We start from the raw sequence: 165,522 nt of genomic DNA, 5'->3' as shown, positions 1-165,522 counted from the left end.
AGGACGAGCGCCGTTCAGGCGCGATACGGGGTCCGGGGCGGAGCCCCGAACCGGGGGTGCAGGGGGCGCAGCCCCCTGCGGGGGTCCGAGGGGCGCAGCCCCTCAAAGGGGGTCTGGGGCGGAGCCCCCAGGGCCTGAACCCTTCAACCCCCGTCACGGGCGGGAGGGCGGGCAAGATGCCCGGGGTCTGGGGCACAGCCCCAGGGGGCCCGGAACCCACCAACCCCGGGTCACGGGTGGGCGGGCGGGCAAACCCCCAGGGCCCCGGGGTGGCATGCTGGGGGCATGGATGGGAAAGCGGGCGCGGAGCGGCCCCGACCCCTGCGCGCGGACGCGAGGCGCAACCACGACCGCCTCCTGGCCACGGCCAGAACCGCCTTCGCGGAGCGCGGCACGGACACCTCCCTGGAGGACGTGGCCCGCACCGCAGGCGTGGGCATCGGCACCCTGTACCGGCACTTCCCCACCCGGCAGGCCCTGCTGAGCGCGGTGTTCCAGAGCGAGGTGGACGTACTGCTCGCCCGCTCAAGGGAGTTGCTGGACGCCGAGCAGTCCTGCACCGCGCTGATCGAGTGGCTGCGCGCGATCATCACGCACGCGGGCCTGTACCGGGGTCTGGCCCGCGCCCTCATGTCGGCCTCGGGCGACGCGAGTTCGGCCCTGGCCCGGTGCAGCGAGCCGATGCGGGAGGCGGGCGACGCCCTGCTCGTACGGGCTCGGGAAGCCGGTTCCGTACGTGCCGACGTCACCATCGCCGACCTCCTCCAGCTGACCAACGCCATCGCGCTGGCCGCCGAACAGTCCCCGGAGGACCCGGAGTTGGCCGACCGGCTGCTCGCCCTCACCTACCGGGGCCTGAGGGGCTAGGACCTGTCCGGCGGATCTCGCCCGGGACGGCACCGCACGGCCGGGGGCGCTCGACGGCGACCAGATCCGCCGGACAGACCCTAGCGCCGCCGCATGTCCGCGACCCGCGCCCGTTCGCCCGGCCCCTGCGGCTCGCCCATCGCCGCCGCACTGCGCAACTGCGGTCCCGCGCCGGGGGCGTGGGTGCGGCGCTGGCCGGGCAGGGGCATGTCGCGGCGGGGCTGGCGGCCGGGGGCGGGTTCGCCGGCCGGGGCGCCCGCGACGCCCGCGACGGCGATCTGCACCCCCTGGTCGGCGAGGGCCTGCAACTCGGTGGCGGCACGGTCGTCGTGGCCCGGCGGCTCGTCGGTGACGAGGCGCGTGATCACGTCGGTCGGCACCGTCTGGAACATGGTGTCGGTGCCGAGCTTGGTGTGGTCGGCGAGGACCACGACCTCGGCGGCGGCCTGCACCAGGGCGCGGTCCACGCTCGCGGAGAGCATGTTGGACGTGGAAAGACCGCGCTCGGCCGTCAGACCGCTGCCCGACAGGAAGGCGCGGGACACCCGCAGACCCTGGAGGGACTGCTCGGCCCCACTGCCCACCAGGGCGTAGTTGGAGCCACGCAGGGTGCCTCCGGTCATGACGACTTCGACCCGGTTGGCATGGGCCAACGCCTGTGCCACCAGAAGGGAGTTGGTGACGACGGTCAGTCCGGGGATCCGCGCGAGCCGGCGGGCCAGCTCCTGCGTGGTCGTCCCCGCGCCGACCACGATGGCCTCGCCCTCTTCGACGAGACCGGCGGCGAGGTCGGCGATGGCCGTCTTCTCCGCGGTGGCTAGATGGGATTTCTGCGGGAAGCCGGATTCCCGGGTGAAGCCACCCGGCAGCACCGCACCGCCGTGCCGGCGGTCGAGGAGTCCTTCGGCCTCAAGGGCCCGCACGTCCCGCCGTACGGTCACTTCGGAGGTCTGGACGACACGGGCGAGCTCACGGAGCGAAACCGCCCCGTTGGCGCGCACCATTTCGAGGATCAATTGGCGACGTTCTGCAGCGAACACGAAACTGACAGTAACTTGGGCGGCCGAATGTTTTCAGCAGTTTGCGCCGAATAACAGAAGGTGCACTCAAAGGGGGTCGTCGAGTGGTATATGCCTGGCCGTAACCTCCAGGACACCGTGCTCCACTCGCCAACCCCCCGCCCCACCAGGGGAGTTACGCCTCTCCGGCCTTCTTGCGGGTGTGCAGCTGACGGGCCACTTCGGCGATCGAGCCGGACAGCGACGGGTACACGGTGAACGCATTCGCGATCTGCTCGACCGTCAGATTGTTGTCGACGGCGATCGAGATCGGATGGATCAGTTCACTGGCGCGCGGCGCGACGACACAGCCGCCCACGATGATGCCGGTGCCCGGACGGCAGAAGATCTTGACGAAGCCGTCCCGGATGCCCTGCATCTTGGCGCGCGGGTTGCGCAGCAGCGGGAGCTTCACGACCCGGGCGTCGATCTTGCCCGCGTCCACGTCGGCCTGGGTGTAGCCGACGGTGGCGATCTCGGGGTCGGTGAAGACGTTGGAGGAGACCGTCTTCAGGTTCAGCGGGGCCACCGCGTCACCGAGGAAGTGGTACATGGCGATGCGGCCCTGCATGGCGGCGACCGAGGCGAGCGCGAAGATGCCGGTCACGTCGCCGGCCGCGTACACGCCGGGGGCGGAGGTGCGCGAGACCTTGTCGGTCCAGATGTGGCCGGACTCCTTGAGGCGTACGCCCGACTCCTCAAGACCCATGTTCGCGGTGTTGGGGATCGCGCCGACGGCCATCAGGCAGTGGCTGCCGCTGATGACCCGGCCGTCGGAGAGGGTGACCTCGACGCGGTCGCCGACGCGCTTGGCGGACTCGGCGCGTGAGCGGGCCATGACGTTCATGCCGCGGCGGCGGAACACGTCCTCCAGGACGGCCGCCGCGTCCGGGTCCTCGCCGGGCAGCACGCGGTCGCGGGACGAGACGAGGGTGACCTTGGAACCGAGCGCCTGGTAGGCGCCCGCGAACTCGGCGCCGGTGACGCCGGAGCCGACCACGATGAGCTCCTCGGGCAGCTCGTCCAGGTCGTACACCTGCGTCCAGTTGAGGATCCGCTCGCCGTCGGGCTGCGCGTCGGGCAGCTCGCGCGGGCTGCCGCCGGTGGCGATCAGGACGGCCTCGGCGGTGAGCATCTCCTCGGTGCCGTCGGCGGCCGTCACGATCACGTCGCGGGTGCCGTCGATGCCCTGGGGCCCGGCGAGCCGGCCACGGCCGCGCATGACGCGGGCGCCCGCGCGCGTCACGGAGGCGGTGATGTCGTGGGACTGGGCGAGCGCGAGGCGCTTGACGCGTCGGTTGACCTTGCCGAGGTCCACGCCGACGACGCGCGCGGACTGCTCCTCGGGAGGCGTGTCGTCGGCGACGAGGATGCCCAACTCCTCGTACGAAGAGTCGAAGGTGGTCATCACCTCGGCCGTCGCGATCAGGGTCTTCGACGGCACGCAGTCGGTGAGCACCGACGCCCCGCCCAGACCGTCGCAGTCCACGACGGTCACCTCCGCGCCGAGCTGGGCGCCCACCAGGGCCGCCTCGTATCCGCCCGGTCCGCCACCGATGATCACGATCCGCGTCACGAAAAAGTCCGCCTCGTAGTGTCGATCCCGGCCTGCCTGCCCGCCCGGCCGGGGGTCCGGGGCGGGGCCCCGGGGGAACGCAGTACGTACTTCATTGTCCCGCACGCTTCAAGTGTCTTCGCCCCGGGGGCGCCATTCGGCCGCCGTGGCGGGATGCGGAGGGCGCCCGGCGGTGACGGGCGGCGCGAACTGCCCCGGTGGGCCACTGTCGTACCCTCGACACCATGTCGCTCTACGCCGCGTACGCCGGCAACCTGGATCCGCGGCTGATGACCCGCCGCGCCCCGCACTCTCCGCTGCGCGGCACCGGCTGGCTCAACGGCTGGCGCCTGACGTTCGGCGGGGAGCAGATGGGCTGGGAGGGCGCCCTCGCGACGATCGTCGAGGCACCCCGCTCCCAGGTCTTCGTCGCCCTCTACGACATCGCGCCGCTCGACGAGGAGTCGATGGACCGGTGGGAGGGGGTCGGGCTCGACATCTACCGCCGGATGCGGGTGCGGGTGCACACGCTGGACGGCGAGGAGGCGGCCTGGCTCTACGTCCTGAACGGGTACGAGGGCGGTCTGCCCTCGGCCCGTTACCTGGGCGAGCTGGCCGACGCGGCGGAGTCCGCGGGCGCTCCGCACGACTACGTGATGGAGCTGCGCAAGCGCCCCTGCTGAACACCACCCGGCCGTCCTGCTGAGCCCCGCTCCAGGTCGGGCGCGTCCGGTGGCGCCCCCGTGACCGCGCTTTCGTGCGAAGCCACAAACGGATCCGGCAGGTCCGTTATCCTGCACATCTACGCGCGTAGGACTTCAGCGGTTACGCTCGTGCGCGTACATCTTCTTTACCGGGGGAAAACCCCCGGACCCGGCCGGACAGTCACCGGGCGGGACGACGTTCCTTCGCGAGGCGAGAGACTCAGTGAACGCATCTGCCACCCCGGACCTGCTCCAGGACGACCCCTACGCCGCCGCCGGCGCCGCCGCCACGCGCCTGCGCGAGCTCACCGGCGCCGAGACCCACGACGTCGCCCTGGTGATGGGCTCCGGCTGGGCGCCGGCCGTCGACGCCCTCGGCGCCCCCGAGGCCGAGTTCCCCGTGACCGAACTGCCGGGCTTCCCCGCGCCGGCCGTCCAGGGCCACGGCGGCAAGATCCGCTCGTACAAGATCGGCGACAAGCGCGTCCTGGTCTTCCTCGGCCGCACCCACTTCTACGAGGGCCGCGGTGTCGCCTCCGTCTCGCACGGCGTGCGCACCGCCGTCGCCGCCGGCTGCAAGACCGTCGTCCTGACCAACGGCTGCGGCGGTCTGCGCGAGGGCATGCGCCCGGGCCAGCCGGTCCTGATCAGCGACCACATCAACCTGACGGCCACCTCGCCGATCATCGGCGCCAACTTCGTGGACCTCACCGACCTGTACTCGCCGCGCCTGCGCGCGCTGTGCAAGGAGGTCGACGCGTCGCTGGAGGAGGGCGTCTACGTCCAGTTCCCCGGCCCGCACTACGAGACCCCGGCCGAGATCAACATGGTCCGCGTGCTCGGCGGCGACCTGGTCGGCATGTCGACCGTGCTCGAAGCCATCGCCGCCCGCGAGGCCGGCGCCGAGGTCCTCGGGATCTCGCTGGTCACCAACCTCGCCGCCGGCCTGACCGGCGAGCCGCTCAACCACGAAGAGGTGCTCCAGGCGGGCCGCGACTCGGCGGCGCGCATGGGCGAGCTGCTCACGCGGGTACTCGACCGCATCTGATCCCTTCCCGCCCCTTCTCGCGAAAGGCTGACAACGTGACGCAGGACCTGATCGCGCGGGCCGAGGCCTGGCTGGCCGAGGACCCCGACAGTGAGACCCGCGAAGAGCTGGCCAAGCTCATCGAGAGCGCGGACGTCGAGGAGCTGGCCGCGCGGTTCAGCGGCACGCTTCAGTTCGGCACCGCCGGGCTGCGCGGCGAGCTGGGCGCCGGGCCGATGCGGATGAACCGTTCGGTCGTCATCCGGGCCGCCGCCGGCCTCGCCGCGTACCTGAAGGCGAAGGGCCAGGGCGACGGGCTCGTCGTCATCGGCTACGACGCCCGCTACAAGTCCGCGGACTTCGCGCGGGACACGGCGGCCGTCATGGTCGGCGCCGGCCTGAAGGCCACGGTCCTCCCCCGGCCGCTGCCGACGCCCGTACTCGCCTACGCCATAAGGCACTTGGGCGCCGTCGCGGGCGTCGAGGTGACGGCCAGCCACAACCCGCCGCGGGACAACGGCTACAAGGTGTACCTCGGCGACGGCTCGCAGATCGTGCCGCCGGCGGACGCGGAGATCGCCGCCGAGATCGACGCGGTCGCGTCCCTGCACGACGTGCCCCGGCCGGAGAGCGGCTGGGAAGTGCTCGGCGAAGAGGTCCTGGACGCCTATCTGGCGCGTACGGACGCGGTCCTGACCGAGGGCTCGCCCCGCACCGCGAACGTCGTCTACACGGCGATGCACGGCGTCGGCAAGGACGTGCTGCTCGCCGCGTTCGCGCGGGCCGGGTTCCCGGAGCCGGTGCTGGTCGCCGAACAGGCCGAGCCCGACCCGGCGTTCCCGACCGTCGCCTTCCCCAACCCGGAGGAGCCGGGCGCGATGGACCTGGCGTTCGCCACGGCCCGCCGCACCGACCCCGACATCGTGCTCGCCAACGACCCGGACGCCGACCGCTGCGCGGCCGCGGTCAAGGGCCGCGACGGCGAGTGGCGGATGCTGCGCGGCGACGAGGTCGGCGCGCTGCTCGCCGCCCACCTGGTCTCCAAGGGCGCGACCGGCGTGTTCGCCGAGTCGATCGTGTCGTCCTCGCTGCTCGGCCGCATCGCCGAGGCGGCCGGGCTCGGCTACGAGGAGACGCTCACCGGGTTCAAGTGGATCGCCCGCGTGGACGGTCTCCGCTACGGCTACGAGGAGGCGCTCGGCTACTGCGTCGACCCCGAGGGCGTGCGCGACAAGGACGGCATCACGGCCGCCCTGGTCTTCGCCGAGCTCGCCTCCGTCCTCAAGGAGCAGGGCCGCACGGTCCTGGACCTGCTGGACGAGCTGGCGCTCGCGCACGGCCTGCACGCCACCGACCAGCTGTCGGTCCGCGTGGAGGACCTGACGGTCATCTCCGACGCGATGGCGCGGCTGCGCGAGCAGCCGCCGACCTCTCTCGCCGGCCTCGCCGTCACCAAGGCGGAGGACCTGACGGAGGGCACCGAGCAGCTGCCGCCCACCGACGGTCTGCGCTACTACCTGGAGGGCGCCCGGGTGATCGTCCGCCCGAGCGGCACCGAGCCCAAGCTCAAGTGCTACCTGGAGGTCGTCGTGCCGGTCGGCTCCGCCGAGGAGCTGGACGCGGCCCGCGCCAAGGGCGCCGAGCTGCTCGCCGGCATCAAGAAGGACCTCGCGGCGGCCGCCGGTATCTGACGGTTGGTCAGCGTGGGCTCGACGCGGGCTCGACGCGGCAAAGAAGCCGGGGCGGTGGTCAAGGGACCACCGCCCCGGTCCTGCTTTCGGGTGATTTCGTACGGCAGTTGACGCAGCGGTGCCGCATTCCGCGGGGGCGGGCGAGAAAGGGTGACCCGTACCCTTCGCCGCGTCCGAGCCAAGGAGCTGTCGCAGTGCCCCCGACCGCGCCGCCCCCAACGACGACCACGGTCCGCCCCAGACCCGTCCCCGCCGCCCGCCGGCACCCGGCCCCGCACGGCACCGGCGGGCGCCCACCGGCCCGGGAGCGGGCGCGCACCGCGCTCGCGTACGCCGGGCCCGCACTGCTCGGCTACCTCGTCGTCCGCCTCTTCGGCACCCTCGTCCTCGCCAAGTGGGCGCACGTACAGCACCGCGGGCTCTGGCCGGTCCTCGCCAAGTCCTGGGACTCCAACTGGTACCTCGACATCGCCGACCACGGCTATGAACACGCCCTGCACGCGGGCGAGTTGAACGACCTCGCCTTCTTCCCGCTGTATCCGGTCCTGGTGAAGGCGGTCGCCGCCGTCACACCGGGCTCGCGCGCCAGCGTCGCGCTCGTGCTCGCGGTCGGGTTCTCGCTCGTCGCCGCGTGCGGGGTGTTCGCGGTGGGCGACCGGCTGCACGGCCGGCGCACCGGCACCTGGCTCACGGTGCTGTGGGCCGCGCTGCCGGTCGGGGTGGTCCAGTGGATGGGCTACACCGAGTCCCTGTTCACCGCGCTCACCGCATGGGCGCTGTACTGCGCGCTGACCCGTCGCTGGCTCTGGGCGGGCTCCCTCGCGGCACTCGCCGGGCTGACCCGCCCCACCGGCATCGCGATCGCCGCCGCGGTCTCGCTCGCGGCCCTCGCCGCCCTGGTGCGCGCCCGGCGCTGGGAGTGGCGGCCGGTGGCGGGCGGTCTGGTGGCGCCCGTCGGCTGGTGCGCGTACGTGGCCTGGGTGGGAGTGCGGATCGGCCGCTGGGACGGCTACTTCGCGGTGCAGAAGGTGTGGGACAACCAGTGGGACGGCGGCATCGGCACCCTGCGCGACATGCGCGGCCTGCTGGTGTACGCGAACCGGCCGCCCCTGTTCCTGGTCCTGGTCACCGCGGTCCTGATCGCGGCCGGCGCGCTGTACCTGCTCTCGCTCGCCGACCGCCAGCCGCTGGTGCTCCTGGTGTTCACGGGGGCCCTGCTGGTCGTCGTGCTCGGCAGCGGCGGCGTCTACTTCCCGCGGGCCCGCTTCCTGGTCCCGGGCTTTCCGCTGCTACTCCCGGTCGCGCTCATGCTCGCGCGGGCCCGCCGCACGGTGACCGCCCTGGTGCTCGGCGCGGCCACCCTGTCCTCGGCGTGGTTGGGCGCGTACATGCTCCTGGTGTGGAACGGCCCGCCGTGAGCGGGCCGGGCATCCCCTGTGCGGCCCGGCCGGGGGCCCTCAGCCGATGATGAGCAGCCCTCAGCCGATGACGAGCAGGACGACGAACAGGACCGCACCGGCGGCGGCGGGCGCGATGATCTCGTACGCCCAGCGGATGCTCACCGGCCCCTGCGCGCCCTCGCGGGCGGCGTTCTCCTCGGCCAGGTCGCGCAGGTCCCGGATGGCCTGGTCGGCGGGTGCCATCCGCGCCCGGTCGGTGGCATCGGCCGAGACCGACGCTTCCGGCTGTCCGCCGACGGCCGCGTCGCGCGCCCGGCGGCGGGCGGCCTGCTTGCGCCGGCGCAGCGAGACGGGGATCGCCCACAGCTGGTACTTGGCGCCCGACTGGTCGAAGACCTCGCTGGAGTACCCGGCCCGTACGTCCGCGACCGACGCCCAGGGCAGCGTGATCGTGCGGAACGGGTTGCGCACGAGCATCCGGTCGGCGCTCGCGAGCACCACCGGGCGGAAGCTGAACGCGGCGATCAGCGGCACCACCCACAGCAGCACGGCTAGCGAGAGCCAGGGCGCGTTGCCGCTCCCCTGGACCACGGCGTCGACGCCGAGCCAGAGGGCGAGCGCGAGGAGCAGCGCCCCGCCGGCGATACCGGGGGCTGAGCGGTAGGTCCGGTCGGCGTAGGCCGGCTCGGTGGGCGGCGTGGGGCTCGTCATGGCCCGATTCTGCCTCACGCCCCCGGAGCCGGTTCAGCTCAGGCCACCAGATCCGCGTACAGGATGATGTTGTCGGGGCGGTGGCCGCCGGTGAGCTCGCCGCCGCAGGTGACGATCCGCAGCTCGGGGCGGTCGGTGTCGCCGTACACCTTCTGGGTCGGGAAGGTCTTCTTGTCGACCTGCTCCAGCGCCCTGACCTTGAACTCGGCGGTCCTGCCGTCGGCGCGGGTGACCGAGACGGTGTCGCCGACCCTGACCTTGGAGACGTTCCGCAGGACCGCGGGTCCCTTCACGGTGTCGAAGTGTCCGATGAGTACGGCCGGCCCCTTCTGGCCGGGGGTGACGCCCTTGTCGTACCAGCCGATCCGCTCGGCGTCGGCGACGGAGGGGACCTCGACGGTGCCGTCGGCGGCGAGCCCCAGGTCCAGGATCGGACTCGCGTCGACCCCGGCCGACGGGATCCGCACCCGCACCGGCTTGGAGGCGGGCAGGGCGACGGCGGCCCTGGCGGCCGCGGGGGCGCTGGAGGCGGCGGAGACGCTGGGGGGCGGGGTGGGCTCGGGGGTGTCGGAGCCGCACCCGGCGGCGGTGACCCCGACGGCGAGGACGAGCAGGGCGGCGGCGGCCGGACGGACGGCGCGCATGCGGGACATGAGGTGCTCCGGTCAGGGCGGTAGAGCGGCGGGCCTCCCCCGGGGGAGGCCCGCCGGGCGACGATCAGATACGGGCGGCCGAGCGCCGCCGCACCACGACGAACCCGAGCCCACCGGCCGCGGCGACGGCCGCGCCACCCGCGATCAGCGCGCCCTTGTCGGTGCCGCCCTGCTTGAACTCGGCGCCGGCCGCGACCGCGCCCTTCGGCACGACCGTGGTCTGGGCTCCGGTCTGGGCGGCGGTGTTGACCGCGGGCTTGGCGGCCGCAGCGCCTTCGAGGACACAACCCTTGGGGAGCTTGGGGAAGGAGTGGTAGCTGTAGGGGATGGTCCAGCCGCCCTGGGTCTTGTACTTCAGCTTGGGGGCAGCGCTGTACGGGTTCAGGATCTCGGCGTAGATGCCGGCCGACTCGGGGAGCTTGGGGTGCTGACGGTCGAGCTTGCCCAGGCGCGGGGCCGGAGTGCCGTCGGCGCCCGCGAACGTGACCGAGGGACCCTTGGTGCCCATCGTCAGAATGGCGTCCGTGCCCGCCCCGATGCCCTCGGTCACGGAGACCGCGCAGCCCTTGGTGGTGGTGCCGCCGGGCTGCCCGCTGGGCTTGGTCGACGGCGTCTCCGTCGGCTTGGTCGACGGCGTGCCCGTCGGCTTGGCCGCGGTGCCCTTGGGCAGGGCGTACGTCTTCACGGTGCCGTTGGGTGCGGTCACCCGCAGGACCGGCGTGGCGGTGTCGGCCTTGAGCAGCTGTGCCTTCAGTCCGGGGACGTACTCCTTCGCCGTGTCGCTGGGCGTCTGCCGGCTCACCGCGGCGATCACCTTCACCGCCCAGACATCGCCCGGCTTCCAGTTCGGGCCGACCGCGCGCAGCCAGGCCTCGGGGCCCTCGGAGCCGTTGCGGAGCACGGCGATCACGCCGTGTCCGGCGTCCTTGTAGACGAGCACCTTCTGGCCGTCGTAGCGGTCGGCGGCCGGCTGGGCGGCGGCCGGGGCGGAGGTGGCGGTGGAGGTCGCCGCGAACGCGGCGGCCGGGGTGAGGAGGGCTCCGGCGAGGGCGGCGACGGTGATCGCGGCGCGGAGCGGGGTGCGGGTGTAGGTCGACATGAACGACTCCGTGGAACAGGGCGGCCGGTGGGCCGGAGAGGATGAGGTGGAGGTCGCATGCCGCCTCCTCTGCCGGGTGGGGCCGTTGAGGCTGGGCGGTGGCTGCGAGAAGAAATCTATGGATCACCTGTACGAGAAGCGTCCATTCCATGTCACAGCGGTGTGACAGACCTCACCGGCGGCCACCTGCACTCCGGGGGCTGTACAGGCAGCTACGCGCGTAGATATGCTCATCTGGTGACCATGCCCACCAATGCACCAGCAGCTGCCTTCGCCGACGCGACCGCGTCCGACGGCGCGCTGCGCCGCTTCCTCCACGGGCTCCCCGGCATCGACCCGGTGGGCCTGGAAGCGCGCGCCGCGTCCCTCGGCACCCGCTCGATCAAGACCTCGGCCAAGGCGTACGCCATCGACCTGGCCATTTCGATGATCGACCTGACGACCCTGGAAGGCGCGGACACTCCGGGCAAGGTCCGGGCGCTCGCCGCGAAGGCCGTCCACCCCGACCCGACCGACCGCAGCACCCCGCACACCGCCGCCGTCTGTGTCTATCCGGACATGGTGGCGACCGCGAAGGAGGTGCTGAAGGGCTCGGACGTCAAGGTCGCGTCCGTCGCCACCGCCTTCCCCGCGGGCCGCGCGGCGCTGCCGGTGAAGCTCGCGGACGTACGGGACGCGATCGCGGCCGGTGCCGACGAGATCGACATGGTGATCGACCGGGGCGCGTTCCTGGCCGGGCACTACCTGAAGGTGTACGAGGAGATCGCGGCCGTCCGCGCCGAGTGCGGTGAACAGGCCCGCCTCAAGGTCATCTTCGAGACCGGCGAGCTGTCGACGTACGACAACATCCGCCGCGCCAGCTGGCTCGGCATGATGGCCGGCGCCGACTTCATCAAGACCTCCACGGGCAAGGTCGCGGTCAACGCCACCCCCGCCAACACCCTCGTACTGCTCGAAGCCGTACGGGACTTCCGCGCGGCGACCGGGACCCAGGTCGGCGTGAAGCCGGCCGGCGGCATCCGCAACACCAAGGAAGCCATCAAGTTCCTGGTCCTGGTCAACGAGACCGTGGGCGAGGACTGGCTGGACAACCACTGGTTCCGCTTCGGCGCCTCCTCGCTGCTCAACGACCTGCTGATGCAGCGTCAGAAGCTGGCGACCGGCCGCTACTCCGGCCCCGACTACGTGACGGTGGACTGATCACCATGGCAATGGAAAACAAGACGGCCGCGTTCGAGTACGCGCCCGCGCCCGAGTCCCGCTCGGTCGTCGACATCGCGCCGTCCTACGGCCTGTTCATCGACGGCGAGTTCACCGAGGCCGCCGACGGCAAGGTCTTCAAGACCGTCTCGCCGTCCACCGAGGAAGTCCTGTCCGAGGTGGCCCGCGCGGGCGCCGAGGACGTGGACCGCGCCGTGAAGGCCGCGCGCAAGGCGTTCGAGAAGTGGTCGGCGCTGCCCGGCTCCGAGCGCGCCAAGTACCTGTTCCGCATCGCCCGGATCATCCAGGAGCGCAGCCGCGAGCTGGCCGTCCTGGAGACCCTGGACAACGGCAAGCCGATCAGGGAGACCCGCGACGCGGACCTTCCCCTGGTCGCCGCGCACTTCTTCTACTACGCGGGCTGGGCCGACAAGCTCGACCACGCCGGGTTCGGTGCGAACCCGCGCCCGCTGGGCGTGGCCGGCCAGGTCATCCCGTGGAACTTCCCGCTCCTGATGCTGGCCTGGAAGATCGCCCCGGCGCTCGCCACCGGCAACACGGTCGTCCTGAAGCCCGCCGAGACCACGCCCCTCTCGGCGCTGTTCTTCGCGGACATCTGCCGCCAGGCGGGCCTGCCCAAGGGCGTCGTCAACATCCTTACGGGATACGGCGACGCGGGCCAGGCCCTGGTCGAGCACCCGGACGTCAACAAGGTCGCCTTCACCGGCTCGACCGCCGTCGGCAAGGCGATCGCCCGCTCGGTGGCCGGCACCGACAAGAAGGTCACCCTGGAGCTGGGCGGCAAGGGCGCCAACATCGTCTTCGACGACGCCCCCATCGACCAGGCCGTCGAGGGCATCGTCACCGGCATCTTCTTCAACCAGGGCCAGGTCTGCTGCGCGGGCTCGCGCCTGCTCGTCCAGGAGTCGATCCAGGACGAGTTGCTCGACTCGCTCAAGCGCCGTCTTTCCACGCTGCGCCTCGGCGACCCGCTGGACAAGAACACCGACATCGGCGCCATCAACTCGGCCGAGCAGCTGGCCCGGATCACCGCGCTCACCGAGACGGGCGAGGCGGAGGGCGCCGAGCGCTGGTCCGCCCCGTGCGAACTGCCCTCGGCGGGTTACTGGTTCGCCCCGACGCTCTTCACGAACGTCACGCAGGCGCACACCATCGCCCGCGACGAGATCTTCGGCCCGGTCCTGTCCGTGCTGAGCTTCCGCACCCCGGACGAGGCCGTCGCCAAGGCCAACAACAGCCAGTACGGCCTCTCCGCCGGCATCTGGACGGAGAAGGGCTCGCGCATCCTCGCGGTCGCGAACAAGCTCCGCGCCGGTGTCGTCTGGGCCAACACGTTCAACAAGTTCGACCCGACCTCGCCGTTCGGCGGCTACAAGGAGTCGGGCTTCGGCCGCGAGGGCGGCCGGCACGGCCTGGAGGGCTACCTCGATGTCTGAGACTCCGACGCGTCTGAGTGTCTTCAAGACCTACAAGCTGTACGTGGGCGGGAAGTTCCCGCGTTCCGAGAGCGGCCGGGTGTACGAAGTGGTCGACAGCAAGGGCAAGTGGCTGGCCAACGCGCCCCTCTCCTCGCGCAAGGACGCGCGGGACGCGGTCGTCGCGGCCCGCAAGGCGTTCGGCGGCTGGGCGGGCGCGACCGCGTACAACCGCGGCCAGATCCTCTACCGCATCGCCGAGATGCTGGAGGGCCGCAGGGACCAGTTCGTCCGTGAAGTCGGCGAGGCCGAGGGCCTGTCGAAGTCCAAGGCCGGCGCGGTCGTGGACGCGGCGATCGACCGCTGGGTCTGGTACGCGGGCTGGACCGACAAGATCGCCCAGGTGGTGGGCGGAGCGAACCCGGTCGCGGGCCCGTTCTTCAACCTCTCCACCCCCGAGCCGACCGGTGTCGTCACGGTCCTGGCCCCCCAGGACTCGTCGTTCCTCGGCCTGGTCTCGGTCCTCGCGCCGGTCATCGCGACCGGCAACACGGCGATCGTCATCGCCTCCGAGAAGGCGCCCCTGCCGGCGCTCTCGCTCGGCGAGGTGCTGGCCACCTCCGACCTGCCCGGCGGCGTCGTCAACGTCCTGTCCGGGAAGACGGCCGAGATCGCGGCGCCGCTCGCCGCCCACCAGGACGTCAACGCGGTCGATCTGACGGGCGCGGACGCCGAGTTGGCGCGCGAACTGGAGATCGCGGCGGCGGACAACCTCAAGCGCGTACTGCGCGCCAAGGCCGTGGACTTCACCGCGGACCCGGGCACCGAGCGCCTCACCGCGTTCCTGGAGACCAAGACGGTCTGGCACCCCACGGGTTCCCTGGGCGCCTCCGGCTCGGCGTACTGAGCCGTGCGAAGGGCCCCCGGCGTCACGGACGGCGGGGGCCCTTCGCGCACCCGTCAGCGGGACAGCAGCCCGGCGACCTGACCCGCGAGCGGCAGGTCCTTGAGGGCGGAGCCGCTCGTCAGGACACCGGTCGCGGCCGTCGTCGACACCGGCTTGAAGTCGGCGATCTGGGTGCCCACTCCATTGGTCAGCGGGTCGACACCGGTGTTGGCGAGCGGGTCGAGCCGCAGCCCCATCGCCGGGCCGACGGCATGACCGACCGAGCCGGTCACCCCGTGCACCGCCGCCGTGAGGTCGGTGTTCGACGCACTCTGGCCGACCGGGGCGGCCTGGGCGGAGCCCCCGCCCACCAGGGCGGCACCGGCCGCCGTCACGGTGAGCCCGGCACTCAGCAGCGCCCGGTGACGCAGGCTTCTGGCGGGCCTGGGGGCCTCGTGTTGTCCCATGGGATCCCACTCACTCTCGTCCGAAGGCGTGTAATCGCGCGATCGCGAAGCGTAGTTGAGATGTGATGCTGGATACCAACGGCCTCCCCGGGGGGTCCCACGCACGGGTGCATGGCTCACACTGGTGTCCCGTGAGCTCTTCTGCCATTCCGACGCGCGTCGTCCTGCTCTCGGGGCCCTCCGGCTCCGGCAAGTCGTCCCTCGCCGCCCGCACGGACCTGCCCGTGCTGCGCCTCGACGACTTCTACAAAGAAGGTGACGACCCGACCCTGCCGGTGGTGGCGGGCAGCACGGACATCGACTGGGACTCCCCGCGGTCCTGGGACGCGGACGCGGCGGTCGCCGCCATCGTCGAACTGTGCCGTACGGGACGTACCGCGGTGCCGGTCTACTCGATCGCGACGAGTTCCATCACGGGCAGCGCCGCGTTCGGCATCGACCGCACGCCGCTGTTCATCGCGGAGGGCATCTTCGCCGCCGACATCGTGGCCCGGTGCCAGGAACTCGGCGTGCTCGCGGACGCGATCTGCCTGCGCGGCCGCCCCTCGACGACGTTCCGGCGCCGACTGCTGCGCGATCTGAAGGAGGGCCGCAAGTCGGTGGCGTTCCTGCTGCGCCGCGGCTGGCGCCTGATGCTCGCCGAGCGCGCGATCGTCACCCGCCAGGCGGCGCTCGGCGCCCACCCCTGCGGCCGGGACGAGGCGCTCGGCCGCATCGCGAACGCGGCGGCGGGGCGCTGCCGCACGGTGGCCGCCGCGTAGGGCCACCGTCGACGTCCGCGCACACGATGAGTCGAGGTACGCGCACACGATGAAGCGGCGGGGCCGATGGCCCCGCCGCTTCCCCCGTTCCCCCGGTTCCCCTTTTTCCCGTGAGTGGTCCCCGTGTCCCCCGCGGACCACCCGCGTCCCCTCCCCCAGACCTTCAGGCCACCAGCTCGCCGAAGGACTCCTCCTCGTCACGCCCGAAGCTGAGGACCTCGTCCTCGCGCAGCCGGCGCAGCGAGCGCCAGATGCTGGACTTCACCGTGCCGACACTGATGTGCAGTATGTCCGCGATCTCCGGGTCGGTACGACCCTCGTAGTAGCGCAGGACCAGCATCGTGCGCTGCGGTTCGGGCAGGCGGGCCAGCGCCTGCCAGAGCACCGCGCGCAGTTCGGTGCCGCGCATCGCGTCCGTGTCGCCGGCCGTCTCCGGCAGCTCCTCGGTCGGGTACTCGTTCAGCTTGCGCCGCCGCCAGGCGCTGATGTGCAGGTTGGTCATGGTCCGGCGGAGGTAGCCGCCGACCGCCGCCTTGTCACTGATGCGGTCCCAGGCCCGGTAGGTGGAGAACAGCGCGCTCTGGAGCAGGTCCTCCGCCTCGTAGCGGTCGCCGGTCAGGTGGTAGGCGGTGGCGTACAGGGAGGCGCGGCGCTCCTGGACGTAGGCGGTGAACTCCGCCTCCGACAGGCTGTTCCGCTCCCCCGAGCCCTCCCCGTACGCCGCCTGGCCGTTCCCCTGCGGATTGTTCCCCGCGGCCGGAACCGCGGGGGCGTCGACGACCGTCATGTAGGACGGGTGCTGACGCCCGGCGCCGCGAGCGCACCCCCGTACCCCCGCACCGGCGCCGGACTTCTCGGTGCTCCGTACGACGTCGTGGAGACGCGTCACAACTGCGCTGGAGTTGTTGCTGTGCAGTGCTTTCATCTCGCGCCCCCCGTCGGGTGGAGTCAGTTCATCGGCTTGCCCGGTTACGAGGAAGAGCCTGCCGGGGCCACTTCATGGAGGTGTCCGCCGAGTGTCACAGGCCTGTCACAGGGGCCTGTGAACGCGCTGTCGCGGGTCAGGGGCCGGACGGGGGTCGTACTCCTCTGGCTCATGGGCCAGAATGACCTCTGTGCCTTTCCTGTTGCTGATCGAGGACGACGACGCCATCCGCACGGCCCTCGAACTCTCCCTGTCACGCCAGGGCCACCGTGTGGCCACCGCGGCGACGGGAGAGGACGGCCTGAAACTGCTGCGCGAGCAGCGGCCCGACCTGATCGTGCTGGATGTGATGCTGCCCGGGATCGACGGCTTCGAGGTGTGCCGCCGCATCCGGCGCACCGACCAGCTGCCGATCATCCTGCTGACCGCGCGCAACGACGACATCGATGTGGTGGTGGGCCTCGAATCCGGGGCCGACGACTACGTTGTCAAGCCGGTCCAGGGGCGGGTCCTCGACGCCCGGATCCGGGCGGTGCTGCGCCGCGGCGAGCGCGAGGCCACCGACTCGGCGGCGTTCGGCAGCGTGGTGATCGACCGGGCCGCGATGACCGTCACCAAGAACGGCGAGGACCTTCAACTCACGCCCACCGAACTGCGGTTGCTGCTCGAACTGAGCCGCCGTCCGGGCCAGGCGCTGTCCCGGCAGCAGCTGCTGCGGCTGGTGTGGGAGCACGACTACCTCGGCGACTCCCGCCTGGTGGACGCCTGTGTGCAGCGGCTGCGCGCCAAGGTCGAGGACGTGCCGTCCTCGCCGACGCTGATCCGTACGGTCCGCGGCGTGGGCTACCGCCTGGACACGCCCTCGTGAACCTGACGCACCTCCCCCGCACGCCGGTTGAGCAGGCCCGGTGAAGCGGACCGTACTCGCCGGACTGCGCTGGACCAGTCTGCGGCTGCGCCTCGTCGTGGTGTTCGCCCTCGTCGCGCTGACCGCGGCGGTCTCCGCCTCCGGGATCGCCTACTGGCTCAACCGCGAGGCCGTCCTGGTCCGTACCCAGGACTCGGCGCTCAACGACTTCCGCCAGGGCATGCAGAACCGGGCCGCCTCGCTGCCTCTCCAGCCCACCGAGCACGACCTCCAGGTGTCGGCCAAGCAGATGGCGGACAGCAGCAACTCCCGTTACAACGTGCTGCTCATGGCCGAGCGCGCCCCCGGCAAGCCGATCGTGGGCGCGTCCGACGTGGACGGCTTCACGCTCGACGACGTGCCCGCCTCGCTCCGGGAGGCCGTCGAGAAGAAGCAGAAGGTCACCCAGAGCAACGCCTACCCGTACCACCTGTTCTGGCAGCGGATCACGCTGCACGGGCGCCCCTACCTGGTGGGCGGCACGAAGATCATCGGCGCCGGGCCGACGGGGTACATGCTGGCCCCGCTCGACCAGGAGCGGCGTGACCTCAACTCCCTTGCCTGGTCGCTCGGCATCGCCACCTTCCTCGCGCTGCTCGCCTCCGCGCTGCTCGCGCAGGCGGCCGCCACCACCGTGCTGCGGCCGGTACAGCGGCTCGGGGACGCGGCCCGCAGGCTCGGCGAGGGCAAGCTCGACACCCGGCTCCGCGTCTCCGGAACCGATGAACTCGCCGATCTGTCAAGGACGTTCAACAGGACGGCCGAGAACCTGGAGAAGAAGGTCACCGACATGAGCGCGCGCGAGGAGGCGAGCCGCCGCTTCGTCGCCGACATGTCGCACGAGCTGCGCACCCCGCTGACCGCGCTGACGGCCGTCGCCGAGGTCCTCGACGAGGAGGAGGACAGCCTCGACCCGATGATCGCGCCCGCGGTGCGCCTGGTGGTCTCGGAGACCCGGCGCCTGAACGTCCTGGTCGAGAACCTGATGGAGGTCACCCGCTTCGACGCGGGCACCGCGCGTCTGGTCCTGGACGACGTGGACATCGCCGACCAGATCACCGCGTGCATCGACACCCGGGCCTGGCTGGACGCCGTGGAGCTGGACGCCGAGCGCGGCATCATGGCCCGCGTCGACCCGCGCCGCCTGGACGTGGTGCTCGCCAACCTGATCGGCAACGCCCTCAAGCACGGCGGCTCGCCGGTACGGGTCGCGGTCCGCGTGGAGGGCGAGGAGCTGGTGATCGCGGTGCGCGACCACGGGCCCGGCATCCCCGAGGACGTACTGCCGCACGTCTTCGACCGGTTCTACAAGGCGAGCGCCTCGCGGCCGCGCTCGGAGGGCAGCGGGCTCGGCCTGTCCATCGCGATGGAGAACGCGCACATCCACGGCGGCGACATCACCGCCGCCAACTCCCCCGAGGGCGGCGCCGTGTTCGTGCTGCGGCTCCCACTGGACCCGGCCCCCGCCACCGCCGAGACGCCGGAAGGAGACGCGGCGCAGTGAGAGGACGACTTGGCCGGGCAGCCGTCGTGCTGGCCGGGCTGCTCGCGCTGGGCGCGACCGCCGCCGGCTGCGGCATCCGGCCCACCTCGGTACCGGTCGACGCGGGCCCGGCTCCGTCCCGGGTGCCGTGCGAGGTGCCGGACAACGCGGTCGCCCCGCAGTTCGAGGGGGTCACCGTCGAGGTCTATCTGGTGTGCGGGGCGCAGCTGGTCACCACGCAGCGGTCGGTGCGGATCTCCGAGTACAAGGGCAGCGAGGACCGGCTCCGGTTCGCGCAGGTGCTGCTCGACGAGCTCATGGCGGCGCCGTCGGGCGTCGAGAAGGACGCCGGGTTCACCACGGAGGTCAAGGGCCCGCTCACCGTCACCGCGGGCCGCAAGAACGACCCGGCGGGCGCGCTGCGCCTGAGCCGCAGCCCCGAGGACCTGTCCGCGTTCGCCCTGTCGCAGGTGGTCTGCACGTACGCCGAGAACACACCGACGGCGCCCGGCACCCAGCAGGTGGTGCTCGGCGGTCCCGGCGAGGATCCGGCCCGCGGCTACACCTGCACCTCGGAGATGAAGTCCCGTCCGGACAGCGCGGCCACCCTGGGTGACATCCCCCGGCCCACCCGCAGCGCGTAGGGCCGGTCCCGCCGGTCCGGGCCCTTCGGCCCGGCGGGGGCCGGAGCGGGTGCACCGAATCACTCGGCCGCGGCGGAACCGTTCCCGTCGCGGCCGGCGTCTTGGGGGGCGTGCAGCAGCGTCAATGTCAAGACGGCAGCGCCGTCATCCGGGTCCGCATCGTGGGCGGCGTCCTCCTCCTCGCGCATCTGCTGCTCGTGGCGTGGACCTCGCTGCGGCCGCGGGACGTGATGTGGGTGACGGCCACCAATCTGACGCCTTTCGCCGGCATCAAGGCCGACCTCGCGCTCGGCCCGTTGCAGGCCGCGCACCAGATCGGCGAGGGCCTGCTGCTGCTCGCCCCGCTGGGGGTGCTGCTTCCGATGGCGGGCGGACGCCTGCGGGTCTCCCCGCTGGCGTCCCTGGTCCGTACGGTGCTCGCCGGGGCGCTGATCTCGCTCGGCATCACGCTGTTGCAGACGGCCGTGCCGGGTCAGGTCCCCGATGTCGACTCGCTGCTCCTGAACACCGCGGGCGTGGCCCTCGCCCATCTCGCGGTGGTACCGGCGGGACGGCGCAGTCTCCGCCGCAGGAACCAGCGCGAGCACCCCGAACCCGTCCTCCGGGAGGAGACGGCTCAGGGACGAACCCCGACCATTCCCAGGGTTGGGATGGCCCCCTAGTCCGACGCTCCGACGGCCTCCGGCCGGGAGGATGGAGACATCGCGAGGGAGCCCGGTCAGAGCGGCTCCCGCACTCCAGCTCCGAAGGAGCCGTCATGAGCGCCCCTCTTGTCCGCCCGACCGAAGGCCGCCGGATCGGCGGGGTGTGCGCAGCGCTGGCCCGGCGCTTCGGCACCTCCGCGACCACGATGCGGCTGATCTTCCTCGTCTCGTGTCTGCTGCCGGGACCGCAGTTCCTCGTCTACCTGGCGATGTGGGCCCTGATCCCCGCCGAGAAGTCCCCGCGCGCCGCCTGGTGACCGCGCGAGCGGTCGGTCCCCGACGGTCCGGAGCAGCTTGGCGAGCTGACGGTCGGCGATGTCGTGCGGCACGGAGGCGGCCGTCGGCGCCCGATCCGACAGGTTGATCGCCATGAAGCGCACGATGGTGGCGCCCTGGCGCACCACGACCATGTGCACGGGGGCGGGCGCGCCCTGCGCGAGCAGGGAGGCCGTCCAGCTGACCGACTCGTCGCCCTTCACCTCGTACGTCACCGCGCGCACGTCCCGGTAGGCGGCCCTGCGGCCGTCGAGCTCCGTGCCGAATCCGGCACCGCAGCGGGCCAGGGCCGACCTGAGCCCGTCCATCAGGTGCCGGGCGTCCGGCGGCGCGTACGCGGAGAGCGAGGCCGACACCGCGAGGCCGGGCGTCCGCCGCGAGCCGAGGCCCCGGCTCACCGTCGCGCGGGCCCGGTCGTCGGGGGCCCCGCCCATCACCTCGGCCAGCGGGGCGCAGGCCGCGCGGTCGGCCCGCACGGTTTCCGGGGGGCCGTCGGGCGATGGGGCGCGGGAGATCTCGTATCCGGGTACGTCGTCCGCGGTGAGGGCGGCCCGTTCCAGTGCGGTCGCCGCCCGGGTGCCCACCGGTTCGGCCGGCCCGTCCGGCGGTCCGGCGCAGGCGGCGGCGAGCAGCGCGGTCACGGTGAGCACCGCCGCTCGGGCGGCCGCCTTCGGGCGCATGATCCAGACCCTACTCACACCCGTCGGGGCGCACACCCGGCTCACGGGTGTGCGCCCCGACGGGACGTCGTGCCGGGGGCTCAGCCGGTGAGGCCGCCGCTCGTCAGGTTGCTCGCCACGGGACCGGTCGGCAGCGAGCTGGTGGGCAGGCCGCCGAGCAGGCTGCCCACCGGGTCGCCGGACGTCGCCTTCTGTCCGCCCGCAAGCGCCTCGGGAGAGGCCGCGGGCAGCACCTTGGACGCGGCGCCGATCGGGGTGCCCGCGGTCACGGTCGACAGCGCGCCCAGGGCCGCTGCCGAGGGGACGGCGGAGGCCGTCCCGGCGGCAGCGGCGGCGAATGCGGCACCGAGGGCAACGACACCGAGCGTCTTGGCAGACTGCTTCATCAGAAATTCGTCCTTGGGGAGGGAAAGGTGAGCGGCTCGCCAAGGTAGTCAGCAGACCACCCGGGCCGCAAACATGTGAAAGCGGCCGCGAGTTCACACTCCCGGCCGCTTTCCTCTACCTATGATCAGTTGCTCGCCGTCGCAGAACCGCTGGTCGTAGCGGTCTGCTGGAACAGCCATTCGGATTTCAACTCGGCATAACCGGGCTTGATCACGTCATTGATCATGGCCAGTCGTTCATCGAAAGGAATGAATGCTGATTTCATCGCATTGACCGTGAACCACTGCATGTCTTCCAGTGTGTAACCGAAGGCTTTCGTCAGATGCTCGAATTCCTGGCTCATGCTGGTGCCCGACATCAGCCGGTTGTCCGTGTTCACGGTGGCCCGGAAATGGAGCTTGCGCAGCAGCCCGATGGGGTGGTCCTCGTAGGAGGTGGCGGCGCCGGTCTGGAGGTTGGAGGTCGGGCACATCTCCAGCGGGATCCGCTTGTCGCGCACGTACGAGGCGAGCCGCCCGAGCTTCACGCCGCCGTCCTCGGCGACCTCGATGTCGTCGATGATCCGCACCCCGTGGCCGAGCCGGTCGGCGCCGCACCACTGGAGGGCCTGCCAGATCGACGGCAGGCCGAATGCCTCGCCGGCGTGGATGGTGAAGTGGTTGTTCTCGCGCTTGAGGTACTCGAAGGCGTCGAGGTGACGGGTGGGCGGGAAGCCCGCCTCGGCGCCCGCGATGTCGAAGCCGACGACGCCCGAGTCCCGGTAGGCGTTGGCGAGTTCGGCGATCTCCAGGGCGCGGGCCGCGTGCCGCATCGCGGTGAGCAGCGCGCCCACCCGGATGCGGTGGCCGTTCGCGCGGGCCCGCCGCTCGCCTTCGCGGAAGCCCTCGTTGACGGCCTCGACGACCTCTTCGAGGGTGAGGCCCTGCTCCAGGTGCTGCTCCGGCGCGTAGCGCACCTCGGCGTAGACGACGCCGTCCTCGGCGAGGTCCTCGGCGCACTCGGCGGCGACGCGGAACAGCGCGTCCCGGGTCTGCATGACGGCACAGGTGTGCGCGAACGTCTCCAAGTACCGTTCCAGGGAGCCCGAGTCGGCGGCCTCGCGGAACCAGACGCCGAGCTTGTCGGCCTCGGTCTCGGGCAGGCCCTGGTAGCCCGTCTCGCGGGCGATGTCGATGATGGTCCCGGGACGCAGACCCCCGTCTAGGTGGTCGTGGAGCAGCACCTTCGGGGCACGGCTGATCTGATCCGGGCTGGGTACGGATGCGGTCTGGCTCGTCATCTGCGCACTCTAGCCCCTACGCGCGTAGATCACCCGGCTTCCGCGGGCCGTCGATACGTAACAGTGACCGTGCGGACGGGTGGCGTACACCCGGGCTTCTGAGACTGTTCTGCCATGGCACAGCAAGCGATTCCCCTGCCTGCTGCCCGGCTGGGACGGGCCGTCGGCGCGACCGGCGCCGGCGCGACGGTCAGCGGTGTGGTCCTCGTGCTGCCGGACGGCGATCCCGTCTCAGCACGCCGGCCCTCCCCCCTCGCGTACGCGGCCGCGCTGCCGCTGGCCCGCAGGCTGGCCAGGGACGGCCGCGAGGACGGCCTGGTGGCGCACGCCGTGCACTACCGCGGCCAGGGCTGGAACGGCGGCGACGCACGGCTCGCGACGGACGCCGAGTGGGCCGCGGACGAGGTGGTACGGCGCTACGGAGACGTCCCGGTGTGCCTCGCGGGGCACGGCATGGGCGGCCGGGCCGCATTACGGGCGGCGGGCCATCCGGCCGTCAACTCCGTTCTGGCGCTGGCCCCTTGGATCCCCGAGGACGACATGGCGGCCGACCCGGAGCCGGTGAAGCAGCTGGTGGGCCGGCGCGTGATGATCGTGCACGGCACCAACGACTCGCGCAGCGACCCGGAGCTGTCCTACCGGCTCGCCGAGCGCGCCAAGAAGGCCAACCGGGACACCTGCCGCTTCGAAGTGCACTCCGACGGCCACGCGATGCGCCAGCACCGGCCCGAAGTCCACGCGCTGGCGGTCGACTTCGTCTTCGGCACCCTGTTCTCACGGCCGTACGCCCGCCCGGTCACCGACGCGTTCGCCGCGCCGCCGCCGCTGGGGCTGCGGATGCCACTGGCCGCCGGCTTCGGCAAGTCCCTTCATCCGTGAGGGAGTTGCGGATCCTGGCGCGGACTATTCGGGGATCAGCTTCCCCCGCCGCGACAGCAGGAAGGCCTTGAAGGCGGCCACCGGCGGGGTGTCCGGGTGCCCGTCGAGCCAGGCGACGCCGATCTCGCGCACCGCGCGCGGGGCGGTGACGGTCAGCTCGACGACGCCCGGCCGGGCGACCGCGGGCGGCGGCAGGAGTGCGACGCCGAGCCCGGCGGCGACCAGGCCGCGCAGCGTCTCGGCCTCCTCGCCCTCGAAGGCGATGCGCGGCGCGAATCCGGCCTCCGCGCACAGGTCGTCCGTGATGCGCCGCAGCCCGTAACCGGGCTCCAGGGTCACGAAGGTCTCGTCGGCGGCCTCCGCGAGCCGTACCCGCTTGCGGCTCGCGAGGCGGTGGTCGTCGGGCACCACCAGACGCAGCCGCTGCTCGTCCAGGCGCCGGGCCGCGAGGTCGGGCGCGTCCGGCACCGGCGAGGTCAGACACAGGTCGAGCTCGCCGGCCCGCAGCCGCTCGATCATCGCCTCGCCGTAGTTCTGGACGAGCGTGAAGCGGATGCGGGGGTGGTCCACCCGGAAGGCGCGGATGAGGCCCGGCACGGTCTCGGAGCCCATGGTGTGCAGGAAGCCGAAGGCGACCTTGCCGGCGGCCGGGTCGGCGTCCGCGCGCACCGATTCGGCGGCCCGGCCGACCTCCGCGAGCGCCCGCTCGGCGGAGCCGAGGAAGGTGCGGCCCGCGGCGGTCAGCGAGACCGTACGGCCCTTGCGGGCGAACAGGGCGACGCCGAGGTCCTCTTCGAGGCGGACCATCGCGCGCGACAGGGTGGACTGGGGCACTCCGAGCTCGTGCGCGGCGCGGGTGACGTGCTCGTGCCGGGCCACTCCGGCGAAGTAGGCGAGGCGCGGCGCCAATGCCATCGCCATGTCTTCTTCGTAACTGTTCAATGACACGCGCGCCTCTGACCTTTGCTGATGCGGGAGTGGATCGATTGTCCCCCATCTGTGCATTGGACGCATAAACACGACGGGCCTACGGTCGTCGTATGCCTCCCGCCAGTACCGGGGCGTCCACCACCGTGGCCGCCTCCCCCTCGTCGTCCCCGCTCCAGCTCACCCCCGGCGCCGCCGGCTACCGCCGGATGAGCTTCGCGCTCTTCGCCGCCGGTGTCGCCACCTTCGCCCTCCTCTACTCCACCCAGGCCCTGCTGCCGCTGATCTCCGCGGACCTCGGGGCCACGGCGAGCGCGGCCAGCTGGACGGTGTCGGCGGCGACCGGCGCGCTCGCCCTGTTCGTGCTGCCGCTGAGCGCGCTGTCCGAGCGGTTCGGGCGGACCCGGATGATGACGGTGTCGCTGGCCGTCGCGGTGGCGGTGGGCCTGCTCGTCCCGTTCGCGCCGAACGTGGGCTGGCTGGTGGCGCTGCGCGCGGTGCAGGGCGCGGCGATCGCGGGGCTGCCCGCTTCGGCCATGGCGTACCTGGCGGAGGAAGTGAAGCCGAAGGCGCTGGTCGCGGCGATCGGCCTGTTCGTCGCGGGCAATTCCATCGGCGGCATGAGCGGGCGCATCCTGACCGGCTGGGTCGCGCAGGCCTGGGGCTGGCGCGCGGCGCTGCTCGCGGTGGGCGCGCTCGCGGCCGTGTGCGCGGTGGTGTTCCGGCTGCTGCTCCCCAAGGCCCGCCATTTCACGCCGGGTTCGCTGAACCCGCGCGCCCTGGCCCGCACGGTGCGCGGCCACCTCGCCGATCCGCTCCTGGTCCGTCTGTACGCCATCGGCGCGCTGTTCATGACGGTGTTCGGCGCGGTCTACACGGTGATCGGCTACCGCCTCACCGCGGCGCCCTTCAACCTGCCGCAGGGCCTGATCGGCTCGATCTTCCTGGTCTACCTGGTCGGCACGGTCTCCTCCGCCGCGGCCGGCAAGCTGGTGGCCCGGGTGGGCCGGCGCGGCGCCCTGTACCTGGCGGTCTCCACGACCGCGGCGGGCCTGCTCCTGTCCCTCGCCTCCTCGCTGCCCGCGATCCTGGCCGGCCTGGTGCTGATCACCGCGGGCTTCTTCGCGGGCCACGCGGTCGCCTCCTCCTCGGTGAGCCACACCGCCAAGCACGGCCGCGCGCAGGCGTCCGCGCTGTACCAGTCCGCCTACTACCTGGGCTCCAGCGCGGGCGGCACGCTCGGCGCGGTCGCCTTCCACTCCGGCGGCTGGCCGGCCACGGTCCTGCTCGGCATCCTCGCGGTCCTCGGCGTCGTCTCGGTGACCCTGTACGGCTCGCACGCGGCCCGCGCCGAGCGCCGCGGCCACGGCCTGCACCTGGCCCACGCCCGCCACTGACCTGCGCGTTCTTCCGTTCACGCGCGATTGTCAGTGGGGTCGGGTAGCTTCCGAAGTGCTGGCATTACACGGCACGACGCGGGGTGGACCGATGAGTGATCTGGCAGCGGCGGCGGATCTGGACGTACGCCTCGAAGAACACCGCAGGGAGCTGACGGGGTACTGCTACCGCATGCTCGGCTCGGCCTTCGAGGCGGAGGACGCGGTGCAGGACACGCTGGTGCGGGCGTGGCGCAGCATCGACAAGTTCGAGGGCCGCTCCTCGCTGCGCTCGTGGCTCTACCGCATCGCGACCAACGTCTGTCTGGACATGCTGACCGCGGGCAACAAACGGGCCCGCCCCATGGACCTGACGGCGCCCACGCCGGTGGCCAACGCGCAGCTGAACTCCCGCCCGGAGGTGACCTGGCTGGAGCCGGTGCCGGACGGGCGGGTGCTGCCCACCATCGAGGACCCGGCGGAGGCGGCCGTTGCCCGCGAGTCGGTGCGGCTCGCCTTCGTCGCGGCGCTCCAGCACCTGCCGCCCAAGCAGCGCGCGGTGCTGATCCTGCGCGAGGTGCTCGCCTGGAAGGCGGCGGAGGTCGCCGAGCTGCTCGACACGAGCGTGGCATCGGTCAACTCGGCGCTCCAGCGCGCCCGTTCGACGCTGGCCGAGTCGGAGCCGAGGGAGTCGGACGCGGCGGATCCGCTGGACGAGGAGCAGCAGAAGCTCCTGGAGCGGTACGTGGCGGCCTTCGAGGGCTACGACATGACGGCCCTGACCGCCCTGCTCCACGAGGACGCGACGCTGTCCATGCCGCCGTACGACCTGTGGCTGCGCGGCCACGACGACATCGTGGGCTGGATGCTCGGCGTGGGCGAGGTCTGCCGGGGCTCGCGCCTGCTCCCGACGGTGGCCAACGGCACGCCCGCGTTCGCCCACTACCACCCGGACCCGGCGGGCGGCTTCACGCCGTGGGCCCTGATGGTGATCGAGACGACCGGGGGCAAGGTGTCCGGCATCTGCTCGTTCCTGGACACGGACCGCTGGTTCCCGCTCTTCGACCTCCCGGCCCGGCTGGACGCGGAGGGGGAGCCGGTGCCGGCGCGCTGAAAGGGAGGCCGTCCGGTCGACACCGCGCACGTCGACATCGAGGAGCCCGCCGCTTCGAGGGGCGGGTTGGCGGGGGCGCTCCAGGCTCAGGGGCCTTACGCCTTGAGCCGGGCAACCTCGTTGATCCGCGTGGTCAGTTGGCGGACGGCTCGGGTGTTCCTGTGCGGCTTCAGGCGAAGCCGCATCGTGTCGAAATGCTCGTCCCCCCGGGCGGACGCCACATGCTCGTAGTCCTCCAGGAAGCGCGCCCATGAGTCGCAAGCGGCGTCGAGGTGGCCGTACTCAAGCTGGCGTTGGGCGAGCACGGCGTAGAAGTGGACCCTCCCCTGTCGCTCGTTGACGGGTTGGACCTTGAGCGCTTGTTGCAGGGCGCTGATGGAGCCTGGCAGGTCCCTCCCCTCGTACAGAACGTGCGACACGTGGAAGGCGTATGCGGACTGGTCGTACCCGCCGATCGACTCGCGGCGGTTGTCCGCCCGCATCAAGGCGGATTCGGTCGCCGCAAGGAGGGTCCGCGCGCCCCGGTGATCTCCCACCATCGCGGTGGCGTGTGCCTGTTGACCGGTGAGAAACGCCGTGAGGCGGGGGCCGGCCTTGGGGGCCGCTTCGGCTGCCGAGTCGGCCAACGTGAGCGCCAGCGGCCCGTACCCGAGGTTTGACGCCTGGAGGCTCATACCGCGCAGCGTTCGGCAGTACGTCACATGGTCTTCCGCGCGGTTCGCCAGCTTCAGTGCCTTGAGGTAGTACGTCTGCGCCGTTCCATGGTCCCGTTCGTACATGGCCATCCACCCCGTCAGGTAGACGAGGTCCGAGGCGGCGGCCCACATGTCCTTCCGGACCGCGTCGGTCGCTTCGGCGCGCAGCCACGGAACAACGGTGTTGACGAGGAACGCCGCAGCCATCGGCCTCGCATGCGCTCCGCCGAACTCGTCAAGGATGTCCGCGATCTTGTCGGTCATCCTGCGGACCGACTCGACCTGTCCGGCGCCGATCCGTACCGTCTGCTTGCCGGAAACCACGGGGGCGGCGTCGGCGGCATGCGCGTCCTCGGAGAACACCGGCACGGCCAGGGCGGCGGAGAACAGGCCGGCTGCGGCGATGACGCCCCGGCGCGACGGGTCCATGTCGGCCCTTCCCAGATCGACGATTTCCTCCACCGTGTCGATGCCGGGCGGCGCCTGGTCGGATGCGGCCGGCGGCAGGCCGGCCTCCGCGTGTGTCACCGTCCGGTGCAGCTTGCGTGAGAACGCTTCGACCATCAGGCGCCTGACCGGGGGGACCGGTGTGGTCCCGGCCACCCAGTGGGACACCGCCGATTGATCGTAGTGAAGATCCATTCCGGCTTCCGCACCCATGCGGTTGACGATGAGCGCGAACTGAGAGCGAGACCATTTGGCTTGCTCAAGCAGCCGGTTCAAACTCTCGTTCGGGATGCGCGTCCGGTTGGCCATGCCCTCAACTCCCGGCATTTCGCGTGGCGTTCATGGCTTTCATGCTCTGACCGTCCTTACACGGTACCGCCGAGCGTGGTCGTGCGGTTGCGTAGAGGCAGGAGAGGCCACCGAGGAAGGAACCGCGCCATGGACGTGGACAGCACCGGTCACCGGGCCGACGGATTCACCGGTCGAGGGGCGGCGCCGATGAGCAGCGAGAGCGCAGCGCGGTTCGAGCGCTACTCGGTCGCGACGCTCCCGGACGCGGCCTTCCGCGTCTCGGCCACGTGCACGAACGGGGCGTGTCACTACGTGGTCCTGCCGACGGCAACGACCGACGAGGTGAGTCAAGCCATGCGGGAGCACACGGCTCGCACCGGTCACGCCATGTTCTCCCGCACGATCCAGGACACGGCCGTCGTGGCGCCGGCCGACCAGGCCGAGCGGGCCGAAGCAGAAGGCACCGAATAGCCACCGCATGCGTCCAGAAATGACAGCAAGGGGCACCAACTGTGCGGCGTTGCAAGGGTGTTGGCCCTGGACAGACCGGCCCGCACCCACCGTGCCCGCAGGAAGTCGACTGCGCGGCGGGCAAAGAGAGGGAGCGAAGAGAGGGAGAGTTGGCGTGGAAGACAAGTCCGCTGCCGAGGCGGTCCAGTTCGAGTACGTGACCTACACCGTGAAGCGCGAGACATGCCCGGCCTGTCACCAACCGATCCCCCTCCACCTGCCCGCCCGGCGGGGAATCCTCGCCGGGCGGAACGGACCGCCCGGCGTCGCCTATTGGCACCCTCGGTGCGCTGAGGACGACGGGACCAGTCGGTGAGGTCCGTAACCGGCACGCGCAGCACATCGCCGTCGTGGATCGGGTCGACAAGACCCCCACACACTCCCACCCCGCCAGGGTGGGGCAGCATCCCCCCACCATCACGAGTGAAGGAACATCACATGTCGAAGCACGGCGGCGGTACCGGAAGCGGCCAGGGCGGCAGCCAGCAGGATGACGGCAGCAGCGGACGCGGGCACGGCGGTGGCGGTTCCGAGACGAGCGGTGGCAACCCCTCCGACGGCTCCGGCCCCGCGAAGAAGTAGCACCGGATGATCACGCGCGCAGAGGGGGCCGGCCCTGCGGGGCTCGCCTCCGCGCTCCTTGCCTCGGGCGCCCTGCAACCGGACTGGCTGCCCGCCTTCCGCGCGGTCCCCCGGGACTTGTTCGTCCCTGACCGCATCTGGCCGGGCATCTCCGACGGCACCCGGCAGAACCCCGTGGTCGACCGCGCGACGGACCCGGACGCATGGCTCAGGGCGGTGTACTCCGACATCCCGCTGACTACGCAATGGGACGACGGCAGCCACACCGGGGAAGGCCTGGGCAGGACTCCGTCGAGCTCCAATTCCCAGCCCCGCATGGTGTTCTCCATGCTGGCCGATCTCGACGTGCGGGACGGGCACCGGGTCCTGGAGATCGGGACGGGAACCGGCTGGAGTTCGGCCCTGCTCGCTCACCGGCTCGGCAAGGGGAACGTCGTCTCCGTCGAGTACGACCCCGAGGTCGCGAAGGCGGCCGGAGAGCGTCATCGCAGAGCCGGGCTGTCTCCCTTGGTGATCGTCGGAGACGGACAGCTCGGACACGCGGGCGGGGCCCCTTACGACCGGATCATTGCCACCTGCTCAGTCGGACAGGTTCCGCGAGCCTGGGTGGACCAGACACGCGTCGGCGGGCTGATCGTGACCCCCTGGGGGACGCTGTACGGCGGTGAGGCCATCGTCAGACTGAGCGTGGCCGGCGACGGGACCGCCGGCGGGCGGTTCACGCGCTCCAGTGCGTTCATGCGGCTTCGGCAACAGCGCCCGGGCCTGCCCCCGCACGACGCTTTCCTCAAGGGCGAGGCGTGGCCGGCCGACGGCGCCGAGACCACTACCGGGCTTTCCCCCGCCAAGGTGGCCGGATGGGTGGAACAGTTCGCCATCGGACTCCAGATGCCGGGGGCGTTCTGGAGCGTGGAGCGCTACGGGGACGGCTCGTACACACTGTGGACGTACAGCACCGACCTGCTGTCGTGGGCGTCCGCCGACTACGAGCCGGAGGCGGACTCCTTCGCGGTGGTGCAGAGCGGGCCACGACGGCTGTGGGACGAAACGGAGGCCGCGTACCTCTGGTGGGAGGCGCGGGGCGGGCCGGGGTTCGAGCGGTTCGGGCTGGCCATGGGGGGCGACGGTGAACGGGCCTGGCTCGACTCCCCGGACAACCCCGTTCCGGTGGTGGGCTGACGGCCCGCACAGGAACCCGTACGGGAACCCGCACAGGAAGGTGCCCGCACGGGAAGGTGCTCGCACCGGTAGGTGAGGCAAGGGGCGCGGCCAGCCGCGCACCGACCCGCGGCCGAGGGCGGGTTCACGGTGCGTCCGACCCCAGCCCCACCAGCTCAAGCAGCGCCACCAGCCCGGCCCCGGCGCCCCGCATCCGCAGACGCCCCCCGGCCCGCCGGGCAGTCAGCCGCAGCCGGGCCACCGCCTCGACGGCCGCGAGGTCGGCCCGGGTGACCGCGGCGAGGTCGCACACGACCTCCCGGGCCCCGCCCCCGTACAGCCCGCGGAGCCGCTCGCACAGGAGCGGGACGTCGGCGAAGGTGACGGGGTGGGGGACGACGAGGACAGGGTGCTGCTCCGGGGAGTCGGTGGCTTCCACAACGATGAGACCGGGTCGGAGGGCGGAACTCATCGGTGGCGGATGCGGACCGGGGCTAGCGAACCGGGAAGCTTCCGGTGTCGATCTCCAGGCCGAAGGGGGCGGGCAGCGTCAGCTTCTCGCCGTACTCGACCGTACCGAGGACTCGGTAGGTGCCGTGTTCCGGTTCGCCGTAGAGCGTCGCGGTCGGTCGGCCCGAGTGCCAGGGGTCGAGGAGCAAGTACAACGGCACGCCTGCCTTGGCGTAGCCGTGGGTCTTCGTCACCCGGTCATGGTTGGCGTTGCTCTTGGAGGTGATCTCGACCACGAGCTCGGCGTCTTCCGCGGCCGTACGGCCGTCCGGTCCCTGGCTCAGCCGTGATCGCGGCATCACCACGAGGTCGGGCATGTAGAGGCCCGCGCTCTGCCGGAGGACGATCCCCAGTCTCTGGTAGATCGCCCAGTCCTCCGGGATCACGCTGTAGAGGCGGCAGTGCAGCTGTTCAGCGGTGTCGTTGTGTTCGTCGGACGGCAGTGGTGACACGGTGACGATCCCCTCGATGATCTCCACCTTGCAGCCCTCGGGTGCGTCCGTCTCCTCCCGGATCCGGACGATGTCGTCCCACTCGTGGCCGGTGCCGGAGTGGTCGACGGTGAGTGCGCTCATGCCGGTCTCCCCGCGTCGGTTCGTCACGAGTGCAGCATGCCGAACGGGACCGGCGGAGGCCCACCGGTCCCGTTCACCCATACGAGGAAACCCCCGAGAAAGCCCAGGTCAGGCGATACGTTCCCGCACGATCGGAGTCGCCGTGAACGCCGTGCCGGCCGGTGCCACGTCGTACGACGCGTCCAGCGACTTCAGCGCGTACTCGAACTTCTCCGGCGTGTCCGTGTGCAGGGTCAGCAGGGGCTGGCCCGCGGTCACCGTGTCGCCGGGCTTGGCGTGGAGTTCGACGCCCGCGCCGGCCTGGACCGGGTCCTCCTTGCGGGCGCGGCCCGCGCCGAGGCGCCAGGCGGCCACGCCGATGTCGTACGCGTCCAGGCGGGTCAGGACGCCCGAGGAGGGGGCGGTGATGACGTGCTGCTCGCGGGCGACCGGCAGGGTCGCGTCCGGGTCGCCGCCCTGGGCCGCGATCATCCGGCGCCACACGTCCATCGCGGAGCCGTCGGCCAGCGCCTTCGCCGGGTCGGCGTCCTTGATGCCCGCCGCGTCCAGCATCTCGCGGGCCAGTGCGATGGTGAGCTCGACGACGTCGGCGGGGCCGCCGCCCGCCAACACCTCGACGGATTCCCGGACTTCGAGGGCGTTGCCCGCGGTCAGGCCGAGCGGGGTGGACATGTCGGTGAGCAGGGCCACCGTCTTGACACCGCTGTCCGTGCCCAACGCGACCATCGTGGACGCCAGTTCACGCGCGTCCTCGATGTTCTTCATGAACGCGCCGGTGCCGACCTTCACGTCCAGGACCAGCGAGCCGGTGCCCTCCGCGATCTTCTTCGACATGATGGAGGAGGCGATCAGGGGGATCGCCTCGACCGTGCCCGTCACGTCACGCAGCGCGTACAGCTTCTTGTCGGCGGGGGCCAGGCCGTCGCCCGCCGCGCAGATGACCGCGCCGGTGGTGTCCAGGACGTTCAGCATCTCCTCGTTGGAGAGCAGCGCGCGCCAGCCGGGGATGGACTCCAGCTTGTCCAGGGTGCCGCCGGTGTGGCCGAGACCGCGGCCCGAGAGCTGCGGCACGGCCGCGCCGCAGGCGGCGACCAGCGGGGCGAGCGGCAGCGTGATCTTGTCGCCGACGCCGCCGGTGGAGTGCTTGTCGGCGGTCGGCCGCGAGAGCGAGTCGAAGTTCATGCGCTCGCCGGAGGCGATCATCGCCGCCGTCCAGCGGGCGATCTCCGTGCGGTTCATGCCGTTGAGGAGGATCGCCATGGCCAGGGCGGACATCTGCTCGTCGGCGACCTCGCCGCGCGTGTACGCGTCGATGACCCAGTCGATCTGCTCGGGAGACAGCTCGCCCCGGTCTCGCTTGGTGCGGATGACGGAGATGACGTCCATGGCATTCCTTCCGGCTTGGTGCACGTTACGTGCGCGACTCTACGCGCATAGAGGGAGGTTGAGAGTGCGGCCCCCGCACCGGGGTGCGAGGGCCGCGAGGTTACTTCAGGTGGTCCGGGCCGAAGGCCTGGGGCAGCATCTCGGCCAGCGTCAGGATGCCCTTCGGGGTCTCCAACAGGAGCTCGGGACCGCCGAATTCGAAGAGCAGCTGACGGCACCGGCCGCACGGCACCAGCACGTCACCGTGCCCGTCGACGCAGGTGAAGTGCGTCAGCCGGCCGCCGCCGGAGAGCTGGAGCGCCGAGACAAGACCGCACTCGGCGCACAGGCCGATGCCGTACGAGGCGTTCTCGACGTTGCAGCCGGTGACGGTGCGCCCGTCGTCGACCAGGGCCGCGGCCCCGACCGAGTAGCCCGAGTACGGCGCGTACGCGCGGGACATGGCCTCGCGCGCGGCCGTGCGCAGAGCGTCCCAGTCGGGCTCCGGCGTCACTTGCCCTGGCCCTTCCGGTAGCGCATGCCGTCCGCCTTGGGCATCCGCAGACGCTGGGCGGAGAGCGAGAGGACGAGCAGCGTCACGACGTACGGGGTCGCGCCGACGAAGTCGCCGGGCACGTCGTCGGTCAGCAGGTACCAGACCAGGATCAGCACGGCCATCACCGCGCTGATCGCGGCTTGCAGCTTGGCCTTCTTGTACAGCTTCCAGCCCGCGAGCGCCGCGAGCAGCACGACGAGCAGGAGCAGCAGGGCGTGCACGGTGGGACCGCCGTTGCGCAGCTGGAGCGCGTCGGAGAAGCCGAACAGACCCGCGCCCATGGCGAGTCCGCCCGGACGCCAGTTGCCGAAGATCATCGCGGCGAGGCCGATGTAGCCGCGGCCGCCGGTCTGGCCCTCCAGGTAGATGTGCGAGGTGACCAGGGCGAGGAACGCGCCGCCGAGACCGGCGAGGCCGCCGGAGACGGCGACCGCCGCGTACTTGTAGGAGTACACGTTGACGCCGAGCGACTCGGCCGCGATCGGGTTCTCGCCGCAGGACCGCAGGCGCAGGCCGAAGGCCGTCTTCCACAGCAGCCACCAGGTGCCGACGAACAGCGCGACGGCGATGACGGTGACCCAGGAGACCTCGGTGACCAGGCCGCCGACGATGCCGGCGAGGTCGGAGATCAGGAACCAGTGGTGGTTCTGGAGCGACTCAAGGCCGGAGGACAGACCCGGGACGGAGAAGCTGGGCAGCGCGTCGGCGGGCGGCGACTGCTTGGGGTTGCCGCCCTTGACCTGGGCCTCGCCGCCGTTGAAGAACAGCTTGGCCAGGTACTGCGTCACGCCGAGCGCGAGCAGGTTGACCGCGACACCGGAGACGATGTGGTCGACGCCGAAGGTGATGGTGGCGACCGCGTGGATCAGTCCGCCGAGGACGCCGAAGCCGATGCCCGCGAGCAGACCGAGCCAGGGGCTGGACTGCCAGCCGACCCAGCCGGCGCCGAAGGTGCCGAGGATCATCATGCCTTCGAGGCCGATGTTGACCACGCCGGCCCGCTCGGACCACAGGCCCGCGAGGCCCGCGAGCCCGATGGGCACCGCGAGGCCGAGCGCGGCGCTGATCTGGCCCTCGCTGGTGAGCTGGTCGGCGCCGGTGATGACGCGTACGGCGGAGACGAGGATCAGCGCGCCCGCGATGATCATCAGGACCTGCGCGAGGGAGAACTTGCGCTTGGCGTTGCCCCGCTTGACCCCGGCCGGAGGCGGTGGGGTCGTGGTCGTTTCGGTCGTGACGCTCATGCCGTCACCTCCGTCTCGGTCTTGGCGGCCTGGGCCGCGAGCTCGGCGCCGACGCGCTGTTGCTGGCGCTTGAGGCCGTATCGGCGGACGAGTTCGTAGGCGATCACGACGCACAGGACGATGACGCCCTGGATCACGCCGAGGATCTCCTTGTCGTAACCGATCACTTCGAAGTGGCCGGTGGTGCGCTCCAGGTAGCCCCAGAGCAGCGCGGCGAGCGCGACGCCCACCGGGTGGTTGCGGCCGAGCAGGGCGATGGCGATACCGGTGAAGCCGAGGCCGAGCGGGAAGCTGTTGTCGAACTGGTGGCTGTCGTTGAGCAGCGTCGGCATGCCGACCAGACCGGCCACCGCACCCGAGATGATCATGCTGGTGACGATCATCTTCTTGACGTTGGCGCCGCTGGCCGCGGCCGCGGACTCGGACTGGCCGACCGCCCGCAGGTCGAAGCCGAAGCGGGTGCGGCCCAGCGTGAACCAGTACGCGACGCCGACGAGCACCGCGACGACGATGAAGCCCCACAGCTGGCCGGCCGGGCCCATGTCCATGGTGAAGAACCAGGACGACGTGGGCAGCGGCTTGGTCGAGACGAGCGTGCCCGCCTCGTCGAGCTGGCCGAGCCGGTCGGGCTGGAGCAGATAGGCGATGATCGCGGTCGCGATGGCGTTCAGCATGATGGTCGAGATGACCTCGCTGACGCCCCGGGTGACCTTGAGGATGCCCGCGACGGCCGACCACATCGCGCCGACCAGCATGGCGACGACGATGATGATCGGGATCTGCACGATGCCGGGCAGGCTCAGCGCGCCGCCGACCACGGCGGCGAGGAACGCGGCCAGGCGGTACTGGCCGTCGACGCCGATGTTGAACAGGTTCATCCGGAAGCCGATGGCCACCGCGATGCCCGCCAGGTAGTACGTCGTCGCCTTGTTGAGGATGTAGACCTGGCTGTCGCTCGCCGAGCCGTACGACAGCATGTCGTTGAAGGCCGGGAACGGGTTCTTGCCGGTGGCGAGGATGATCAGCGCGGTGACGACAAGGGCCGCGACGAGCGCGAGCACGGGGGCCGCGATCGCGAGGAGCAGCTTCTCCTTGTCGATGCGGGAGGTGAGCTTCTTCATCGGTCCTCTCCCCCAGTGTTCTCCTGGTGCTCCAGGTGGCCGGTGGCGGCACCGGTCATGGCGGAACCCAGTTCCTCGGGGGTGATCGTGGCGGGGTCGGCGTCGGCGACCAGACGGCCCCGGTACATCACCCGCAGGGCGTCGGACAGGCCGATCAGCTCGTCCAGGTCGGCGGAGATCAGGAGTACGGCGAGGCCCTCACGGCGGGCTTCGCGGATCTGGTCCCAGATCTGCGCCTGGGCGCCGACGTCCACGCCCCGGGTGGGGTGCGCGGCGATCAGCAGCTTCGGGTTGTGGCTCATCTCGCGGCCGACGATCAGCTTCTGCTGGTTGCCGCCGGACAGGGAGGCCGCGGTGACCTCGATGCCGGGGGTGCGCACGTCGTACTCGCGCACGATCCGCTCGGTGTCGACGCGGGCGGCCCTGTTGTCGAGGAGGGCGCCCTTGGAGTTCGGCTTCTCGGTGACGTGGCCGAGGATCCGGTTCTCCCAGAGGGGGGCCTCCAGGAGCAGGCCGTGGCGGTGGCGGTCCTCGGGGATGTAGCCGATGCCGTCCTCGCGGCGCTTGCGCGTCGGGGCCGTGGAGATGTCGGTGGAGTCGAGCGTGATGACCCCGCCGTCGGGGATCCGCATTCCCATGATGGCCTCGACGAGCTCGGCCTGGCCGTTGCCCTCCACGCCGGCGATGCCGAGCACCTCACCCTTGTGGATGGTGAAGGACACCGAGGACAGCACCTCGCGCACCACCCCGTCGGGGTCGGTGGCGGCCAGCCTCAGGCCGTCGACCTGGAGCATCGGGACCGTGGTGACGGTCGACTCGCGGGTCTCGGGCGAGGGCAGTTCGCTGCCCACCATCAGCTCGGCGAGCTGCTTGGTGGTGGTACTGCGGGGGTCGGCGGTGCCCACCGTGGTGCCGCGCCGGATCACCGTGATCTCGTCGGCGACCGAGAGGACCTCGCCCAGCTTGTGCGAGATGAAGATGACGGTCAGGCCCTCGGCCTTGAGCTCGCGCAGGTTGTCGAAGAGCGCCTCGACCTCCTGCGGGACCAGGACCGCGGTCGGCTCGTCGAGGATGAGGGTGCGCGCGCCGCGGTAGAGGACCTTGAGGATCTCCACGCGCTGGCGGTCGGCGACCCCGAGGTCCTCGACGAGGGCGTCCGGGCGGACCCCGAGGCCGTACGCGTCCGAGATCTCCTTGATCTTGTTGCGGGCCTTGGAGCCGATGCCGTACAGCTTCTCGCCGCCGAGGACGACGTTCTCCAGGACGGTCAGGTTGTCGGCCAGCATGAAGTGCTGGTGGACCATGCCGATGCCGAGCGCGATGGCGTCGGCCGGGCTGGAGAAGGAGGCCTGGGCGCCGTCGATGGTGATGGTGCCCTCGTCCGGCTTCTGCATGCCGTAGAGGATCTTCATCAGGGTCGACTTGCCGGCGCCGTTCTCACCGCACAGCGCGTGCACGGTGCCCTTGCGGACGGTGATGTCGATGTCCTTGTTGGCGACGACACCGGGGAATCGTTTGGTGATGCCGCGCAGTTCGACGGCGGGAGGGCTGGACGCGTTGATGGCGCACTCTCCTCGTGGGCAGGAGCGGGGGGCGGGGAGCTTCCGGGGAAGCCTGGAAGCGCACTGGGCCACCGGCCGGACGCCCGGCCTAGTAGTTCAGCACACTCCTGGCGCGCCAACTCCGGCCTACGCGCGTAGAGTTGACACTTCGTTATGGCCCGGTGAAGCAGGGCGGTCCCTGCTTCACCGGGCCGGATGCGACGGGAGACGGTCAGTGACCGTCCCGGGTCACGGGGTCGTCTTGACCTTGATGGAGCCGTCGACGATCTTCTTCTGGGCCGCGTCGAGCTGCGCCTTCAGGTCGTCGATGAAGCCACCGCTGGTGGCGAGCGAAACGCCGCCCTTGGCCAGCGGGTAGCTGTTGGTGCCGACCAGCGGCTTGCCGTCCTTGATCGACTTGATCAGGTCGTAGACGCCGATGTCGACGTTCTTGACGACCGAGGTCAGGATCGAGTTCTTGTACTTGGAGAGCGAGGCCTGCTGGTACTGGTCGGAGTCGACCCCGATCGCCCAGGCGCCCTTCTTGCCCGCGACGGCCTCGATCGCACCGGTGCCGGAGGAGCCGGCGGCGGTGTAGATGACGTCGGCGCCGTTGTCGAGCATGCCCTGGGCGGCTTCCTTGCCCTTGTCGGGGCTGGCGAAGCCGGACGTGTCCGAGCCGTGCGACAGGTACTGGTTGTCGACCTTGACGTCGGGCTTGGTGTCCTTGACGCCCTGATTGAAGCCCGCCTCGAACTTCTTGATGAGGGGGACGTCGACGCCGCCGATGAAGCCGACGTGGTTCGTCTTGGTCTTCAGCGCCGCGGCGACACCCGCGAGGTAGGAGCCCTGCTCCTCGGTGAAGACGATGTTGTCGATGTTCTTGGGGCCCTCGACGACGGAGTCGACGATGCCGAACGTGACGTTCGGGTACTTGACCGCGACCTTCTTCATCGAGTTCGCGTACGCGTAGCCGATGCCGATGACCGGGTTGTAGCCCGCACCCGCGAGGTCGGTCAGACGCTGCTCGCGGTCGGCCTCGGTGTCGGTGGTCTTGGCGGTCAGCTCCTTGACGTCACCGCCGAACTCGGCCTTGGCCTTGTCGATGCCGCGCGCGGCGGAGTCGTTGAACGAGTGGTCGCCGCGGCCGCCGACGTCGTACGCGACACCGATCTTGACGCCCTTGCCGCCCGCGGCGGACGAGGAGGAGTTGCCCGAGTCCTTCTGGGAGGACGTGGAGCCACAGGCGGTGGCGGAAAGCGCGAGCGCGGCGGTGGCGATACCTGCCGCAGCGATCTTGGATACCCGGCGCACGAGGAGGTCCCTTCAAACCTGAACCGAGGCGCCCCTACCGGCGCTGGTTTCGCGTCGGATCGTAACGCGCGTAGATGTCGCGTAAAGCCCTGTTCGTAAGCCGTTATCGAATCGCCGCGAACAGAGGATGAAGTGTCCGGTTACGAGCGGTTGCCATCGAGCAGCGCCGCGGCGGTGAAGAGTTCGACCCCGACCCTGATGGCGGCCTCGTCCGCGTCGAAATCACCTCGATGCAGGTCAAGCCGGGCATTCGAGCCCGGGGTACGGACCCCGAGGCGGGCCATCGCCCCAGGTACATGCTCCAGGTACCAGGAAAAGTCCTCGCCACCCAGTGACTGCTCCGTGTCCTCGACCGCGTGCGCCCCGCGGCGGGCCGTCATCGCCTCCGCGAGCAGCTCGGTGACGATCGGGTCGTTGACGACCGGGGGCACCCCGCGGACGTAGTTGATCTCCGATTTGGCCCCGTGCAGGGCGGCCACCTCGTCGATCGCGGCGTGGACCAGGTCGGGCGCGTCGCGCCAGGCCGCCAGCTCCAGGCAGCGCACGGTTCCGGCCAGCTCGGCGTGCATCGGGATGACGTTGCAGGCGTGGCCCGCCTCGATGCGGCCCCAGGTGAGCGCGAGGCCCGCACGGGCGTCGATGCGGCGGGCGAGCAGCGCGGGCACGTCGGCGGCGACCCGCGCGACGGCGGTCACCAGGTCGGTCGTCAGGTGCGGGCGCGCGGTGTGGCCGCCGGGTCCGTCCAGGGAGACCTCCAGGCGGTCGCAGGCGGAGGTGATGGCGCCGTGCCGCAGTCCGATGCGCCCGGCGTCCACGCGCGGGTCGCAGTGCACCGCGATGATCCGGCCCACGCCGTCCAGGCAGCCGGCCGCGATGGCGTCGGCCGCGCCGCCGGGCAGCACCTCCTCGGCGGGCTGGAAGAGCAGCCGCACCGGGGCGGGCAGCAGGCCCTCGCGGTGCAGCCCGGCGAGGACCAGGCCCGCGCCGAGGACGGTGGTGGTGTGCACGTCGTGGCCGCAGGCGTGGGCGCGGTCGGGCACGGTGGACCGGTAGGACACGCCCGCCTTGGCGTCGGGGATGGGCAGCGCGTCGATGTCCGCGCGCAGGGCGAGCGCGGGGCGCTCGTGGTCCCAGGTTCCGATGTCGCAGATGAGGCCGGTGCCGGAAGGGAGCACCCGCGGTTCCAGGCCGGCCGCTTCGAGGCGGGCCTTGATCGCGGCGGTGGTCCGGAACTCCTGGTTGCCGAGCTCGGGATGCATGTGCAAGTCCCGCCGGAAGGCGACGAGTTCGGCGAACAACGCCTCGCTCAGCTCGCCGGGCAGCGGTGCTTCGCCGGGCAGATCGGCTTCGGACGACTCACGGGACATCAACTGGTTCACTCGTTGAGGGTAGGCCTCTTGAGGGGTCAACTCGCTCGCGATCAACAAAAGTTCAGCCGCATAGGGGAAAGAAAGCTGGTCGCACGGCGCATGCCGTTCGTGACAACTGGGTAAACTATTTCATCCTTCCGCCCGATGTCCGGGCGCGGACGTTCCCCCCAGAGTAGGAGCGGCCGCCCTCCCCAGGGCAGGACGACACCCGCGGGGCCCGCCTACGCGGCCACTCTGGCCAGGCCGTGGGCCCGGCGTGCCGTCCCCGTCACACCGTCCAGGAAGCCCTGGGCGCGCGGCGAGGCCTTGTCGGTGAGCCACCGGGGGTCTATGTCGCAGACCACGACCCGCACCCCGGTGCCCGCGAGCGCGAGCGGCAGGGTGTGTACGACGGTGGAGGGGAAGCTGAGGATCGTGCGGCCCACCGGGCCCCGGCGCGCGATGAGTTCGAGCGGCAGGTCGGGGCGTACGACTTCGAGGCCGGTACGGGCGTGCAGCGTGTGCAGCTTCTCGGCGGACTCCCTGCGGTGCGCGAAATAGCGGGTCACGCCGTGCGTACGGGCGAGCTGGGCGACCGCGGCGAGGTAGCTGTCCGGGTCGACGACCCCGGTCTCCACCAGGGAGGTCCCCACCAGATCGGCGCCCTTGGTCAGGCGCGGCGGCCCGAAGCCCGCGCGCGTCCAGCCGAAGGTGTTGGCGGTGACGGTGACGCCCTCGGGCGCCTCGACGGGCATCGCGCTGAACACCTCGACGCTGCGGCGCCGCGCCGGGGTGAGCCGGCGGCGGGCCGCCGCGGAGACCGGCGCGAACGCGAGGTCGCGCATACCGGCCCGGCTGCCCCGCCGGTGCCAGCGCACCAGGCGTTCGCCGCGGGCGAGTTGGGAGACGAACTCCATGGTGGCCGTCCCGTCGTCGACGACCACCAGGTCGCGGGCGCGGGAGACGGTGAGCAGGAGCTGGACGTAGCGCGAGAACGGGTCGCCCATGACGATCCGGCCGGCCCGCCGCAGCATCGGGGTGAGCCCGCCGATGGTGTGCAGCGGCGCCGTGAGGCCGCCCCGGGCCTCCTCCCAGCGCACCTTCGTGCCGGCGTCCCGGGCGAGCTCGGCCATCCGGCGCAGCTGGCCGCGTGACATGGGGTCGGTCGGCGAGAGCACCACGACGGTCAGACCCGAAAGGTCGGGCGCCTCGGGACGCTGCTGTGCGGGTACGCCGTCGAGCAGCGGGCCCGGCGAATGGGCCCACTCCAGGACGTTGAGCAGCTGGACCGGGCTCTCCACGAAGGCGAGCGTGGCGGAGGTGTCCCGAGGCACGGCGGGCCCGCCCCCTCAGACCGCGGCCGGAGCGCGGTCCCCGGCGCTCTCGGCGTCGGCGGCCTCGGCCTGGGCGACGACGCCGGTGACGCGGCGCAGCTTCTTCATCGGGGCGAGCTCGGAGTCGTAGACCTTCTTGACGCCGTCGCCGAGCGCCGCCTCGATGGTGCGGATGTCACGGACCAGGCGGGTCAGGCCGCCGGGCTCGACGGAGGCGGCCTGGTCGGAGCCCCACATCGCGCGGTCCAGGGTGATGTGGCGCTCGACGAACGCGGCGCCGAGCGCGACGGCGGCGAGCGTGGTCTGGAGGCCGGTCTCGTGGCCGCTGTAGCCGATCGGCACGTTGGGGTACTCGGCCATCAGGCTGTTGATCACGCGCAGGTTGAGCTCCTCGGCCTTGGCCGGGTAGGTCGAAGTGGCGTGGCACAGAAGGATGTTGTCGCTGCCGAGCACCTCGACGGCGTGCCGGATCTGCTTCGGCGTGGACATGCCGGTGGAGAGGATGACGGTGCGGCCGGTGGCGCGCAGGGCGCGGAGCAGCTCGTCGTCGGTGAGCGAGGCGGAGGCCACCTTGTGGGCCGGCACGTCGAACTTCTCCAGGAACGCGACGGCCTCGGTGTCCCACGGCGACGCGAACCAGTCGATGCCGCGCTCCTTGCAGTGCGCGTCGATGGTGCGGTACTCGTCCTCGCCGAACTCCACCCGGTGGCGGTAGTCGATGTACGTCATCCGGCCCCACGGGGTGTCCCGCTCGATGTCCCACTGGTCGCGCGGGGTGCAGATCTCCGGGGTGCGCTTCTGGAACTTGACCGCGTCGCAGCCCGCGTCGGCGGCGGCGTCGATCAGGGCGATCGCGTTGTCGAGGTCGCCGTTGTGGTTGATGCCGATCTCGCCGGTGACGTACACGGGGTGGCCCGGGCCTGCGGTGCGGCTGCCGAGGGTGCGCAGACGGTTGCTCATGAGGGTGTTTCCTTACATCGGGTGGGGAGGTCGGGCGTGGAGGTCAGGCGGGGGTGTGGTCGGTCTCGGGGAGGTGCGGGAGCGGTGGGGTGTCGGTGAGTTCGGGTCCCAGGAGCCAGCCGGCGATCTCGCGGACCGCTCCTTCGCCGCCGGGGGCGCGGGTGACGGCACGCGCCGCGGCGCGCACCGGGTCGTGGGCGCTGCCGACGGCCACCGGCCAGCCGGCGAGCGCGAAGCAGGGCAGGTCGTTGACGTCGTTGCCGGCGTAGAGCACCCGCTGGGGGTCGACGCCCTCGTCCTCGCACCACTGCTTGAGGGCGAGGTCCTTGCGGTCGATGCCGTGCAGGACCGGGATCTTGAGCTTGCGGGCGCGGGCGGCGACGACGGGGTTCTGCTCGGTGGACAGGATGAGCAGTTTGAGTCCGGCCCGGCGCAGGGCGGCGATGCCGAGCCCGTCGCCCCGGTGCACGGCGACGAGTTCGCGGCCCTCGGAGTCGATGAGGACCTTGTCGTCGGTCTGGGTGCCGTCGAAGTCGAGGACGACCGCGTCGATGTCGTCCCGGGTCGGGGTGGGGAGCCGGTCGAGTACGGGGGCGAGCGCGCGGGCCCGTTGCAGGTCGTGCGGCTCGTCGATCTCCAGGACCCGGGCCGGGTCGGTGCGCACGAGCGCGGTCCGGCCGAAGAAGCGGTGCTTGTGGGTGCGGAAGCCCTCGGCGTCCATGGCGTAGGCGGCGCCGGTCTCCAGGAAGTCCTGCGGACGGTCCTGGCGGCGCGGTCGGAACGACTTGTCGTGGCCCATGCCCTGGCCGCCGCCGAGTTCGTCCTCGCGCCACAGGAAGCCGTGGAAGGGGGCGACGGTGACGGCGGTCTCGGCGCCGTCCTCCAGGACCGCCGCGGCCACGCCCTCGACGTCTTCGCGGGTCAGGAACGGGCTGGTGCACTGCACGAGCAGCACCACGTCGGTGTCCGGGTGCGCGTCCAGGGTGTGCAGGACGGCGGCCTCGCTGGTGGCGGTGTCGCCCGAGATGCCGGCCGGGCGGACGACCACGTCGGCGCCGGCCGAGCGGGCGGCGGCCGCGATCGCCGGGTCGTCGGTGGAGACGACGACGTCGGTGACGAGCCGTGCGGCCCGGCAGGCGAGCACCGCCCGCACCACGAGCGGGACCCCGGCGACGGAGGAGAGGTTCTTGCCGGGCACGCCCTTGGAGCCGCCCCGGGCGGGGATGACGGCGAGCACCTTGGGGGGCGTGCTCGTGGCGGCGGTCGGGGGCATCACAGTTCTCCCATCCGGCGGATGACGGGCGCGACCCGCTGTACGCCGTGGCGGTAGGCGCCGCGCGCCGCGTCGCGCACGGCGTCCCTGATCACCCGGCGCAGGCCGGTCCGCTCGGTGGCGGGGGCCGCGCCCGGCAGCGGGCTGCCGTCGGGGGCGAGGTGGTGGCGGGCGAGGATGCCCGGGAGGTAGCCGGGCGCGGTGGCGGCGGTGTAGTAGGGGGTGATCGGCGGCAGGCTCTCCCGGGCGAGCAACTCGCCCATGCGGGCCCGCACTTGATCGAAGGCGCGGTGGTACGCGTCACCCGGGGCGACGCCCTGGGCGGCGAGCCACTCGGGGTCGGGCACGGGCCGGTGCCCGGCGTCGAGCCGGTCCCAGGAGGCCAGGCAGCCGGAGCCGAGGAAGTGGTGGTTGCCGAGGACCTCGCGGACACCGAGGTCGGTGAGGACGACCGTCGGCACCGAGCGGTGCAGCGACTCCAGGGCGGCGGTCGAGGAGACCGTCACCAGCAGGTCGGCGCGGTCCAGGATCTCGCCCATGTTCCCGTACGCGAGCGAGAAGTTGGGCGGCGGGCCGAGGCCCTTGACGAGCTTCTGGAAGGGGTGTTCCTCGATGTGCGTGGTGTGCTCGCCGGGCTTGGAGCGGAGCTTGAGGACGACCTCGCGCTCCGGGTGCAGCCGGGCGTGCCCGACCAGGCGCTCCAGCAGGTACCGGCGGTCGGCGCGGCTCTCCGGTACGGAGGGCTGGGCGGCGAAGACGACGGTGTCGCGGCCGGGCTGCGCCGTGTAGGCGGCGCCGCCGAGGAAGGGCAGCGCGGCCTCGGTGACGGCGGAGGCGTCGGCGCCCACGCCCTCGTAGACCGCGCGGAAACGCCCGGCGTCGTGGCGGGAGTTGGCGAGCACGATGTCGGCGCCGTGCCGGAGCAGCAGGCCGTCGGCGAGCTTCTCGTAGACGACGCCCACATAGCCGGTGACGATCACCGGACGGCGGGCCCGGCCCCGCAGCCGGGCGGCGAGCCCGTGCAGCGCGGCCTGGGCGGCACCGCCGACGAGCGCGAGCACGATGACGTCGTACGGCGGGACCGGGGAGCCCGAGGGGCCCGACAGGGCTACCGCGTCCAGGAATTGAGCCATCGTCACTTCGCGCAGGGCGTCCGCCGCGACCCCCACCTCGGCGAGCTGGCGAGGCGTGGGGGTGGCGCGGCCCCGGAGCAGGAAGCCGTCGAGTTCGGGGGCGAGGGGCGCGGTTGCGGCGGAGTCGGTCCCGGGAGCCTGTTCGGCGAGGCGGCGCGCGGTGAGCGCACCCCATTTCCACCGGGTGTCCGAATCCGCGAGAACCGCGATCCGCAGCCTTGAATCGGTACGTGATGGCACGCCGTAGAAACTAGGAAGCCCCGCGTATTCGCGGCCCAACTCGACTGCAACAACTGGTTAACAGCGCGACTACTCAAGGAGTGCGGGACAGCCCGGCGGACGGGTTAACGGTCCCGCCATTCTTCGTTCACCCGTCATCTTGGTGCCGGACAGGACGAATGACGGAACGGCGCCCTAGCGTCACCGCCGTGGTCAAGCTCTCCGTCATCGTGCCGTTCTACAACGTGCGCGCCTACGCACCCGACACCCTGCGAAGTCTGCGCGCGAACGCCCGCGACGACTTCGAGTTCCTGCTGGTCGACGACTGCTCGTCGGACGGCACGATCGAGCTGCTCGAACGGGCCGAACGCGAGCTTCCGGGGGCGGTGCTGCTCAGACACGAACGCAACGGCGGTCTGGCCACGGCCCGCAACACCGGCCTGGACGCGGCCCGCGGCGAATATCTGACGTACCTGGACGGCGACGACTGGCTCGCCCCCGGCTACTTCACCCAACTCCTCTCTCGCATCGAGGAGTTGGGGTGTGACTTCGTCCGCACGGACCACGTCCAGGTGACCGGCCAGGAGCGTACGGTGCACCGGGTGCCGCACGGCCGGCGCGGTGAGGTGATGTCGCCGCGCGAGGCGATCCTGCCCGCCACCCGCTCCACCTCGGTGGACTACGCGTTCGCCTGGGCCGGGATGTACCACCGCAGGCTGGCCGACCGCGGGCTCCTTCACTTCACCGACGGGCTGCGCACGGCCGAGGACCGGCCGTGGATCTGGCGGCTGCACCGCGAGGCGGAGTCGTTCGCGGTGACGGGACAGCTCGGCGTGTTCTACCGGCGCGGGGTCGCCTCCTCGCTGACGCAAATCGGCGATGTGCGACAACTCGATTTCATTCGCGCATTCGATCAAGTAATAGCGGAGACGGCCAAGGACCGGGATGCGGACGAATTGCTCCCGAAAGCCGTGCGGACGTACTGCGCGATCATTTCCCACCATATGAGCAGCATCGAAAGGTTCGAACCGGCCGTGGCCAGAAAACTCAAGGCCCTGAGCGCGGGCGCGCTGAAACGGCTGCCGCAGGACCACCTCAGGGACGCCCTGAACTCGATGGACGCGCGCCGCGCCGCCCGGCTGCGCAGGCTGCGCCACCGCCCGGCCGCACCCTCGGCGGGAGCTGCCGCCTGATGCCCACGACCCAGATCTTCGCGGCGTCCACCCTGTACGGGGTGGCCACGCTCGCCGCCGCGCTCGACAGCGGCTGCTTCCCCGCGGCCGACCGGCGGCTGCTGCTCATCAGCAACAACGCGCCCGCGCCGGAGGTGTCGCCGTCGCTCGACACCATGCCGGGCTTCGAGCTGCTGCGCGGCCGCTTCGACGGGGTGCTCTCCTGGAACGACACCATCGCCCCCTTCCACCCGGGCGGCTGGTCCCCGCGCCCCGACGATGTCCCGCTCTGGGAGCGGCAGTTGAGGGTGCTGTGGGAGCTCGGGGGCGACCGGATCGAGCTCGCCCTGGAGTCCATCCAGGTGAACCCGGCCCAGGCGGTCGCCCAGCTCTTCCCGGACGCGCCGGTCACGGTGTACGCGGACGGCCTGATGACCTACGGCCCGACCCGCAACAAGCTGGACCCGCTCATCGGTTCACGGGTGCGCCGGGTGCTGCACCTCGACCTGGTTCCGGAGCTGCGGCCGCTGCTGCTCGGGGAGTTCGGCGTGCCGAGCGAGACGGTGCCGACGGCGGCCTTCGTGAAGACGGTGGGTGAACTCGCGGCCGCGGAAACCGAGTCGGGTCTCCCTTCGGAGGGCGAGCCGCCGGCCCTCCTGCTCGGCCAGTACCTGTCCGCGCTGTCCATCCTCACCCCCGCCCAGGAGGAGGAGCTGCACCTGCGCATGCTGCGGGGCGCGGCGGCGCGGGGCCATCGGCGGATCGTCTTCAAACCGCACCCGTCGGCGCCGCCTGCCTGGTCACAGGCGCTGGAGGCGGAGGCGGTCACGCTCGACGTCCAACTGACCGTCCTGGAGCGCCCGTTGATGGCCGAGGTGCTTTACGAGCGCCTCTCCCCCGCGCTCGTCGTGGGCTGCTTCTCGACGGCGCTCCTGACGGCTTCGTCCTTCTACGGCATTGCGGTGGCCCGGGTCGGCACCGAACTCCTCCTGGACCGGATCGCCCCGTACCAGAACAGCAACCGGGTCCCGGTGACGATCGCGGACGCGCTGCTCCCGCCCCTGGAGGGCGAGGCACACCCGGCCGTGGACCTGCCGGAGCTGCTGCGCGCGGTGGGCTATGCGATGCAGCCCGAGCTGCGCCCGGACCTGCGCGGCGCGGCCGAGCGCTACCTCTCGGCCTCCCTGAACACCCACACCTGGCGGTATTTCAAGCGCCGCCGCCTGACCGCGCTCGCCCTGCCCGGCGCGATCCCGTCCCAGCTGGGCTTCATCCCGCGCAACGCGACGGTGCGCCGGGTGGCCCGGCGGGTCCGGCGGCTGACGCCGCGGCGGGCCTAGCCGCGAAGGACCGCGGCCCCCGGCCCCGGTCCTGGGCGGCCGTGGCTCACTCCCGTGGGCGGTACGCCGCCTCGATGCCGGCCACCAGCACGGTCAGGCCCTCCTCGAACCGCTCGTCGAACGACTCGAAGATGTCCGCGCCCGCCGCGGCGGCCAGCGGGTAGGCGGCCAGGCGCTCCGCGCGGGCGGCCACGTCGAAGGCCTCGCCCTGCCCGCCCGGCGCCGGCACACTGCCCTGTTCCTCCGCGACGAAGCCCATCGTGTAGGCGTACGCCAGCGTGCCCGCCCGTACCGCGTCGCGCAGCACCCAGCCGTCCCGGCACATCCGGCCGAGGTAGGCCTCCAGCGCCTCCGCGTGGTCGGTGCCGGTGAAGCGGGCGCCGCCGTACACCTTCGCGCCGTCGCGGTAGCCGAGCAGCATCGCGCGCAGGGCGCGGTTGACGGCGCACAGCTGGCCCTGCCAGGTGGGCTCGGCGAGACCCGGCGGGCCGTCCGAGGCCATCCGCCGGTACATGACCGTCGCCATCTCGTCCAGCAGCGCCTGCTTGTTCTTGAAGTGCCAGTACAGGGCGGGCGCCTGGACCCCGAGCTCCTTCGCGATGGCGCGCAGGGTGAGCCCGTCGAGGCCCACCTCGTTCAGGAGCCGCAGCGCGGTGTCGGCGACCTGCGCCCGGTCGATCTTCGTCGTAGCCACCTTGACAACTTAACACCGTTAAGCGCATCCTTCCGAACATGGAACTTAACACCGTTAAGGAACCCGTGCCCGGCTCCGCCCCCGCCGCCCCCGCCGGGGCCGCTCCCGCGACCACCGACGTCCTGATCGTGGGCGCCGGGCCCACCGGGCTCGTGCTCGCCATCGACCTCGCCCGCCGCGGCGTCCCCGCCCTGCTCGTCGAGAAGTCCGACCGGCTCTTCCCCGGCTCGCGCGGCAAGGGCCTCCAGCCGCGCACCCTGGAACTGCTCGACGACCTCGGCCTGGTCGAGACCGTGCTGCGGGCCGGCCGCGACTACCCGCGCATGCTGGAGTGGGTGGGCCCCGACGGCACCGAGCGCGGCCGCGAGTGGGACATGATCGAGCGCTGCGAGCCCACCGAGCGGGAGCCGTACGCCAACGGCCTGCTCATCGGCCAGGCCCGCTTCCAGGACCTGCTGTACGCGCACCTGCGGAGCATCGGGGGCGATGTCGTCTTCCACGCCGAGGTGACCGCGGTGGCCCAGGACCCCGACGGCGTCACCGCCACGCTGGCCGACGGCCGCACCATCCGCTCCCGCCACCTCGTCGCCGCCGACGGCGGCCGCTCCGGCATCCGCCGCGAACTCGGCATCGCCCTGCTGGGCGAGAGCGTCGACCCCAAGCCCATGCTCGTCGCGGACCTGACCATGACCCCGGACGCGATCGTCGACGACCTCAACTGGCATCTGTGGAACGGCAGTCCGGACGGCGGCGTGCTGATCTGTCCCCTGCCCGGCGGGCCCGGCCTGTTCCAGCTGATCGCCGAGTACACCGACGAGGAAGCCGTCCCGGACACCAGCGAAGCGGGCGTGCGCAAGCTGGTCGCCACCCGTACCCCCATGACCGAGGAGCAGGTCGCCCAGGTCCACTGGGCCTCCGACTTCCGGCCCCGGGCGGCACTCGCCGACCGCTACCGCGCGGGCCGCGTCCTGCTCGCGGGCGACGCCGTGCACATCCACTCCCCGGCCGGCGGCCAGGGCCTCAACACCAGCGTCCAGGACGCCTACAACCTGGGCTGGAAGCTCGCCCAGGTGCTCCGCCACGGCGCCCCGGACACCCTGCTCGACACGTACGAGGAGGAGCGCCGGCCCATTGCCGCCGGCGTGCTCGGTCTGAGCACCCGGCTGCACCGCACGGCCATGGTCGGCGAGAACAGCAGGCGCCGGTCGGACACCGGCCAGCTCGGCCTCGGCTACCGCGGCGGCCCGCTCTCCACCGGCCGGGCCGGAGCCCTGGAGGCCGGCGACCGCGCCCCGGACGGCCCGCTGCCGGAGGGGAGGATCTTCGACCTCCTGCGCGGCCCGCACTTCACCCTGCTCGCCGTCGACACCCCGGCCCCCGCCCTCGCGTCCGACCTCGTCCGGGTGCACGAGCTGGGCCCGTACGAGGCGTACGGACGCGGCCTCTTCCTGGTCCGGCCCGACGGCCATGTGGGCTGGGCGGGAGCGGACAGCACCGGTCTCGACGACTACCTCGCCTCGCTCGGCGCGGCCTGACGCCGGCCCCGGTCGACGCCCGGGCAAACCCGTTCCGGCAGCAGATGAACGGTCCGCGACGGGCAGCGGAACTCCACCGCCACGACCCCGTTCGCGGGCCGTGGCGGTCCTACTCTGTCGACGCCAAGGCCCGACGGGCCGCAGCGGACCGCCGGGAAGAGGAACACCGTGACCAACACCCTGCCGCGGGTACGAAGCACCGGCGGCGGCCAGCCGCAGAAGGAACCCGAGCGCCCGCCCGTGGCGGCGCCGGTCTCCCGGCTGCGCGCACTCGACGGGCTGCGTCTGATCGCCGCCCTGATGGTGGCGCTCTACCACTACGGCGGCCGCTCCGGGGACATCAGCAGGGGCTGGGGCGCCTCCCCCAAGAAACTGTTCCCGTCCGCCCACGAGTGGTTCTCCTACGGCTGCCTCGGGGTGCAGATCTTCTTCGTCATCAGCGGCTTCGTGATCTGCATGAGCGGCTGGGGCCGGCCCCTGCGCTCCTTCTTCGCCTCACGCGTCTCCCGGCTCTACCCGGCGTACTGGGCCGCGCTGATCATCGTCACCGCCGTGTTCGCGCTGCCCTGGGTGGTCTACAAGACCGTCACACCCAGCGAGTTCGTGGTGAACCTGACCATGCTCCAGATGCCGGTCGGCGTGCCCCGGGTGCTCGGGGTGTGCTGGACGCTCTGGGCGGAGCTGCGCTTCTACGCCCTGTTCGCCGTCTGTGTGGTGCTGCCCGGCGCGACCCGGCGCCGCGTCGTGCTGTTCTGCGCGGGCTGGACACTGGCCGCCGCACTCACCGCGACGGCCCACCAGCCGTTCCTGGACGCCGTGTTCATGCCCGAGTACGCGTCCTTCTTCATCGGCGGCATGGGCCTGTACCTGCTGCACCGCAACCGGCGTGACGTCACCGCCTGGGGCATCGTCGCCGTCAGCTGGGCCATCGGCCAGCACTGGGCGGTCGCGGGCCTGTGGCACAAGCCGAACCCGGCGGCCTTCTCCAACCGGCACGCCTCGGTGATCATCGCCATCATCACGCTGGGCTTCGTGCTGGTCGCCCTGATCGCGCTCGGCCACCTGCGCTGGGCGAACTGGCGCTGGCTCACCGTGGCGGGCGCCCTCACCTACCCGTTCTACCTGGTCCACGAACACCTGGGCTGGGTGGTCGTGGGCGTACTGCACCGGGGCCTGCACATCCCGGCCCCGGCCACCTTCGCCCTCACGGTGGCGGCGATGCTGGCGCTGGCGTGGCTGATGAACCGGTACATCGAACGCTGGGCGACGCCGCTGCTGCGCGGGGCGCTGGCCCGCAAGGCGGCCCCGGCGGGCACGCCCCGCTGAGCATCGGCCGCGCGCGGGGTACGGGGTGCGGGGTGCGGGTCGGAAGCTCGCTCCGCACGCGAGCAACCGGGGGCATGCGGCTTCCGCCCCCGGTCACCCGCACGGACTGGCACCCGCGCGGACGGAAGGCGCGGATCAGAACGCGTCCGTGGGAACGTACGTCCCCCACACCTCGCGCAGCGCGTTGCAGACCTCGCCCACCGTGGCGCGGGCCTTCAGGGCGTCCTTCATCGGGTAGAGGACGTTGTCCTCGCCCTCGGCCGCCTTCTTCAGCTCGGCCAGGGCCGCGTCCACCGCCGCCTGGTCGCGCTCGGCGCGCAGGGTGGCGAGCCGCGCCGCCTGCTGGGCCTCGATCGCGGGGTCGACGCGCAGCGGCTCGTACGGGTCCTCGGTGTCGACCTTGAAGCGGTTCACGCCGACCACGACGCGCTCGCCCGAGTCGGTCTCCTGGGCGATGCGGTAGGCCGAGCGCTCGATCTCGCCCTTCTGGAAGCCGTGCTCGATCGCGTTGACCGCGCCGCCCAACTCCTCGACCTTCTCCATGAGTTCGAGGGCCGCCGCCTCGACCTCGTCGGTCATCCTCTCGACGACGTACGACCCGGCGAAGGGGTCGACGGTGGCGGTCACGTCGGTCTCGTACGCGAGGACCTGCTGGGTGCGCAGGGCGAGCCGGGCGGACTTGTCCGTCGGCAGGGCGATCGCCTCGTCGAAGGAGTTGGTGTGCAGCGACTGGGTGCCGCCGAGCACCGCCGCGAGGCCCTGGACGGCGACGCGGACGAGGTTGACCTCGGGCTGCTGGGCGGTGAGCTGCACGCCCGCGGTCTGGGTGTGGAAGCGCAGCATCAGCGACTTGGGGTTCTTCGCGCCGAACTCGTCCCGCATCACCTTGGCCCAAATGCGGCGCGCGGCACGGAACTTGGCGACCTCTTCGAGGATCGTGGTGCGGGAGACGAAGAAGAAGGAGAGCCGCGGCGCGAAGTCGTCCACGTCCATTCCGGCCGCGACCGCCGTGCGGACGTACTCGATGCCGTCGGCCAGCGTGAACGCGATCTCCTGCGCGGGCGAGGCCCCGGCCTCGGCCATGTGGTAGCCGGAGATCGAGATGGTGTTCCACTTGGGGATCTCGGCCCGGCAGTACTTGAAGATGTCCGCGATCAGCCGCAGGGAGGGCTTCGGCGGGAAGATGTAGGTGCCGCGCGCGATGTACTCCTTCAGCACGTCGTTCTGGATCGTGCCGGTCAACTTGTCGGCGGCGACGCCCTGTTCCTCGCCGACCAGCTGGTACATCAGGAGCAGCAGCGCCGCGGGGGCGTTGATCGTCATCGATGTCGACACCTTGTCGAGCGGGATGCCGCCGAACAGGATGCGCATGTCGTCGACGGAGTCGATGGCGACGCCCACCTTGCCGACCTCGCCGGAGGCGATCGCCGCGTCCGAGTCGTGGCCCATCTGGGTCGGCAGGTCGAAGGCGACCGAGAGCCCCATGGTGCCGTTGGCGATGAGCTGCTGATAGCGGGCGTTGGACTCGACGGCGGTGCCGAAGCCCGCGTACTGCCGCATGGTCCAGGGCCGGCCGGTGTACATCGAGGGATACACGCCGCGCGTGAACGGGTACGAGCCGGGCTCGCCCAGCTTCTCCGCGGGATCCCATCCGGCGAGGGTGTCCGGTCCGTAGACCGGCTCGATGGGCAACCCGGATTCAGACTCGCGCGCCATGTGCTGTGCCTCCCGCTAGAGCTCTACTACTCGTACCCAACCCTCGCGACGGACTGTAGCGGCGGGCGTGCGGCGGGTGGAGAGGCGCACGCTGGGAGCTTGCTCACAGCATCCGCGATGCCTGCGGCAGCTTTTGCAACCGTTCGGGCCGGGAATCTGTCTCAGGGGACACCAGAGGAACAGGGGGGCGACCGATGCGCCGGAACCAACGCACCACTCTCATAGCCAGAACCCTCGCCGCGACCGCCGTCATCGCGGTGGCCGTGGGCTGCGGGCCGCAGGGCGGCAAGGCGGACGCGGGCGCGCCCGCCACTCCCGCGGCGCCCTCCTCCTCCACGCCGGCCAAGGGCACGCCCGCCGCGTCCGCCTCCGCCGCCACCGACGACAAACCGTCCGGTTCACCCGCCGCTCCCGGCGCCCCGGCCGGCAAGTCGGCCAAGCCGACGCCGCCGGCGAAGGTCTTGATGTCCAACGGCTCCCAGGGCGCCCAGGTCAAGGAGCTCCAGGCCCGCCTCGCCCAGATCGGCTGGTTCGACGACACCCCGACGGGCACGTACGGGGCCGCGACCACCGCCGCCGTCAAGGGCTTCCAGGGCAAGCGCGGGCTCCCGGCGACGGGCAAGACGGACACCGTGACCTGGGACAGGCTGCTCGGCATGACCACCAGGCCGACGGCCGACGAGCTGGCGGGCCGCGCGGTCAACAAGCCGGCCGCCAAGCTCGACCCGCGCTGTATGACGGGCCGCACGATCTGCATCAACAAGACCAGCCGGACGCTGTCGTGGGTGGTCGACGGCAAGGTCCGGTCGACGATGGACGTCCGCTTCGGCTCGCAGTACACGCCGACCCGCGAGGGCGTCTTCAAGGTCTTCGAGAAGAGCCGCGACCACGTCTCGACGATCTACCACACGGCCATGCCGTTCGCGATGTTCTTCAGCGGCGGCCAGGCGGTGCACTACTCGTCCGACTTCGCGGCGCGCGGTTACAACGGCGCCTCGCACGGCTGCGTGAACGTCCGGGACAAGGCCAAGGTCTCGGCCCTGTTCGACCAGGTGCACATCGGCGACAAGGTCGTCGTCTCCTGGTAGCCGACGCTTCGGGTGGTCGCTCCGTGTGGGGGGCGCGGGCGGGACCGGGGGAACGTGTCCCGCCCGCGCCATTCGCGCGGAGCCATGGGTACGGGGGGAACCCCGGCTCATCTGCGCCGCCGATGACCAGTCGGCTCACTCAGTACTGCGCCGCCGTCTCAAAAAACGTTACTGCGGGTTCTGGACCACGCTTCCGGGGGCGCCGGCCGAGTCTTCCGGCGGTCCTGCGGCCGCAGTGCGGGGCGGGCGGCCCGGGCGTTCCGCCTGCCTCGGCCCGAGGCGGGCGGGCCGGGCGTTCCGACGTCCCGGGGGCCTCAGAGTGAGGCGGCCGGGCCGAGCGTGCCGGGCTTGAGCCAGTCCAGGAGCCTGCCGGGGCGGGGCACGACGGCGCTCTGCTTGCCGCCGCCTCCGCCGCCGTACTTGTTCCCGGGGCTTTCGCTGTCGCCGTTGCCCCTGCCACCGCCCTTGCCGCCGCCGTGCCCGTCGCCGCCGGAGCCGGTGCCGCCGGAGCCGGTGCCGCCTCCGCCGGCGGACTTGCCGGGCCTGCCGTCGAGGACCAGATCGCAGAAGCCCTTCAGGGCGGCCGATCCATGGGCCTGCGACTCCAGGTCGCGGCGCTTGTCCGAGTCGAGCTTCCCCGAGCGGTATTCCCGGCACGCCTCGGTCGTCCGGGCCAGCCATCGATTGCCGTCCGAGCCGCCCCCATCGCCCTCGTCCCCGCCCGGGCCGCCCGTCGGGTCGGGCCCCTTGCGGCCGGGGTCGGACGTGCCGCCCGTGGCGGGTCCTCCGGGGCTCGCCCGGTGGGTGGGGTCGCCCGGTGCGGGCGCGCCGGAGGAGGGCGCCGCCCGGTCGGGGCTCGGCGAGCCCGGGGGCAGGGAGTGCGAGGGCGAGGTGGCGACGGGGCCCGGGGTCACCGCCGCCGAGACCGTGGAGGCCGGTACGGGATCCTGTTCGTCGGAGGCGAAGGGGCCGGGCAGCACACCGGTGCCCGCGGCGACCGCGACCCCGCCGATCGCACAGCAGGCCAGCGCCGCGGCGAGGCCGAGGCGCACCGGTGCGAACCGTCTGCGCCGGGGTGCCCCGGGCAGCTCGGCCACCCGTCCGACCCGTACGACACCGAGCGCTTCGCCGCCGTGCGCGGCGCCTTCGGGGCGGGCCTTGCGGAAGGCGGCCAGGGCGGCTTCCTCGCCGGGGAGTTCGGTGGTGGCCGGCTCGGCGGGGCCGAGGGAACGCAGCAGGGCCGTGAGGCGGTCCGCCTCGGCGCGGGCCCGTTCGTCACCGGGCTCGACCCCTTCGCCGCGCAGCAGTCGCTCGGCGGCATCCCGGTCAAGCCACTCGTGCCGCTCGTCAGCCATCACATGTCCTTCTGCGTCCGGGCGCGCGATTGCGTCACACCGCGTTCCGGCGCTCGCTGCGACGGCACGGCGCCCAGCTCCTCCACATCCTGGGCCACGTCCCCCGGGGAGCCGTCCGCGCCGAGCAGTTCAGCAAGCCGCTTGAGGCCCCGGTGCGCGGCGGTCCGCACCGCGCCGGGCCGTTTGCCCAGGGTCCGCGCCGCGCTCTTCGCGTCGAGGCCGACCACCACGCGCAGCACCACGGCCTCGGCCTGGTCCTGCGGGAGTTGGGCAATGAGCGCCATCGTACGTCCGGTGCCGAGGGCCTCCATCGCCTCGTCGGCGGTGTCACAGGCGGCGGCCCGTCCGGTCAGCTCGCTCTCGTCGCCACCGACGGCGGGCCTGCGGCCGCGCATCCGGATGTGGTCGAGGGCGCGGTTGCGGGCGATGCGGGCGGCCCAGCCGCGGAACCGGTCGGCGTCCCCCTCGAAGCGTTCGAGGTCACGGGCGATCTGGAGCCAGGCCTCGGAGGCCACGTCCTCGGTGTCGGGCTCGCCGACCAGGGTGCGGATGTAGCCGAGCAGGCGCGGGTGGACAGCTCGATAGACAGCACGGAAGGCTTCCTCGTCCCCGTCCTGCGCTCTGAGCACCGCGGCGGTCAGCTCCGCGTCGTCCCCCAGCAATCCCTGCACCTGTCTTGACTGGCTGTTCCGATGTCACCGCTGGTCACCACTGTCGCGTCCCCGAACGCGAGTCTGCACGCTACGGCCTCGGCGCCCCCTAAGTCCACGACTTGTACAACCTGCAACGACCCACTGACACAGCGGGGTGTGACAGAAAACGCACGCACGGCGCTGAAGCAAGTACGGGGTCGCCACAACGGCCCCGCCGGAAGACGGCCGGGGCCTCTCCTGTGGGGGGTGGCGGCCCCGGTCGTCCTTCGAATTCCCCGGTCCCGACCAGGCTCGATGCGGAGCAGCGGCGACCGACATGGCCAACGCGTACCAGCGGCCCCGGCCTTCACCCGCCCGCGCGAATCGCTCCGGAGCCACCAGCGGGCAACAAGCCGGAGGAGTGGTGCGCTTCCGCCGTGCGCTCGCCGACGCGATGGAGCGCCGGGACCGGCGCGAGCAGCTCGCCCTCGTACGACGTATCCGTCACGCCGCGGTGGACGGAGGCATCGTCCCCGCACCGTAGGGGCCTACGGCCACGGTGAAGTGCGGTTCCGGGGGGCCAGGGAGCTCTCGGCCTCCCGAGAACGCAACCGCTACCGTGAAGCCATGACCGCACTGCCCGACTGGATGCGCCCGCCCCGCGCGGAAGGCTGGTTCGCGGAGGATCTGGATCACCTCCCCGAGGCACCGCGCCACACGGAGTTGATCGACGGAGCCCTCGTCTTCATGATGTCGCCCCAGCGGTCCTGGCACGGCCGACTCATCACCGCCCTGACCACCACCCTCATGGCGCAGGCACCGGCCGGCGTCGAGGTCGAACGCGAGATGACCATCCGCCTCGACGCCCGTAACCGACCCGAGCCGGACCTCTTGCTGACGGATCTGGCCTACGACCCCGACCGCACCTGGTACGCCCCCGCGGACGTGAAGCTCGTCGTGGAGGTCGTCTCTCCCGAGTCGGCCCACCGCGACCGAACGGTCAAGCTCCGCAAGTACGCGGAGGCAGGCATCCCGCACTACTGGTGCATCGAAGAGGAGGACGGCGCACCCGCCGTTCATGTGTACGAGCTCGACGGGCCCACTGCGGTCTACGCCCCCGCCGGGATCTTCCGGGGCTCGCTCCGGCGCACCGTGCCTTTCGAGATCAGTATCGACCTCGACGAGCTCACGCCTCCGCGGAGCAGCTGAGGCGGGGAGAAGGCCGGCCCCCCGGAGCCCGGCCCTCTTCCGGCGGTGCCTGCAAGACCTCAGCCCAGCCGGTCCGCCAGGGACTTGAAGTCCTCCCAGTCCATCGTCGGCGTCCGCGCGTCCCACAGCTTCTGGGCCGCCGCCCGCAGCGGCAGCCGGATGCCGCGTGCCACCTGCTCCTCGGTCTGCGCGCCCGGCACGTCCGACCAGACCGCGAACCGGCCGCCCAGGATCTGCGGGGCGTACGTGCCGTCCACCGGCTTGGTGCCGCGCAGCACGAGCGGCGTCCACTCCTCGTAGATCCGCTTGCCCGTCGGGTACTTGAAGGGGCCGGGCTCCCCCAGGACGTAGTACAGGTACTCGTCGTTGAGGTTGACCAGCGAGCGGCCCTGGGCCAGCAGGTCCTCGGGCGCCCGCTCGCCGGGCTCCTTGCCGGTCCAGTACTCGACCTCGCGGCCCTGGTCCGCGGCCACCTCGCCACCGGCGAAGAAGCCGTCGTTCCACGCCTTCAGGGTGCGCCCGGCATTGGCCGAACGCAGCACCGCCGCACGGTCGTTGAGCCAGCCCGTCGCCAGGTCCCGGATGTCCGCCTTGGAGCCGTACTTGTCCCGGGCCGCGGTGGCGAGACCCGGGAAGGACGTCTCCGGGGACTTCACCGCCAGGGCCTGGTACTCGTCACCGCCCAGCTGCCAGTACGTCCCGGGGAACAGGTCGGCGTACTCGCGCAGCAGGTCGTCGACGATCCGGGCGGCGGCGGGGTTGGCGATGTCGACGGCGCCCTTGACCGCCTTGCCGTCCTTGTCGCGCAGCTGGAGGTCGGGGTGGGCGGCGAGCACCGCGCCGAGGTGTCCGGGCGAGTCGATCTCGGGGATCACCGTGATGTGCAGCTTGGTCGCGAGCGCGACGATCCGCTGCACGTCCCGCTTGCTGAGGTGCTCGCGCGAGACGATCTCGGGGTGGCTGGAGGACTCGATGCGGAAGCCCTGGTCGTCCGAGAAGTGCAGCCCGAGCTGGTTGAGCTTGAGGTCGGCCATCTGGCGCAGCTGGTCCTCGATCCACGCCTCGGTGTACGGCTTGCGCGCGATGTCGAGGTTGAGACCGCGCTGCGGCTTGTCCGGCCGGTCGTCGACGACGCCCTCGGGCATCACACCGCCGCCCTTGAGCGCCTGCTTGAGGGTGCGGGTGCCGTAGAAGACCCCGGCGTCGTCGGCCCCGGTGATCCGCACCGTGCGGTCGCGGGTGGTCAGCGTGTACGACTCGGGCACGGGCTTCTGGCCGGCCGGCGGCGGGGTCAGGGCCAGCTCGACGTCGCCCTCGCGGGGCCGGCCGCCGAGGACGTAGTCGGCGCCGAGCTCCTGCGCGAAGAGCTTGCCCTCGTCCGCGAGGCTCTGGCTGTTGACGTCCACGATCACCCGCGTCCCGTCCACCGGCCGGAAGCCAGGACCACGGGCCGGGCGGTGTTCGCGTACGGAGGGGATGGTGCGGGGCGGCGAGGAGATCGGGTAGATCGGCGAGGGGGAGGGCAGCGCGGAGGAGGCGCGCTTGTTGTCGGCCGGGCCGCCGTGTCCCCCGTGGGTGTCGTCGTCCGGCCAGACCGCGATGATCAGGGCGAGCAGCGCCGCGCCCGCGACGGCGACCTTGAGCACCAGCGCGCGCCGGCCGCGGGGCCGGTGCGACCAGGCGGGGCGGGACCGCGGCGCACGGGGCTGGGAGGCACGCGCCTCGGACGACGGGGAGGACGACCGCTTCGGGTCCTCGGATCCCGTCTTCCGGGCCCGTGACATCCTGAAACGCGACATCACTCAGAAACCTCCCGTCCAACAACAGTAAGGCCGGACCCGGTGGCCCCCGATACCGGCCGGACAACTGGGGCGAAGGTACGCCGATGGGCCCGGGAGTTCGTCCACCGCGCGCGACCCGGTGTGCACGTCCGGGTGAAATTCGCGCAACAGTCGGGCAGCTCGCTTTCCACGTGGATAGCGTGGCGGCACTCCCACCTCACTTTCCACTCCAGTCTCCGTGCTTCGCAGCACGCCCCGTCCCGTACTGCCGCGTCCCGCGCAGTGTTCGAGGAGCCCACGCTGTCCAGCGATTCCCACGCCGGCCCCCGGAAGCGACCGCCGACACTTCATCACACTCCTCGTGCCCAGGGGCGGGCAGCCATACCGAATCAGCTCCGGGGCACATCCGTTCCGGCGGCCCCGCCACGGCCCGACGGGCTCGACCGTTTCAATCTCGCCCCGGTCGGCGCGGCCGAAACCGCCCTGCTCGCCTGCTGTGCCAGCCGCCGCTGGGCACTGCGGCTCGCCGCCCACCGCCCGTACCCGGACCTGGAGTCGCTGCTCGCCGCGGCCGACGAGGCCAGCTACGACCTGAGCGCCGCCGACCTCGCCGAGGCGCTGGCCGACGAGCTCTCGCCGGGCCTGCACGAGAGTGCGCCGCAGTCCGCGCACACGGCGCTGCGGGCCGCACACGCAGCGTACGAGAGCAGTTTCGGGCACGCCTTCGTGATCTGTCTCGACGGGTTCCACCCCGCCGAGCACCTCGACCAGGTGCTCAGCGGCATCCGGCTGCGGATGAACAACGACCCGGACGAGGAGCGCTCGATCGCCGCCGACGAACTGCGCCGCCTCGCCCGCGCCCGGCTCGCCCATCTCGTGGCAAGCCAGCCCGAACCGGACGCCCCGAGCGCGGCACACGGCGTTCTCTAGGCCGTACGAGCCTGTTTGATTGCCTGTTTGATCACACCTATGGACCCGGCGCAAGGGAACCGACATCTCGTCGCTACGATGACCGGGGCCGGTGGACCGTACCCGGCCGGGTCAGACCGACACTGAAGCCGGCCGGCCCTCAACACCGCTCCCGGAGGGTTCTTCCGTGCCGGCTGGAACGCTGTACCGCGGCCGGGAAGGAATGTGGTCCTGGGTGGCTCATCGAGTCACCGGCGTCCTCATTTTCTTCTTCCTGTTCGTCCACGTCCTCGACACCGCTCTCGTGCGTGTCTCCCCCGAGGCGTACGACAAAGTCGTGGCGACCTACAAGACGCCCATCGTCGCGTGTCTGGAGTACGGCCTGGTGGCCGCCATCCTGTTCCACGCGCTCAACGGCCTGCGCATCATCGCGGTCGACTTCTGGGCCAAGGGCCCGCGCTACCAGAAGCAGATGCTCTGGACCGTCGTGGGTGTCTGGGTCGTGCTGATGGTGGGCGCGCTCTACCCGGTGCTCGGCCATGCCGTCCGTGAACTGTTCGGGAGCTGAGGACTGAGATGTCTGCCGAAACCTCTTCCGCTGCCGCGATCGGCGAAGTCGAGGGCGCGAGCCTGTACGACACCGATCACCCGGCCCCGCTCATCGAGGCCCCCCGCAAGCGCACCAAGAAGACCCCGAAGTCCACCCGCACGAACTTCGAGCTGTACGGCTGGATGTTCATGCGGCTGTCCGGCATCGTGCTGGTCGTCCTGGTCCTCGGGCACCTGCTGATCCAGCTCGTGCTCGACGGCGGCGTCTCCAAGATCGGCTTCGCGTTCGTCGCGGGCCGCTGGGCGTCCCCGTTCTGGCAGATCTGGGACCTGGCCATGCTCTGGCTGGCCATGCTGCACGGCGCCAACGGCCTGCGCACCGTCATCAACGACTACGCGCAGCGGGACAACACCCGCTTCTGGCTGAAGATGCTGCTCTACACCGCCACGGTGTTCACCGTCCTGCTGGGCACGCTGGTGATCTTCACCTTCGACCCGAACATGCGCTAGTCCACGGGCTGAGGGACTGAGGAATTCAACGATGAAGATCCACAAGTACGACACCGTCATCGTCGGCGCCGGCGGCGCCGGCATGCGCGCGGCCATCGAGTCGACCAAGCGCAGCCGCACCGCCGTGCTGACGAAGCTCTACCCCACCCGCTCCCACACGGGCGCGGCGCAGGGCGGCATGGCCGCCGCGCTCGCCAACGTGGAGGAGGACAACTGGGAGTGGCACACCTTCGACACGATCAAGGGCGGCGACTACCTGGTCGACCAGGACGCCGCCGAGATCCTGGCGAAGGAGGCCATCGACGCGGTCCTCGACCTGGAGAAGATGGGCCTGCCCTTCGGCCGCACGCCCGCCGGTGAGATCGACCAGCGCCGTTTCGGCGGTCACTCCCGCAACCACGGCGAGGCCCCGGTACGCCGTGCCTGCTACTCGGGCGACCGCACCGGCCACATGATCCTCCAGACGCTCTACCAGAACTGCATCAAGGAGGGCGTGGAGTTCTTCAACGAGTTCTACGTGCTCGACCAGCTTCTGGTGGAGGAGGACGGCGTCAAGAAGTCCGCCGGCGTCGTCGCGTACGAGCTGGCGACCGGCGAGATCCACGTCTTCCAGTCGAAGTCGGTCATCTACGCCTCGGGCGGCACCGGCAAGTTCTTCAAGGTGACCTCCAACGCGCACACCCTGACCGGTGACGGCCAGGCCGCGTGCTACCGCCGCGGACTGCCCCTGGAGGACATGGAGTTCTTCCAGTTCCACCCGACGGGCATCTGGCGCATGGGCATCCTGCTGACGGAGGGCGCCCGCGGTGAGGGCGGCATCCTCCGCAACAAGGACGGCGAGCGCTTCATGGAGAAGTACGCGCCGGTCATGAAGGACCTCGCGTCCCGTGACGTCGTCTCGCGCTCCATCTACACGGAGATCCGCGAGGGCCGCGGCTGCGGTCCCGAGGGCGACCACGTCTACCTCGACCTGACGCACCTCCCGCCGGAGCAGCTCGACGCCAAGCTCCCGGACATCACGGAGTTCGCGCGCACCTACCTCGGCATCGAGCCCTACACGGACCCGATCCCGATCCAGCCCACCGCGCACTACGCCATGGGCGGCATCCCGACCAACGTCCAGGGTGAGGTCCTCAGCGACAACACCACGGTCGTGCCGGGCCTGTACGCGGCCGGCGAGGTCGCCTGTGTCTCCGTGCACGGCGCCAACCGCCTGGGCACCAACTCGCTCCTGGACATCAACGTGTTCGGCAAGCGCGCGGGCATCGCGGCGGCGGAGTACGCGCACACCGCGGACTTCATCGAGCTGCCCGAGAATCCGGCGGCGCAGGTCCAGGCCCAGGTCGAGAACCTGCTGTCGGCGACCGGCACCGAGCGCGTCGCGGTCATCCGCAAGGAGCTCCAGGAGACCATGGACGCCAACGTCATGGTCTTCCGCACCGAGCAGACGATCAAGACCGCGGTCGAGAAGATCGGCGAGCTGCGCGAGCGCTACCGCAACGTGTCCGTCCAGGACAAGGGCAAGCGGTTCAACACCGACCTCCTTGAGGCCATCGAGCTGGGCAACCTGCTCGACCTGGCCGAGGTCATGGCCGTCTCGGCCCTGGCGCGCAAGGAGTCCCGCGGCGGTCACTACCGCGAGGACTACCCGAACCGCGACGACGTCAACTTCATGCGCCACACCATGGCGTACCGCGAGGTCGCGGACGGCGGCAAGGACTCGATCCGCCTCGACTACAAGCCCGTCGTCCAGACCCGCTACCAGCCGATGGAGCGTAAGTACTGATGGCAACCCCGACCCTGGACAAGGCCGACACGGCAGGCGCGCCGGAGCCCGGCTTCGCGGACTCGCCCTACATCACGGTCACCTTCCGCATCCGCCGCTTCAACCCGGAGATCTCCGAGGAAGCGACGTGGGAGGACTTCCAGCTGGAGATCGACCCGAAGGAGCGCGTGCTCGACGGTCTCCACAAGATCAAGTGGGAGCTGGACGGGTCCCTGACCTTCCGCCGCTCCTGCGCCCACGGCATCTGCGGTTCCGACGCCATGCGCATCAACGGCAAGAACCGCCTCGCCTGCAAGACGCTGATCAAGGACATCAACCCGTCCAAGCCCATCACCATCGAGGCCATCAAGGGCCTCACGGTCCAGAAGGACCTGGTCGTGGACATGGAGCCGTTCTTCCAGGCGTACCGCGACGTGATGCCCTTCCTCATCACGAAGGGCAACGAGCCGACGCGCGAGCGTCTCCAGTCCCCCGAGGACCGCGAGCGCTTCGACGACACGACCAAGTGCATCCTGTGCGCGGCGTGCACGTCCTCGTGCCCGGTCTTCTGGAACGACGGCCAGTACTTCGGCCCGGCCGCGATCGTGAACGCGCACCGCTTCATCTTCGACAGCCGTGACGAGGCGGGCGAGCAGCGCCTGGAGATCCTCAACGACAAGGACGGCGTGTGGCGTTGCCGCACCACGTTCAACTGCACGGACGCCTGCCCCCGAGGCATCGAGGTCACCAAGGCGATCCAGGAAGTCAAGCGCGCCCTGATCACGCGCCGCTTCTGACCGTTCCCGTACGCGTGCCCGAGGGCCCCGCACCTGGAAGTTCGCTTCCGGGGGCGGGGCCCTCACCCGTTGCGGTGAGCGCGCGGTGATCCCCGGCGGGGGCGCGGCCGGCCCGACCCTGCCCGAGTCGATCGGCGCGAAGGTCACCCTGGACGTGGCGGAGGTCCTCACGGCCGCCCAGCCCAAGCCCCGCCGGGATTCCTGACCCCGCGGCTGTGCGAGGATCTCCCCCGCAGCGCACGCGAGGCGCCGAAGTGAAGCGGGGGAAAGATGACCGAGTCCCAGTCGTACGGGAACGACAACTACGGGCAGGGGCCCACTCAGGGGGGCGCGTACCCCAACTCCGGGCCCGGCTACGGCTACCCGGGCGGCGCTCCGCAGGGCGGCCAGCCGCCCGCCCCTGCTCCCGGCTACGGCTACCCGGGCGGCGGGGCCCCGCAGTGGGGGCCGCCGCAGAACCAGCCCGTGATGGGCGGCGGGGCCCCGCTCCTCTCGCTCGGCGACATCACCGTGGTCAACGGCTCGATCATGACCCCGGCCGGCGCCCTCCCGCTCAAGGGCGCGGTGTGGAACGCCACCGACATGTCCCGTACGGAGGAGAAGATGCCGACCGTCGCCATCGTCCTGGCGGTCATCTTCTTCATCTTCTGCCTGCTGGGCCTGCTCTTCCTCCTGATGAAGGAGAAGAAGACGACCGGCTTCGTCCAGGTCACCGTGAACAGCGGCGGACGCCACCACTCCACCATGATCCCCGCCACCGACGCCGGCACGTTCCAGTGGGTGATGGGTCAGATCAACTACGCCCGCTCGCTCAGCATGTGAGCCCGGCGTCCGGCCCTACGGCGTCCGGCCCTACGGCCCCGACACTACGGTGCCGAGGTCGATGAGGGCCGCGAGGCCGAGGGCGACGTGAACCACCAGCGGAATCAGGGCACTTGCCTGAAGCAGTCCGGACCCCACCCGGTGCGACTCGGCCGGTGACGCCGCCCCGCCCTTGCCCGCCAGCCAGAACCCGCAGGCGGAGGACGTCAGGGGCAGCACCACGAGCCCGCGCGGGATGGCCCCGCGGTACACCAGGACATCGAGCAGCAGCGTCAGCGCGACAAGGCCGTACGAGCGGCCGATCAGACGCCGGCGCTCCCGCAGACTGCGTGGCTCCCCCGGCACCGCCGGGGCGCCGAAGGGAGCGGTCGGCGGCAGGACGTACGCGGGCGCGGCCGGTGGCACGGCGTACCCATCGGCGGCGTACCCCGGCGGAGCGGGCGGCGCGCCCGGCGCGGGTGCGTGGGCGGGCGGCGCCAGAGGCGGGTGCGGGTGGCCGGACCCGTCCCGCGGCCCGGCCCCGTGCCGGAGCTCGGCCGGGCCGGCGCCCCACGCCCCCACGCCGGTCCGGGTGCACGCCTCGTGCAGGCCGGCCTCGCCCGCCCCGGCGTCGCCGTCCAGCACCGTCGGGCGGTGACCGGCCTCCTCCTCAAGGCGTTTGGGCAGCAGCCGCTCCACCGCCAACCGCATCGACCGTGCGTCGGGGAACCGGTCCTGCCTGCTCTTGGCCAGGGCTCGGGCGACGATGTCCTCGACGGTCGACGGCACATCGGCGCCCGTCTCCGCGAGGGTGGGCGGGGCCATCGTGCAGTGCTGGTAGCCGATCGCGTTCCCGGTGTCCGCGTCGAACGGGACGGTTCCGGTGAGGAGTTCGAAGAGCATGACGCCCACCGCGTACAGATCCGCCCGCTCGTCGACTCCGCCGCGCCCCTCGAACTGCTCGGGCGCCATGTAGTGCGGTGTGCCGATGACGACGCCGGTGCCTGTGGGGGCCGTGCCCGCGCCGTCCTGGCTGAGCGCGCGGGCGATGCCGAAGTCCGTCACCTTGACCGAACCGTCCCCGGCCACCAGGACGTTCGCGGGCTTGATGTCGCGGTGCACCATCCCCTGGGCGTGGCTCGCGGCGAGCGCCCTCAGCACGTCGGCGGCGATGCGCAGCGACTGGTCGAGCGGGAGCCCGCCCGGCCGCTCCCGCAGATGCGCGCCGAGGGTGCGCCCCCGTACGTACTCCATGACGAGGAAGGGAACCGGGGCCCCGCCCAGGGTCTCCTCCCCCACGTCGTGCACCGCGACCACATGAGGTTCGCTCAGCCGCGCCATCATCCGGGCCTCGCGGCGGAACCGCTCGCGGTTGCCGGGCACGGCGGCCACGGCCGCGTTCATGGTCTTCACCGCGACGACCCTGCCCAGCGAGGTGTCCATGGCCCGGTACACCACGGCCATGCCGCCTTCGCCTATCAACTCCTCAATGACATACCGGCCTTGGGCCAGTTCCTGGCCCGCCCCGAGAATCGCCGCCACCGCCGGATCACCCTCCCCTGTCCGACGGCCACGCTACAACGGGCGGCCGGCGGCGATCTCGGCGCGTGCCGGACCGACCCCGCTCAGCGACGGCGCCGGCGGTGCGCCGGACCCGTTCCGGTCACGCCTCGATGTCCGGCAGGGGTGAGAGGGGCCGCTCGAAGAACGTCTCCAGTGACACCGTCGCGTGGGTGCCGCTCACGCCGTCGATCGCGTACAGGCGGCGCAGCACGTCCTGGAGCTGTTCGGTCGTCGCCGTGCGCACCTTGACCAGGACCGAGGCGCTGCCCGCGATCACATGGGCCTCCTGGATCTCGGGTATCGCCGCGAAGGCCTCCGCCGAGTCCCCCATCCACGAGGTGGAGTCGACCATCACGAAGGCCAGCACGCCCTGGCCCAGCGCCGCGGGGTCCACCTCGACCGTCGTGCGCCTGATCACCCCGCGTTCGCGCAGCTTGCGCACCCGCTCGTGCGCGGCGCCGGCCGAGAGGCCCACCTCCTTGCCCAGAGCCGCGTACGCCGTGGTCGCGTCGTGCTGGAGCAGAGCGATCAGCTTGCGGTCGATGTCGTTCACGTGAGCCATGGCGGAACCATACCTCGTTCTGTCATAGTCACCACGTAACGAATGTGATTCGGTAACACTGCATGAAGGGGAGATCGTGTCCGACCAGCTCCGCACTCCGCTGTACGAGATCCTGGACGAGCGGTTCCGCACCGGGCGCTGCGCCGCCGGCGACGACCGGCTCGAAGTGCTCCACGACGGCTGCCGCTGGGCCGAGGGCCCGCTCTACCTGCCGGCCTGGCGCCAGTTCGTCTGGAGCGACATCCCCAACGACCGGATGCTGCGCTGGGACGAGGCGACCGGCGCGGTCTCCCTCTTCCGTTCCCCCGCCGGGCACCCCAACGGCAACACGGTCGACCGCGAGGGGCGGCTCGTCACCTGCGAGCAGGGCAACCGCCGGGTCACCCGCACCGAACCCGACGGGCGGACCACCGTGATCGCCGACCGTTTCGCGGGCAAGCGGCTCAACAGCCCCAACGACGCGGTGGTGCGCTCGGACGGATCCATCTGGTTCTCCGACCCCGACTTCGGCATCACCAGCGATTACGAGGGCATCCGCGCCGACCCCGAGATCGGCGGCTGCCACGTCTACCGGGCCGACCCGGCGACCGGCGAGGTACGGCTCGTCGCGGACGGGTTCGGGGCGCCCAACGGGCTCGTCTTCTCGCCGGACGAACGGCAGTTGTACGTGTCCGACACCCGGGGCGGGTGCATCCGCGTCTTCGAGGTGAGGGCCGACGGCACGCTCGACGACGGCAGGGTCTTCGCCGAGGTCAAGGACGACGACAGCCGGTTCGACAACATCCGTTTCGACGACGGCGGACGGCTCTGGGCCGCCGCCATGGCGGGCGGTGTGCACTGCTACGACCCCGACGGCACGCTCATCGGGCGGCTGCGCGTCCCCGAGCCCGTCTCCAACATCGCCTTCGGCGGGCCCAAGAACAACCGCCTCTTCATCACCGCCACCACCTCCCTGTACTCGCTGGTGATGAGCGTTACGGGTCTGCCGCGGGTACGGGTGTGAACCCCGGCGGCCGCAGTCCTGCCTCGGCGGCCGGCCGCGACCCTGCCCGCCCGGCCGGCCCCGGTCCGATTAGGCTCGTGACGTGCCAGCACAGAACGCCCCCGAAGAGACGGCCCCCGACGCGGACGGGTCCCGCCCCGCCAAGGGCGAGCAGACCCGCACCCTGATCCTGGAGACCGCGATGCGGCTCTTCCAGGAGCGGGGGTACGACAAGACCACGATGCGGGCCATCGCCCAGGAGGCCGGGGTCTCGGTCGGGAACGCGTACTACTACTTCGCCGGCAAGGAGCACCTGATCCAGGGCTTCTACGACCGGATCGCGGCCGAGCACCACGCCGCCGTGCGCGAGGTGCTCGACACCGAGACCGATCTGGAGGCCCGGCTCGCCGGGGTGCTGCGGGTGTGGCTGGACATCGCGTCGCCGTATCACGAGTTCGCGGCGCAGTTCTTCAAGAACGCGGCCGATCCGGACAGCCCGCTCAGCCCGTTCTCCTCGGAGTCGGAGCACGCGCGGCAGGAGGCGATCTCCGTGCACCGGGAGGTGCTGGCCGGCACGAAGACCAAGGTGCCGGCCGAACTCGTGGACGTGCTGCCCGAGTTGATGTGGCTGTCCCAGATGGGGCTCGTCCTGTACTGGGTCTTCGACCGCTCCCCCGACCGCGAGCGGAGCTACCGGCTCGCGGCGCGGGGGGCCAAGCTCACCACCCGGGGCATCGCCCTCGCCCGGTTCCGGGTGCTGCGGCCGCTCGTGCACGAGGTGCACGAGCTGTTCACGGACTTCCTGCCGGGAATGGCCCAGGCCGCCGCCTCCCGGAAGTCCGCCAAGTAGGCTCCGGGAAACGGTGGTTCAGAGGTCCAGGGCCTCCCTGACCTGTCGGGCCACCTTCACGATGTCGCCCTTCGGTTCGGTCCCGTACGCGGGGTGCGTACGCACCCAGGTGTCCTCCAGGGCGTACCAGTCGACCGGCTCCGGAGGGCGGCCCGTGGTCAGCGAGACCGTCAGGGTGTCGAAGTAGGTGCGCCAGCGCAGCGTGTAGAGGCCGCCGACCAGGCCCGACCACTCCCGGTTCGCGTAGTCGCGCAGGGTGCCGCCGTTGGCCGCCGCGCGCGGGCCCCACACCGTGAGCAGCGACACCGCGTCGTAGGCGAGGCGGTCCTTCTCCTGCGCGGAGCCGCCCCAGGAGCGCGCATCCGCGATCCAGCGGCCGAGCAGATGGCCCCGGTCGGTCGCCACCACCCGCTCCAGCAGGGCCAGATCGCGCAGCCACTCCCCGGTGAGTGCCGCGAACGCGTCCTTGTCGGCGTTCTCGAAGGCGTCCCGGATGCGCGGCAGCAGCAGGCGGGACTCGTTGGAGAGGGTCTGGCGGGTCACGTCGAGGAGGTCGTAGCGGTAGGCCGGCGAACCGCGCAGCCCCGGGGCGACCGCGAGCAGGGCCGGCAGGGCCTCGGCGAACTCGGCCGGGTCGTAGCGGAGCGCGGGCGGGGACCAGAAGCCGCCCGAGGTCGCCTTCAGGTCGGGCCGGGCGCCGAACAGCCCGTCCGCGGCCTCGCTCCAGGAGTCGGCCCGGGTGGTGCCGTACGCGGTGCGGCGCAGCACGTCCCACGCCTCGGTCGCGTGCCGGTCCCTGGCGCCGTACCGGTAGCGCGGCCACTGCTCGAACCACTCCTCCAGATCGACGGGGCCGTCCGTCCAGGGCAGGTCGGAGAAGAGCGCGAAGGCGGCGGGGTTGTTGTCGGCGCCCTCCGGCATGAGCGCGATGCCGTCCAGTGCGCTGTTCGGCTTGGTGCGCCAACTCTCGTACAGGGAAGCCCAGTCGGGGGTGTTGGCGCCCATCGCGGTGTGGCCGCCGAAGTTCCAGATGGAGCCGAACGCGTACGGGGTGCCCTCCCAGGACGCCTCGCGGTCGGTGACCGAGGGGTAGTGGTCGGACAGGCCGTCGACGACGAACAGCTTCGTCCTGTCGACCGCCTCGATGATCTCCTTGTGCGGGTTCTGCTGCCAGCCCAGGATGCTCCAGACCGCCCCGGGGTGTGCGGTGCGCAGCGCCTTCTCGACGGCCCGGGCGGCAGCGCCGATCGGCACGTCACCGGGGGTGCCGCCCTCGTGCAGCAGGTCCATCTTGTACATGGAGGTGGCGCCGAGCAGCTCGTCCTGGACGCGGTAGAAGGTGGCCGCGACCCGGGCGAAGTGCTCGGAGCGCGGGTCCAGCCAGTCGGGCCGGGCGAAGCCTCCCCAGATCCCCTGCGGCACCACATGCGCGCCCGGGTTGCGGTCGGCGAAGCCGGGCGGGAGCGTGCCGAAGTAGCCGGGCAGCACCGGGGTCATGCCGAGCTCGCGCAGGCGGTCGACGATCCGGACCGCCAACTCGGCCCGCTGGGCGAGGAGTTGCCGGGAGACCGGGCCGCCGAAACCGTACATGTTCTGGAGCAGCCACCACGGCTGGTGCGCGGGCCCCGGGAGCCAGGCGCGCAACTCGGCGTCGTGGTAACCGTGTTGGAGGAAGGTGCGGTGGTAGACGGTGTCGGCGCCGAGGTAGACGAGCACCTCGTTGTAGCCGTGCAGGGCCAGGACGTCGAGCTCGCGCTCCCAGTAGGACCAGTCGTGGTAGGGGCCGGTATAGCCGTCGTTGGTGTCGTTGAAGACGAACCGGTGGGTGACGTTGGCGGCGCTCCCGATGGGCGACGGCACCGCGGGGAGCAGCCGGGGCAGCCGGGTCTGCTCACCCGCCCAGGAGATGTGGGCGTGCGCGACCTGTCTCAAGTACCGGTGGAATCCGGTGAGTTGCACGGCCGGGGTGCTGCCCTCGACCAGGATCTCGCCGGCCCCGCCCGAGACGCGGAAGCGGTCCCGGCCGGCCGCCGGCGCGAGCGTGCGGAAGGTGACCTGATCGCGATGGTCCGGCAGCAGCCGGGCCAGGGCCCGGGCGGCGGGCCCCCGGCCGGCCGCTCCACCGGCCTCGGCGGCGTACCCGGCCTCGGTGCCCGCCCCGAGGGCGAGGGCCGATCCGGCGAGTGAGCTCAGCAGCGTACGACGGGAAAGGCGCATCCCCCGACGGAAGCAGCGTGTCCGTGCGCGGTCAATGGAACAGAACCGGTGGGTGCCCGGACAGAAGCCCTTTGGGCCAACGTGAGCGCGCCGGGCCGGGGGCCGGACCTCAGATCCAGCCGAGTTCCCACAGACGCCACACGCCCGTGCCGTCCGACAGGTACTGCGAGCCGCTGACGTCCTTGTTGCCGAGGACGTAGTTCTTGCCCTGCCACAGCGGGATCAGCGGGACGTCCTGGGCGACCTTCTCCTGGATCGTTTTGAAGTCGTCGGCCGCCCGGCCGCGGTCGGTGAACTCCTGGGTGCTCTTGATGAGATCGTCGACGGTTTTGTCGGAGTAGTTGTTGTGGAGGCTGTTGCCGGTGCCGACGAGCGGCGCGCCGAAGTTGTCGGGGTCCGGGAAGTCGGCGAGCCAGCCGGCGGTGTACGCGTCGTACTTGCCCTCGGCGAAGTTCTGCTGCATCTTCGGCCAGTCCGGCTCGGCGATGAGATTGACCTTGAACAGGCCGTCCTTCTCCAACTGCGCCTTGATCTGCTCGGCCTCCGCGCCGTTCGCGCCGAGCTTGCGGTAGGCCATGTCGAACGTGACCGGGAGCGACTCGCCCGCCGACCGCAGGAGGTTCTTGGCCTTGACCGGGTCGGGCTTCGGATAGGCGTCGAAGAAGGCGGTGCTGTGGCCGGTGAAGCCCTGCGGGATCACCGAGAACAGCGGGTCGACGGTGCCGAGGTAGACGTGGGAGGCGAGCGCCGCCCGGTCGACGAGGGCGGCCGCGGCCTCGCGGACCTTGGTCTTGGAGACCGGGCTCGACGACTTCAGGTTGAAGATGAGCTGACGGATGTCGTAGCCGGGCGAGGTGCTGATCCGCACGTCGGCCCCCGGCGAGAGCTTGGCGAGCACCTGGGGCGGCATCTCGCGGTGCGCCACGTCGACCTGCTTGGCCTGCCAGGCCTCGTTCAACTGGTCGGCTTCGGCGAAGTACCGGACCGTGATGGGCATGCCCTGCTTGGTCACCGCGCCCTTGTAGCCGGTGTTGGGCTCCAGGCTCGCGCTGACCGGCGCACCGGAGGCGTCCTTCTTGTACTCCTTGAGCAGGTAGGGCCCGGAGCCGACGACCGAGTTGTCCTTGCGCAGGGCGTTCGCCGGGTACTGGCTGCTGTCGACGATCGAGCCCGCGCCGGTGGCGAGCTTGGACGGGAACGTGGCGTCCTTGCTCTTCAGGTTGAAGGTGACCGTGTCGCCCTGGGCCTGCACCGAGCCGAGCATCGAGAACAGCGGGGCGGGGCCCAGCTTGTCGGCGATCTTCAGTATCCGGTCGAAGGAGTACTTCACGTCCTCCGCGGTCATCCTGCGCCCGCTGGAGAAGCTGATGTCGTCGCGCATCACGCACTGGTACGTCGTCAGCTTCTGCCCGACGAAGGCGCAGCTCTTGGCCGCGTCCGGGACCGGGGTGGTGCTGCCCTGCCGGAAGGTGAGCAGCGACTGGTAGACGTTGTTGTAGATCGCCCAGGAGCCCGCGTCGTACGCGCCCGCCGGGTCGAGCGAGGTGATGACGTCGGTCGTGCCGACGGCTATGGGGTCCTTCTTCGTCTGATCGGACGGCAACAGCTGCCAGCCGCCCGCTCCGGCGACCACCACGGCCGCGCCAATCGCCAGAATTCGCATACGGATCGACCGCATCGCCGTGCTCTCCTCGGAACGCCCCACCCTGCCAGACGCGCGGAATCAGCACGCTGCGCCTGTGATGACGCTCACCCAATCACACGACCTTCACATTGTGGAAGGGTCAACCTTCTGCTCACAGCTACTTGTTAGCCGAGCGTGACGGAGCTCTCCGTAGCCGCTCGTGCACGCCTGAGCGGGCACGACAAACGGAACCCCGCCCACCGGGTGTCGCCGGGCCGGCTCGATACTGGCGGGGAATGCCGTGCCCCGCCTCCATCCCTCCCGAAGGAATCCCGATGAAGATCAGCCGCCGTGTCTCCTGGTTCCTGCTCGCGTTCGGGGTCTGGTCCTGGGTGGTCTGGGTGACCTTCGCCAAGAACCTGTGGGCCGACGCCAGCGGACTCGCCTTCGACCACGGCCGGCCCACGGCGTACTTCTGGGTCCACCTGACGCTCGCCGTCGTCTCCTTCGCTCTCGGGACGATCATCGGCGTCATCGGTCTTCGGGGTGTCCGGGCGGACAGGGCGAACAGGGCGGAGAGGGCGGACAGCTAGCCGCCCCGGCCCTGCGCTCCGGGGCCGATGCCGACCGGACACCTCCGGCCGGGTGGGAGCTTCCGGCGGGTCATCCGTACGATGATCCGATCCGTGCCCGCAGCCTGTACGTTCTCGAACGTGTCTGCCCTGAACGTGAAGAAGAGCGCCTCGCGCCGGCGCGTCCCGCAGCGGCCCGCCGGGCTCGCCCTGTCCGTCGTCGTGGCCGCCGCGGCCGTACTGCCCGCGCTCGCCGCGGTCCCCGCCTCGGCGGTGCCCCGCGACGACAAGCCGGCCGCCTCCGCCACGCCCGGCGCGCCGGGCAAGCGCAATGACGCGCCCCCGACCGGCATGTCCAAGGTCGGCGGTGACCTGCTCGGCGATGCCGGCACGCAGGCGCGGCTCGGCGCCGGCGCGCCCGTGCTGCCCAAGGAGGTGACCGGACGGTCCTGGATCGTCGCGGATGCCGAGAGCGGCCAGGTACTCGCCGCGCACAACGCGCACTGGCGGCTGCCGCCCGCCTCCACCCTGAAGATGCTGTTCGCGGACACCGTGCTGCCCAAGTTCGACCGGAACGAACAGCACACGGTCACCGCGGCGGACCTGTCCGGAATGGGCACGGGCAGCAGCCTCGTCGGGGTCAAGGAGAACCTGTCGTACTCGGTGCACGACCTGTGGCTGGGGGTGTTCCTGCGCTCGGGCAACGACGCCGTGCACGTCCTCTCGTCGATGAACGGCGGGGTGGCCCAGACCGTCTCCGACATGCAGCGCAAGGCCGACGACCTCCAGGCGCTCGACACCCGGGTCGTCTCGCCGGACGGCTATGACGCCCCGGGCCAGGTCTCCAGCGCGTACGACCTGACCCTGTTCGCCCGCGCGGGGCTCCAGAACAAGGACTTCCGCGAGTACTGCGCGACGGCGACCGCGAAGTTCCCCGGCGCCGAGGGCAAGGACAAGAAGCGCGAGATGTTCGAGATCCAGAACACCAACCGGCTGCTGACCGGGGACTTCGGGCTCAATCCCTACAAGGGCATCGCGGGCGTCAAGAACGGCAACACCACCAACGCGGGCGCCACCTTCACCGGCGTCGCCGAGCGCAACGGCAAGGTGCTGCTCGTCACCGTCATGAACCCCGAGTCCACCGAGAGCCAGGCCGTCTACAAGGAGGCGGCCCGGCTGCTCGACTGGGGGTTCGCGGCGAGCGGGAAGGTCACCCCGGTCGGCGAGCTGGTGCCGCCGAAGTCCGCGACCGCGAACCGGGACACCGCGTCGGGCAGTGCGCAGAGCGGCTCGAAGAACCGGCCCGGGCAGCCGGCCCAGGCCGCCGAGGGCGAGAGCGGCGGGGTCGGCATGGCGCTCGGGATCACAGGTGGCGCGCTGGTGCTGATCGCCGGTGCGGTGTTCCTGATCAACCGTCGCTGGCCGATCAGGAAGCGGTGAACTCCGCACATCACCGGCGGCCGCCGGCCGCTCAGGAAGCGGTGAGGCCGGGGCCGTCGTCCTCCATGAGTTCGGGGCCGTCCTCCCCGGCGAGGGCCGGGTCGTCCTCCTTGGACGGGGTGGCCGTCCACGCGGCGCAGAACAGGAGCAGCTTCGCCGTGAAGTTGATCCACAGGAGCAGTGCGATGGGCACCCCGAAGGCCCCGTACATGCTCTTGGCGGCGACGCCCTTCATATAGCCGCCGAGCAGCAGCTTGAGCAGTTCGAAGCCGACCGCGCCGAGCAGGGCCGCCACCACCAGGCGGCGGCGCGGCGGGCTCACGCCGGGCAGCAGCGTCAGGACGTAGAGCAGGAGCAGGAAGTCGGCGAGGACGGCGACGGCGATCGCCGCGACGCGCAGCAGCACTCCGCCCGCGCCGCCCTGGTCGATGCCGAGCCGGTCGGCGGTCCAGCCGACCGCGGTGGAGCCGAGGGAGGAGGCGGCCGCGGAGGCGAGTCCGGCGCCGCCGAGGCCCAGCAGGATGCCGCCGTCCTTGAGCTTGCGCATCACCGGGTTCTCGTCGGCGTCCGCCTCCTCCATCTCCCACACGACCTGGAGGCAGCCGCGCATCTGCGAGATCCAGCCGATGCCGGTGAAGAGCAGCAGGGCGCCCGCGACGATGCCGACGGTGCCGGCGTTGTCGATGAGCGCCTGGAGGTCGAGCTGGTCGGAGATGCCGGGGACCTGCTCGGCGATGGTGTTCTGGAGCTTGTGCACCTGGTCGCCGGAGAGCAGCGCGGCCGCGACGGCCGCGCCGACGGTCAGCAGCGGGAACAGCGCGAGGAAGCTGATGAAGGTGATGGCGGCGGCGAGTCGGGACCAGTAGACCCGGTCGAGCCGCTCGTACGAACGCCAGGCGTGCGTCCGCATGAGCCGGGTGATCCAGGGCCCGACGACGGGAAGTTTCTTCAGCCAGTCCATGACGTACGACTACCCTCTTCAGCTCGGCTGTGTCGTTCCGGAGGCAATCCTTCCGGCTGCCCGCCGAAGACCAGCGTCCTCGTCCCCCAAAAACGCAGACAGGTCGCGAGCGCCATGCCGAAGACGGCTCCGGAGAGCGTGTCGGCGCGCGGTGAGGTGAACCCGAGACCGTAGTGCGAGACACCGAGGCAGAGCAGCTGGACGAGGGCGCCCGCGATGTTGACGGCGAAGAACACCGTGTACTCGCGCCAGCCGACCCGGCGCCCGCGGTAGGTGCCGAACGCGTTGCCGAGGTAGGCGACCGTGCACCCGGCCACGAAGGAGAGGGACTTGGCGGCGATCGGGTCCCAGCCGAGCCCCGAGCGCAGCCACACGAAGAGCCCGAGGTCGGCGGCGTACGCGCAGATCCCGGCCAGCGCGAAGCCGATCACCTCGGACCTGCCGATGCTCACAGGTCGGCCACCGCGAGCGCGTACAGCGTGACCCAGACCAGGCCGATGACGGCCAGCGCCCGGTCGTGCAGGACGACGTCCTCGGGCGCCCCCGCGCTGCCCCGGTCGGCGAAGACGGCGTACCGCAGGATCGCGCCGATGAAGGGGACCATCGACAACTGCCGCCAGGGCAGCAGCGATCCGCCCTCCATGCCGCCCGCCTCCAGGGCCCACATGCAGTACGCGAGGACGGCGACGCCGGCCGCGAGCTGCCAGACGAAGCGCAGATAGCCGGTGGTGTAGGCGTCCAGGAGCGCGCGGGTGGCACCCCCGCGCCCCTCCATCTGGAGGGCCTCGGAGTACCGCTTGGCGGAGACCATGAACAGCGCGCCGAACCCGGCGGTGATCAGGAACCAGCGGGACAGCGGGATGCCGAGTGCGACCCCGCCGGTCATCGCCCGCATCAGGAATCCGGTGGTGACGACGACCAGGTCGACGACCAGGACGTGCTTCAGCTTGACGCAGTAGGCGAGTTGCATGACGACGTACCCGCTGAGCAGAGTGGCCGTCATCGCGTTGCAGGTCAGCGCGGCGGCCAGCGGGGCGAGCACGGCGAGCACCGCACCGGTCGCGTACGCGACGCCGACCGGCACCTGTCCGGCGGCGACCGGGCGCCGGCACTTGTCGGGGTGCGCGCGGTCCGCCTCGGCGTCGCGGGCGTCGTTGATGAGGTAGACGGCCGCGGCGGCCATGGTGAACAGGCAGAAGACCAGGGCGAGTTGGGCGATGTCGTACGGGCTCGCCAGGCGGCCGGCGGCGGCCGGGGCGGCCACCACGAGCACGTTCTTGATCCACTGGCGGGGCCGTGCGGTGCGCACCAGGGCGCCGGGCAGGGTGAGCAGCCGCCGGGCCGCGGGGGCGGCCGGAGCGGCCGGGGTGCCGCCCTCGCCGAGGAGTGCCGTGCCGGGCTCGGTCATCGGCGCTCCCCTTCGAGCGGTTTGCGCATCCAGGCCGCGCCCGCCCGCGCGGTGACACCGCCGAGCAGCGCTCCCGCCGCGATGTCGCTCGGGTAGTGCACCCCGGCGACCAGGCGGGACACACACATCGCGGCGGCCAGCGGTGGCACCAGGCGCGCCCCGGCCGGCCGCAGCGCGCCGAACGCGACGGCCGCGGCCGCCGCCGAGCTGGCGTGCGAGCTGGGGAAGGAGTGCCGGCCCGCGGTACGCACCAGGGGCTCGGCCGCCGGGAGGTGCGGCCGGGGCCTGCGCACCACGCGCTTGACGCCCATGCTGGCCAGGTGGGCCACGGCGACCAGGGCGGTGCCGCGCAGCCAGGCGCCGCGCCGGTCCCGGTCGGCGGCGGCCGCGCCGAGGCCGGCCGCGAGCCAGAGCGCGCCGTGCTCGCCCGCGAAGGACAGGGCGCGGGCGGCGGCGGCCACGCGCGGATCCCCGGCGCAGTCGCGCAGCGCGGCCAGGAGTCGTTGGTCGGCGTCGGTGCACGACGGCTTCTGCATCTGCCACCCCTCTTCCGTGACGTCGGCCCGCCAACTGGCCGTAGGCCACCGGCGACTCTCCTGCGCCGGAGATGACTAATACGGGACAAAAGGGACTGACACTCGGGTAATCACCCATTTCGGTGAGTGATTTACCGAAGAGTTATCGGCGGGGCGGCTACCGCGAACCGCCACCCGCCCCGGGGCGGGTGGCTGAGCGGAAGGGGACGAGTTAGGCGATACCGTCACATTCATGGCTGCCGACACGACATCCGACACCGCGCCCGCGCCCACCGGCCCGCCGACGTCCGTCAGCGGCTGGGGCCGCACCGCCCCCTCCACCGCCCATCTGCTGCGCCCGCGCAGCTACGAGGAGGCGGCGGCCGCGGTGCTCGCGTGCGGGGCCCGCGGCACGATCCCCCGCGGTCTCGGCCGGGCGTACGGGGACGCCGCGCAGAACGCGGGCGGCGCGATCCTCGACATGACGGGCCTCGACCGCATCCGCACGGTCGACGCCGAGGCGGGCGTCGTGGTCTGCGACGCGGGCGTCAGCCTGCACCGCCTGATGGAAGTCCTGCTGCCGCTCGGCTGGTTCGTGCCGGTGACGCCCGGCACCCGGTACGTCACCGTCGGCGGCGCGATCGGTGCCGACATCCACGGCAAGAACCACCACCTGTCCGGCTCCTTCGCCCGCCATGTGCGCGAGTTCGAACTCCTCACCGCCGACGGCACGGTACGCACCGTCACCCCCGACACCGCCCTTTTCGACGCCACCGCGGGCGGCATGGGCCTCACCGGAGTGATCCTGCGCGCCACGATCCAACTCCTGCCCGTACGGACCTCGTTGATGACGGTGGACACCGAACGGGCGGTGGATCTGGACGACTTGATGAACCGGCTCGAATCGGGCGACCACCGCTACCGGTACTCGGTCGCCTGGATCGACCTCCTCGCGCGGGGCGCGCGTACCGGCAGGTCGGTGCTGACCCGCGGGGACCACGCGCCGCTCGACATGCTGCCGCCCCGCGCCGCCCGCGCCCCGCTCGCCTTCCGGCCCCGCCGGCTCCCGGCCGCCCCCTCGTTCCTGCCCGAGGGACTGCTCGGCCGCGCCTCGGTGTCGGCCTTCAACGAGCTCTGGTACCGCAGGGCGCCCCGGCACCGCACCGGCGAACTCCAGCGCATCTCCACGTTCTTCCACCCGCTCGACGGGGTGCCGCACTGGAACCGCGTCTACGGCAGGGGCGGCTTCGTGCAGTACCAGTTCGTCGTCGGATACGGGCAGGAGGAGGCCCTGCGCGCCATCGTGCGGCGTATCTCGCGGCACGGCTGCCCCTCCTTCCTCGCCGTCCTCAAGCGCTTCGGCGACGCAGACCCGGGCTGGCTCTCCTTCCCCGTGCCCGGCTGGACCCTGGCCCTGGACATCCCGGCGAACCTGCCCGGCCTCGGCGCCCTGCTCGACGACCTCGACGAGCAGGTGGCGGGCGCGGGCGGGCGGGTCTATCTGGCGAAGGACGCGCGGATGCGGCCGGAACTGGTGGCGCGCATGTATCCGCGCCTGGCCCAATTCCGGCAACTGCGCGCCGAGTTGGACCCGAAGGGCGTCTTCACGTCGGACATGGGCAGACGCCTGGACCTGTGAGTCCGTCCTCGCCCGGGTCGCCCCGAAGGCGGCCCGTGGCTCCCCCCTCCCTCCCCTCCCAAGGATCCCAAGGAGCCCCGATGAAGGACGCATTCGGTACCCCGCAGTCGCTGCTCGTGCTCGGTGGCACCTCCGAGATCGGCCTGGCCACCGCCCGCCGTCTGATCGCGCGCCGCACCCGCACGGTATGGCTCGCGGGCCGGGAATCCCCCGCCCTCGAAGCGGCCGCGGCCGAGCTGCGGGCGCTCGGCCCGGACGTGCACACCCTCGCCTTCGACGCGCTCGACCCCGCCGCGCACGAGGTGGCGCTGGGCAAGGTGTTCGCGGAAGGCGACATCGACATGGTGCTGCTCGCGTTCGGGGTGCTCGGCGACCAGTCCCGCGACGAGAGCGAGCCGCTCGCCGCGGTGCGGGTCGCGGGGACCAACTACACCGGCGCGGTCTCGGCCGGCCTGGTGTGCGCCAAGGCCCTCCAGGCCCAGGGCCACGGCTCGCTCGTCGTGCTCTCCTCGGTGGCCGGCGAACGCGCCCGCCGCAGCAACTTCATCTACGGGTCGAGCAAGGCGGGCCTCGACGCGTTCGCGCAGGGCCTCGGGGACGCGCTGCACGGCACGGGGGTGCACGTCATGGTCGTACGCCCCGGATTCGTCCGCACGAAGATGACCGCCGGGCTCACCGAGGCCCCGCTGGCCACCACGCCGGAGGCGGTGGCCCTGGCCATCGAGGCGGGGCTGCGCCGCCGGGCGGAGCTGGTGTGGGTGCCCGGCGTGCTGCGGGTGGTGATGTCGGCCCTGCGGCACGTGCCGCGCGGGGTGTTCCGGCGGCTTCCGGTGTGAGCCGGCCCGCGGTGCGGCGGGCGCTGTGCGAGCCGGCTTCCCGTCCGGGCGGGCGGGGCTAGCGCAGCGAGGGGTGGTCGAGGCAGACGCCCTGGGCCGGTACGCCGAGCGCGCCGATGCCGAAGGGGTAGTCGCGCAGCTTGCGCCACACCCCGTCGGCGCCCTGCTCGTACAGGGCGAACCCGCCGCACGTCCAGGACGCCGAGAACCCGGCGAGGGACTCGTACGCCACGTCCATCGCCTCCTCGGAGATGCCGTGCGCGACCGTGACGTGCGGGTGGTACGGGAACTGGAGCTCGCGCACCAGCGGGCCCGTCTCGTCCCGCACCTTCTGCTGGAGCCACGCGCACTCGCCGGCGCCCTCCACCACCTGCACGAACACCACCGGGGACAGTGGACGGAAGGTACCCGTGCCCTCCAGACGCATCGGGAACGCCCGCCCGGCCGCCGCGACCGAGGCCAGGTGCGCCTCGATCTCCGGCAGGCACGCGGCCTCGACCTCGTGCGGCGGGAGCAGGGTGACGTGCGTGGGGATGCCGTGCGCGGCGGGGTCACCGAAGCCCGCGCGCCGCTCCTGGAGCAGGCTGCCGTAGGGCTCCGGGACCGCGATCGAAACGCCGAGCGTTACGGTCCCCACGTCGTTCTCCTCCGTGCTGTCGTGTCGATGGTGTGCAGTGTGACGGCCCGAACGGCCGCTGACCAGAGCCCGGGGTCGGGCTCCGGCCACGGCGTCGGTCTCAGTGCTTGGCGGGCAGCAGGCCGACCTTGTCGTACGCCGTCGCCAGCGTCTCGGCGGCGACCGCGCGGGCCTTCTCGGCGCCCTTGGCGAGCAGCGAGTCCAGCGTCTCGGGGTCGTCCAGGTACTGCTGGGTCCGGGTACGGAACGGCGTGACGAACTCGACCATCACCTCGGCCAGGTCGGTCTTGAGCGCGCCGTACATCTTGCCCTCGTACTCGGCCTCCAGCTCCGCGACCGCCTTGCCCGTGAGGGTCGAGTAGATGGAGAGCAGGTTGGAGACGCCGGGCTTGTTCTCGGTGTCGTACTTGATCACCGTGTCGGTGTCGGTGACCGCGCTCTTGACCTTCTTCGCCGTCGTCTTCGGGTCGTCGAGGAGGTTGATGAGGCCCTTCGGCGTCGACGCCGACTTGCTCATCTTGATCGACGGGTCCTGGAGGTCGTAGATCTTCGCCGTCTCCTTGAGGATGTACGGCTCCGGGACGGTGAACGTCTCGCCGAACCGGCCGTTGAAGCGGTCGGCGAGGTCACGCGTGAGCTCGATGTGCTGGCGCTGGTCCTCGCCCACGGGGACCTGGTTCGCCTGGTACAGCAGGATGTCGGCGACCTGGAGGATCGGGTACGTGAAGAGGCCGACCGTGGCGTTGCCCGCGCCGTGCTTGGCGGACTTGTCCTTGAACTGCGTCATCCGGCTGGCCTCGCCGAAACCGGCCAGGCAGTTCATGATCCAGGCGAGCTGGGCGTGCTCCGGCACGTGGCTCTGGACGAACAGCGTGCAGCGCTCGGGGTCGAGACCGGCGGCGAGCAGCTGGGCGGCGGCGAGCCGGGTGTTGGCGCGCAGCTCGGCGGGGTCCTGCGGGACGGTGATCGCGTGCAGGTCCACGACCATGTAGAACGCGTCGTGGGACTCCTGGAGCGCGACCCACTGGCGGACCGCGCCGAGGTAGTTGCCGAGGTGGAACGAGCCGGCGGTGGGCTGGATTCCGGAGAGCACGCGGGGACGAGTCGAGGCCATGCTCAGCATTCTCTCAGGTGGGCGCGCCCACCTGGAAACCCCGCGCTTGTGACCGGCCCCACAAGGTGACCCGGCACCTCGGGAGCTCCGCCCCCGAACCCCCGTTCACGCGGTTCCCCGCGCCCCTGGAACCCGTTCTCGACCGCGGACCGCGCTCGCCTCTCGCGCAGTCCCCCGCGCCCCTCGGCGGCCCTGCCGGGCTAGTCCAGGGGGAGGCCGGGGGCCGGGTAGGCGCCCAGGAGGTCGGACACCTCCGCGCGGATCACGGCCAGCGCCCCCTCGTCGCCCGCCCGGGCCGCGGACACACCGCGGTCGAGCCACTCCGCCACCTTCGGCATGTGGTCGACCCCCAGCCCCCGCGAGGTCAGGGACGGCGTACCGATGCGGATGCCGGAGGGGTCGAACGGCTTGCGCGGGTCGTACGGCACGGTGTTGTAGTTGACGACGAGCCCCGCCCGGTCCAGCGCCTTCGCCGCCACCTTGCCGGGCACGTCCTTGGGGGTGAGGTCCATCAGGATCAGGTGGTTGTCCGTGCCGCCCGACACGAGGTCGAAGCCCCGCTCCAGAAGGGCATCGGCGAGGGCCCGCGCATTGGCCACCACCTGGTGCGCGTACGCGCAGAACGCCGGCTGCGCCGCCTCGTGCAGGGCGACCGCGATCGCCGCCGTGGTCTGGTTGTGCGGCCCGCCCTGGAGCCCGGGGAAGACCGCCTTGTCGAGGGCCTTCGCGTGCTCCGCGCGGGACATCAGCATGGCCCCGCGCGGCCCCCGCAGGGTCTTGTGCGTGGTCGTCGAGATGACGTCCGCGTACGGGGCGGGCGAGGGGTGGGCACCGCCCGCGACGAGGCCCGCGATGTGCGCGACGTCCGCGACGAGCACCGCGCCCGCCTCCCGCGCGATCTCCGCGAACGCGGCGAAGTCGATCGTGCGGGGCAGCGCCGTACCCCCGCAGAAGATCAGCTTCGGCCGCTCCTTGAGGGCGATCTCGCGCACCTCGTCGAGGTCGACGAGCCCGGTGTCGGCGCGCACCCCGTACTGCACGCCCCGGAACCACTTGCCGGTCGCCGAGACGCCCCAGCCGTGCGTGAGGTGGCCGCCCATCGGCAGCGCCATGCCCATCACGGTGTCGCCGGGCTCCGCGAAGGCGAGGTAGACGGCGAGGTTGGCGGGCGAGCCGGAGTACGGCTGGACGTTGGCGTGCTCGACGCCGAACAGGGCCTTGGCCCGGTCGACCGCGAGGGTCTCGACCTTGTCGATGTTCTGCTGGCCCTCGTAGTAGCGACGGCCCGCGTAGCCCTCGCTGTACTTGTTCTGGAGCACCGTCCCCGAGGCTTCGAGGACCGCCGTCGAGACGTAGTTCTCGCTGGGGATCAGCCGCAACGTGTCCGACTGGAGCCGCTCCTCGGCGGCGACGAGCGAGGCCAGCTCGGGGTCGGCGGCCAGCAGGGCGGGGTGGGAAAGGGGCAGGCTCATGGCGTCCTCCGGGTCCGTTGACAGGTTCCCGGGGTGCCCAGGCGGGCGGCACCTCGTGCGGCAGGCCGCGCGCGGCTTCCCCGGGGTCGCTTCCCCGCTCGCCAGTCGCCGCGCGTACCGAACACCCTACCGGCCGCCTCCGACGGCAAGGTTTCTTCGTCCACCATCCGAGCGACGATAGAAAAGGGCACCACCAACGCCCCATGCCGCATGACGATCGGAGAACCCGTGTCGACACACGCCGCGACCGAAGACGCCATCCGTTCCGCCGAGGCACACAGTGCGCACAACTACCATCCGCTGCCCGTCGTCGTCGCCTCCGCGGAGGGCGCCTGGATGACCGACGTCGAGGGCCGCCGCTACCTCGACATGCTGGCCGGCTACTCGGCGCTCAACTTCGGCCACGGCAACCGCCGGCTCATCGAGGCGGCGAAGGCCCAGCTGGAGCGGGTGACGCTGACGTCGAGAGCGTTCCACCACGACCGCTTCGCCCAGTTCTGTACGGAGCTCGCGGAGTTGTGCGGCAAGGAGATGGTGCTGCCCATGAACACCGGGGCGGAGGCGGTGGAGACCGCCGTGAAGACCGCCCGCAAGTGGGGCTACCGGGTCAAGGGCGTGCCGGACAACACGGCGAAGATCGTGGTGGCCCGGGACAACTTCCACGGCCGTACGACGACGATCGTCAGCTTCTCCACCGACCCGGAGGCCCGCGCGGACTACGGCCCCTACACGCCGGGCTTCGAGATCGTGCCGTACGGCGACCTCACCGCGATGCGGGCCGCGGTCACCGACAACACCGTGGCGGTGCTCCTCGAACCCATCCAGGGCGAGGCCGGCGTGCTCGTGCCGCCGGCCGGATACCTGGCGGGCGTAAGGGAGTTGACCCGCGAGCGGAACGTCCTGTTCATGGCGGACGAGATCCAGTCCGGGCTCGGCCGCACCGGGAAGACCTTCGCGTGCGAGCACGAAGGCGTGGTGCCCGACGTCTACATCCTGGGCAAGGCCCTGGGCGGCGGTGTGGTCCCGGTGTCGGCGGTGGCCGCCTCCGCGGAGGTGCTCGGCGTGTTCAAGCCGGGCGAGCACGGCTCGACGTTCGGCGGCAACCCACTGGCCTGCGCGGTCGCCCTGGAGGTCATCGCGATGCTGCGCACCGGCGAGTACCAGCAGCGCGCCGCCGAACTCGGTGACCACCTCCACCACGAGCTCGGCCTGCTGACCGGTGCGGGTGCCGTCGAGGCGGTCCGCGGGCGCGGCCTGTGGGCGGGCGTGGACATCCATCCCGCGCACGGCACGGGACGGCAGATCTCGGAGCGGCTGATGGGCCGGGGCGTCCTGGTCAAGGACACCCACGGCTCCACGATCCGCATCGCCCCGCCCCTGGTGATCAGCAAGGAGGACCTGGACTGGGGCCTCGACCAGTTGCGCGCGGTCCTCGCGGAACAACAAGTCCCCTCAACTCGGCGAGGGTGACGGGCAGTTCGTGCCCGAGCAGAAGACGCTGAGCGCGGTCTTCAGGGTCCCCTCCTGCTCGGGCCACACGGTCGCGGGGGCCGCGGACAGGACGGCGTAGTGCTCGCCGCCGGGCGTCAGGAACGCGTAGTCCACCACCTGGCGCCGGTGGCCGAGCTGCTGGTTGTCGTACGCGTAGACGAGCCGGGCGGCCTGCGTGCCACCGGGCACGGTGGCGTCGTTCGCCAGGCTGATCTCCTGGTACCCGGGGTTCTTCGCCAGCTCGCCCGAGGTCTGCTTGAGCGCGTCGTACGGGCTCAGGCCGGCCTCGGACACCGGGTACACCTGGATCAGCCGGGCGCCGTCCGCCGAGTTGTAGAAGACGCCCTTGGCGCCCTGGTCCTGCCGGGTCCAGCCGGTCGGCACGTACAGCCTGAACCCCCGTGGATCCTGGACGAGTTGGAACCCGGCGGGCACCGTGGCGCCCGGCGAGGCGGAGGCGGACGCCGGAGGCGAAGCGGTCGGGCCGCCGTCGCCGGTGCGCTCGGCCGTGCCGGAGGGCAGGGCGGACGGCGGCGCGGAGGGTGAGGCGGCGGCCTTCGGGTGGCCGTGGCCGCCGCGGGCCAGGAACCAGCCGCCGCCCGCGCCGGCCACGGCGACCACGACCAGCGCGATCACCACGGCGACCGGCACGCGCCGGGTCCGGCGCGGCTCCGGGGACGGCGGGGGCTCCGGGAACGGCGGGGGCTCGGCGAGCGGCGGGGGCCCCGGGTGCGCCCCCGTCGGCGGGTAGGGGCCCGGCGGCAGGGGCGGCATCGCCGGAGGCGGCGGGGGTGCGGCCGGCCCGGCCGGTACCGGGGGCGGAGGCGCCGACGAGGCGTCCTCCACCGTCTCCCACTTCTGGGTCGCCGCGTTCCAGCGGACCTCTCCCGTGCCCCCGCTCACCGCGGCCTCACATCCCGATCAGTTCGCGGACCCGCTGCACCAGCGTCTCACCGGAGGCGAGCAGGCCGGTCAGGGCCGTGGCGCCGGTGAGCAGCTCGCCGAGACGGGCGAGCCGGCCGGGGCTCGCCTGCCCGTCGGCGCGGATCTCCTCCTCGGTGTCGGCGAGTTCGGCGTCCAGGGCGCGGGTCTGGTCGTTGCGCACGAGCTGGGCCAGGCCGGCCCTGAACTCCGCGATGGCATCCAGGAGTTGGAGGTGCGCCTCGTCGGCGGCGGCCGCACGGTAGACGCTGGACACCCTGTTGTTGTCACCGACCGAGACGGACCCGGTCACTCCGCTGATGTGCACGGAGCGCTGCGCGCCGCCCCGCTGTGTGCTGTCGTCACCCGGCATGGTCATCTCAGCCCTCGTTGTTGACGGTGTTGTGGTCGCCGACACTGATCGCCCCTCGGGCGTTCTCGATCATGACGCCGCCCTGGGCGACGTTGACGATCTTCTGCTCGAACTGCCCGGTGTCGTAGCCCGCTTCGTACAGCGCGTCGCGCACGCCGGTGGTCACCCGGTCCTCGATGGACTTCACATAGCGCCGGTAGTCCATCGCCTGGAACAGGGAGGTGCCGGGCGCCGCCGCCAGTTCGCGCACCGAGCGCGCCGGGCCGTCGGGCAGCGCCCGGGCGTGCCCGCCGGTGAGCCGGTGCCACAGCGAGGCGACCGCGCGGACCAGGACGGCCAGGGCCTCGATCAGGGACCTCGGGGTCCGCTTCAGCGCCCATGCCGCCTTGCCCACCGCGGTGAGGCAGGCGAAGCTCCGGGCGGTGTGGTCCGCGCGCAGGAAGTCCTCGCGCAGCGGCGGCAGGACGTGCGGGGCGATCTCCAGGACCAGCATGCCGCCCTGGGTGTGGACCCGTACGAACACGGTGGTGACGAGGTGCTCCTCCCAGCCGCCCACCCGGATCCGCAGGAAGTGCCGGCGCGCCTCGCCGCCCTCCTCCAGGGCGGCGGCCCGGTGCTCCTCGAACGCGCCGTCGCGGTAGGGCGCGTAGCTGCGCGAGGGCAGCCCGTCGACCGGCAGGAACACGTACTCGGACACTTCGAGCTGGCGCAGCCGGTCACGTACGGCCTCCGCCTCGGCGGGCGCGGCCGGGGCGGGCACGCGGAGCCGGGTGACCAGGGGCTCGACGATGCGCAGGACCTCGGCGTTGCTGACCCGGGCCGGGCTCCGGTCGCCCAACGACTTGCGCGGGCGCAGCTGGATGGAGACCGACCAGGGCTCGAAGGGGTCGCCCGCGCCGCGGAAGGGCGCGTCGGAGCGGTAGACGGCGAGCGGGGCGTGCTGCTCGGCGCGGATCGTGGCGGCCAGGCGCTGGAACCTGCCGTTGTCGCCGCGCTGCGCGGGGTCGGCGGCGAAGTCCTGGAAGCCCTGCGGGGACAGCTCGGACGCCATGATCCGGGCGAACTGGAGGCGCTGGAGCCCGACGCAGAGGGCGATCACCGCGAAACAGCCGACGATCCCCCAGCCCAGGCCCGGGCTCAGTCCCTGGTCCGCGAGGCCTACGGTGCCGCCCCCGAACACCAGGGCGGGGCCCGCGACGACCGGCGGGACGGTGTTCCCGCTCGCGGCGGCGTCGCCGAAGACGTCGTATCCCCCGCCCTCCGAGCCGCCGTAACTTCCGTACCCGGACGAGTAGTTGTGCGAGGAGGTGTCGTAACCGCCGAACAGCGAGACCAGCAGCACGGCGGCGAACAGGACGAGCACCAGCCTTGCCCACCAGCGCAGGAAGAAGGCCGGCACCGTGCGGTACCAGGGCGCGGTCCTCGCCCCGCCGCGGACGAGTCGGGCGAGGCCGAGCTGGAGGCAGGGGCCCACGAGGATCAGGAGGGCGTAGTCCGTGACGACGACGGCGAGCGCCCAGAGCACGACGATGCCGATCGACCAGGCGATCTGCAGATTGCGGGCGCGCAGCGCGTGAGCGAGGACGCGGGCCGCGTCGAAGCCGAGCGAGGGCGCGACGACCCGCTCCTCGTGGACGTACAGCTCGTCGATGACGGCGTCGCGGAACTCGTCGTCGAGATAGGTGCCCGCGGACAGCAGCCGGGTCGCCTCGCTGAGCGAGGGATGCACCGGCGGCAGTCCGCCGGCCGATGCTCCCGTCGGCTGCGCCTGCTGCGGCACCTGGGCCTGCGTCATGTCCTGCTCCCCCGAAACGGTGGGCGGACGCGTGACCTCAACTGAGCCGAACGGAAGGGGTGTTCGAGGGCGCCGCCAGGGTGAACATGGTAGCGGCGCACCACTGGCGGCGCCGCCCCGTTCACGGTGCGCGCACATCGTGTCGTCGGCGCGGGGCACCGTGCGCGCGCATCGGGCCGTCGGCGCGGGTCACGATGCGCGCGCAGGAGTCTCGGCGTGAGCCCGGCCGGCCTCGCGGTCAGCGGAGCGTCAGCGGATCACATGCGGGACGAACCTCGCGTACTCGTCCGTCACCAGGCCCGCCGACTCCCGGATCCCGAGCCCGGCCGCCTCGTCCTCCACCACCCACGCCCCCAGCACCACCCGGTTGCCGTCGAAGTCGGGCAGCGGCGCCAACTCCTGGTAGCAGCAGGCATCTTCGGGCCGCGGTGCCGGGGCCGAGCCCGGCGGGTGCAGGGTGACACCCGCGCCCTCGCGGCCGAGCAGGGGTTTCGCCACGTATCCGCGTCCGGAGGCGAGATCGCGGGGTCCGTCCAGGTAGGCGGGGAGCAGGTTGGGGTGGCCGGGGTAGAGCTCCCACAACACCGCGAGCAGCGCCTTGTTGGAGAGCAGCATCTTCCACGCGGGCTCGATCCAGCAGGTCGTGCCCGTGCCGCCCCCGTTGTCGAGGGTGTCCAGGACCTGCGGCCCGAACGCGTCGGACGCCAGCCACTCCCACGGGTACAGCTTGAAGCAGGCCCGGATGAACCTCAGGCGGTCGTCCACGAAGCGGCCGGTGATGCTGTCCCAGCCGATGGTCTCGACCGAGAGGGCCTCCGTGTCGAGCCCCGCCTGCTCGGCCGTCTCGCGCAGATAGGCGACGGTCATCAGGTCCTCGCCCAGCTCGTCGCCGTCGGAGTGCGCGAAGTGCACGGGACCGGGCGGCAGCAGGCGCGCCTGGCGCCGCCAGGCCTCGACGAGGCGTTCGTGCAGCGAGTTCCACTGGTCGCCGCCGGGGAACCGGTCCTCCATCCAGAACCACTGCGCGCTCGCCGCCTCGACCAGCGAGGTCGGGGTGTCGGCGTTGTACTCCAGCATCTTCGCGGGGCCCTCGCCGTCGTACCGCAGGTCGAACCGGCCGTACAGGGACGGGAGTTCGGCCCGTCGGCGCCAGGACTCGGCGACCAGGTCGGCGAGCCGGCCGTCCATGATGCCGAGGTCCGCGAAGCGGCCCTTCTCGACGATGTGGGCCGCCGCCGCGAGGCACATGCCGTGCAGTTCCTCGACGGTCTCCTCCAGGGCCTCGACCTCGGGCAGCGTGAAGGAGTAGTAGGCGCTCTCGTCCCAGTAGGGCCGCAGCGAGTCGTCGGGATACCGCGTCAGGGGGTAGATCACACCCTGTTCCTCGACGGTCCGCTGCCAGTCGGGGCGCGGCTGTATGTGATGGCGTTCCATGCGTCTGCCCTGCGTCGTTCCGTCCGGTCCCCCTCAGCCGCCGCTCGACCCGCCGTGGCCGAACCCGCCGCGCGAGACACCGGACTTGTCGAAGGAACCGCCGGAGACCTTGCCGCCCCGGCTGGTACCGCCGTAGTAGTAGGTGCCGCTGCCGCCGCTCTTGCACTCGTACTTCGGCAGCTCCTTGTACGTGACCGGGTTGACGCACCTCTTGTCCGGCTCGTCGCCGCACGCGGTGAGCGTGGCGGCGAGCACCCCCATCCCGCCGAGCACCACGGTCGTGGACCTGAACCTGCGCATCGTGCGACCTCCCCCGTTCACGTACTGGCTTCGCTGTGGGACGCGTTTTCGCCACACCCTAGTTCCCGTCCGGCGGCGGCCCACTCCCGGGCTTTCGGCCGGCCGCTCGGCCTGGGACTACAGTCCCTGTGTGTTCCTCGGGATGATCTGCGCGCTCGCTTCCGCCGTCTGCTTCGGCACGGCCACCGTCCTCCAGGCCGCCGCGACGCGTGCCGCCGAGCCCGGTTCGGGGGCCGGTGCCGGGTCCGGTGTCGACGCGGCGCTGCTGCTTCGGGCCGTACGCCAGTGGCGCTATGTCGTGGGTCTCGCGCTCGACGGCCTCGGCTTCGTCTTCCAGATCGCGGCCCTGCGCTCGGTGCCGATCTACGCGGTCGGCGCGGCGCTCGCCGCCTCGCTCGCGGTGACGGCGGTGGTCGCGTCCCGCCTCCTGAAGGTCCGGCTCTCCGGTACGGAGTGGACGGCGGTCGGCGTGGTGTGCGCGGGCCTGGCCATGCTCGGCCTGTCGTCGGGCGCGGAGGGCAGCGACCCGGGTCCGTCCTCGCTGCCCTGGTGGCTGCTCGGGGTGTCGGCGGCGGTGCTCGCCGCGGGCGTGGTCGGCGGGCGGCTGCCGGACCGGTCGCGGGCCCTGGTCCTCGGCCTCGGCGCGGGCTGCGGCTTCGGTGTGGTGGAGGTGGCGGTCCGGCTCATCGACGACCCCTTCGACCTGACGAACCCCGCGCTGTACGCGCTGCTGCTCGGCGGCGGCGCGGCGTTCCTGCTGCTGACCTCCGCCCTGTCGCGCGGCTCGGTCACCACGGCGACGGCCGGCATGGTCATCGGCGAGACCATCGGCCCCGCGCTGGTCGGCGTGGCCTGGCTCGGCGACCGCACGCGGGACGGCCTCGGCTGGCTGACGGTCACCGGCTTCGCGGTAGCGGTGGCCGGCGCGCTGGCCCTGGCCCGCTTCGGCGAGGCCCCGGAGGCGGAGCCGGCTCCCCTGCCGGGTGCGGGTCGGCACGGCTGAGGCGCGGGCCCGGTGCGGGGTGCGGCTTGGCGGGCGGGGGGGTATCGGCAGCGGGGCTAGGAGCCGTATGCGTGGAGTCCGGCCGGCACCACGGCACGGGCGCGCTCTAACAGCTCACGAGCAGGGGCGTTCTTGGTGTGGGGCCGCAGCAGCCCGATCATCCGCGACATGCGGTCGTCGGCGCGGCCCGATTGCACCAAGGGATAGTCGTCGAGAGCCAGGTTCCACGTCTGGCAGGCCGCTTCGAGGTGGCCGATCTGTAGTTGCCGTTCCGCGAGCAGCCCACGTCGATGGACACGGGAGCGCCGGTACACGCTGTGGCGAGTCCGGTCCGACCGCTGCATCTCCTCCACCGCGCCGGTCACGTCCCCGAGTTCGTAGCGGACCTGGCTGACGTGGTAGTGGAGCGAAGCGGGGTCGTACGACCCGAACGCCTTCCCCCGGGATTCGGCCCGGTCCATGGCAGCTTCCGCCTCACGGATGTACCGGAGCGCGTTGGTGCGGTCTCCGGTCTGCGCGGCGGCATGGGCTTGCTGACCCGCGAGAAAGGCACGCATCCTCGGTCCGGCCGCCGGGGACGCGGCTGCCGCCGAGTCGGCAAGGTGCATGGCCGTTCGTCCGTGCCCCAGATCAACAGCTTGGACGCTCATGCCCCGCAGGGTGGTGCAGTAGGTGAGGTGGTCGTTCGCGGCACCGGCCAGCTCAAGGGCCTTGAGGTAGTAGCCCTGGGCCAGCCCGTGAAATCCCTCGTCCACGGCCATGTACCCGGTGAGATAGCAGAGGTCCGAGGCCGCCGACCGCACGGCGTTCCTGACGGCATCGGAGCCATTGGCGCGTAGGGCGGGCGCGACCGTGTTGACCAGGAACGCCGCGGCCATCGGGCGTGCGTACCGGCCGCCGAACTCGTCGTCCAGATCCGACACCCGCTCGGTCATGGCGACGACCATGTCGACATCACTCATGCCGATGCGCGCGGTCCTCCCCGTCTGTACGGCATTGGCGCGGCTGACGACGTCCGGCCAGCCGGGGATGGAGAGCGCCACGGAGAAGAGTCCGGCACCGAGCACACTCCGGCGTGACGGATCCATGTCGTCCCTCCCCAGGTCGACCAGCCCTTCCACGGTATCGGGCTGCCGGGGCAACTGATCGGGGAGCACTCGGAAGCCGGCTTCGGCGTGCGTGACGGGGCGCCCGAGACGCCGGGAGAACGCTTCGATGACGAAACGCCGCACTTCCACTCGGGGTGTTGTCCCACCCAACCAGTGATGCACGGCAGAGGCGCTGTACCGCAGAGGCGTGCCATTCTCCGCACCGATCAGATTCACGGCTCGCGCGCACTGGCTCAACGTCCAGCCGCTCTCCGCGAGGAGTCGCTGCATATGGCCGTTCGCTTCGTTCGCCAAGGTTGCCCAACTCCCGCTGCTTCAGGGCACTTTAAACGCTTTAAACATGCCAGACCGCCTACACGGTACCGCCGTGCGTGATCGTGCGGTTGCGTAGTGACAGGAGAGATCGCCGATCGCGGGAGCGACGCAGTGGACGTGAACCGGGCTGCCCAGCAGCCATATTCGCCGACGGCCCACCGGGCGGGAACGGCCGCGCCCGCAACCGCGGGCGGCTTCCGGGGGCTCGCCCCCGACCGGGTGCCGCGCGGGCCGTACACCCCGGCTACCCCGGACTCCCTGGGAGCAGCGCTGGCCGGACTCCAGACACGGCTGGACGCCATGACGCGTGAGGTCCTCCCCGAACCCGGGTGCCCCGTCTGCCGGGAGGCGAGCTCCGCTCGGGGGCGGGCCCACGGGACGGGCGACGCCGACGGCGTGCGCCGGGCCGGCGGGGTCATCCGGGCGCACCGGCTCGGGCACGGGCGGCACAGCGCCCGGGTCATGGCGCTGGACATCGCCGAGCTGCAGTTCACGGACTTCGGCGAGCGCCGTCCCGGCGACATCGACCCCATGACGTGTCCCGCCTGCGCGATGGTCGTCAGAATCCTGTACGAGGCGGCTGCGACGCGGAGCACGGAGCTGCTGAACAGCGGCCTGGAACTCGGCACGCTGCACGCCTTGGTGGGGCATCCTCTGGACCGGCGCCCGGCGCGCAGGAACTTCCTCGCCCGGACGCCGGGCGGCCGATGAGGGCCCGCCCGGCCGGCCGATGGGCCCGGGGCGTCGGTCCACGTACCGGCCGTCCCGGCGACGCAGCCGCGACGCCACGCGGGACCCTCACCCCGCCACCGCCGCCAGAACATCCAGCAGAACCTCCAGCGTCCCCGCCCAAGCGGAGTCGGACGGCGTGCCGTAACCCACCACCAGGCCGCCCCACTTCGGGGACGTCGCGTCGGGATGGCGGAACGCCCCGAGCCCCTGGATGGCCAGGCCTCGCCAGTTGGCCGCCTGGACCACGCTGCGCTCGTCGAGGCCCGGAGGCAGGCTGAGGACGACGTGGAGGCCCGCGGCGAGGCCGGTCACCCCGATGTGCGGGGCGTGTTCGGCGAGGGCCGCCACCAGTTCGTCGCGGCGGCGGCGGTAGCGCAGCCGCATGCCGCGCACATGGCGGTCATAGGCGCCGGACCGGATGAACTCCGCCAGCGTCAGCTGATCGAGGGCTCCGCACGAGTCCCCCAGGCCCTTCGCTTCCGCCACCTCCGTGACGAGCGATTCCGGCAGCACCATCCAGCCCAGCCGCAGCGCCGGCGCCAGCGACTTGCTCGCGGTGCCCATGTAGACCACCCGGTCGGGATCCAGGCCCTGGAGGGCGCCCACCTGGCCCTTCCAGTACCGGATCGGCTTCCCCTGGGGGCGCAGGGGTGCGGGGGCCGTCGGCTGGCGGTCGTAGCGGAACTCGCCGTCGTAGTCGTCCTCCAGGATCAGACCGCCGGTGGCCCGCGCCCAGTCGATGGCGGCCGCGCGCCGGTCGGGCAGCAGCGGAAGCCCGATCGGGAACTGGTGCCCGGGCGTCATGAGCAGCGCGCCCACACCACGGTGGTCCCCCAACTCCCCCGTGCGCGTGCCGAGTTCGTCCAGGGGCAGGGCCGGGGTGCGCAGCCCCGCGTCGGTGAGCAGCTTCCAGTGGAAGTCGAGCCCGTACGTCTCGACCGCCACCTCCCGCACCCGGCGTGCCCGCAGCACCTTGCCCATCAGCGCCAGGCCGTGCACGAACCCGGAGCAGACGACGATGCGCTCCGGCGAGGCGTACACCCCGCGGGAGCGGGCCAGATAGTCCGCGAGGACCGTGCGCAGCTCGACCCGGCCGCGCGGATCGCCGAACCCGAACGCCTCGTGCGGGGCCTCGGTGAGCGCCCGGCGGGCGGCCTTGAGCCACTCGGCACGCGGGAAGGAGGCGAGGTCGGGCGAGCCCGCCATCAGGCTGTAGGTGGGCTTGCGGCGGGCCGGCGGGCGGTGGGTGTGGCCGCGGCCCTGGCGGGCCGCGGCGCGCTGGGCCACCCGGGTCCCGGAGCCCTGGCGCGCGGTGAGCCAGCCCTCGGCGACCAGTTCGGCGTAGGCGTCGGCGACCGTGTTGCGGGCGATCCCCAGGTCGGCGGCGAGCGTGCGCGAGGACGGCAGCCGGGTGCCGGGCGTGAGCCGCCCGCCGCGCACGGCCTCGCGCAGGGCGTCCATGAGGCCCGAGCGCAGGCCCGCGCCGCCCAGCTCGATGTGCAGATCGACACCGAGTGTTTCCGGAGAAGTGGCCCAGGATTTCACCATGGAAATGGACCATACCCGTGTGCCACACGAGACGTACCTTCGTTCCATGACCACGAACGAGAGCAAGAACCACGCGCCCGAGCACACCCCCCGCCTCCAGTGGGCCAAGGCCGCACCCGAGGTCTACAAGGCCATGATCAAGCTGAGCGCGGCCGCCGAGCAGGGCCTGGACCCGACGATCGCCGAGCTGGTCAAGATCCGCGCCTCGCAGCTCAACCACTGCGCGCTGTGCCTGGACATGCACACCAAGGACGCGCTCGCGGCGGGCGAGACGGTCGAGCGGATCATCCAGCTCAACGCGTGGGAGGAGTCCAAGCACTTCTACACCGAGAAGGAGCTGGCCGCCCTGGAGCTGACCGAGGCGATCACCGTCCTGACCGACGGGTTCGTACCGGACGAGGTCTACGCGAAGGCCGCCGAGCAGTTCGAGGAGGCCGAGCTGGCCCACCTCGTCGCGGCCATCACCGTCATCAACGCCTGGAACCGCTTCGGCGTGACCACCCGTGGCGTGCCCGGCCACTACACCCCCGGGATGTACAAGTGAGCACCGGGGCGAGGGAGTTCCAGGTCCCCGAGCAGGTCTACCTGAGCCTTGCCGGGCTCAGCGCGGCCGCCAAGCGGGGACTGGGCGACCCGGCCCTCGCCGAGCTGGTGACGGTCCGCGCTTCCCAGCTCAACCACTGCGCGTTCTGCCTGGACATGCATCTGACCGCCGCCCGCAAGGGCGGCGAGTCCCAGGAACGGCTCGACCTCGTCGCCGCGTGGGAGGAGTCCGGCGACACGTTCACCGGGCGCGAGCGCGCGGCCCTCGCCCTCACCGAGGCGGTCACCGTCCTGACCGAGGGCTTCGTGCCCGACGAGGTGTACGAGCGCGCCGCCGAGCACTTCACCGAAGCCCAACTCGCCCATCTCATCGCGGCGATCGCGGTCATCAACAGCTGGAACCGGCTGATGGTGACCCGCCGCACGGCACCCGGAGAGACGGAATGGCACAGCTGAGCCCCGCCGCCACCTTTCGCGCCCTGCACCAGGGCCGCGCCGCCGGTGACCCGCTGATCCTGCCGGGGCCCTGGGACGCGGCCAGCGCCCGGGTCTTCGAGGAGGCCGGCTTCCCGGCCCTGGCGACGCCGAGTGCGGGGGTCTCGGCGTCCCTCGGATACGAGGACGGCTCGACGCCGGCGGACGAGATGTTCGCCGCGGTGGCCCGGATCGTACGGTCGGTCTCGATCCCCGTCTCGGCGGACGTCGAGGGCGGCTACGGCCTCGCTCCCAAGGAGCTGGTGGCCCGGCTCCTGGAGACCGGCGCGGTCGGCTGCAACCTGGAGGACTCCACCGGCGGAGTCCTCAACGACCCGGCCCGGCACGCGGACTGGCTGGCCGAGGTGCGCGCGGAGGCGGGTGACGCGCTGTTCATCAACGCCCGGGTCGACACCTATCTGCGCGGGCTGCCCGAGCGGGACGCGACCATCGCGCGGGCCCGGGCGTACGTGGCGGCCGGCGCGGACGGGGTGTACCCGTTCGCCGCCGCGCCCGAGCACCTCCCGGGGATCGCCGCGGCCGTGCCCGTACCGGTCAACATGGTGGTGCTTCCGGACGCGCCGGGGCCGCGCCGCTTGGGCGAGCTGGGCGCCGGCCGCATCACCTTCGGTCCGGGCCTCCAGATCCGGGCGACGCACGCGCTGCGGGACATCGCCCGCCAGGTGCGCGAGCTGTAGCCGCTCAGGCTCCGCCCGGTCAGTTCTCCTCGGGCTCGTCCTGGACGCGCAGACCCGCCACCCACATCGGCATCAGCCAGTGCGCGACGAGCCCGACGACCAGGGCCAGGAGGGCCGGCTGCCCGGCGGAGCCGCCCGACAGCGCGTACCCGACGACCGCGGCGGCGACCACGAAGAGCAGCCCGGTGGTGATCCGGTGGGCCCGCGCCAGGACCTCGCTGCGCTCGGCCCGCTGGCGCTCGTCGAGTGCCCGGCGGCGCAGTTCGAGCAGGCCGCGCGTCGAGGCGTTGATGGCGCCGGTGGCGAAGCACCACGGCGGCAGCAGGGCGACCATCACCCACATCGCCGCCATCGAGCCGCCGACGGTCGAGGCGAGTCCGGCGGTCAAGGACGCGGCGGTCAGCGCCATGTGCGCGACCACGAGCACCCGCCTGCGGGCCCCGGTCGCGTACAGCGGCGCCGCCTCGCGCCGGTTCATGATCTCCTGCATGCGGCGGTCGTAACGCGTCAGCCGGCCGTCCATCACTGGTTCCTCCCGTAGGCCTCGTCGGTGAGCGGCCGGAACGGTTCGAGCGCGAACAGCGCCTCCACCGGCAGGCCGAAGTGCCGCGCGATCTTCAACGCCAGGTCGAGGCTCGGGTTGTACTGCCCGCGCTCGATGTAGCCGATGGTCTGGTAGTGGACCCCCACCGCCTCGGCCAGGCTCTGCCGCGACACCTTCCGCTCGGCACGCACCATCGCCAACCTGTTGTGCACCTGCTCGCTCATGTATAAGAAGTACTACATTGATGAGCAGGTACACAATGAACAGGTTCACAACGAGCGGGGAGTTCACCATGTTTGGCCGCAAGGAACTTTCGGTACTGGTGCTGCGCGACGCGGACGACATCACGGCGGCGCTGCGTTCGGCGCTCGCCGGCGCCGGGGAGGCGGAACGGCCGGGCCTTGAGGCGGCCCTGGCGATGGCCGAGGAGGCGGCGGCCATGCCGGAGCGCGAGCTGCGCGGGCGGTGGGTGCGCGAGCAGCGGGCCTCGGTGGGCTACTCGGGCCCGGACGACGAGTCGGTGCGCGCGGTCAAGGCGCTGCGCGACGCCCAGCCGGAGCTCAGCCTGCTCGCCGCCGTACAGCTGACGCGGGACGCCGTGCGGGAGTAGGACGGCAGCGGGTCAGCAGCGGGAAACGGGCGAAGCCCCGGCAGTGGCTGCCGGGGCTTCGTCACGGATGCGGATGCCTCAACGGGCGTTCCGCCGGGCTCAGATGAGGCCGAGCTCGCGCACCGCGTCGCGCTCCTCGGTGAGCTCCTTGACGGAGGCGTCGATGCGCTTGCGGGAGAACTCGTTGATGTCCAGGTCCTGGACGATCGAGTACTTGCCGTCCTTGACGGTGACCGGGAAGGACGAGATGAGGCCCTCGGGGACGCCGTAGGAGCCGTCCGACGGGATGCCCATCGAGGTCCAGTCGCCCTCGGCGGTGCCGTTGACCCAGGTGTGCACGTGGTCGATGGCGGCGTTGGCGGCCGAGGCGGCCGAGGACGCGCCACGGGCCTCGATGATCGCGGCGCCGCGCTTGGCGACGGTCGGGATGAACGCGTCGGCCAGCCACTGCTCGTCGTTGACGACCTCGGCGGCGTTCTTGCCGGCGATCTCCGCGTGGAAGATGTCCGGGTACTGCGTCGCCGAGTGGTTGCCCCAGATGGTGAGGCGCTTGATGTCGGAGACCGTGGCGCCGGTCTTCTTCGCCAGCTGCGAGATCGCCCGGTTGTGGTCCAGACGGGTCATCGCGGTGAAGCGCTCGGCCGGTACGTCCGGGGCCGAGGCCTGCGCGATGAGCGCGTTGGTGTTGGCCGGGTTGCCGACGACGAGGACCTTGATGTCGTCCGCGGCGTTGTCGTTGATGGCCTTGCCCTGCGGCTTGAAGATGCCGCCGTTGGCGGAGAGCAGGTCGCCGCGCTCCATGCCCTTGGTGCGCGGGCGGGCGCCGACGAGCAGGGCCACGTTGGCGCCGTCGAAGGCGACGTTGGCGTCGTCGGTGATCTCGATGCCGCGAAGCAGCGGGAAGGCGCAGTCGTCGAGCTCCATGGCGGTGCCCTCGGCGGCCTTCAGGGCCGGGGTGATCTCCAGGAGGCGCAGGTTGACCGGCACGTCCGGGCCGAGCAGGTGACCGGAGGCGATGCGGAAGAGCAGCGCGTAGCCGATCTGGCCGGCCGCGCCGGTGACGGTGACATTCACGGGAGTGCGGGTCATGGCGATCTCCGTTGGAAACAGCGGGTGGTGGGGGTTTGCCCCTCGGCTCCGGGCACCCCGTACGCCGGGAACCTGACGTGCGACCGTCTGAATCTTGACGTGAAGAGATGTCCAGCGGTCAGGCTATCCGACCCAGCGCGTCCCACACCCCCGGAGCCCTGTGGGACGCCTCACGCTGATCGATCATTGACCGGTAGTGGTCGTTCCCGATCCACCCGGGCGACCGCCGGTGGCCGCTCCCGACGGTCCCGCGGCGGCCCGGCCCTCGGCGCAGCCACTCCTGCCGCTCGTCAGCGTGGCGCACGCGCGCACACCCGCCGGGCCCTGGACGGCGAGCATCTTGGTGTACGTGTCCCGGTAGGCGTCGGCCACCACCCGGTAGCCGGCCGCGCCGGGCGCGCCGATCTCCACCCGGTCGCCGGGAGCGACCTGCTTGAGCCGCGCCCAGGCGGCCCCGCAGGTCCTGCTGTAGCGGACCTCGACGACCGAGGCGCCGACCTTGGCGCTGCCCACGGTCTGCACCAACTTGTCGGTGCAGCCCATCAGTTCGGGGTCCTGACCGGTGCAGGACGCGGCCACGCACTTCACCCCGGCGGGCAGTGCGGGCGCGGAGGCGGAGGCGGAGCGGCTGGGGCTCGGCTTCGCCCGCGGCTTGTCGTCGCTCCGGCCGAGGTCGGTCAGGAGCACGGCGGACGTGATGACGAGGAGCGCGCCGATCACCCCGGCCAGGAACATGACGATCCGGCGCCGGTGCCGTCCGCCCGGCGGCTCGGGGACCCGGGGCGGGCGCCGGCCGGTGGGCCCCGCGTCCACCGGGAGGGCGCGCGAGCCCTCGGGAGGCGCGGGCCCGAACGCGCCGGGCGCGGACCGCGCCCGGTCGGCCCGCGCGGCCTCCATCGTGCGCTCGTGGCGCTGCTCGGAGCGGCTCCAGGCCCGCTCGGCCAGCTCCCACATCGTGGTCAGATGGACGGGGCTCGTGCCGGTCACCTCGGCGAGCGCGAGGACGGCGGCCTTGGGGGCCAGGAGGCGGCCGCCGAGATAGCGCTCCCACGAGGTCCTGCTGTATCCGGTGCGCTCGGCGACCGCGGCGACGCTGAGCCCGCTGCGGTCCACCAGCCTGCGCAGCTGGCTCGCGAACTCCCTTACCTGCGGGTCGAGTTCGTCCGGCAGCGCCTTCCAGCGAGGCATCGCTCCCCCCTCCGTCCGTCGCCACCCCGGGGATGCACGGGCCCCAGGATGTCAGGTCCCGAGGTGGTGCGCACCGGGACGAACACAGTGGTCAGGGGGTGGCGGCGGGCGGGCCAGGTTCGGGGGCGGGGCCAGCTCCGGGGGCGAGCGTCGGGTTCCGGGACGGGGGGCCGGGGCCGGGGGCGAACGTCGGGTTCCTGGGCGGGGGTCAGGTTCGGGGGCCGCCCGGGGTGACCAGACCGCTCTCGTACGCCACCACCACCGCCTGGGCCCGGCTGCCCAGGTCCAGTTTGCTCATGGCCCGGTTGAGGTGGGTCTTGACGGTGGCCTCGCTGATGAACAGCTGATCGGCGATCTCCAGGTTCGACAGGCCGCGGGCGGTGAGCCGGAGCACCTCGGTCTCCCGGGCGGTGAGTGCGCCGAGCTCGACGGCCCGCCCCGCCTCGGGCCGTCGGGCGAACGCCTCGACCAGACGCCGGGTGACGCTCGGCGCGAAGAGCCCGTCGCCGCCGCCGACCGCGGCGATCGCCGCGAGCAGCCGCTCCGGTCCGGAGTCCTTCAGGAGGAAGCCGGCGGCCCCGGCGCGCAGCGCGTCGTACACGTACTCGTCGAGGTCGAAGGTGGTCAGGATCAGGATGCGGGGCGCCGGATCCGGGGCCTCGGCCAGGATCCGCCGCGTTGCCTCGATGCCGGTCATGCCGGGCATCCGGACGTCCATGAGGATCACGTCGGGCCGGGTCGCGGCGGCCTGGCGCACCGCCTCGGCGCCGTCGCCCGCCTCGCCCGCCACCTCGAACCCGGGCGCGGCCCGCAGCAGCCCGACCAGGCCTGCCCGGATGAGGAACTGGTCGTCGACGACGAGCACCCTGATCATCCCGATGCGTCTTCTTCCCCCGAGAGCGCCCCGGCGGAGGTCGGCAGGGTCAGGGTCACGGCGAACCCGCCTTCGCTCCGCGGGCCGATGCTGATCGACCCGCCGTAGAGCTTGGCCCGCTCCCGCATGCCAATCAAGCCGTGTCCGCCGCCCGTACGCACTCTGTCCTGAATCCCTCCCTGGCGCCCGGGCCCGTCGCGCCCATTGACGACGGAAACGGTCAACTGGTGTGGTTCGTACCGCAGTCGCACCTCGGCCCGGCTGTGCGGCGCGTGCTTCAGCACGTTGGTGAGCGCTTCCTGGACCACGCGGTAGGCGCACAGCTCGACGCCCGGGGCCAGCGGGCGTGCGGCGCCGAGGGTGCGCAGGGTGACGTCGACGCCGCCGCCCCGGACCCGCTCCACCAGCTCCGCCACCCTCGCGAGGCCGGGCATCGGGGCGGCGGGCGCGGTGTCCTCGGCCTCGCGCAGCACCCGGAGCATCCGGCGCAGCTCCTCCAGGGCCTCGGCGCTGGTGCCGGAGATGGTGGAGAGCGCGGCCCGGGCGGTGGCGGGATCGCTGCTGAAGACGAACCCGGCAAGACCGGCCTGCACGGAGATCACCGACATGTGGTGGGCCACCACATCGTGCAACTCCCTTGCTATCCGGCCGCGTTCGGCCGTCACCTCGCGCCGCGCCCGTTCGGCCTGCTCCCGCCGCAGCTGGCGGGCGAGCTCGGTGGAGCGGCGGGCCAGCACGCCGAAGCGGACCAGGACCAGCGGGAAGACCAGGGCCTCGGCCACGACGGACGCCATCTCCGCGCGCGGGCTCGCCACGCCCGCGTACACCCAGGCCCCCGCCATGACGAAGCCGCACACCACCGCCGTCCGCGGCCGGCACAGGGACGCGACCGTGTACAGCGCCAGCATCGGGCCGAAGGTGCCCACGACGGGCCAGTAACCGCCGGCCACGTACGCCACGAAGGCCAGATGGGACCAGAGCAGCACCGGGAGCGGCGCCCGGACGCGGAACGCGAGCGGCAGCCCGGCGAGGACGGCCAGCGCATAGCCCCAGCCGTCGAGCGGGCTCCAGCCCTGCCGCGCCGACTCCTTGCCGAGCACCACGGAGACACAGGTCAGCACCACGGCGATGAGCACATCGGCGAGCTGGGGGCGGATCCGCATCGTGGCAGCGTAGCCGCGCGGCCGGACGGCGACGTCAACTGCGCGTGGTACTGCGGAAGTTGCAGAAGCCGGGGTGCTACCGCCGTGGTGGTGGCGGGAGTTCAACCCGGCGCGGGACGACCGCGGCGGGGCCGCGCCCGTAGCTTCTTGGCCCAGCGGCACCGCGGTTCCGGAAGACCAACCACAACCGTGTGGACGCGCAGCACGGGCCAACTCGGGGGACCCAACGGGGGGACCCGGCCCGTAACGGGAGGGAAACCAGCACCCATGAACGTACGCAAGCGTCTCGTTCTCGCGGTCACGGCGACCGCCATCGGCACCGGCCTGGCCATCGCACCCGTGGCCTCGGCGGCGCCGGCCTCCGCGAGTGTCGTCGGCGCGTACGGCTGCAAGTACACCGACTCGCAGCCGGAGATCAGCAAGGGCAGCTCCGGTGCCGCGGTGAAGGAGGCCCAGTGCCTGCTCAAGCACTGGAACGTCAACATCGGCCCGTACGGCGTCGACGGCTCGTTCGGCAGCGACACCGACCACGCCGTCCGTGAGTTCCAGACCCGGGTGAAGACCATGTGTCACATGCCGGTCGACGGGATCGTCGGACCGAAGACGTGGAGCGCCCTGAAGCACTCCGTCTGCTGAGCCACCGCGACGGCGACGGCCCGCACTCACCCGGGGGAGAGTGCGGGCCGTCCGCCGTCGCGGGGGGGGCTAGCGGACCGTGAAGTGGACCGCGTCCTCCAGGAACGGCACGTTCAGCCAGGGCCGGGGCTGTGCCATGAGGGAGAGCAGCACGATGGCGACGCCGAGCACTCCGTACGTGGTGATGTCGGTGAAACGGGACCTGACGGCGAGCATCCCGACGGACGGCAGCGTCCAGCGCAGGGCCGCGCCCGCCATGAGGGCGGCGCCGATGATGATCAGCCCGATCCGGAACGCCTGCCCGAACGGCTCGGTCGCCACTATCAGGAGCCCGAGGCCGACCGCGACCAGGACCGAGAGCAGCGGCCACTGACGGGCGGGTGCGGAGGCGTCACGCGGCGCGGCACGGCCGCCGCCCTCCGGGCGCGCGGTGTCCCGTGTGACGGAGGGGAACCGCCGCGAGCCGCCCGCGCGGGCCGGCTCCGACGGCGCGTCCGCGGCGGACCCGCCCCCGGCGGACGACCGCTGCGCGTCCTTGGACGGCTCGTGACTCGTACCAGCACCCATGCCTGAGACCTTTCCTGTCAGCGCGCGGCGGCGAGCTCGGCCGCCTCCACCACGTTGACGAGCAGTTGGGCGCGGGTCATCGGACCCACTCCGCCCGGGTTCGGCGACAGCCAGCCGGCCACCTCGGCGACGCCGGGGTGCACATCGCCGACGATCCTGCCGGTCTCGTCGCGGCTCACGCCGACGTCGAGCACGGCCGCGCCCGGCTTCACGTCCTCCGGCTTGATCAGGTGCGGGACGCCGGCCGCGGCGATGACGATGTCCGCCAGCTTCAGGTGCGCCGACAGGTCCCGGGTTCCGGTGTGGCACTGGGTGACCGTGGCGTTCTCGGAGCGGCGGGTGAGCAGCAGCGGCATCGAGCGCCCGATGGTGACCCCGCGTCCGACCACGACGACCTCGGCCCCGTTGATCTCCACGCCGTGCTTGCGGAGCAGCTGGATGATGCCGTAGGGGGTGCAGGGCAGCGGGCCCGGCTCGTTGAGGACCAGGCGCCCGAGGTTCGTCGGGTGCAGACCGTCGGCGTCCTTCGCCGGGTCCATCAGTTCCAGGATGCGGTTCTCGTCGATGCCCTTGGGCAGCGGCAGCTGGACGATGTAGCCGGTGCAGGCGGGGTCCTCGTTCAACTCCCGTACCACCGCCTCGATCTCGTCCTGCGTCGCGGTCGCGGGCAGCTCGCGCTGGATGGAGGCGATGCCGACCTGAGCGCAGTCGCGGTGCTTGCCCGCGACGTACTTCTGGCTGCCGGGGTCCTCCCCGACCAGCACGGTTCCCAGGCCGGGGGTGATGCCCCGCTCCTTCAGGGCCGCCACGCGGACGGCCAGTTCGGACTTGATCGCTGCGGCGGTGGCCTTGCCATCGAGAATCTGGGCGGTCATGTTTCCCATTCTTTCAGGGCGACGCATGATCGCCCAAGTTGCACTTGCACAACACATCCAGCAACTGGCTGGACAAACTTATGTCTTATTTAGAACGATGATCCGCGCAGTGCCGCGGGCAGTGCCGGGGGGCGATCCGCTCATAACAGCCATTCCTCCGCTCGGGCCGCGTCGTCCCCGCAACACCCAACGGAGGAAAGTCCGTCATGAGCTTCGGCGATCCGAACAACCCCTACGGGCAGCAGCCCCAGCAGCAGCCGCAGGGCGGCCCGTACGGCCAGCAGCAGGGCCAGGCCGGCTACGGCTACCCGCAGGGCCAGCAGGCCCCGCAGCAGGGCTACGGCTACCCGCAGCAGCAGTACGGCGGCCCCGCGGGACCGCAGACGATGCCCGGAACCGTCTCCGCGGCCCGCGTGATGCTGTGGGTCATCGCCGGCCTCCAGGCCATCGGTGCCGTGATCATGGTGATCGGGGCGGTCGGCGTGAGCGCCGCGAAGGACCGGGCCGCGGCGCGGGACGACGTCCAGTTCCAGCAGCTCGCCGACTACCCGGTGGGCGTGCTCTACGTCATGGCGGCCTTCGCGGTGGCCTGGCTCGTCTTCGCCATCGTGCTCGCCGTGAAGTTCGGCAAGGGCGGCAACGGACTGCGCATCACCACGATGGTTTTCGCCATCGTGACCGCGGTGCTCGGCATCTACCCGTTCGTCCTCGTCGGGCTGATCCACACGGTACTGGCCATCCTGATAGCCGTGTTCGTCGGCAAGGAGAGCGGCGCCCAGTGGTTCAAGCGCCCCCAGTACTGAGCCGGTGAGCTTCGGGCCTTCGGGCTCCGGCCGCTGAACACGAGGGCCGCATCCCGCACGGGGTGCGGCCCTCGCGTTTTCCGGGGCCGGAGGAATCAGTGGAAGAAGTGGCGCGTGCCGGTGAAGTACATCGTCACGCCCGCCTTCTTCGCCGCCTCGACCACCAGCTCGTCGCGGACCGAACCGCCGGGCTGGACCACGGCCCTGACCCCGGCGTCCGCCAGGATCTCGAAGCCGTCGGGGAACGGGAAGAACGCGTCGGACGCGGCGTACGAGCCCCGTGCCCGCTCCTCGCCGGCCCGCTCCACCGCGAGCTTCGCGGAGTCGACCCGGTTGACCTGACCCATGCCGACGCCGACCGACGCCCGGTCCTTGGCGAGCAGGATCGCGTTGGACTTGACGGCCCGGCAGGCCACCCAGGCGAAGGCGAGTTCCGCCAACTCGGCCTCGTTCAGGGCCTCTCCGCTGGCCAGCGTCCAGTTCGCGGGGTCGTCGCCCTCGGCCTGGAAGAGGTCGGTGTGCTGGAGCACCGCGCCGCCCGAGATCGACTTGAGGTCGCCCGGCTGGTGCGGGGTGCCGGCCACCTTGAGCACCCGGATGTTCTTCTTGCGGGCGAGCACCTCGACGGCGCCGTCCTCGTAGTCCGGGGCCGCGATGACCTCGGTGAAGATCTCGGCGACCTGCTCGGCCATCGCCACGGTCACCGGCCGGTTGACGGCGATGACGCCGCCGAACGCGGAGAGCGGGTCGCACTCGTGCGCCTTGCGGTGCGCGGCGGCGAGGTCCGCGTCGACCGCGATGCCGCACGGGTTGGCGTGCTTGATGATCGCGACGCAGGGCTCGTCGTGGTCGTAGGCCGCGCGGCGCGCGGCCTCGGTGTCCACGTAGTTGTTGAAGGACATCTCCTTGCCGTGCAGCTGCTCGGCGTTGGCGAGCCCGCCCGGCTGACCGTCGGTGTAGAGGGCCGCGGCCTGGTGCGGGTTCTCGCCGTAGCGCAGCGCCGACTTGCGCTCCCAGGTGGCACCGAGGAACTCGGGCAGCGGGGCCTCGCCCTCCTCGGGCGCGTACACAGTGGTCATCCAGGACGCCACGGCCACGTCGTACGCGGCGGTGTGCTGGAAGGCCTCGGCCGCGAGCCGCTTGCGGGCGGTGAGGTCGAAGCCGCCGTTCTTGACGGCGTCGAGCACGGCCGCGTACCGGTGCGGGCTGGTGACCACGGCGACCGAGGGGTGGTTCTTGGCGGCGGCGCGGACCATGGACGGGCCGCCGATGTCGATCTGCTCCACGCACTCGTCGGGGCTCGCGCCGGAGGCGACGGTCTCCTTGAACGGGTAGAGGTTGACCACGACCAGCTCGAAGGGGCGCACGCCCAGCTCGTCGAGCTGCGCCCGGTGGGCGTCCAGTCGCAGGTCGGCGAGGATGCCCGCGTGCACCTTGGGGTGCAGCGTCTTGACCCGCCCGTCGAGACACTCGGGGAACCCGGTGAGCTCCTCGACCTTGGTGACGGGCACCCCGGCGGCGGCGATCTTCGCGGCGGTCGACCCGGTGGACACCAGCTCGACGCCGGCCGCGTGGAGCCCTTGCGCCAGCTCCTCCAGGCCCGTCTTGTCGTAGACGCTGACCAGCGCCCGCCGGATGGGCTTGACGGTGTCCGTACTAACCGAGTTCACCGATCTGAACCTTTCGTCCCTCAATGCGGTAGCCGTTACGGGCCAAGCGCCCCACGACATCGACGAGCAGCCGTCGCTCGACTTCCTTGATCCGCTCGTGCAGAGCGGCTTCATCGTCCTCGTCCCGGATCTCGACCACGCCCTGGGCGATGATCGGGCCGGTGTCGACGCCGTCGTCGACGAAGTGGACGGTGCACCCGGTGACCCTGGCGCCGTACGCGAGCGCGTCGCGTACGCCGTGGGCTCCGGGAAAACTGGGCAGCAGCGCGGGGTGGGTGTTGACCACCCGGCCGCCGAACCGGGCGAGGAACTCCTTGCCCACGATCTTCATGAACCCGGCCGAGATGACCAGGTCCGGTGCGTACGCCCCGGTGGCGGCGGCGAGCGCCGCGTCCCACTCCGCCCGCGAGCCGTGGTCCTTGACCCGGCAGACGAAGGTCGGGATGCCGGCCCGCTCGGCGCGCTCCAGGCCGACGATGGAATCCCGGTCGGCGCCCACGGCCACGATCTCGGCGCCGTAGCCACCCGGATCGGCGGCGATGGCGTCGAGCAGGGCCTGGAGATTCGTGCCCGACCCGGACACCAGCACCACCAGGCGGGCGGGGCGGGCTGTTCCTCGGGGCGGAGAGGCGGACGCGGAGGGGGGCGGGGAGGCCACAGCGGGGCTCTTTCTCGCGGTCGTACGTCTTTGTGTGGTCGTACGAACGAATCGTGCCCCTCGATACGGGGAACTCTACGAAAGCGCCGACCGTCAGCAACGATACCGGCACACCGGACGGCCCCCACGGGACGGGGGCCGGACCGCCAGGTAGCGTCTGGGAGGACGCCGCGAGACGAGACCTGTCTCACTTACTTGTTTGCGAGATGCGACCCCCCGGCCCGACCGGCCGGTGACGGGTCCGAGGGGAAGACGTTCACCAGATGCCGGACCGACGCCACCAGCTGTTCGCAGCCCGCCAGTCCTCCACCCCCGGCTCCCCTCGTCCGACGGACCCGGGGAGCTCGGGGCCCGAGGGCTCAGGAAGCGGCACCGGAGCGGGCGCCGACGACAATCCCTTCGCGCCGCCGGCGGAGGGCAGCCCCGACCAGCCCTGGCAGCCGCGCCGGCCGGCCTCGGGCGAGGGCGACGACCAGCAGGGCTCGCCCTGGGGCAGTCAGTGGAGCGACCGGCAGCCGGGCCGGGCGCCGGGCGGCTTCGGCCGCCGCCCCGAGCGCCCCGAGGGCGGCCCGGGCCAGAACCCGCCGCCCCCGCCCGGCTTGCGCTGGGACCCCACGGACCCGGCCCAGCGCCGCGCCCGGTACGCCCTGCTCTCCGGGATGTGGGCCTTCTTCTTCGCCCTGTTCGACATGGCGGAGATCGCGCTGCTCCTCGGGGCCCTCGGTCTCTACTGGGCGATCAGCTCGCTGCGCGCCAAGCCGAAGCCCCCCGAGGCCTCGTCCACGGCCTCGCCCGCGCCCACTGGTGCGGCCTCGCAGGCGCCCCCGGCCCCCTCGGCACCCTCTGCTTCGGGCAAGCCGCAGGTGACGGCGGCGGTGACCGGCCTGGTGACGGCGGTCCTCGCGCTGACCGTGGTGGCGTCGAGCTTCACGATGCAGCTCGTGTACCGCGACTACTACACCTGCGTGGACGACGCCCTGACCAAGACGGGCCAGCTCTCCTGCAACGACCTCCTCCCCCACAGGCTGGTCCCGCTGTTCGGCGTGAAGGAGTAGCTCCGCCACGCCCGGCAGAGCGATGCGGAGCCCGCCGGTCTTGAGCGGGTCCGATCCTCCTCGATCCGGGGCCCGATCCTCCTCGATTCGATCCGGGGCCGGGTCAGAGCGGGTCCGGGTCCGGGTCCGGCTCCGGGTCGGGGTGTGGCTCCGCTTCCGGTGCGGGGTCGACGTGCGAGCCGGATTCCGGTACGGGGCCGGGGTGCGAACCGGGCTCGGGGGCGGGATCGGGGGCGGGATCGGGGCGCGGGAGGGATTTCGGTACGGGCTTCGGTACGCGCTCCGGTGCGGGCTCCGGTACGGGCTCCGGTGCGGGCCCCGAACCTGGGCCGGGTAGCGGGCCACTTTCCGGTACGGGTCCGGGGTCGTCCTCCGGCCGAGCGCCCTCCGGCCGAGCGCCTTCCGGCCCGGCCGGCGTTTGCGGAGCGGGGTTCGGGGCGGCGCCCGGGTTCGGGAAGGGCCAGGGTGGGGAGAGCTCCGCCCCCGCCGCCGGAATGTCCGCCATCAGCCCGCCCGAGGCCTCCTTGAGCGCGGCCCACCGGGCCTCCCGCGCCCCGTCCTCGTGCCACAGGGCTCCCCCGCCGACGGGCAGGAAGTCGTACGCCTCCTCGTCGGCCGAGCCGTCCCCGCCCACCGGCCCCGGGACCGGGACCCGGCCGGACCCCGGTACGGCGACGCCCCGCCCCCGGCGGGGCCGCCACGAGAACGCCCCCGAGACCCGGGCCCGCAGCGAGCGCCGGGGCACGGCCCCCCGCAGCCGCCAGGCCCGCAGTCCCAGCGCCGCCGGCACCCCCACCACGGCCGCCCACACCAGCGCCGCGCCCCCCGTACGCCACCAGACAGGACCCAGCGCGGCGAGGGCCCCCGTACCCAGCGGGCCGCCCGCCACCGCCGCGAGGCCCGCGAGCGCACAGCCGCACAGCACCGCCCCGAGCAGCGCGGCCCGCGCGGTCTCGCGGCGCCCCCATCCCTCGGCCACGGCCGCCCTCGCGGTGAAGCGGGCCAGGGCGAGACCGGCCACGAGCGGCACCCCGGCCGCCGCCCAGTTCCACCAGGACCCGTGCCCTCCGGTCGGCACGGCGGCCAGGAGGGGGAAGTGCGGCAGGGCCGGGGTGCCGGTCACTCCCAGGGGTCCGGCCGCCGCCCCCGTACCGACGGCGAAGCCGGGCCCGAGCCCGTACGCCGCTCCCCACACCGCCGCGTTCGGCACCAGGGCGAGGGCGAGCAGCAGCACCGCCAGGCGTCCCGACCAGTCCTCCGCGAGCCGGAGGAACGCGTCCTCGGCGATCCCGATGTGCCAGGCGAGCCCGGCGCCCGCGAGCAGCGCCCCGCCGCCGAGCAGCACCGCGACGGCGGCCCCGGCGGCCCGGGCGGCCGCGCTGGTGCGAACGTCCAGGAGCACGGCCCGCACCCACGCGGGAACGCGTTCGGGCAGGGGGCCGAGCGGGCGGCCATGGGCGGTCCAGACCCCGGCGGCGGTGGCGAGCGCCACCGTGAGCGGCAGACGCCACGCGGCGGTCAGCGGGTCGGCGGGCAGCGGGCCGGCGGCCGCGTACCACACGGTGGCCGTCGCGATCACGAGGTATCCGCAGGTCACCGCCCCGAACACGGCCCAGCCGGAGGGCAGCGGGCCGGCGGGCTCGTCCTCGTACCCCTCGCCCTCGTCCTCGTCGGGCATCAGCACATCGCGGGCCGCCCGATGGGCGAGCCAGCCGGGCAGCGCCACCAGGAGCAGCGGGACCAGACCGACCGGGGCCGGGGAGCCGGTCAGCGTCTCGGGTCTGACCAGCTGCGCCCCGTGCGCGAGCAGCCACAGCGAGGCGGCCGTGCGCAGGGCGCCGCCCGGTCCGCTGTCGGGGTAGGGGGAGCTGATCCACAGCACCATCACGAGCACGGCCAGGGCGCCGAGCCCGAGCCCCGCCGCGATCGCGCCACGCAGCAAACAGGTAGCCAGCACGGAGGGGCGCGCCTTGACGGGAAGCAACGGCAGGCTGCGCTCGGTCACTTGGGTCACCCGGCCATGCTGCCAACGACACGCGCTTTCTCCGCGTAACAGGTCAATGCCCGATGTGTCGCTCAATATACGGTTATGTACTTTTTCACCTGGGGCATCTTCCGCTGCGCCGCTCCGGGTGCACCAGCCGATACGGCCTTCGCGGGGAGCCCTGGGAGCCCTTCATGACACAGAGCACGGCCGACACCAAGGACACCGATGCCATGTCCCCCCTGCCCACTCCCAAGGAGCGGCGCCGGCTGCGCGAGGCGAAGGACCTGAGCGAGGCGCAGGTCGCTTCGGCCGTCGGCGTCACGCGGGCGACCGTACGCTCGTGGGAGACCGGCCGCACCACTCCGCGCGGGCGCAAGGGGCAGACCTACGCCCGCCTCCTCGCCACCATCGAGGCGGAGCTGGCGGAGCCGGCGGACGACCGCGCTGCCGGTCCCGCCCCGGACAGCGGCCGCACCGAGCCCCGGGAGACGGCCCCTGCGGATGCCGCCGAACCAGGTGGAAGGGCCGAGCCGGCCGAGCAGCCGGCGGCTCCCGCCCCACCTGCCTCACCCACCTCACCCGCCGCACAGGCCGAGCCGAGGGCGAAGGGGCACCCGGCGAAGGCCGGTCCCGAACCCGCCGCGCCCGCGCCCGTGCCGGTCCCCACCAAGGAACTCAGGCCCGTCGCACCCGCCGCCCACGGAACACCGGCCAAGGGCGCCGCGCCCAGCGCTCCCACGCCCCCGACCACCCTCGCCGAGGCACTGCCCGAGCAGGCCTCGGCGCCGCATACGCTCTCCCCCGCGGAGGCGTTCGACACGCTCTACACCGCCATCGCGCCCGATCTCGCCCGGCAGACGTATCTGCTGACCGGACGCACCCGGCTCGCACGGGAATCGGTGGAGCGGGCCTTCCACCTGGCCTGGGAGAACTGGCCCGAGGTCGCCACCGACCGGGATCCGGCGGGCTGGGTGCGGGCGGCGGCGTACGAGTACGCCATGGCCCCCTGGCACCGCTTCCGGCGCGCCCACAAGCGCCCCGACCAGCCGCCCGCCGAGCCCGAACGCAGGGCGCTCCTGGACGCGCTGCTCGATCTGCCGCCCGCCTACCGCCGCACGGTGCTGCTGTACGACGGGGTCGGGCTCGACCTGCCGGAGACCGCGGCCGAGACCGAGGCCAGCACCCCGGCCGCCGCCAACCGGGTACTGAACGCCCGGACCGCGATCCTCGACCGGGTGCCCGCGGCGGCGGCCCGCGCCACGACCCCGCAGGCCCTCTCGGCGGACCTGCGCAAGCGCATCACCGAGCTCGCGCAGGCCGGGCCCGCATCCGTCACCCGGCTGCCGTCCGCGCCGGTCGTCCGCACCGGGGGCGAGCGCCGGCGCCGGTTCTGGACCCGGGCCGCGATCGCCTTCACGACCCTGATCGTGAGCGCGACGGCCTTCACCGTGGTGACGGTGCCGCACCACCATGTGCGTCCGGTGCCGATCGGCGAACGCGTCGGCGGGGTCCCCGTCAACAGCGGCCCGCAGCGGCTGACCGGACAGGACCTCGAACTGCGCGACAAGCTGCGCACGGAACCGGCCCGCGGGCCGCACCGCCTGGTCCTCGACATCCGCTGACCGCCCGCCCGCGCGGGAGCCTGCCCGGCAACGCGGGAAGGGCCCGCACCCCGAGGGGTGCGGGCCCTTCCCGCGTACTCGTGGAGCTCAGCCCCGCGAGGCCTGGCTCAGCTGCCGAGGATGGCGCGCGCGAGCTTGGCGGTCTCGGTCGGCGTCTTGCCGACCTTGACGCCGGCGGCCTCCAGGGCCTCCTTCTTCGCCTGGGCGGTGCCGGAGGAGCCGGAGACGATGGCGCCGGCGTGGCCCATGGTCTTGCCCTCGGGCGCGGTGAAGCCCGCGACGTAGCCGACGACCGGCTTGGTGACGTTGGCCTTGATGTAGTCGGCCGCACGCTCCTCGGCGTCGCCGCCGATCTCGCCGATCATCACGATCAGGTCGGTGTCGGGGTCGGCCTCGAACGCGGCGAGCGCGTCGATGTGCGTGGTGCCGATGACCGGGTCGCCACCGATGCCGACGGCGGACGAGAAGCCGATGTCGCGCAGCTCGTACATCATCTGGTACGTCAGCGTGCCGGACTTCGACACCAAGCCGATACGGCCCGGCTTGGTGATGTCGCCCGGGATGATGCCGGCGTTGGACTGGCCGGGGGTGATCAGACCCGGGCAGTTCGGGCCGATGATGCGGGTCTTGTTGCCCTTGGCGTTCGCGTACGCCCAGAAGGCGGCGGAGTCGTGGACCGCGATGCCCTCGGTGATGACGACGGCGAGGGGGATCTCCGCGTCGATCGCCTCGACGACGGCGGCCTTGGCGAAGGCCGGCGGCACGAAGAGGACGGACACGTCGGCGCCCGTCTTCTCCATCGCTTCCTTGACGGAGCCGAAGACCGGGACCTCGGTGCCGTCGAAGTCGACCGACTGGCCGGCCTTGCGCGGGTTCACGCCACCGACGATGTTGGTGCCGTCGGCCAGCATGAGCTTGGTGTGCTTCATGCCCGTGGCGCCGGTCATGCCCTGGACGATGACCTTGCTGTCCTTGGTGAGGAAGATAGCCATGGTGGTGTCTTAACCTCTTCCCTTACTTCGCAGCCGCGAGCTCGGCGGCCTTGTCGGCCGCGCCGTCCATGGTGTCCACGCGCTGCACGAGCGGGTGGTTGGCGTCGCTGAGGATCTTGCGACCCAGCTCCGCGTTGTTGCCGTCGAGACGGACGACCAGCGGCTTGGTGACCTCTTCGCCCTTCTCGGCGAGCAGGGCCAGCGCCTGGATGATGCCGTTGGCGACCTCGTCGCAGGCGGTGATGCCACCGAAGACGTTGACGAACACGGACTTGACGTCCGCGTCACCGAGGATGATCTCCAGGCCGTTCGCCATCACCTGGGCGGACGCGCCGCCACCGATGTCGAGGAAGTTGGCCGGCTTCACGCCGCCGTGGTTCTCACCGGCGTACGCGACGACGTCCAGGGTGCTCATGACGAGACCCGCGCCGTTGCCGATGATGCCGACCTCGCCGTCGAGCTTCACGTAGTTGAGGTTCTTGGCCTTGGCGGCCGCCTCAAGGGGGTTGGCCGCGGCCTTGTCCTCAAGGGCCTCGTGGTCCGGCTGACGGAACTCGGCGTTCTCGTCCAGCGACACCTTGCCGTCGAGGGCCAGGATGCGGCCGTCCTTGGTCTTCACCAGCGGGTTGACCTCGACGAGGAGCGCGTCCTCGGCAACGAAGGTCTTCCACAGGGTCACCATCGCCTCGGCGACGCCCTCGGCCACCTCGGCCGGGAACTTCGCCTGGGCCACGATCTCGCGGGCCTTCTCGATGTCCACACCGTCGACGGCGTTGACCGGGACCTTCGCGAGGGCCTCGGGGGTCTTCTCCGCGACCTCCTCGATGTCCATGCCGCCCTGCACCGACGCCATGGCGAGGAAGGTGCGGTTGGTGCGGTCGAGGAGGTACGAGACGTAGTACTCCGCCTCGATCTCCGGGGACAGCTCGGCGATCATCACCTTGTGGACCGTGTGGCCCTTGATGTCCATGCCGAGGATGTCCGTCGCGCGGGCGACGGCCTCGTCCGGCGTGGCGGCCAGCTTCACGCCGCCGGCCTTGCCGCGGCCGCCGACCTTCACCTGCGCCTTGACGACCGACTTGCCGCCGAGACGCTCAGTGGCCTCGCGCGCCGCCTCAGGCGTGTCGATCACTTCACCGGCCAGCACCGGTACACCGTGCTTGGCGAAGAGGTCCCTCGCCTGGTACTCGAACAGGTCCACGCGCGTCCGTCCCTTTTCAGTGGTATCGCGGTTCCGTTGTCTACTGGGCGTGCCGCGAAGGGCAACGTGACGGCGCTGTCACTGAGGGAGGCGTACACGGTGTCCGAGTACGCGGCATGTCCGTCTCGCAGGTTATCTCCGCAGGACGTAGGTCCCTAAATCAGGGATCACACCTGGGCGGTGATACCTGTCACAGATCACCTGCTCAGCGTGCGTTGTCGTATGACCTCCCTCACGCCTCGGGTATCGGCAGCGGCCGTCGTTCGATCGCCGCGGCCATCACCTCGGGGAAGAGGTCCGGGGTGCAGGCGAAGGCCGGGGCGCCCAGTGCGGCGAGCGCGGCGGCATGGTCGCGGTCATAGGCCGGGGCGCCCTCGTCGGAGAGCGCGAGCAGCGCCACGAACTGCACCCCGGACGCCTTCATCGCGGCGACCCGCTTCAGCATCTCGGCCCGGATCCCGCCCTCGTAAAGATCACTGATCAGAACGACCACGGTGTCGGCGGGGCGGGTGATCTGCGACTGGCAGTACGCGAGCGCCCGGTTGATGTCGGTGCCGCCGCCGAGCTGGGTGCCGAACAGGACGTCGACGGGGTCGTCGAGCTGGTCGGTGAGGTCCACGACGGCGGTGTCGAAGACGACCAGGCGGGTCGCGATCGAGCGCATCGAGGCGAGGACCGCGCCGAACACCGAGGCGTAGACGACGGAGGCGGCCATCGAGCCGGACTGGTCGATGCAGAGCACGACGTCCTTCTTCACGCCCCGCGCCGCCCGCCCGTATCCGACGAGCCGCTCGGGCACGACGGTGCGGTACTCGGGCAGGTAGTTCTTGAGGTTGGCCCTGATCGTGCGGTCCCAGTCGATGTCCTGGTGACGGGGCCGGCTGATGCGGGTGCTGCGGTCGAGGGCGCCGGTGAGGGTGGCCCGGGTGCGGGTGGCGAGCCGCTTCTCCAGGTCCTCGACGACCTTGCGGACCACGGCGCGCGCGGTCTCCCGGGTGGTCTCCGGCATCACCTTGTTCAGCGAGAGCAGCGTCCCGACCAGGTGGACGTCTGCCTCGACGGCCTCCAGCATCTCCGGCTCCAGGAGCAGCGCGGCGAGCCCGAGCCGCTCGATGGCGTCACGCTGCATGACCTGCACGACGGAGCTCGGGAAGTACGTACGGATGTCGCCGAGCCAGCGCGCGACGGACGGCGCCGACGCCCCGAGCCCGGCCGCGCGGTCCTTGCTCCCGCCCTTGGCGCCGTTCCGGCCGCCGTAGAGCGCGGTGAGTGCGCCGTCCATGGCCGCGTCCTGCCCGGTGAGCGCGCGGCCGGTCCCCTCGGCGCCGGGCTCCCCGCCGAGCACCAGGCGCCAGCGCCGCAGGCGCTCGTCCTCATTTGGTCGCGTGCTGGTCGTCACTTGCCCACCCCCACAAGGTCGTTGGGATCGTCGAGGCTGCCGGGTGCGCCAAGTTCGTCCGTTCCGTTCGGGTCTACGGGTCTCTTCGGGTCTGCGGGTTTCTTCGGGTCTGCGGGGCTTGCGGGATCACCCGTGCCGCCGGGCCCGCCCGGGCCGAGCAACAGGGCCAGCAGCGGCAGTACGGCGTCGGCGCGGGCCGCGTCGAGGGCGGTGCCGAATCCGGGGGCGGCCGCCTCGCCGGGTCCGGTCCGCACGGCGCGACCGCGGCGCACCAGCTCGCCCAGGGTGCGCCGCACGCCCGCCTCGTACGCGGCGAACGTCCGCCGCAGCAACGGCAGTACGTCGGTGAAGGCCTCCGGAGCCACGCTCGTGAGCCAGCCGTCGACGAGGCCGCGCAGCCGCTCGTCGTGGACCAGGAGCATGCCGCCGCCGGACGCGCCGCCGACGAACCCCTCGATCCAGGCGGCCGCGTCGGCCGGGGCGGTGCCCGGCGAGAGCGCGAGGCCCATGTGGCGGGCCGCGTCCTCGCTCCCGATCCGGCCGTCGTCGAGCAGCAACCGCACCGCGCGGCCGCGCAGCACCCCGGGCACGGTCTCGCGCGTGGCGAGCCTGCCGAGCACCGCGGACCAGCGCTCGCGCAGGCCGTCCGCGCCGGCCCCGGCCGGATCGGCGAGGAGCCCGATCGCGCTGTGCACGGCGTCCACATGGGTGCGCATCTCGGCGGCGCCGTCCGCGTCCAGGGCCGCGCAGGCGGGCGGCAGGCCGACACAGATGCGCTCGGCCAGGCCGGCCGCGACCTCGGCGAGACCTGCGGTCGTGGTGCCGCGCACGTCTCCGTAGCGCAGTGTGCGGGCGAGGGCCGGCAGCGCCTGGGCGAGGTGGGCGACGTCCGTGTCCAGCGCGGCCCGGTCGGCGAGCGCACGCATCACCACCGGCAGCGCGTCCGGCAGTTCGGCCAGCAGACAGCGCTCGGCCAGCGCCGTGATCGTGCCGAGCGCGCTCGCGGCGGCGGCCTCCGACTCGGCCTTCGCCGTGGCGGCGCCCAGCACGGTGGTGCCCCACACCCCGGCCTCGGCAACCCGCACCGACAGCTCGGGCTCCCAGCGCAGCCGCCAGTTCTCCCGGAAGGTGCCGGTGGAGCGGGCCCGGGTCTGCTCGCCCCAGCCGATACCGAGCAGGCTCAGCCGGTGCAGCAGCCTGCTGCGCCCCGCGTCGGTCTCCTTGCGGAGATCGAGCTCCAACTCCCGCTCCAACGCCTCCGGTTTGAGCCGCAGGGTGCGCTGGGCCCGTACGAGATCGCGCTGGAGCGGGACGGCGGGCGCCGCATCAGGAACCTCCCCGAGCACGTCGCCCACGATGAGCCGGTCCTGGATCAGGCCGAGCGGGACGTCGGAGCCCTCACACATCACGGCCCGTACGGCGTCGGTGGTCTCGGCGAGACCGGGCAGCGGGCGACCGCGCATCGCGGCGAGCGTCCCGGCGAGCCGGACCGCCTCGATGACATGGGCGGACGAGATCTGGCGGTCCTCCGCGCGCAGCAGCCCGGCCACCTTGGTCATCCAGCGCTCGACCGGCCGGTCGGGCGCGGCGAACAGGTGCCCGTACCAGCCCGGCGAGTCGATGCCCGCGCCGTAGCCGCTGTGCCGGGCGAGCCGGCGGTGCGTCCAGGGCACCCAGGTCAGCTCGGTCTTGACCTTGGGCAGCCCCTTGAGCAGCGCGCGGTCCGCGGCCACGGTGAACTTCCCGGCGAGCGCGGGCACATGCCAGGCACCGCAGACGACGGCGACCTCGCTCCCGAACTCCCTGGCGGCAGCGCGCAGTTGCTGCCGCATATGGGCCTCGCGGATCAGATCCCGCGGATGGCCACCGTCCCCGTACGTCTCTCGCAGTACGGCCATGGCCTCGGCGAGCGCGGCGAACGGTGCCCGGGGATCCGTGGCGATGTCCCGGTGCTCGATCACGTCCTCCCACCAGCGCTCCGGGTCGTCGTACCCGGCGGCCTCGGCGAGCGCCCCGATGGGGTCGACCCGCGGCCCGGCGTCCTGCTGTGCGGAGTCCTCCCCCGCGGGCTCCTCCCCCGTGGCCAGCGCGTGGGCGGCGGGCAGGTCGATGAGGCGGACCTGTGCGCCATGGTCCAGGGCCCAGCGGATCGCGACCCACTCCGGCGAGAACTCGGCCATCGGCCAGAACGCGGCCCGCCCCGGGTCGTCGACGGCATGGGCGAGCAGCGCGACCGGTGGCCGCATGGCCTCGTCGGCGGCCAGAGCCAGCAGGGCGTCGCCCTCCGGCGGCCCCTCGATGAGCACGGCCGACGGCCGGGCGGCATCCAGCGCAGCCCGCACCGCACGCGCCGAACCGGGGCCGTGGTGGCGCACCCCGAGCAGCAACGGCCCTCCGGTGGCGGGCGTCGCGGCCGGCGCGGTCATACGGACACCTCGCGGCAGGCGCGGTAGAAGTCCTTCCAGCCGTCCCGCTCGCGGACGACCGTCTCCAGGTACTCCTGCCAGATGACGCGGTCCGCCGCCGGGTCGCGCACCACCGCGCCAAGGATTCCGGCGGCCACGTCACCCGCCCTGAGCACCCCGTCGCCGAAGTGCGCGGCGAGGGCGAGGCCGCCGGTGACCACGGAGATCGCCTCGGCCGTGGAGAGCGTCCCCGAAGGGGATTTGAGCTTGGTGCGGCCGTCCGTGGTCACCCCGTCGCGCAGCTCACGGAAGACGGTGACGACGCGATGGATCTCCGCCATGCCGTCGGGCACCGCGGGCAGGTCGAGCGAGCGGCCCAGCTGGTCGACCCGGCGCGACACGATGTCGACCTCCGCCTCGGCGGTCGCCGGCAGCGGCAGGACCACGGTGTTGAAGCGGCGGCGCAGCGCGCTGGACAGCTCGTTCACGCCGCGGTCGCGGTCGTTGGCGGTGGCGATCAGGTTGAAGCCCCGCACGGCCTGGGTCTCGGCGCCCAGCTCCGGGATGGGCAGCGTCTTCTCGGACAGGATCGTGATCAGGGTGTCCTGCACATCGGCCGGGATGCGCGTCAGCTCCTCGACCCGGGCGGTCATGCCCTGCGCCATGGCCCGCATCACAGGGCTGGGCACGAGCGCGGCCCGGCTCGGGCCGTTGGCCAGCAACTGGGCGTAGTTCCAGCCGTAGCGGATGGCTTCCTCCGGGGTGCCGGCGGTGCCCTGCACCAGGAGGGTGGAGTCGCCGCTGACGGCAGCCGCGAGGTGCTCCGAGACCCAGGTCTTGGCGGTGCCGGGGACGCCGAGCAGGAGCAGCGCGCGGTCGGTGGCGAGGGTGGTGACCGCGACCTCGACGATGCGCCGGGGTCCCACGTACTTGGGCGTGATCACGGTGCCGTCGGGCAGGGTGCCGCCGAGGAGATAGGTGGCGACCGCCCAGGGCGAGAGCCGCCAACGGGCCGGGCGCGGGCGGTCGTCCGCCGCGGCGAGCGCCGCCAGCTCGTCCGCGAAAGCCTGCTCGGCATGCGGGCGCAGGGCCTCTTCCGCCGCGGTCTCCGCACGGGATTCGGTGGGTACGGACTCGATTTCGGACATGGTCATGGCTCCCCCTCCAGGTCGTTCGAGACGATCGACCGGCTTGTGGTCTCCACCGTGCACCACGCCACTGACAATCACCCCTCGACCGACCGTCTCCGCAGGTCAGAGCGATTGTCAGTGGGCGCACGTACCTTCGATGACATGACTCAGCAGGGGGTGCGCTGGACGGCGGATCAGGTGCTCGCACTGGCGCCTGACGATGCGTCACGCAAGGCGGGAAGCAGGCTCGGCACGGCCGGGCCGTGGTCGGCGAGCGGGTGCGACGGGACGGGGGCGGTGTGGGGCCTGTGCAAGGGCAGCGGCAGCAAGCCGTACCAGGCGGTGATCGACACAAGTGGTCCGGCGTACAAGTGCAGTTGCCCGAGCCGGAAGTTCCCGTGCAAGCACGCGGTGGGGCTGCTGCTGCTCTGGTCGGCGGACGAACAGGCGGTGCCGGCCGTCGGAGCGCCGCCGGACTGGGCGGAGCAGTGGCTGAAGGGAAGGCGGGCGCGCGCGACGCAGGCCGGTCCTGACGCAACTGGCGCCGAATCGGGGCCCGTTGACGTGGAGGCGGCGCGCCGCCGGGCCGAGAAGCGGGCGGATCGGATCACCGCGGGGGCCGCCGAGTTGGAGCAGCGCCTGGCCGACTTGCTGCGCGGCGGGATCGCGGCGGCCGAGCACCCCGGGTACGGCCTGTGGGAGGAGACGGCCGCCCGCATGGTCGACGCACAGGCTCCTGGACTCGCTTCGCTGGTAAGGGAGTTGGGCGCGATACCGGGTTCCGGCCCGGGCTGGCCGATGCGGCTCCTGGAGGAGTGCGCCCTGCTGCATCTCCTCGACCGGGCCTGGCTCGGCCGGGCCGCCCTGCCGGAGCAGCTGGCCGCCACGGTCCGCTCCCGCGTCGGGGTGCCCGCCGCCCCGCAGGGCCCCGCGATACGAGACCGCTGGCAGGTCCTCGCCCAATACGACACGGCCGATGCGAAGCTGACCACCCGCCGCATCTGGCTGTACGGCAGGGAGTCGCACCGCTCGGCGCTGGTCCTGGACTTCGGGGCGGCGGGCCGGGCCCCCGGCACAGCACTGCCGGTGGGCCTGACGATCGACGCCGACCTGACGCCGTACCCCGGCGCGGGGCGACTCCGGGCTGCCCTGGGTGAGCGGTACGGGACCGGAACCGCGCCCGACGGCCCGCCCCCGGGCGGCACGGCGGCCGAGGCGGTCGAGCGGTACGGGCGGGCACTCCTGGACGACCCCTGGCTGGAGTCGTACCCGACGACGTTGACCGCGGCGATACCGACACCACCGAAGGACGGCGACGACCACTGGCAACTGGCGGACGCGGAGGGCGATTTGGCGCTACCCGTGGCACCGAGCACGGCACGCCCCGCCCTGTGGAAGCTGGCGGCGATGTCCGGGGGCGCCCCCGTGACGGTCTTCGGCGAATGCGGCCACCGGGGCTTCACCCCACTGACCGCTTGGCCGCGGGGATCGACGGAGGCGGTGGCACTGACGTGAGCGGCCTGCGGGCGATGGGCCGGCACGGAACGGATGGCGGCGGCGACGGGGTCCGCGCGGGGACGGGCCGGGACGGTGGCGGTACGGGCAGGGTCCGCGCGGGGACGGGCCGGGGCGGTGGCGGTACGGGCAGGGCCCGCGCGGGGACGGGCGAGGACCGGGCCGGCGGTGCGGACGGGCTCCACACGGGGGCGGGCCGGGACATCAGCGGTACGGAGGGGGTTCGATGACCAGCACGACGAGGGGGGCAAGCAGCGTGGAGACGGGCGGCGCGGGGCCTGGGGCCGAGGCGGGGGCCTGGGAGGAATTGGTGACCGCCGCGCTGCTCGGCACCGCCCGGCGGCCGGGGGCCGGGGCGCCCGGGGAGTTGCTCGACGCCGCCGCGGCGCAGACCCTGCGGCGCAGGGCGGGGCTCGTTCCGGCGGCGGCGGGGGTACGGCCGCCGGACGCCCCGCCGGATGACCGGCCCGCGCTGCCCGAGGCGGCCCGGCGGCGCTTGGCGCTGCTCCTTGCCGACCGTTCGGCGCCCGCGCATGCCGGGGGCCGCCGCGGGAGCGCGCCCGACCTGGGAGAGCTGCTTCCCCAATGGCTGGCCCTGGCCAACGAGCGCGGTCTGCGCGCACCGGCCGAGCTGCTGCCCACGCTGCTCGACGCGGCCCGGGCCCGTACGGATCTGCGACCCCAGGCGCTGGCCTTCGCGGGCCCGCGCGGGCTGTGGCTGGCCCGCCTCAATCCGGAGTGGCGCTTCGCCCGGCGCGGGGCGGGGGGCGGGGCGGCACTGCCGGAGCCCGAGGACACCAAGGCCGTCCAACTCCTGTGGGACGAGGGCCTGTTCGCCGAGCGGGTGGCGCTGCTCGAATCGGTGCGGGCGTACGACGCGGATACGGGGCGGGCGCTGCTCGCCACGACCTGGTCGACCGAACGGGCCGAGGACCGGCTGATGTTCCTGGACTCGCTGCGCGACGGACTCTCGGCCGCGGACGAACCGTTCCTGGAACAGGCGCTCGCCGACCGCAGCCGCAATGTCCGGGCGACGGCGGCGGAGCTGCTCTCCGCGCTGCCCGGGTCGGCGCTCGCAGGGCGGATGGCCGAGCGTGCGGCGTCCTGCGTGTCCCTGGACCGTACCGGCGAGGTGGCGACGATCTCGGTGGAAGCGCCGCACGAGTGCGATGCGGCGATGCAGCGGGACGGGGTCGCACCGCGCCCTCCGGCCGGGCGGGGCGAACGGTCCTGGTGGCTCGGCCAGTTGGTCGAGGCGACGCCGCTCGGCACCTGGCCGCGGCGGCTCGGCGGGCGCTCGGTGCCCGAGCTCGTGGCACTGCCCGTAGCCGACGACTGGGGCGACGAGCTGCACGCTGCGTGGTGCCGGGCGGCAGTGCGGCAGCGGGACGCGGAGTGGGCGCGGGCTCTGCTCGGCGCGCCTTCGGCGCCGCCCGGCCAGGGCGCGGGCACGGCGTCGCTGGCCGAGCGGGCCAAGCTCCTGTCCATCCTCACGGCGGCCGAACGGGCGGACTGGGTGGCCCGGTTCATATCGGCACACGGCTTGTCGGAGGCGTTCCAGCTGCTCGGCGTGTGTGTGGTGCCGTGGGCGGGGGCGCTGGGGCGGGCGGTGGTGGACGCGCTGGAGATCGCGCGGGACGCGGGGAGCTATCCCTGGAGCTTCAGCGGGGTGATGGGCCTGGCCGAGCGCTGCCTCGACCCTGCGGAGTCGCCCCGCCTGGAGGCGCTGACGGCCACGCCGCCGGAGCGGGAGGGGGCTTCTCCGGGGGCGGGGGGTTACTGGGCCGAGGCCTTCCAGCGCCTCGTCGCCACGCTGCGCCTGAGAGCCACGCTGCGAACGGAACTGTCCCCTTAGCGGGCCCCCCTCCACTCCGGAGCCCGGGCCCACCCACACCCCGCTCGCGGGGGTCCCCGCACCCCCGTCCCCTCTTTTGTCCTCGCACCGGGCGTGGCTGGTCGCGCAGTTACCCGCGCCCCCAACACCGTCCTGTCCCGTCCCGTCCGCACACCGTGCGTGGCCGGTCTCGCAGTTCCCCCGCGCCCCTGTAGGTGGACCGCGGCTCCTCGGCGCCGGCCCGCATCGGGCCGTTTCAGCGCGTCATGGGGCCCCTGGCCCTTGAGGCGCGAACGGGGTCCGGGGCGGAGCCCCGGGGGCCGGAACCAGCCAACCCCGGGCAACGGACGGGACGGTGGGCACACCGCTCCCCGGAGACCTACGCCCCCGCCGGCTGCCGCACATTCGCGTTGACCCAGGTCACGATGGACGCCGTCGTCGCCCCGGGAGTGAAGATCTCCGCAACCCCGAGCTCCTTCAGCGGCGGAATGTCCGCCTCCGGAATGATGCCCCCACCGAACACCTTGATGTCCTCCGCATCCCGCTCCTTCAAGAGCTCCAGCACCTTCGCGAACAAGGTGTTGTGCGCCCCGGACAGGATGGAGAGCCCGATCGCGTCGGCGTCCTCCTGGATCGCGGTGTCGACGATCTGCTCGGGCGTCTGGTGCAGCCCGGTGTAGATGACCTCCATGCCGGCGTCACGCAGCGCCCGCGCGATGACCTTGGCCCCGCGATCGTGACCGTCGAGCCCCGGCTTGGCCACCACCACGCGGATCGGACCAGTTACACCCATCACTGCCTCCACATGTCCCGCCTGCGCACCCCGCGCCAAAGAGCCGGGGAAGTGAACGAACGTTATCGACAGCATCCCGCAACCCGCCGTTTCACGGTGGAGAGGGAGGGGGAAATCACACGTGGGACACGTTCGTTTTGCACCGTACCCGCATCAGTCGGCCCCCCTGCCCCGGCCGGAGGGCCCTCGCCACCGTGTGGGCACGGTCGCAAGGGGAGCCGCTACGAAGGCGCCGCACCACCGTGCTGCCAGCCGCGCAGCACGGTGGTCCGGCCCTCTTTTTTCGGGCCGGCCGGGCGGAACCTGCACCGGCGGATCCCCATGAGGGCATACGGGGGACGGAGCGGCCTTCCGTGTGCCATTCGGGAGGTCGCCGCCGTGCAGCTCTTATCGCTTCTGCCGTCGTGTCTGCGCCGGGCATGGCTCTCGGCGGCCCTGATCCGGGCCACCGCCCTCGACCTCGCGGTGCTGGCCGGGCACCTGCTGCTCTACCCCTCGGGCCTCATCGCCGAACAGCACCCCGCGATCGACGCCAGCGCCGCCCCCCAGCTGCCCACCGCCGGCCGCTCGCACCCGCCCGTGGTCCTGCTGCACGGATTCATCGACAACCGTTCCGTCTTCGTGCTGCTGCGCCGTTCGCTGGCCCGGCACGGCTGGCGGCATGTCGAGTCCCTCAACTACTCGCCGCTGACCGTCGACATCAAGGTCGCCGCCGAACTGCTCGGCCGGCACGTCGAGGACATCTGCGCCCGCACCGGACATGCCGAGGTGGACATCGTCGGGCACAGCCTGGGCGGCCTGATAGCCCGCTACTACGTGCAGCGCCAGGGCGGCGACCGCCGGGTCCGTACGCTCGTCACGCTCGGCACCCCGCACTCCGGGACGCGTTCGGCCCAACTCGCCCACGCCCACCCGATCCTGCGGCAGATGTGCCCCGGCTCCGCCCTCGTCGAGGAGCTGCGGCAGCCCGCGCCCGGCGTCCGCACCCGGTTCGTGAGTTTCTGGAGCGATCTCGACACGCTGATGATTCCCGTCGAGACGGCCCGCGTGGAGCACCCGGACCTGCTCGCCCAGAACGTCCGGGTGACGGGAATCGGACATCTGGCCATGCCGGTGCACCCCGCCGTCGCCGCCGGGGTGCGTCAGGCGCTGACCTCGGGGGACGCGGAGACCGCCGACCAGGACGCGTTCTCGGTGGCCTGAGCGAAGGCCGCCTGCCCCCGGCACCCCGAAGGAGGAACCGCCGGCCCGCCCCGCCGCACGCCGGGCCACCCGTCCCCCGGCACGCCGAACAGAAAACCCGCGCGTCATCCACACATGTCCCGCACTCCGACCGCGCCGGGACCGCCCGGCGACCGGCCCCGACCGCGCCCGCGCGGCGAACCCCCCACCCCCTGGCCCGATTTCACCCCCCGGGGCTTCCCCGTATCCGTCGAACGAATCCCGAACACAGGGCCAAGGCTCGGCACACAGCCCGCCGAAAGGCGACTGATTGCCCGTTTCCCGGGACAACGGAGCCCGCGGAAGATTGTCGCTGTCGCATACCGCCGGGTACAGTCACGCCACTGCTGTCCCCGGGACCCCGCCCTTTCGGATCCCGGCCGCAGGTTCTGTTGCCGAGGCGAGAGAGAAGTTGGTGACTGACCAGCACGCCCACGCCGGGTACGTCGGACACGACGGTTACCTCAACGGCAGCAGTGGCCATGACGGCAACGCCCCCCAGGCGCAGCACACCGGAAGCTTCGCCGTCGATCCGCTCTTCGGCGCGATGCACGACGGTTACGCCGACCGGAACGCCCAGCAGCCGGGCCACACCGGCCAGTTCGACACCGGCGCCTTCGCCTCCCCGTACGACGCCACCGGGCAGTGGACGGTTCCGGCCCAGGCACCGGCGTACGAACCGGACGGCGCGACCGGCAGCTTCGACAACAGCGCCTTCCGAACCGGCGCCTTCCCCGTCGACGCCCCGCACGCCGACGCCCCGCACGCCGACGTCCCGCACACCGGCACCGCGCACACCGGCGCTTTCGCCACGGGCCAGTTCGAGACCGGCACGTTCGCCGGCCAGGGCTTCGCCCCGCACCCCGGTGACACCGGCGCCTTCCCCACCACCGGCTTCACGATGCCGAGCACCCCGGGCACCCACGGCTTCGACACCGGCACCTTCGACACGGGCACCTTCGACACGACGGGCCAGTGGGACGCCACCGCGTGGAACCAGGCGCAGGGCACCGGTCAGTACGACAACTCCGCCTTCGCCTCCGCGTACGACACCACCGGCCAGTGGGCCGTGCCCGGCACCCACACCGATACCGGTACTTACGACGCGACGGCGTGGAACGCGACGATGGCCGACCAGACCGCCGCCTTCCCCCAGGCCGCGCAGTCCCAGCAGGCCGCGCAGGCCCATCGGAGCGAACAGGCCGAGCATCGGCCCGAGCGCCCGTCCGAGCCCCAACTCCCTTACGAGACGGCCGAGTTCCCGCAGGTGGAGCTCGTGGAGACCGTCGGTCTCACGGCCGAGTCCGGGCCCGGCCCGGACGACACACCCGGCGAGCTGCCCGGCGCGGCGGTTCCCGCCTCGCGGGCCGAGGCACGGCGCGGGGCGAGCCGTCGGCGGCGTACGCCCGCCAAGCGTTCGGCTCTGCTGACCGTCGCGGTGCCGTCCGTGTGCGTGATGGGTGTCGCCGGTGTCGCGGTCGCCTCCGTCGGCGGGATGGGCGGCGGCCAGGACGAGGGCGGCACGGTGGCCGCCGCGTCCGACCCGGCCTCGGTCAAGCCGGTCGCCGCCAACACCAAGCTGGACACCCAGCTCGCCAATCTCAGCGCGGACGCCAACAGCTTCGCGGACCGGGCGAGCCGGACGCAGGAACGTATCGACCTCAAGGCCCGCCAGGACGCGGAGAAGAAGAAGAAGGAGGACGCGGCCGCCGCGAAGGAGGCCGCGCGCCCCAAGTTCGTCCTGCCGGTGACGCAGAAGGGGCTGAGCGCGTACTACGGGCAGGCCGGCGTCAACTGGATGTCGGTGCACACCGGCATCGACTTCCCGGTCTCGTACGGCACCCCCGTGATGTCCGCGATCGACGGCACGATCCGCACGCAGTGGAACAGCGCCTACGGCAACATGGCCATAGTGACCGGCGCCGACGGCACCGAGACCTGGTACTGCCATCTGTCCAGCACCAAGTTCCGCTCGGGGCCGGTGAAGGCGGGCGAGGTCATCGCGTATTCGGGGAACTCCGGCAACTCCACCGGACCGCACCTCCACTTCGAGGTGCGGCCGCACGGCGGGACGTCGATAGACCCCCTGCCGTGGCTGCGCAGCCACGGCCTGGACCCGACGTAACCGGAAGGACCGGCTGCCCCGCTACAGCTTCTCGACCGGCGCGTACCGCAGCAGCAGCTTCTTCGGGCGTTCGTCGCCGAAGTCGATCGTGGCCTGGGCGTCCGAACCCGAGCCGGTCACCGACATCACGGTGCCCAGGCCGAACTGGTCGTGCGTGACCCGGTCGCCGACCGACAGCGCGATGACCGGCTTGTCACTGCCGCGCCGGGTCGCGAAGCCCGAGGGGCCCGACTTGGCGCGCGAGGAGGACAGGGAGCCGCCGATTCCGCCGCCGAGCGACTTGCTGGACATGGGACCGGCCGGGGCGGCCATCGGGCCCGTCCGCTTCCACTCCAGGTGCTGGACCGGGATCTCCTCCAGGAAGCGCGAGGCCGGGTTGTACGAGGGCTGGCCCCAGGCGCTGCGCATCGAGGAGCGCGTCAGATACAGCCGCTCGCGGGCGCGTGTGATGCCGACGTAGGCGAGGCGGCGCTCCTCCTCCAGCTCCTTGACCTGGCCGAGCGCCCGCATGTGCGGGAAGACGCCGTCCTCCATGCCGGTGAGGAACACGACCGGGAACTCCAGGCCCTTGGCGGTGTGGAGCGTCATCAGGGTGATGACCCCCGAGCCGTCCTCGTCCTCGTCGGGGATCTGGTCGGAGTCGGCGACCAGGGCGACCTTCTCCAGGAACTCCGCGAGCGTTCCCGTACCCTCCTCCTCGCTGCGCTCCTGCTCGAACTCCAGGGCCACGGCGGCCAGTTCCTGGAGGTTCTCGATGCGGGTCTCGTCCTGCGGGTCGGTGGACGCCTGCAACTCGGCCAGATATCCGGTGCGTTCGAGGACGGCTTCGAGGACGACCGCGGGCCCCGCGCCCGAGTCCACGATCGTGCGGAGCTCCTCCATCAGGGCGTTGAAGCGCTTGACCGCGTTGGCCGAGCGGGCCGCCATGCCGTACGCCTCGTCGACGCGGCGCAGCGCCTGCGGGAAGGTGATCCGCTCCCGCGACGACAGCGCGTCGATCATGGCTTCGGCGCGCTCGCCGATGCCGCGCTTGGGGACGTTGAGGATGCGCCGCAGCGGGACGGTGTCCTCCGCGTTCGACAGGACGCGCAGATAGGCCAGGACGTCCCTGACCTCCTTGCGCTCGTAGAAGCGGACGCCGCCGACGACCTTGTAGGGCAGCCCGACGCGGATGAAGATCTCTTCGAAGACTCGGGACTGCGCGTTGGTGCGGTAGAAGATCGCGACGTCGCCCGCCTTGGCCTCGGCCTTGTCGGTGAGCCGGTCGATCTCGTCGGCGACGAACTGTGCCTCGTCGTGCTCGGTGTCGGCGACGTAGCCGGTGATCTGCGCTCCGGGTCCGGCATCCGTCCACAGGTTCTTGGGGCGGCGGCTCTCGTTGCGCTCGATCACCGCGTTGGCGGCGGACAGGATCGTCTGGGTGGAGCGGTAGTTCTGCTCCAGGAGGATCGTCGTCGCGTTCGGATAGTCCTCCTCGAACTGGAGGATGTTGCGGATCGTCGCGCCGCGGAAGGCGTAGATCGACTGGTCGGCGTCGCCCACCACGCACAGCTCGGCGGGGGCCTGCGCCTCGCCGGAGGGGCCGACCAGCTCCCGCACCAGCGTGTACTGGGCGTGGTTGGTGTCCTGGTACTCGTCGACCAGGACGTGCCGGAAGCGCAGCCGGTAGTGCTCCGCCACGTCCGGGAACGCCTGGAGGAGGTGGACCGTGGTCATGATGATGTCGTCGAAGTCGAGCGCGTTGGCCTCGCGCAGCCTCGCCTGGTACATCGCGTAGGCCTGGGCGAGCGTCTTCTCGAAGCCGTCCGCGGCCTGGCCCGCGAAGGTCTCCTCGTCGATCAGCTCGTTCTTCAGGTTGGACACCTTGGCGCTGAACGACTTCGGCGGGAACTTCTTCGGGTCCAGATCGAGGTCGCGGCAGACCAGCGCCATCAGGCGCTTGGAGTCGGCCGCGTCGTAGATCGAGAAGGACGAGGTGAAGCCCAGCTTCTTCGACTCGCGGCGCAGGATCCGGACGCACGCGCTGTGGAAGGTCATGACCCACATCGCGTTGGCGCGCGGGCCGACCAGCTGCTCGACGCGCTCCTTCATCTCACCGGCGGCCTTGTTGGTGAAGGTGATCGCCAGGATCTGGCCGGGGTGCACCCCCCGGGTGGCGAGGAGGTGGGCGATGCGGTGCGTGAGCACCCGGGTCTTGCCGGAACCGGCGCCGGCCACGATGAGCAGCGGCGAGCCGGCGTGCACCACGGCGGCGCGCTGCTGTTCGTTCAGCCCCTCCAGGAGGGCGGCCGCGTCGAGCACCGGGCGCGGGGCGCCGCCGCGGTAGTGGGCGTCGCGGTCCACGGGCGCGTCGAACCGGCCGCCGAACAGGTCGTCCGGCACCGGCTCGGGTGCGTGGGACTCCTCGGGGGGCGGCGGGTGCTCCTCCTCGGAGGGCTGGAGGTCCGCCAGGAAGCTGTCGTCAAAGAGGCTGCTCATCGTCTCCCGAGTCTAGGCCGCACCTCTGACAGTCCGCCGCCGCCTTCGCACACTCCGCCGTCCGCCTTCGGAGAGACCGGTCGCGACTACACACCGTAAAGGTCACGGGAATGTATCGGGCCTGTCCGACATCAACCTTCCCAGCGGTCACGGGAGTTGGCTAGCGTGCCGCAGCAAGCCGGGGAACGCCCCCGTCCGGAAGGATCCGGAAGGAGGTGTCGGCCTTGCCCTCACACCGCAAGCCGCGCACCAGAACCCGCCCCGCCGTGCCCGCCCTGGGCGTCACGACGGCCGCGCTCGCCTCGGTGGGCCTGCTGGCGCAGAGCGCGGACGCGGCGCCGGCCGCGCCGAGGCCGAGCATCGAAGAGGTGCGGAAGAAGGTCGACGACCTCTACCGGCAGGCGGATCTGGCCACCCAGAAGTACGACGCGGCCAAGGAGGCCACCACCACCCAGCGCGCCAAGGTCGACTCGCTGCTCGACCAGGTGGCGGCCGGCACCGCGAAGCTGAACGACACCCGGCGCATCATCGGCGGCTACGCCGCCGCCCAGTACCGCGACGGCGGCGTCACCCCGACCATGCGGCTGCTGTTCTCGGACGACCCGCAGGCCTTCTTCGACCAGGACCAGCTCATGGGCCGCCTCTCCGAGGAGCAGCACAAGACCCTGACCACCTTCGAGGCACAGCGCGCGGCCAACGCGAAGAAGCGGGCCGAGGCCGGCCGGGGCCTGGCCGCGCTGACCACCTCGCAGCGGACGCTCCGGGCCGGTAAGGAAGAGGTGCAGGGCAGGCTCGCGGCGGCCCGCACCCTGCTGTCGACGCTGACCGCGCAGGAGAAGGAGCGCCTGGCCGCGCTGGAGAAGAAGCAGCAGGACGAGGCCAGGCGCAGGGCCGCCGAGCCGGCCGCGCGGCAGGCGGTGGCCGCGAAGGAGAGGCCCGCCCCGCCCGCCGGCCACGCGCCCACCGCGCCCACCACACCCACCACACCGTCCGGCCCGTCCGCGCCCGGGTCGGCCAAGGCCGCCAAGGCCCTCGCCTTCGCCCGCGCGCAGATGGGCAAGCCGTACGTGTGGGGCGCGACCGGGCCCGCCTCGTACGACTGCTCGGGGCTCACGCAGGCCGCGTGGAAGGCCGCCGGGGTGGATCTGCCGCGCACCACCTGGGACCAGGTCAAGGCGGGCACCCGGGTCGCGACGGCCGATCTGCAACCCGGCGACCTGGTCTTCTTCTACGACGACATCAGCCATGTCGGCATGTACACAGGCGGCGGCATGATGATCCACGCGCCGCACTCCGGGGCGTACGTCCGCGAGGAGTCGATCTACTCCATGCCGGTCTACGGGGCGGTCCGGCCCGGCTAGGGACGCGCGTTCCGCCGAGCTCGGCGCCGGCACGCCCCGTGGGGCGAGCCTCCCCGTGCCCCCGAGCCCCCGTGCCCCCGTGCCCCCGAGCCTCAGTGCCAGAGCAGCGCGATGAAGATGTTCACGACGGTGAGGGCGCCGACCGCGCCGAACAGGGGCTTCTCGATCTTCTCGTCGTCGCGCTTCACATAGACGAGCCCGAGGATCACGATCAGGACCGCGAGCTTCACGCCGATCTTGACGGTGTTCACGCTCATGTCGTCGGCCTGGTTGAGTCCGACCAGGGCGACACCGGTGACCAGCATGGTCAGGGCGCCGTGCAGCATCGCCGGGACGAAGCGGGCGGTGCCCGCGCTCATCGCCTTCATCTGCGTCAGGAACCCGCCGAGCAGCGAGGCGATGCCGATGATGTGCAGGCCGACGAAGACATTGATGAGTACGTCCATGGGCCGGAGCCTAATTCCCGCCTAGCAGGCGCCGTGCAGCGGGTACGGCCCAACCGGCACTTCGGTCACAGCAGGCGTGGATCCCGGGGGACATTGCCCCGACTTCGGTCGGAGTCGGTCGGGGATCCGCCGGAAAGCGGCACTTCCCGTCACTCCGTCGCTCGACCGTGTCTCCAGGTTTAGCGTCCTCCCCCAGGTGACCGACTCCCCACCGCCGCCGCTCCACGGGCGGCTGTCGGTCGCCCCGCCGAAAGATCCGGCGGCGGGCCGCTCCCCCTGTGCGGTCCGTCGCCGGAACGGCCCCGTCACCGGGAGCCGCAGCGCGGAAGTACTGCCGTACGGAAGGACGTGAAGGCCCTCGTGGCTGCGCACCGAAAGCCCAAGCAGCATCCGCTCGGCGGCCCCGCCGCCCGCACCGCCGCGACACTCGCGCTGGCGTCGGCGGCCACCGCCACCCTCTTCGAGGGCTCCGGTCACGCCGAGCCGAAGCTCACCCCGGCGCAGGTCAAGGCCAAGGTCGACCAGCTGTACCACGAGGCCGAGGTGGCGACGGAGGCGTACGACGGGACGAAGGAGAAGGCGGACGAGGCCGCGCGTTCGCTGAACGGGCTGCGCGACGAGGCCGCCCGCAGGACCGAGCAGCTCAACACCGCGCGCAACGCACTCGGTTCGCTCGCGGCGGCCCAGTACCGCAGCGGCACGGTCGCCCCGGAACTCCAGCTCATCCTGTCGTCCGACCCGAAGCGGTACCTGGACGACGCGGCCCTCGCCGAGCGGGCCGGTGACCGTACCGCGGTCGCCGTGGCCGGGGTGCGCAAGCAGCTGGCCGAGCTGGACCGGCTGCGCTCCACGGCCGACGGGAAGCTCACCGAGCTGCGCGGCCGGCAGGCCACGCTGGCGCGCCAGAAGAGCGGCATCCAGTCGAAGATCAGCGCGGCCGAGGCCCTGCTGGCCCAGCTCACCGCGCCGGAGCGGGCCTCCTACGACCAGGCCGACGCGGCCCCCGCCGACACCCGGGCCAGCCGCTCGGCCGACGCCCCGCGCGGCACGCTCGCGGCCGCCCCCAGCTCCCGCGCCGCGGCCGCCGTCGCCTTCGCCTACGGGGCGCTCGGCAAGCCGTACGTCTGGGGCGCGACCGGCCCCTCGTCCTTCGACTGCTCGGGCCTGACCCAGGCCGCCTGGCGTTCGGCCGGGGTGCAGCTGCCGCGCACCACGTACACGCAGATCAACTCGGGCAGCAGGGTCCCGCGTTCCCAACTCCAGCCGGGCGACCTGGTGTTCTTCTACTCCGGGATCAGCCATGTCGGGCTCTACATCGGTGGCGGCCAGATGATCCACGCGCCGCACCCGGGGGCGCCGGTGCGGGTCGCGCCGATCGATCAGATGCCGTTCGCGGGGGCCGTCCGGCCCGCCTGAGCGGGTCGCCCGGGAGGTCCGCCCGTGGCGGTCCGGCCGGTGGGGCGGGCACCGGCCTCGGGCCGACCTGGGCTGACACTTCGTCAGATGCCGCGCCCGCCGCCGGGCTTGGCCATGGCACCCATCTCCTTGGTCAGCCAGCGGAAGACCTCGGGCACCTGGGTCTTCCACACCGCGCTGGCGTGGCCGCCGCCGTTGAGCTTGAGCACGGTCACCGCGGTGGGCGCCTTGGCGGCCTTCTTCAGGGCGAGCCCGTCCGCGAAGCCGTCGGTCTGCTCACCGGAGACGAACAGCGAGACGTGCGGCGGGGTCTTGGCGTGCTTCAGGATCCACAGCGGATTGGACTCCTCGCGCAGCTTGGGGTCCTTCGCGGTGATCGAGTCCTTCTCGGCGGCCGGGTCGTTGTAGCCGGACAGGTCGACGCCGGCCCGGTAGCGGTCGGGGTGCTCCACGGCGAGCTTGGCGGCGCAGTGGGCGCCCGCGGAGTATCCGGCGACGGCCCAGCCGTCGGCGCCGGTCTGCGCGCGGAAGTTGTCGGTGACCATCTTGCGCACGTCCACGCTCAGCCAGGTGTCGGCGTTGACCACGCCCGGCACGTTCGCGCAGCCGGTGTCCTTGCCGCTCAGGAGGGTGGTGCGGGGCGAGACCAGGATGAACGGCGCGACCTCGCCGCGCTGCATCATCGGCGTGAGCTGCTCCTGCGCCTTCAGCGTGCCGAACCACGCGCCTATCGACCCGGGGTAGCCGGGCAGCAGCTCGACCACGGGGAAGGACTTGTCCTTGTATTCCGGGTCGTTGTACTGCGGCGGCAGCCACACCGCCACATCGCCCTCGACGCCGGAGACCTGGCCCTTGAGCATGGTCTTCATGACGTCCTTGCCGACCTTGTTGGTGTACGGCTCGAACTTCTGCTTCACCTTGGGCTCGGTGGCCGCGTTCCGGCCGCCGGTGCCGTCGGGGCCGAGGTCGGGGGCGGCGTTGACGTGGTTGCCGCCGCCGAGCAGGTCGTCCCAGGTGTCGTACAGGCCATTGGCGTTGTTGACGAACAGGAAGACCACGAGGATCGCGGTCACCTGGGCGAAGCCGAGCATGAGGAGCCGCGAGACCCAGCGCACCAGGGCCGGACCGCCGATCCTGGTCCACAGGACGAGTGGCAGCAGCAGGGCAGCCGCGGCCGCGAGGATCGCGATCACGAGGAAAGGGGTACCGGTCAGGCTCATCACGCCACGGAAGAGGGACGAGCAAGAACACGAGTTGCCCGCTTTGCCAGCGTTTTACCAAAGGGTGACGGCTCGTGCCCTTTACTTCTCACCCCGTACCGCTCCCGTACGCCTTCCGTCCTACCTCCTTACGGCGCCCTCACCGGTGGCCTGCACGACCGCGGCGTCGCGGGCCCCACCGTAGGGACGCAGACCGCCGTCCGGCCCCGTCGCCTTCTGGACGCCGCTCACCTGGCCGGACAGCCAGTGGAAGACCTCGGGCAGGAGCGGTTTCCACACCACGTTGAGATGGCCGCCGTAGGTCTTCTGCACCCACACCTTGGTGGGGGTCTTCGCGGCCTCGCGCAGCGCGAGCGCGTCCTCATAGCCGTCGCCCGGCTGGCCGGTCAGCAGGAGTGAGGTGCGCGGCGGGTGCTTGGCGTGGCCCAGCATCCACAGCGGATCGGTCTCGCGGCGCAGCACCGGGTCCTTCGCCGTGATCGAGTCGGACTCGGCGGCCGGGTCGTTGTAGCCGGACAGCGAGACGGCCGCGCGGTAGCGGTCGGGGTGCTCGATCGCGAGCTTGGCCGAGCAGTGGGCGCCGGCCGATATCCCGGCGACGGCCCATCCGTCGGCGCCGGTCTGCGCGCGGAAGTTGTCGGTGACCATCTTGCGCACGTCCACGCTCAGCCAGCTGTCCGCGTTGACCACGCCCGGCACGTTCGCGCAGCCGGTGTCCTGCCCGGCGAGCAGCGAGGTGCGGGGCGCGACCAGGATGAACGGCTTGACCTCGCCCTTCGCCATCAGCGGCCGCAGCTGTTCGGTGGCATCGAGGTTGGTGAACCAGTCCTTGGCGGAGCCGGGGTAGCCCGCGAGCAGCTCCACCACCGGGAAGTTCTTCGCCCGGTAGGCCGGGTCGTCGTACTGCGGCGGCAGCCATACGTAGACCTCGCCGTCGGCCCCCGAGACCCGGCCGGTCAGATGCGTGATCTGGACGCCGGCGCCGAGGGCCGCGTCCTCGACCGGGGCGAACGCCTGCCGCACGCGGGGCTCCTTGGCGATGCTGCGCCCGCCGGTGCCGTCGGCACCCAGGTTGGGCGCGGCGGCCACGTGCCCCTCGGTGCCGAGCAGATCGCCCCAGGTGTCGTAGAGGCCGTTCGCGTTGTTGACGGCGACGAACACCACGACGACCGCCGAGGCCTGGGCGGTGAGCACCATGAGGAGCCGCACGGCGCCGCGCACCACGACCGGGCCGCCGACCCGGTGCCAGACGAGCAACGGCACCAGCAGGGCGAGCGCGGCCACCACGATCGCGGTCACGAAGAAGGGCGTTCCGGTCAGGCTCATCACGTCCGGCAAGAGTGACATGAGCGCGCCCGGGTTGCCGGTTTTGCCATGGTTTTACGCAGGTAAAGCCGCCGCTCACCCCAGCGGCGTAGGCCCGATCGTCCCCGGCGGCTCACACCAGCCGGCGTGCCGTCGCCCAGCGCGTCAGCTCGTGCCGGTTGGAGAGCTGGAGCTTGCGCAGCACCGCCGAGACATGGGACTCGACGGTCTTGACGGAGATGAACAGCTGCTTGGCGATCTCCTTGTAGGCATAGCCCCGGGCGATCAGCCGCAGCACCTCGCGCTCGCGCTGGGTGAGCCGGTCCATGTCCTCGTCGACCGGCGGCGCGTCCGTGGAGGCGAACGCGTCCAGGACGAAGCCCGCCAGGCGCGGCGAGAACACCGCGTCACCGTCCTGCACCCGGAAGATCGAGTCGACCAGGTCGGTGCCGGTGATGGTCTTGGTGACATAGCCGCGGGCGCCGCCGCGGATCACGCCGATCACGTCCTCCGCCGCGTCCGACACGGACAGCGCGAGGAAGCGGACCGGCCGCTCCGCGTCCGCCATCATGGCCGCCGAGCGGCGCAGCACCTCGACGCCGCCGCCACCCGGCAGATGGACGTCGAGCAGCACCACTTCGGGGCGGGTCGCGGTGATGACCGTGATCGCCTGGTCGACGTCGGCGGCCTCCCCGACCACCTCGACGCCCGTCGTCCCGGTCTGGCCGATCTCCGCCTGGACTCCGGTGCGGAACATCCGGTGGTCGTCGACGAGGACCACCCTGACGTGGCGGCCTGTCGTTTCCTCGGTCATCCCTGTGCCCTCTCCATCTCCAGCTCGACCTCCGTGCCCCCGCCGGGCACCGAACGCAGCCTGGCCGTACCGCCGTTGCGCCGCATCCGGCCGATGATTGATTCTCGTACGCCCATCCGGTCGCCGGGAACCGCGTCCAGGTCGAATCCGGGGCCGCGGTCCCGCACGGAGACGAAGACCGTGCGGCCCTCGACCTCGGCGTACACCTGGACGGCGCCGCCCTCGCCACCGTACTTGGCCGCGTTGACCATCGCCTCGCGTGCGGCCTGCATCTGTGCGGACAGGCCGTCGTCCAGCGGGCAGTCGCCGACGACGACCACTTCGAGCGGGACGCCGTGCTTGTCCTCGACCTCGGCCGCCGCCTTCTTCACGGCCTCGGCGAGCGTCTCGGGCTCCTCCTCCTTGCCGGTGCCCTCCGGCTTGTACAGCCAGGCCCGCAGCTCCCGCTCCTGCGCCCGGGCCAGACGCCGCACCTCTCCGGCGTTCTCCGCGTTGCGCTGGATCAGGGTCAGGGTGTGCAGCACCGAGTCGTGGACGTGGGCGGCGACTTCGGCCCGCTCCTGGGCCCGGATACGCATCAGGCGTTCCTCGGAGAGGTCCTGCGTCATGCGCACCAGATAGGGCCCGGCGAGCAGGGCGACTCCGGCGAGCACCGCTATCGCCGCCGTCAGGACGTTGCCGAGCTGCGCGGCCGAGCCGTTGACCACGACGAACCCGGTGAGCCCGGTGCCGACCAGGGCGACCCCGGCGAGGCCCCGCACCACCGGAAGCCAGCGGCTGCGGCGGGCGCCCTCGGTCCAGCGGGCCCGGCGGGTGTTGTCGGCCTGGCGCCAGACCAGGATCACGCCGACGCCGATGAGGATGCTGGGGAAGACGTACGGATTGGCCCAGCCGCCGACGTCCACCTTCGAGGCGAAGACGGCGGCGCCGAAGAGCAGCGCGATCAGCGCGACGATCTGCCCCTTGTCGGGCTTGCGCAGCCTGCGCCGGCCGTCCGCGCTGACCTCGAACGCGGAGCGCGGCCCGGCCGTCGTCCCACCCAGGCCCAGCGGCACCACGAACCAGAACACCGCGTAGAGCAGCGCGCCCAGGCCGTTGATCGAGAGCAGCCCGAGGAAGGCGATCCGCACCCACACCACCGGAAGACCGAGATGTCCGGCGAGCCCGCGCGCGACACCGCCGAGCATCCGCCCCTCGGCGGAGCGGTACAGCTTGCGGACCGGCGCGTCGTCGGCCTCGGGCGGCGACAGGCGGGGGGTGGCGACTGGCATGCCACGATCGTCACACGAGCACGGACCCGCGGGCATCAGGGTTGGCCCCCAGGCTTCCCTGAGGACAGCCCCCTCTCCCGGGGGAGCCGCCCTCCCCCGGGAGAGGCACCGGCTCGCCCCCTCGGGGTCGAAATCAGGGTGAGGCCAGGGTCGGGGCGGGTGCCGTGGGGCGCACGGGCCCGTCACCATGTACGTATGAGCACGCCGACCGAGGTGTCCGTATGAACACGCCAGCCGAGGTGTCCGGATGAGCACGCCGACCGAGACGCCCCTGGCGCCGTCCGACCCGGCCCCCGAGGCCGCGCAGTTGCGCCGCAGCGGCCGGAACAAGGTCATCGGCGGAGTCTGCGGCGGCCTCGGCCGGTACTGCGACATCGACCCGGTGATCTTCCGGATCGCGCTCGGCGTGCTCTCCGTGACCGGCGGCCTCGGCCTCGTCTTCTACGGTTTCGCCTGGCTGATCGTGCCGCTGGAGGGCGAGGACGAGAACGAGGCCCGCCGACTGCTCACCGGCCGGGTCGAGGGCGCGGCCCTGGTCGCCGTCCTGATGGCGCTCGCGGGCTGCGGGATCTTCCTCACCATGCTGCGCAACGGCTCGGTGCTGACGTTCGCGGTCCTGCTCGCGCTGCTGCTCGGGGGCGCCGCCGTCTGGTCGCAGCGCCGCTCGACCACCCCGCCGGACGCCCCGCTCGATCCGGTCGCGGCCCAGGCCGTCGCGGACGCGCCGCCCGAGACGAAGGCGCCGCCCGCACCCTCGCCGCCCTCCTGGTGGCGGGACCCGATCGTCAAGGACGGCACCACCGGGCCGGTCGCGGACGGCTATCTGTGGGGCCCGGTGGACGCGGACGCCCCGCGGGCCGGCAAGGCGGCGCGCAGGGCCGCGCGGCCCGCCGGGCGCGCCTGCCGGGGGCCACGCCCCATCGGCGGGCTCCTCTTCTTCCTCGCCCTGCTCGCCTTCGGCGCCGGGCTCGGCGCCCACTGGGGCCACCAGCCGCTCGGCACCGGCCTGGAGACCGGCTTCGCCGCGGCGCTCGGGGTGTTCGCGCTCGGCCTGATCGTGAGCTCGTTCCTGGGCCGCACCGGCTTCGGCACGGTGTTCCTCGCGGTGCTCACCGCGGCACTGCTCGCGGGCTCGGCCGCGCTGCCGAAGACCATCGACGCGCACTGGGTGCGCACGGGCTGGACGCCCGCCGCGATCGGCGACGTGCGGCCGGACTACGACCTGGGGAGCGGCGTCGCCACCCTCGACCTGAGCCGGGTCGCCGTGCCGCCGGGCCGGACGCTGACGACCGGGGCGACGGTCGGCGCGGGCCGCGCCAAGGTCGTCGTACCGAAGGACGTGACCGTGAAGGTGAGCTTCGACATGGGAGTCGGTGACATCCAGTTGCCCGGCGAGGATCCGAACCACATCCAGGTCCAGCCGGGCGAGAAGCGGACGGCCACCCTCGCGCCGCCCGCCGGCGCCCAGCCGGCCGGCACGCTCGAACTGCACCTCAAGGTCGGCGTAGGACAGGCGGAGGTGGACCGTGCCGCGTCATGAGTTCCGTCCCGGCCGCCTGGTCGCCGGGCTCGCCCTCGGTGCCGTCGCCGTCCTGTTCGCGGGGGACGCGGCCGGGCGCTGGAACACGCCCTCGCCCGTGGTGGTCCCGCTGGTCTGCGGCGGCCTCGGCATCGCCTCGCTGGTGAGCTGGATCGACTACGGGGTGCGCAAGCGCCGCCGCCTCGCGAGGAACGCGTCGGCGGACAGCAGGGGCGTCCCGGCCAGTACGAGCGGGAGCCAGGCCATCAAGTAGGCCAGGTCATTGCCGTAGTAGTACGGGGTGGTGCGCCAGCTCACCGTGAGCCACAGGGAGAGCGAGATGAGGGCGCCGCCCAGTGCGGCGAGCCGCCCGAACAGGCCGATCAGGGTGCCGATCCCGACAGCCAGCTCGCCGAGCGCGATGGCGTAGCCGAACCCCGAGGGGCTCTTCAGGGCGAGGTCCACCAGGGCCGGGATCGCGGCGCTGTCCCGCACCCCGTGCATCAGCTCGCCGATGGAGCCGACGCCGCTCGCGTGGAAGAAGGTGCTGTCCGTGAGCTTGTCGAGGCCCGCGTAGACGAACGTCACGCCGAGGAAGATCCGCAGCGGCAGCAGCGCGTAGGTGCGGGCCGTGGCCCGCCAGCCGCCCGCGCCCTCGTCCACCCCCGCCCTGGTCACGTACCCATGTGCCATGGCTGATCCCGCCTCCATCCGATTGGCCTGTCACCAGACGATACGGACGGGGGGAACGCGTGTCTCAATCCCACTCCGGTCGCCCGGGCGGGACCGGCTCCTACTCCGCGACCTCCACGAGCACCGCGTCCGTCTCGACCCCTGCCGCCGTCACCACCCGGACCTCCACCCGCCCCGCCTCGACGTCCACCGGCACCGGCACCGTGAGCACCCCGTCCGTCGGGTTCACGAAGCCGCCCGGCACCGGGATCAGCGGGACGTGGACATGGACCGCGCCGATGCGCACCACGACGCGGGCGAGCCGGTCCGGGGTGCCGGCACCCGGCGGGACGAAGCCGGCGCCCCGGATCTCGATGTCGTCGCCGGTACGGATGGGCGCGTCCAGGTCCCCTGCCTCCCGGGCCCGCACGACGGAGAGCACGACGGGGCGGCCGCCCTCCGCGTACTTCCCGGCCAGGTAGGTCGCGGCGGAGACCAGCACCAGAGCCGCCAGCCCCCAGGGCAGATCCGGGAGTTGATCGGGGTGGCGGCCCAGGCGTACCGCCGCGAAGAGGACGGCGGCCAGGGTCGCCGCGACGTATTGCGCGTCCGCGAAGCTGCCCCGCCCCGCGTCGTCGGTCACGAGGTCGGCGCCGCGCGGCCGGTCGGCCCGCAGCTTCTGAAGGCGCTGGCCCTGGATGCGCAGTGTCACCACCCTGCGGACCACCACCGCGATCGCCGAGGTGGTGAACAGGACCGTCAACAGGCCGCCGCAGTGGGCCAGTTGGAGACCGCTCAGGAGTCGATCGCGCTCGGCGGGATCGGCGGCGGCGACCAGCCGCAAGGTGAGGACCAGGGTCGCGAAGACCGCGAACAGGCCCCAGGCGGCCGCGACCGCCCGCGAGGTCGAGAGGCGGTTGTCCTCACCGAGCACGGGCGCCAGGAGTCCGCCGTGCGCGCGGTGCGCGTGCGCCGCCGCGGTGGCGGGCGCCGCCAACGCGAGGGCGGCCAGGAGTCCCGCGGTGCGGGCGGGCGTCCAGCCCGCACCGATCGCGGTCGCCGACTCGGCCAGCGAGAGCACGACCACGCCGCCCCAGACCGTGCCGAGGGTGCCCCACCAGACCCGATCGGGCCAGGCCCGGCCCGCTGCCCGGCCGCGCTCGGCGACCGTCCGCGCGGACTGGGTCAGCTCGTCGGAGACCCACTGGCGCGACGCCCCGGCGGAGTGGGCGAGCGCGGCGGGCAGCCCCTCGCCCGCGGCGAGTCCGTCCCGCTTGGCGAGGAACTCCGCCACCGCGCGCCGGTGCCCGTCGCGCGCGCCGTGCGCGCAGTCACCTCCGCATTGCCGAGCCTCCTGCACTGCCACCGGGCACTCCGTCCATACGCCACATCCCTTGAACCGTCAGGGAATTGTCGCTCACCGAAACCTCCCACCGGCCGGTACTGCGCGGCCCGGGGGGTGATTGACGCACCATCGAATTGACGTACTACGACAGAAGTTCGGGCTCCGCGCGGCTGATCTGCCGCCACAGCGGCTGGTAGTTGATCCAGGCCACGAGATCACTGCCGAGCTGGTCACGGGTGGCCACCGCGTCCCGTCGGTCGATGAGTACGGGCTTGCCGGCCGCCCGCGCCGCGAGCTGCACCTTCGCGCACCGCTCCATCGAGATGAACCACCAGGCCGCCGCGTCCACCGAGTCCCCGACGGTGAGCAGCCCGTGGTTGCGCAGCACGACGGCCTTGTGTGAGGCGAGCGCCGCGGCGATCCGCCGGCTCTCCTCGGCGTCCACGATCACCCCGGTGTAGGCGTCGTACACCGCGTGGTCCTCGAAGAAGGCGCAGGCCTCCTGCGTGTACGGCTCGACGAAGTCACCGAGCGCCGCGAGCGCCCTGCCGTACGTGGAGTGGGTGTGGACGACGGCCACGGCGTCCGGGCGGGCCCGGTGCACCTGGGCATGCACGGTGAACGCGGCCTGGTTGACGTGGTGACCGCCCTGGACGACCTGCCCCTCCCCGTTGACCAGGACCAGCTCCCCCGCGGTGACGTGGGCGAACGGCACCCCGAACGGGTTCACCCAGTAGCAGTCGGCCAACTCCGGGTCGCGCGCGGTGACATGGCCCGAGACGCCTTCCTCGTACCCGAACCGGGCGAACAGTCTCAGCGCCCCCGCGAGCCGCTCCTTGCGGTGCTGCCGCTCCTGGGCGGGGTCGTCGTGCACGGGCGGCAGATCGAACCGCAGCTGGTCCACCGGTATCGGCTCGGGCATCTCAGTCATGGCCGGAAGCTACCTCGCGTTACCGCAGGTGAACAGAGTCGTGCGGGCGTCGGTGACAACGGCGACGGGCGGCGCCCGCACCCGGGGCCGACGGCGACGGCGCCGCCCCCGGATACGGGGACGACGCCGTCGGTGTCGCTGAGCCGGTGGGGACTACTCCCACTCGATGGTGCCCGGCGGCTTGCTCGTCACGTCGAGGACGACGCGGTTGACGTCGGCGACCTCGTTGGTGATGCGGGTGGAGATCTTCGCGAGCACGTCGTACGGCATCCGCGTCCAGTCCGCCGTCATGGCGTCCTCGGAGGAGACCGGGCGCAGCACGATCGGGTGGCCGTAGGTGCGGCCGTCGCCCTGGACGCCCACCGAGCGCACATCGGCGAGCAGCACGACCGGGCACTGCCAGATCTCGCGGTCCAGGCCGGCCGCGGTCAGCTCCTCGCGGGCGATCGCGTCGGCCTCGCGCAGCAGGTCCAGACGCTCCTTGGTGACCTCGCCGACGATGCGGATGCCGAGGCCGGGGCCGGGGAAGGGCTGGCGCTGGACGATCTCGTCGGGCAGGCCGAGCTCCTGGCCGACCATGCGGACCTCGTCCTTGAACAGCTTGCGCAGCGGCTCGACGAGTTCGAACTCGATGTCGTCGGGCAGGCCGCCCACGTTGTGGTGCGACTTGATGTTCGCGGTGCCGGTGCCGCCGCCGGACTCGACCACGTCCGGGTACAGCGTGCCCTGGACGAGGAAGGCGACCTCGGGGCCGTCCTCCTGGAGGATCTCCAGCTGGGCCTGCTCGAAGACGCGGATGAACTCGCGGCCGATGATCTTCCGCTTGGTCTCCGGGTCGGAGACGCCGGCGAGCGCGGTGAGGAATCGCTCCTGCGCGTCGACGACCTTCAGCTGGACGCCGGTGGCGGCCACGAAGTCCTTCTCGACCTGCTCGGTCTCGCCCTTGCGCATCAGGCCGTGGTCGACGTACACGCAGGTCAGCTGGGAGCCGATGGCCTTCTGGACGAGGGCCGCGGCGACCGCCGAGTCCACGCCGCCGGACAGGCCGCAGATCGCGCGCTTGGAACCGACCTGCTCGCGGATCAGGGCGACCTGCTCCTCGACGACGTTGTGCGTCGTCCACGTCGGCTCGATGCCCGCGCCGCGGTAGAGGAAGTGCTCCAGGATCTGCTGGCCGTGCGTGGAGTGCAGCACCTCGGGGTGGTACTGGACGCCGTAGAGCTTCTTCTCGTCGTTCTCGAAGGCGGCGACGGGGACGACGTCCGTGGAGGCCGTGACCGTGAAGCCCTCGGGGGCCGCCGAGCAGGCGTCGCCGTGCGACATCCACACCGACTGCTCGGCCGGGGTGCCCTCGAAGAGGGTGGAGCCCTGCTGGGAGACGGTCAGCGGGGTGCGGCCGTACTCACGGGCGCCGTTGTCGTCGACCGTGCCGCCGAGCGTGGTCGCCATCAGCTGGAAGCCGTAGCACATGCCGAAGACGGGGACCCCGGCCTCGAAGATCGCGCGGTCCAGGCGCGGGGCGCCCTCGGCGTACACGGAGGACGGGCCGCCGGAGAGGATGATCGCCTTGGGGTTCCTGGCCAGCATCTCGGCCACGGGCATGCTGCTCGGGACGATCTCGCTGTAGACCCGGGCCTCGCGGACGCGGCGGGCGATGAGCTGGGCGTACTGCGCGCCGAAGTCGACAACCAGGACGACGTCCGGGTTGCTGTCGGGCGCGGCTGCGGAGGGTGCTGCTGGCACGGGTGGCGGCCTTCCGGCGGTGGGAGGGGGTCGGTTTTGTCGATTCTACCGGGGCGCACGGGTCCGGCTTCGTCTCACCATCCGAACCCGGATTGGCCCGGTTCCGGGGCGTCGGTCCATACTGTCCGCATGCGCGAGCACCAGACCTTCGTCTTTACCTATGGCACCCGGCCCGCCGGGCGCCATGGTCGTGCTGCTTGAGCAACTGACAAGCGACTTCCACTGAGCGCCCCGGGCCGACAAGGCCCGGGGCGCTCAGTGGTTTCCGGTCCTTGCCGATCCGGGGCCCGCATCCCTCACGAGGAGCCCCCATGAGCATCTCCGTCACCGAGAAGACCGGCGCCCGCCCCGACGAGGCCGCCGCCGTGATCACCGGCGCGCGCGAGCGCATCGACGCGCTCGACGACCGCATCATCGGTCTCGTCCAGGAACGCATGGCCGTCTCGGCGGTCATCCAGGAGTCCCGGATCGCCTCCGGCGGCCGCCGGGTCAGCCTGAACCGCGAGATGGAGGTCCTGGCCCACTTCAGCGACGCGCTCGGCAGGCCCGGCACCGCCCTCGCGATGACGCTCCTGGAGCTGTGCCGGGGCCGTATCTGAGTTCGGGCGCTCCTCACCCGTACGGCGCCGTGACCGTGCCCGGCCCGGCTTCGTTGGTGGGGTGTCCGTGCCAGCCAGGGGCGGGCCCGAAAAAACCACGCGTGGCTCCGCTGGGGCGTGTGACGCATCGCAAGTGCGTCGTGGGACCTCGCCCCGGCGTGTGTGACCGGACGGCAGGGGACAGCAGCCCGGTCACCCCATAAAGGCGGTCGGTTCCGGGGACGCCCGGGACCGGCCGCATCCGGTCCAAACGGTTGCGCCGGGCGCGGCCCATCCAGCACGATGCGAAGACAAGTCCCTTGCCCCGTACACCCGTTGCCAGGGGCCGACACCACTCGCGCGTCCCGCACGCGCCGGGTCGGCCACCCGGCACACCAGTCCAGCGGCGCACCCCCCGGCGCCGCCCCCGCGGCACCGACGCTGCCCTGACGTCGGTGCTGACGGCCCAGGGCCCCGCAGGCCGCCCGTACACACCCCGTACGGGCCGAACCGCGGGGCCCTTCGCCTGCGTCGGCGATGGCTCCGTGCGAAGCCTCTCCGCAACTCGCCCTGCCCATAGGCCAGTTGATGCTCCGGCTCAGGTACGGCTGGCCGTGCCGCAGTCCTCCGAGCGGTCCGCGCCCACGGGCTTGCTGCGGTCGTACGGGTCGACGGCGGGGCCGCTCGGGGTGGGACCGGAGGGGGTCTCGTCGGCGAACTCGGGGTTCAGATAGCCGTCGTAGACGCCGCACCGCGAGTTGGCGCTGTCCACGTCGTGCCGGGCGATCCAGAGCTTGTCCGGGGTGATCCGCGTGACGGACGGGTCGGTGACGTCGACGTCGAGGACGCGGCGGACGATCGTGCGGGCCACCTCCGTCGAGCCCGGCGCCGCCTTCACCAGCGGGTAGACGAAGGTGTAATCGGCGTGCACGACGACCCCGCCGTCGGACCCCTTGTCGAACGTCATGCGGCCGCGGGTCTTGACCACGTCACCGACGAGCTTGACCTTCTTCGGGTCGAAGCGGGAGACCAGCTCCAGCGGGTCGTGTTCCTTGTCCGGCTTGACCAGGCCGGTGTCGAACTGGTCGAGGAGTTCCTTGTCCAGCGGGTCGATGAGGCCGAGGGCGGTCTCCGGGCGCTCGCCGCGCAGGGTGGCCGGGGACAGGTTCGACTCGATCAGGAAGGTGCGGGTGGCGGCCAGGGCCGCGGCGACCCGCTCCTTGGAGATGCCGCCGAGCGCGGTGGCATCGGGCAGCTGGATCCCGGCGGCGCCGTCCGCGTACTGCATCGCGGGCGAGCCGCGGAAGGGCTCCTTCAGGGTGGGCCGGTCCGGGTCGAAGGAGGGCGGGGCGGCCGTCGGGGCCGCGGTCTCCGCCGGGAGCGGGGCAGCCGCGGTATCGCCGGAGCCGTCGCCGCCGGTCACCACGGACAGGGCCCGGGACGGATTCAGAGCCACCAGCAGGACGGCCGCGGCGAGGAAGACGCCGAGCACGCCCCTCATGCGGCGCTTGCGGGCGGCCCGCCGCCCGTTCATCTCCTGCCAGGCCGGACCGGTCCGCCAGCCCGCCGGCTCGGCGGGGCGGCGCTCACCCCTCCCCCAGCGCTTGCCCGTGCGGCCGCGGACCCCGGCGGCCCCGGCCGCCTCCCGCTCCTTGCGCAGCCGGTCGGTCACCATGCGGGCCCGGGCCGAGGGCTCCTTGGGCGCGGATGCCCGGATGTCCAGCTCGGTGTCGCGGATGAACCGCTCCCACACCTCGTCCGGCACCGAGTCGTCGCTCGACGACTCCTTCGAGACCGGCGGCTTCTCGCTCACTTCTGATGACCCCTCTTGACATGCACTGGGCGGCACACGCCGCGGCAGCGGTTCGACCCGCGGAGCGGGCCGATGGTTGCCGCGGGAGAGGAGTGGTGTGGATCACATAAGGATTTCGTGAAGGCGGGACAACCATTCACAGGAGCCACAGGTCATGCATGTGGAACCAACAGTCCCGCCCGCGTTCCGTTTCCGCCGACGGGGCTCCACCAGGTCTCCGCATACGTGAGAGGCGCTGCACTCGGAGGGGGGTGCAGCGCCTCTTGCGTGTCCGGCCGGCTTTCGATTGCTTACGTGATCGTTTGCTCAAGCGATCGGCGACGGCTCACCGACGGCAAGCGATCGCCGACGGCTCACCGACGGCCCGGATCCGCCGGGACGGTCCGCGCGGCTTACTTCCCCGGCTTCGGCGGGACCGCCGGCATGCCCAGGAACGGGAGCTTGAGCGCGCCGAACGCCTCCGCCGGGACCGCCGGGGACTTCGGCTCGACCGGGGCGAGCCGGACGTAGGCCGCGCCCGGTGCCGGGCGGAGGTCGGCCTCGCCCTTGTTGGGCCACAGCGACATCGCGCGCTCGGCCTGTGCGGTGATCGTCAGGGACGGGTTGACACCGAGGTTCGCCGAGACGGCCGCGCCGTCCACCACCGAGATCCCGGGGTGTCCGTACAGCCGGTGGTACGGGTCGATCACGCCGGTCTCGGCCGAGTCGCCGATCGGGCAGCCACCCAGGAAGTGCGCGGTGAGCGGGGTGCCCATGAGCTCGCCGACGTTCGAGCCGGCGAAGCCGTTGATCTCCGCGGCGATCGCCGTGGCGCCGTCGGTGGCCGCCCGGATCTGCTTGGGGTTGGGCGCGCCGTGGCCCTGCTCGGCGGTCAGCAGCCCCTTGCCGACGCCGTCCGGCTTGAGGTGCGTGGTGAGCGAATTGTCGAGCGACTGCATGACCAGGCCGATGATCGTTCGCTCGGACCAGCGGTGGTTGCTGATCGAACGTGCGAGGAGCAGCGGGTGCTTGGCCGCGTTGCCGAGCCAGTTGCGCACCCGGTTGACGCCGTAGGGCACCTGGAGGATCGACATGCTGCCCATCGCGTTCGAGCCCTTGCCGTAGCGGACCGGCTCGATGTGGGTGTTCTCGTCCGGATGGATCGAGGAGGTGATGGCGACGCCCCGGGTGAAGTCCACCCTGGCCGCGCCGTGCCGGCTGCGGTAGCGGCGGCTGGTGGTCTGGGCTCCGACGAGCGCCTCGGAGTTGGTACGGGTCAGCTCGCCCAACCGCTTCGAAATGTAGGGGAGTTGACCGCTCGCCTTCATGCGGTGGAGCAGGGTCTGGGTGCCGTAGGTGCCGGCCGCGATGACGACGCGACGGGCCGTGAACAGCCGTCCCGGCGCGTCCTTGCGGTCGGTGGGCAGGGTGGCGACGGCATGGCCGCCGCGCGAGTCGTCGGTCACCGAGACGACGGTCGTCATGGGGTGGACCACCGCCCCCGACTTCTCGGCGAGGTAGAGGTAGTTCTCGTTCAGGGTGTTCTTCGCACCGTGCCGACACCCCGTCATGCACTCGCCGCACTCGGTGCACGCCCTGCGCGAGGGCCCCGCGCCGCCGAAGTACGGGTCGTCAACAGCCGTGCCCGGCCTGGCCTTTGACGTACCGTCACCATCTTCACCGTCGCCGAAGAAGACCCCGACCGGCGCCATGTGGAAGGTGTCGCCGACGCCCATGCGCTGGGCCGCGGCCTTGAGGTGGACGTCGGAGGGCGTCATCGTCGGGTTGAGCCGCACGCCGAGCATGCGCCGCGCCTGGTCGTAGTACGGCGCCAGCTCGTCCTGCCAGTCGGTGATGTCCTTCCACTGCGGGTCGTCGAAGAACTGCTTCGGCGGCACGTACAGGGTGTTGGCGTAGTTGAGCGAGCCGCCGCCGACCCCGGCGCCGCCGAGCACCATCACATTGCCGAGCAGATGGATGCGCTGGATGCCGTACAGGCCGAGCTTGGGCGCCCACAGGTAGTTCTTGATGTCCCAGGAGTTCTTGGGCAGCGTGGCCCGGGTGAAGCGGCGGCCCGCCTCCAGGACGGCGACCCGGTAGCCCTTCTCGGTGAGCCGCAGTGCCGTCACCGAGCCGCCGAAGCCCGAGCCGACCACGACGACGTCGTAGTCGTATCCGCCGTCCTCGTCCGGATTCTGGGCAGGGGGTACCTGGGACATGGCTCTCCTCGTGCACGGGGGGCGGTTGTGAGGGGCGGGTTTTCCTGGCGTGGTCCGGGCGGACCGGGAGCTAGCGCAGGCGCAGGGCCTTCATGGCCTTGAGGCTCCGGGTCATGAAGGCGGCGTACTTCTCGTCGTCCATGCCGAAGGAGGGGGCCAGCGGGATGAGCCGCTGCTGGGCGACGGTCTGGGCCTCGGTGTACTTGAGGATGCCCTCGGAGCCGTGCCGCCGGCCGAGCCCGGAGTCCTTCATGCCGCCCATCGGCGACTGGACACTGCCGTAGGCGGGGGCATAGCCCTCGTTGATGTTCACCGTGCCGGTGCCGAGCCGAGCCGCGACCTCGTGGCCGCGCTTCGCGTCCTTCGTCCACACCGAGGAGTTGAGGCCGTAGGGAGTGGCGTTGGCCCGCTCGATCACCTCGTCCTCGTCCTTGAAGCGGTAGACGGAGACGACCGGGCCGAAGGTCTCCTCGGTGCACACGGCCATCGGCGCCTCGACGCCGTCCAGGATGGTGGGCTCGTAGAAGAGCGGGCCGATGTCGGGGCGGGCCACGCCGCCCGCGACGAGCCTGGCGCCCTTGGCGACGGCCTCCTCGACGTGCCGGGTGACGGTCTCCAGCTGGCGCTCGCCGACCAGGCAGCCCATGTCGGCGCCGTACGCGAGAGAGCGACCGAGCCGCATCGCCTTCGTTCGTGCGGCGAATCGCTCCAGGAAGGCGTCGGCGATCGATTCGTGGACGTACAGTCGCTCGATCGAGATGCAGAGCTGGCCGGCCGAGGAGAAGCAGGCGCGGACCGCGCCCGCGGCCGCCTTCTCCACGTCGGCGTCGTGCAGTACGAGCATGGCGTTCTTGCCGCCCAACTCCAGTGACACGCCCACGAGTCGGGCCGCCGCGCCCTGGGCGACCTCGCGGCCGGTGCGGGTCGAGCCGGTGAAGGAGACGTAGTCGGCGTGCCGGACGACCTCGGGGCCGACGACCGGGCCCTCGCCGAGCACGACCTGGAAGACCTCGGCGGGCAGGCCCGCCTCGATCAGCAGATCGCGTGCCCACAGGGCGGTGAGCGCGGTCTCGGTGTCGGGCTTCATCACGACGGCGTTGCCGGAGACGAACGCGGGCAGCGCGTCGCCCACCGACAGTTCCAGCGGGTAGTTCCAGGGCGCGATCTGCCCCACCACCCCACGCGGCTGGCGCAGTTCGGTGACCTTGGTCAGGGTGGGCACGACGCCGGTGTGGCGCCTCGGCTTCAGATAGGCCGGCGCCTTGCGCCCGTAGTGGCGGGCGGCGACGGCGACGGCCTGCACCTCTTCGTGCGCGTGCAGCCGGGCCTTGCCGGTCTCCAGCTGGATCAGGTCGAGCACCTCGGCCTGCCGGGCGAGGACCAGGTCGTGGAAGCGGAGCAGCACGGCGGCTCGGGCACGGACCGGTGTGGCGGCCCAGGCGCGCTGCGCGGCGCGGGCCCGCGCGAAGGCGCCGGCGACGTCCTCGGGGGTGGACTCGGGCAGGTCGGCCAGCTTCTCGCCGGTGAACGGCGTGTGGTTGGCGGTCCGCCCGGACCCGGCCACGCCCCGGGTCAGCTGGGCGACGAGCTGGCCCGTGACCACGTCGGTGGCGGTCCGCGCCCCGGCTGGTGCGGGGGCGACCGGGTTGGTCCCGGCGGGCGTGCGGGTGGTCGTGGGCGAGGCCTGCGAGTCCGTCATGCGCCGAGCGTATGCCCGCCGGAGCACTTTCGGTACCCGTCGGTAACGGCTTTTCAGGACCCCGAAAACCACGCCAGCGATCACTGGCTGAATAACCGCTGATCAGCGGGTTACGCGCGCCAGAAGCACCCGGGAAGCACGAAGTCCTCCGTGGCGTGGATCTTTCGGCCTAGAGATCGTGGATCTCGAAACCGTCCGCGACCCGGTCGAAGAGCGCCTCGCCGTCCACGGCCGCCCGGCCCGCCGCCGGCATCGACACCCGCAGCCGCCAATAACCCGTGCCCTTACCGGGCACGAGCAGCTCGTGGTAGCGGTAGCGGGTCGGATGCGGCTTCGAGACCTCCGCGTTGGGGGTGTATTCGGTGACGATGTCGTACGCCTTCGCGCCCTGGTGTCGTACGTCGGTGGTGGTCACCTTGGCCCGGGTGAACTCGATGCCGTTCCTGCCACCCTTCTCGTAGTACGTCTTCCAGGCCGCCGGGTCCGCGGGAAGCGTCTGGTGCGTGGTGTCGGTGGCCGGGTCGGGCCGGTCGGCGTAGATCTGGAACACGGCGCTCGGGTCGTCGTAGGTGACGCTGTCGCCCGCGCTGCTCTGGGTGCGCGCGTACTCGTCCGGGACCGTCAGGTCCGCGTGCAGCACCTCGTTCTCGGGCCGCACCTGCCAGCCGGCCGGAAGTCCGCCGCCGCCGAACGGATTCGCCAGGAGCAGGATGAGCGCGACCGCGACCGCGAGCACCCCGCCCCCGAGCCCGAACCGCGCCCCGCGGCTGCTCGCCAGGACCGGCGGCACCCAGCGGCTGCCGGCCGTCGCGGCCGGGGCCGGGGCCTGGGGGTTCAGCCGGGTGGCCGCCGCCGGGTCCGGCGCCGGGTGGGCGGCCGCTTCCAGGGCCGCGCGGACCTCGGCGGCGCTCGGCCGGGCCGCCGGGTCCTTGCGCAGCAGACGCATGACGAGGGTGCCGAACGCTCCGGAGCCACGGGCGGGCACCTGCGGTTCGGCCGAGAGCACCGCCTGGAGGGTGGCCGGAGCGTTGCTGCGCCGGTAGGGCGACATGCCCTCGACCGCTGCGTACAGGACGACGCCGAGCGACCACAGATCGGACTCGGGCCCGGGCCGCCGGCCCAACACCCTTTCCGGGGCGATGAATTCGGGTGAGCCGACGAAGGCGCCGGTCTCGGTCAGGCCCTGCTCGCCCTCGACCTGGGCGATGCCGAAGTCGGTGAGCACGACCCGGTCGCCGTGGCCGAGCAGCACGTTGTCCGGTTTGACGTCCCGGTGCAGGACGCCCGCCTCGTGCGCCGCCGCGAGCGCGCCGAGCACCGCGAGCCCTATTCGGGCGGCCTCGCGGACATCGAGGGTGCCCTCCTGGAGCCGGTCGGCGAGCGACTGGCCGCGCACCAGCTCCATCACGATCCAGGGCTTGCCGTCCTCCATGACGACGTCGTGCACGGTGACCACACCGGGGTGGTCGATACGGGCGGCGGCGCGCGCCTCACGCCGCATGCGCAGATACACGTTGGCCCGATCGCGCTCCCCCAAGTGGTCCGGGACGCGCGGCTCCTTGACAGCGACGTCCCGGTCGACCACCTCGTCACGGGCCCGCCACACGGTGCCCATGCCGCCGTGCCCGAGCCGGCCGACGAGCCGGTAGCGACCGCCGAGCAGCCGGCCGGTGCCGTCCACGGGCTGCTGCCGCGTCGGCTCGTAGCCGCCCGGCCCGGTCGGCGGTGTCTGCCCGCGCGCGGGCTCCGGCGGCGTCTGCTGGTGCGGAACCGGAGCGGGCTCCGGGGGCCGCAGGCTGTAACTGGTGGGCTCGCCGGCCCCTCCCCCATCGTCAATCATGCCCACATCCTGACGAACACCGGCCCCGGCTGCCACTTCCGGCCGGACACGGATGCACGGCTGTGACGGACAACCGCGTCAGGGGCCCGGGGCGAACGAGTCCAGGGCGGTGTCGAAGGTGCGCTTCGCCTCGTCGAGACGGGTGAGGGGGGCCGAGACCCACACGTCGTACATCCGGCCGGAGTCGTCCCAGGACACGTCGTAGGTGTGGCGGGGGCCCTCCGCCCTGGTGAAGCCGTTCCAGGTGAACTCCCACAGGGCCGCGTCGCGTCCGTGGTGGGTGGTCGCGGTGACCTTGGCGTCACGGTAACCGGGGTTGGTGGTGGCCCCGTTGGCGGCGGACTGGCGCATGACGCCGAGCGGGCCGCCGGACACGGCGTTCTGGGTCCGGATGCCGACCCGGAGGGTGCCGCCCGGTGACATGTAGAACACGCGCTGGGCGTCGGTGCTGCGGGTGTAACCGTCCGGCAGGACGATCCCGAAGCCGTCGGGGTCGCGGACGAAGCGGAAGCCGGCGGGCACCGGCGGCGGGGCCTGGCGCGGGGGCGGTGGCGGCGGCGGAGGCGGCCGCCACGACGCGACGGGCGGGGCCGCGGTCCGCGCCGCCCGCTCGGCCGCGTGCCGGTGGCCCCCGCCCCCGCCGAGCGCGAACACCGCGACGGCCGCGCCCGCCCCGGCGAGCACGATCACCAGGGCGGCCCCCACCAGCAGGTTCCGGGCCCCCCAGGGGCGGGCGGCGGGGCTCGGCGAGGCGACCGGGGTCGCGGGAACGGCATCGGCCGGGGCCACCGCGACGACCGGGGGAGCCGGCTGTTCGACCCGCTCGGTCGGCACGTAGCGCGGTGGCGGGCCGCTGCCCGGGTCGGCGAAGGGACGCAACAGCGACGCCGCCTCGACCGCGCCGAGCCGCAGCTTGGGGTCGCGCTCCAACAGGCCGTGCACGACGGGCAGCAGCGGACCCGCGGCCCGGGGCGGGCGGATCTCGCCGAGGACGACGGCGTGCAGGACACCGCCCAACGAGTCCCGGTGGAACGGGGATTCGCCGGACAGGGCCGCGCACAGGAGCGCGCCGAGCGACCACAGGTCCGACTCGGGTCCGGCGCCCGCGCCCTGCATCCGCTCGGGTGCGGTGTACTCGGGCGAGCCGACGAACGCGCCCTCCTCGCTGATCGTGGAGGTGCCCGGCACCTGTGCGATGCCGAAGTCCGTGAGCACGACGCGTCCGCCGTCCTCCTCGATGAGGACGTTCGCGGGCTTGAGGTCGCGGTGCAGTACGCCCCGGGCGTGCGCGGTGGCGAGCGCCCCGAGCAGGGCGACCCCGATGCGCGCGGCCTCCTGGACCCCGACGGGCCCGGCCGAGGCGAGCCGGTCGGCGAGCGAGCCGCCGTCGACCAGCTCCATCACGATGTACGAACGCCGGGCCCCCGGGGGACCCCCGGGGGCGGGCTCTTGGACGACATCGTGGACGACGATCACATGCGGGTGCTTGATCTGGGCGACCGCGCGGGCCTCGCGCAGCGCCGCGGTCGCGGGTACGCCGCTGTCGGGGTGCAGTTCCTTGACGGCCACATGGCGGCCGAGCAGCTCGTCGTGCGCACGCCACACCGTGCCCATCCCGCCCCGCCCGAGCCGCCCGCCGAGCCGGTAACGTCCGGCCACCAGACGGGAGTTGAGGCGCTCCTGACGGTCCTGGGGTTCTTTCGGATCCTGCTCCGCTGTGGGCACCGGGCCCCCCTCGATCTCCCCCGCACACCTGCAAGGGCCCATCATGCCGCACCCCGGGCGGCTCCGGCGGCGTTCGCCGCGGGCGGGAGCGGGCGGATCAGCCCGCGGTCGGGGAAGGGGGCTGCCAGCCCTGGAGCACCGTGTCGAACTGCTGGCGGGTGGTCGCCCAGTCCTCCTCGGGACCCGACATGTAGAGGGCGTACTCGGGCCTGCCGCCGTCCCCGTAATACATCTGGTCGATGGCGTGCCGCTTGCCCGGGAAGTCCTGCTTCTCCACGTAGGTGAACTCCCAGAGGGACGACTTCACCTGGTCGCGGTAGGTGTTGCTGTGCAGGGTGACGCGTTTGTACTGGGGCAGCCGGTCCTTGAGCGACTTCTCCATGTTGAGCATGTGCATGTACGGGTTCTCGAAGTCGGGGAGCTTGTCGACGCTGATCCGGATGCGGTGCTTGCCGTTGTCCGGGGTGTAGTCGATCTCGTTGCCGTCCAGCTGGCGCTTCCAGCCCTTGGGTACGAGCAGGCTGAAGCCGACCGGGTCCTTGACGCGCTGCCAGCCGGCGGGAACCGAATTGTCGCCCCCGCTCGACGGGTGGCCCGCATCGGGGGTGGTGGGCGCCTGGGAGGCGGACGGGGTCCCGCCGTTCGCGGCACCCGAACTCCCGCCGTTCTCCTGGTACTTCATCACCGCGAACCCGGCGCCCACGCCGACCACCGCGGCGAGCGCGACCACGAGCACGGCGGTCCGCCAGCGGCGCCCGCGCGGCTCCGGCCGGCCGGCGAGGGGATCCGGCACGGGCCGCACCGGGGCCGGGGGCGGAAGCGGGGGCGACTGCCTCTCGGTGGGCCCGGTCCGCGAGGCGTCGGCCGAGCGCAGCTCCCGCTCGGAGACCTGACGCGTCGGCACATAGGCCTGGGCGGCCTTGGAGGCCCGGCCCTCCATCGCCTCCAGGAACATCCGCTCGGCCTCTTCCGCCGAGGGGCGCTCCTCCGGCTTCTTGCGGAGCAGCGCGACGATGACGGGAGCCAGCGCACCGGCCCGGTCCGGCACCGGGGGCTCCTCGGCGACCACGGCCTGCATGGTGGATATCGGCGAGTCCCGGCGGAACGGCGACTCGCCCTGCACCGCGGCGTACAGGGTCGCGCCCAGCGACCACAGGTCGGAGGCGGGCCCCGGGTGGCCGCCCTGGACACGCTCGGGCGCCAGATAGTCGATGGAGCCGACGAGTTCACCGGTCTTGGTGATGGTGACGTCGCCCTCGATGGCGGCGATCCCGAAGTCCGTGAGCAGCACCTGCCCGTTGCTCGCGATCAGGACGTTGCCGGGCTTCACATCGCGGTGCAGCACCCCCGCGGCGTGCGCGGCGCGCAGCGCGCCGAGGACGTGCAGGCCGATCCGGGCGGCTTCACGGGCGTCGATGCGATGGCCGTCGGCGGCCTTGACGGCATCGGCGAGCGAGGGCCCGTCGACGTACTGCATCACGATCCAGGGCCGGTTGTCGTGGTCGAGGACGTCGTGCACGGTGACCACGCCGGGGTGGGTGATGCGGGCGGCGGCGCGGGCTTCCTTCTGGGTGCGCGCGTGCAGGATCGCCCGGTCGGCCTCGGCCACGTACAGAGCGGCGGTGAGCTCCTTGACGGCGACGGTGCGGTGCAGCACCTCGTCGTGGGCACGCCAGACCTTGCCCATGCCGCCGCGGCCTATCGCGTCGCCGAGCCGATAGCGCCCGGCCAGCAGCAGTCCTGCGCCGGAGCCGTTCGTGCTGTGAGTGTTTTCCACGTCCCCCGCCCGACCTGACTTTCCTTCGGAGCCAGATTACGGAGCGGAATCCGGCCAGGGAACCTTGGGGCACCCAACCGTGACCATACGGGCCCTTGGTCCCGCAGTGATCAGGCCATTCGGCCCGGCACCGGATCGAGCGAATCCGCCGAATCCCGTACAGGCAGGGCGATTTAGGAGACTGCGGAGCGTGACCAAGCGTCAGCGGGTGGCCCGGTAGGCGCCGGTCGCCTGCCCGAAGATCTCCGTCACCTTGTCACGCTGCGACTCCGGGCCGATGACCTGGACCACGTGATATCGGCCATTGATGATCATGGCGAGATTACGGACGTACACCTGCCGACCACTGCTGTCACGCCAGGTGAACTGCCCTTCGGCCATGACCTGCTGTCCCACCTGGATGCTCCGGAGGCCGGTGGAAGTGGACCAGCTGGAGTCCCGGAACGGCTGAAGTTCGCGCTCCTTGTCGGCCTGATAGGCCAGCGGGTCCGAGCCGTTGTCCTTCACCGAATCTCTACCTGGAACGACGATCAGCGTGAAGTCACCTCCGACATAACGGACTTGCCCGGCGTCGTTCATCGGCTGCCGCTGCCAGCTCCGGTCGACGCCGATCTGGAACCCCTCGTCGTCCTTGCGCACGACGTACCCCGCGGCCGGAGTGGGGCTCGGACCGCCGGGACCGGTGGTCTGCGTCTGCTGGGACGGCGGGGTGCCGCGGGGCGTGGGCACGGTGGAGTCGCCGGGCCGCGCACCGGTCCCCTGCTGCCCGCTCGGGCGGGGCGGGTTGGCGCTTCCGGAGTTCCGCGTGGAGTCGCTCCGGGGCATGAGCAGCACCGCGTACGCGATCGCCCCGGCGAGCAGCAGCAGAATCAGGACGAGCAACAACCGCCCCAGCGACCGCGGTCTGCCGCGCTGCGGGGCAGCCTGGCGGTGGCGGTGGCGCCCGTGCTCGACGGACGGGGTGGCGGCCACGGCGGCCGACCGCCTTCTGCGGCGCACCAGTTCGCCCCGGCGACGCAGGATGGGCAGCCGCTTGGCGTCCGGCACCATCAGTGGGGTGACGCGGGCCCCCGCGTCCGGCTCGGGCGCGGAGCGCACCAAGGAGCGCAGCCAGCCGCGCAGTTCCTCGAACTCGGGCCGCTCGGTCGGGTCCTGACGCAGCAGCGACTCGACGACGGGCCGCAGCGGTCCGCACTCCTCGGCGAACGCGGGTGGCTCGCCGCAGACCATCTGGACCAGCTCGGCCGCGTTGTCCTCGGGGTAGGGGGCGTGGCCCTGCACCGCGCGGAACAGCAGGGCGCCGAGCGCCCACAGGTCGGTGGCGGGGCCGATCGGCGGGGCGAGCCGCCAGTTCTCGTGTATGGGCCCGGCCTGCTCGGGCGCCCAGCGTTCGGTGACCGCGCCGATCACGGCGATCCGGGTGTGCCGGGCCCGCTCGGCGGCGAGCCGGTTGGCCGGGCCGCGGTAGGGGGCGGCGGCCGGGTCGGCCGGGGCCTGGCCGCGGTCCGGTACGGGCGCGCGCTCCCGGGCAGGGACGGGCAGCGGTGCGCTGGGGTGCGGCCGGCGCTGCGAGTCGGCCCGGAAGGCGTCGGCACGGAAGCCGGGGGGCAGGGCGGGAGTTCTGGGCGCGGGCGCATCCGCGGCCGAACCACTCTGCTGGCGCCCGGAGTTGGGGCCCGGAACGTCGCCCCGCCCGCGCGGGCCGCCCGGCCCGGAAGCGGCCGGGCGTGGCGGCCCCGGCCGGTCCTCCGACGGCCCGGGGCCGATCTGGCGCGGGCCCTCCGGCCGCGCTTCGGGCTGCCGGGGCGCGGGGCGCGGGACCCAGCGGCCGGTCACCGGGTCGTACTGGCGGCGCGTGCGGCCGGAGTCCGGCCCCTCCTCGTCGGCGTACGGGCTCGCGATGGCACCGTTCGGCACCCGTACGCCGCGTACGGGGTCGTACATGCCCTGGTCGGCCCGGTCGGCGTGGTCGCTGCGGCCGGTGTAGTCGGTCCCACCGGTGTAGTCGGTCCGGTCGGTCGCGTCGCCGTGGTCGGTCTCCGGGTCGGGGCGCTGGGCCGGGAGCGCGGCGTCCGCGGCGGAGCGCGCCGCCGCGGCCCTGGCGCCCGCGCGGTACGCGGCGACGGCCCCGGCCCGCGCGGCGGCGCCGGGCGGTACGGCGGTGCCGGGCGGCCCGGGGGTCGAACGGGGGGCGGGGGGGCCGGGCGGCTCGGACGCGTGGGGCGGCTCGGACGGTCCGGGTGAAGTGACGTGCGGGGACGGCTCGTTGAGGCCGGGCTGCGTCGATGGCGGGTACGGGGGCGGGGCTTCGCCGAAGCCGTTGCCGTCCTGCGGGAACGGCACCGGGGCGTACCCGCACAGCGCCTCCTCGGCGGCGCCCGCCGCGAGGCCGGTCAGCACGACCCGGCCGTCGTCGCATATCAACACCGTACGGGCGGTGATGTTGCGATGCGTCCAGCCGTGCGCGTGCAGCACCGCGAGCGCGGTCAGCACATCGGAGGCGACCTCCGCCGCGCGGAAGGGGTTCAGCGGCCGCTCGGCGAGCAGAGCGGAGAGCGGCCGGGCCGCTATCAGCTCGCTGACGATCCAGAGCGAACCGTCCTGGGCGAAGACGTCGAAGACCTGGTCGAGGCGGGGGTGATCGGGGATCTGCGCGGCCGCCTGGGCCGCCTCGACGGCCCGGCGCACATCCGGATCCGCGGGCCGGCGCGTGGTCCGCCCGTAACCGGGCGCGGCACCGTAACCACTGCCGGACGTGGCACCGTAACCACTGCCGGACGCGGCACCGTAACCACTGCCGGACGCGCCCCTCATATACGCGTCGGGCGTCCCGTACGGGTCGTCGCCGTCGCCGTCGAGCATCTCGGCGTCGACGATCTCGGGCAACGGGATCTGGCGGACCAGGACTTCCTGCCCGCTGTAGGTGTCGAAGGCGCGCGTCTCGATGAGGTCGTGGCCGTCGTCGGGAGGCAGCGGCAGCCGAAAGCGGTCGGCGAGCACCCGGCCCGCATACTCGTCCACGACGCCTCCCCACAGCGCGCTGTACCCCCGGACCATGGCCCCCGGCACCGCACAACACGCCAATTCCGGTCGATTACCGGCCCATTGTGGCTGCGTACGGTCCGCGAGCTCTCACGATACGTGGCCTTGCCACATCGTGCCCTCGGGATGCCCGTTTACCCCGGACCGGCCGCCCGTAGCCGCCGACGGGGGATCAGGCGGGCTGGAAGGTGGCGAAGAGCGTGGCCAGTGTCTGCTGGGTCTCCGGCTTCGACCAGTCCGCGTCCTTGGCCGAGAACATGATCCCGTACCCCTGGCTGAGGCTGACGACGAAGCCCCGGTCCACGGAGTGGTACCTGGCCCCGCTGTCGTCGTTGTAGGTGAACTCCCAGTCGGCCGCGAGCCAGTTCCGGTACGTCAGCCCGGCTATCTTCACACGCTTGTATCCGGACCTGGTCATGCCGGACTCCTGGCTCGTCCAGTCCGCGACCGGATCCTTCCGCGGGCTGTCGGTCCAGCCGATGAGCAGCCGCTGCCCGTCGGGCCCGTTGAAGCGGTCGCCCGCGTCGTCGGTCTTGCTGAACGACCAACCCGCGGGCAGTCCTATGGAGAAGCCCTGCGCGGACTTGTAGGGCTTGGTGGCGGCGTTGCCGGTGTCGCCGCCCTTGCTGCCGTCGCCGGTACCCGTGTTGTTCCCGGTGCCCGTGTTGTCGTCGGTGCCGCCGTCACCCTTGCCGTCACCCTGCCCGGCCGATGCGCCCTGGCCCGACGGGGTGCTCCCGCCGGACGGCTGCCGACTGCCGCCGGCCTTGTTGCTACTGGCCGGAGAGCCCGCGGCCGCGGGCCCGCTGGAGGCCGACTTGTCGCCCTTGGCCTTGCCCGAGGAGTCACTCCCCGAGCTGAGCGTGATGGCCAGCACCGTGCCGAGTATGGCGAGCGCGGCGACCACCGCGATGATCACCAGGGTGCGGCGCGGCACGACGTCGGTGAGCGGCGCGCGCGGCGGCGGCACGGGACCCGACGGCGCCCCGGACCTCGTCCGCGCGGGCACCGCCTTGGACCGGACGTCCCGCGCCTCGCGGGTGCTCTGTGCCTTCTCCTTGGCGGATGCCTTGGCCTCGGCCGCCGCGTTCCGCACGGACTTCAGCGCGCCGCGCATCCGCTCGGCGGCCGCGTCGGTCTTCGGCTCGCGAGGCAGCGGGATCACCCGCGTCGCCTCGGCGGACACCGGCTCCGGCGCGGGCTCGGGGCGTTCGGGGGCGTTGAGCACCTCGGTGAGCAGCTTGCGCGCCGCGGCGTTGTCGAGCCGCTGCGCCGGGTCCTTGGCGAGCAGCCCGTAGATGACCTGCTCCAGGAGCGGGCCCGCGTTCTTGGGCGGGTCGACCGGCTCGGTCATCACCGCCGTCAGCGTCGCGATCGCCGAGCCCTTGTCGTACGGGGGCACGCCTTCCACGCTCGCGTACAGCAGCCCGCCGAGCGACCAGAGGTCGGCGGCCGGGCCGGGCTTGTGGCCGCGGGCCCGCTCCGGCGAGATGTACGAGGGCGCGCCGACGAGCATGCCGGTGGACGTGATGGAGGGGTCACCCTCCACCTGGGCGATGCCGAAGTCGGTCAGCACGACCCGGCCGTCCTCGGCGATCAGCACGTTGGACGGCTTGACGTCGCGGTGCAGGATGCCTTCGCGGTGTGCGGAACGCAGTACGTCCAGGATGGCGAGGCCCACCTCGGCGGCCCGGCGGGGCGTCAGCGTGCCGTCCTCGCGCACGGCTTCGGCGAGCGACTTGCCCTCGACGAGCTCCATGACGATCCACGGCCGGTCGTCCTCGTCCACGACGTCGTAGACGGTCACCGCGGCGGTGTTGCGGATCCGGGCGATCGCCTTGGCCTCACGCAGGGTGCGCGTGATGAGGCGGCGCTTCTCGTCGTCGTCGATGCTGGAGGGGAAGCGCAGTTCCTTGACCGCGACGGTCCGCCCGAGCGTCTCGTCGACGGCCCGCCAGACGGTCCCCATGCCGCCCCGCCCGAGCACTCCACCGAGCCGGTAGCGCCCGGCGAGCAGCCGCCCTTCGCCGTTCTCCACGAGGGGCGCGGCGGCCTGAGCGGCGGCCTTGGCGGGGCTCGCCTTGGCAGCGGTGGCCGAAGGGCTCGCCTTGACGTCGGCCGGAGCCGCGGAGGCGGCCTTGGCGGCCGGCTTGGCCTCGGCGGCCGGCTTGGCCTCGGCGGCCGAGGGGCGCGGCTTGGTGACCGGCTTGGCGTCGCTCGGGCCGGAGCCCGGCTTGGTGACCGGCTTGGCGTCGCTCGGGCCGGAGCCCGGCTTCGACGCTGACGTGGCGTCAACCGGGCTCGGACCAGCGGTGGCTGCGGCGGAGTTGCCGACCGAGGCCGCGTCCGGGGTGCCGGCGTCCGAGATGCCGGCACTGGTACCGGTACCGGCCTTTTGGGCCTTGCCCGCGTTGCCCGCGTTGCCTGCGCTGCCTGCCTTGTCGGCCTTGTCGGCCGGGCCTGCCTTGTCGGCCGGGGTTGCCTCGGTGGAATGCGTGCTCGGCTTGGCATCGGCGGGCTCGGCGCCGGAGTCGCCGGCACGCGCGCCCGCACCCCCGGCCCCACTAGTACCCGCACTCGTGCCCGGCGCGGCGAACGCCGAGCCGCCGCCCGGCGTGGACTTGGTTCCGCCGGGTCGCGAGGGGGACTTGGCCTTCGGGGCCGAAATGCTCGGCCCGGCATCCGAGTCCGAGGCATCGGACTTGGCCACCGATGCCCGGGGATCGGGCCTGCCCTTCGCGGCGGCTGCGGCCGTACCGGACTTCGCATCTCCCTCCCGGGAGCCCGAGTTGTCCTCGGACGAAGCCGGATTCCGTCCGGAATCGGCCGACTTGCCCGCGCCCGGCGTCGCCGCCGCGTCATCGCCGGATTCGGGCTCGGCGGCCCGGCCCGAACGGTCGGCCGGGGTCGCGGCGCCCGCCGCGTCCGCCGGGCGCCGCCCGGACTTCGTGCCCGCCGCGTCCGAGGCGGACTCTGCGGGCGTCGACGACGCCTCCGGTTCCTGCCGCTCGTCCCGCTGGGGTTCCCGCGACTGCTCCGCCTGCGACATGCGTCCCCTCTGCGATTCCTGATCTTCGCCCGCGCCGGCCTCGGCCCGCGGCCTGCCGCGACCTGCCCTCCGCGACCTGCCCTCGTGGTGGCGGACCGGCTCACCGCTCCGACCTGTCTGTCCTGCCGAGTGCCCGGCCGCACCGGAGCCGTTGTCGAACCCGGCGTCCGCGCGAGGCCCGTAACCCGCCCTGGCAGAGCCCCCATTGTCCCTCACGCCAGGACCGGTGATGGTCCCGGGTCCGAGCCTCCGCCAAGTTGACGGTGAAGGAAGGGACGACCGCCGTGCCGATGCTCCGAGCCCTGCTCGGCGCGGCGACGGCCACTTCCCCGCGGGGGGCCTTACCAAGTCGTTCGTGGCCACCGTAGTACTGCGGTAGGCGGTCGGGGCAGCCCTGGGCTCGGCGACACCGTGGAGCGGTGTTCGCCCGGGCTCGTGCGCGGGCACGGCAACGACGACCGCCACCTCACCCTGCGCTTCTTGTCCTCCCTGCCCTCTCACATCAGCGGTCTCTTCAACTACACGGCGGACAGCCCCGGTCCGGTTCCCCCACTCCCACCCGAACCGTCCCCGCATCCCGCTCCCCCACCTCCCCCGCTCCCCTGTCCCCCCGTGCCTGTCCCCCTACACTGCCCCCGCGCCGGGAGGGGCGCCCTGCGGCCTGAAGGCGCCCGCCCCCTCGAACTCGCGCTCCCCGAAACCGACTTCCGCCAAAAATCCAGGGCGAGGGCGAGGGCGAGGGCTAGGGCGCAGAGCGCGAGGCGCAGGGCGCGGGGCCGCAGGGCGCGGGGCCGCAGGGCGCCAGGACCGAGAGCGAGGCCGATCTCCCTGATCCTCGGCCGACCCGCCCGCGGCCGCGCTGGACGCGCTAGACCGGGGCGATGTCCGGCGCGCCGAGCCGGGCCGCGTCCGCCGTCAGGTCGTCCGGCTGGCGTTGCGACTCCCGCTCCGCCTCCACCCGCTTCTCGTAGTGCTCCACCTCCTTGTCGATCTGCTTGCTGTCCCAGCCGAGCACCGGTGCCATCAGCTCCGCGCACTCCCGCGCCGAGAGCGTGCCCCGGTCGAAGGTCTCGATCGAGATGCGGGTGCGCCGGGTCAGTACGTCGTCCAGGTGCCGGGCCCCCTCGTGCGAGGCGGCGTAGACGATCTCGGCGCGCAGATAGTCGTCGGCCGCGGCGAGCGGTTCGCCGAGCGTGGGATCGGCGGTGATCAGCTCCAGGAGGTCCTCGGCCATCGAGCCGTACCGGTTCAACAGGTGCTCCACGCGCACCACATGGAGCCCGGTCCTGGCCGCGATCCTGGCCCGGGTGTTCCACAGCGCCTTGTAGCCCTCGGCACCGAGCAGCGGAATGTCCTCGGTGACACAGTCCGCCACCCGCTGGTCGAGCGCGTGCACCGCCTCGTCCACGGCGTCCTTCGCCATCACCCGGTACGTCGTGTACTTGCCGCCCGCGACGACCACGAGCCCCGGCACCGGATGCGCGACGGTGTGCTCGCGCGAGAGCTTGCTGGTGGCGTCGGACTCCCCGGCGAGGAGCGGTCGCAGACCGGCGTAGACGCCCTGGACATCGTCCCGGGTCAGCGGCACCGCGAGCACCGAATTGACGTGTTCCAGCAGGTAGTCGATGTCGGCGCTGGAGGCGGCCGGGTGGGCCTTGTCGAGGTCCCAGTCGGTGTCGGTGGTGCCGACGATCCAGTGCCGGCCCCAGGGGATGACGAAGAGCACGGACTTCTCGGTCCGCAGGATCAGCCCGCTGTTCGAGTGGATCCGGTCCTTGGGGACCACCAGGTGGATGCCCTTCGAGGCGCGTACGTGGAACTGCCCCCGCTCGCCGATCAGGGCCTGGGTGTCGTCGGTCCACACACCCGTCGCGTTCACCACCTGCTTGGCGCGGACCTCGTACTCGCCGCCCGCCTCGCCGTCCTGCACCCGGGCCCCGACCACCCGTTCGCCCTCGCGCAGGAAGCCCACGACCCGGGCCCGGTTGGCGACGTGGGCCCCGTAGGCCGCGGCGGTGCGCACCAGGGTGGTCACATAGCGGGCGTCGTCCATCTGGGCGTCGTAGTACTGCAACGCTCCGACCAGCGCGTCCTTCTTCAACGCGGGGGCGACGCGCAGCGCGTGGCGGCGGCTCAGATGACGGTGCGTCGGCAAGCCCCTGCCGTGGCCCGAGGAGACGGACATCGCGTCGTAGAGCGCGACGCCCGAGCCCGCGTACAGCCGCTCCCAGCCCTTGTGCTGCAACGGGTAGAGGAACGGGACGGGCTTCACCAGGTGCGGGGCCAGCCGCTCCAGCAGCAGCCCGCGCTCCTTGAGGGCCTCGCGCACCAGGGCGAAGTCGAGCATCTCCAGATAGCGCAGCCCGCCGTGGATCAGCTTGCTGGAGCGGCTGGAGGTGCCCGATGCCCAGTCCCTCGCTTCGACCAGACCGGTGGCCAGGCCCCGGGTCGCCGCATCGAGGGCCGTGCCCGCTCCGACCACCCCCGCGCCCACGACCAGCACGTCCAGCTCGCGTTCGGCCATGGCGGCGAGCGCCTGTGCGCGCTGCTCGGGTCCCAGTGTCGCTGTCCTCACGGCTTGCCTCCCGTGGATCGGGGTGGTCGCGCGGACCGGGTGGTCCGGCTCACACCCTCGATTCTGGACGGGACCACCGACATCGGCCACCGCCTGTGGACAACACTCGGCTTGCCGGGCCCGCGCAATGCGGCAAAACAGTCATATTTCCTCTTAGTCTGACATTCCGCACGCTCATTCTGTCCACAGGGCTTGCGCTCCATGTCCCCTCCGGCTAAGGGAAGGACGGTCACATGCCCGCAGACCTCGCCGTCATCGGACTCGGCCACCTGGGCCTGCCCCTCGCCCAAGCCGCCGTCGCCGCCGGCATCCGGACCGTCGGCCACGACACGGACCCCCGCGCCGTCGCCGAGCTCAACGCGGGGCGCACCCCCGTGGACGGCTCGCTCACCCCCGCCGAACTGCGCCGGATGCTCGCGGGCGGCTTCCACACCGCCACCGACCCGGCCGAGCTCGGCCGGGTCCGTACGGCCGTCATCTGCGCGCCCACCGCACTCGCCCCCGACCGCACCCTCGACCTCGGGGCGGTCGCCGACGCCGCCCGGGTCCTGGCCGGGCGGCTGCGGCCGCACACCACCGTCATCCTGGAGTCGGCCGGCTACCCCGGCACCACCGAGGAGTTCGTGCGCCCGATCCTCGAAGAGGGCTCGGGACTGCGGGCCGGGCGGGACTTCCACCTCGCCTACTCGCCGAGCCGCATCGACCCGGGCAACCGTGCCCACGGCTTCGCGGCCACCCCGAAGGTCATCGGCGGGCTCACCCCGGCCTGCACGGAGTCGGCCGCCGCGTTCTACGGCCGGCTCACCGACAAGGTGGTCCGCGCCCGCGGCCTGCGCGAGGCCGAGATGTCCAAGCTCCTGGAGACCAACTTCCGGCACGTCAACATCGCCCTGGTCAACGAGATGGCCGTGCTCTGCCACGACATGGGCGTCGACCTGTGGGACGTCATCCGCTGCTCCGAGACCAAGCCGTTCGGCTTCCAGGCCTTCCGCCCGGGACCGGGCGTCGGCGGCCACGGCCTCCCGCTCGACCCGACCCCGCTGCCGTACGCGGGCCTGCGCATGGTGGGCCTCGCCCGGGAGATCAACGCGCACATGCCGAGCTATGCCGTCCAGCGCTCGACCACGCTCCTGAACGAGCACGGCAAGTCGGCCCGCGGCGCCCGCGTCCTGCTGCTCGGCGTGACCTACAAGCCGGACTTCGCCGACCAGGAGGGCTCACCCGCTCGCGAGATCGCCGGCCGCCTGATGGATCTGGGTGCGCAGATCACCTACCACGACCCCCATGTGCCCACCTGGCGCGTCCGCGACCAGCCGGTTCCGCGCGCGGACTCGCTGTACGAGGCCGCCGCGCACGCCGACCTGACGGTGCTGCTCCAGCACCACCACACCTACGACCTCCAGGGCCTCGCGGTGAAGGCTCAGCTCCTCCTGGACACCCGTGGCGCGACCCCGGCGGGGGCCGCCCACCGCCTGTGAAATACCTGGGAGTCAAGGCCCCCGGGGCTGCTAATCTGCGGCGTTCGCTTGTCGCACAGCAGTGCGTTTTCTCGTCCCAGGGGGGGACCACCCATGAGCCAGTCCGTCACGCCGCCACCCCATCCGTCCGAGCCGCAGCCCGAGCCGCAGCCGCAGCCGCAGCCGGGCTACGGATACCCGGCGGCCCCCGTGGCCCCGGCGCCGGTACGGGGGTCCGGCAACCTGGTGGGCGGAGCGCTGGCCGGCTTCGCCGCCGCTGTCGTCACCGGCCTCGCCTACGGCCTGATCACCGGCGCCATCGAGCGGCAGTTCGGCTACGCGGCCTTCGGCATCGGCTTCGCGGTCGCCCTCGCGGCCTTCAAGGCGGGCGGGCGCAGCTTCTGGCTCTTCACGATCTCCGCGCCCCTGGCGGTGGCCGCCACCTTCTTCGGCCAGCTCCTCGCGGTGGCGATGATCGCGACCAAGGACACCCCCGAATCGGTCACCGACCTGTTCCTCAGCCACTTCGGATGGCTGACCGACGCCTGGACCCACGACCTGAGCATCCTGCGGTACGCCTTCCTCGCGCTCGCCGTGGTCGGCGCCTGGGCGGGGGCCAGCCGCGCCACCGAGTGACCCGTGCTGCCAGGCGAGAGGGGCCCCTACCGCTCGTCGCGGTAGGGGCCCCTCTCGTGCGTACGGCACGCCCTGATGCGGGCAGGGCCGCGCGTCACCCTCTGCGGGTGACGCGCGGTGCAAACATCAGCCTGACGCGTGGTTCAGACATCAGCCTGACGCGCGGTTCAGACGTCAGCGCTTGTGCTGGGCGTCCGCCACGGTGACCTCGACCCGCTGGAACTCCTTGAGCTCGCTGTAGCCGGTCGTCGCCATCGAGCGGCGCAGCGCGCCGAACAGGTTCATCGAACCGTCCGGGGTGTGCGAGGGACCGGTGAGGATCTCCTCGGTGGTGCCCACGATGCCCAGGTCCACGAGCTTGCCGCGCGGCACGTCCTCGTGGACGGCCTCCATGCCCCAGTGGTGACCGCGGCCCGGCGCGTCGGTGGCGCGGGCCAGCGGGGAGCCCATCATCACCGCGTCGGCGCCGCAGGCGACGGCCTTCGGGATGTCGCCGGACCAGCCCACGCCGCCGTCCGCGATGACGTGGACGTAACGGCCGCCCGACTCGTCCATGTAGTCGCGGCGGGCCGCGGCGACATCGGCGACCGCGGTGGCCATCGGGACCTGGATGCCCAGGACGTTGCGGGTGGTGTGCGCGGCGCCGCCGCCGAAGCCCACGAGCACGCCGGCCGCGCCGGTGCGCATCAGGTGCAGGGCCGCGGTGTACGTGGCGCAGCCGCCGACGATGACCGGAACGTCCAGCTCGTAGATGAACTGCTTCAGGTTGAGCGGCTCGGCCGCGCCCGAGACGTGCTCGGCGGAGACCGTGGTGCCGCGGATGACGAAGATGTCCACGCCCGCGTCCACGACGGCCTTGGAGAACTGGGCGGTGCGCTGCGGGGAGAGCGCGGCGGCGGTGACCACACCGGAGTCGCGCACCTCCTTGATGCGCAGGCCGATCAGCTCCTCCTTGATGGGTGCCGCGTAGATCTCCTGGAGGCGGCGGCTGGCCGTCGCCTCGTCCAGCTCGGCGATCTCGTCGAGCAGCGGCTGCGGGTCCTCGTACCGGGTCCACAGACCCTCAAGGTTCAGCA

The 165,522-nt window shown here is 72.2% G+C and carries 145 protein-coding genes (1 of these 145 running past the window's edge); 61 read left to right on the top strand and 84 right to left on the bottom strand.

Going from position 1 to position 165,522, the window contains the following annotated elements:
* The first annotated feature begins 285 nt into the window (after positions 1-285).
* Positions 286-867: a TetR/AcrR family transcriptional regulator gene (locus tag ACFYNP_RS20730; protein WP_388787005.1), complete on the top strand. Its 582-nt coding sequence runs from the start codon at positions 286-288 to the stop codon at positions 865-867.
* 80 nt (positions 868-947) lie between these two features.
* Here the strand turns inward: ACFYNP_RS20730 and ACFYNP_RS20725 are convergent, their stop codons facing one another.
* On the bottom strand, positions 948-1,907 hold the full coding sequence (locus ACFYNP_RS20725) for a DeoR/GlpR family DNA-binding transcription regulator (protein ID WP_388406041.1): 960 nt from the start codon (positions 1,905-1,907) through the stop codon (positions 948-950).
* 154 nt (positions 1,908-2,061) lie between these two features.
* Entirely contained in the window at positions 2,062-3,501 is a 1,440-nt protein-coding gene (locus ACFYNP_RS20720) for an NAD(P)H-quinone dehydrogenase (RefSeq protein ID WP_386035978.1), read from the bottom strand.
* Positions 3,502-3,725: 224 nt separating this feature from the next.
* Between ACFYNP_RS20720 and ACFYNP_RS20715 the strand changes: the two genes are divergently transcribed.
* The 4 genes from ACFYNP_RS20715 (at position 3,726) to ACFYNP_RS20700 (ending at position 8,320) form a co-directional block, all read left to right on the top strand.
* Positions 3,726-4,163: a gamma-glutamylcyclotransferase gene (locus ACFYNP_RS20715; protein ID WP_100575073.1), complete on the top strand. Its 438-nt coding sequence runs from the start codon at positions 3,726-3,728 to the stop codon at positions 4,161-4,163.
* Positions 4,164-4,407: 244 nt separating this feature from the next.
* Positions 4,408-5,232, top strand: coding sequence for a purine-nucleoside phosphorylase (locus ACFYNP_RS20710; protein WP_388406037.1), 825 nt, complete (start codon positions 4,408-4,410; stop codon positions 5,230-5,232).
* A gap of 35 nt (positions 5,233-5,267) precedes the next feature.
* Positions 5,268-6,902 (top strand): phospho-sugar mutase, encoded by a 1,635-nt coding sequence (locus ACFYNP_RS20705; protein ID WP_388787002.1) that lies wholly within the window; start codon positions 5,268-5,270, stop codon positions 6,900-6,902.
* A gap of 194 nt (positions 6,903-7,096) precedes the next feature.
* On the top strand, positions 7,097-8,320 hold the full coding sequence (locus ACFYNP_RS20700; RefSeq protein ID WP_388786999.1) for a hypothetical protein: 1,224 nt from the start codon (positions 7,097-7,099) through the stop codon (positions 8,318-8,320).
* Between the two features lie 60 nt (positions 8,321-8,380).
* On the opposite strand, the gene ACFYNP_RS20695 is transcribed toward ACFYNP_RS20700, so the two are convergent.
* From ACFYNP_RS20695 to ACFYNP_RS20685, 3 genes are all read right to left on the bottom strand, one after another.
* Entirely contained in the window at positions 8,381-9,013 is a 633-nt protein-coding gene (locus tag ACFYNP_RS20695) for a PH domain-containing protein (RefSeq protein ID WP_388786996.1), read from the bottom strand.
* Positions 9,014-9,051: 38 nt separating this feature from the next.
* Positions 9,052-9,666, bottom strand: coding sequence for a class F sortase (locus tag ACFYNP_RS20690; protein WP_388406027.1), 615 nt, complete (start codon positions 9,664-9,666; stop codon positions 9,052-9,054).
* Between the two features lie 64 nt (positions 9,667-9,730).
* Positions 9,731-10,765, bottom strand: a complete 1,035-nt coding sequence (locus tag ACFYNP_RS20685) for a hypothetical protein (RefSeq protein WP_388786994.1) — start codon at positions 10,763-10,765, stop codon at positions 9,731-9,733.
* Positions 10,766-11,008: 243 nt separating this feature from the next.
* On the opposite strand from ACFYNP_RS20685, the gene deoC reads away from it, so the two are divergent.
* From deoC to ACFYNP_RS20670, 3 genes are read left to right on the top strand one after another with little or no spacing between them, the layout of a single operon-like run.
* A complete protein-coding gene (deoC, locus tag ACFYNP_RS20680) occupies positions 11,009-11,965 on the top strand; it encodes a deoxyribose-phosphate aldolase (protein WP_388406986.1) in 957 nt (318 codons plus the stop codon).
* 11 nt (positions 11,966-11,976) lie between these two features.
* Positions 11,977-13,422: an aldehyde dehydrogenase family protein gene (locus ACFYNP_RS20675; RefSeq protein ID WP_388787035.1), complete on the top strand. Its 1,446-nt coding sequence runs from the start codon at positions 11,977-11,979 to the stop codon at positions 13,420-13,422.
* On the top strand, positions 13,415-14,308 hold the full coding sequence (locus tag ACFYNP_RS20670; RefSeq protein ID WP_388786991.1) for an aldehyde dehydrogenase family protein: 894 nt from the start codon (positions 13,415-13,417) through the stop codon (positions 14,306-14,308). The genes ACFYNP_RS20675 and ACFYNP_RS20670 overlap by 8 nt, the downstream gene beginning before the upstream one ends.
* A 53-nt stretch (positions 14,309-14,361) precedes the next feature.
* Here ACFYNP_RS20670 and ACFYNP_RS20665 read toward each other — a convergent pair whose 3' ends face one another.
* Positions 14,362-14,754, bottom strand: a complete 393-nt coding sequence (locus ACFYNP_RS20665) for a hypothetical protein (RefSeq protein ID WP_388406020.1) — start codon at positions 14,752-14,754, stop codon at positions 14,362-14,364.
* 65 nt (positions 14,755-14,819) lie between these two features.
* Between ACFYNP_RS20665 and ACFYNP_RS20660 the strand changes: the two genes are divergently transcribed.
* Positions 14,820-15,515: a uridine kinase gene (locus tag ACFYNP_RS20660; RefSeq protein WP_388406017.1), complete on the top strand. Its 696-nt coding sequence runs from the start codon at positions 14,820-14,822 to the stop codon at positions 15,513-15,515.
* A 163-nt stretch (positions 15,516-15,678) separates the two neighbouring features.
* On the opposite strand, the gene ACFYNP_RS20655 is transcribed toward ACFYNP_RS20660, so the two are convergent.
* Positions 15,679-16,440, bottom strand: coding sequence for a SigE family RNA polymerase sigma factor (locus tag ACFYNP_RS20655; RefSeq protein ID WP_388786989.1), 762 nt, complete (start codon positions 16,438-16,440; stop codon positions 15,679-15,681).
* A gap of 190 nt (positions 16,441-16,630) precedes the next feature.
* Here ACFYNP_RS20655 and afsQ1 point away from each other — a divergent pair, with 190 nt between their 5' ends.
* From afsQ1 to ACFYNP_RS20625, 6 genes are all read left to right on the top strand, one after another.
* The gene (gene afsQ1, locus ACFYNP_RS20650; protein ID WP_189762146.1) at positions 16,631-17,308 is read left to right on the top strand and encodes a two-component system response regulator AfsQ1; all 678 of its coding nucleotides are present in this window, start codon (positions 16,631-16,633) and stop codon (positions 17,306-17,308) included.
* A 40-nt stretch (positions 17,309-17,348) separates the two neighbouring features.
* The gene (locus ACFYNP_RS20645) at positions 17,349-18,851 is read left to right on the top strand and encodes an ATP-binding protein (RefSeq protein ID WP_388786985.1); all 1,503 of its coding nucleotides are present in this window, start codon (positions 17,349-17,351) and stop codon (positions 18,849-18,851) included.
* Positions 18,848-19,474 carry a hypothetical protein gene (locus ACFYNP_RS20640; RefSeq protein ID WP_388406008.1) on the top strand — a complete coding sequence of 209 codons (627 nt, stop codon included), beginning with the start codon at positions 18,848-18,850 and terminating at the stop codon, positions 19,472-19,474. Before ACFYNP_RS20645 ends, ACFYNP_RS20640 begins: the two co-directional genes overlap by 4 nt.
* Before the next feature lie 110 nt (positions 19,475-19,584).
* A complete protein-coding gene (locus ACFYNP_RS20635; protein WP_388406005.1) occupies positions 19,585-20,136 on the top strand; it encodes a VanZ family protein in 552 nt (183 codons plus the stop codon).
* A gap of 95 nt (positions 20,137-20,231) precedes the next feature.
* On the top strand, positions 20,232-20,435 hold the full coding sequence (locus tag ACFYNP_RS20630; RefSeq protein ID WP_388406002.1) for a PspC domain-containing protein: 204 nt from the start codon (positions 20,232-20,234) through the stop codon (positions 20,433-20,435).
* Between the two features lie 112 nt (positions 20,436-20,547).
* The gene (locus tag ACFYNP_RS20625) at positions 20,548-20,688 is read left to right on the top strand and encodes a hypothetical protein (RefSeq protein WP_388405999.1); all 141 of its coding nucleotides are present in this window, start codon (positions 20,548-20,550) and stop codon (positions 20,686-20,688) included.
* 526 nt (positions 20,689-21,214) lie between these two features.
* On the opposite strand, the gene ACFYNP_RS20620 is transcribed toward ACFYNP_RS20625, so the two are convergent.
* Together ACFYNP_RS20620 and ACFYNP_RS20615 are read right to left on the bottom strand one after the other, a co-directional pair.
* The gene (locus tag ACFYNP_RS20620) at positions 21,215-21,520 is read right to left on the bottom strand and encodes an ATP-binding protein (protein WP_161244964.1); all 306 of its coding nucleotides are present in this window, start codon (positions 21,518-21,520) and stop codon (positions 21,215-21,217) included.
* A gap of 125 nt (positions 21,521-21,645) precedes the next feature.
* Positions 21,646-22,800 carry an adenosine deaminase gene (locus ACFYNP_RS20615; protein WP_388405994.1) on the bottom strand — a complete coding sequence of 385 codons (1,155 nt, stop codon included), beginning with the start codon at positions 22,798-22,800 and terminating at the stop codon, positions 21,646-21,648.
* A gap of 114 nt (positions 22,801-22,914) precedes the next feature.
* Between ACFYNP_RS20615 and ACFYNP_RS20610 the strand changes: the two genes are divergently transcribed.
* Positions 22,915-23,679, top strand: coding sequence for an alpha/beta hydrolase (locus ACFYNP_RS20610; protein WP_388405991.1), 765 nt, complete (start codon positions 22,915-22,917; stop codon positions 23,677-23,679).
* 24 nt (positions 23,680-23,703) lie between these two features.
* Here the strand turns inward: ACFYNP_RS20610 and ACFYNP_RS20605 are convergent, their stop codons facing one another.
* The gene (locus ACFYNP_RS20605; protein ID WP_388405989.1) at positions 23,704-24,600 is read right to left on the bottom strand and encodes a LysR family transcriptional regulator; all 897 of its coding nucleotides are present in this window, start codon (positions 24,598-24,600) and stop codon (positions 23,704-23,706) included.
* A 119-nt stretch (positions 24,601-24,719) separates the two neighbouring features.
* Between ACFYNP_RS20605 and ACFYNP_RS20600 the strand changes: the two genes are divergently transcribed.
* Positions 24,720-26,003, top strand: a complete 1,284-nt coding sequence (locus tag ACFYNP_RS20600) for an MFS transporter (protein WP_388786982.1) — start codon at positions 24,720-24,722, stop codon at positions 26,001-26,003.
* Between the two features lie 91 nt (positions 26,004-26,094).
* Positions 26,095-27,096: a sigma-70 family RNA polymerase sigma factor gene (locus tag ACFYNP_RS20595; protein ID WP_388405984.1), complete on the top strand. Its 1,002-nt coding sequence runs from the start codon at positions 26,095-26,097 to the stop codon at positions 27,094-27,096.
* 95 nt (positions 27,097-27,191) lie between these two features.
* On the opposite strand, the gene ACFYNP_RS20590 is transcribed toward ACFYNP_RS20595, so the two are convergent.
* Positions 27,192-28,547, bottom strand: a complete 1,356-nt coding sequence (locus tag ACFYNP_RS20590) for a hypothetical protein (RefSeq protein WP_388786979.1) — start codon at positions 28,545-28,547, stop codon at positions 27,192-27,194.
* Between the two features lie 129 nt (positions 28,548-28,676).
* Between ACFYNP_RS20590 and ACFYNP_RS20585 the strand changes: the two genes are divergently transcribed.
* The 3 genes from ACFYNP_RS20585 to ACFYNP_RS20575 all read left to right on the top strand — a co-directional run bounded on the left by ACFYNP_RS20585 (position 28,677) and on the right by ACFYNP_RS20575 (position 30,800).
* Entirely contained in the window at positions 28,677-29,000 is a 324-nt protein-coding gene (locus ACFYNP_RS20585; RefSeq protein ID WP_388786977.1) for a hypothetical protein, read from the top strand.
* A gap of 477 nt (positions 29,001-29,477) precedes the next feature.
* Positions 29,478-29,621 carry a hypothetical protein gene (locus tag ACFYNP_RS20580; protein WP_388786974.1) on the top strand — a complete coding sequence of 48 codons (144 nt, stop codon included), beginning with the start codon at positions 29,478-29,480 and terminating at the stop codon, positions 29,619-29,621.
* Positions 29,622-29,627: 6 nt separating this feature from the next.
* The gene (locus ACFYNP_RS20575) at positions 29,628-30,800 is read left to right on the top strand and encodes a methyltransferase domain-containing protein (protein ID WP_388786971.1); all 1,173 of its coding nucleotides are present in this window, start codon (positions 29,628-29,630) and stop codon (positions 30,798-30,800) included.
* A 124-nt stretch (positions 30,801-30,924) separates the two neighbouring features.
* Here ACFYNP_RS20575 and ACFYNP_RS20570 read toward each other — a convergent pair whose 3' ends face one another.
* The 13 genes from ACFYNP_RS20570 to ACFYNP_RS20510 all read right to left on the bottom strand — a co-directional run bounded on the left by ACFYNP_RS20570 (position 30,925) and on the right by ACFYNP_RS20510 (position 45,294).
* Positions 30,925-31,251 (bottom strand): lipid asymmetry maintenance protein MlaB, encoded by a 327-nt coding sequence (locus tag ACFYNP_RS20570; protein WP_388786969.1) that lies wholly within the window; start codon positions 31,249-31,251, stop codon positions 30,925-30,927.
* Between the two features lie 22 nt (positions 31,252-31,273).
* Positions 31,274-31,864, bottom strand: coding sequence for a Uma2 family endonuclease (locus ACFYNP_RS20565; protein ID WP_388786966.1), 591 nt, complete (start codon positions 31,862-31,864; stop codon positions 31,274-31,276).
* A gap of 108 nt (positions 31,865-31,972) precedes the next feature.
* The gene (locus tag ACFYNP_RS20560; RefSeq protein ID WP_388405964.1) at positions 31,973-33,250 is read right to left on the bottom strand and encodes a thymidine phosphorylase; all 1,278 of its coding nucleotides are present in this window, start codon (positions 33,248-33,250) and stop codon (positions 31,973-31,975) included.
* A gap of 100 nt (positions 33,251-33,350) precedes the next feature.
* Positions 33,351-33,743 (bottom strand): cytidine deaminase, encoded by a 393-nt coding sequence (locus ACFYNP_RS20555; RefSeq protein WP_388405961.1) that lies wholly within the window; start codon positions 33,741-33,743, stop codon positions 33,351-33,353.
* Positions 33,740-35,029: an ABC transporter permease gene (locus ACFYNP_RS20550; protein WP_388786963.1), complete on the bottom strand. Its 1,290-nt coding sequence runs from the start codon at positions 35,027-35,029 to the stop codon at positions 33,740-33,742. The genes ACFYNP_RS20555 and ACFYNP_RS20550 overlap by 4 nt, the downstream gene beginning before the upstream one ends.
* Complete coding sequence (locus ACFYNP_RS20545) at positions 35,026-36,150, bottom strand: ABC transporter permease (protein WP_167157457.1); 1,125 nt, start codon at positions 36,148-36,150, stop codon at positions 35,026-35,028. Before ACFYNP_RS20545 ends, ACFYNP_RS20550 begins: the two co-directional genes overlap by 4 nt.
* Positions 36,147-37,784, bottom strand: coding sequence for an ABC transporter ATP-binding protein (locus ACFYNP_RS20540; RefSeq protein ID WP_388405956.1), 1,638 nt, complete (start codon positions 37,782-37,784; stop codon positions 36,147-36,149). The genes ACFYNP_RS20545 and ACFYNP_RS20540 overlap by 4 nt, the downstream gene beginning before the upstream one ends.
* A 156-nt stretch (positions 37,785-37,940) precedes the next feature.
* The gene (locus tag ACFYNP_RS20535; protein WP_388405954.1) at positions 37,941-39,005 is read right to left on the bottom strand and encodes a BMP family protein; all 1,065 of its coding nucleotides are present in this window, start codon (positions 39,003-39,005) and stop codon (positions 37,941-37,943) included.
* A gap of 140 nt (positions 39,006-39,145) precedes the next feature.
* The gene (locus tag ACFYNP_RS20530; RefSeq protein WP_388406979.1) at positions 39,146-40,372 is read right to left on the bottom strand and encodes an amidohydrolase; all 1,227 of its coding nucleotides are present in this window, start codon (positions 40,370-40,372) and stop codon (positions 39,146-39,148) included.
* A gap of 224 nt (positions 40,373-40,596) precedes the next feature.
* On the bottom strand, positions 40,597-41,688 hold the full coding sequence (locus tag ACFYNP_RS20525; RefSeq protein ID WP_388786960.1) for a hypothetical protein: 1,092 nt from the start codon (positions 41,686-41,688) through the stop codon (positions 40,597-40,599).
* A gap of 15 nt (positions 41,689-41,703) precedes the next feature.
* Positions 41,704-42,648, bottom strand: coding sequence for an N-acetylneuraminate synthase family protein (locus ACFYNP_RS20520; protein ID WP_388405948.1), 945 nt, complete (start codon positions 42,646-42,648; stop codon positions 41,704-41,706).
* 43 nt (positions 42,649-42,691) lie between these two features.
* Positions 42,692-43,921, bottom strand: a complete 1,230-nt coding sequence (locus ACFYNP_RS20515; protein ID WP_388786957.1) for a cytidylyltransferase domain-containing protein — start codon at positions 43,919-43,921, stop codon at positions 42,692-42,694.
* Positions 43,921-45,294, bottom strand: coding sequence for a DUF6716 putative glycosyltransferase (locus ACFYNP_RS20510; RefSeq protein ID WP_388786954.1), 1,374 nt, complete (start codon positions 45,292-45,294; stop codon positions 43,921-43,923). Before ACFYNP_RS20510 ends, ACFYNP_RS20515 begins: the two co-directional genes overlap by 1 nt.
* A 188-nt stretch (positions 45,295-45,482) precedes the next feature.
* Here ACFYNP_RS20510 and ACFYNP_RS20505 point away from each other — a divergent pair, with 188 nt between their 5' ends.
* Together ACFYNP_RS20505 and ACFYNP_RS20500 are read left to right on the top strand one after the other, a co-directional pair.
* Positions 45,483-46,466 carry a glycosyltransferase family 2 protein gene (locus ACFYNP_RS20505; RefSeq protein WP_388786952.1) on the top strand — a complete coding sequence of 328 codons (984 nt, stop codon included), beginning with the start codon at positions 45,483-45,485 and terminating at the stop codon, positions 46,464-46,466.
* Positions 46,466-47,785, top strand: coding sequence for an alpha-2,8-polysialyltransferase family protein (locus ACFYNP_RS20500; protein WP_388786949.1), 1,320 nt, complete (start codon positions 46,466-46,468; stop codon positions 47,783-47,785). Before ACFYNP_RS20505 ends, ACFYNP_RS20500 begins: the two co-directional genes overlap by 1 nt.
* A 46-nt stretch (positions 47,786-47,831) precedes the next feature.
* Here ACFYNP_RS20500 and ACFYNP_RS20495 read toward each other — a convergent pair whose 3' ends face one another.
* Positions 47,832-48,479, bottom strand: coding sequence for a TetR/AcrR family transcriptional regulator C-terminal domain-containing protein (locus ACFYNP_RS20495; RefSeq protein ID WP_388405935.1), 648 nt, complete (start codon positions 48,477-48,479; stop codon positions 47,832-47,834).
* Between the two features lie 38 nt (positions 48,480-48,517).
* On the opposite strand from ACFYNP_RS20495, the gene ACFYNP_RS20490 reads away from it, so the two are divergent.
* A complete protein-coding gene (locus ACFYNP_RS20490; RefSeq protein ID WP_388786947.1) occupies positions 48,518-50,014 on the top strand; it encodes an FAD-dependent monooxygenase in 1,497 nt (498 codons plus the stop codon).
* A 168-nt stretch (positions 50,015-50,182) separates the two neighbouring features.
* A complete protein-coding gene (locus ACFYNP_RS20485; RefSeq protein WP_388786944.1) occupies positions 50,183-51,340 on the top strand; it encodes an acyltransferase family protein in 1,158 nt (385 codons plus the stop codon).
* Positions 51,341-51,475: 135 nt separating this feature from the next.
* Here the strand turns inward: ACFYNP_RS20485 and ACFYNP_RS20480 are convergent, their stop codons facing one another.
* Positions 51,476-53,056, bottom strand: a complete 1,581-nt coding sequence (locus tag ACFYNP_RS20480; protein ID WP_388405927.1) for a methylmalonyl-CoA mutase — start codon at positions 53,054-53,056, stop codon at positions 51,476-51,478.
* A 194-nt stretch (positions 53,057-53,250) separates the two neighbouring features.
* Here ACFYNP_RS20480 and ACFYNP_RS20475 point away from each other — a divergent pair, with 194 nt between their 5' ends.
* Entirely contained in the window at positions 53,251-54,144 is an 894-nt protein-coding gene (locus ACFYNP_RS20475; protein WP_388405925.1) for a L,D-transpeptidase family protein, read from the top strand.
* 314 nt (positions 54,145-54,458) lie between these two features.
* On the opposite strand, the gene ACFYNP_RS20470 is transcribed toward ACFYNP_RS20475, so the two are convergent.
* Entirely contained in the window at positions 54,459-55,499 is a 1,041-nt protein-coding gene (locus tag ACFYNP_RS20470) for a hypothetical protein (protein ID WP_388786941.1), read from the bottom strand.
* On the bottom strand, positions 55,499-56,161 hold the full coding sequence (locus tag ACFYNP_RS20465; protein ID WP_345254087.1) for an RNA polymerase sigma factor: 663 nt from the start codon (positions 56,159-56,161) through the stop codon (positions 55,499-55,501). The genes ACFYNP_RS20470 and ACFYNP_RS20465 overlap by 1 nt, the downstream gene beginning before the upstream one ends.
* 597 nt (positions 56,162-56,758) lie before the next feature.
* On the opposite strand from ACFYNP_RS20465, the gene ACFYNP_RS20460 reads away from it, so the two are divergent.
* A complete protein-coding gene (locus ACFYNP_RS20460) occupies positions 56,759-57,340 on the top strand; it encodes a Uma2 family endonuclease (RefSeq protein WP_388405920.1) in 582 nt (193 codons plus the stop codon).
* 59 nt (positions 57,341-57,399) lie between these two features.
* Here the strand turns inward: ACFYNP_RS20460 and ACFYNP_RS20455 are convergent, their stop codons facing one another.
* Positions 57,400-59,124 (bottom strand): glycoside hydrolase family 20 protein, encoded by a 1,725-nt coding sequence (locus tag ACFYNP_RS20455; protein WP_388406975.1) that lies wholly within the window; start codon positions 59,122-59,124, stop codon positions 57,400-57,402.
* A gap of 279 nt (positions 59,125-59,403) precedes the next feature.
* On the opposite strand from ACFYNP_RS20455, the gene ACFYNP_RS20450 reads away from it, so the two are divergent.
* From ACFYNP_RS20450 to ACFYNP_RS20425, 6 genes are all read left to right on the top strand, one after another.
* A complete protein-coding gene (locus ACFYNP_RS20450) occupies positions 59,404-60,051 on the top strand; it encodes a 2-oxo-4-hydroxy-4-carboxy-5-ureidoimidazoline decarboxylase (protein WP_388786938.1) in 648 nt (215 codons plus the stop codon).
* 166 nt (positions 60,052-60,217) lie between these two features.
* Entirely contained in the window at positions 60,218-60,598 is a 381-nt protein-coding gene (sdhC, locus tag ACFYNP_RS20445; RefSeq protein ID WP_100574740.1) for a succinate dehydrogenase, cytochrome b556 subunit, read from the top strand.
* Between the two features lie 8 nt (positions 60,599-60,606).
* Positions 60,607-61,089 (top strand): succinate dehydrogenase hydrophobic membrane anchor subunit, encoded by a 483-nt coding sequence (locus ACFYNP_RS20440; RefSeq protein ID WP_100574739.1) that lies wholly within the window; start codon positions 60,607-60,609, stop codon positions 61,087-61,089.
* Between the two features lie 31 nt (positions 61,090-61,120).
* A complete protein-coding gene (gene sdhA, locus ACFYNP_RS20435) occupies positions 61,121-62,875 on the top strand; it encodes a succinate dehydrogenase flavoprotein subunit (protein ID WP_388786935.1) in 1,755 nt (584 codons plus the stop codon).
* The gene (locus tag ACFYNP_RS20430; RefSeq protein WP_100574737.1) at positions 62,875-63,651 is read left to right on the top strand and encodes a succinate dehydrogenase iron-sulfur subunit; all 777 of its coding nucleotides are present in this window, start codon (positions 62,875-62,877) and stop codon (positions 63,649-63,651) included. The genes sdhA and ACFYNP_RS20430 overlap by 1 nt, the downstream gene beginning before the upstream one ends.
* A gap of 270 nt (positions 63,652-63,921) precedes the next feature.
* The gene (locus ACFYNP_RS20425) at positions 63,922-64,473 is read left to right on the top strand and encodes a hypothetical protein (RefSeq protein ID WP_388405911.1); all 552 of its coding nucleotides are present in this window, start codon (positions 63,922-63,924) and stop codon (positions 64,471-64,473) included.
* A 30-nt stretch (positions 64,474-64,503) separates the two neighbouring features.
* Here ACFYNP_RS20425 and ACFYNP_RS20420 read toward each other — a convergent pair whose 3' ends face one another.
* Both ACFYNP_RS20420 and ACFYNP_RS20415 read right to left on the bottom strand, forming a co-directional pair.
* On the bottom strand, positions 64,504-65,994 hold the full coding sequence (locus ACFYNP_RS20420; protein ID WP_388786932.1) for a serine/threonine-protein kinase: 1,491 nt from the start codon (positions 65,992-65,994) through the stop codon (positions 64,504-64,506).
* A gap of 121 nt (positions 65,995-66,115) precedes the next feature.
* Positions 66,116-66,568, bottom strand: coding sequence for an Lrp/AsnC family transcriptional regulator (locus ACFYNP_RS20415; protein ID WP_388406973.1), 453 nt, complete (start codon positions 66,566-66,568; stop codon positions 66,116-66,118).
* Between the two features lie 85 nt (positions 66,569-66,653).
* Between ACFYNP_RS20415 and ACFYNP_RS20410 the strand changes: the two genes are divergently transcribed.
* Both ACFYNP_RS20410 and ACFYNP_RS20405 read left to right on the top strand, forming a co-directional pair.
* Positions 66,654-67,580: an SMP-30/gluconolactonase/LRE family protein gene (locus ACFYNP_RS20410; RefSeq protein WP_388786929.1), complete on the top strand. Its 927-nt coding sequence runs from the start codon at positions 66,654-66,656 to the stop codon at positions 67,578-67,580.
* A gap of 82 nt (positions 67,581-67,662) precedes the next feature.
* A complete protein-coding gene (locus ACFYNP_RS20405; RefSeq protein ID WP_388405906.1) occupies positions 67,663-68,409 on the top strand; it encodes a TetR/AcrR family transcriptional regulator in 747 nt (248 codons plus the stop codon).
* 18 nt (positions 68,410-68,427) lie between these two features.
* Here the strand turns inward: ACFYNP_RS20405 and ACFYNP_RS20400 are convergent, their stop codons facing one another.
* Positions 68,428-70,626, bottom strand: a complete 2,199-nt coding sequence (locus tag ACFYNP_RS20400) for an alpha-N-acetylglucosaminidase (protein ID WP_388786926.1) — start codon at positions 70,624-70,626, stop codon at positions 68,428-68,430.
* Positions 70,627-70,735: 109 nt separating this feature from the next.
* Positions 70,736-72,304, bottom strand: a complete 1,569-nt coding sequence (locus ACFYNP_RS20395) for an ABC transporter substrate-binding protein (protein WP_388786923.1) — start codon at positions 72,302-72,304, stop codon at positions 70,736-70,738.
* Positions 72,305-72,585: 281 nt separating this feature from the next.
* Between ACFYNP_RS20395 and ACFYNP_RS20390 the strand changes: the two genes are divergently transcribed.
* Together ACFYNP_RS20390 and ACFYNP_RS20385 are read left to right on the top strand one after the other, a co-directional pair.
* Positions 72,586-72,843, top strand: coding sequence for an SCO4848 family membrane protein (locus tag ACFYNP_RS20390; RefSeq protein WP_388405899.1), 258 nt, complete (start codon positions 72,586-72,588; stop codon positions 72,841-72,843).
* An 81-nt stretch (positions 72,844-72,924) separates the two neighbouring features.
* Complete coding sequence (locus ACFYNP_RS20385) at positions 72,925-74,262, top strand: D-alanyl-D-alanine carboxypeptidase family protein (RefSeq protein ID WP_388786920.1); 1,338 nt, start codon at positions 72,925-72,927, stop codon at positions 74,260-74,262.
* Between the two features lie 31 nt (positions 74,263-74,293).
* Here ACFYNP_RS20385 and ACFYNP_RS20380 read toward each other — a convergent pair whose 3' ends face one another.
* The 4 genes from ACFYNP_RS20380 to ACFYNP_RS20365 are packed head-to-tail and all read right to left on the bottom strand — an operon-like array spanning position 74,294 to position 77,167.
* Positions 74,294-75,223, bottom strand: a complete 930-nt coding sequence (locus tag ACFYNP_RS20380) for a YihY/virulence factor BrkB family protein (RefSeq protein ID WP_388786918.1) — start codon at positions 75,221-75,223, stop codon at positions 74,294-74,296.
* Positions 75,211-75,675, bottom strand: coding sequence for a GtrA family protein (locus ACFYNP_RS20375; RefSeq protein ID WP_388405890.1), 465 nt, complete (start codon positions 75,673-75,675; stop codon positions 75,211-75,213). The genes ACFYNP_RS20380 and ACFYNP_RS20375 overlap by 13 nt, the downstream gene beginning before the upstream one ends.
* Entirely contained in the window at positions 75,672-76,631 is a 960-nt protein-coding gene (locus tag ACFYNP_RS20370; RefSeq protein WP_388405888.1) for a decaprenyl-phosphate phosphoribosyltransferase, read from the bottom strand. Before ACFYNP_RS20370 ends, ACFYNP_RS20375 begins: the two co-directional genes overlap by 4 nt.
* Positions 76,628-77,167 carry a phosphatase PAP2 family protein gene (locus ACFYNP_RS20365; protein WP_388786915.1) on the bottom strand — a complete coding sequence of 180 codons (540 nt, stop codon included), beginning with the start codon at positions 77,165-77,167 and terminating at the stop codon, positions 76,628-76,630. Before ACFYNP_RS20365 ends, ACFYNP_RS20370 begins: the two co-directional genes overlap by 4 nt.
* Before the next feature lie 232 nt (positions 77,168-77,399).
* Here ACFYNP_RS20365 and ACFYNP_RS20360 point away from each other — a divergent pair, with 232 nt between their 5' ends.
* Together ACFYNP_RS20360 and ACFYNP_RS20355 are read left to right on the top strand one after the other, a co-directional pair.
* Positions 77,400-78,785 carry an FAD-binding protein gene (locus ACFYNP_RS20360; RefSeq protein WP_388786913.1) on the top strand — a complete coding sequence of 462 codons (1,386 nt, stop codon included), beginning with the start codon at positions 77,400-77,402 and terminating at the stop codon, positions 78,783-78,785.
* 80 nt (positions 78,786-78,865) lie between these two features.
* Positions 78,866-79,621, top strand: coding sequence for a decaprenylphospho-beta-D-erythro-pentofuranosid-2-ulose 2-reductase (locus ACFYNP_RS20355; protein WP_388786910.1), 756 nt, complete (start codon positions 78,866-78,868; stop codon positions 79,619-79,621).
* A 58-nt stretch (positions 79,622-79,679) separates the two neighbouring features.
* Here the strand turns inward: ACFYNP_RS20355 and ACFYNP_RS20350 are convergent, their stop codons facing one another.
* The 3 genes from ACFYNP_RS20350 to glyA all read right to left on the bottom strand — a co-directional run bounded on the left by ACFYNP_RS20350 (position 79,680) and on the right by glyA (position 82,844).
* On the bottom strand, positions 79,680-80,258 hold the full coding sequence (locus ACFYNP_RS20350; RefSeq protein ID WP_388405881.1) for a 2'-5' RNA ligase family protein: 579 nt from the start codon (positions 80,256-80,258) through the stop codon (positions 79,680-79,682).
* Positions 80,259-80,358: 100 nt separating this feature from the next.
* Positions 80,359-81,372, bottom strand: coding sequence for a tryptophan--tRNA ligase (trpS, locus tag ACFYNP_RS20345; RefSeq protein WP_388786907.1), 1,014 nt, complete (start codon positions 81,370-81,372; stop codon positions 80,359-80,361).
* A 200-nt stretch (positions 81,373-81,572) separates the two neighbouring features.
* The gene (glyA, locus tag ACFYNP_RS20340) at positions 81,573-82,844 is read right to left on the bottom strand and encodes a serine hydroxymethyltransferase (protein ID WP_388786905.1); all 1,272 of its coding nucleotides are present in this window, start codon (positions 82,842-82,844) and stop codon (positions 81,573-81,575) included.
* A 210-nt stretch (positions 82,845-83,054) separates the two neighbouring features.
* Here glyA and rocD point away from each other — a divergent pair, with 210 nt between their 5' ends.
* Positions 83,055-84,314, top strand: coding sequence for an ornithine--oxo-acid transaminase (gene rocD / locus ACFYNP_RS20335; protein ID WP_388405875.1), 1,260 nt, complete (start codon positions 83,055-83,057; stop codon positions 84,312-84,314).
* Here rocD and ACFYNP_RS20330 read toward each other — a convergent pair.
* The 5 genes from ACFYNP_RS20330 to ACFYNP_RS20310 form a co-directional block, all read right to left on the bottom strand.
* Positions 84,297-85,238, bottom strand: coding sequence for a hypothetical protein (locus tag ACFYNP_RS20330; protein ID WP_388786903.1), 942 nt, complete (start codon positions 85,236-85,238; stop codon positions 84,297-84,299). The two genes, rocD and ACFYNP_RS20330, sit on opposite strands and share 18 nt — an antisense overlap.
* Positions 85,239-85,245: 7 nt before the next feature.
* Positions 85,246-85,635 (bottom strand): hypothetical protein, encoded by a 390-nt coding sequence (locus tag ACFYNP_RS20325; RefSeq protein ID WP_388405871.1) that lies wholly within the window; start codon positions 85,633-85,635, stop codon positions 85,246-85,248.
* A 1-nt stretch (position 85,636) separates the two neighbouring features.
* Entirely contained in the window at positions 85,637-87,424 is a 1,788-nt protein-coding gene (locus ACFYNP_RS20320) for a hypothetical protein (protein WP_388786900.1), read from the bottom strand.
* 249 nt (positions 87,425-87,673) lie between these two features.
* Positions 87,674-88,858 carry a glutathionylspermidine synthase family protein gene (locus ACFYNP_RS20315; protein WP_388786897.1) on the bottom strand — a complete coding sequence of 395 codons (1,185 nt, stop codon included), beginning with the start codon at positions 88,856-88,858 and terminating at the stop codon, positions 87,674-87,676.
* A 33-nt stretch (positions 88,859-88,891) separates the two neighbouring features.
* A complete protein-coding gene (locus ACFYNP_RS20310; RefSeq protein ID WP_388405862.1) occupies positions 88,892-89,158 on the bottom strand; it encodes a hypothetical protein in 267 nt (88 codons plus the stop codon).
* A gap of 142 nt (positions 89,159-89,300) precedes the next feature.
* On the opposite strand from ACFYNP_RS20310, the gene ACFYNP_RS20305 reads away from it, so the two are divergent.
* Positions 89,301-90,161: a hypothetical protein gene (locus ACFYNP_RS20305; RefSeq protein WP_388787032.1), complete on the top strand. Its 861-nt coding sequence runs from the start codon at positions 89,301-89,303 to the stop codon at positions 90,159-90,161.
* A 56-nt stretch (positions 90,162-90,217) separates the two neighbouring features.
* Here ACFYNP_RS20305 and ACFYNP_RS20300 read toward each other — a convergent pair whose 3' ends face one another.
* Positions 90,218-91,540 (bottom strand): tetratricopeptide repeat protein, encoded by a 1,323-nt coding sequence (locus ACFYNP_RS20300; protein ID WP_388787029.1) that lies wholly within the window; start codon positions 91,538-91,540, stop codon positions 90,218-90,220.
* A 156-nt stretch (positions 91,541-91,696) separates the two neighbouring features.
* Between ACFYNP_RS20300 and ACFYNP_RS20295 the strand changes: the two genes are divergently transcribed.
* Positions 91,697-92,296, top strand: a complete 600-nt coding sequence (locus ACFYNP_RS20295; protein ID WP_388786894.1) for a hypothetical protein — start codon at positions 91,697-91,699, stop codon at positions 92,294-92,296.
* Between the two features lie 87 nt (positions 92,297-92,383).
* Here the strand turns inward: ACFYNP_RS20295 and ACFYNP_RS20290 are convergent, their stop codons facing one another.
* On the bottom strand, positions 92,384-93,865 hold the full coding sequence (locus ACFYNP_RS20290) for a PLP-dependent aminotransferase family protein (RefSeq protein WP_388786892.1): 1,482 nt from the start codon (positions 93,863-93,865) through the stop codon (positions 92,384-92,386).
* 46 nt (positions 93,866-93,911) lie between these two features.
* On the opposite strand from ACFYNP_RS20290, the gene ACFYNP_RS20285 reads away from it, so the two are divergent.
* Genes ACFYNP_RS20285 through ACFYNP_RS20275 form a run of 3 tightly spaced genes read left to right on the top strand, consistent with a single transcriptional unit; the run spans position 93,912 to position 95,580 of the window.
* Positions 93,912-94,409 (top strand): carboxymuconolactone decarboxylase family protein, encoded by a 498-nt coding sequence (locus ACFYNP_RS20285; RefSeq protein ID WP_388405846.1) that lies wholly within the window; start codon positions 93,912-93,914, stop codon positions 94,407-94,409.
* The gene (locus ACFYNP_RS20280) at positions 94,406-94,864 is read left to right on the top strand and encodes a carboxymuconolactone decarboxylase family protein (RefSeq protein WP_388786890.1); all 459 of its coding nucleotides are present in this window, start codon (positions 94,406-94,408) and stop codon (positions 94,862-94,864) included. Before ACFYNP_RS20285 ends, ACFYNP_RS20280 begins: the two co-directional genes overlap by 4 nt.
* The gene (locus tag ACFYNP_RS20275) at positions 94,852-95,580 is read left to right on the top strand and encodes an isocitrate lyase/phosphoenolpyruvate mutase family protein (RefSeq protein WP_388405841.1); all 729 of its coding nucleotides are present in this window, start codon (positions 94,852-94,854) and stop codon (positions 95,578-95,580) included. Before ACFYNP_RS20280 ends, ACFYNP_RS20275 begins: the two co-directional genes overlap by 13 nt.
* A 19-nt stretch (positions 95,581-95,599) precedes the next feature.
* On the opposite strand, the gene ACFYNP_RS20270 is transcribed toward ACFYNP_RS20275, so the two are convergent.
* Both ACFYNP_RS20270 and ACFYNP_RS20265 read right to left on the bottom strand, forming a co-directional pair.
* Positions 95,600-96,103 (bottom strand): hypothetical protein, encoded by a 504-nt coding sequence (locus ACFYNP_RS20270; protein WP_388786887.1) that lies wholly within the window; start codon positions 96,101-96,103, stop codon positions 95,600-95,602.
* Positions 96,103-96,348 carry a helix-turn-helix transcriptional regulator gene (locus ACFYNP_RS20265; protein ID WP_388405837.1) on the bottom strand — a complete coding sequence of 82 codons (246 nt, stop codon included), beginning with the start codon at positions 96,346-96,348 and terminating at the stop codon, positions 96,103-96,105. Before ACFYNP_RS20265 ends, ACFYNP_RS20270 begins: the two co-directional genes overlap by 1 nt.
* Positions 96,349-96,368: 20 nt before the next feature.
* Here ACFYNP_RS20265 and ACFYNP_RS20260 point away from each other — a divergent pair, with 20 nt between their 5' ends.
* Positions 96,369-96,734, top strand: coding sequence for a hypothetical protein (locus tag ACFYNP_RS20260; RefSeq protein WP_388786885.1), 366 nt, complete (start codon positions 96,369-96,371; stop codon positions 96,732-96,734).
* Positions 96,735-96,833: 99 nt separating this feature from the next.
* Here ACFYNP_RS20260 and ACFYNP_RS20255 read toward each other — a convergent pair whose 3' ends face one another.
* The 4 genes from ACFYNP_RS20255 to ACFYNP_RS20240 all read right to left on the bottom strand — a co-directional run bounded on the left by ACFYNP_RS20255 (position 96,834) and on the right by ACFYNP_RS20240 (position 101,048).
* Complete coding sequence (locus ACFYNP_RS20255; protein ID WP_388786882.1) at positions 96,834-97,823, bottom strand: malate dehydrogenase; 990 nt, start codon at positions 97,821-97,823, stop codon at positions 96,834-96,836.
* Positions 97,824-98,006: 183 nt separating this feature from the next.
* Positions 98,007-99,011, bottom strand: a complete 1,005-nt coding sequence (locus tag ACFYNP_RS20250; RefSeq protein ID WP_388786879.1) for a helix-turn-helix domain-containing protein — start codon at positions 99,009-99,011, stop codon at positions 98,007-98,009.
* A 208-nt stretch (positions 99,012-99,219) separates the two neighbouring features.
* Positions 99,220-99,885 carry a response regulator gene (locus tag ACFYNP_RS20245; protein WP_388405829.1) on the bottom strand — a complete coding sequence of 222 codons (666 nt, stop codon included), beginning with the start codon at positions 99,883-99,885 and terminating at the stop codon, positions 99,220-99,222.
* On the bottom strand, positions 99,882-101,048 hold the full coding sequence (locus ACFYNP_RS20240) for a sensor histidine kinase (RefSeq protein ID WP_388786876.1): 1,167 nt from the start codon (positions 101,046-101,048) through the stop codon (positions 99,882-99,884). The genes ACFYNP_RS20245 and ACFYNP_RS20240 overlap by 4 nt, the downstream gene beginning before the upstream one ends.
* A 267-nt stretch (positions 101,049-101,315) precedes the next feature.
* Here ACFYNP_RS20240 and ACFYNP_RS20235 point away from each other — a divergent pair, with 267 nt between their 5' ends.
* Positions 101,316-101,684: a peptidoglycan-binding domain-containing protein gene (locus ACFYNP_RS20235; protein ID WP_345253614.1), complete on the top strand. Its 369-nt coding sequence runs from the start codon at positions 101,316-101,318 to the stop codon at positions 101,682-101,684.
* A 69-nt stretch (positions 101,685-101,753) separates the two neighbouring features.
* Here the strand turns inward: ACFYNP_RS20235 and ACFYNP_RS20230 are convergent, their stop codons facing one another.
* Positions 101,754-102,365, bottom strand: a complete 612-nt coding sequence (locus ACFYNP_RS20230; RefSeq protein ID WP_388406968.1) for a DUF3017 domain-containing protein — start codon at positions 102,363-102,365, stop codon at positions 101,754-101,756.
* The gene (locus ACFYNP_RS20225) at positions 102,269-103,126 is read right to left on the bottom strand and encodes a bifunctional methylenetetrahydrofolate dehydrogenase/methenyltetrahydrofolate cyclohydrolase (RefSeq protein WP_388405823.1); all 858 of its coding nucleotides are present in this window, start codon (positions 103,124-103,126) and stop codon (positions 102,269-102,271) included. Before ACFYNP_RS20225 ends, ACFYNP_RS20230 begins: the two co-directional genes overlap by 97 nt.
* A gap of 206 nt (positions 103,127-103,332) precedes the next feature.
* On the opposite strand from ACFYNP_RS20225, the gene ACFYNP_RS20220 reads away from it, so the two are divergent.
* The gene (locus tag ACFYNP_RS20220; RefSeq protein WP_388786873.1) at positions 103,333-103,929 is read left to right on the top strand and encodes a hypothetical protein; all 597 of its coding nucleotides are present in this window, start codon (positions 103,333-103,335) and stop codon (positions 103,927-103,929) included.
* Positions 103,930-104,024: 95 nt separating this feature from the next.
* Here ACFYNP_RS20220 and purH read toward each other — a convergent pair whose 3' ends face one another.
* Positions 104,025-105,659 carry a bifunctional phosphoribosylaminoimidazolecarboxamide formyltransferase/IMP cyclohydrolase gene (gene purH / locus ACFYNP_RS20215; protein ID WP_388786871.1) on the bottom strand — a complete coding sequence of 545 codons (1,635 nt, stop codon included), beginning with the start codon at positions 105,657-105,659 and terminating at the stop codon, positions 104,025-104,027.
* Entirely contained in the window at positions 105,586-106,257 is a 672-nt protein-coding gene (gene purN / locus ACFYNP_RS20210; protein ID WP_388405815.1) for a phosphoribosylglycinamide formyltransferase, read from the bottom strand. Before purN ends, purH begins: the two co-directional genes overlap by 74 nt.
* 263 nt (positions 106,258-106,520) lie before the next feature.
* Here purN and ACFYNP_RS20205 point away from each other — a divergent pair, with 263 nt between their 5' ends.
* On the top strand, positions 106,521-107,312 hold the full coding sequence (locus ACFYNP_RS20205) for a hypothetical protein (protein WP_388786868.1): 792 nt from the start codon (positions 106,521-106,523) through the stop codon (positions 107,310-107,312).
* A 103-nt stretch (positions 107,313-107,415) separates the two neighbouring features.
* On the opposite strand, the gene ACFYNP_RS20200 is transcribed toward ACFYNP_RS20205, so the two are convergent.
* Positions 107,416-109,326, bottom strand: a complete 1,911-nt coding sequence (locus ACFYNP_RS20200; RefSeq protein WP_388786866.1) for a DUF6350 family protein — start codon at positions 109,324-109,326, stop codon at positions 107,416-107,418.
* A 164-nt stretch (positions 109,327-109,490) separates the two neighbouring features.
* Here ACFYNP_RS20200 and ACFYNP_RS20195 point away from each other — a divergent pair, with 164 nt between their 5' ends.
* Positions 109,491-110,921, top strand: a complete 1,431-nt coding sequence (locus ACFYNP_RS20195) for a helix-turn-helix domain-containing protein (protein WP_388786864.1) — start codon at positions 109,491-109,493, stop codon at positions 110,919-110,921.
* A 107-nt stretch (positions 110,922-111,028) separates the two neighbouring features.
* On the opposite strand, the gene sucD is transcribed toward ACFYNP_RS20195, so the two are convergent.
* The 5 genes from sucD to ACFYNP_RS20170 form a co-directional block, all read right to left on the bottom strand.
* On the bottom strand, positions 111,029-111,913 hold the full coding sequence (sucD, locus tag ACFYNP_RS20190) for a succinate--CoA ligase subunit alpha (RefSeq protein ID WP_388405804.1): 885 nt from the start codon (positions 111,911-111,913) through the stop codon (positions 111,029-111,031).
* Positions 111,914-111,935: 22 nt separating this feature from the next.
* A complete protein-coding gene (gene sucC / locus ACFYNP_RS20185; protein ID WP_100578200.1) occupies positions 111,936-113,114 on the bottom strand; it encodes an ADP-forming succinate--CoA ligase subunit beta in 1,179 nt (392 codons plus the stop codon).
* 232 nt (positions 113,115-113,346) lie between these two features.
* Positions 113,347-114,513 carry a VWA domain-containing protein gene (locus tag ACFYNP_RS20180; RefSeq protein ID WP_388405801.1) on the bottom strand — a complete coding sequence of 389 codons (1,167 nt, stop codon included), beginning with the start codon at positions 114,511-114,513 and terminating at the stop codon, positions 113,347-113,349.
* A complete protein-coding gene (locus tag ACFYNP_RS20175; RefSeq protein ID WP_388786861.1) occupies positions 114,510-116,939 on the bottom strand; it encodes a DUF5682 family protein in 2,430 nt (809 codons plus the stop codon). Before ACFYNP_RS20175 ends, ACFYNP_RS20180 begins: the two co-directional genes overlap by 4 nt.
* The gene (locus ACFYNP_RS20170; RefSeq protein ID WP_388786858.1) at positions 116,936-118,072 is read right to left on the bottom strand and encodes an AAA family ATPase; all 1,137 of its coding nucleotides are present in this window, start codon (positions 118,070-118,072) and stop codon (positions 116,936-116,938) included. Before ACFYNP_RS20170 ends, ACFYNP_RS20175 begins: the two co-directional genes overlap by 4 nt.
* Positions 118,073-118,210: 138 nt before the next feature.
* Here ACFYNP_RS20170 and ACFYNP_RS20165 point away from each other — a divergent pair, with 138 nt between their 5' ends.
* Both ACFYNP_RS20165 and ACFYNP_RS20160 read left to right on the top strand, forming a co-directional pair.
* Positions 118,211-119,563, top strand: coding sequence for an SWIM zinc finger domain-containing protein (locus tag ACFYNP_RS20165; protein ID WP_388786855.1), 1,353 nt, complete (start codon positions 118,211-118,213; stop codon positions 119,561-119,563).
* Between the two features lie 226 nt (positions 119,564-119,789).
* Positions 119,790-121,418 carry a DUF5691 domain-containing protein gene (locus tag ACFYNP_RS20160; protein ID WP_388786852.1) on the top strand — a complete coding sequence of 543 codons (1,629 nt, stop codon included), beginning with the start codon at positions 119,790-119,792 and terminating at the stop codon, positions 121,416-121,418.
* A 358-nt stretch (positions 121,419-121,776) separates the two neighbouring features.
* On the opposite strand, the gene ACFYNP_RS20155 is transcribed toward ACFYNP_RS20160, so the two are convergent.
* A complete protein-coding gene (locus ACFYNP_RS20155) occupies positions 121,777-122,190 on the bottom strand; it encodes a cobalamin B12-binding domain-containing protein (RefSeq protein ID WP_189762011.1) in 414 nt (137 codons plus the stop codon).
* 378 nt (positions 122,191-122,568) lie between these two features.
* On the opposite strand from ACFYNP_RS20155, the gene ACFYNP_RS20150 reads away from it, so the two are divergent.
* Both ACFYNP_RS20150 and ACFYNP_RS20145 read left to right on the top strand, forming a co-directional pair.
* Complete coding sequence (locus ACFYNP_RS20150; protein WP_388405787.1) at positions 122,569-123,393, top strand: esterase/lipase family protein; 825 nt, start codon at positions 122,569-122,571, stop codon at positions 123,391-123,393.
* 433 nt (positions 123,394-123,826) lie between these two features.
* A complete protein-coding gene (locus ACFYNP_RS20145; RefSeq protein WP_388786850.1) occupies positions 123,827-125,536 on the top strand; it encodes a M23 family metallopeptidase in 1,710 nt (569 codons plus the stop codon).
* 21 nt (positions 125,537-125,557) lie between these two features.
* Here ACFYNP_RS20145 and pcrA read toward each other — a convergent pair whose 3' ends face one another.
* The gene (gene pcrA, locus ACFYNP_RS20140) at positions 125,558-128,014 is read right to left on the bottom strand and encodes a DNA helicase PcrA (protein ID WP_388405781.1); all 2,457 of its coding nucleotides are present in this window, start codon (positions 128,012-128,014) and stop codon (positions 125,558-125,560) included.
* A 215-nt stretch (positions 128,015-128,229) separates the two neighbouring features.
* On the opposite strand from pcrA, the gene ACFYNP_RS20135 reads away from it, so the two are divergent.
* Positions 128,230-129,375 (top strand): NlpC/P60 family protein, encoded by a 1,146-nt coding sequence (locus ACFYNP_RS20135; protein WP_388786847.1) that lies wholly within the window; start codon positions 128,230-128,232, stop codon positions 129,373-129,375.
* Positions 129,376-129,467: 92 nt separating this feature from the next.
* Here the strand turns inward: ACFYNP_RS20135 and ACFYNP_RS20130 are convergent, their stop codons facing one another.
* The gene (locus ACFYNP_RS20130) at positions 129,468-129,821 is read right to left on the bottom strand and encodes a hypothetical protein (RefSeq protein WP_388405776.1); all 354 of its coding nucleotides are present in this window, start codon (positions 129,819-129,821) and stop codon (positions 129,468-129,470) included.
* Between the two features lie 360 nt (positions 129,822-130,181).
* On the opposite strand from ACFYNP_RS20130, the gene ACFYNP_RS20125 reads away from it, so the two are divergent.
* A complete protein-coding gene (locus ACFYNP_RS20125) occupies positions 130,182-131,237 on the top strand; it encodes an NlpC/P60 family protein (protein ID WP_388405774.1) in 1,056 nt (351 codons plus the stop codon).
* Between the two features lie 83 nt (positions 131,238-131,320).
* Here the strand turns inward: ACFYNP_RS20125 and ACFYNP_RS20120 are convergent, their stop codons facing one another.
* The 4 genes from ACFYNP_RS20120 to ACFYNP_RS20105 all read right to left on the bottom strand — a co-directional run bounded on the left by ACFYNP_RS20120 (position 131,321) and on the right by ACFYNP_RS20105 (position 135,847).
* Entirely contained in the window at positions 131,321-132,457 is a 1,137-nt protein-coding gene (locus ACFYNP_RS20120; RefSeq protein ID WP_100578192.1) for an esterase family protein, read from the bottom strand.
* 120 nt (positions 132,458-132,577) lie between these two features.
* On the bottom strand, positions 132,578-133,783 hold the full coding sequence (locus ACFYNP_RS20115) for an alpha/beta hydrolase (protein ID WP_388787026.1): 1,206 nt from the start codon (positions 133,781-133,783) through the stop codon (positions 132,578-132,580).
* A 112-nt stretch (positions 133,784-133,895) separates the two neighbouring features.
* The gene (locus ACFYNP_RS20110) at positions 133,896-134,576 is read right to left on the bottom strand and encodes a LuxR C-terminal-related transcriptional regulator (RefSeq protein WP_388405772.1); all 681 of its coding nucleotides are present in this window, start codon (positions 134,574-134,576) and stop codon (positions 133,896-133,898) included.
* Positions 134,573-135,847 carry a PspC domain-containing protein gene (locus ACFYNP_RS20105; RefSeq protein WP_388786845.1) on the bottom strand — a complete coding sequence of 425 codons (1,275 nt, stop codon included), beginning with the start codon at positions 135,845-135,847 and terminating at the stop codon, positions 134,573-134,575. Before ACFYNP_RS20105 ends, ACFYNP_RS20110 begins: the two co-directional genes overlap by 4 nt.
* Positions 135,848-136,094: 247 nt before the next feature.
* Between ACFYNP_RS20105 and ACFYNP_RS20100 the strand changes: the two genes are divergently transcribed.
* Complete coding sequence (locus ACFYNP_RS20100) at positions 136,095-137,387, top strand: PspC domain-containing protein (protein ID WP_388786842.1); 1,293 nt, start codon at positions 136,095-136,097, stop codon at positions 137,385-137,387.
* A complete protein-coding gene (locus ACFYNP_RS20095) occupies positions 137,374-137,640 on the top strand; it encodes a hypothetical protein (RefSeq protein WP_388405764.1) in 267 nt (88 codons plus the stop codon). Before ACFYNP_RS20100 ends, ACFYNP_RS20095 begins: the two co-directional genes overlap by 14 nt.
* Here ACFYNP_RS20095 and ACFYNP_RS20090 read toward each other — a convergent pair.
* The 4 genes from ACFYNP_RS20090 to guaA form a co-directional block, all read right to left on the bottom strand.
* Complete coding sequence (locus tag ACFYNP_RS20090; protein WP_388405761.1) at positions 137,544-138,059, bottom strand: DoxX family protein; 516 nt, start codon at positions 138,057-138,059, stop codon at positions 137,544-137,546. The two genes, ACFYNP_RS20095 and ACFYNP_RS20090, sit on opposite strands and share 97 nt — an antisense overlap.
* A 100-nt stretch (positions 138,060-138,159) precedes the next feature.
* Complete coding sequence (locus tag ACFYNP_RS20085; RefSeq protein WP_388786840.1) at positions 138,160-139,404, bottom strand: hypothetical protein; 1,245 nt, start codon at positions 139,402-139,404, stop codon at positions 138,160-138,162.
* A gap of 121 nt (positions 139,405-139,525) precedes the next feature.
* Positions 139,526-140,314, bottom strand: a complete 789-nt coding sequence (locus tag ACFYNP_RS20080; protein WP_100578184.1) for a class II aldolase/adducin family protein — start codon at positions 140,312-140,314, stop codon at positions 139,526-139,528.
* Between the two features lie 153 nt (positions 140,315-140,467).
* The gene (gene guaA / locus ACFYNP_RS20075) at positions 140,468-142,057 is read right to left on the bottom strand and encodes a glutamine-hydrolyzing GMP synthase (protein WP_388405756.1); all 1,590 of its coding nucleotides are present in this window, start codon (positions 142,055-142,057) and stop codon (positions 140,468-140,470) included.
* Positions 142,058-142,368: 311 nt separating this feature from the next.
* Between guaA and ACFYNP_RS20070 the strand changes: the two genes are divergently transcribed.
* Positions 142,369-142,656: a chorismate mutase gene (locus ACFYNP_RS20070; RefSeq protein WP_388786837.1), complete on the top strand. Its 288-nt coding sequence runs from the start codon at positions 142,369-142,371 to the stop codon at positions 142,654-142,656.
* 577 nt (positions 142,657-143,233) lie between these two features.
* On the opposite strand, the gene ACFYNP_RS20065 is transcribed toward ACFYNP_RS20070, so the two are convergent.
* The 9 genes from ACFYNP_RS20065 to ACFYNP_RS20025 form a co-directional block, all read right to left on the bottom strand.
* A complete protein-coding gene (locus ACFYNP_RS20065) occupies positions 143,234-144,448 on the bottom strand; it encodes a hypothetical protein (RefSeq protein WP_388786835.1) in 1,215 nt (404 codons plus the stop codon).
* Positions 144,449-144,840: 392 nt separating this feature from the next.
* Positions 144,841-146,646, bottom strand: coding sequence for a GMC oxidoreductase (locus ACFYNP_RS20060; RefSeq protein ID WP_388786832.1), 1,806 nt, complete (start codon positions 146,644-146,646; stop codon positions 144,841-144,843).
* 70 nt (positions 146,647-146,716) lie between these two features.
* On the bottom strand, positions 146,717-148,345 hold the full coding sequence (locus ACFYNP_RS20055; protein ID WP_388786830.1) for a succinic semialdehyde dehydrogenase: 1,629 nt from the start codon (positions 148,343-148,345) through the stop codon (positions 146,717-146,719).
* A gap of 169 nt (positions 148,346-148,514) precedes the next feature.
* Positions 148,515-150,185, bottom strand: coding sequence for a serine/threonine-protein kinase (locus ACFYNP_RS20050; RefSeq protein WP_388786827.1), 1,671 nt, complete (start codon positions 150,183-150,185; stop codon positions 148,515-148,517).
* A 78-nt stretch (positions 150,186-150,263) separates the two neighbouring features.
* Positions 150,264-151,910, bottom strand: coding sequence for a serine/threonine-protein kinase (locus ACFYNP_RS20045; RefSeq protein ID WP_388786824.1), 1,647 nt, complete (start codon positions 151,908-151,910; stop codon positions 150,264-150,266).
* Positions 151,911-152,007: 97 nt separating this feature from the next.
* On the bottom strand, positions 152,008-153,645 hold the full coding sequence (locus ACFYNP_RS20040; RefSeq protein ID WP_388787023.1) for a serine/threonine-protein kinase: 1,638 nt from the start codon (positions 153,643-153,645) through the stop codon (positions 152,008-152,010).
* Between the two features lie 243 nt (positions 153,646-153,888).
* Complete coding sequence (locus ACFYNP_RS20035; protein WP_388786821.1) at positions 153,889-156,708, bottom strand: protein kinase; 2,820 nt, start codon at positions 156,706-156,708, stop codon at positions 153,889-153,891.
* 193 nt (positions 156,709-156,901) lie between these two features.
* The gene (locus ACFYNP_RS20030; RefSeq protein ID WP_388786819.1) at positions 156,902-159,778 is read right to left on the bottom strand and encodes a protein kinase; all 2,877 of its coding nucleotides are present in this window, start codon (positions 159,776-159,778) and stop codon (positions 156,902-156,904) included.
* An 868-nt stretch (positions 159,779-160,646) separates the two neighbouring features.
* Positions 160,647-162,353 (bottom strand): glycerol-3-phosphate dehydrogenase/oxidase, encoded by a 1,707-nt coding sequence (locus ACFYNP_RS20025; RefSeq protein WP_388405733.1) that lies wholly within the window; start codon positions 162,351-162,353, stop codon positions 160,647-160,649.
* A gap of 233 nt (positions 162,354-162,586) precedes the next feature.
* On the opposite strand from ACFYNP_RS20025, the gene ACFYNP_RS20020 reads away from it, so the two are divergent.
* Together ACFYNP_RS20020 and ACFYNP_RS20015 are read left to right on the top strand one after the other, a co-directional pair.
* Complete coding sequence (locus ACFYNP_RS20020) at positions 162,587-163,831, top strand: nucleotide sugar dehydrogenase (protein WP_388405730.1); 1,245 nt, start codon at positions 162,587-162,589, stop codon at positions 163,829-163,831.
* Positions 163,832-163,924: 93 nt separating this feature from the next.
* The gene (locus tag ACFYNP_RS20015) at positions 163,925-164,446 is read left to right on the top strand and encodes a hypothetical protein (RefSeq protein WP_388786817.1); all 522 of its coding nucleotides are present in this window, start codon (positions 163,925-163,927) and stop codon (positions 164,444-164,446) included.
* Positions 164,447-164,620: 174 nt separating this feature from the next.
* Here ACFYNP_RS20015 and ACFYNP_RS20010 read toward each other — a convergent pair whose 3' ends face one another.
* A protein-coding gene (locus ACFYNP_RS20010) for a GuaB3 family IMP dehydrogenase-related protein (RefSeq protein ID WP_100578173.1) crosses the window boundary here: on the bottom strand, positions 164,621-165,522 show its 3' portion. Its footprint extends 223 nt past the window's final position; only the last 902 of its 1,125 coding nucleotides appear in the window; its start codon lies beyond the right edge, outside the window; the stop codon is at positions 164,621-164,623.

The organism is Streptomyces sp. NPDC006691 (assembly GCF_042869955.1).
Lineage (GTDB): Bacteria > Actinomycetota > Actinomycetes > Streptomycetales > Streptomycetaceae > Streptomyces.
Note: the sequence above shows the minus strand (reverse complement) of the source record. Positions and strands in the feature narration are given on the sequence as shown.

What these genes read in the sequence shown, in the direction of transcription:
- ACFYNP_RS20205 (WP_388786868.1), top strand. Translation starts at nt 106,521, where the DNA reads ATGCCGGACCGACGCCACCAGCTGTTCGCAGCCCGCCAGTCCTCCACC.
- ACFYNP_RS20440 (WP_100574739.1), top strand. Translation starts at nt 60,607, where the DNA reads ATGTCTGCCGAAACCTCTTCCGCTGCCGCGATCGGCGAAGTCGAGGGC.
- ACFYNP_RS20070 (WP_388786837.1), top strand. Translation starts at nt 142,369, where the DNA reads ATGAGCATCTCCGTCACCGAGAAGACCGGCGCCCGCCCCGACGAGGCC.
- ACFYNP_RS20105 (WP_388786845.1), bottom strand. Translation starts at nt 135,847, where the DNA reads ATGCCAGTCGCCACCCCCCGCCTGTCGCCGCCCGAGGCCGACGACGCG.
- ACFYNP_RS20660 (WP_388406017.1), top strand. Translation starts at nt 14,820, where the DNA reads ATGCTGGATACCAACGGCCTCCCCGGGGGGTCCCACGCACGGGTGCAT.
- ACFYNP_RS20320 (WP_388786900.1), bottom strand. Translation starts at nt 87,424, where the DNA reads ATGACGCAGGCCCAGGTGCCGCAGCAGGCGCAGCCGACGGGAGCATCG.
- glyA (WP_388786905.1), bottom strand. Translation starts at nt 82,844, where the DNA reads ATGAGCCTGCCCCTTTCCCACCCCGCCCTGCTGGCCGCCGACCCCGAG.
- ACFYNP_RS20100 (WP_388786842.1), top strand. Translation starts at nt 136,095, where the DNA reads ATGAGCACGCCGACCGAGACGCCCCTGGCGCCGTCCGACCCGGCCCCC.
- ACFYNP_RS20570 (WP_388786969.1), bottom strand. Translation starts at nt 31,251, where the DNA reads ATGAGTTCCGCCCTCCGACCCGGTCTCATCGTTGTGGAAGCCACCGAC.
- ACFYNP_RS20050 (WP_388786827.1), bottom strand. Translation starts at nt 150,185, where the DNA reads ATGATTGACGATGGGGGAGGGGCCGGCGAGCCCACCAGTTACAGCCTG.
- ACFYNP_RS20170 (WP_388786858.1), bottom strand. Translation starts at nt 118,072, where the DNA reads ATGACCATGTCCGAAATCGAGTCCGTACCCACCGAATCCCGTGCGGAG.
- ACFYNP_RS20715 (WP_100575073.1), top strand. Translation starts at nt 3,726, where the DNA reads ATGTCGCTCTACGCCGCGTACGCCGGCAACCTGGATCCGCGGCTGATG.
- ACFYNP_RS20285 (WP_388405846.1), top strand. Translation starts at nt 93,912, where the DNA reads ATGACCACGAACGAGAGCAAGAACCACGCGCCCGAGCACACCCCCCGC.
- ACFYNP_RS20580 (WP_388786974.1), top strand. Translation starts at nt 29,478, where the DNA reads ATGTCGAAGCACGGCGGCGGTACCGGAAGCGGCCAGGGCGGCAGCCAG.
- ACFYNP_RS20455 (WP_388406975.1), bottom strand. Translation starts at nt 59,124, where the DNA reads ATGTCACGGGCCCGGAAGACGGGATCCGAGGACCCGAAGCGGTCGTCC.
- ACFYNP_RS20380 (WP_388786918.1), bottom strand. Translation starts at nt 75,223, where the DNA reads ATGGACTGGCTGAAGAAACTTCCCGTCGTCGGGCCCTGGATCACCCGG.
- ACFYNP_RS20275 (WP_388405841.1), top strand. Translation starts at nt 94,852, where the DNA reads ATGGCACAGCTGAGCCCCGCCGCCACCTTTCGCGCCCTGCACCAGGGC.
- ACFYNP_RS20270 (WP_388786887.1), bottom strand. Translation starts at nt 96,103, where the DNA reads ATGGACGGCCGGCTGACGCGTTACGACCGCCGCATGCAGGAGATCATG.
- ACFYNP_RS20235 (WP_345253614.1), top strand. Translation starts at nt 101,316, where the DNA reads ATGAACGTACGCAAGCGTCTCGTTCTCGCGGTCACGGCGACCGCCATC.
- sucD (WP_388405804.1), bottom strand. Translation starts at nt 111,913, where the DNA reads ATGGCTATCTTCCTCACCAAGGACAGCAAGGTCATCGTCCAGGGCATG.
- ACFYNP_RS20165 (WP_388786855.1), top strand. Translation starts at nt 118,211, where the DNA reads ATGACTCAGCAGGGGGTGCGCTGGACGGCGGATCAGGTGCTCGCACTG.
- ACFYNP_RS20560 (WP_388405964.1), bottom strand. Translation starts at nt 33,250, where the DNA reads ATGGACGTCATCTCCGTCATCCGCACCAAGCGAGACCGGGGCGAGCTG.
- ACFYNP_RS20305 (WP_388787032.1), top strand. Translation starts at nt 89,301, where the DNA reads ATGATCTGCGCGCTCGCTTCCGCCGTCTGCTTCGGCACGGCCACCGTC.
- ACFYNP_RS20520 (WP_388405948.1), bottom strand. Translation starts at nt 42,648, where the DNA reads ATGAGCAACCGTCTGCGCACCCTCGGCAGCCGCACCGCAGGCCCGGGC.
- ACFYNP_RS20675 (WP_388787035.1), top strand. Translation starts at nt 11,977, where the DNA reads ATGGAAAACAAGACGGCCGCGTTCGAGTACGCGCCCGCGCCCGAGTCC.
- ACFYNP_RS20015 (WP_388786817.1), top strand. Translation starts at nt 163,925, where the DNA reads ATGAGCCAGTCCGTCACGCCGCCACCCCATCCGTCCGAGCCGCAGCCC.
- ACFYNP_RS20385 (WP_388786920.1), top strand. Translation starts at nt 72,925, where the DNA reads ATGATCCGATCCGTGCCCGCAGCCTGTACGTTCTCGAACGTGTCTGCC.
- ACFYNP_RS20690 (WP_388406027.1), bottom strand. Translation starts at nt 9,666, where the DNA reads ATGTCCCGCATGCGCGCCGTCCGTCCGGCCGCCGCCGCCCTGCTCGTC.
- ACFYNP_RS20355 (WP_388786910.1), top strand. Translation starts at nt 78,866, where the DNA reads ATGAAGGACGCATTCGGTACCCCGCAGTCGCTGCTCGTGCTCGGTGGC.
- ACFYNP_RS20575 (WP_388786971.1), top strand. Translation starts at nt 29,628, where the DNA reads ATGATCACGCGCGCAGAGGGGGCCGGCCCTGCGGGGCTCGCCTCCGCG.
- ACFYNP_RS20160 (WP_388786852.1), top strand. Translation starts at nt 119,790, where the DNA reads ATGACCAGCACGACGAGGGGGGCAAGCAGCGTGGAGACGGGCGGCGCG.
- ACFYNP_RS20515 (WP_388786957.1), bottom strand. Translation starts at nt 43,921, where the DNA reads ATGCCCCCGACCGCCGCCACGAGCACGCCCCCCAAGGTGCTCGCCGTC.
- trpS (WP_388786907.1), bottom strand. Translation starts at nt 81,372, where the DNA reads ATGGCCTCGACTCGTCCCCGCGTGCTCTCCGGAATCCAGCCCACCGCC.
- ACFYNP_RS20365 (WP_388786915.1), bottom strand. Translation starts at nt 77,167, where the DNA reads ATGCAGAAGCCGTCGTGCACCGACGCCGACCAACGACTCCTGGCCGCG.
- ACFYNP_RS20615 (WP_388405994.1), bottom strand. Translation starts at nt 22,800, where the DNA reads ATGACGAGCCAGACCGCATCCGTACCCAGCCCGGATCAGATCAGCCGT.
- ACFYNP_RS20530 (WP_388406979.1), bottom strand. Translation starts at nt 40,372, where the DNA reads ATGTCCCGTGAGTCGTCCGAAGCCGATCTGCCCGGCGAAGCACCGCTG.
- ACFYNP_RS20550 (WP_388786963.1), bottom strand. Translation starts at nt 35,029, where the DNA reads ATGAGCGTCACGACCGAAACGACCACGACCCCACCGCCTCCGGCCGGG.
- ACFYNP_RS20630 (WP_388406002.1), top strand. Translation starts at nt 20,232, where the DNA reads ATGAGCGCCCCTCTTGTCCGCCCGACCGAAGGCCGCCGGATCGGCGGG.
- ACFYNP_RS20430 (WP_100574737.1), top strand. Translation starts at nt 62,875, where the DNA reads ATGGCAACCCCGACCCTGGACAAGGCCGACACGGCAGGCGCGCCGGAG.
- ACFYNP_RS20595 (WP_388405984.1), top strand. Translation starts at nt 26,095, where the DNA reads ATGAGTGATCTGGCAGCGGCGGCGGATCTGGACGTACGCCTCGAAGAA.
- ACFYNP_RS20080 (WP_100578184.1), bottom strand. Translation starts at nt 140,314, where the DNA reads ATGACTGAGATGCCCGAGCCGATACCGGTGGACCAGCTGCGGTTCGAT.
- ACFYNP_RS20220 (WP_388786873.1), top strand. Translation starts at nt 103,333, where the DNA reads ATGAGCTTCGGCGATCCGAACAACCCCTACGGGCAGCAGCCCCAGCAG.
- ACFYNP_RS20110 (WP_388405772.1), bottom strand. Translation starts at nt 134,576, where the DNA reads ATGACCGAGGAAACGACAGGCCGCCACGTCAGGGTGGTCCTCGTCGAC.
- ACFYNP_RS20400 (WP_388786926.1), bottom strand. Translation starts at nt 70,626, where the DNA reads ATGCGCCTTTCCCGTCGTACGCTGCTGAGCTCACTCGCCGGATCGGCC.
- purH (WP_388786871.1), bottom strand. Translation starts at nt 105,659, where the DNA reads ATGTCGTGGGGCGCTTGGCCCGTAACGGCTACCGCATTGAGGGACGAA.
- ACFYNP_RS20460 (WP_388405920.1), top strand. Translation starts at nt 56,759, where the DNA reads ATGACCGCACTGCCCGACTGGATGCGCCCGCCCCGCGCGGAAGGCTGG.
- ACFYNP_RS20665 (WP_388406020.1), bottom strand. Translation starts at nt 14,754, where the DNA reads ATGGGACAACACGAGGCCCCCAGGCCCGCCAGAAGCCTGCGTCACCGG.
- ACFYNP_RS20470 (WP_388786941.1), bottom strand. Translation starts at nt 55,499, where the DNA reads ATGGCTGACGAGCGGCACGAGTGGCTTGACCGGGATGCCGCCGAGCGA.
- ACFYNP_RS20730 (WP_388787005.1), top strand. Translation starts at nt 286, where the DNA reads ATGGATGGGAAAGCGGGCGCGGAGCGGCCCCGACCCCTGCGCGCGGAC.
- ACFYNP_RS20545 (WP_167157457.1), bottom strand. Translation starts at nt 36,150, where the DNA reads ATGAAGAAGCTCACCTCCCGCATCGACAAGGAGAAGCTGCTCCTCGCG.
- deoC (WP_388406986.1), top strand. Translation starts at nt 11,009, where the DNA reads ATGCCCACCAATGCACCAGCAGCTGCCTTCGCCGACGCGACCGCGTCC.
- ACFYNP_RS20565 (WP_388786966.1), bottom strand. Translation starts at nt 31,864, where the DNA reads ATGAGCGCACTCACCGTCGACCACTCCGGCACCGGCCACGAGTGGGAC.
- ACFYNP_RS20195 (WP_388786864.1), top strand. Translation starts at nt 109,491, where the DNA reads ATGACACAGAGCACGGCCGACACCAAGGACACCGATGCCATGTCCCCC.
- ACFYNP_RS20315 (WP_388786897.1), bottom strand. Translation starts at nt 88,858, where the DNA reads ATGGAACGCCATCACATACAGCCGCGCCCCGACTGGCAGCGGACCGTC.
- ACFYNP_RS20260 (WP_388786885.1), top strand. Translation starts at nt 96,369, where the DNA reads ATGAGCAGGTACACAATGAACAGGTTCACAACGAGCGGGGAGTTCACC.
- ACFYNP_RS20695 (WP_388786996.1), bottom strand. Translation starts at nt 9,013, where the DNA reads ATGACGAGCCCCACGCCGCCCACCGAGCCGGCCTACGCCGACCGGACC.
- ACFYNP_RS20130 (WP_388405776.1), bottom strand. Translation starts at nt 129,821, where the DNA reads ATGGACGTACTCATCAATGTCTTCGTCGGCCTGCACATCATCGGCATC.
- ACFYNP_RS20030 (WP_388786819.1), bottom strand. Translation starts at nt 159,778, where the DNA reads ATGTCGCAGGCGGAGCAGTCGCGGGAACCCCAGCGGGACGAGCGGCAG.
- ACFYNP_RS20585 (WP_388786977.1), top strand. Translation starts at nt 28,677, where the DNA reads ATGGACGTGGACAGCACCGGTCACCGGGCCGACGGATTCACCGGTCGA.
- ACFYNP_RS20325 (WP_388405871.1), bottom strand. Translation starts at nt 85,635, where the DNA reads ATGACCATGCCGGGTGACGACAGCACACAGCGGGGCGGCGCGCAGCGC.
- ACFYNP_RS20610 (WP_388405991.1), top strand. Translation starts at nt 22,915, where the DNA reads ATGGCACAGCAAGCGATTCCCCTGCCTGCTGCCCGGCTGGGACGGGCC.
- ACFYNP_RS20500 (WP_388786949.1), top strand. Translation starts at nt 46,466, where the DNA reads ATGCCCACGACCCAGATCTTCGCGGCGTCCACCCTGTACGGGGTGGCC.
- ACFYNP_RS20290 (WP_388786892.1), bottom strand. Translation starts at nt 93,865, where the DNA reads ATGGTGAAATCCTGGGCCACTTCTCCGGAAACACTCGGTGTCGATCTG.
- ACFYNP_RS20055 (WP_388786830.1), bottom strand. Translation starts at nt 148,345, where the DNA reads ATGACGGACTCGCAGGCCTCGCCCACGACCACCCGCACGCCCGCCGGG.
- ACFYNP_RS20245 (WP_388405829.1), bottom strand. Translation starts at nt 99,885, where the DNA reads ATGATCAGGGTGCTCGTCGTCGACGACCAGTTCCTCATCCGGGCAGGC.
- ACFYNP_RS20020 (WP_388405730.1), top strand. Translation starts at nt 162,587, where the DNA reads ATGCCCGCAGACCTCGCCGTCATCGGACTCGGCCACCTGGGCCTGCCC.
- ACFYNP_RS20225 (WP_388405823.1), bottom strand. Translation starts at nt 103,126, where the DNA reads ATGACCGCCCAGATTCTCGATGGCAAGGCCACCGCCGCAGCGATCAAG.
- ACFYNP_RS20685 (WP_388786994.1), bottom strand. Translation starts at nt 10,765, where the DNA reads ATGTCGACCTACACCCGCACCCCGCTCCGCGCCGCGATCACCGTCGCC.
- sdhA (WP_388786935.1), top strand. Translation starts at nt 61,121, where the DNA reads ATGAAGATCCACAAGTACGACACCGTCATCGTCGGCGCCGGCGGCGCC.
- ACFYNP_RS20090 (WP_388405761.1), bottom strand. Translation starts at nt 138,059, where the DNA reads ATGGCACATGGGTACGTGACCAGGGCGGGGGTGGACGAGGGCGCGGGC.
- ACFYNP_RS20490 (WP_388786947.1), top strand. Translation starts at nt 48,518, where the DNA reads ATGGAACTTAACACCGTTAAGGAACCCGTGCCCGGCTCCGCCCCCGCC.
- ACFYNP_RS20240 (WP_388786876.1), bottom strand. Translation starts at nt 101,048, where the DNA reads ATGCGGATCCGCCCCCAGCTCGCCGATGTGCTCATCGCCGTGGTGCTG.
- ACFYNP_RS20120 (WP_100578192.1), bottom strand. Translation starts at nt 132,457, where the DNA reads ATGAGCCTGACCGGTACCCCTTTCCTCGTGATCGCGATCCTCGCGGCC.
- ACFYNP_RS20590 (WP_388786979.1), bottom strand. Translation starts at nt 28,547, where the DNA reads ATGGCCAACCGGACGCGCATCCCGAACGAGAGTTTGAACCGGCTGCTT.
- ACFYNP_RS20625 (WP_388405999.1), top strand. Translation starts at nt 20,548, where the DNA reads ATGAAGCGCACGATGGTGGCGCCCTGGCGCACCACGACCATGTGCACG.
- ACFYNP_RS20620 (WP_161244964.1), bottom strand. Translation starts at nt 21,520, where the DNA reads ATGAAGCAGTCTGCCAAGACGCTCGGTGTCGTTGCCCTCGGTGCCGCA.
- ACFYNP_RS20370 (WP_388405888.1), bottom strand. Translation starts at nt 76,631, where the DNA reads ATGACCGAGCCCGGCACGGCACTCCTCGGCGAGGGCGGCACCCCGGCC.
- ACFYNP_RS20390 (WP_388405899.1), top strand. Translation starts at nt 72,586, where the DNA reads ATGAAGATCAGCCGCCGTGTCTCCTGGTTCCTGCTCGCGTTCGGGGTC.
- ACFYNP_RS20670 (WP_388786991.1), top strand. Translation starts at nt 13,415, where the DNA reads ATGTCTGAGACTCCGACGCGTCTGAGTGTCTTCAAGACCTACAAGCTG.
- pcrA (WP_388405781.1), bottom strand. Translation starts at nt 128,014, where the DNA reads ATGAGCAGCCTCTTTGACGACAGCTTCCTGGCGGACCTCCAGCCCTCC.
- ACFYNP_RS20250 (WP_388786879.1), bottom strand. Translation starts at nt 99,011, where the DNA reads ATGCCTCGCTGGAAGGCGCTGCCGGACGAACTCGACCCGCAGGTAAGG.
- ACFYNP_RS20265 (WP_388405837.1), bottom strand. Translation starts at nt 96,348, where the DNA reads ATGAGCGAGCAGGTGCACAACAGGTTGGCGATGGTGCGTGCCGAGCGG.
- ACFYNP_RS20155 (WP_189762011.1), bottom strand. Translation starts at nt 122,190, where the DNA reads ATGGGTGTAACTGGTCCGATCCGCGTGGTGGTGGCCAAGCCGGGGCTC.
- ACFYNP_RS20605 (WP_388405989.1), bottom strand. Translation starts at nt 24,600, where the DNA reads ATGGCGATGGCATTGGCGCCGCGCCTCGCCTACTTCGCCGGAGTGGCC.
- ACFYNP_RS20425 (WP_388405911.1), top strand. Translation starts at nt 63,922, where the DNA reads ATGACCGAGTCCCAGTCGTACGGGAACGACAACTACGGGCAGGGGCCC.
- ACFYNP_RS20115 (WP_388787026.1), bottom strand. Translation starts at nt 133,783, where the DNA reads ATGAGCCTGACCGGAACGCCCTTCTTCGTGACCGCGATCGTGGTGGCC.
- ACFYNP_RS20310 (WP_388405862.1), bottom strand. Translation starts at nt 89,158, where the DNA reads ATGCGCAGGTTCAGGTCCACGACCGTGGTGCTCGGCGGGATGGGGGTG.
- ACFYNP_RS20655 (WP_388786989.1), bottom strand. Translation starts at nt 16,440, where the DNA reads ATGAAAGCACTGCACAGCAACAACTCCAGCGCAGTTGTGACGCGTCTC.
- ACFYNP_RS20175 (WP_388786861.1), bottom strand. Translation starts at nt 116,939, where the DNA reads ATGACCGCGCCGGCCGCGACGCCCGCCACCGGAGGGCCGTTGCTGCTC.
- ACFYNP_RS20300 (WP_388787029.1), bottom strand. Translation starts at nt 91,540, where the DNA reads ATGCAGCGACTCCTCGCGGAGAGCGGCTGGACGTTGAGCCAGTGCGCG.
- ACFYNP_RS20475 (WP_388405925.1), top strand. Translation starts at nt 53,251, where the DNA reads ATGCGCCGGAACCAACGCACCACTCTCATAGCCAGAACCCTCGCCGCG.
- ACFYNP_RS20600 (WP_388786982.1), top strand. Translation starts at nt 24,720, where the DNA reads ATGCCTCCCGCCAGTACCGGGGCGTCCACCACCGTGGCCGCCTCCCCC.
- rocD (WP_388405875.1), top strand. Translation starts at nt 83,055, where the DNA reads ATGACGATCGGAGAACCCGTGTCGACACACGCCGCGACCGAAGACGCC.
- ACFYNP_RS20255 (WP_388786882.1), bottom strand. Translation starts at nt 97,823, where the DNA reads ATGACCCGCACTCCCGTGAATGTCACCGTCACCGGCGCGGCCGGCCAG.
- ACFYNP_RS20480 (WP_388405927.1), bottom strand. Translation starts at nt 53,056, where the DNA reads ATGGCGCGCGAGTCTGAATCCGGGTTGCCCATCGAGCCGGTCTACGGA.
- ACFYNP_RS20395 (WP_388786923.1), bottom strand. Translation starts at nt 72,304, where the DNA reads ATGCGGTCGATCCGTATGCGAATTCTGGCGATTGGCGCGGCCGTGGTG.
- ACFYNP_RS20060 (WP_388786832.1), bottom strand. Translation starts at nt 146,646, where the DNA reads ATGTCCCAGGTACCCCCTGCCCAGAATCCGGACGAGGACGGCGGATAC.
- ACFYNP_RS20360 (WP_388786913.1), top strand. Translation starts at nt 77,400, where the DNA reads ATGGCTGCCGACACGACATCCGACACCGCGCCCGCGCCCACCGGCCCG.